137 protein-coding genes and 3 tRNA genes (1 of these 140 running past the window's edge) are annotated in these 165,000 nt (G+C 71.4%); 56 read left to right on the forward strand and 84 right to left on the reverse strand.

The features are described from left to right. Positions 1–425: the start of an aldo/keto reductase gene (locus ACIO3P_RS03365; RefSeq protein WP_329827301.1), read on the reverse strand. It extends 628 nt beyond the left edge of the window; only the first 425 of its 1,053 coding nucleotides appear in the window; its start codon is at positions 423–425; its stop codon lies off the left edge, out of view. 5 nt (positions 426–430) lie between these two features. Next, positions 431–895: a MerR family transcriptional regulator gene (locus tag ACIO3P_RS03370; RefSeq protein ID WP_329827299.1), complete on the reverse strand. Its 465-nt coding sequence runs from the start codon at positions 893–895 to the stop codon at positions 431–433. A gap of 141 nt (positions 896–1,036) precedes the next feature. On the opposite strand from ACIO3P_RS03370, the gene ACIO3P_RS03375 reads away from it, so the two are divergent. Further along, positions 1,037–1,873 carry a serine hydrolase domain-containing protein gene (locus ACIO3P_RS03375; RefSeq protein WP_401850586.1) on the forward strand — a complete coding sequence of 279 codons (837 nt, stop codon included), beginning with the start codon at positions 1,037–1,039 and terminating at the stop codon, positions 1,871–1,873. Positions 1,874–1,894: 21 nt separating this feature from the next. Here the strand turns inward: ACIO3P_RS03375 and ACIO3P_RS03380 are convergent, their stop codons facing one another. Then, positions 1,895–2,620: a pirin family protein gene (locus ACIO3P_RS03380; RefSeq protein WP_401850588.1), complete on the reverse strand. Its 726-nt coding sequence runs from the start codon at positions 2,618–2,620 to the stop codon at positions 1,895–1,897. Here ACIO3P_RS03380 and ACIO3P_RS03385 point away from each other — a divergent pair. From ACIO3P_RS03385 to fabF, 5 genes are all read left to right on the forward strand, one after another. Next, positions 2,619–3,848, forward strand: a complete 1,230-nt coding sequence (locus tag ACIO3P_RS03385; RefSeq protein WP_399295253.1) for a PucR family transcriptional regulator — start codon at positions 2,619–2,621, stop codon at positions 3,846–3,848. The genes ACIO3P_RS03380 and ACIO3P_RS03385 overlap by 2 nt on opposite strands. An 89-nt stretch (positions 3,849–3,937) precedes the next feature. After that, the gene (locus tag ACIO3P_RS03390; protein WP_401850893.1) at positions 3,938–4,921 is read left to right on the forward strand and encodes an ACP S-malonyltransferase; all 984 of its coding nucleotides are present in this window, start codon (positions 3,938–3,940) and stop codon (positions 4,919–4,921) included. Positions 4,922–4,934: 13 nt separating this feature from the next. Next, positions 4,935–5,936, forward strand: coding sequence for a ketoacyl-ACP synthase III (locus tag ACIO3P_RS03395; protein WP_329827291.1), 1,002 nt, complete (start codon positions 4,935–4,937; stop codon positions 5,934–5,936). A gap of 77 nt (positions 5,937–6,013) precedes the next feature. After that, positions 6,014–6,265 (forward strand): acyl carrier protein, encoded by a 252-nt coding sequence (locus ACIO3P_RS03400; RefSeq protein WP_329827289.1) that lies wholly within the window; start codon positions 6,014–6,016, stop codon positions 6,263–6,265. 149 nt (positions 6,266–6,414) lie between these two features. Next, entirely contained in the window at positions 6,415–7,677 is a 1,263-nt protein-coding gene (gene fabF, locus ACIO3P_RS03405) for a beta-ketoacyl-ACP synthase II (protein ID WP_329827286.1), read from the forward strand. A 90-nt stretch (positions 7,678–7,767) separates the two neighbouring features. Here the strand turns inward: fabF and ACIO3P_RS03410 are convergent, their stop codons facing one another. Together ACIO3P_RS03410 and ACIO3P_RS03415 are read right to left on the reverse strand one after the other, a co-directional pair. Continuing rightward, positions 7,768–8,547: a hypothetical protein gene (locus ACIO3P_RS03410; protein ID WP_329827284.1), complete on the reverse strand. Its 780-nt coding sequence runs from the start codon at positions 8,545–8,547 to the stop codon at positions 7,768–7,770. A 44-nt stretch (positions 8,548–8,591) separates the two neighbouring features. Continuing rightward, a complete protein-coding gene (locus tag ACIO3P_RS03415; RefSeq protein WP_401850590.1) occupies positions 8,592–9,536 on the reverse strand; it encodes an ABC transporter ATP-binding protein in 945 nt (314 codons plus the stop codon). Between the two features lie 103 nt (positions 9,537–9,639). On the opposite strand from ACIO3P_RS03415, the gene ACIO3P_RS03420 reads away from it, so the two are divergent. Further along, a complete protein-coding gene (locus tag ACIO3P_RS03420) occupies positions 9,640–10,959 on the forward strand; it encodes a sensor histidine kinase (RefSeq protein WP_401850592.1) in 1,320 nt (439 codons plus the stop codon). On the opposite strand, the gene ACIO3P_RS03425 is transcribed toward ACIO3P_RS03420, so the two are convergent. The 3 genes from ACIO3P_RS03425 to ACIO3P_RS03435 all read right to left on the reverse strand — a co-directional run bounded on the left by ACIO3P_RS03425 (position 10,875) and on the right by ACIO3P_RS03435 (position 13,124). Next, positions 10,875–11,591 carry a response regulator transcription factor gene (locus ACIO3P_RS03425; protein ID WP_329827279.1) on the reverse strand — a complete coding sequence of 239 codons (717 nt, stop codon included), beginning with the start codon at positions 11,589–11,591 and terminating at the stop codon, positions 10,875–10,877. The genes ACIO3P_RS03420 and ACIO3P_RS03425 overlap by 85 nt on opposite strands. A gap of 55 nt (positions 11,592–11,646) precedes the next feature. Then, a complete protein-coding gene (locus tag ACIO3P_RS03430; protein ID WP_401850594.1) occupies positions 11,647–12,525 on the reverse strand; it encodes an NAD(P)-dependent oxidoreductase in 879 nt (292 codons plus the stop codon). A gap of 104 nt (positions 12,526–12,629) precedes the next feature. Continuing rightward, positions 12,630–13,124 (reverse strand): DUF3145 domain-containing protein, encoded by a 495-nt coding sequence (locus ACIO3P_RS03435; protein WP_329827275.1) that lies wholly within the window; start codon positions 13,122–13,124, stop codon positions 12,630–12,632. Positions 13,125–13,418: 294 nt separating this feature from the next. Here ACIO3P_RS03435 and ACIO3P_RS03440 point away from each other — a divergent pair, with 294 nt between their 5' ends. Together ACIO3P_RS03440 and ACIO3P_RS03445 are read left to right on the forward strand one after the other, a co-directional pair. After that, complete coding sequence (locus tag ACIO3P_RS03440) at positions 13,419–14,357, forward strand: SGNH/GDSL hydrolase family protein (protein WP_401850597.1); 939 nt, start codon at positions 13,419–13,421, stop codon at positions 14,355–14,357. Between the two features lie 20 nt (positions 14,358–14,377). Then, positions 14,378–15,382: an aldose epimerase family protein gene (locus ACIO3P_RS03445; protein ID WP_329827272.1), complete on the forward strand. Its 1,005-nt coding sequence runs from the start codon at positions 14,378–14,380 to the stop codon at positions 15,380–15,382. 82 nt (positions 15,383–15,464) lie between these two features. Here the strand turns inward: ACIO3P_RS03445 and ACIO3P_RS03450 are convergent, their stop codons facing one another. After that, positions 15,465–17,951, reverse strand: coding sequence for a beta-glucosidase (locus tag ACIO3P_RS03450; RefSeq protein ID WP_401850602.1), 2,487 nt, complete (start codon positions 17,949–17,951; stop codon positions 15,465–15,467). 140 nt (positions 17,952–18,091) lie between these two features. Here ACIO3P_RS03450 and ACIO3P_RS03455 point away from each other — a divergent pair, with 140 nt between their 5' ends. Both ACIO3P_RS03455 and ACIO3P_RS03460 read left to right on the forward strand, forming a co-directional pair. Next, positions 18,092–18,700: a TetR/AcrR family transcriptional regulator gene (locus tag ACIO3P_RS03455; protein WP_401850605.1), complete on the forward strand. Its 609-nt coding sequence runs from the start codon at positions 18,092–18,094 to the stop codon at positions 18,698–18,700. Between the two features lie 92 nt (positions 18,701–18,792). Further along, complete coding sequence (locus tag ACIO3P_RS03460; RefSeq protein WP_401850608.1) at positions 18,793–20,076, forward strand: pyroglutamyl peptidase; 1,284 nt, start codon at positions 18,793–18,795, stop codon at positions 20,074–20,076. A gap of 36 nt (positions 20,077–20,112) precedes the next feature. On the opposite strand, the gene ACIO3P_RS03465 is transcribed toward ACIO3P_RS03460, so the two are convergent. After that, complete coding sequence (locus tag ACIO3P_RS03465; RefSeq protein ID WP_401850611.1) at positions 20,113–20,931, reverse strand: EI24 domain-containing protein; 819 nt, start codon at positions 20,929–20,931, stop codon at positions 20,113–20,115. A 127-nt stretch (positions 20,932–21,058) separates the two neighbouring features. Between ACIO3P_RS03465 and ACIO3P_RS03470 the strand changes: the two genes are divergently transcribed. Then, a complete protein-coding gene (locus ACIO3P_RS03470) occupies positions 21,059–23,665 on the forward strand; it encodes a M14 family zinc carboxypeptidase (RefSeq protein ID WP_401850613.1) in 2,607 nt (868 codons plus the stop codon). A 95-nt stretch (positions 23,666–23,760) separates the two neighbouring features. On the opposite strand, the gene ACIO3P_RS03475 is transcribed toward ACIO3P_RS03470, so the two are convergent. From ACIO3P_RS03475 to ACIO3P_RS03505, 7 genes are all read right to left on the reverse strand, one after another. Beyond that, positions 23,761–25,248, reverse strand: coding sequence for a family 43 glycosylhydrolase (locus tag ACIO3P_RS03475; protein WP_401850616.1), 1,488 nt, complete (start codon positions 25,246–25,248; stop codon positions 23,761–23,763). A 12-nt stretch (positions 25,249–25,260) separates the two neighbouring features. Next, complete coding sequence (locus ACIO3P_RS03480; protein WP_329827447.1) at positions 25,261–26,199, reverse strand: arabinan endo-1,5-alpha-L-arabinosidase; 939 nt, start codon at positions 26,197–26,199, stop codon at positions 25,261–25,263. Positions 26,200–26,577: 378 nt separating this feature from the next. Next, on the reverse strand, positions 26,578–28,083 hold the full coding sequence (locus ACIO3P_RS03485; RefSeq protein ID WP_401850617.1) for an alpha-N-arabinofuranosidase: 1,506 nt from the start codon (positions 28,081–28,083) through the stop codon (positions 26,578–26,580). A gap of 239 nt (positions 28,084–28,322) precedes the next feature. Beyond that, positions 28,323–29,210 (reverse strand): carbohydrate ABC transporter permease, encoded by an 888-nt coding sequence (locus tag ACIO3P_RS03490; RefSeq protein WP_329827260.1) that lies wholly within the window; start codon positions 29,208–29,210, stop codon positions 28,323–28,325. Further along, entirely contained in the window at positions 29,207–30,148 is a 942-nt protein-coding gene (locus ACIO3P_RS03495) for a carbohydrate ABC transporter permease (protein WP_401850620.1), read from the reverse strand. Before ACIO3P_RS03495 ends, ACIO3P_RS03490 begins: the two co-directional genes overlap by 4 nt. Further along, the gene (locus ACIO3P_RS03500) at positions 30,145–31,503 is read right to left on the reverse strand and encodes an extracellular solute-binding protein (protein WP_401850622.1); all 1,359 of its coding nucleotides are present in this window, start codon (positions 31,501–31,503) and stop codon (positions 30,145–30,147) included. The genes ACIO3P_RS03495 and ACIO3P_RS03500 overlap by 4 nt, the downstream gene beginning before the upstream one ends. A 254-nt stretch (positions 31,504–31,757) precedes the next feature. Then, positions 31,758–32,777, reverse strand: coding sequence for an NADP-dependent oxidoreductase (locus tag ACIO3P_RS03505; RefSeq protein WP_329827446.1), 1,020 nt, complete (start codon positions 32,775–32,777; stop codon positions 31,758–31,760). Positions 32,778–32,917: 140 nt separating this feature from the next. Between ACIO3P_RS03505 and ACIO3P_RS03510 the strand changes: the two genes are divergently transcribed. Beyond that, complete coding sequence (locus ACIO3P_RS03510; RefSeq protein WP_329827256.1) at positions 32,918–33,355, forward strand: MarR family transcriptional regulator; 438 nt, start codon at positions 32,918–32,920, stop codon at positions 33,353–33,355. A gap of 8 nt (positions 33,356–33,363) precedes the next feature. On the opposite strand, the gene ACIO3P_RS03515 is transcribed toward ACIO3P_RS03510, so the two are convergent. After that, positions 33,364–34,146 carry a hypothetical protein gene (locus ACIO3P_RS03515; RefSeq protein WP_329827255.1) on the reverse strand — a complete coding sequence of 261 codons (783 nt, stop codon included), beginning with the start codon at positions 34,144–34,146 and terminating at the stop codon, positions 33,364–33,366. A 258-nt stretch (positions 34,147–34,404) separates the two neighbouring features. Here ACIO3P_RS03515 and ACIO3P_RS03520 point away from each other — a divergent pair, with 258 nt between their 5' ends. The 3 genes from ACIO3P_RS03520 to ACIO3P_RS03530 all read left to right on the forward strand — a co-directional run bounded on the left by ACIO3P_RS03520 (position 34,405) and on the right by ACIO3P_RS03530 (position 37,676). After that, a complete protein-coding gene (locus ACIO3P_RS03520; protein WP_329827254.1) occupies positions 34,405–34,965 on the forward strand; it encodes a hypothetical protein in 561 nt (186 codons plus the stop codon). Positions 34,966–35,184: 219 nt separating this feature from the next. After that, complete coding sequence (locus ACIO3P_RS03525; RefSeq protein WP_401788594.1) at positions 35,185–36,228, forward strand: rod shape-determining protein; 1,044 nt, start codon at positions 35,185–35,187, stop codon at positions 36,226–36,228. Beyond that, the gene (locus tag ACIO3P_RS03530) at positions 36,225–37,676 is read left to right on the forward strand and encodes a GAF domain-containing protein (RefSeq protein WP_401850895.1); all 1,452 of its coding nucleotides are present in this window, start codon (positions 36,225–36,227) and stop codon (positions 37,674–37,676) included. The genes ACIO3P_RS03525 and ACIO3P_RS03530 overlap by 4 nt, the downstream gene beginning before the upstream one ends. A gap of 74 nt (positions 37,677–37,750) precedes the next feature. On the opposite strand, the gene ACIO3P_RS03535 is transcribed toward ACIO3P_RS03530, so the two are convergent. From ACIO3P_RS03535 to ACIO3P_RS03555, 5 genes are all read right to left on the reverse strand, one after another. Next, complete coding sequence (locus ACIO3P_RS03535; RefSeq protein WP_329827252.1) at positions 37,751–38,566, reverse strand: SAM-dependent methyltransferase; 816 nt, start codon at positions 38,564–38,566, stop codon at positions 37,751–37,753. A gap of 156 nt (positions 38,567–38,722) precedes the next feature. After that, complete coding sequence (locus ACIO3P_RS03540; protein ID WP_401850626.1) at positions 38,723–40,615, reverse strand: right-handed parallel beta-helix repeat-containing protein; 1,893 nt, start codon at positions 40,613–40,615, stop codon at positions 38,723–38,725. Positions 40,616–40,833: 218 nt separating this feature from the next. Continuing rightward, positions 40,834–41,184 carry a PRC-barrel domain containing protein gene (locus ACIO3P_RS03545; RefSeq protein WP_329827249.1) on the reverse strand — a complete coding sequence of 117 codons (351 nt, stop codon included), beginning with the start codon at positions 41,182–41,184 and terminating at the stop codon, positions 40,834–40,836. A gap of 278 nt (positions 41,185–41,462) precedes the next feature. After that, positions 41,463–41,633: a hydrophobic protein gene (locus tag ACIO3P_RS03550; RefSeq protein WP_329827247.1), complete on the reverse strand. Its 171-nt coding sequence runs from the start codon at positions 41,631–41,633 to the stop codon at positions 41,463–41,465. 204 nt (positions 41,634–41,837) lie between these two features. Further along, positions 41,838–42,407 (reverse strand): TetR/AcrR family transcriptional regulator, encoded by a 570-nt coding sequence (locus tag ACIO3P_RS03555; RefSeq protein WP_401788600.1) that lies wholly within the window; start codon positions 42,405–42,407, stop codon positions 41,838–41,840. A gap of 116 nt (positions 42,408–42,523) precedes the next feature. Between ACIO3P_RS03555 and ACIO3P_RS03560 the strand changes: the two genes are divergently transcribed. After that, on the forward strand, positions 42,524–43,261 hold the full coding sequence (locus tag ACIO3P_RS03560; protein ID WP_401850628.1) for an SDR family oxidoreductase: 738 nt from the start codon (positions 42,524–42,526) through the stop codon (positions 43,259–43,261). 28 nt (positions 43,262–43,289) lie between these two features. Here the strand turns inward: ACIO3P_RS03560 and ACIO3P_RS03565 are convergent, their stop codons facing one another. Next, the gene (locus ACIO3P_RS03565) at positions 43,290–43,739 is read right to left on the reverse strand and encodes an anthrone oxygenase family protein (RefSeq protein WP_401850631.1); all 450 of its coding nucleotides are present in this window, start codon (positions 43,737–43,739) and stop codon (positions 43,290–43,292) included. A gap of 92 nt (positions 43,740–43,831) precedes the next feature. Between ACIO3P_RS03565 and ACIO3P_RS03570 the strand changes: the two genes are divergently transcribed. Next, positions 43,832–44,431, forward strand: a complete 600-nt coding sequence (locus tag ACIO3P_RS03570) for a TetR/AcrR family transcriptional regulator (RefSeq protein ID WP_401850634.1) — start codon at positions 43,832–43,834, stop codon at positions 44,429–44,431. A gap of 126 nt (positions 44,432–44,557) precedes the next feature. On the opposite strand, the gene ACIO3P_RS03575 is transcribed toward ACIO3P_RS03570, so the two are convergent. Continuing rightward, entirely contained in the window at positions 44,558–44,944 is a 387-nt protein-coding gene (locus ACIO3P_RS03575; RefSeq protein ID WP_329827240.1) for a MerR family transcriptional regulator, read from the reverse strand. Between the two features lie 64 nt (positions 44,945–45,008). Between ACIO3P_RS03575 and ACIO3P_RS03580 the strand changes: the two genes are divergently transcribed. Then, positions 45,009–45,818: an alpha/beta fold hydrolase gene (locus tag ACIO3P_RS03580; protein ID WP_401850636.1), complete on the forward strand. Its 810-nt coding sequence runs from the start codon at positions 45,009–45,011 to the stop codon at positions 45,816–45,818. 18 nt (positions 45,819–45,836) lie between these two features. Here ACIO3P_RS03580 and ACIO3P_RS03585 read toward each other — a convergent pair whose 3' ends face one another. From ACIO3P_RS03585 to ACIO3P_RS03605, 5 genes are all read right to left on the reverse strand, one after another. Then, positions 45,837–46,478, reverse strand: a complete 642-nt coding sequence (locus ACIO3P_RS03585; RefSeq protein WP_401850639.1) for a nucleotidyltransferase domain-containing protein — start codon at positions 46,476–46,478, stop codon at positions 45,837–45,839. Continuing rightward, positions 46,475–48,085, reverse strand: a complete 1,611-nt coding sequence (locus ACIO3P_RS03590; protein WP_401850641.1) for a TIGR03086 family metal-binding protein — start codon at positions 48,083–48,085, stop codon at positions 46,475–46,477. The genes ACIO3P_RS03585 and ACIO3P_RS03590 overlap by 4 nt, the downstream gene beginning before the upstream one ends. Positions 48,086–48,528: 443 nt before the next feature. Continuing rightward, positions 48,529–48,602, reverse strand: a tRNA-Ile gene (locus tag ACIO3P_RS03595). A gap of 259 nt (positions 48,603–48,861) precedes the next feature. After that, a tRNA-Asn gene (locus tag ACIO3P_RS03600) sits at positions 48,862–48,934 on the reverse strand. Positions 48,935–48,939: 5 nt separating this feature from the next. After that, positions 48,940–49,012, reverse strand: a tRNA-Asn gene (locus tag ACIO3P_RS03605). A gap of 219 nt (positions 49,013–49,231) precedes the next feature. Between ACIO3P_RS03605 and ACIO3P_RS03610 the strand changes: the two genes are divergently transcribed. The 4 genes from ACIO3P_RS03610 (at position 49,232) to ACIO3P_RS03625 (ending at position 55,026) form a co-directional block, all read left to right on the forward strand. Beyond that, positions 49,232–49,543: a YtxH domain-containing protein gene (locus ACIO3P_RS03610; RefSeq protein WP_329827234.1), complete on the forward strand. Its 312-nt coding sequence runs from the start codon at positions 49,232–49,234 to the stop codon at positions 49,541–49,543. 51 nt (positions 49,544–49,594) lie between these two features. After that, positions 49,595–51,064: an FGGY family carbohydrate kinase gene (locus ACIO3P_RS03615; protein WP_329827233.1), complete on the forward strand. Its 1,470-nt coding sequence runs from the start codon at positions 49,595–49,597 to the stop codon at positions 51,062–51,064. Positions 51,065–51,361: 297 nt separating this feature from the next. Continuing rightward, positions 51,362–53,095, forward strand: a complete 1,734-nt coding sequence (locus ACIO3P_RS03620) for an ABC transporter ATP-binding protein (protein WP_329827232.1) — start codon at positions 51,362–51,364, stop codon at positions 53,093–53,095. Next, entirely contained in the window at positions 53,095–55,026 is a 1,932-nt protein-coding gene (locus ACIO3P_RS03625; protein ID WP_401788623.1) for an ABC transporter ATP-binding protein, read from the forward strand. Before ACIO3P_RS03620 ends, ACIO3P_RS03625 begins: the two co-directional genes overlap by 1 nt. Positions 55,027–55,081: 55 nt before the next feature. Here ACIO3P_RS03625 and ACIO3P_RS03630 read toward each other — a convergent pair whose 3' ends face one another. From ACIO3P_RS03630 to ACIO3P_RS03650, 5 genes are all read right to left on the reverse strand, one after another. Next, entirely contained in the window at positions 55,082–56,443 is a 1,362-nt protein-coding gene (locus tag ACIO3P_RS03630) for an RNA polymerase sigma factor (RefSeq protein ID WP_401789702.1), read from the reverse strand. Positions 56,444–56,650: 207 nt separating this feature from the next. Next, a complete protein-coding gene (gene dnaG, locus ACIO3P_RS03635; RefSeq protein ID WP_329827228.1) occupies positions 56,651–58,555 on the reverse strand; it encodes a DNA primase in 1,905 nt (634 codons plus the stop codon). Positions 58,556–58,648: 93 nt separating this feature from the next. After that, positions 58,649–59,926, reverse strand: coding sequence for an FAD-dependent oxidoreductase (locus ACIO3P_RS03640; protein WP_329827226.1), 1,278 nt, complete (start codon positions 59,924–59,926; stop codon positions 58,649–58,651). A gap of 231 nt (positions 59,927–60,157) precedes the next feature. Beyond that, positions 60,158–61,489, reverse strand: a complete 1,332-nt coding sequence (locus tag ACIO3P_RS03645) for a deoxyguanosinetriphosphate triphosphohydrolase (RefSeq protein ID WP_401850644.1) — start codon at positions 61,487–61,489, stop codon at positions 60,158–60,160. Between the two features lie 25 nt (positions 61,490–61,514). Beyond that, positions 61,515–62,543: a sirohydrochlorin chelatase gene (locus tag ACIO3P_RS03650; RefSeq protein WP_401850647.1), complete on the reverse strand. Its 1,029-nt coding sequence runs from the start codon at positions 62,541–62,543 to the stop codon at positions 61,515–61,517. Between the two features lie 152 nt (positions 62,544–62,695). On the opposite strand from ACIO3P_RS03650, the gene ACIO3P_RS03655 reads away from it, so the two are divergent. The 5 genes from ACIO3P_RS03655 (at position 62,696) to ACIO3P_RS03675 (ending at position 75,554) form a co-directional block, all read left to right on the forward strand. Further along, the gene (locus ACIO3P_RS03655; protein WP_329827221.1) at positions 62,696–63,622 is read left to right on the forward strand and encodes a DUF4132 domain-containing protein; all 927 of its coding nucleotides are present in this window, start codon (positions 62,696–62,698) and stop codon (positions 63,620–63,622) included. Beyond that, positions 63,619–68,700 (forward strand): hypothetical protein, encoded by a 5,082-nt coding sequence (locus tag ACIO3P_RS03660; protein WP_401850650.1) that lies wholly within the window; start codon positions 63,619–63,621, stop codon positions 68,698–68,700. The genes ACIO3P_RS03655 and ACIO3P_RS03660 overlap by 4 nt, the downstream gene beginning before the upstream one ends. A gap of 71 nt (positions 68,701–68,771) precedes the next feature. Further along, positions 68,772–69,968: an AAA family ATPase gene (locus ACIO3P_RS03665; RefSeq protein ID WP_401850898.1), complete on the forward strand. Its 1,197-nt coding sequence runs from the start codon at positions 68,772–68,774 to the stop codon at positions 69,966–69,968. Continuing rightward, positions 69,955–73,704, forward strand: coding sequence for a DUF5682 family protein (locus ACIO3P_RS03670; RefSeq protein ID WP_401850653.1), 3,750 nt, complete (start codon positions 69,955–69,957; stop codon positions 73,702–73,704). Before ACIO3P_RS03665 ends, ACIO3P_RS03670 begins: the two co-directional genes overlap by 14 nt. After that, positions 73,701–75,554, forward strand: coding sequence for a hypothetical protein (locus tag ACIO3P_RS03675; RefSeq protein WP_401850656.1), 1,854 nt, complete (start codon positions 73,701–73,703; stop codon positions 75,552–75,554). Before ACIO3P_RS03670 ends, ACIO3P_RS03675 begins: the two co-directional genes overlap by 4 nt. A gap of 23 nt (positions 75,555–75,577) precedes the next feature. Here the strand turns inward: ACIO3P_RS03675 and ACIO3P_RS03680 are convergent, their stop codons facing one another. Further along, positions 75,578–76,933 carry an MFS transporter gene (locus ACIO3P_RS03680; protein WP_401850658.1) on the reverse strand — a complete coding sequence of 452 codons (1,356 nt, stop codon included), beginning with the start codon at positions 76,931–76,933 and terminating at the stop codon, positions 75,578–75,580. Between the two features lie 2 nt (positions 76,934–76,935). Next, positions 76,936–78,444, reverse strand: a complete 1,509-nt coding sequence (locus tag ACIO3P_RS03685) for a M20 family metallopeptidase (protein ID WP_401850661.1) — start codon at positions 78,442–78,444, stop codon at positions 76,936–76,938. Positions 78,445–78,633: 189 nt separating this feature from the next. Between ACIO3P_RS03685 and ACIO3P_RS03690 the strand changes: the two genes are divergently transcribed. The 3 genes from ACIO3P_RS03690 to ACIO3P_RS03700 all read left to right on the forward strand — a co-directional run bounded on the left by ACIO3P_RS03690 (position 78,634) and on the right by ACIO3P_RS03700 (position 81,336). Beyond that, entirely contained in the window at positions 78,634–79,545 is a 912-nt protein-coding gene (locus ACIO3P_RS03690; protein ID WP_329827212.1) for a LysR substrate-binding domain-containing protein, read from the forward strand. A 266-nt stretch (positions 79,546–79,811) separates the two neighbouring features. Next, positions 79,812–80,477 carry a vancomycin high temperature exclusion protein gene (locus ACIO3P_RS03695; RefSeq protein WP_401850901.1) on the forward strand — a complete coding sequence of 222 codons (666 nt, stop codon included), beginning with the start codon at positions 79,812–79,814 and terminating at the stop codon, positions 80,475–80,477. 70 nt (positions 80,478–80,547) lie between these two features. Next, positions 80,548–81,336 (forward strand): aminotransferase class IV, encoded by a 789-nt coding sequence (locus ACIO3P_RS03700; RefSeq protein ID WP_329827210.1) that lies wholly within the window; start codon positions 80,548–80,550, stop codon positions 81,334–81,336. Positions 81,337–81,406: 70 nt separating this feature from the next. Here the strand turns inward: ACIO3P_RS03700 and ACIO3P_RS03705 are convergent, their stop codons facing one another. Further along, a complete protein-coding gene (locus ACIO3P_RS03705; RefSeq protein ID WP_329827208.1) occupies positions 81,407–82,186 on the reverse strand; it encodes a TSUP family transporter in 780 nt (259 codons plus the stop codon). A 266-nt stretch (positions 82,187–82,452) separates the two neighbouring features. On the opposite strand from ACIO3P_RS03705, the gene nirB reads away from it, so the two are divergent. Beyond that, entirely contained in the window at positions 82,453–85,002 is a 2,550-nt protein-coding gene (gene nirB / locus ACIO3P_RS03710) for a nitrite reductase large subunit NirB (RefSeq protein ID WP_401850663.1), read from the forward strand. Further along, complete coding sequence (nirD, locus tag ACIO3P_RS03715; RefSeq protein WP_401850666.1) at positions 84,999–85,394, forward strand: nitrite reductase small subunit NirD; 396 nt, start codon at positions 84,999–85,001, stop codon at positions 85,392–85,394. Before nirB ends, nirD begins: the two co-directional genes overlap by 4 nt. Here the strand turns inward: nirD and ACIO3P_RS03720 are convergent. From ACIO3P_RS03720 to dusB, 5 genes are all read right to left on the reverse strand, one after another. Continuing rightward, entirely contained in the window at positions 85,384–86,730 is a 1,347-nt protein-coding gene (locus tag ACIO3P_RS03720) for an endo-1,4-beta-xylanase (protein WP_401850903.1), read from the reverse strand. The genes nirD and ACIO3P_RS03720 overlap by 11 nt on opposite strands. A 351-nt stretch (positions 86,731–87,081) precedes the next feature. Further along, positions 87,082–88,101, reverse strand: coding sequence for a winged helix-turn-helix domain-containing protein (locus ACIO3P_RS03725; protein ID WP_329827204.1), 1,020 nt, complete (start codon positions 88,099–88,101; stop codon positions 87,082–87,084). A gap of 674 nt (positions 88,102–88,775) precedes the next feature. Beyond that, complete coding sequence (ppdK, locus tag ACIO3P_RS03730) at positions 88,776–91,523, reverse strand: pyruvate, phosphate dikinase (RefSeq protein WP_401788663.1); 2,748 nt, start codon at positions 91,521–91,523, stop codon at positions 88,776–88,778. Positions 91,524–92,023: 500 nt separating this feature from the next. Further along, positions 92,024–95,380, reverse strand: coding sequence for a S8 family serine peptidase (locus ACIO3P_RS03735; protein WP_401850669.1), 3,357 nt, complete (start codon positions 95,378–95,380; stop codon positions 92,024–92,026). Between the two features lie 167 nt (positions 95,381–95,547). Beyond that, a complete protein-coding gene (gene dusB, locus ACIO3P_RS03740) occupies positions 95,548–96,678 on the reverse strand; it encodes a tRNA dihydrouridine synthase DusB (protein WP_401788668.1) in 1,131 nt (376 codons plus the stop codon). A gap of 176 nt (positions 96,679–96,854) precedes the next feature. On the opposite strand from dusB, the gene ACIO3P_RS03745 reads away from it, so the two are divergent. After that, entirely contained in the window at positions 96,855–98,441 is a 1,587-nt protein-coding gene (locus tag ACIO3P_RS03745; RefSeq protein WP_401788704.1) for a recombinase family protein, read from the forward strand. A 503-nt stretch (positions 98,442–98,944) separates the two neighbouring features. Here ACIO3P_RS03745 and ACIO3P_RS03750 read toward each other — a convergent pair. The 7 genes from ACIO3P_RS03750 to ACIO3P_RS03780 all read right to left on the reverse strand — a co-directional run bounded on the left by ACIO3P_RS03750 (position 98,945) and on the right by ACIO3P_RS03780 (position 104,744). Then, positions 98,945–100,393, reverse strand: a complete 1,449-nt coding sequence (locus ACIO3P_RS03750; protein WP_401788701.1) for a replication initiator — start codon at positions 100,391–100,393, stop codon at positions 98,945–98,947. A 241-nt stretch (positions 100,394–100,634) separates the two neighbouring features. Further along, positions 100,635–100,847: a hypothetical protein gene (locus ACIO3P_RS03755; RefSeq protein WP_401788699.1), complete on the reverse strand. Its 213-nt coding sequence runs from the start codon at positions 100,845–100,847 to the stop codon at positions 100,635–100,637. Beyond that, the gene (locus ACIO3P_RS03760) at positions 100,844–102,187 is read right to left on the reverse strand and encodes an FtsK/SpoIIIE domain-containing protein (protein WP_401788696.1); all 1,344 of its coding nucleotides are present in this window, start codon (positions 102,185–102,187) and stop codon (positions 100,844–100,846) included. Before ACIO3P_RS03760 ends, ACIO3P_RS03755 begins: the two co-directional genes overlap by 4 nt. After that, positions 102,184–102,393: a hypothetical protein gene (locus tag ACIO3P_RS03765; protein ID WP_401788694.1), complete on the reverse strand. Its 210-nt coding sequence runs from the start codon at positions 102,391–102,393 to the stop codon at positions 102,184–102,186. The genes ACIO3P_RS03760 and ACIO3P_RS03765 overlap by 4 nt, the downstream gene beginning before the upstream one ends. Continuing rightward, positions 102,390–102,602: a hypothetical protein gene (locus tag ACIO3P_RS03770; protein WP_401788691.1), complete on the reverse strand. Its 213-nt coding sequence runs from the start codon at positions 102,600–102,602 to the stop codon at positions 102,390–102,392. Before ACIO3P_RS03770 ends, ACIO3P_RS03765 begins: the two co-directional genes overlap by 4 nt. Next, positions 102,599–102,976, reverse strand: coding sequence for a hypothetical protein (locus tag ACIO3P_RS03775; protein ID WP_401788688.1), 378 nt, complete (start codon positions 102,974–102,976; stop codon positions 102,599–102,601). The genes ACIO3P_RS03770 and ACIO3P_RS03775 overlap by 4 nt, the downstream gene beginning before the upstream one ends. A gap of 1,273 nt (positions 102,977–104,249) precedes the next feature. Beyond that, positions 104,250–104,744, reverse strand: a complete 495-nt coding sequence (locus tag ACIO3P_RS03780; protein ID WP_401788686.1) for an SH3 domain-containing protein — start codon at positions 104,742–104,744, stop codon at positions 104,250–104,252. A gap of 206 nt (positions 104,745–104,950) precedes the next feature. Between ACIO3P_RS03780 and ACIO3P_RS03785 the strand changes: the two genes are divergently transcribed. The 7 genes from ACIO3P_RS03785 (at position 104,951) to ACIO3P_RS03815 (ending at position 111,037) form a co-directional block, all read left to right on the forward strand. Then, a complete protein-coding gene (locus tag ACIO3P_RS03785; protein WP_401850671.1) occupies positions 104,951–106,120 on the forward strand; it encodes a helix-turn-helix domain-containing protein in 1,170 nt (389 codons plus the stop codon). A gap of 109 nt (positions 106,121–106,229) precedes the next feature. Further along, positions 106,230–106,448 (forward strand): hypothetical protein, encoded by a 219-nt coding sequence (locus ACIO3P_RS03790; RefSeq protein WP_401788681.1) that lies wholly within the window; start codon positions 106,230–106,232, stop codon positions 106,446–106,448. Between the two features lie 187 nt (positions 106,449–106,635). Beyond that, entirely contained in the window at positions 106,636–106,851 is a 216-nt protein-coding gene (locus ACIO3P_RS03795) for a hypothetical protein (protein WP_401788678.1), read from the forward strand. Positions 106,852–107,414: 563 nt separating this feature from the next. Next, a complete protein-coding gene (locus tag ACIO3P_RS03800) occupies positions 107,415–107,684 on the forward strand; it encodes a helix-turn-helix domain-containing protein (protein ID WP_401788675.1) in 270 nt (89 codons plus the stop codon). A 285-nt stretch (positions 107,685–107,969) separates the two neighbouring features. Then, positions 107,970–108,455, forward strand: coding sequence for a hypothetical protein (locus ACIO3P_RS03805; protein WP_401788673.1), 486 nt, complete (start codon positions 107,970–107,972; stop codon positions 108,453–108,455). 865 nt (positions 108,456–109,320) lie between these two features. Next, positions 109,321–109,458: a hypothetical protein gene (locus ACIO3P_RS03810; RefSeq protein WP_401788671.1), complete on the forward strand. Its 138-nt coding sequence runs from the start codon at positions 109,321–109,323 to the stop codon at positions 109,456–109,458. Between the two features lie 136 nt (positions 109,459–109,594). Further along, complete coding sequence (locus ACIO3P_RS03815; RefSeq protein WP_401850905.1) at positions 109,595–111,037, forward strand: MFS transporter; 1,443 nt, start codon at positions 109,595–109,597, stop codon at positions 111,035–111,037. Between the two features lie 115 nt (positions 111,038–111,152). On the opposite strand, the gene ACIO3P_RS03820 is transcribed toward ACIO3P_RS03815, so the two are convergent. Next, positions 111,153–111,401: a DUF6243 family protein gene (locus tag ACIO3P_RS03820; RefSeq protein WP_329827198.1), complete on the reverse strand. Its 249-nt coding sequence runs from the start codon at positions 111,399–111,401 to the stop codon at positions 111,153–111,155. 321 nt (positions 111,402–111,722) lie between these two features. Here ACIO3P_RS03820 and ACIO3P_RS03825 point away from each other — a divergent pair, with 321 nt between their 5' ends. Both ACIO3P_RS03825 and ACIO3P_RS03830 read left to right on the forward strand, forming a co-directional pair. Then, positions 111,723–112,742, forward strand: a complete 1,020-nt coding sequence (locus ACIO3P_RS03825) for an aldo/keto reductase (RefSeq protein ID WP_401850674.1) — start codon at positions 111,723–111,725, stop codon at positions 112,740–112,742. A gap of 157 nt (positions 112,743–112,899) precedes the next feature. Further along, on the forward strand, positions 112,900–113,484 hold the full coding sequence (locus ACIO3P_RS03830) for a TetR family transcriptional regulator (protein ID WP_329827195.1): 585 nt from the start codon (positions 112,900–112,902) through the stop codon (positions 113,482–113,484). Between the two features lie 59 nt (positions 113,485–113,543). Here the strand turns inward: ACIO3P_RS03830 and ACIO3P_RS03835 are convergent, their stop codons facing one another. After that, on the reverse strand, positions 113,544–113,750 hold the full coding sequence (locus tag ACIO3P_RS03835; protein ID WP_329827194.1) for a hypothetical protein: 207 nt from the start codon (positions 113,748–113,750) through the stop codon (positions 113,544–113,546). 140 nt (positions 113,751–113,890) lie between these two features. Then, positions 113,891–115,270: a glycine--tRNA ligase gene (locus ACIO3P_RS03840; RefSeq protein WP_329827193.1), complete on the reverse strand. Its 1,380-nt coding sequence runs from the start codon at positions 115,268–115,270 to the stop codon at positions 113,891–113,893. 155 nt (positions 115,271–115,425) lie between these two features. Between ACIO3P_RS03840 and ACIO3P_RS03845 the strand changes: the two genes are divergently transcribed. From ACIO3P_RS03845 to ACIO3P_RS03860, 4 genes are all read left to right on the forward strand, one after another. Beyond that, the gene (locus ACIO3P_RS03845; RefSeq protein ID WP_401850677.1) at positions 115,426–116,409 is read left to right on the forward strand and encodes a metal ABC transporter substrate-binding protein; all 984 of its coding nucleotides are present in this window, start codon (positions 115,426–115,428) and stop codon (positions 116,407–116,409) included. 112 nt (positions 116,410–116,521) lie between these two features. Next, positions 116,522–117,361, forward strand: coding sequence for a metal ABC transporter ATP-binding protein (locus ACIO3P_RS03850; RefSeq protein ID WP_329827191.1), 840 nt, complete (start codon positions 116,522–116,524; stop codon positions 117,359–117,361). A gap of 2 nt (positions 117,362–117,363) precedes the next feature. Further along, positions 117,364–118,293 carry a metal ABC transporter permease gene (locus tag ACIO3P_RS03855; RefSeq protein WP_329827189.1) on the forward strand — a complete coding sequence of 310 codons (930 nt, stop codon included), beginning with the start codon at positions 117,364–117,366 and terminating at the stop codon, positions 118,291–118,293. Positions 118,294–118,380: 87 nt separating this feature from the next. Continuing rightward, positions 118,381–118,821, forward strand: a complete 441-nt coding sequence (locus ACIO3P_RS03860; protein ID WP_329827188.1) for a transcriptional repressor — start codon at positions 118,381–118,383, stop codon at positions 118,819–118,821. Positions 118,822–118,903: 82 nt separating this feature from the next. Here ACIO3P_RS03860 and ACIO3P_RS03865 read toward each other — a convergent pair whose 3' ends face one another. From ACIO3P_RS03865 to leuA, 4 genes are all read right to left on the reverse strand, one after another. Continuing rightward, on the reverse strand, positions 118,904–119,764 hold the full coding sequence (locus tag ACIO3P_RS03865) for an isoprenyl transferase (protein WP_329827187.1): 861 nt from the start codon (positions 119,762–119,764) through the stop codon (positions 118,904–118,906). Positions 119,765–119,847: 83 nt separating this feature from the next. Beyond that, the gene (recO, locus tag ACIO3P_RS03870; RefSeq protein ID WP_329827186.1) at positions 119,848–120,597 is read right to left on the reverse strand and encodes a DNA repair protein RecO; all 750 of its coding nucleotides are present in this window, start codon (positions 120,595–120,597) and stop codon (positions 119,848–119,850) included. Between the two features lie 113 nt (positions 120,598–120,710). Continuing rightward, complete coding sequence (locus ACIO3P_RS03875; protein ID WP_329827440.1) at positions 120,711–121,406, reverse strand: TerB family tellurite resistance protein; 696 nt, start codon at positions 121,404–121,406, stop codon at positions 120,711–120,713. Between the two features lie 247 nt (positions 121,407–121,653). Next, on the reverse strand, positions 121,654–123,414 hold the full coding sequence (leuA, locus tag ACIO3P_RS03880; RefSeq protein ID WP_329827184.1) for a 2-isopropylmalate synthase: 1,761 nt from the start codon (positions 123,412–123,414) through the stop codon (positions 121,654–121,656). A 289-nt stretch (positions 123,415–123,703) separates the two neighbouring features. Between leuA and ACIO3P_RS03885 the strand changes: the two genes are divergently transcribed. Further along, on the forward strand, positions 123,704–124,768 hold the full coding sequence (locus ACIO3P_RS03885; RefSeq protein ID WP_329827183.1) for a M4 family metallopeptidase: 1,065 nt from the start codon (positions 123,704–123,706) through the stop codon (positions 124,766–124,768). A gap of 73 nt (positions 124,769–124,841) precedes the next feature. After that, positions 124,842–125,108: a protealysin inhibitor emfourin gene (locus ACIO3P_RS03890; RefSeq protein WP_329827182.1), complete on the forward strand. Its 267-nt coding sequence runs from the start codon at positions 124,842–124,844 to the stop codon at positions 125,106–125,108. A gap of 166 nt (positions 125,109–125,274) precedes the next feature. Here the strand turns inward: ACIO3P_RS03890 and era are convergent, their stop codons facing one another. The 3 genes from era to ACIO3P_RS03905 all read right to left on the reverse strand — a co-directional run bounded on the left by era (position 125,275) and on the right by ACIO3P_RS03905 (position 127,508). Beyond that, positions 125,275–126,246 (reverse strand): GTPase Era, encoded by a 972-nt coding sequence (gene era / locus ACIO3P_RS03895; RefSeq protein ID WP_329827181.1) that lies wholly within the window; start codon positions 126,244–126,246, stop codon positions 125,275–125,277. A gap of 73 nt (positions 126,247–126,319) precedes the next feature. Then, complete coding sequence (locus ACIO3P_RS03900) at positions 126,320–126,700, reverse strand: cytidine deaminase (RefSeq protein ID WP_329827179.1); 381 nt, start codon at positions 126,698–126,700, stop codon at positions 126,320–126,322. Positions 126,701–126,749: 49 nt separating this feature from the next. Beyond that, on the reverse strand, positions 126,750–127,508 hold the full coding sequence (locus tag ACIO3P_RS03905) for a GntR family transcriptional regulator (RefSeq protein WP_401788726.1): 759 nt from the start codon (positions 127,506–127,508) through the stop codon (positions 126,750–126,752). A gap of 125 nt (positions 127,509–127,633) precedes the next feature. Between ACIO3P_RS03905 and ACIO3P_RS03910 the strand changes: the two genes are divergently transcribed. Beyond that, positions 127,634–128,230: a hypothetical protein gene (locus ACIO3P_RS03910; protein WP_401850680.1), complete on the forward strand. Its 597-nt coding sequence runs from the start codon at positions 127,634–127,636 to the stop codon at positions 128,228–128,230. A 24-nt stretch (positions 128,231–128,254) separates the two neighbouring features. On the opposite strand, the gene ACIO3P_RS03915 is transcribed toward ACIO3P_RS03910, so the two are convergent. From ACIO3P_RS03915 to hrcA, 11 genes are all read right to left on the reverse strand, one after another. Then, complete coding sequence (locus ACIO3P_RS03915; protein WP_401850683.1) at positions 128,255–128,629, reverse strand: MmcQ/YjbR family DNA-binding protein; 375 nt, start codon at positions 128,627–128,629, stop codon at positions 128,255–128,257. After that, positions 128,626–129,915: a hemolysin family protein gene (locus ACIO3P_RS03920; protein ID WP_401788733.1), complete on the reverse strand. Its 1,290-nt coding sequence runs from the start codon at positions 129,913–129,915 to the stop codon at positions 128,626–128,628. Before ACIO3P_RS03920 ends, ACIO3P_RS03915 begins: the two co-directional genes overlap by 4 nt. Then, positions 129,912–130,409 (reverse strand): rRNA maturation RNase YbeY, encoded by a 498-nt coding sequence (ybeY, locus tag ACIO3P_RS03925; RefSeq protein WP_329827173.1) that lies wholly within the window; start codon positions 130,407–130,409, stop codon positions 129,912–129,914. Before ybeY ends, ACIO3P_RS03920 begins: the two co-directional genes overlap by 4 nt. Before the next feature lie 13 nt (positions 130,410–130,422). Then, the gene (locus ACIO3P_RS03930) at positions 130,423–131,442 is read right to left on the reverse strand and encodes a PhoH family protein (protein WP_401850686.1); all 1,020 of its coding nucleotides are present in this window, start codon (positions 131,440–131,442) and stop codon (positions 130,423–130,425) included. 176 nt (positions 131,443–131,618) lie between these two features. Next, positions 131,619–132,746, reverse strand: coding sequence for a PfkB family carbohydrate kinase (locus ACIO3P_RS03935; protein WP_329827438.1), 1,128 nt, complete (start codon positions 132,744–132,746; stop codon positions 131,619–131,621). Between the two features lie 124 nt (positions 132,747–132,870). Continuing rightward, entirely contained in the window at positions 132,871–133,773 is a 903-nt protein-coding gene (locus ACIO3P_RS03940) for a ribonuclease Z (RefSeq protein WP_401850688.1), read from the reverse strand. Between the two features lie 5 nt (positions 133,774–133,778). Next, the gene (locus ACIO3P_RS03945) at positions 133,779–134,138 is read right to left on the reverse strand and encodes an HIT domain-containing protein (RefSeq protein ID WP_329827170.1); all 360 of its coding nucleotides are present in this window, start codon (positions 134,136–134,138) and stop codon (positions 133,779–133,781) included. Positions 134,139–134,304: 166 nt separating this feature from the next. Next, on the reverse strand, positions 134,305–135,051 hold the full coding sequence (locus ACIO3P_RS03950; RefSeq protein ID WP_401850691.1) for a 16S rRNA (uracil(1498)-N(3))-methyltransferase: 747 nt from the start codon (positions 135,049–135,051) through the stop codon (positions 134,305–134,307). Next, a complete protein-coding gene (locus ACIO3P_RS03955; protein WP_329827167.1) occupies positions 135,048–136,127 on the reverse strand; it encodes a nitronate monooxygenase in 1,080 nt (359 codons plus the stop codon). Before ACIO3P_RS03955 ends, ACIO3P_RS03950 begins: the two co-directional genes overlap by 4 nt. A gap of 190 nt (positions 136,128–136,317) precedes the next feature. Continuing rightward, complete coding sequence (gene dnaJ / locus ACIO3P_RS03960; protein ID WP_329827166.1) at positions 136,318–137,454, reverse strand: molecular chaperone DnaJ; 1,137 nt, start codon at positions 137,452–137,454, stop codon at positions 136,318–136,320. Beyond that, a complete protein-coding gene (gene hrcA, locus ACIO3P_RS03965; RefSeq protein WP_329827165.1) occupies positions 137,455–138,471 on the reverse strand; it encodes a heat-inducible transcriptional repressor HrcA in 1,017 nt (338 codons plus the stop codon). A 189-nt stretch (positions 138,472–138,660) separates the two neighbouring features. Between hrcA and ACIO3P_RS03970 the strand changes: the two genes are divergently transcribed. Beyond that, a complete protein-coding gene (locus ACIO3P_RS03970; protein ID WP_401850694.1) occupies positions 138,661–139,452 on the forward strand; it encodes an MBL fold metallo-hydrolase in 792 nt (263 codons plus the stop codon). A gap of 33 nt (positions 139,453–139,485) precedes the next feature. After that, on the forward strand, positions 139,486–140,319 hold the full coding sequence (locus tag ACIO3P_RS03975) for a DUF3097 domain-containing protein (RefSeq protein WP_401850697.1): 834 nt from the start codon (positions 139,486–139,488) through the stop codon (positions 140,317–140,319). On the opposite strand, the gene ACIO3P_RS03980 is transcribed toward ACIO3P_RS03975, so the two are convergent. The 3 genes from ACIO3P_RS03980 to ACIO3P_RS03990 form a co-directional block, all read right to left on the reverse strand. Then, positions 140,297–140,884, reverse strand: a complete 588-nt coding sequence (locus tag ACIO3P_RS03980) for a Uma2 family endonuclease (protein WP_401850699.1) — start codon at positions 140,882–140,884, stop codon at positions 140,297–140,299. The genes ACIO3P_RS03975 and ACIO3P_RS03980 overlap by 23 nt on opposite strands. A gap of 101 nt (positions 140,885–140,985) precedes the next feature. Further along, positions 140,986–142,218, reverse strand: coding sequence for a radical SAM family heme chaperone HemW (hemW, locus tag ACIO3P_RS03985; RefSeq protein ID WP_329827160.1), 1,233 nt, complete (start codon positions 142,216–142,218; stop codon positions 140,986–140,988). A 120-nt stretch (positions 142,219–142,338) separates the two neighbouring features. After that, a complete protein-coding gene (locus tag ACIO3P_RS03990; RefSeq protein ID WP_401850702.1) occupies positions 142,339–144,345 on the reverse strand; it encodes a SpoIIE family protein phosphatase in 2,007 nt (668 codons plus the stop codon). Positions 144,346–144,650: 305 nt separating this feature from the next. Between ACIO3P_RS03990 and ACIO3P_RS03995 the strand changes: the two genes are divergently transcribed. Further along, positions 144,651–145,235 (forward strand): response regulator, encoded by a 585-nt coding sequence (locus tag ACIO3P_RS03995; RefSeq protein ID WP_329827159.1) that lies wholly within the window; start codon positions 144,651–144,653, stop codon positions 145,233–145,235. A gap of 72 nt (positions 145,236–145,307) precedes the next feature. Here ACIO3P_RS03995 and ACIO3P_RS04000 read toward each other — a convergent pair whose 3' ends face one another. Further along, a complete protein-coding gene (locus ACIO3P_RS04000) occupies positions 145,308–147,194 on the reverse strand; it encodes an AMP-dependent synthetase/ligase (RefSeq protein ID WP_329827158.1) in 1,887 nt (628 codons plus the stop codon). Positions 147,195–147,478: 284 nt separating this feature from the next. Continuing rightward, positions 147,479–149,347, reverse strand: coding sequence for a translation elongation factor 4 (gene lepA / locus ACIO3P_RS04005; RefSeq protein WP_329827157.1), 1,869 nt, complete (start codon positions 149,345–149,347; stop codon positions 147,479–147,481). A 273-nt stretch (positions 149,348–149,620) separates the two neighbouring features. On the opposite strand from lepA, the gene rpsT reads away from it, so the two are divergent. After that, the gene (rpsT, locus tag ACIO3P_RS04010; protein WP_401850704.1) at positions 149,621–149,887 is read left to right on the forward strand and encodes a 30S ribosomal protein S20; all 267 of its coding nucleotides are present in this window, start codon (positions 149,621–149,623) and stop codon (positions 149,885–149,887) included. A gap of 272 nt (positions 149,888–150,159) precedes the next feature. Here the strand turns inward: rpsT and holA are convergent, their stop codons facing one another. From holA to leuS, 8 genes are all read right to left on the reverse strand, one after another. After that, positions 150,160–151,152, reverse strand: a complete 993-nt coding sequence (holA, locus tag ACIO3P_RS04015) for a DNA polymerase III subunit delta (protein ID WP_329827155.1) — start codon at positions 151,150–151,152, stop codon at positions 150,160–150,162. Positions 151,153–151,251: 99 nt separating this feature from the next. Beyond that, positions 151,252–151,497 carry a hypothetical protein gene (locus ACIO3P_RS04020; RefSeq protein ID WP_329827154.1) on the reverse strand — a complete coding sequence of 82 codons (246 nt, stop codon included), beginning with the start codon at positions 151,495–151,497 and terminating at the stop codon, positions 151,252–151,254. Positions 151,498–151,539: 42 nt separating this feature from the next. Next, the gene (locus ACIO3P_RS04025; RefSeq protein WP_401850708.1) at positions 151,540–152,424 is read right to left on the reverse strand and encodes a YceI family protein; all 885 of its coding nucleotides are present in this window, start codon (positions 152,422–152,424) and stop codon (positions 151,540–151,542) included. 140 nt (positions 152,425–152,564) lie between these two features. Continuing rightward, complete coding sequence (locus ACIO3P_RS04030; protein WP_401850711.1) at positions 152,565–155,045, reverse strand: ComEC/Rec2 family competence protein; 2,481 nt, start codon at positions 155,043–155,045, stop codon at positions 152,565–152,567. Further along, entirely contained in the window at positions 155,042–155,962 is a 921-nt protein-coding gene (locus ACIO3P_RS04035; RefSeq protein WP_401850713.1) for a helix-hairpin-helix domain-containing protein, read from the reverse strand. The genes ACIO3P_RS04030 and ACIO3P_RS04035 overlap by 4 nt, the downstream gene beginning before the upstream one ends. Positions 155,963–156,283: 321 nt before the next feature. Further along, a complete protein-coding gene (locus ACIO3P_RS04040) occupies positions 156,284–157,129 on the reverse strand; it encodes a DegV family protein (RefSeq protein ID WP_401850714.1) in 846 nt (281 codons plus the stop codon). Between the two features lie 79 nt (positions 157,130–157,208). Beyond that, positions 157,209–157,898 carry a hypothetical protein gene (locus ACIO3P_RS04045; protein ID WP_329827149.1) on the reverse strand — a complete coding sequence of 230 codons (690 nt, stop codon included), beginning with the start codon at positions 157,896–157,898 and terminating at the stop codon, positions 157,209–157,211. A gap of 158 nt (positions 157,899–158,056) precedes the next feature. Then, entirely contained in the window at positions 158,057–160,966 is a 2,910-nt protein-coding gene (gene leuS, locus ACIO3P_RS04050) for a leucine--tRNA ligase (RefSeq protein ID WP_329827145.1), read from the reverse strand. A 443-nt stretch (positions 160,967–161,409) separates the two neighbouring features. Here leuS and ACIO3P_RS04055 point away from each other — a divergent pair, with 443 nt between their 5' ends. Further along, positions 161,410–163,269 carry a hypothetical protein gene (locus ACIO3P_RS04055; protein ID WP_401850717.1) on the forward strand — a complete coding sequence of 620 codons (1,860 nt, stop codon included), beginning with the start codon at positions 161,410–161,412 and terminating at the stop codon, positions 163,267–163,269. Then, positions 163,266–164,867 (forward strand): NADH-ubiquinone oxidoreductase-F iron-sulfur binding region domain-containing protein, encoded by a 1,602-nt coding sequence (locus ACIO3P_RS04060; RefSeq protein ID WP_329827142.1) that lies wholly within the window; start codon positions 163,266–163,268, stop codon positions 164,865–164,867. The genes ACIO3P_RS04055 and ACIO3P_RS04060 overlap by 4 nt, the downstream gene beginning before the upstream one ends. Positions 164,868–165,000: the final 133 nt, after the last annotated feature.

The raw sequence follows: 165,000 nt of genomic DNA on the forward strand, positions 1-165,000 counted from the left end.
TGCATGTAGTAGAGGTCGATCTGCTCCACGCCGAGCCGCTGGAGGCTGGCCTCGACGCAGCCGCGCAGATAGGCGCGGTCGTTGCGGATGGTCCGCCTGGTGATGTCGTCGGGGTCGACGCCCAGGGCGAACTTGGTGGCCAGGACGATCTCGTCGCGGTGCGCCGCGACGAACGGCGCGATGAACTTCTCGTTCTCGCCGTTCCCGTACACGTCCGCCGTGTCGTACAGGGTCACGCCGAGCTCCAGGGCGCGCTCCAGGGTGGCCCGCGCCTCGTCGGCGTCGGTGGGCCCGTACGCGAAGCTCATGCCCATGCAGCCGAGCCCCTGGGAGCCGACCTCCGGGCCGCCGGTGCCCAGGCGTACCTTCTCGATCCTGCCGTCGTTCGTGCCGTGACCCGCGCTGTGGCTCTTGTTGTCGCTCATCGGGTTCAGAACCTCTCCGACGCCGTGCGGGCGTCCGCGTAATAGCTGATCTTGTGGTCGAGTACGGACACGGTGTCCTGGAGCTCCGCGATCCGGCGCAGGACATCACGGCGGGTCCGTTCCAGCAGCTCCTGGCGCTCCTCGAACGTGTCGTCGCCTACCCGGAGAAGCTCGGCGTAACGGACCATGTCCGCGACGGGCATCCCGGTCAGCCGCAGTTTGGTGACGAAGATGAGCCAGTCCAGGTCCCGGTTGCTGAAGCGGCGCTGCCCGGTGTGCGACCGGTCGACGTGCGGCATGAGGCCGATCCGCTCGTACCAGCGCAGGGTGTGCGCGGTGAGTCCGGTGAAGGCGGCGACCTCGCTGATCGTGTAGCGGTCCTGGCCGTTGGGGCGCGGATGCGCGGGCGGCGAGGCGGTGCAGCTCTCCACGCGGGCTGTCCGTACGGGGCTGGTCTGGATCAGCGTCATGTCGTCAACGCTAGAACCTTCGAGTGCACTCGAAGCAAGTCCTTACGCCCGAATGATCGCGGTGGTCCCGCCCCTGGTCGGACCGTACGGGCCCCCAGGGCGCCCCTCGGGGTGTCGTACCCGCCCAGTAGGCTCGTGCGCATGCAGAGCCTGGCGATGATCGAGAACTGGCCCGTGCCGCACGCCGCGGCCGTCGTCGTACGGGGGGACGGGAGCGTCGCCGGGTCGTACGGGCCCACGTCGCGGCGTTTTCCGCTCGCCTCCGTGACCAAGCCGCTCGCCGCGTACGCGGTCCTCGTGGCGTACGAGGAAGGCGCCGTCGAGCTGGACGAGCCCGCCGGGCCCGAGGGGGCCACCGTGCGGCATCTGCTCGCGCACACCAGCGGGCTGGCCTTCGACGAGCACCGTACGGCAGCCGCGCCGGGCGCCCGGCGGCTCTACTCGAACGCGGGCTTCGAGGTGCTGGGCGACCATGTCGCCAAGGCCACCGACATCCCCTTCGCCGACTACCTCCGCGAGGCCGTGCTCGAACCGCTCGGGATGACCGGCACGACGCTGCCGCCGGGCGGTTCGCCCGCCAAGGACGGGGTGTCGACCGCCGACGACCTGGCGCGGTTCGCCGCCGAGGTGCAGGCGCCCCGGCTGCTCGACCCGCGTACGGTCCTGGAGGCGATGAGCGTCGTCCACCCGGGGCTCTCCGGCGTACTGCCCGGGTACGGCAACCAGAAGAACAACGACTGGGGTCTCGGCTTCGAGATCCGGAACGGCAAGTCCCCGCACTGGACGGGGGGTTCGTCGTCGCCGCGCACCTTCGGCCACTTCGGGCAGTCCGGTACGTTCCTGTGGGTCGACCCGGACGCGGGGGCCGCCTGCGTGGCCCTGACGGACCGGGACTTCGGGCCGTGGGCGATCGAGGCGTGGCCGCCGTTCACGGACGCGGTGCTCGCGGAGCTGGCCGGGCCCCACGCGGCCCGGTAGCGCCCGTCCACAGCGCGTCCGTCAGGCCGGCATCTCCCAGAGCAGCGCCTCGGCCGCCGCACTCCCCGTCCCCGGCCCGGCGACCAGTTCGAGACCGCGCGCGTCCGTGATCCGCGCCGAGTCACCGGGGCCCAGCTCCCCCGTGCCCCCGGCGCCCTCGGTCCGGTCGGGGCCGTCGAGCCGTACCGCGCCCCGCACCACGTGCACGTAGACCGACGGCGCGTCCGGCACGGCGGAGCGCTCGCCCGCCCGCAGCCGCCGTACGTGCAGCATCGCGCCGGCCCGCGGCAGGGCGTACGGCGTGGCGTCGGCGATGCCCCGTACGACCTCGTACGCGGGCTCGCCGCCCGGCTCCAGCGGCGCCAGCCACATCTGGACGAAGACCAGCGGGACCGCCCCGTCGTTGCGCTCCACGTGACGCACCCCGCCCGCGGAGCTGAGCCGCTGGACGTCTCCCGGGCGGACGACCGTGGCATGTCCGGCCGAATCGCGGTGGGTCAGCTCGCCCTCGACGACCCAGGTGACGATCTCCGTGTGACTGTGGGGGTGTTCGTCGAACCCGGCGCCGGGTTCGAGCCGCTCCTCGTTGCAGGCCAGCAGCGCGCCGAAGCGGAGGTTGTCCGGATCGTAGAAGTGCCCGAAGGAGAAGGCGTGCAGCGACTCGACGCCCGCGGCGGCGTCGCCGCCCGCGTAACGCTCCGCTGCGTACCGTACGAGAATCACGTTTCCACCGTAGCCCCGCCCCATGGCCCCGGCCCCACGGGCACCCGACCCGATAAGGCAGTCTTGTCCCGTGCCTGAACCCTCGAACGAACCCCATCCGCACCCCGCGACGCTGCGGCGGCTGGAGCAGTCCTCAGGACGGCTCGCCGCGAACGCCATCGCCCGCATGGACGAGACGCTGCCGTGGTACCGCGCGATGCCGCCGGAGAACCGTTCGTGGATCGGGCTGGTCGCGCAGGCGGGCATCGCCGCGTTCACCGAGTGGTTCCGTCACCCGGAGACCCCGCAGGCCATCTCCACGGACGTCTTCGGTACGGCGCCGCGCGAGCTGACACGGGCGATCACCCTGCGTCAGACCGTCGAGATGGTGCGGACCACGATCGAGGTCATGGAGACGGCGATCGGGGAGGTGGCCGCCCCCGGCGACGAGTCCGCGCTGCGGGAGGCGCTGCTCGTCTACGCCCGGGAGATCGCCTTCGCCACCGCACAGGTGTACGCGCAGGCCGCCGAGGCGCGTGGCGCGTGGGACGCGCGGCTGGAGTCGCTGGTCGTCAACGCGGTGCTCTCCGGTGAGGCCGACGAGGGCGCGGTCTCCCGGGCGGCGGCGCTGGGCTGGAGCTCCCCCGACCATGTCTGCGTGCTGCTCGGCACGGCCCCCGACGGGGACAGCGAGCTGACCGTGGAGGCGATCCGGCGGGCCGCCCGCCACGCCAAGCTCCAGGTGCTGACCGGGGTGCTGGGCGACCGGCTCGTGGTGATCGCGGGCGGCAGCGACGATCCGCTGAAGGTCGCCAAGGCGCTGATCGGCCCGTACGCGGCCGGTGCGGTCGTCGCGGGCCCCGTGGTGCCCGATCTGCTGGCGGCCACGAAGTCGGCGCAGGCCGCGGCGGCGGGCCTCAAGGCGTGTTTCGCCTGGCAGGACGCCCCGCGCCCGGTGCTGGCGGACGATCTGCTGCCGGAGCGCGCGATCGCCTCCGATCCGGCGGCGCGTGAGCAGTTGGTGGAGGAGATCTACAGACCGCTCGAAGAGGCCGGGTCGGCGCTGCTGGAGACTCTGAGTGTCTATCTCGAACAGGCGAGCAGTCTGGAGGGCGCCGCGCGGATGCTCTTCGTCCACCCGAACACCGTGCGCTACCGGCTGCGACGTGTGACTGACGTCACCGGATGGTCACCCTCCGACGTCAGGTCCGCGTTTACGCTGCGGATTGCCCTGATCCTCGGGCGTCTGGCCGACGGGGATCCCCAGTCCTAGACTTTTGTCGTACCCCAACAATTCCCCCAGCGGTTCTTCGTTCCTGTCCCCACGGGCGGTGAGGACCGTCCACAAGAGAGAGTGTGAGTGTGCTCGTACTCGTCGCTCCCGGCCAAGGCGCTCAGACGCCCGGCTTCCTGACCCCCTGGCTCGATCTCCCCGGCGCCGAAGACCGGCTGCGGGCCTGGTCGGCCGCCATCGACCTGGATCTGGTCCACTACGGCACGAAGGCCGACGCGGACGAGATCCGCGACACCGCCGTCGCGCAGCCGCTGCTGGTGGCGGCCTCGCTGCTGGCGGCGCGCCAGCTCTTCCCGGCCGCCGCCGACCTCGCGCCGCACGTCGGCGCGGTCGCGGGCCACAGCGTCGGTGAGCTGGCCGCCACGGCGCTCGCCGGTGTGTTCTCGGACGACGCGGCCATGAGCCTCGTACGGGCCCGGGGCCTGGCGATGGCCGAGGCCGCCGCCGTCACCGAGACCGGGATGTCCGCGCTGCTCGGCGGTGACCCGGAGACCACGCTCGCCCACCTCGACAAGCTCGGTCTGACACCGGCGAACGTCAACGGCGCCGGTCAGATCGTGGCGGCGGGCACGCTCGCGCAGCTCGCCGCGCTGGCCGAGGACAAGCCCGAGGGCGTACGGCGCGTGGTGCCGCTGAAGGTCGCCGGGGCGTTCCACACGCACCACATGGCGCCCGCCGTCGAGAGGCTGGCGGCCGCCGCCGCCTCCGTCGACACCGCCGACCCGGCCGTCCCTTACGTCTCGAACAGCGACGGCGCCGCCGTTCCCACCGGCTCCGAGGTGGTGGCGCGGCTGATCGGCCAGATCGCCAACCCGGTGCGCTGGGACCTCTGCATGGAGACGTTCCAGGAGCGGGGGGTGACCGCGCTGGTGGAGCTCTGCCCCGGCGGCACCCTGACCGGGATCGCGAAGCGCGCCCTGCCCGGCGTGACGACCCTGGCGCTGAAGACCCCCGACGACCTCGAAGCGGCCCGCGCCCTGATCGCCGAGCACTCCTCCGCCCCGTCCTTGCCCGCCGCGCACCAGTCCTCGCACTCCTCCACGGCTGAATAAGGAGCCAGAGAGCATGTCGAAGATCAAGCCCAGCAAGGGCGCCCCGTACGCGCGCATCATGGGCGTGGGCGGCTACCGTCCGGTCCGGGTGGTGCCGAACGAGGTGATCCTCGAAACGATCGACTCGTCCGACGAGTGGATCCGCTCCCGCTCCGGTATCGCGACCCGTCACTGGGCCTCCCCGGAGGAGACCGTCGCCGCGATGTCCGTCGAGGCTGCGGGCAAGGCCATCGCCGATGCCGGGATCACTCCCGAGCAGATCGGCGCCGTGATCGTCTCCACCGTCTCGCACTTCAAGCAGACCCCGGCCATCGCGACGGAGATCGCGGACCGGATCGGCGCGGGCAGGCCCGCCGCGTTCGACATCTCCGCGGCGTGCGCCGGCTTCGTCTACGGACTGACCCTGGCCAAGGGCCTGGTCGTCGAGGGCTCGGCCGAACACGTCCTGGTCATCGGCGTGGAGCGGCTCTCGGACCTGACCGACCTGGAGGACCGCGCGACGGCCTTCCTCTTCGGTGACGGCGCGGGCGCCGTCGTCGTCGGCCCCTCGAAGGAGCCGAAGGTCGGGCCGACGGTGTGGGGCTCCGAGGGAGACAAGTCCGACACCATCAAGCAGACCGTGCCGTGGGACGATTTCCACGCGGGGTCCATGGAGAAGTTCCCGGCCATCACGCAGGAGGGCCAGGCGGTCTTCCGCTGGGCCGTCTTCGAGATGGCGAAGGTCGCCCAGCAGGCGCTGGACGCCGCAGGCATCACCCCGCAAGATTTGGATGTCTTCATTCCGCATCAGGCCAACATGCGGATCATCGACTCGATGGTGAAGACTCTGAAGCTGCCGGACAGCGTCACGGTCGCGCGCGACGTCGAAACCACCGGCAACACCTCGGCCGCCTCGATCCCGCTCGCTATGGAGCGGATACTGGCGACCGGGCAGGCGAAGAGCGGTGACACCGCGCTCGTCATCGGCTTCGGGGCGGGTCTCGTGTACGCGGCGACGGTCGTTACCCTCCCCTAGGCACACCGGATCATTCCGGAGCGCCTTCCGTAATCCTCTGCTCAATATCTGCTCAATATCGAAGGAGATCGCCCACCATGGCCTTCACCCAGGAAGAGATCGTCAAGGGTCTCGCCGAGATCGTGAACGAGATCGCCGGTATCCCCGAGGAGGACGTCCAGCTCGACAAGTCCTTCACCGACGACCTGGACGTCGACTCGCTGTCCATGGTCGAGGTCGTCGTCGCCGCCGAAGAGCGCTTCGACGTGAAGATCCCGGACGACGACGTCAAGAACCTGAAGACGGTCGGCGACGCCGCCGACTACATCGTCAAGCACCAGCAGGTCTGACAGCTCCGAGGCACGACTCCGGATCCCTCCGGAGAGGTCCCTCCGGACACGTCTGACGCCTGACGCCTGACCCGTTCATCGCGGCAGACGCCACCCGGTGGTGGCGCCGTAACAAATTCAGCACCCTCTACACGTGGAGAAGAATTCCAGTGAGCCAGACCAATCGCACCGTGGTCGTCACCGGTATCGGCGCAACCACACCACTGGGTGGCGACAGCGCTTCGACCTGGGAGGGTCTGCTCGCCGGCCGCTCCGGAGTACGGCCCCTGGAAGGCGAGCGCTTCGCCGACCTGCCGGTCCGGATCGCCGCCACCGCTGCCGTCGACCCGTACGACGTACTGCCCCGGCCGCTCGCCCGCAAGCTGGACCGCTCGGCGCAGTTCGCGCTGATCGCGGCCAGGGAGGCATGGGCGGACGCCGGTTACACCGCCAAGGCGGGCGACGACCCCACGGTCGACGCCGACCGGCTCGGCACCGTGATCGCCTCCGGCATCGGCGGCGTCACGACCCTGCTCGACCAGTACGACGTGCTCAAGGAGCGCGGCGTACGCCGCGTCTCCCCGCACACCGTGCCGATGCTGATGCCCAACAGCCCCTCCGCCAACGTCAGCCTGGAAGTGGGCGCCCGCGCGGGCGTGCACACCCCGGTCTCCGCGTGCGCCTCGGGCGCCGAGGCCGTCGGCTACGCGGTGGAGATGATCCGTACGGGCCGTGCCGACGTGGTCGTGGCCGGCGGTACGGAAGCGGCCATCCACCCGCTGCCCATCGCGGCGTTCGCCAACATGATGGCGATGTCCAAGAACAACGACGAGCCCACCAAGGCTTCGCGCCCCTACGACAAGGGCCGCGACGGCTTCGTCCTCGGTGAGGGCGCCGGTGTCGTCATCCTGGAGTCCGCCGAGCACGCGGCCAAGCGCGGCGCGCGCGTCTACTGCGAGGTGCTGGGCCAGGGCCTCTCCTCGGACGCCCACCACATCGCGCAGCCCGAGCCGACCGGCCGCGGCATCGCGAAGGCCATGCACAACCTGCTGGACTCCTCGGACCTCAAGCCGTCCGAGATCATGCACCTCAACGCGCACGCCACGTCCACGCCGCAGGGCGACATCGCCGAGATCAAGGCGCTGCGCCAGGTCCTGGGCGACGACCTGGACCATGTCGCGATCTCCGCCACGAAGTCGATGACCGGCCATCTGCTGGGCGGCGCGGGCGGTATCGAGACGGTGGCCACGGCCCTCGCGCTGTACCACCGCACGGCCCCGCCGACGATCAACCTCAACGACATCGACGAGGAGGTCGACGCGGACGTGGTGCGCGGCGAGCCCCGCACCCTGCCGTCGGGCACGATCGCGGCGATCAACAACTCGTTCGGCTTCGGCGGCCACAACGTGGTGCTGGCGCTGCGCACGGTCTGAGTCCGAGTGACGTGAGGAAGGGGGCGCCCGGACCGGGCGCCCCCTTCCTCACGTCATCCCCTCGTCCCTCGTCCTCTCATCCCTCGTCCCTCAGACGTCCTGGCGGCGCGTCCTGACCGCCGCCAGCCCCAGCGGTACGGCCGCGTAGAGAAGCATCACGACGGCGGCGGCCACCGGCGACAGGGACGCGCCGTAGACCGAGTGCGCGTTGCCCGCGCCCGCCAGCTCCCCCGGAAGCGCCCCCGGCATCAGTGAGTTGAACCGGCGATCCCACGGCGTGGGCAGGGCCTGCGCGAACATCGGGACGACGTAGAGCAGCCCGACGACGCAGACGACCGCCCCGGCCGTGGAGCGCAGCAGCGCCCCGAGGCCGAACCCCAGCAGACCGGTCATCGCCACCGCCAGACTCTGCGCGAGCAGCAGTCCTGTGGTGTGGGCCGCCGGGTCGGTGAGGAAGCGGATGGGACGGTCGCCGACGATCGCCAGCGTCCCGTACGACGTGGCGAACACGGCGGCCAGACCGGTGGCGAGCGCGACCGCCCCGACGATCAGCGCCTTCGCGCACAGCACCCGGCTGCGGCCCGGCACGGCGGTCACCGTGGTCCTGATCATGCCGGTCGCGTACTCGGTGGTGATCGCCAGCGCCCCCAGCACCCCCAGGCTCACCTGCGCGACGACCATGACGAGCGGTTCCAGCGGGGTGACGGACAGATGCGCGCGGCCGGTGGCGTCCGTACCGTCCCAGAGACCGGCGGCGTACCGCGCCAGCAGACAGCACCCGGCCACGGCCAGGGCGACGACGGCGAGGACGGTCGCGGTGGAGCGGACGGTGCGCAGCTTCAGCCACTCGGCCGCGAGAACATCGGTCATGGGGGATGTGGCTGTGGGGGCTGGAGTTGTGGAGACTGACGGCGTCATCCGGAGGTCTCCCTCGCGCTCGCGACCGTGCTCGTGCTCGCGCGGAAGTCCGCCTCCTCGGCGGTGAGTTGCATATAGGCGTCTTCCAGCGAGGCGTTGCGCGGGGTGATCTCCCATACGGCGATGGAGCGTTCCGCCGCCAGTTCGCCGATCGCGGAGACCTCAAGCCCGGTGGCCACGAGCCGGTCGCCCGGCTCCGCCGCCACGCGCGCCCCGGCGGCCTCCAGCAGGGCGGCCAGTTCGGCCGCGCGCGGGGAGCGGACGAGGACGCCCGTGCTGTAACGGTCGGTGAGTTCCCGTACGGAGGTGTCGGCGATCAGCCGGCCGCGCCCGATGATGACCAGCCGGTCGGCCGTCAGCTCCATCTCGCCCATGAGATGGCTGGAGACGAGGACGGTACGGCCCTCCCCCGCCAGTTCGCGCAGATACTCCCGGAACCACCGCACCCCGTCCGGGTCCAGCCCGTTGACCGGCTCGTCGAGGATCAGCACCCCGGGGTCGCCGAGCAACGCGGCGGCGATCCCCAGGCGTTGGCGCATGCCGAGGGAGAAGCCGCTGACGCGCCGGCCGGCGGCGGCGCCGAGGCCGACCTGTTCCAGGACCGCGTCCACGCGACGGCGGCCGATGCGGTGGGTACGGGCCAGCCAGCGCAGATGGTTCACGGCGCTGCGCCCGCCGTGGACCGCGCCGGCGTCGAGCAGCGCGCCCACCTCGTGCAGCGGACGTGAAAACCCGGCGTAGGGGCGGCCGTTGACGCGGGCCGCTCCCGAGGTGGGCGCGTCCAGGCCGAGGACGACCCGCATCGTGGTGGACTTGCCCGCGCCGTTCGGTCCCAGGAAACCGGTCACGGAGCCGGGCGGGGCGTGGAAGGACAGGGCGTCGACGGCCGGCCGGGGCGCGGTCCGTCCGTACAGTTTGGTGAGTTGGTTGACTTCGATCACGTGGGCCACGGTGCGGCGCGGGGACGGGCGGGCGCATCGGGCGCGGGTATGGCATCCCCCGGTATGAGGCGGTGCGGCGCGGGCCCCGCATAGGGTCGGGCGGGTGGAAGACTCCGGCCCGCGCTCCGTGTTCACCCGCTCCGTGTTCACCCGACGGCTGACCACCGGGCGGCTGTACGCGCTCGACGCCCTGGCCGCCGTCGGTCTCACCGTGGCGGTACCGGCGGGCCACGGCACGGGAATGGTCACGGGTACGGGCGCGGGGGTGCCCGGCTGGGCGCTGTGGCTGATCGCGGCCGGAACCGGCGCGCCCGTCGCGGTACGGCGCCGGTGGCCGGTCCCGGTCTTCTGCGTGGTCCTCATGGCGTCCGTCACGGCGGAGGTCCTCGGTACCACGCGTACCCTCTTCGCCGCCGTGGCCCTCGCGCTCGCCCTCTACACGGTCGCGCTGACCCAGCCCCGGCGCCGCTGGCTGCCGACCCCGGTGATCGCGGGGGTGGCGGCGGCCGGGGTGTTCGGCCTCTCCGCCACGGGCTCGTCGCGGACCGGGCCGGTCGACACGGGAGAGATCCTGTCCGTGGCCGCGGTGCTGAGCGCGGCGTGGACGGCGGGCCGTGCCGTACGGGAACGGCGTGCCTTCGCCGCCCGCGCGGCCGAGCAGCGGACCGAACGGGCGGTGGCGGAGGAACGGCTGCGTATCGCACGGGAGTTGCACGACGTCGTCACCCACAGCATGGGCCTCATCGCGATCAAGGCGGGGATCGCCAACCATGTCGCCGGGGAACGGCCGCAGGAGGCCATGGACGCGCTGCGGGTCATCGAGGCGACCAGCCGTGGTGCGCTGACCGACATGCGTCGCATGCTCGGCGTACTGCGGTACGAGCCGGAGGCGGGAGCGGGCCGCGGTGCGGGCACGGGAGCGGGCGCCGAACCGGAGCTGAGCCCGGCGCCCGGCCTGTCCGGCCTTCCGGAACTCGTCGAGCGGGCGGGGGCGGCCGGTGTCCACGCCACCCTGCGGGTCGAGGGGCCCGACGGGCTGCCGGAGGGTGTGGGGCTCTCGGTGTACCGGATCGTGCAGGAGGCCCTGACGAACGTGGTGAAGCACGCCCCGTCGGCCCGCTGCCGGATCACGGTCGAGACCGGTGGAGCGGGTGCGGAGGGCGGGGAGGGCGGGGAGGTACGGATCGAGGTGACCGACGACGGCGGGTGCGGAGCCGGTCCGAGGGTCCCGGGCGGTCATGGCCTGATCGGTATGCGGGAACGGGTCGCGCTGTACGGCGGCACCCTGACGGCCGGGCCGCGCCCTGGGGGCGGCTTCCGGGTGGCGGCCCGGCTGCCCTACCGGCCGGCCCCGCCCGCGACGCCCCCGCCCACGACACCCCTGCCCGGTCCGGGCGCGGGCGCCACCAGACCGAGGTCGTAGGCGGCGATGACGAGTTGGACGCGGTCGCGGGCGCCGAGCTTGTCGAGCAGCCGGCTCACATGCGACTTCACCGTGGGCAGACCGACCCGCAGCCGGCTGCCGATCTCCGCATTGGAGAGCCCTTGGGCGACCAGGACGAACACCTCGCGCTCCCGGTCGGTCACCCCGTCCGGCCCCCGCGTGACCGGCGCGGGCCGCCCGGGGTCCCGGGCGAACTCGGCGATCAGCCGCCGGGTCACGGTCGGCGCGAGCAGCGCCTCCCCGGCGGCGATGACCTCGATGGCCGTCAGCAGACCGGCCGGCTGGGTGTCCTTGAGCAGAAAGCCACTGGCCCCGGCGCGCAGCGCGCCGTGGACGTACGTGTCGAGGTCGAACATGGTCAGAATGAGCACCCGCACCCCGGGCTGCCCACCGGGCCCGCAGATCCGCCGGGTCGCCTCGATCCCGTTCAGCTCCGGCATCCGTACGTCCATCAGCACCACATCGGGCCGCTCCCGCTCGGCGAGCTCCACGGCCTCCCTGCCGTCGGCCGCCTCACCGACGACCTCCAGACCGGGCGCGAGGTCCACCAGCACCCGGAAGCTGCCCCGCACCAACGCCTGGTCGTCGGCGACCACCACGCGAATCGCCATACCCGTCCCCGCCTCCTGCCGTTCCCGCTCCGCTGCCGTTCCCGCTCGGCTGTCGCTACGAGCCGCCGAAGCTCGCGAAGTACGTCGCCGCCATGTCGTCCTCCCCGTGCCCCTGGGCCTCCGCCCGGCGGAAGCGTTCCGCGCCCGCCGCCGCGAGGTCCAGGCGTACGCCCTCGGCCGCGCCCGCCGCGACGATCAGGCGGGCGTCCTTGGCCGCCGTGGTGACCGTGAAGCTCGGCGTGTAGTCGTCGTTCAGGATCGCCCGGGACTTGACGTGAAGGTAGCCGCAGTCCAGCGAACCGCCCGACATGGCCTCCAGGAAGTGGTTCGGGTCCACGCCGAGCCCCTTGGCCAGGGAGAGCGCCTCGGCCGTGCCGTTGGTGAGGGCCAGGACCCAACTGTTGCAGACGAGCTTGAGCCGGGTGGCCGCCGCCGTGGTGCCGTCCTCGCCCAGCCAGACGGTACGGCTGCCCACCGCGTCCAGGACCGGGGCGAGCGGCCCCCGTGCCTCCTGCGGGCCCGCGGCCAGGATCAGGAGGTCGCCGCTCTCCGCGGGGGCCCGGGTGCCGAGGACCGGGGCGTCGACGAAGAGCAGCCCCTGCTCCGCGGCCCGTTCGGCCAGCGGGGTGATGGCCTCGACGCCCACCGTCGTCGACTGGAGCCAGACGGCGCCACGGCGCAGGCCCGGCGCCGCGGCCTCCATCGCCTCCAGCGCGGCCGGTCCGTCGTACAGCATCGTGACGACGACGTCCGCGCCGCTCACCGCGTCGGCGGGGGTCCCGGCGACCCGGGCGCCGTCGGCGGCGAGAGGTTCGGCCTTGGCCCGGGTGCGGTTCCAGACGCGTACGTCGAGTCCTGCGCGGCAGAGGTTACGGGCCATCGCGGCGCCCATGATTCCGGTGCCGAGGACGGCTACTGCGAGTGTGTCAGCCATAGGGCCACCGTAGGCCCGGCCCCGGTCACCCGCACGGGCCGGTCCGCCGCACGGGCGCGCCGCGACCGGACCCACCGGACCAGCCGGACCGACCGGGCGTCCGCTCAGACCACCTGGTGGAGCCAGCGCACCGGGGCACCCTCGCCCGCGTACCGGAACGGCTCCAGTTCGTCGTCCCACGGCTTGCCGAGCAGCTTGGCGATCTCCGCCGCCAGCACGGTCTCGCCCTGCTGCGCGCGGGCGAGTGCGGCCCGCAGCCGGTCCTCGGGGACCAGGATGTCGCCGTGCATGCCGGTGACCGCGTGGAAGATGCCCAGGTCAGGGGTGGCGCTGTAGCGCTCGCCCTCGGCCGTGGGGCAGGGTTCCGCGGTGACCTCGAAGCGGAGCATCTGCCAGCCGCGCAGCGCGGAGGCGATCTTGGAGGCGGTGCCCGCCCGGCCCTTCCAGGAGACCTCGGCCCGCCAGGTGCCGGGTGAGGCCGGCTGCCTGATCCAGTCGAGCTGGACCCGTAGCCCCAGTACTCCGGCCACCGCCCATTCGACATGGGGACACATCGCGCGCGGTGCGGAGTGAATGTACAGAACTCCACGTGTCGTCACCGGGACCTCCAGTGTGGGACGAGGTTCGCCTTTCCCAGCGGCCTCAGTAAACAGCATCGGGAGTGAAACTCCGCAAAAGGGACAGCTTGTGACGTGAGGTAATTTACCGGAGCCGAGCGATCAGGCGCCTCTGTTTCGACGTGGGAAAAGCTATCGTGCGGTGGGGTGCCCGGGGTGACGTACCGTCGGTCCCGAGGCCGATATGCGCGAAGCCTTCACTCGCCCGAACGGCCCCGGGGCGGCCGGCCCCCCGGAAGACCGAGCGCACGTAACGGACGCCGATCGGGAGGCCAGATGCGAGGAGAGAGCCTGCGGAGCCGTGGCGGGCCCGGACGGGCCCGTACCGTGGTCGCGGCCGTGACCGCCGCCGTCCTCGCCGGGACGGGGGTGCTCACCGGGTGCACCTCCTCCGGCCCCGCCTCCTCCGACTCCTCCGCGGAGGCGGCCAGGCCCTCGCCGCGCCCCACCCCGGTCTGGGACCGCAGCCCGTCCTCCGTCGCCGCCGTCGGGGACTCGATAACGCGTGGCTTCGACGCCTGCGGGGTGCTCGCGGACTGCCCCGAGGTGTCCTGGGCGACCGGTACGGACCGCGCCGTACGGAGCCTCGCCTACCGGCTGCTCGGCTCTCCGCCGGCGGAGCTGCTCGCGGAGAAGACCTGGAACTTCTCCGAGACGGGCGCCCGGATGGCCGATCTGCCGGCCCAGATGGCGCGGGCCGCACAGCACGAACCGGAGCTGGTCACGGTCCTGGCCGGCGCCAACGACGCCTGCCGGAACTCGGCGCAGCGGATGACTCCGGTCGACACCTTCAAGTCCTCGTTCGAGGCGTCGCTGCGCCAACTCCGCGCGAGCGCGCCCAAGGCGCAGGTGTACGTGTCGAGCGTGCCGGACCTCAAGCGGCTCTGGTCGACGGGGCGCGGCAATCCGCTGGGCCGTCAGGTCTGGAAGCTCGGGATCTGCGCGTCGATGCTCGGCGACTCCCAGGACGACAGCGAGGCCGCCGAGGAGCGGCGGGATCTGGTGTACGAGCGGGTGGTGGCGTACAACGGCGCGCTGCGGGACGTGTGCGCGAAGGACAAGCGCTGCCGGTACGACGGCGGCGAGGTCTTCGCCTTCCGGTTCAGCGGCAAGCAGCTCAGCCCCTGGGACTGGTTCCACCCCAGCAAGAACGGGCAGGGCAGGCTGGCGGAGATCGCGTACCGCAATGTCACGGCGGCGCGGCCGCCCGCGTAGGGTGCTTGATCGTGACTGTCATGAACACCGAGCGCGTCGGCGCCACGCCCGAGGGTACGCCCGTCGACCGCTGGACCCTGGAGCGGGCGGGTACCCGGATACGCCTGCTGACGTACGGCGGCATCGTGCAGTCGGTGGAGGTTCCCGACCGGAACGGCTCCGTCGCCGACATCGTCCTCGGCTTCCCCGACCTCACCGGTTATCTGGACCACCGGGGCCCGTACTACGGGGCCCTCGTCGGCCGTTACGCGAACCGGGTCGCGGGTTCCGCCTTCACCCTGGACGGGGTGGTGCACCGGGTCACGCCCAACGAGGGGCCGAACTGCCTGCACGGCGGCGCGTACGGCTTCGACCGGCGGGTGTGGGACGCGGAGCCGGTGGGCGGGGACGAGTACGGGGTACGGCTGTCGCGGGTCAGCCCGGACGGTGAGGAGGGGTTCCCCGGCCGCCTCGACGTGTCGGCGTCGTACACGCTGGACGAGGACGGGGCGCTGCGCATCGCGTACCGCGCGGTGACGGACGCCCCCACGCACATCGCGCTGACCAACCACACGTACTGGAACCTGGGCGGCGCGGGCGGCGCTCCGGCGACGGCGGGGCACGAGCTGCGGATCACGGCCGGCCGGATCACCCCGGTGGACGGTTCCCTCCTGCCGACCGGGGAGTTGGCGCCGGTCGACGCCACGCGCTTCGACTTCCGCACGTCCCGTCCGGTGGGCCCCGGTTACGACCACAACTTCGTCCTGGACGGCGGGCGGGGCGACGGCGCCCCGGAGGACGCGTTCGCGGCCGAGCTGTACGACCCGGCGTCCGGCCGGGTGCTGACGATCACCACCACCGAGCCGGGGCTCCAGCTCTACACCGGGGACCACTTCGACGGGAAGCCGTTCGGGCCCGGCGCCGGGATCGCGCTGGAGACCCAGCACTTCCCGGACTCGCCGAACCGGCCGGACTTCCCGAGCACGGTGCTGCGGCCCGGCGAGGTGTACGCGTCGACCACGGTCTGCCGGTTCTCCACGCGCTGACGCGCCGCGCACAGGGGTGCGGCCCCGGGGTGGTGTCAGGTTCCGCCCCGGGGCCGCACGTCTTCGCTCCCGCCCGCTCACCTCACGCCAGGCCCTTGGCCTCCACGAGGGTGCTCAGCCGGCGGTCGGTGACGGAGCGGGCCGCCTGGACCTCGTACGTACCGGTGACGTACCGCCACGAGTCGGACGCCTCGTCCCAGATCTCGAACGCCCGGCGGCGCAGCGGGATCCGTACGTCGACGCGCTCGCCGGGGGCCGCCTCGACGGAGGCGAAGCCGGCCAGCCAGCGCGCCGGGCGCTCCGCCTGGTCCGCCTCCGCCGCGATCACCGGCGCGAGATAGATCTGGACGACCTCGCGGCCCGTACGCGGTCCGGTGTTGCGCACCCGCACCCACGCCTCCTCCGGGGTGGCGGCGATCGTCTCGTACTCCCAGTGGGTGTAGCCGAGGCCGTGGCCGAAGGGGTACGCGGGGGTCGCGCCCGCCCGCTCCCAGGCCCGGTAGCCGATGAACACGCCTTCGGTGTACGGGAGTTCACCGTTCTCCGGGGTGGTTCTGGTGACCGGAGCCTCGGCGAGGACGGCGGGCCAGGTGGTGGGCAGCCGGCCGCCCGGCTCCGCCGCGCCGAGCAGGACGTCGGCGAGCGCCCCGCCGCCCTCCTGGCCGGGGAACCAGGTCAGCAGCACCGCGGCCACGTCCGTACGCCACGGCAGCTCCACCGGGGAGCCGGTGTTGACGACCACGACCGTGTTCGGGTTGACGGCGGCGACGGCGCGCACGAGGTCGTCCTGACGGCCGGGCAGCCGCAGGCTCTCGCGGTCGAAGCCCTCGGACTCGACTCGCTCCGTCGTGGCGACCACGACCACGGCGGTGGCGGCGGTCCGGGCGGCCTCGACGGCCTCCGCGATCAGCTCGTCGGGGTCGTGGCGCGGGCCGAGGTGGAGCAGGGAGAACGCGACGGCGCTGATCGGGGCGTCCGGGATCGTGAAGACGGTGTACCGGAGGGAGACCTCGACCCGCTCCCCCTCGGTGAGGGTGGTACGGGCGCGCTCCGCGGGCGCCCCGAAGAACTCCTCGAACGGGTCGGCGCCGGGGCCGGGCTCCTGGGAGCCCTCGAAGAGGACGTCGCCGCCGACGGTCAGCCGGAAGCCGCCGAGGCCCCGGGTGCCGAAGGCGTGCTCGCCGCTCTCCCGGGGCGTGAACGTACCCGTCAGCTCGATGGAGTGGAGCGTCTCGTGGGTGACCCCGTCGGGCAGGTCGCTGCCGGCCCACTGCACCCGGCCGTCGGGGACGGGGGCGGTGCCCAGGACCCGCCCCGCGGCGTCCCGGCAGACGGCGGTCAGCTCGAACCCCTGGGCGGCGTCGGCGAGTTCGTCGCTGGGGTCGGCGCCGATCGCGTACGTCAGACGCCCCGGCGGGAGCGCGGCGGTGAGGCCGTCGAGCGGGGAGACCACATGGTCGGGGAAGACGGTCGCCGAGCCGCCGCCGAGGACCCGGGCGTCGCGGGCGGCGGCGCCGCTGAGCGCGATCGTCCCGTCCGCCGGGTCCAGCGGGAGCGCGGGGCTGCCGCCCCGCTCCTCGTTCCGTACGAGGACGAAGGAACGGCGGGCGATCTCGCGGGCCAGCGCCTCGCCGTCGATCGGCGCGGGCGGGGCGGTGACGGCGGCGGGCGCGCAGTCGAGGGCGCCGACCCGGGCGGCGAGCAGCAGGACCCGGCGCACGGCGTCGTCGACGGCGGACTCCGCCACGTCCCCGGCCCGTACGGCGGCGGCCAGCGCCTCGCCGTAGACCGTGCGCGGCCCCGGCATCGCGACGTCCAGACCGCCGAGGAGCGCGCCGACGGTGGAGCGCGCGGCGAGCCAGTCGGAGACGATGTAGCCGTCGAAGCCCCATTCGCCGCGCAGCACATCGTTCTGGAGGTAGCGGTGCTCGGTCATCGTGGAGCCGTTGACCTGGTTGTACGCGGCCATGATGCCCCATGGGTGGGCGTTGGCGACGATCGCCTCGAAGGGCGCGAGATACAGCTCGCGCAGGGGGCGCGGGGCGACGAGGTTGTCGACGGTGAAGCGTTCGGTCTCGGCGTCGTTGGCGACGAAGTGCTTGACCGTCGTACCGACCCCGCCGTCCTGGACGCCGAGCACATAGCCGGTGCCGATCTCGCCGGTGAGGTACGGGTCCTCGCTGTACGCCTCGAAGTGCCGGCCGCCGAGCGGCGAGCGGTGCAGGTTGACGGTCGGCGCGAGCAGGACGTGCACGCCCTTGCGGCGCGCCTCCTGCGCGAGCAGCCGGCCCGCCTCGCGGGCCAGCCCCGGGTCCCAGGAGGCGGCGAGCGCGGTCGGGGACGGCAGCGCCACGGACGGGTCGCCCGCGGTCCAGCGCACTCCGCGTACCCCGACGGGCCCGTCGGACATGACGAGGGACGCGAGCCCGATCTCGGGCAGGCCGGGCAGGGACCACATGTCCTGGCCGGCCAGCAGCCGGGCCTTGGCGTCCAGATCGAGCGCGCCGAGGGCCGCGGCGACGGCGGCGCCACGTGCCTCATCGGCCCGGGTGGTGGGTGCGTCGGCCACGGCCGTACCTCCTCGTCGAGTACTGGCGGTCGAAGGAATGGTTACATGGGGACGCCCAATTCTGTAGACCGGTAAGTTTGGTTATTTTTCCGTTACTTTTGAAGCACGAGGAAGTACGAGGAAGTACGAGGGAGCGGGCGATGGCGAGGGCCAGAAGCGAGGAGCGGCGCGCGGACATCCTCCGCGCCACCCTCGAAGTGATCGCGGAACGCGGCTACCGCGGCGCGACCCTGGGCGCGGTGGCCGAGCGCGCCGGCCTGACCCAGCAGGGGCTGCTGCACTACTTCCCCACCAAGGAAGCGCTGCTCCTCGCCGTCCTGGAGGAACGCGACCAGTGGGACACGGGCGGGCGCAGCGACGGCCGGCGCGGGTGGCGGCTCGATCTGCTGGGCTCACTGGTCGAGTACAACGCGATGCGCCCCGGGATCGTGCAGACCTTCTCGGCGCTGCTCGGCGAGAGCGTGACGGAATCCCATCCGGCGAGGGAGTTCTTCACCCGCCGCTACACGCAGGTGCGGGCCGAGATGACCGAGGTACTGCGCTCCGAGTTCGGCGACCGCCTGCCGGGCGGCCTGACCCCGGAACAGACGGCGCCCCTGCTGACGGCGGTGCTGGACGGACTCCAGTACCAGTGGCTGCTGGACCCGGAGTCCGTGGACATGCCGGCGGCGTTCCGCGACTTCCTGACCCTGCTGCGGGCGGAGGAACACGGCACGGAGCCTCCGGGGGGCACGGGCTCACCCGGTTGAGTCTGCCGCCTCTCCCCGGCCGGTCCACCCGTGGCCATGGTCAACAGGGCTGTCCGGAGGCGATACTTCCGCCACCCGACGGAAGGACTCCCGTGAGACTCACGCCCCTACGGATACGCCTGCGCGTACGGCCCGATCGGCTCGGGATCGTGCTGCTCACCACCGCCGCGCTCACCCTCGCCGTACTGCCTCCGGCCGCCTCCGCCACCCCGGCCGCGAGGGCTGCCACGCCCACCGTCGAGGAGCAGCGCCTCGACCGGGCGGTGCCGCGGGAGATCCTGCGGCGCAGCGGGTTCGACCAGGTGGCGCCCGGGTTCGTACGGGCGTTGCGCGGCGCCGCGTCGTACCGGGCGGCCGAGCGGGCCGTCGGGCGGGAGGGGGCGCGGCTGTGGCGGCAGGCGGTGGACCGGGCGCAGGGGCGTGGGCCCGCGCTCGGGGACCTGAGCCGGGACGACGACCGGCCATTGTACTGGGCGCGGCTGGCGATGAGCCGTGAACTGCGGCAGTGGCAGCCAAGGTTCGGGCTGTCGGAGGCGGCGCGCGCCCGGCTGCTCGGGACGCTGGAGCGCACCTCGCGGGGGCAGGACTCCATGGCCTTCCCCAGGACGGACCGCAAGGACGTCAAGCGGATCGTCGTGACCGGCTTCGACCCGTTCACCCTCGACCGTGACATCCGGATCAGCAACCCGTCGGGGGCGACCGCGCTCGCCCTGGACGGCACGGTCGTCGAGACCGCCGAGGGGCCGGCCAGGATCGAGGCCGCCGTCTTCCCCGTCCGCTGGCAGGACTTCGCCGACGGGACGGTGGAGCGGGCGCTGCGCGGGCCGCTGGCGCGGGCCGATCTCTTCACCACGGTCAGCCAGGGCCGGGTCGGCCGGATCGACGTCGAGCGGTTCAACGGTGCCTGGCGGGGCGGGTTCGGGGACAACGAGAACGTCTCGGAGACCGGCCTCGTCCCGGTGAGCGACCCGGCCTCGCAGCCGCAGTGGACGGTGACCAGCCTGCCGTACCGCTCGATCGTGGCGGCGGACACCGGCCGCTTCCCCGTCTACGACAACACGTCCGTGACCGAGGTCCCGGCGGGCGCCACCGCCCCGGTGGTGCGTCCTGACGGGCCGACGCCCGGCTCCGCGGCCCGCGCCGGGGGCGGCGGGGACTATCTCTCCAACGAGATCGCCTACCGGGCGACCCTGCTGCGCGACCGGCTCGGCCAGGACATTCCGGGCGGCCATGTGCACACGCCGGTGCTCCAGTTCGGGGCCGGGAACACGGACCCCGCGACGGGGACGGTGACCGACCCGGAGTTCGTACAGAACCGGCTGGACATCATCGCGCAGCTCCGGTCGATCATCACCGTGGCCGCCGACGCCTCGTAGGCGCGAGCGGACGCGGACGCGCGCGGACGTGCCCGGCTACTTCTCCAGTGTGAGCGGTACGCCGGGCCGTCCCGCCCCCGCCCCCGCGCCAGCGGCCGTGTCGTCCGGCTCCGGCTCGCGCTCCCCCGTCAGGTCGCGGACCAGCAGCGTCGCTCCGGCCACCGCCCCCGGCATCAGGAAGACGGCGACGACCGGGACGAGGAAGGCGAGCGCGATCGGGACGCCGAAGCCGAGCGTGAGCATCCGCCGGCCGCGCAGCAGCGCGAGGCGTTCCTTCAGCTCGACGCCGCGCCGCTGGAGCGCGACCGCCGTCAGCTCCTCCGCCAGGAAGTAGCCGGTGACGCAGAAGCCGAGCACGGGCACGACCGTCTGCCCGACGACCGGGATGAAGCCGAGCGCGAAGAGCAGGATCCCGTAGAACGCCACCCGGACCAGGATGCGCAGGCTGTCCCGGCCGGAGATCCACAGGTCGCGCCAGAGCGGCAGCTCCGAGGTCGGGACCTCGCCGCCCTCCGCGCGGTCGACCTCCTCGGACAGCGACTCGTAGAAGGGCTGGCCGATCAGGAGTGTCACGGCGGTGAAGGTGATCACCGCGAGGAAGAGCCCCAGGACGAAGAGGAGCACGGTAAGGAAGCCGCGGAAGAGCCCGAGCCAGGGCGAGGCCCAGTCGTCGGCGAAGGGTGTCGTCCAGGCGATCACGTTGTCGGCCCCGTACCCGAGCCCGACGAGCGCGCCCGCGTACAGCACGAGGGTGACCAGACCGGGCAGCAGCCCGAACCCCAGCCACCGGCCATGACCGGCGACCCAGCGCTGGCCCTTCATCACATAGCCGAAACCCGACCCCAGATCACGCATGGGGGTCAGCCTACCGGCGCGGACGAGGCCACCCCTTGCCTGTCCCGGGGTGCAGCCTGTAGACCCCTGCGTACCGATCAGCGTCGATCACCCTCCCCCCGTCCACCTCACTGGAGGAAACCCACGCATGGGGATACCCCGACCGCTCCTGCTGACCACCGCCGCCACGGCCGGTGCCCTGCTGCTCGCTCCGCTGCCCGCCTCCGCCGCTCCGGTACGGGAGGACGCGCCGCGGCCCCATCCCGTACGGGAGAGCGGCCCGCGCGAGAGCGGCCCGCAGGCGGCTGCCGCCACCGCCGCCCCTACCGGTACGACGGCCACCGGCGGGGGCGGCGCCGCGCTCCCGGACAGCCGCGCCTATCCGCGCCGCACCGTCCTGGACGCCCCGCCGGAGAACCCGGCCGACAAGTCGATCAAGCTGGGCCTGGCCCCGTACCACTCGCTCGCTCCCCGGCTCAACGCCCTCCAGAAGCTGGGGAATCGGGTGAGTGTGGAGGTCGCGGGCCGCTCGGCGGGCGGGCATGAGCTGTATCTCGTCACCGTCACCGCGCCGGAGAGCGCGCGGGAGGTGCGGGAGCAGCGGCGGATGCGCGAGCTGATCGAGAGCGCGCCGGCGCTGGCCGCCAAGGACCGCCGTATCAAGTCCTCGTACAAGACACCGGTGTTCATCAACAACAACATCCACGGCAACGAGTGGGAGGGCACGGACGCCGCCCTGAAGCTCATCGAGGAGCTGGCGAAGGCCAAGGACAGCGGGACGGCCGGGCTGCTCGCGTCGAACCGTATCTATCTCAATGTGACCGCCAACCCGGACGGCCGAATAGCCGGGACCCGCGCCAACTCCAACGGCTTCGACCTCAACCGGGACTTCATCACCGGCTCGCAGCCCGAGTCGCGCGCCGTGCGGCGGATCGGCATCGACAAGCAGCCCGCCGTGATGCTCGATCTGCACGGCTACGTCAACGGGACGCTGATCGAGCCGACGACACCGCCGCACGGCGAGAACTACGAGTACGACCTCTTCCTGAAGAACGCCTACGCCAACGCCCTCGGCATGGAGAAGGCGGTGAACGGCCTCGGCTACACGTCCGGGAAGGACGGTGTGAACCCGGCCGTCATCCCCTTCCGTGACCAGCAGGAGGGCTGGGACGACTGGCCGCCGGTCTTCACCCCGCAGTACATGGCCTTCCAGGGCGCGGTGGCCTCGCACACCGTCGAGTTCCCGATGCGGGTCAACAACAGCTCGTACGACTCCCTCCCGGTCACCGAGTTGCGCCGACGCTCCGCGATCAACACGGACATCGCCGGAGCGGTGATGCGCTCGACGCTCAAGTGGACTGCGGAGAACCGGACTTCGGTGCTCGCGGACCAGATCGAGACGTTTCGGCGGGGCGCGGCGGGCGAGGCCCAGCGGCCGGTGTCCGAGCAGACCGTGCCGGGGGTGCCGGGCATCGGCCCGGAGGACGTGTACACCACCGACTTCCCCCGCGCGTATGTGATCCCGGCGGGCGCGGGGCAGCGTTCGGCGACGGCGGCGGCCCGGCTGGTGGACCATCTCGTCGCCAACGACGTACGGGTGCGGCGTGCGAGCACCGGCTTCCGGCTCGCGGGGACGTGGTACCCGGCGGGTTCGTACGTGGTCGACATGCACCAGGCCAAGCGCGGTGTGGCCAATGTGATCCTGGACGCGGGCCGGGACATCAGCGCGGACGTCTCCACGATGTACGACATCTCGGGGTGGAGCCTCGGGCTGCTGTGGGGCGCGAGCGTCGACAAGGTCCAGAAGGTGAGCGGCGGTTCGTACGGGCCGGGGCTGGTCCCCGGGCGTACGGTGTCGGCCGCCGCCCCCACCGGACAGGTGAGCCCGGCCGGTGATCTGCGGCTGCGGCTGGACGACCCGAAGGAGCTGGACGCGCTCAACTCCCTGCTGGCGCAGGGCGTGAAGGTACGGCGGGCGGCGGACGGCTCAGCGATCGTGCCGTCGTCGGCGCGCCAGCGGGCGGCCGTGCTCGCGGACCGCTACGGGGTCGCCTTCACCGCCACGAAGGAGAAGGGCACGGGCGCGCTGCACCGTACGCGGGTCGCGGCGGCCGTGACCTCGGGTGAGGTGTTCGCCCTGCGGGAGATGGGGTTCGAGGTGGTGCCGGTGTCGGCGGCCACGCTCAACGCGGGCTTCGACTGGTCGTCGGTGGACGTCCTGTTCGTCTCGTCCGGACTGCGGTACGCCGACCTCGGCGCGGCGGCCCGTACGGCCCTGGGTTCCTTCCTCGGCGCGGGCGCCCACGGCGGTACGGGCGACGGCGGGGGCCTGGTCGCCCTCGGCTCGGCCGGGGCCGCCTTCAACACCGCCGCCGGGCTGCTGCCCGCCACGGCGGTCGCGGGCAACGGCGACGCCAACGGGGTGGTCCGCGTGACGAACACGGGCGGCACCGTCACGGGCGGCGCCCCCGCGCACTCGTTCGTCTACTCGCCGCTCTGGTTCACGGAGCTCGGGTCCGGGGTGCGCGTCGACCAGGCGTACGGAACCGGCAACCCGCTGGTGTCGGGGCACTGGCGCGCGACGGAGAACGGTACGGGCGCCCCGGGCGACGCGGCGGGCCGGGCGTCGGTCGTCAGCGGGACATCCGCGACGGGCGCGCGGGTGACGCTGTTCGGCACGGAGCCGCTCTTCCGCGACCACCCGAAGGGGCTGTTCCCCCAGATCGGCCGCGCGCTGCTGGCGGCGGCGGGCTGACCGGGTCCGGATCCTGAGCGCGCAGGGGCCGTTCCTCCGGTACAGGTACCGGAGGAACGGCCCCTCTGTTGTGCTGTGTTGTGTTGTGCTGTGTGTCAGGCGGGCCTGATCTGCCACTGCTGGCAGGTGTTGCTCAGCCAGGACCACTGCCGTACGTCCGCCCCGTCGGCCGTGGAGCAGTTGGCGACGTCCGCGACCTTGCCGCTGCGCGCGTTCACGAGCCGTACCCAGCCACCCTGTTCGGTGACGACCGGCCGGAACGCCTGGCAGAGGTTGTTGAGCCAGGACCACTGGCGCAGATCGGCGCCGTCGGCGACGGAACAGTCCGCCGTGTCCAGGACCTTGCCGGTGGCGGCGTTGACGAGCCTGCTGGTGTCGTTGCCGAGATCCTCGAAGCGCCAGCGCTGCTGGGCCGCTCCGTTGCAGGTCCACTGCCGCACATTGGCACCGTCCGCCGTCGAACCCCCCTCCACCTCAAGGCACTTGCCGCTGTTGCGGTTGACGACGGTGTACGCGGACGGGGTGGCCGCGCTCTCCCCGGAGGGCCCGGCGAGGGTGGCGCCGAGGGCGACGGGGGTCCCGAGGTCGGGGGTGCCGTCCGCGTTCCAGGTGAACTTCTGGGCGCGGGTGGTGCGGCCGTTGTCGCACCCTTCGCCCGCCGCGTCGTTGGCGTGGTAGACCATCCAGCTCTCGGTCCCGTCGGGCGAGTTGAAGAACCCGTTGTGACCGGGGCCGTACACCCCGGCCGCGTCGTCACGGCTGAAGACGGGCGTGGACTTCTTCGTCCAGGACGACGCGCTCAGCGGGTTGGTCCCCGTGTAGCTGAGCTGGCCGAGCTTGTAGTCGGGCGTCCAGCAGCCGCTCGCGGAGTAGACGATGAAGGTCCTGCCGCCGCGTTGCAGCACCTCGGGGCCCTCGTTGACCGTACCGCCGGACCGCTCCCAGGCGAGGGTCGGCGTGGAGATGGTGGAGAAGGGCCCGCTCAGGGTGTACGGGTTGCTCATCGGGGCGATGACGAGGTTCTGCGTGCCGCCGCCGTTCGCGCTGCCCAGCAGATACAGCGAGCCGTTCAGGGTGAGCAGACTGGCGTCGAGCATCCAGTCGGCGCCGAGCTGGTTGCGGTAGGTGTACGGGCCCATGGGGTCGGCGCCGGCGCTCTCCAGGACGTGCACGCGCTGGGTGGGGTTGTAGTCCGCGATGCCCTGGCCCGCCACGTAGTACAGGTACCAGTGGCCGTTCCAGAAGTGGATCTCGGGCGCCCACATGTTGCAGCAGCGCGAGGAGGTGGAGTCCGACCACACCTGGACGCTCGGCGCGGTCGACAGTCCGGCCAGGGTGGGCGACTTGCGCATGGTCAGCTCGGACGTCCAGGACGTCGTGATCAGGTAGTAGTTGCCGTCGTGGTACTGGATCCACGGGTCGGCGCCCTTCTGCGCCTTGACCGGGTTGGTGTACGGGCGCCCCTCCGCAGCGCCGGCGGCCCCGGAGAGCTGGGCGGCGAACACGGCGAGGAGCAGGGCCAGCAGGAAGACCAGGGGACGGCGGGTCCGCCCGGTCGCCGCGACGCGAGCGGTGGGTGTCATGACCGGCCCCCGTCAGTACGCCGTCGGCCAGCCGCCGGACCAGCTCAGCAGGTTGACGCCGAGCTTGGGTGTGCCGTTGTCCTGGCCGTCGTAGTAGTGGTAGACGAGCAGGTCGCCGTCGCTGTCCGGCATGATCGACTGGCCGCCGGGGCCGATGTAGCGGCCGTGGCTCTCCAGCACGAGCGAGCCGCCGTTGTTCATCATGTTCACGCCGTTCTTGTCGACGTAGGGACCGGTGACACTGGTGGCCCGGCCGACCTTGATCTTGTACGTGGAGCTGGTCCCGGCGCAGCACGTGTCGTACGAGGCGAACAGGTAGTAGTAGCCGTTCCGCTTGACCACGACGGGCGCCTCGACGGCCTTGGTGCCGGTCGGCCGCGAGGCCAGCGAGCGGCGCGCGGTGTCACCCGCGTACTGCTTGCCGGTGGCCGGGTCGATCCTGATCATCTTGATACCGGTCCACCAGGAGCCGAAGGAGAGCCACCACTTGCCGTCGTCGTCGACGAAGAGGTTGGGGTCGATGGCGTTGTAGTCGCTGCTCGCGCCGGACGTGTACACGATGCCGTAGTCGCTCCAGCTCCCGGGCTGCCCGGTGGTGGAGCCGGCCAGCCCGATGGCGGAGGTGCTGGAGCCGAAGGACGAGACGGCGTAGTACATCAGGTACTTGCCGCCGTGGTACGAGATGTCCGGCGCCCAGGGGTCCTTGGCCGAGGAGTACGTGGACCACCAGCCCGGCAGGGTGGTGAAGGCGGAGCTGTTGCGGCCGAAGGCGATCCGGTCGGTGGAGGTACGGGCCTGGAGGCCGTCGCCGGTCGAGTAGAGCAGGTACTGGCCGGACGAGGTGCGCAGCATCGTCGGGTCGTGGACGACGATGTCGCCGGTGACCCGGCCGGGGTTGGGGTAGGCGGAGGCGCTGCTCGGGACGAGGGCCAGGAGGACGGCGGCGGGCAGGGCGAGGAGGGTGGCCCTGCGGGACGTCCGGGACCTGCGCGGGGCGTGGGGGGTGTGAGGGGCGTGGGGGGCGTGGGGGGTACGGAAGGTGCGGCTCACGCGAATTCTCCTTACGGCGTGCGGGGAAACCGTTCGGACCGTTCGTGCTGTTCACGCTGTTCGTGCCGTTCACGCTGTTCGCGTTCACGTTGTTCGGCATGTCGAACTGTGATCGTTACTTCGGACGGGAAGCTAGAGTCGAAGCGCTTCCGCGTCAACGGTTCACGCAGACATCGTCACGCTCCCCACACGACGCCCCACCTCACCCGGCCGCCCCGGACACCACACGGCCCCCGGTGGAACCGCTCCACCGGGGGCCGGGCGTCGTACGGCGGCGGGTCAGCGCAGCCGGATCACGTTCCAGGACAGCGGCTCCAGCGTCGCCGTCAGCGCGCCGTCGGCGAGCACCGTGCCCTCCCCCGCGTGCGGGGCGACCCGCTCCTGGTCCTCCAGGATGTTCTTCGCCTCCGGGTCGGCGTCGGCGAGCACGGAGTGCTCCACCAGCTCCGTCACGCCGAGCCCGGCGAGCGCGACCTCCAGCGGCAGCGCCTGCGTCTGGCTGCGGTTGACGGCGAAGACGGTGACCGCGCCGTCGTCGGCCCGTACGGCGGTGGCGTGCAGCAGATCCGTCTCGCCGTGCTTCTTCGTCTCGTGCGACGGCGAGTCGACCCGTACATCCAGGACCGTGCCGCGGCCGTACTTCGCCGCCTGCGCGAACGGGAAGAAGGTGGTCTGCCGCCAGGCGGGCCCGCCGGGCTCGGTCATGATCGGCGCGATCACGTTGACCAGTTGGGCCAGACAGGCCACGGCGACCCGGTCCGCGTGGCGGAGCAGGGCGATCAGCAGGGAGCCGAAGACGACGGCGTCCGTCACCGAGTAGACGTCCTCCAGGAGGCGGGGGGCCTCCTGCCACTCCTCGACCGGGTGCGGGTTGGGCTTCTCCATGTACCAGACGTTCCACTCGTCGAAGGAGAGGTTGATCTTCTTCTTCGACTTGAGCCGCGCCCCGACGTGGTCGCAGGTCGCGACGACCTTCTCGATGAAGGTCTCCATGTCGACCGCGGAGGCCAGGAAGGAGTCGCGGTCGCCGTCCGTCTCCCAGTAGTAGGCGTGCAGGGAGACATGGTCGACGAGGTCGTACGTCTCGGCCAGTACGGTGGCCTCCCACTCCGCGAAGGTCGCCATCCCTGAGCCGGAGGAGCCGCAGGCGACCAGTTCGACGTCCGGGTCGATCTGGCGCATGGCCCGCGCGGTCTCGGCGGCGATCCGCCCGTACTCCTCCGCGGTCTTGTGGCCGGTCTGCCAGGGCCCGTCCATCTCGTTGCCGAGGCACCACAGCTTGATGCCGTACGGGTCCTTGTCGCCGTGCGCCCTGCGCCGCTCGGAGAGTTCCGTGCCGGCCGGGTGGTTGGCGTACTCCTGGAGCTCGATGGCCTCGGCCACCCCGCGGGTGCCGAGGTTGACGGCCATCATCGGCTCGGCCTCGGGACCCGCCTTGCGGACGAAGTCGATGAACTCGGAGAGCCCGAAGCGATTGGACTCCGTGCTCTTCCAGGCCAGGTCGAGCCGGCGGGGCCGCTCGTCCACGGGGCCGACGCTGTCCTCCCAGCGGTAGCCGGAGACGAAGTTGCCGCCGGGGTAGCGGATGGCCGTCGGGCCCAGCTCCCTGACCAGGTCGAGGACGTCCCCGCGGAGCCCCGCCTCGTCGGCGGTCGGGTGGCCCGGCTCGTGGAGACCGGTGTAGACGCAGCGGCCCAGGTGCTCGACGAAGGAGCCGAAGAGACGGGGGTTCACCTCACCGACGGTGAAGTCGGGGTGCAGGGTGAAGCGTGCGGAACGGGTCATGACTTCCTCAACTGACGACGGAACGGGGAGAGCGGGAACGGGGAACGTGGATCTGGGAACGATGAGAACAGGAGAACGGGGAGTTCGGCGAGCCCCCGAAAGCCGGCCCGCGAGACGGACCGGAGTGACGGACCGGAGTGACCGGGGCCGCGGTTCAACGGCGTAGGTTCAACGGCGTAACAGAGCGGCACGGAGGGGCACGGAAGCGCTTCGACCGGGGCGCCGGCCGGGTCCCCGGGTCACTGGCCCGCCAGTCCGGTGTGGGCCACGCCGCTGACGATCTGCCGCTGGAAGAAGACGAAGACGATCACGAGGGGCAGGCCCGCCATCAGCCCGCCGGCCATGAGTTGCGCCCACTGGATGCCGTAGGAGTTCATGACGGTGGCGATGCCGTTCGGCATGGTCATCAGGTCGGGGTTGTTGGTCACCATGTAGGGCCACAGGAAGTTGTTCCACGAGGCGATGAAGGTGAAGATGCCGACGGCGGAGAGCGAGGGCCGCGACAGCGGCAGCACGACGGTGAAGAAGACCCGCCACCGGCCGGCGCCGTCGATGAAGGCCGCCTCCTCCAGCTCCCTCGGGATGGACTGGAAGAACTTGTAGAGGATGTAGACCATCGCGGCGGGCGCGCACTGCGGAAGGATCATCCCCCAGTACGTGTCCACCATGCCCATCGACTGGACGGTGGTGAACAGCGGGACGCCCAGCACCGCGGGCGACACCATCAGACCGGTCATGACGAGGCCGAGCAGCGCGTTCTTCCCGCGGAACTCGGTACGGGCGAAGCCGTACCCGGCGAGGGCGGAGACCAGCACCACGACGAAGGTGACGCAGACCGAGACGACGAACGAGTTGACGAACCAGTTGGGCAGGTTGCCGGACTCGAAGACGGCCGTCCACGCCTGGGTCGTCCACTCCCGCGGCAGCCATCGCACGGGGAGCGCGACGGCCTCCGCCTCCGACTTGAGGGAGGTGAACAGCGCCCACAGCAGCGGCGCCGTCCAGACCGCGGAGAACGCGGCGCCGAGCGCGGTCAGCACGATCTGGCCGGGCGTCCACTTCTTCCTGTCCGCCGGCTTCCTTCTGTCCGTCGGCCACTTCTCTCGGACCGTGGTGGCGATCGTCATCGCGCGCCCTCCTCACTCTTGCGCAGCAGCCACATCCGTCCCAGGGCGACGGCCGCGATGATCACGAAGAAGATGATGGACATCGTGGAGGCGTAACCCACGCGATAGCTGGTGAAGCCCTGTTCGAGGGTGTACTGCACGAAGGACCTGGTGCTGTTCTCGGGTCCTGGGCCGAAGTCCTGCATCACGACCGCCTGGTCGAAGAGTTGCAGCGAGGCGAGGATCTGGAGCGCGATGACCAGACCTGTGATGTTACGCAGCAGCGGCAGGGTGATGTGGACCATGCGGTGCCAGGCGTTGGCGCCGTCCAGTTTCGCGGCCTCGTACAGATGGCCGGGGATGCCCTGGAGCGCGGCGAGGTAGAGCAGGAAGCTGAAGCCGACCGTCCACCACAGGGTCTCGATGACGACGGCGAGCATGGCGTACGCCTGGTCGGTCAGCCAGGGCGTGTCGAGCCCGAAGACGTGGTTGATCATTCCTGTGCCGGGGTTGAACAGCCACTGCCACAGGTTGCCGGCGACGGTCGACGGCAGCAGGAACGGCATGAAGAAGCAGAGCCGCCACAGCCACTTCGCGCGTTCGATGTGGTGGGCGAGCATCGCGAGCAGGAAGGCGAGGACGGTGATGCACGGCACGACGAGCAGCGTGAAGTAGGCGCTGCGGCCGAGCGAGTCCCACATCATCGAGTCGTGCAGGGCCTCGCGGTAGTTGTCGAGACCGATGAAGTTCGGGCTGTCGCCGGAGATGTTGGCGTCCGTGAAGCTGAGGTAGACGCCGCGCAGCAGCGGCCAGATCACGAACAGGACGAAGAGCGACAGGAACGGGGCGACGAACCAGCCCCCGTGCTGGAAGCCCTGCTTGCGGCGGACCGTGGCGCTCTCGGCGGCGGTCCTGGCGCGCGCCGGGGCGATGACGCTCCCGGCACTGGTCGTCGTCATGCGACCGCACCTCCCTGCGCGGCGGTCCTGCCGTCCATCGGGTTCTTCATGGCGAGCAGCCTGGCGAGTTGTCTCCTCATCCGCCCGGCGACCACGTCCGGCTCGGCGGAGCCCGTCGTCGAGGAGACGACGAGCGCGCCGACCTCCTGGGCGAGGATGCCGGTGGAGCCCGCGAACCACACCTTCGGCTCGGTGGCCTGGTGGTCCATGGCGCTCGCGTACTCGTGCTGCGGTTCGAGCTTCTGGTACGCGGGTGTGGACAACGTCGGTGTGTAGGCGGGGATGTGGCCGCCGGCCGCCCACTGCAGGGCGTGCTTGACGACGTACGCGGCGAGCTGGTGCGCGCCCTCGTTGGCGGGCCCGCCGCGGTCGGAGCGGTGCGGCAGGACGAAGGAGTGCGACTCGGCGTGGGTGGCCTGCCTGCCGAAGACGGGCGGCAGCGGTGTCGCGCCGTACTCCACCTTCGCGCCGGAGAAGACGGGCACGGACCAGTTGCCCTCCCAGGCGAACGGCGAGCCGTTGAGGAACTGTTCGGCTCCCGCGGTGCCGCCGTACCCCGGGTTGGCGTACCCGTCGGTGATGTGCCGGCGCAGGAACTCCAGGACCTGGGTGGCCTTGTCGACGTCGAAGGTGGTCTCGGTGTTGTCCGCGTTGAACCAGGTGCCGCCGAGCTGGGTGTAGAAGGCCACGAAGAACCACCACTGGAAGTTCTGGTCGCTGTGCCACAGGCCGATGGTCTGCATCCCCTTCTTGGTGGCCCTCCTGGCCTCCTTCAGCACGTCGAACCACTCGTCGACCGAGGTCACCGGCACCATCCGGCCGTCGTCCCCGAGCAGGCCCGCCTTCTTCAGGACGTCCTTGCGGTAGTAACAGAGCTGTACGTGGATGTCGAGCGGCAGGGCGTAGAGCGTGCCGTCGACGACGGCGCGCTTCCACAGCGCGGGGTTGAAGTCCGCTTCCCTCACGCCGTACTTGGCGAGCAGGTCCATGTCCCAGGGGTCCAGGAGGCGGCCCGGCGAGAAGCCGGTGACCCGGCCGAGGTGCATCACGCCGAGGTCGGGTGCGCGGTTGCCGGCCGCCGCCATGGCGAGCTTGGTGTAGAAGGGGTTGCCCCACTGGAGGGTCGAGTCCTTGACGTCGATGGCCGGTTCGGCCCGGCGGAAGGCGTCCAGCATGGCGATCATGTTGGCGCCGTCGCCGCCGCTGAAGAGGTTCCAGTAGCGGACGCGGACGTCCGCGTCCGAGGTGAGTGCGGAGGCGCCGTTCCCCGCGGCGGCCAGACCGAAGCTGCCGGCGACGGCGAGTGCTCCTAGTCCGCCGAGCACGCCGCGGCGGCTCGGGAGCGATGGTGGCATGACGGCTCGATTCTGTCGTCCTCCCACGGCACCGCCCCGCATCGTCCGAAATACCGAACGGCGACCGTAACTTCGAACCGGAAACTATGGTCGGAGAGCGGACGAGTCAATCCCTCGCGCAAGAAAAGACCCGTGGGCCACACCCCGGCGGGGGTGCGGCCCACGGGCCCACAACACTCTGCGCGCAGCCTCCGACCTTCGACCTCCGACCTTCAGCCTTCAGCCTTCAGCCTTCGATCGTCGGCGGCGGACGGTCAGCCGCCGAGCGACACGACCATCTTGCCGGTGTTGTCACCGCGCAGGACGCCGAGGAACGCGTCGAAGCCGTTCTCGATGCCGTCCACGACGGTCTCGTTGTACTTCAGCTCACCGGCGGCGAGCCAGCCCCCGACATCCTTGACGAACTGCGGCTTGAGCCCGAAGTGGTCGGCGACGAGCATGCCCTGGATCCGCAGCCGCTTGCCGATCACGAGGGCGAGGTTGCGCGGCCCCGGCGTCGGCTCGGTGTTGTTGTACTGCGCGATCATGCCGCAGACGGTGACGCGGCCGTGCAGGTTGAGCGAGCCGATGGCGGCTTCGAGGTGGTCGCCGCCGACGTTGTCGAAGTAGACGTCGATCCCGTCCGGCGCCGCCTCCTTGAGCAGGTCCTTGACCGGGCCGCTCTTGTAGTTGAAGGCCGCGTCGAAGCCGTACTCCTCCACGAGGAGCTTGACCTTCTCGTCGGAGCCCGCGGAACCGATGACCCGCGAGGCGCCCTTGAGCCGGGCGAACTGGCCGACCTGGCTGCCGACGGCACCGGCCGCGCCGGAGACGAAGACGGCGTCACCCTCCTTGAAGGACGCGGTCTCGAAGAGGCCCGCGTACGCGGTCAGACCGGTCATGCCGAGGACGCTCAGATACGCGGAGAGCGGGGCGACCGAGGCGTCGACCTTGGTGGCCTGGTCCGCCGGGACCTCGGAGTACTCCCGCCAGCCCAGACCGTGCAGCACATGGTCGCCGACCGCGAACCCCTCGGCGCGCGAGGCGATGACCTCACCGACCGCGCCGCCGTCCATCGGACGGTCGAGCTGGAACGGCGGTACGTACGACTTCACGTCGTTCATCCGGCCCCGCATGTAGGGGTCGACCGAGAAGTACAGGTTGCGGACGAGGATCCGGCCCTCGCCCGGCTCGGTCACCGGGACGTCGCGCAGCGCGACATCACCGGACTCCGGCCAGCCGTTGGGACGGGCGACGAGATGCCAGGCGCGGCCGGACGCGGGAAGTGCGGTCATGGCGGAGTCCTCCTCGGACAGCTCTGCGGCGGTGAGCCGGACACCGGATGAGCCGGATGCCATGGGGAAAGCTTCACCACCTGAAACAACCATGCTCCTGAATATTTCATGTTGTCAAATATGTGGGTACCCTGGTACCCATGGCCACCACCACGCGCAGAGACCCGCTGACCGTCGAAGTCCTCGAACTCATCGGTACTGTCGTGGCGCGCTACTACGAGGAATACGACCTGGCCGCGGCCGAGCACTCCCTCACGGGTGCGCAGGCGCGCGTCCTCGGACTGCTGTCCCTGGAACCTATGCCCATGCGCCGGATCGCGCAGAACCTCAAGTGCGAGCCGTCCAACGTCACGGGCATCGTGGACCGGCTCGAAGCACGCGGCCTGGTGGAGCGCCGCCCTGACCCGGCCGACCGGCGCGTGAAGCTCGCCGCGCCGACGGAGAAGGGGCTCTCGACGGCGGCCCTGCTGCGGGACTCGCTCGGCTTCGCCCGCGCGCCGCTCGCCGGGCTGTCCGAGGAGGAGCGGACGGTGCTACGCGATCTGCTGAAGCGGATGCTGGGCCGGGACGTGGTCTGAGGCCCGCCTCAGGTGCACCACCAGAGGAACCGGGTGCAGGTCTCGGACGGCTCCGGCTCCGGCGCGGGCGGCGGTGGCGGAGCGGCCGAGGTCGGCGTGGCCGGGTCGGGCTCCCCGGTGGGCTCCCCCGTGGGGCCGCCCGCCGGGTCACCGGGGCCCGTCGTACCGGATCCGCCGGGCTCGGGACCGCCGGAGCCGGGATCGGCCGGGTCCGTACCGTCGCCGTCCGGCGCGTCCGGCGAGGCGGGGACACCGGGCGAGGCGGGCGCCGACTCCCCGGGCGACCGGTCCGCGTCCGGGTCACCGCTGCCGGCCGGGACCGCCGAACCGTCCACGCTCGGGCCCGTACCGTCACCGGAGGCCGAGCCGGAGCCCGGGGACGCGGGCGGTCCCGGGTCGTCGGGCGCGGCCGGGCGGCCGGTGTCGCGGGAACCGCCGTCGGGCAGGACGGACGAGTCCTCCTTGACCGAGGACGCGTGGTCCCGGCCCGGCGCCTCGAACGCGAGCTGCGCCAGGCTGAGCACGCCCGCCGCGAGCACCACACCCAGCGCGCCGATCAACACCCTGCGCCCACGCCGGTCCCGGGCCCGGCGGCCCTGCGGAGGCGCCTTGCGCGGGGCCCGGCGCGACGGCTTGCGGCCCGACGGCTCATGGCTCGACGGGGTACGGCGCGACGGCTTGCGGCGGCCGGCGGCTCGGCTCTCCGTACGGGATCCGGGACGGCGGTCGGCCGGGGCGCCGGGCCGGGGGCCGGGGTCGTGGCCGATCAGGCCCATGTCACCGTCGATCACGGGGCCGGACTCTCCGTAACCGCGCGTGCTCTCGGCGGGCGTACCGCATCCGGCGCAGGTCAGTGCTCCGTTGAGGTGCCGTCGGCACGGGTGGCAGTAGTCCATGGCGTCCGAAGGTTATGCGGCTCCGGGAGGGTGCTGATGTCGAGCCTGTGAGGGTCCTGTGCGGAACGGCGGGGCCGGTGGCGGGCCTGGACCGGCGGATCCGTGCGCGCGGGCGCCGGGATCGTACGCGCGGACACCGGGCAGGATGGCGCCATGACGTCCAACGGGCCGTTCGGGCCGATCGAATTCCAGCTCGTCCTGCTGCGCCGGATGGCCGACCACCAGCCGGAGCTGGTCGACGAGGCCCGCCACGAGCTGGGGGTGTCCCTGGCCGCCATGCGCGAGGCGAACCGCCGCTGGCAGGCCATGGTGCGCTCACCGCGCTCCCGCTCGCCGGTGGCCCGCTACCGCTCCGTACTCGGGGAGCCGGAGAGCGTCGTCCGGCGCAGGATCGGCGATCTGGAGTGCGACGCGCTGATCTGGCCGGTGGTCCTCTGGCCCACCCTGCGCTTCGAGGTGATGACCGCGCCCGGCGGGGCGGTGTGGAACGAGTGGCTGGTCCGCGCCCCGGGCGAGACCGGCCCCGAGCCGCGTACGGCGGAGGATCTGCGGCCCTGGTCGTGCACGGTGGACGAGGTCGCGCGGGCGTTCCCGCCGGCCCGGCCGCTGCCGGGAACCGCGCCGACCAGGACGGGGCTGCGGTTCACGCTGCCCGGTGGCGGGACCGCGGTCGCGGAGTTCACCTGGGGCCTGTTGCAGCGCTGGACGGAGTGACAGCAGAGGACGGAGTGACAGCGGAGGACGGAGTGACAGCGGACGCAGTGACGTGAGCGGGTCACGGCGCCAACCGGAGTGGGAGCGGATGACAGCCGAGCTCGGCGCCGACGCCCGACCGGAGCAGCCCGGCGCGCGCGGCGCGCCGAGGGGCCGCACGATGCGTACAAGGGCCGGCGCCGCCGGTGCACCACATCAGCGTTCTCGGGAGACCCTGCCGTGACCGTCAGTCTTGAGCAGTTGCGCCGTTGCCACATCGCCGTCGACCTGGGGGCCGCGAGAACCAGGGTGTTCGTGAAGGGTGCCGGGCTCGTCGTCGACGAGCCGAGCGCCGCCGCGGTGAACACCCGTACGGGCGCGCTCATCGCCGTCGGAACACTCGCCGAGCGGATGACGGGCCGCACCCCCGACTACATCCGGGTCGCCCGCCCCGTCACCGGCGGCACGGTCGTCGACATCGAGATGGCCCAGCGGATGCTGCGCCACCTCATCGGCGACAAGCTCCGCAGGCAGCTCCGCCGCAAGCCCCGGCTGCGCGCCGCCGCGTCCACCCCGCACGACGCCGATCCGCTGGCCCAGCGCGCCACCATCGAGACCCTGATCGGCCTCGGCGCCCGCCGCGTCGAACTGGTCGACACGCTGATCGCCGCGGCCGTCGGCTGCGGCCTGCCCGTGGAGCAGCCGACCGCGACCATGATCATGGTGTGCGGGGCGGCGACCACCCAGGTCGCGGTGCTCTCGCTCGGCGCGATCGTCACCGCGCAGCGGATCCCGGTCGGCGGCAACGCGATCGACCACGCGGTGATCCAGCACCTACGCCACCAGCACCAACTGATGCTGCCGAGCCAGTCCGTACGCCCGCTGCAACTGGCCCTCAGCGGCAACGGCCTGAGCCCGGACGGCCCCGCCAAGACGGAGATCCACGGCCGGGACGTGGCCACCGGCGTCGCCCGCTCGGTGCTGGTCGACACCGCCGCCGTACGGGAGGCGATCTACACGCCGCTGACCGCGGTCCTCGACGGCATCGGCAAGGTGCTGCGGGACTGCCCGCCGGACCTGGTGGCCGATCTCGCGGACAGCGGGATCATGATGGTCGGCGGGAGCGCGCTGCTGCCGGGGCTCGACGGGATGCTGCGCAAGGCGACGGGGATGCCGGTGGCCATCGCGGAACGCCCGGACGTGTGCGCCGTGCTCGGCCTCGGGGCGATGCTGGAGGGCAAGATCCAGCCGATGGTCCTGAACCCGCTGGCCGGCGCCCACTGAGTGGCCGCCCGGCCGACCGGCCGACCGTACGCCTGGAGGACGTCCTCGGCATCGGCGACGACCTCGAACTCCGCACCACGCTCCAGCACATCGTGGACAGCGCCGCCGAACTCGTGGGCGCGCGGTACGGCGCGCTCGGCGTGGTCGATCCCGAACGCGGCGGGCTGACCGAGCTGTTCACCACGGGGACCGGCGACGCGGACCGCTCGGCGGGGGGCCCGCCGGGCCGTCCCCCGGTGGGCTCCTTCCTCGGGGTGCCCGTCCAGCTCGACGAGGAGGTCCTCGGCGATCTCCGTCTGACGGGGAAGCGGGCGGGTTCCTTCACCGAGCAGGACCAGAACCTGCTGCGGGTGCTGGCCTCGCAGGCGGCCATCGCGATCGGCAACGCCCGCCTGTACGGCACGGCCCGGCAGCGCGAACGGTGGATCGCGGGGGCCGCCGCCGTGACCAACGCACTGCTGACCGGTGTGAACGCGACGGACGCGCTGATGACGGTGGCCGAGTCGGCCCGGGTGCTCGCCGACGCCTTCGCGGGCGTGGTGCTCCAGCCGACCGACGAGGGCGGGATGGAGATCGTCGCCGCGTCCACGTCCGACGACCCGGGCGACATCGTCGGCACCACCATCGCCCCCGGCTCCCCCGTCCTCGTCCAACTGCTCGGCGGAGAAGCGGTGTTCATCGAGGACTCGTCGTCCGACCCCCGGATGACCACCCATGTACGGACCCGGTTCGGGCCGAGCATGATGCTGCCGCTCCAGAGCGGCGGCAAGCTGATCGGGACGCTGGCCCTGCCGCGCCGGCGCGGCGGCAGGCCGTACCGCGCGGTGGACCGGCTGCTGGCCACGCAGTTCGCCTCGCAGGCGGCGCTCGCGCTCGTCCTGGCGGACTCCCAGCACGACCGGGAGCGGCTGGCCGTGTACGAGGACCGTGACCGGATCGCCCGCGATCTGCACGATCTGGTGGTCCAGCGGCTGTTCGCCACGGAGATGATGCTGGAGTCGACCCGGCGGCGGGTGACGGAACCGTCCCTGGACGGGCTGCTGGGGCGCGCGGTGGACGAGCTGGACTCGACCATCCAGGAGGTACGGACGACGATCTTCGCGCTCCAGCAGCCGCCCGCCGACGGCCCGACGGGCGTACGCGCCGCGGTCCTGCGCGAGACGGGCGGCGCCGCGGTCCTGCTGGGCTTCCGGCCGTCCGTGCGCTTCAGCGGCGCGGTGGACACCCTGGTGGCCCCGCGGGTCGCCCGGGAGCTGCTGGCCGCGCTGCGCGGCGCGCTCGCCGCCGCGCACCGGCGCGACGGGGTGACGGCGATCGAGGTGGAGGTCGACGCGACGGCCCGGCTGCGCGGCGGCGCGGACGGGGTACGGCTGGTGGTGACGGACGACGGGGCGCGTGAGGACGGCGGTGCCGGGGGGACGACGGTGACCTGGGAGGCCCCGCGGTGACCGCCGTCCCGTACGCCGTCCCGTACGCCGTGGCCTCGTCCCCGGCACCGGCAGCGCCCCGCCCTCAGGGGGTGCTACGGCTTGCGGCCCACGGCGCCGTACGCGTCGACCTCCACGGCCACGGTGTCCGCCTCCGGGCGCCACCGCGTGACCTGCTCGACGCCGGGCGCCACCAGGTCGAGACCGTCGAAGAAGCCGCCGATCTCGTCGACGCCGCGCACGTAGTAGGGGATGGCCCCGCTCTTGTTGTACGCGTCCGACGCCGCGATCATCCCCTCGCTGGTGGAGGTGGAGTCGCTGATCACCAGGTAGCTGCCGGACGGCAGTCCGGCCATCAGCCGGGTGACGAGCGAGCGGGCCTCGTCGTACGCGGCGACATGGCCGAGCGTGTTGAGGATCATCAGCGCGACCGGCTTCGAGAGGTCCAGCGTGCCCCCGGCGGCCTTGAGGATCTCCTCGGGCTCGTAGAGGTTGGCGTCGAGGTAGTCGGTCCTGCCCTCGGGCGTGCTGGTCAGCAGGGCGCGGGCGTGGGCCAGCACCAGTGGGTCGTTGTCGACGTACACGATCCGGGAGTCCGGGGCGACGCGCTGGGCGACCTCGTGGGTGTTGTCGGCGGTCGGCAGGCCCGTCCCGATGTCGAGGAACTGGCGTACGCCCTGCTCCACCGCGAGGTACCGGACGGCGCGGCCGAGGAAGTGGCGGCTCGTCCGGGCCACGTCGACCAGGCCGGGGAAGATCTCCTTGATGTGGTCGCCCACCGCGCGGTCGACGTCGTAGTTGTCCTTGCCGCCCACGAAGTAGTTCCAGAAGCGCGCGGAGTGCGGCTTGCCGGTGTCGATCCGCGCCCGGACGGCGGCGGCGGACTCGAAGCGGGAATCACGGTCGGACACGGAAGGCGCCTCCTCGGGCGGACACGGCAGCGGGCCAGGGATCACCAACCTAGACGAACGCGCACCATGGGCGCACCTTTCGATCACATCAACTCCACATGATCGAAAGCCATTTGGCCGCCCGCGCCCGTACGGTCCCGACCATCACCCCACCTGTCAGAGGAGGTTGTGTCCGGGGCTGACGGTGGATCCGCTCCAGTCGAGCGCCGCGACGCCGACCACGATCAGCGCGGTCCCGGCCGTCCAGCCGTTGCCCGTCAGGTCGTTGCCCGCGATGACACAGCCGGTGGCGGTCGCTGCGGCCGAGACACCGGTGACGGTGGTACCGCCGTCCTTCCTGATCTGGTTGGCGGTGACGAGGCAGCCGGGGGAGGTCAGCCGGATACCGGCCGACGCGGCGGCGCGGATCGTGTTGCCGGACACCGTGACGTTCCCGCCGGGCGCGCTCGCCACGCCGACCATGATCCCGTGGTTGGCGGCGGTGCCGTCGACCAGGTTGTTCGCCACGAGGGCGCCCGAGCAGCCCGCGATGTTGATCCCGTTGGACCCGGCCGCCGTCACCGAGTTGCCGGTGACCGTGACGCGGTCGCTGCGCTGCGCGAGGATGCCGCCCCCGCCGGTGCCGGTGGCGCGGTTGCCCTCGATGACCGTGCCGGTCGCGTAGTCGGTCCGTACCCCGTAACCAGTGCCCGCGCGCACGGTGTTGCCGCGGATGACCACATCGCTCCAGAGCGCGTTGGGCAGCCCCGCGACCCGGATCCCGGCGTCGGATCCCGAGCCGTCGATGATGTTGTCGGTGACGGTGAGGCAGCGGCAGCCCTGCGGGGTGGAGGAGGCGGTGGCCGCGCGGATGCCGGCCGCGCCCGTGCCGGAGATACGGTTGCCGGAGATGACGGAGTCCCGCCAGTACAGGGCGAGGATCCCGGTGTCGTAGGCGCCGGTGATCTCGCAGTCCCGCACGGTGATCCGGTCGAAGTACGAGCCCGTCACACTGGCGTGCGTACCGACCGCGCGGCCCCAGTCGCCGAGGCGCGCGGACGGGCCGAACCAGCATCCCGTGATCTGGATGTCCCGGCAGGCGGTGCCGTCGAACTCGCCGATGGCGCTGGACCCGGTCCTGGCGATGTCGATCTGGACGGCCTCGGACGTCAGCCTGGACTGGTCGGGGGTGTTGTCGACGAACCCCTCGAAGCGGCAGTCCACGATCCGGCACCCGTCGACGGCGTTGACCTCGATGCCGTGCGCGCCCGAACAGTCGCGGAAGACGGCGTCCTTGACGAGGATGTCCGAGCAGTGGATGAACGTCATGATGTTCGTCGTCCCGGTGACGACACCACTGCCGTCGGCCTCGCGACGGGCGTTGCCGTCCCAGGTGCCGCCGTACACCCGGATGTGGGAGTGGCCCGCGTACGCGGGGAAGGAGTCGTCCCCGTAGAAGTTACGGAAGCAGCCGGTCGTGGCGTGGATCGAGCGGATGGTCGCGCCGTGCGCGACCACCGTGGTGTTGGCCCGGCAGACGACGAACGTGAACACGTTGTACGTGCCGCCGGGCGGGAAGAGGACGATGCCGCCGCCGGCCGCGTAGGCGGCGTCGAAGGCGGCCTGGACGGCCTCGGTGTCATCGGCGACCCCGTCCCCGAGGGCGCCGAACAGCACCGGGTTGAAGATCCGCTGCCCGGACAGGTCGACCGGCTCGGTCAGCGGCGCAACGGCCTCCCGCCCGGCCCCGGATCCCGGGGCCGGGGTCTGCGCGGTCTCCCGGGCGGCGCGGTACCGCCGTACGACACGCCCGGCGGCGTCGGGGTACTCGTACTCGATGGCCGGGACGCCCTCCACCAGGAACGTTCGCAGCGCCCCGGGCGCCGAGGACCCCGGGCCGTTGCTGAGCAGCACAGGGATCGGCGTCGTCCCGTCCGCCTCGAAGACACCGCCGGTCACCTCACCCCCGCCCCCGGCGACGCGCAGGGTGACCGGGCAGTCGGGCAGGGCCTCGCCGCCCGTGGTGGTCAGGACGTCGGAGGGCGTACCGCCGTAGGTGTAGAGCGCCATCGGATGGGCCCCTCTTCGCCGAGGATCCAGTAACTCCTACTGGTGTGTACCCAGATACGGCCGGCGGCTCCACGGTTCCAATTCCCTTATTTTTAAGATGATATGACGAGGCATCAGCGCGACGATCTCCACCGGTTCACGGACGGACGCCACGCACACATACGGGTGGGGTCAGCCAGGGAATTCCGGCTGACCCCACCCGTATGTGTGCGTGACGCTCAGACCCGACGGTGGCGGCCGTAGTGCTCGCCCACCTGTCCGTGATAGCCCGCGTCGCCGATGTGCTTCTCCTTGTCGAACTCGGGCGCGTCCTTGATCTCCGCCTTGGTGGCATTGACGTAGATCTTCTCCTCGGCGGGGTCGACCCGGCTGACGGTGCCGGCGGGGAGCAGTACGTGTTTGCCGAAGATCCAGACCCCGGTGTCCACGACCAGATAGGAAGAGCCGACCTCGTCGGAGTGCTTGTCGACCTTGCCGATGCTTCCGTCGGTCGCCTCCACCTTGTACCCGGTCAGGGTATTGCCCGCGGTGTGGCCGGTCGTCGGCTGGTAGCCCCAGATGTCACTCATGAAATACGGCTCCTCGATCGAAGATGTTCATTCAGAAAACAGCATCCATAAATTCCGGCGAACTGTTTCTCTCGGACTCTCGTGCCCCGGTTCCCACGCTTCACACAACACACTCAAGAACAACCGGGAGCACCACGCCCCGATTTTCCCTGTCCGATTTCCCCTGTTCACGGGTGCGGGGGTTCATGGGTGTGGGGCCCGGACGCTCCGCGTCCGGGCCCCACCTGGGCATGGAACCGATACCCCGCCCTACCAGGGCCTACCGGCAATTCGGGGGCCTACCAGCGATACCACCGGCCGCGACGGCCGCCGGCCCCGGCGGAACGCATGACGAAACCGAGCGCCCAGAGCACCAGCACGATGACCGCGACGACCCACAGTGCCTTGAGTGCGAAGCCCGCACCGAAAAGGACCACGGCCAGAAGCAGGACGAGAAGCAGGGGAACCATAGTTATCAACCTCCGAAACACCGCGTGCCCCGCCGGATTCCGGCTACACACATTTTTTCCTGTGTTTCTCGCACGCTTTCCGGGGAACGCCCGCCGCGCGGTTTCCGGGCGGTTATCCTCCGCATGCGTCACCCTCGCACCATCCGTACGTGAATCGCGTACGTGAACCGCGCACGTGAACCCGGGACGCCGTTCCCCTGGGTCTCAGCCACACGCTCCGGCGCGCAGCCCGTCGATGACGATGGCGAGCATGTGCCCGGCGCGTTCCTGCCAGTCCGGTCCGCTGTCGGCCTTCCACAGGAACGACACGAGCAGCAGGACCTCGTCGGCGTCGACATCGGGCCGTAGCCGCTTCGCCGCCTTGCAGGCGGTGAGCAGTTGGTCCAGCGCGGCGATGACGGGCGGGTAGTACTGGCTGCCGAGGTCCGCGCGCGTGGCGGCTTCGATGGCCAGGGACGCCCCGTGCTTGATGCGGCCGTAGGCGGCGAGCTGGTCGAACCAGCGGCGGAGCGCCTCCAGTGGCTCGTGCTCTTCGAGAAGGCGGGGAGCCGCGTCGATGAGCGCCTCGACGTCGTGCCGGTAGACGGCCAGAAGCAGGGCTTCGCGGTTCGCGAAGTGCCGGTACATGGTCCCCTGGCCGACCCCGGCCGTCTTCGCGATCGACTGCAGCGTCGCGTCGGGGCTGCCGGTGAAGGTGGTGCGCGCGATCTCGATGATGCGCGCGCGGTTGTCCTCGGCATCCGAACGCGTCGCGCGCCGACGGGGCTGATCCATCTGGTGCTCCGATCCGGGCCGTGGCGAGCCCCGTTGCCTATCCGGACACGTGTCCGCTATCGTGAAATCACACCGGACACATGTCCGCTTATCCGATTCTAGAACGGCGGTACCGCATGCCAGGCATCGAGGGCAAGGCCGTGGCGATCACCGGAGCGAGCAGCGGGATCGGCGCCGCCACCGCGCGGCTGCTGGCCCAGGGCGGGGCGAAGCTCGTCCTCGGGGCGCGCCGCGAGGAACGACTCGCCGACCTGGCCGACGAGCTCCGGGACCAGGGCTGCGACATCGCGTTCCGGGCGGTCGACGTCCGCCGTCGCGGGGATCTGGCCGATCTGGTGGGGCTCGCCCAGGACAGGTTCGGTCATCTGGACGTCCTGGTCGGCAACGCCGGGATCGGGCCGGTGTCACTCCTCGACGAGCTACGGGTGGACGACTGGGACGCGATGATCGACGTCAACGTCAAGGGGCTCCTCCACGGTATCGCCGCGGCCCTCCCCGCCTTCCGGAGCCAGGGGTACGGCCAGTTCGTACACACCCTGTCGGTCTCCGCGCACAAGACGGTCCCCGCACAGGCGGTCTACTCCGCCTCCAAGGCCGCCGCCCACGCCCTCACCGAAGGTCTGCGCCAGGAGGCCGGTCCGTCGATCCGAGTCTCGATGGTCTCGCCGGGCTTCGTGGCCACCGACTTCATCGAGTCCGTACCCGACCCGGACCTGCGCGCGAGCCTGAACGAGTCGAAGGAAGCGATGGCCATCCCGCCCGAGGCGGTCGCCCGAGGCATCCGGTTCGCGATCGAACAGCCCGTCGAGGTCGACGTCAACGAAATCATCATCCGCCCCACGGCCCAGACCTGACACTCCCCCGGCACCGGCACCGTCACCGTCACCGACCGAGGGCGACCGTGAACAGGGCGAAGGCGAGCACGATCACGCCCACCCGGACGTAGTGGAAGCGATCCCAGCGACCGGCCTGCTGCTTCCAGTCGGCGGGCCTGCCCTCCGCGGCCCAGGTCTTGGCCCGGTTGTTGATCGGCACCAGCAGCAGCAACGACATCACCACGCTCACCGCCAGCAGCACGGTGGCCGCCGTGACCAGCGAGGCGCCCGCGCCTCCCCAGGCCACGGCGGCCCAGACCGCGCCGAGCACCATCGAGCCGATGTACCAGACCGGCATGACCCGGCCGAGCACCCGGGCCCCGTCGCCGCGGGCGGCGATGCGGCTGTCGTCGGGGAGCCGGTCCAGGATCGGGTTGACGAACACCGCCACCGCGAACTCCACGCCCACCATCACTCCGACCACGACGACCGTGGCGACTGCCAACGCGTTCTGCATGACCCCTCCCAGGGCTCTTCTAGCAACGCTAGTTTGCAGTGCGATGCTAGCCATAGCATCGCTCCCTTGTCTAGCACTGCTAGAATCTGCTCATGTCTGCACAGGAACGCAAGGAACGAGAGCGGGCCAACCGCCATCAGTTGATCGTCTCCACGGCCCGGGAACTCGCCGAGGCCCAGGGCTGGGACGCGGTCACCACGCGCAAGCTCGCCGAGCGGATCGAGTACAGCCAGCCCGTCCTCTACAGCCACTTCCGGGGCAAACGCGAGATCCTCGGGGCGGTCGCGCTGGAGGGCACCACCGAGCTGACCGCCGCCCTGCGCACGGCGGTGGCCGAGCAACCCGCCGGACGACCGGCCGTGACCGCACTGGCCCGCGCCTACACCGACTTCGCCACGGGCAGCCCGGCCCTGTACGACGCGATGTTCAGCCTCGACAACGGCCTCCCCTTCGCCGCCGAAACCACCCCCGCCCCCCTGCGCGCGGCCTTCCAGGCCCTGCTGGACCCACTGGCGGCGCACGCGGGCCCCGACGAGGAGCCCGGCCTCTTCGCCGAGACCTTCTGGGCCGCACTGCACGGCCTGATCACCCTCACCCGCGCCGGCCGACTCCCCGCCGACCGGATCCCCAGCCGCATCACACTCCTGGTCAACCGCTTCGTCGACACCGCCGAGCAGCGCCCCGTGCGATAACCCCTTGGTGGCTGCCGTACGAGTCCCCGCCCCGGCGGACCTGGGCAGCCCACCTGAATCGGTGCGCCCACCGCCGGACCGGGCCGATGGGGCACTCGATCATCGCGTCCGCACGGTCAAGCGTCTTCAGGACTCGGGGAAGTTGTCGCCCGTGTCCGCGAAGCGTGGGGCCGCGGCGACGACCGTGTCCAACATCGTGCGAGAGTCCTGGAGCGCCTTGATCTCGGCCGTGATCCGCTGCCTTTCGCCCTGCAACTGCCGGACAAGCGACGGGCAGGCAGGCACAAGGCGCTCGTCGTCCGCTCGGATGCACGGCAGCACCTGGGCGATCATGGCGGTGGACAGCCCGGCCGTCAGCAGACAGCGGACGCGCCGCACGGTTTCGATGTCCGCCTCGCTGTACTCCCGGTACCCGCTGGGGAGCCGCTCAGGGGTGAGAAGCCCCTGCTTTTCGTAATAGCGCAGCAGCCGTTCGTGCACGCCGGTCCTCCGGACCATGTCCTTCATCCGCATGTGGTCCACCTCCCGGATCGGCGACTTGACTCTGACACCCATGTCGGAGTTTAACGTCCTGGGCATGACCACTGAACAGGAAGTTCTCCCGTCCGGCCTGGATGTTCTCGTGCAGGGCACGGGCCCCGCCCTGCTGCTCGCGCACGGCGCCGGAGGCGGCATCCAGGGCAACTTCGGCCTCGTCCTCGACGATCTCGCGCGGGACCACACGCTGATCGGCCCGCACTACCCCGGAGCCGGCCGGACGCCGGTGGCATCGGAGCCGCTGGACCTCGACGATCTCGCCGACCGCCTGGTGGCGACCGCCGTCGCGCTGGGGCACGAGAGGTTCGCCGTCCTCGGCGAGTCGCTGGGCACCACGGTCGCCGTACGCGCGGCCACTCGGCACCCGGACCGGGTCACGGCCCTCGTACTCACCGCCGGGTTCCCGGTGGCCGATCCCGTCCTCGCCCTGGCCGCCGGGCTCATCCAGATACTGGCGAAGGCGGGCGAGTGGAACGCGGTGGCGCGTCTCGCCTGCCTGTCGTGCATGACGGATGCTCAGCTCAGCGAGATTCCGGACGCGGAGCTCGACGCTCTTGTCACCGCGACCCGGACCACCATGCCGCCCGGAACGCCGGACCACTTCCATCTGGTGTCCCGGGTGGACGTCCGCGACGACCTGCCGCGGATCTCGGTCCCGGCCTTGGTGGTCACGCCGACCGGCGACCGCCTCGTCCTCCCCGACAGCCACCGCGCGCTGGCCACCGGCATCCCAGGGGCCACGCTCATCGAACTGCCCGGCGCCGCACACATCCTGAGCCAACCCGACCGCGCGACATGGCTGCGGCACGTCCGCGAGTTCCTTGCCGGTGTCGAGTCCCACTCCGCATGACGTGGGCGCTCCAGTCGGCTACAGATCCGCAATCCAGGGATGCCCCGGGTGTACGCGGTCGAGTAGCTCGGTCAGGGTTTCGCGCTGAGCCGGGGTCAGGTGCGGGACGGTCGCGTCGAAGTCCGTCTGATCTTTTCGGCGGGCGTGCTTGGCCTTGAACAGCAGGACCAGTTCGGGCGCCAGATACGGGATGCCGTCGTGGGTGTGGTGAATGATGTCGCGGAAGGGAAGCCGGATCCTCTCATCGCGTCGGCAGATCCAGGTGTCGCCGTCGTGCGGTTCGCGGAACACGTCGAGCAGGTAGTTGCCGGTGGCCGGCTCGCGGAGCCATGTCTGATGTACGGCGGCCAGCACCTCCGGTGTGGCGTCCTCCCAGATCCGGCCACTGCCCGCCGCGTCGAAGACGTATCCGGGGAAGCGGCAGCGGACCTCGGGAAAACCCGCCGCCGGAATCGCGATCTCGATGTCCCCATGAGCACGCGTCTGCCTGCCGCGGAACAGATCCAGCGCCCAGCCCGCGGCCACGTACCAGGGCGTGCCGATCCCGGCCAACCGCCGCGCGACCTCACTGGGGGTCCAGCAGGACGACCACCTGGCGTGCAGGGCTTCGATCTCGTCGGGTGACAGCTTCGTACCGCCGCTGGGCAGTTGCTCGCTCACCGCGGGAATCCATCAGCGGACCCCATGCGAGCCGGGACGCGGCGGCCGAGGAATGCGGCCACCTGGTCCAGGGGCGAGGCCCCCTCGGGTGCGGGTTGGGCGGGGGCGATGGATCCGCCTGCTGTGCGCGGTAGGTCGCCGTAGATCTTCTGGACGACGGGCAGGGCGGCGCGGGCGATGTCGGGTTCCAGATCGCGGCCACGGCCGAGCGCCGCCGCAAGGTCCCAGCCGTGTACGAGCAATTCGATGAGGAGTTGCTCGACCATACGACGGCCGAGGGCAGGGCCGAAGGAGCGCTCCAGCACGCCTGGTTGCCGGAAAGCACGGCCGGCCTGCGCGGCGGCGGTCTCGAAGGCGGCGATGTGGTTGTCGCCGAGGTGGTCCTGGGTGTGACCGTCGGTGGGAGGCATGCCGTTGGCGAGGCCGCCCCAGATGATGTTCTCCCACACCAGGTGATCGAGCAGATCCCGTACGGTCCACTCCTCGCACGGAGTCGGCAGGGCGAACTGCTCCGGTGCTGTCGCGTGCACGAGTGCGCTCACTGCCTCCTGGACGCGTGTGAACGCGTCCAGGACACCGCAGGGCCAGGGATCGGTGTCGTCCGTGTAAAGGGCTTCGAGCTGGGCGTCGCGCGCACCGGGCGCGGGGTTGGTGCGCAGTGCGGTGGTGAGCCACCGGCCTTCCTTCGCGATTCCCGCGGGTACGGGGCGGCCACCGAGGATGCACAGCAGTTGCCAGAATCGCTCGACCGCGGGCTGGGCCGCGGCGGCGAGTTGCTCGTGCAGGCGTGTGCGGGCCTCGGTGCCGTCCGAGGTGACGGCGGGGTCGGTATTCGCACGGCTGGGCAGCCAGGCGGCGACGATGTCGGCGATGACCGGGTCGGCGGCCGGGGAGTCCGCTGCGGTGCCGGCCCGCATCGCCGCACGGACGCGTGTGGTCCACGTGCTGGTGAGCGCCTGCATCTCCGCCGCCGCGGCGGCGTTCTGTTCTCCCTGGCCGTGGCGTGCGGCGTATTCCGCGATGCGTCGCATGGCGGGGGCCAACTCCTCGCCGGCGATGAGCTCTCCCAGCTCCAGCCATGCTTCGACCTGCTCGTCGGTGGGATCCTCCGGAAGATCCGAGCCGGAGGCGAGGAGCCCTTCACGGAAGAAAGGCACGTCCAGATCGCCGAGGGTGTCGGTGAGGAAGGTGTGGACCAGCTTGCGTCGGTCGTCCGAGGCCATATGGGCGGTGCGCGTCATGAGAGCAAGTCCTTCCCGCGTGGTGCGACGTGTGACGGTGCGCAGGACCGCCTGATGGGTCCGCAGGCGGCGGATCTGTGTTTCCAGCGCCGCGACGTGCGCGGTGGCCACCTCGGCGAGCCCGTTCTCGCCGTCCAGGGCGTTGCGGATTTCCCCGAGCCCCATCCCCAGGTCCCGCAGCGTACGGGCCAGGTGCAGCCGGGCCACTCCAGCGGTGTCGTAACGGCGGTAGCCGCCGGCGGTCCGATCCACCGGTGCCACGATTCCCACGTCCGACCAGTGCCGGACCACCTTCACCGGCAGCCCGGTCTGCCGCGCCACGGCCCCGATACCCCACGTCGGCTGCGACGCGTCATCCATCCGCATGCGCCCCACCCTCGGCTCTCCCCTCGTGGGAGAGTCAAGCAGGCCGAGGGGCCGGCTTCACCCTGAGAAGGTGTCAGACGTCTTTCGGCCGCCGCGGCGCGCGGCGGGTCTGCCTCCGATCTGCCCGCGGGATCTCCGCCATGTGGCGGCGACGTTGATCCATGCGGGTGGAGGTGACGTCCACACGATCAAGGAAGCGCTGCGGCACGGGACGATTCAGCTAGCGTCCGACACGTACGCCACTCCGCTGCCGAGGTGGATCAGGAGGTCGCGAGGAATGCCGAAGCCGTGGTGGACCGCGCCCGCCGTGACCCGCCGTCAGACACGCCCGCTCACGCGCCGCTCACGCAGGGCCCGGAAATGACAGAGAGCCCCACCGTGGTCTCCACCACACTGGGGCCCTCGAATGCAGGTGGGATCGTTTCTTCGAACATCCATCCCGGTGGGGCGGCTGGGACTCGAACCCAGGACCGACGGATTATGAGTCCGCTGCTCTAACCGGCTGAGCTACCGCCCCTAACGGCGCGTCGCGCACATTTGTGCGCGCCGTCTGCCGCAGCATAGCCGCTCATACGATCTCCTGCTTCGGATGGTCGGCATCACTTGACCATGAAGACTTCGCCGCGCGCTGCCCGGTTCCACGAACGTCTGGGTACAGCCGTACGAGGGACCCGAAGGTGTCGTGTGGACGCCATTGCGGGCGTGATCGCGGGGAAGATGCAGCGAAAGCGGACATAACGAAAAAGGACCCCTAAGGGTCCCTTCCGTCTTTCTCGCTCCCCCGGCTGGACTCGAACCAGCAACCCTCCGGTTAACAGCCGAATGCTCTGCCAATTGAGCTACAGGGGACCGTGCTCCCCCGACTGGACTCGAACCAGTAACCTGCCGGTTAACAGCCGGCTGCTCTGCCAATTGAGCTACAGGGGATTGCTGCGTTTGCACCGAACGTACCTACCCCGGTCCTCCCGGGCGGCGCGCGTTCGCTGCGACACATACATTAGCGCAAGCAGGGGGGTGCTCCGCCAATCGGTATCGACCCGGGTCACCTCGGGTGATCCCGGGCCGGGACGGGGTAGGCGGAGGGCACAGACCGACGGTCCGACGCCGGGCGCACGGGACGCCGACACCAAGGAAGGCTGGGCAGCCATGCGGTACCGCCTCACGTTCATCGCCGGACTCGCTTGCGGATACGTTCTCGGAACGCGGGCGGGCCGTGAGCGCTACGAGCAGATCAAGAAGTCCGCGCGGCAGGTCTCGCAGAATCCGGCGGTGCGCAACGCCGCCGAGTCGGCCGCGCAGACCGGCCGCGAGGTCGCGGGCCGGGCGTACCACTCCGTGAACGGCGTGGTCGGGGAGAAACTCGGGGACAAGGTGCCCGACTCCGTCGCCCAGCGCGTCCGCTCCCTGCGGGAACGGAGCCAGAACGGTCTCGACGACTGGGGTACCAGCAATACCTGATCACCCCGGCCGCGCGCTGTTCATGGCGCGCGTGCGGCAGAATCGGGTGTCATGGGAATAGTCGCCGGGTTGGACAGTTCGTCCGGGTTCACACGTGTCGTCGTCTGCGACGCGGACACAGGTGCCGTACTCCGCCAGGGGTACGCGCACCACGCCGTCGAACCCAAAGCCACCGAGGTCGACCCTCAGGTGTGGCTGCTGTCCCTCGGTGAGGCCGCCTCGGGCGGGCTGTTGGAGGGCGTGCAGGCCATCGGCGTGTCGGCGCAGCAGGACGGCATGGTGGCGCTGGACCGGCAGGGCAATCCCGTACGGGCCGCGCTCATCGGCAACGACAAGCGCGCGCAGGTCGCCGCCGCCGATCTGATCGACGCGCTGGGCGGGCGGCAGGCGTGGGCCGAGGCCGTCGGGTCCGTACCGCAGTCGAGCCGGCTCGTGGCGAAGCTGCGCTGGATGGCGCGGACCGAGCCGGACGCGGCGCACCGCACCGCGCTGGTGCTGCAGCCGCACGACTGGCTGGTCTGGCAGTTGCTGGGGCGTCCCGCGCGCCGGACGACCGACCGGGGCGCGGCGTCCGGGACGGGCTACTGGTCCGCCCGTACGGGGGCGTACCGGCCGGATCTGGTGGAGCTGGCGCTCGGGCACCAGGCGGCGCTGCCGGAGGTGCTCGGTCCCGCCGACGCGGCGGGGACCACTCCGGAGGGGCTGCTGATCTCCGCGGGGACCGGCGAGACGATGGCCGCGGCCTTCGGCCTGGGGGTCGGGATCGGGGACGCGGTGGTGTCGCTGGGGGCCTCGGGTTCCGTGATGGCCGTGCACCACGAGGCGGCGGCCGACCCGTCCGGGCTGATCACCTCCTTCGCGGACGCCACGGGCATGCATCTGCCGGTGGTCCACACGCTGAACGCGGTCAGAGCGCTGCGCGGTACGGCGGAGCTGCTGGGGACGGCGGATCTGAGTGAGCTGTCCGCGCTGGCGCTGAAGTCCACGCCGGGCTCCTCGGGGCTGGTGTTCCTGCCGTACCTGGAGGGCGAGCGGACCCCGCAGCTCCCGCACACGGCGGGCACGCTGACCGGGCTGCGGCGCGAGTCGATGAAGCCGGAGCATCTGGCGCGGGCCGCGTTCGAGGGGATGCTCTGCTCGCTCGCCGACGCGATGGACGTGCTGCGCGGGCGCGGGGTGGAGGTGCGCCGGGTGTTCCTGCTGGGCGCGGCGGCCGAGCTGCCCGCCGTGCAGGCACTGGCGCCGTCGATCTTCGGCGCGCAGGTCGTCGTACCGCAGCCGGCGGACTACGCGGCGCTGGGTGCGGCGCGGCAGGCGGCGTGGGCGCTCGGGGTCGCGCGGGGGACGCACTCGCCGCAGCATCCGCCGGCCTGGCAGGGCGCGGCCGCACAGGTGTTCGAGCCGGGTGACGACGCGGCGGTGGGCGCGGCCGTACGGCATCAGTACCGGGCCACCCGGGAGCAGGTCCATCCGGGGGCGTTCGGGCCCGGGGCGCTCGGGCAGGGACCGCTCGGCGGCTGAGGAGGCCAGGGTCGGCGATCGGGGGTGCTCGGGGGTCGAATCCGGGGAGCCTCAGGGGCCGCTCGGGGGCTGGGCACGGCCCGGCGCGGGGAGGCTGGTCCCGGGAGGCACGCGGGGAAGGTGGGGTGCTGCGACGCGTACCTGCTCGGAACGTTCTTGACCCGTCCTTGGACTTAAACCCTTGGGGTTCGGCGGGTGGCGTACCGCAAGATGGAGGGTCGGGACCCCCCTGATCTTCGCCGACCGGTCTTCGCCGTTCGGCCCAGCCGAATCCGAGCCGAGTCCGAAAGACTGCGTGTGCTGCTACGACTTCTGCGAGCCCATCTCGCCCCGTACAAGAAACCGATAGCCCTGCTGGTGGCGCTCCAGCTTCTACAGACGATCGCCACCCTTTACCTGCCGACCCTCAACGCCGACATCATCGACAACGGTGTGGTGAAGGGGGACTCCGGCTACATCCTGCGGTTCGGCGGCATCATGATCGCCGTCAGTGTCGTCCAGGTGATCTGCAACATCGGCGCCGTGTACTACGGCGCGCGGACGGCCTCGGCCCTCGGCCGGGACGTGCGGGCCGCCGTCTTCGGGCAGGTGCAGAGCTTCTCCGCCCGTGAGGTGGCCCGCTTCGGGGCCCCCTCGCTGATCACCCGCACCACCAACGACGTCCAGCAGGTGCAGACGCTGGTCCTGATGTCGTTCACGCTGATGGTGTCCGCGCCGATCATGTGTGTGGGCGGCATCGTGATGGCCCTCGGCCAGGACGTGCCGCTGTCGGCGGTGCTGCTCGCGGTGGTGCCGGTCCTCGGGATCTCCGTGAGCCTGATCGTCAAGAGGATGCGGCCGCTGTTCCGTACGATGCAGACGCGGCTGGACACGGTCAACCGGGTGCTGCGGGAGCAGATCACCGGCAACCGCGTGATCAGGGCGTTCGTCAGGGACGAGTACGAGAAGGGGCGCTTCAAGGGCGCCAACACCGAGCTGACCGATGTCGCGCTGTCGACCGGCCGGCTGATGGCGCTGATGTTCCCGACCGTGATGACGGTCGTGAACCTGTCGTCGATCGCCGTCGTCTGGTTCGGCGCGCACCGGATCGACAGCGGCGGGATGCAGATCGGCGCGCTGACCGCGTTCCTCGCGTATCTGATGCAGATCGTGATGGCCGTGATGATGGCCACCTTCATGTTCATGATGGTGCCGCGCGCCGAGGTGTGCGCCGAGCGCATCAAGGAGGTGCTGGACACCCGGTCGAGCGTCGTACCGCCCGAGAACCCGGTGCGGGAGCTGCGCCGGCACGGACACCTGGAGATACGGAACGCCGAGTTCCGGTTCCCGGGTGCCGAGGAGCCCGTCCTGCGGGAGGTCTCGCTGACCGCGCGGCCCGGCGAGACGACCGCCGTCATCGGGTCGACGGGCAGCGGGAAGTCGACGCTGCTCGGGCTCATACCCCGGCTGTTCGACACGACGGGCGGGGAGGTGCTGGTGGACGGTTCCGACGTACGCGGGCTCGAACCCGCCCTGCTGGCCAGGACGGTGAGTCTGGTGCCGCAGAAGCCGTATCTGTTCTCCGGGACGGTCGCGACCAATCTGCGGTACGGCAACCCGGACGCGACCGACGAGGAGCTGTGGCACGCGCTGGAGGTGGCGCAGGCCAAGGAGTTCGTCACCACGCTGGAAGGCGGGCTGAACGCGCCCATCGCGCAGGGCGGCACCAATGTCTCCGGCGGGCAGCGGCAGCGGCTCTCCATCGCACGCACCCTGGTGCAGCGGCCGGAGATCTATCTCTTCGACGACTCGTTCTCGGCGCTGGACTACGCGACGGACGCGGCGCTGCGGGCCGCGCTGGCGCGGGAGACCGCGGAGGCGACCGTACTGATCGTCGCCCAGCGGGTCTCCACCATCCGCGACGCCGACCGGATCGTCGTGCTGGACGAGGGCCGGGTCGTCGGCGAGGGCCGCCACCACGAGCTGATGGCGGGCAACGAGACATACCGGGAGATCGTGCTCTCCCAACTGACCGAGGCGGAGGCTGCCTGATGAGCGGTCCTGGCGGACGCATGATGATGGCCGGTGCCGCGTCGACGCAGCGGTCCATGGACTTCAAGGGGTCGGGCAAGCGGCTGCTGCGGCGGCTGGCGGTGGAGAAGGCCACGCTGTGGTGGATGGTCGGCGCGGGCGTGCTCAGCGTCGGGCTCTCGGTGTGGGGCCCGAAGATCCTCGGGCACGCGACCAACCTGATCTTCGCGGGGGTGATCGGCCGGCAGAGCCCGGCGGGCGTCACCAAGGAGCAGACCATCGACGGGCTGCGGGCCAAGGGGGACGACGGGCTCGCGGATCTGCTCTCCGGGGTGGACTTCACCCCAGGGCACGGCATCGACTTCGGCGCGATCGGCACCGTACTGCTGACGGCGCTGGCCGTGTACGTCGGCGCCGGGCTGCTGATGCTCGTGTCGAGCCGGCTCTCGATCCGGGTCATCAACCACACGGTGTTCCGGATGCGCGAGGACATCCAGGCGAAGCTGTCGCGGCTGCCGCTGTCCTACTTCGACCGGCAGCCGCGCGGCGAGGTCCTCAGCCGCGCGACGAACGACGTGGACAACATCTCGCAGACCCTCCAGCAGACGATGGGTCAGCTCGTCAACTCCCTGCTGACGATCATCGGCGTGCTGGTGATGATGTTCTGGATCTCACCGCTGCTGGCGCTGGTCGCGCTGGTGACGGTGCCGCTGTCGGTGCTCGTGGCGGCGAAGGTCGGCAAGCGGTCGCAGCCCCAGTTCGTCCAGCAGTGGAAGGTCACCGGCTCGCTCAACGCGCATGTGGAGGAGATGTACACCGGGCACTCCCTGGTGAAGGTCTTCGGGCGGCAGGACGAATCGGCCGAGTTGTTCCGTGAGCAGAACGACAAGCTGTACGAGGCCGGGTTCAAGGCGCAGTTCAACAGCGGGATCATGCAGCCGCTGATGTTCTTCATCTCCAACCTCAACTATGTGCTGGTCGCGGTGGTCGGCGGGCTGCGGGTCGCCTCCGGCACGCTGTCGATCGGCGACGTCCAGGCGTTCGTCCAGTACTCCCGGCAGTTCTCGACGCCGCTGACCCAGGTCGCCTCGATGGCCAACCTCGTACAGTCCGGCGTCGCCTCCGCCGAGCGGATATTCGAGCTGCTGGACGCGGACGAGCAGGAGGCGGACACCCCGGCGGTGCAGCGGTTGCACGAGGCGCGGGGCCAGGTCGTCCTGGAGGGCGTGTCGTTCCGGTACGAGGCCGACAAGCCGCTGATCGAGGACCTGTCGGTGGCCGTGGAGCCGGGGCAGACGGTGGCGATCGTGGGTCCGACGGGGGCGGGCAAGACGACGCTGGTGAATCTGCTGATGCGGTTCTACGAGGTGACCGGTGGCCGGATCCTCCTGGACGGCGTGGATGTGGCGCGGATGTCGCGCGAGGAGCTGCGGTCCGGGATCGGCATGGTCCTCCAGGACACCTGGCTGTTCGGCGGGACGATCGCGGAGAACATCGCGTACGGGGCGTCGCGCGAGGTGTCGCGCGAGGAGATCGAGGAGGCGGCGCGGGCGGCGCACGCCGACCGGTTCGTACGGACCCTGGCGGACGGCTACGACACCGTCATCGACGACGAGGGTTCGGGCGTCAGCGCCGGCGAGAAGCAGCTCATCACCATCGCCCGCGCCTTCCTGTCCGACCCGGTGATCCTGGTCCTGGACGAGGCGACCAGCTCGGTCGACACCCGTACCGAGGTGCTGATCCAGAAGGCCATGGCGCGACTCGCCCACGGCCGGACAAGCTTCGTCATCGCGCACCGTCTCTCCACCATCCGCGACGCGGACGTCATCCTCGTCATGGAGAACGGCAGCATCGTCGAACAGGGCACGCACGACCAGCTCCTGGCGGCGGACGGCGTCTACGCCCGCCTCTACCAGGCGCAGTTCGCCCAGGCGGTGGTCGAGGTCGACTGACGGCCCCGCAGGGGTCAGTGGGGCCATCTGGACTGATTCGTACCGGCGGTACGGATCAGTCCAGGTAGCCGCGGAGCTGGTCGGCGTAGGCGTGGTCGCGGAGTTTGCTGAGGGTCTTCGACTCGATCTGGCGGATCCGCTCGCGGGTCACGCCGAAGATCCGGCCGATCTCCTCCAGGGTGCGCGGCCGGCCGTCGTCCAGGCCGTAGCGCAACTGCACGACCTTGCGCTCGCGCTCGCCGAGCGTGGAGAGCACCGCCTCCAGGTGCTCGCGGAGCAGCAGGAAGGCCGCCGACTCGACGGGGGACGCGGCGTCGCCGTCCTCGATCAGGTCCCCGAGCGCGACGTCGTCCTCCTCCCCCACCGGGGCGTGCAGGGAGACGGGCTCCTGGGCGAGCCTCAGCACCTCCCTCACGCGGTCGGGGGTCAGTTCGAGCTGGGCGGCGACCTCCTCGGGGGCCGGCTCGTGGCCGCGCTCCTGGAGCATCCTGCGCTGGACCCGTACGACCCGGTTGATCAGCTCGACCACATGGACCGGCACGCGGATCGTACGGGCCTGGTCGGCGAGGGCCCGGGACATCGCCTGGCGGATCCACCAGGTCGCGTACGTCGAGAACTTGTAGCCGCGCGCGTAGTCGAACTTCTCGACGGCCCTGATCAGGCCCAGGTTTCCCTCCTGGACGAGGTCGAGCATGGTCAGACCGCGGCCGACGTACCGCTTGGCGACGGAGACGACGAGGCGCAGATTGGCCTCGATGAGGCGGCGCTTGGCCATCCGGCCGAGGACGACCAGCCGGTCGAGGTCCAGGGCGAGTTCGGAGTCGAGTTCCTTGTCGAGGTCGCTGGCGGCGCTCAGCTTCTCCTCGGCGAAGAGACCGGCCTCGACGCGGCGGGCGAGGTCGACCTCGTCGGCGGCGGTGAGCAGCGGGATACGGCCGATCTCCCGCAGGTACTGCCGGAAGAGGTCGGACGAGGGCCCGCCGGTGTCGGCGCGGCTGCCCCGCCGTGCCGCGGGCTCGGGCACGAGGGGCACCTCCACGGGGTGCTCGGTGAGGGGCCCGAGGGGATCGAGGGACTGCGGGGCCGCCGAAGGTTCCGGGGACGCCGGGTGTGCGGTGGGTTCCGGGTGAGCTGTGGGGTCCGGGTGTGCGGTGGGGTCCGGGTGTGCGGTGGGGTCGCCGCGCTCCACGGATGTCCCGGGGAGGAGCGTCTCGGGGTGGTGGGTGGCGCGGCTCTGCGGCGGTACGGCGCCGACGCGTCCGGCGGTGGACACGTCCGGCGTCTCGGCCGGTGTCTCGGTCAGGGTCTGGGTCTGCACGGGGGGCGACCTCCAGGGTGATCGCTGCCGGTTCGGGGGCGTACGGCAGCGGGGCGGGGGCGGCCGGGCCGCCTTCCGTCCCGTACACGATGAGCGGATCCGCGGGGGTGAGGTGTCCGCCTTCCGGTGGACGGCCGCGCTCCGAGGACTCAGGCACCGCACCCCAGTGTGGGGCACGGGATGTGGCCGCCACGAGGGGCGTGCGGGGACTTTCTGAGTCCGGTCCGTAACCGGGCCGTTACAGGGGTGCGGCCGGGGCGGCCCCGTGCGGTCCCCCGGCGGGCCCGGTCGGGCGCGGCGTCGCTGTCAGAGCGCTTCCGCGCCGCGTGCGCGCAGCGCCTGACCGTACTGCTGGAGCACCCACAGCTCCTTCTGGACGGCCTCGTACCGCTCCGGGTCGCCCTGGCTGCCCAGTCGGGTCAGTGTGCCCGTGACGTCCTGGATGCGGCGGTCCACGGCACGCAGCCGGACGTGGACGAGCTGCTGTCCCGCGTACACCTCGTCGATGGTCTTGCCCCGGAAGACCTCCACCGCGAGCTCCGTGACCATGGCGCGCACCGCGTCGTTCGGCGCGGCCTCACGGACCCGGGCCAGATACTCGGCGACGGACTGGAGCCCCGACTCGGCGCCGCCCGCGTCCTCTATCGCCCTGCGTACGGCGGCGTAGGGCGGGGCGGTGAACTCGTCCTCCCCGTAGGCGTCGAAGGCCGGGGAGACCAGTTCGGGCCGCTGGAGGGCGAGCTTGAGGAGCTCGCGCTCGGTGCGGTGGGCGGGGCTGCGGAGGGTGAGCGCGGGGCCGGAGGGGGCCTGCCGCGCCTCGGTCTCGTACGGCTGTCGCGCACGCTGCTCGGGACCGGCCGACGGGCCCCGGCCGCCGCGGTCGCGCGCCCAGCGGGCCACCTGCGCGACGCGCTTGACGACGAACTGGGTGTCGAGGATGCCGAGGATGCCGGCGAGCTGGACGGCGACCTCGTGCTGCGACGAGCCGTTCTTGATACGGGCCACGATCGGCGCGGCCTCGTCGAGCGCGGCGGCACGGCCCGCCGGGGTCTCCAGGTCGTACCGGGAGACGATCTGGCGGATCGCGAACTCGAAGAGCGGTGTGCGGGGTTCGGCCAGGTCCTGGACGGCGGCGTCGCCCTTGGCGAGGCGCAGGTCGCAGGGGTCCATGCCGTCGGGGGCGATGGCGATGTAGGTCTCGGCGGCGAACTTCTGGTCGTCCTCGAAGGCGCGCAGCGCGGCCTTCTGGCCGGCCGCGTCCCCGTCGAAGGTGAAGATCACCCGGGCGCTGCCGTTGTCCATCAGGAGCCGTCGGAGGATCTTGATGTGGTCGCCGCCGAAGGCCGTACCGCAGGTCGCGATGGCGGTGGTGACCCCGGCGAGATGGCAGGCCATCACGTCCGTGTACCCCTCGACGACGACGGCGCGGCTGGACTTGGCGATGTCCTTCTTGGCCAGGTCGACGCCGTACAGCACCTGGGACTTCTTGTAGATCGCCGTCTCGGGGGTGTTCAGGTACTTCGGTCCGTTGTCGTCGTCACGGAGCTTGCGCGCGCCGAAGCCGACGACCTCGCCGGAGATGTCGCGGATCGGCCACATCAGCCGGCCGCGGAAGCGGTCGATGGGGCCCCGGCGGCCGTCCTGGGAGAGCCCGGAGAGCGTCAGCTCCTTGTCGGTGAAGCCCTTGCCGCGCAGGAAGCGGGTGAGGTGGTCCCAGCCGACCGGGCTGTAGCCGATGCCGAAGTGCTCGGCCGCCGCCTGGTCGAAGCCGCGCTCGGCGAGGAAGGTCCGGCCGACGGCGGCCTCGTCCCCGGAGAGCTGGTCCGCGTAGAACTGCGCGGCGATCTTGTGGGCCTCGACGAGCCGCGTACGCTCGCCGCGCTGGCTCGCGGGGTTGTACCCGCCCTCCTCGTACCGCAGCGTGACGCCCGCCTGGGCGGCGAGCCGCTCGACCGTCTCCGAGAAGGAGAGATGGTCGATCTTCATCACGAAGGCGATGGTGTCCCCGCCCTCCTGGCAGCCGAAGCAGTGGAAGAGACCCTTGCTCGGACTGACCTGGAAGGAGGGGGACTTCTCGTCGTGGAAGGGGCAGAGCCCCTTCAGATTGCCGCCGCCCGCGCTGCGTAGCTGGAGGTACTCGGACACGACGGCGTCGATCGGGACCGCGTCCCGAACCGCCTTCACGTCGTCATCGTTGATCCTGCCAGCCACGCGTGAATTCTACGGGGACCCACCGACAGCCTCGGACACCCGTCGGCCTCTTCCTCCGTCGGATGTCGGGGGTGAGGTGCCGGACACCGGCTGTCAGGTGCCCAGGGACGCGAGCGGGACGCCGGGGTCGGCGAGGGCCTCCAGGTCCTGGCGGGCGCCGGAGCGGATCAGGCGCTGGATGTCCTCGGTGACGTCCCAGACGTTGACGTTCATCCCGGCGAGCACCGTGCGGTCCTTCAGCCAGAAGGCGACGAACTCCCGCTTTCCCGCGTCGCCGCGTACGACCACCTGGTCGTACGAGCCGGGCGGTGCCCAGCCCGAGTACTCCAGGCCGAGGTCGTACTGGTCGGAGAAGAAGTACGGCACACGGTCGTAGCGGACGTCCAGGCCGAGCATCGCGCGTGCGGCGGCCGGGCCGCCGTTCAACGCGTTCGCCCAGTGCTCGACGCGCACCCGGTCGACGCCGAGCGCGGCTCCCCACCCCGGCAGCGGGACGGCGGCCACGTCCCCGGCAGCGAAGATGTCGGGGTCGGAGGTGCGCAGGGCGGAGTCCACGGCGATGCCGCCTCCCGTGGACCGGCCGGCGAGCGTGAGCCCGGCGGCCTCGGCGAGGGCGGTGCGCGGGGCCGCGCCGATCGCGGCGAGCACGTCGTGCGCCGGGTGCTCCTCGCCGTCGTCCGTACGGGCCGCCAGGACCATGCCGTCCTGGCCGACGATCTCGGTGAGCCGGGCGCCGAAGTGGAACCGTACGCCGTGCTCGTGGTGCAGATCGGTGAAGAGCTGGCCCAGTTCGGGGCCGATGACCCGGTGGAGCGGGGTCGCCTCGGGTTCGACGACGGTGACCTCGGCCCCGTAGGTGCGGGCCGCCGCGGCGACCTCCAGGCCGATCCAGCCCGCGCCCGCGATCACGAGATGGCCGTTGTCCCGGCCGAGGGCCGTCAGTACCTGGCGCAGCCGGTCCGCGTGGGCGAGGCGGCGCAGATGGTGGACGCCCACCAGATCCGTACCGGGGACGTCCAGCCTGCGCGGCTCGGCACCGGTCGCCAGAAGCAGCTTGTCGTACCGCAGCGAGGTGCCGTCGCCGAGGTGCACGCACTTGGTGTCGCGGTCCACGGAGGTGACGCTCTGGCCGAGGTGCAGCTCCACCTGGGCCTGCGCGTACCAGGCGGGCTCCTGGACGAAGACGCTGTCGCGCTCCTCCTTGCCGGCCAGATAGCCCTTGGACAGGGGTGGGCGTTCATAGGGGTGGTCGCGCTCGTCACCGATGAGGATCACCCGGCCGGTGAACCCCTCCTTACGGAGGGTTTCCGCGGCCTTCGCCCCGGCCAGCCCTCCGCCGACGATGACAAATGTCCGATGTGCGTCGACCACTTGATGCCTCCTCTTCACGCTGCCGCCATCTGTGAGCGTCCCGCACGGAGCGTGATGGCGAAAGAGGGAGCGCTCCACGGGCCTGACTCTCGGCCGGATCCGGCAGGGTCCGACAGGGTCCGACGTGATCCGGTTACCGAGGTTCTGCTGAGGTGATCCGGTTACCGGTTACTTCGTACACGCCCGCGTCGGAAGGTGTGCGCCATGAGGGGCGCGGGTCGCTCATTCGCCTCAGGTGGAACGGGTCAGTTCGGCGTGGAGCGAGCGGGCCGCCGCGTCGGTGAGTGAGGCGATCTGGTCGACGATGACGCGTTTGCGCGCCCGGTCGTCGCCCGCAGCGGCGAACAGCGCGCGGAACTGCGGGTCGAGCCCGCGCGGGGCCCGATCCGTCAGCGCCCGGGCCAGTTCGGCCAGGACGACGCGCTGGTCGGCGCGGAGCACCTCCTGCTCGGCGCGCTGCATGACGTAGCGGTCGGCGACGGCCTTGAGGACGGCGCACTCGTGGCGGGCGGCGCGCGGGACCACGAGTTCGGCGGCGTACCGGGTGAGCGGGCCCGTACCGTACGCCCGCCGGGTGGCGCCCTCGGCGGCCTCGCAGAAGCGGCCGATGAGCTGGCTGGTGGCGTCCTTGAGGCGGGACTGGGCGAGGGCGGAGCCGTCGTGGCCGCGCGGCCACCACTCCTGGGCCATGAGCCGGTCGAGGGCGGCGGCCAGTTCGCCCGGGTCGGTGTCCGCCGGTACGTAGCGGCCGATCGCGACCGCCCAGATACCGCTCCGTTCGGCCTCCGAGGAGAGGGCGGCGGGGTCGACATGGCCGGCATGGAGCGCGTCCTCGAAGTCGTGGACCGAGTAGGCCACGTCGTCGGACCAGTCCATGACCTGCGCCTCGAAGCAGATCCGGTCCGCCGGGGCGCCCGCGCGGGCCCAGCGGAAGACCGGCAGGTCGTCCTCGTACACCCCGAACTTCACCGAACCGGTCTGGGTGGGGTGCGCGCCGCGCGGCCACGGGTACTTGGTCGCGGCGTCGAGTGCGGCGCGGGTGAGGTTGAGGCCGACGCTGACGAGTTCGCCACTCTCCGGGGACCGGACGAAACGCTTCGGCTCGATCCGGGTCAGCAGCCTGAGCGACTGGGCGTTGCCCTCGAAGCCACCGCAGTCGGCGGCGAACTCGTTGAGGGCCTGCTCGCCGTTGTGGCCGAACGGCGGATGGCCCATGTCATGGGCCAGACACGCGGTCTCGACGAGATCGGGATCGCAGCCGAGGGCGGCACCCAGCTCGCGGCCCACCTGGGCGCACTCCAGGGAGTGGGTGAGCCGGGTACGGGGACTGGCGTCCCACTCCTGACTGCGCGAGCCGGGGGTGACCACCTGGGTCTTTCCGGCGAGCCGGCGCAGGGCGGCGGAGTGCAGCACGCGCGCGCGGTCACGCTGGAACGCGGTGCGGCCGGGGCGTTTGTCGGATTCGGCGTCCCAGCGTTCGGTGGCCCGGTCGTCGTACGCGCTCGCCGGTGCCGAGGGGTGCGGTGGGGTGATTCCGGTGATGCCTGTGCCTGTGCCTGCCATGCACCGACCGTAACCGGACGGCGCGCTACGCGGGGGCGAGGAGGCGGCGGCCCGCCGTGCCGTGCGCCGTCGCCAGAGCCTCGTCGTAGCGGTGCAGCAGCAGCCGGGCCATCGCGGGGTGCGCGCCGAGCGGGGCGGCGGCGATCCAGGGCGCGTCGGCGGCGCTGCGGGTGGCGAAGTGTCCGGGCGCGGTGAAGTACGAGGCGATCGCGGTCCGGTGGCGGCCCCGGGCGGCGAGGGCGCGCAGCGCCTCGGGGACGGTGGGCGAGGCGGCGGAGGCGTACGCGGGCAGGACCGGGACGCCGCCGAGGCGCTCGCTGAGGAGGTCGGCCGTACGGCGGGTGTCGGCGGCGGACTCCGGGTCGCGGGAGCCCGCGGCGGCCAGGACGACGCCGGCGGCGGCGCGGTGGTACGGGCCGGGACGCCCGGGGTCCGCCGGGTACGCGGGGTGCGTGAGGTGCGTGAGGTGCGGCGGATGCCCGGGGCCCGCGGGCCAGCCGGCTTCGAGGAGCCGGTCGTACAACGTCTCGACCAGCAGCGGATGCGGGCCGAGCGGGGCCGCGACGCGCGTCTCCAGCCGGGGCGCGGCAGCGGCGGTGAACGCGGGCAGGTCGCGCTTGATGTGGACGCCGCGGCTCAGCAGCAGCGGTACGAGGACGGCCCGGCCGGTGGCGAGGGAGGCGAGGGTGCCGGACAGGAGCGGTTCCTCGATCTCGATGTGGCCGAGGCGTACGTCCACGCCGGGGCGCAGTTCGCGTACCCGGTCCAGCAGCGTCGTGACGGTGCGCAGGGCGCGCGGGTCGCGGCTGCCGTGGGCGACGACGACGAGGGTGGGGTGGCGCATGCTCCTGCGGGTTCCGTTCCGTGTGACGTGGCTGAGCTGGTGACCGAGCTGGGCGGTGATCCGGCCGAAGAGCTGCGCCGCGCTGTCGGGCAGCGGCGCCTTCGCGGGGTCGGCGCGGTGCGGGTCCGTGGGGTCGGCGCGGTGCGGGTCCGGCGGGGTGCCGGGGTGTGGCCGCGGCGGTGGCATGCGGTGGTGCGCCGACTCCGTCATGAGCCGATACTGCCGGGCCCGGGTTGCCGGGTGGTTGCGCGGCGGTGACGGGGGTTTTCCACCACCTCACAGACGCCGCGGGGGCGTTGTCAGACCCGTCACCTAGTGTGATCTCAGTTCGGAAACCAGAGGTCGGGGAGGGGGATCCTGCCATGGGCTGGATCGAAACGACGGGCGGGTACGCCGTCGCGCTGGACGGCACGAAGGTGGTGTGCCGCAATGCCGCGGGGCGGGCGCTGAAGCAGGTGCCGCCCAAGCTCAAGGACGATGCCGAGGTGGTGCGGCTGCGGCAGCTCGCCGAGTGGCTGGAGCGGCACGAGCGGGAGTGCCGGGAGCAGGTGGACGGCTGGCTGGTGCGGTCGCTGCCGGTCCCGGTGGCCCTGCTGGCGCGGGTGTGGCCGGACGCGGCGTGGCAGGCGGTGCTGCGCGATCTGGTGGTGGCGCCGGTGGCCGCGGACGGCTCGGCGGACACCGCGCGCGCCGGTTTCCTGCGGGACGCGGATCCGGTGCGGGGGCTGGGGATCGTCGATCTGGACGGGGACTCGGTGCGGCTGGATCCGGCGGAGGTGGAGACGGTGCTGCTCCCCCACCCGGTGCTCCTCGAAGACCTGTCGGAGCTGCGGGAGTTCGCCGCCGAGCTGGGTGTGGAGCAGGGGGCCGAGCAGCTCTTCCGCGAAGTGTGGCGGCGCCCCGACCTCGCGGGGACCGGAGGGCCCCCCGAGGGGGCCGGAGCTGCCGGGGCCGCCGGGGCGGCGGTGTGGCGCGCGTACGCAGACGGGAAGTTCACGCAGCTCCGGCACGCCACGGCCCGCGCGGTCCAGCTCGGCTACCGGGTGCGGGGCGGCCAGGCGATCTGCCCGCTGGTGGAGGACGGCCGCGCGCTGGAGGCGGCGTACTGGCTGGGGGACGACTACCCCGACGGCGAGACCGTGACGGGTGCGCTGGAGTGGCGTGACGCGGCGGGGCGGCGGCTGCCGCTCGCCGAGGTGGGGCCGGTCGCCTGGTCCGAGGGCGAGCGGATGGCCGCGCTGGTGTACGCGGGCCGCGTGGTCGAGAGCGACGAGGAGAAGGCGCTGTGAGCGACGTACGACCGCAGGGGAACCAGGCTCCGGGCGAGCCGGCCGGATCGGCCGGCTCGGCCGGGAGGCCGGTCAAGGTGGTGCTGGACGCCGGAGGGGTCCTGCCGTACGGGGCCGGCGCGGAGGGCGATGTGCTCACGGCGCGGGCGTACGAGCACCCGGCGCTGGACGGGCGCGCGGTGGTCCGGCTGGTGCCCGAGGCGATCGGGGCCGCCGAGGACCTGTCGCTGGAGTACCTGGGGTTCGGCGCGGCGCGGGCCGAGCCGGTCGGCCGGGTCAGGCGGCAGTCGCTGGGCTTCCCCGCCTGGGCGCTGGTGAACGATCCGGGAAACGGGCATCACGCGCTCGCCGTGGTCAAGGAGATGGAGCGGCTGACCCGGCTCGTCGCCACCAAACCGGGGCTGGCGAAGGAGGGGTTCGACGAGATCGGTGAGCGGCTCGACCGCTCCGTACCGCACTTCCTGCCCACCTACTACGAGCAGGTGGCGCGGCTCTTCCTGGGCGTCGAGTCCCGTCAGCACGCCTCGGTGTTCTTCGGCAAGGCGCGGGCGGCGGAGCAGCGACACGCGCTGGAGGTGGACGAGAAGCGGCTGCGTGAGGTGTTCCTGGAGTTCGCGGGGGCGGGCGCGCTGAGCGGCAAGGCGCTGCGTGAGCACGCGAAGGCGCTGACGGTCCGGCTGTCGGCGGAGGAGGCGTACGGACAGTTCCGGGCGGTCTCGCTGGAGCGGTGTGCGGCCGGACTCGCCCCGTACGCGGGGATGCTGGAGGACCTGCGGCGGCTCGCGAAGGGCGCGGGTCTGGACGTGGCGGCCGAGGAGCGGTCGCTGCTCCAGGAGATCATCCACACCGGTCCGATGAACCGGGCGGCCGGCAGCTTCTGGAAGTCGGCGCTGCCCGCGCTGACCGCCGCGGCCGAGGACCGCTCGGTGCGGGAACGGCTGCTGGCGCTGATGCCGTCCGCGGGCGGCGACCGTCCGGAGGAGTTCGACGCCTCCTGGCTGGAGTTGCTGGAGCGGTGCGGCGCGGTCGAACTGCTGGTGGACGGCACGGTTCCGGCCGCCGAGTGGCTGTCGGCGTGGGCCGGGCACCGCGGGCGCGGCTGGCGCGACACGCGGCGGATCCCCGCCGAACTGGCGCTGGTGGAGCGGCTGGTGGACCGGCTGGTGGCGGACGGCACGCCGGTGCGGCTGCTGAGGAACCGCGGGCGGCGCGTCATGGCGGACCTGGATCTGCTCGACGCGTGTCTGGCGTGGGGTGTGCCCGTCGCCCCTCCCGCCGCGGACGCCCGCCATCTCCACCTCGGCGAGTGGCTGTCCGACCGGTCCGAGGGGGGCCGGGACCTGGCGGCGCTGGCCGCCGACCCCAGGTTCGCCCCGCTGCTGCGGACCGGTGTGGAGGAGGCCGCGGACAACGGCGACGCCACGGAGCAGCTCGAAAGGATCGCCGACCACCCGGCGCTGCGCACGGCGCTCGTGGGGTGGCTCGGTGACCGGGCGGACGATCTGTCGCTGCCCTTCGGACTTCCGGGGCTGGACGACCAGTTGCGGCGGCTGAGCCGCTTCTCGTCGCGCCAGGTGCTGGCCACCGCGCCGGAGGCGGTCGCCCGGATCACCGCGGTCTCGCCCGCCCCCGCCCTGGCGAGGACGCTGCGCGCGGGCATCCTGGACGAGTTGGGGTGGCCCGCGCTGGAGGAGGCCCTGCCGGGGCTCGGCAAGGTCGATCCGAAGTCGTCGGGCCGGCGGTACAGCTACGGGGTGGACGACTGGTACCGGGTGCGGGACGCGTGGCCCGCCCTGCTGGTGCGCCTCAACGCGGAGACCGTGGCCGTGGGGGCCACCGAGGTCGTCGACCGGCGGACCCTCACCCTGCCGACCACGTCGTCCAGCGACTGGAGCGGGGCTGCGGTCCACTACGTGGGCGGCCAGTGGCTGGTCGCCCAGGGGCACGGCGACGACCGGCGGGCCGTGTGGTCCGGGCGTCCCGCCGAGGTGTTCACGCCCTCGGGCGGGCTGTCCGACCACTGGCTGGACATCCGGCCGTCGCTCGAACTGCCCGACGGCGGACGCTGCTACGGCGGTCGGCCGGTGTACGCGGGCGACACCTCGTTCGCGTCGGAGCACCGCTCGGTCGCCTCGGACGGCATCTCCGTCTGGGTGCTGCACGAGAACCGGTGGTGGGAGTACGACCCGGAGACCGCCCGCAGGGGCCGGACCTCCGTGCCGGGCTTCTTCGACTCGGCGCTCGCGGGCGGCGGCGTACAGCTTGTGGAGCGCGCGTGCCGGCTGCTTCCCGCAGGGCCAGGTCAGGAGTCCTCGCCGTTCGGCACCAAGGACGGGCTGCTGGGGTGGTCGGTGGTTCACGACCCGAAGGCGGGGACGCTGACGGCCTGTTCGGTGGACGGCAGCCGCAGCCCGGCCGTACCGCTGCCGGCGGGCACGGCGCCGGAGCATGCCCGCGCCGGACTTCCCGTACCGCCGCTGCGGCTGCCCGGCGGCGCCGTACTGCACCCGCGGGAGACGACCGGATACCGCGCCGGGATCGATCTGTACGACGCGGAGGGCATCCATCTCGCCACGGTGGAGGAGGGCGCTCGGGGTGGCGTCCACGCCGCCGGGACCCCGCTGGTGGCGCCGTTGGACCACTGGCACGCCCTGCGCCCCCGTGACGAGCGGGGCTCGGCCGCGCTGCGCGCGGTGACCGACGAGGACGCGGCGGCGCTGCTGGCCGCGGTCGGCGAGGGAACGCACGCGGAGACGGAGGCGAAGGCCGGGGCGGCCGTGCGCGAACTGCTGCCCGGGATCACGCACCCGGCGCTCGTGGCGGGCGTCGCCGGGCTGCTGGTGGAGGCGGCACGCCAGGGCAGGCGGGTACGGACGCTCGCGGCGCGGGCCGCGGGGGACGGCTCGGAGACGCGGCGGGAGCCGGAGGTGCTGCACGCCACCGACGAAGTGCTGAGCCAGGCGTTCAACGGCTTCGTCCTGGACCCGTACTCCCACTACTGGTTCAGGCCGCGGGCGAGCACAGCGGTCCTCGAACAGGTCCGGCGTATGCGGGAGATGACGGCGCCGGGCGCGGTCGCCGGGCGTACGGGCCTGAAGGAGACGAACGTGGGGTGGGCGACGCTGGGCGGGGTGGGCATGGCCGCGCTCGCGGTGCGCGCCGCTTCGCCCACCACGGACGAGAAACGACGCGCCGCGCTGCTGGAGTTCCTGGACACGGCGCTGTCCGTGGAGGCCGGGGGCGCCGCGGCCTCCGCCGGTGAGGCGGGTGGTGAGGCCGCCGGCGACGCCCTGCTGATCGACCCGCGCGGCCGGCTGCGCACCGTCGAACTGCGCGCCCCGGCGAAGGGGGACGCGAAGGCGTCCCGCGGAGAGGTACGGCACGCGGGGGCGCGGCGGCTGCTGGTCCTCGGCCATGTGCGCGACGACGAGGAGGACGCGTTCTGGCACGCCGTCGAGTACGACCCCGCAGGGGCCTTCGGCGGCTGGGACGGCTGGACGGTCGTCGCGTCCGAGGTGCTGGGCACGGCCGACGACCCGCCGCGGGCGCCCGTGGTGCGGCGTCTGATGGAGCTGGTGCGGGAGCGCGGGCCGATGCCGTACCGGCCCGAGTGGGCCGTGGACTTCGCGGACCGGGTCGGGACGACGACCGTCGCGGCCACCCTGCTCCAGCTCGGCTCCCCAGGACACAGCGGCTACCAGGGCAGGGGCGACGCCCTGACCGCCGAATACCTGGAACCGCTGGCCGCGAAGAGCGCCGAGGCCCAGTTGGGGCGCGCCGTGCTCGGCACGCTGAGCAAGGCGGAATCGCGCACGTACACCGCGCTGCTGCTGCCCGGGGATCCGGCGCGGGTGGCGGAGCTGTGGACGGACGGCTTCCCGGTGGAGCCGGTGGCGGACGCGTGGATCGCCGCGCGCGGCCGGCGGCGGGCCACCCCGGCGTCGCTGATCCGGCGGATGGTGGCGGAGGAGGGCGGCGGCACGGCGGTGAACGACGCGCTCAACCCCGAGCTGCTGGCCGCGCTGACGGGCCGTACCGAACAGCGCATGGTCGACGGCGAGCTGGAAGCGGCCGACCAGCACCGGCTGCTGACCGGAAAGACGTTGCGCGAGCTGGTCGACGCGGTGCGCTGGCTGGCGTACCGGCTGCCGTACGGCGATCCGCTGCGCGCCGTCCTGCCGACGACGGTGCGGATGGTGCGCGAACGGCTCGCCGACCCGGGTCTGCTGCTGTCCCTGGGCGTCGACCGGGACTCGGCGTGGGACGCCGTGTCGCCGCGGCTGCGCGAGGCCCACGGGGTGACGGCGAAGCGCGGGACGGACGAGAAGGAGCTGTTCGAGCTGACCCCGGCGCTGGTACTGGCACCGGATCGGTACTACCGGGGCACGGATGCGATCTGGGTGCGCCCGTCGGCCGTCCTGCCGGCGGCCTGGGCGGCGGCCGGGGACGGCGGTTCGAACGCGGAAGGGACCGGCGGTACCGGGGCGGGCGGGCCCGACCATCCCGATCTGAAGCTGCTGACGGCGACGGCGGGCCACGCGCCCGCGCTGGTGGCGCTGCGGGCGGTGCTGAGCGAGGAGTTCATGGAGCTGGCCTCGGCGGACGGCGCGCCGGGGGCGCAGCACGATCCGTGCCACAGCGTGCCGGAGCTGGTGGCGGAGGCCGCCGAGCGGTTCGGGCTCTCCGGTGACGCGGCGGCGCTCTATCTGATGCTGCTCGCGCTGCCCGATCCGACCGACAGGAACCAGACGGCCTGGACCGGCTGGAAGCCCGCCCGGATGAAGAAGGCGCGGGCCGAACTGGCCGCCACCGACCTGGTGGTGGAGGCCAAGCGGGCCAGGGCGGGGCGGTCGCTGTTCCTGCCCGGGGGCTGGCTGGAGGCATCCGCGCCGCGGCTTCCCTCGGAGAGCTGGAAGACGACGCTGCTGGCGTGGGAGATGCCCGGGGTCGTGGTCGGCCACCGGTCGGTGGAGCGGATGTTCGAGGCCGCGTGGCGGCGGGTCGCCGAGGGGGACACGCCGGGTTACGAGGAGTTCCAGGGCCGCGGCGGTCGCGGGCGCCGGGGAGGCCGGCGATGACGGACGCGGCGACGAGCGGCGTGGGTTCGGACAAGGGCACGGGCACGGGCACGGAGAGGGACGGCGGAGAGATGGGTACGGAGACGGGCGGGGGCGTGGGTACGGACACCGCGCTGCACGCGCAGACGGGTCGTGGCGCGGGGCCGGGGCGCCAGGTCGAGCTCCCGGAGGACCGGTACGCGGCGGAACTGGCGTTCCTGGCGGCGTACGACACCGGACCGCGACCGCCGAGCTGGCGGCTGACGCCGCGCGCGGTGGTGCAGTTCATCTGCGGCTCGGGCGGTGAGCCGCTGCGCTCCCCGGGCGGCGAACAGCTCGTCGTCCCCGGCAAGTTCGTGGGCGACCGGTCGCTGGTGGAGCGGTGTGTGGTGACGCTGGCGGGCGAGCGCGGGCTGCTGCTCGTCGGTGAGCCGGGCACGGCCAAGTCGATGCTCTCCGAGCTGCTGGCCGCCGCCGTCTGCGGCTCCAGCACCCTCACCGTGCAGGGCACCGCGGGCACCACCGAGGACCAGCTCCGGTACGGCTGGAACTACGCGATGCTGCTGGCCAAGGGCCCGAGCAGGGACGCCCTGGTGCCCTCCCCGGTCCTCACGGCCATGACACGGGGCGCGGTGGCCCGGATCGAGGAGGTCACCCGCATGCTGCCGGAGGTGCAGGACGCGCTGGTCTCGCTGCTCTCCGAGCGACGGATGTCGGTGCCCGAACTGGCGGGCGGGGACGGCGCGGAGGGAACGGTACACGCGGTGCCCGGCTTCACCCTGATCGCCACGGCCAACCTCCGTGACAAGGGCGTCTCCGAGATGTCCGCCGCGCTGAAGCGGCGCTTCAACTTCGAGACGGTCGGCCCGATCGACGATCTGGAGGCCGAGACGGCGCTGGTGCGCGCCCAGGCGACGGCGGCGCTGGAGCGCGGCGGCACGGAACTCCTGGTGGACGACACGGTGCTCGAAGCGCTGGTGACGGCGTTCCGGGAGCTGCGGACCGGCCGGAGCGCGGAAGGGTGGGAGATCGAGCGCCCCTCGACGGTGATGTCGACGGCGGAGGCGGTCCATGTGGCCACGTCGATGGGGCTGGGCGCGGCCTACCTCGGCGAGGGCAGGGACGTCGTACGGACGCTGCCGGGCCATCTGCTCGGCACCGTACGCAAGGACGACCCGGCCGACCACGCGCGGCTGCTGGGGTACTGGGACGGCCCGGTCCGGCGCCGTGCGGAGGCGGGGGCCCCGCTGTGGCGGACGCTGTGGGAGCTGCGCGATGAGCTGGGTTGAGCCGGGGGTTGACGAGCCGGGGGCCGACGAGGCAGGGGTCGACGAGGCGGGGGTCACGGACGCGCTGGACGCGCTCGCCGGGTGCCGGGAGCCGTATCTGATCGGGGTACGGCACCACTCCCCGGCGCTGGCGGCGGCCGTACCGGCGATGCTGGCGGAGGCGGCGCCGGAGGTGCTGCTCGTCGAGCTGCCGGAGGAGTTCGGGCCGTGGCTGCCGTATCTCGCCGACCCGGAGACGGTGCCACCGGTCGCGCTGGCGGGCGCCACGGGCGGTCCGGGCGGAACGGGCGGCTCGGGCGACGGGGTGGGCGAGGGCCTGGTGTTCCTGCCGTTCGCGGAGTTCTCGCCGGAGCTGGCGGCGATCCGCTGGGCCCGGGAGGCGGGGGTGGAGGTCGTCGCGTTCGACCTGCCGCTGGCGGCGCGCGCACCGGCACGCGGCCAGGAAGCGGAAGGGGAAGAGGGAGCGCAAGGGGAAGGGGAAGCGGAGGAGAGGCGGACGCGGGAACGGGGGTCCGGCGCGGCCCCCGGTACGCTCGCCGCCGCGCTGCGGGCGCGGGCCGGGGGACGGTCGGGCGACGACCTGTGGGACCGGCTCGTCGAGGCCACGGCCCCCGGGTCCGGCGCGGAGGCGCTGCGCCGGGCCGCGCTGCTGGTCGGCTGGGCACTGCGGGCCGACGCGGGCGCGGTGGACCCGTACGACCTGCGGCGTGAGGCGAACATGCGGCGGCGGCTGGCCGAGCACCGGGGCCGCCGTACGGCCGCCGTGATCGGCGCCTTCCACGCGCCCGCGCTGCTGCCGGACGGCGCCGGGGCGGACGGGGCGGACACGGAACGGGCCGTGGAGGGCGGGGGTGCCGTGGAGGTGATCACCTCGCTCGTGCCGTACACGTACGCGCTGCTGGACGAGCGGTCCGGCTATCCGGCGGGGATCCGGGATCCGGAGTGGCAGCGCGGGGTGTTCCTCGCCGGCGGGGATCGCGCGCTGCTGGACGACCTGCTGACGGCGAGCGCGGTACGGATCTGCGCGGCCGTACGGGACGCCGGGCATCCGAGCGGGCCGGTCGACGCCCGTGAGGTCGTCCGGGTGGCGAGGGACCTGGCGGCGCTGCGCGGGCTGCCCGCCGCCGGGCGCGGGGAGTTGGTGGAGGCGGTGCAGACCGTCCTCACCCAGGGGCGGATGCTCGGGCGGGGCCGGGTCGTGGCCGCCGCCATGGAGAAGGTCCTGGTCGGCTCGCGGCAGGGCAGGACGGCACTCGGCACTCCGCGTTCGGGGCTGGGCCCGGCCGTCGAGGCGCTGCTCGGCGCGTTGTCGCTGCCCGATCCGGCCGACCCCGGCCGCCGCGAGCTGCGCCTCGACGCGCACCGCGGCGAGCTGGACCGGCGCCGGGAGGTGTGTCTGCGCCGGCTGGCCGCCTGCCGGATCCCGTACGGCGAGGAGAGCGAGGTGGCGGGCGTGGGCGACGCGGCCCCGCTCACCACGCGCTGGGTGGCGGCCTGGACCCCCTCGACGGCCGCGATGCTCGATCTGGCGGGTGTGCACGGGGTGACGCTCGATCAGGCGACGACCGGGATACTGCGCCGCCGGCGCGCCGCGGAACGGCGCGCCGGCGGCCCGACGGCGGCCGAGGTGCTGGCCGGTCTGACGGAGGCGGCGCGCTGCGGGCTGCCCGAACTGGCGGCGGAGCGGCTGACGGAGACGGCCGCACTGCTGCCGGACTCCGGCGCCCTGCCCGAACTGCTGTCGGGGCTCGCCCTGTTGGACCGGATCAGGGCGGGCCATCTGCCGGGGCTGCCGGCCGGGTGGGAGCGGACGGCGCTCGACGCGGCGTACGAGGAGCTGGCCACGGCCGGGGTGCGCGCGCTCGACGGGCTGGCGGGCTCCACGGACCCGGCGGACGCGCGCGCCTTGGTGTCGCTGGCGGACCGGGCGACGGCGACGCTCGCCCCGGGCGGGGGCGGCGGCGGTGGAGGGCTACGGCTCGACGCGGCGCTACGGCGGCTCGACACCGAGGGGACACCGCTGATCCGGGGCGCGGCGGGGGCGGCCCGGGTGCTGCTGGGGCAGCGGGAGGCGCCGGAGTTCGGCGTCCGGGTGGCATCCCGGGTGGACGGCGCGACCACGCCCGAGCTCCGCGCCGAACTGGCGGGCTTCCTGCGCGGGACGCTGCTCGCGGCGGGCCCGCTGCTGGAGACGGGCCGCGCGCTGGACCCGCTGCTGGAGCGGGTCGAGTCGCTGCCCGACCGTGCCTTCCTCGACCGGCTGCCCGCGCTGCGGGCGGGCTTCGACATCCTCTCCCCCGCGGCCAGGTCCCGCCTGCTGAGCGCGGTGCGGGACCGTACGGGCCTCGCCGCGGGCGCCCTCCCGCCCGCCCTCTCCGACCCGACGGCACTGGCCCTCCTCGCCTCGGCGGACCTGGCGGGCCGGGAGGCCCTGGCGGCGAGGGGGTTGGGCGGTACGACGACTACCACGGCCGGCACGGCGGAACCCGGAGAGCGGGCGGGCGCGGCGGTCGGTGTGCCGGTGCGCGGGTCTGCCACGGCCGCGAGGCTCGCCGGGGTGGACACCGCAGTGGACGCCTCAGCGGACGCCTCGGTGGATGGGGAGTCGGCTCTCGGCGCCGGTGAGCGGTGGCGGTTGCTCCTCGGGAAGGGGCGGGGGCTGAGCGGGCACGCCCAACGGATCGCCGGGGCACTCGACGAGTTGTACGGGTACGGGCGCGGCGAGGGCGCCCGGGGCGAGGAGCGGACCGGGGACGGAGACGGGAACAGGGGCGGCAGCGGGGGCTCGTACCCCGATGTGCGGTCCTGGTCGGAGGAGTTGTCCGCGCTGTTCGGGCCCGGCATTCGCGAGGAGGTGCTCGCCGCGGCGGCCGACGCCGGCCGGCTCGACGCCGCCCTCGAACTCGACCCGGCGGCGGCCCGGCCCTCCGTGGAGCTGCTCCGTACCGTCCTGTCGTACGCGGGCGGTCTCCCCGAGCACCAGCTCGCGCGGCTGCGGCCCCTGGTGGCGCGGCTGGTCGCCGAGTTGACCGAGGCGCTCGCCAACCGGATGCGTCCCGCGCTGACCGGGCTGGCGCATCCGCGCCCGACCCGGCGCCCCGGTGGCCCGCTGGATCTCTCCCGTACGCTGCGCGCCAATCTGGCGACGGCCCGCCGGGACCCGGGGACGGGCGCCGTGACGGTCCTGCCCGAGCGGCCCGTCTTCCGCACCCGGGCCCGTAAGTCGGCGGACTGGCGGCTGATCCTGGTCGTGGACGTCTCGGGTTCGATGGAGGCGTCCACGATCTGGGCGGCGCTCACCGCCTCCGTACTGGCCGGGGTACCGGCGGTCAGTACACACTTCGTCGCGTTCTCCACCGAAGTGATCGATCTGACCGACCAGGTGGACGACCCGCTGAACCTGCTGCTGGAGGTCCGGGTCGGCGGGGGCACGAACATCGCGCGCGGGCTGCGGCACGCCCGTGAGCTGATGACCGTGCCGTCCCGCACGCTGACCGTGCTGATCAGCGACTTCGAGGAGGGCGGCCCGGTCTCCCCGCTGCTCGCCGAGGTACGGGCGCTGGTCGACTCGGGGTGCCGGGTCCTGGGCTGCGCCTCGCTGGACGACGCGGGACGGCCGCGCTATTCGGCGGGCGTGGCGGGCCAGTTGGTGGGGGCGGGCATGCCGGTCGCGGCGCTGAGCCCGCTGGAGCTGGCCCGCTGGGTCGGCGAACAAGTAGGAGGGGCACACCGATGACGGATTTCGCCACTGGGGCCGCGGTTTCCGCGGCCGTACTGCCGCCCGTGGCCGCCGAGGTCGCGGCCGGGGCGCTCGATCTGCTGCCCGCCCGGCTGCGCAAGCGGGTGGACGGGGCGGTCGCGAAGGCGGCCGGCTGGCCCGTGGAGGCGACCGGCGAGGGTGTTCTCGTCCGGGTCGCGGAGGACACCGCCGTCACGCTGCGGGTGACGGGCGGGATCGTGGCCGACGCGGAGAGCGCGGTGTGCGACTGCCTGCTGGCCCCGGCCTGTCTGCACCGCGCGGCCGTGCTGTCCAGCGCGCCCCTCGCCCTGGGAGGCGGGACGGCGGAAGACGGGGAGGAGGGCGCGGAGGACCCCGGCGGATCCGTCGCGGAGGATGCCGGCGGATCTGCCGAAGAGCCGGGAGCCGAGACGGCCGGAGTCGGCGCGGCGGGTGAGGGCGGGCCGTCTCGGCTCACCGCCGGCCAGGCCGACGCGCTCGGCGCCCTGCGCGAAGCCGCGACCGCCGTGCTCGTCTCGGGTGTCGCCGGGTCCGGCGCCGTGCACCGCGCCGAGCTGCTGCACGCCGCGCACTCCGCGCGCCTGGCCGGGCTGTCCCGCCCTGCCGCCACCGCTGTCCGGATCGCGCGGCAGCTCGGTGAGGCCCGGTCCGACGATCCGGCGTTCCGGCTCTCCGCGCTCTCCGGCGAACTCGCCGAACTGCTCGACCTGGTGCGCCGCCCGGCCGACGCGGCGGCGCCCGCCCGACGCGACTACCGGCCCGAGGGGCCGCTGCGGCTGTATGGGCTGTTCACCGAGCCGGTCGTCACGGCGTCCGGCTACGCGGGCGCGACGGTGTACGCGCTCGCCCCGGACGGTGCGCTCCGTACCCGCTCGGACGTGGCTCCCGGCGGGCCCGGCCGGGCCCTCCAGGCATCGGGGACACCGCTGCCCGGCGGCTGCGCGCTCACCCTGCGGGAGTTGGGCGACGGCGGCGGAGTGATCCTGACCTCGCCGACCGTCTCGCCGGACGGGCGGATCGGCGGGGGCGGGCAGGTGCGTTCCGTACGGGCCGCGGGGGCGGGGTGGCGGGAGGAGCCGCTCGCCGCGCTCTGGGAGCGGCCTCCCGCGGCCCAACTGGCCTCGGCGCTGGCCTGGTTGGCCGAGCCCTTCGACTCCCGTGGCGCGGGCGGCGATCTGCTCTTCCTCGACGGCACCGTCACCGTCACCGGGCCTGGGCTCGGCGGCGGGGGCACGGGGTTCGCCGTGTCCGGTGGGCCCGTACTGCGGCTGGCGGCCCCCGACGAGCGGCCCGAGCTGCCCTACGCGGAGAACCTGGCGCTGTTCGCCACCCGCCCCGGGCTGGCGCTGCGGCTCGTCGCCCGGGTCGTACCGGACCGCCCCGACGTCGTGCGCGTACTGGCCGCGTCCTGGACGGGCCACGACGGGGAGCCCGTCCGCGCGGACCTGGGGCTGCGCCGGCTCAACCGCTCGCACATCCCCACCGTACGGGACGCGCGGCCCGCCTCACCCGCGCCGGCCGCGCCCTCGGCGCTCCCCGTCGAGCTGGATCTGCTGCGCCGGGCCGTGGACCGTGCCGTGGCGGGCGGGCGCGCGGTCTCCGCCGCCGCGGTGGAGGACGAACTCCCCCGCCGGCTGCGGGCCGTGGGCCTGACCACCGGCGCGCAGCGCGCCCTCGCCCTGGCCGAGGCGGCGGCGGACCGCCGCCACGACGTGCTGGGCCGGCTGCTCCCCGCCGATCCCGAGGGATTCGCCCTGGCCTGGCTCGCGGCGTCGGTCTACACGGCGGCGGCGACCGAGACGCTGCTGCTGGCGGCCTGGGCCCCGCCGGAGATATCCGTCGGCTGACCGCCCGGACCGTACGACTCGGGCTACCGCACACCGAACCTGCGTCGGGCCAGCAGGACGGAGGCCAGGGAGACCACGGCGAGCACCATCAGGTACCAGGTGGGCGCGAGCTTGTCGCCGGTCACGTCGACCAGCCAGACCGTCACCACCGGTGTCGTCCCGCCGAAGAGCATCACACCGATGTTGTAGCTGAGCGCCATCCCCGTCGCCCGGCTGCTGATCGGGAACAGGTCCGCCAGCAGCGCGGGGAGGGAGCCGAAGTAGCCGGCCTTCAACACACCGACCAGGAACATCACGCCGAGGATGAGCCCGAACCCGGGGTGCGCCACGAGGAAGGCGAAGGAGGGGTAGATCAGCAGCAGGATCAGTACGGCGAACGCCGCCATGATCCGGATCCGGCCGACCCGGTCGGACCAGAAGCCGACGAAGGGGGTCATGACCGCGAGGACACCACCGGTCACCATGGTCGCCGCGAAGCCGGTCGAGGCCGGCAGGTCCAGTTCCTTGACGGCGAAGGTCGGGATGTACGAGATGAAGTAGGTGACGGCGGTGGAGACCGCGAGGGTGCCGACGCAGAGCAGGACGCGGAGCTTGTGGTCGCGCACCACCTCCGTCACCGGTTTGCGCTCCGTCGCCGTCCCCGGCTCCGCCCCGGCCTCCGCCGCCGCGCGCTCGAACTCGGGTGCCTCGTCCACGTAACGGCGGATGTAGTAGCCGACCGGCCCGATCAGCAGACCGAAGAAGAACGGGACGCGCCAGCCCCAGGACTCCAACTGTCCTGTGGACAGCGTCGCGGAGAGTACGGTGCCGAAGCTCGCGGCGAGCAGGGTGCTGATGCCCTGGCTGGCGAACTGCCAGCTCGACATGAAGCCCCGGAGTTTCGGGGCGTGTTCCACGAGGAACGCCGTCGAGCTGCCGAACTCGCCGCCCGCCGAGAAACCTTGCAGCAGCCGGGCGACCAGGATCAGGAGGGGAGCGGTGAGGCCGAGGGTGGCGTAGGACGGCATGACGGCGATCAGCGCCGTGCCCAGCATCATCAGCCGGATCGACAGCATGAGCGCCGCCTTGCGGCCCACGCGGTCGGCGTACCGGCCGAGTACGAGCGCGCCGAGCGGCCTGACCAGGTAGGAGACGCCGAACGTACCGAGTGCGAGGAGGAGGGAGACGGTGTCGTCGGCGGCCGGGAAGAAGACCTTGGCGATGGTCGTCGCGAAGAACGCGTAGATCAGGACGTCGAACCACTCCAGCGCGTTGCCGATCGACGCGGCCACGATGACCCGGTACGCCTTGGCCGGAATCGCCGGTTCGGATCCCGATCCCTTTCCGGGTTCCGGCTCCGGTGCGCTGTTCTGCCTGGTGTCGGTGTCGGGAGCGCCCATCGTCAGTGCCCCTTCTCGTGAATCGGGCCATCGCCCTCGTGACTCGGTCCATCGCCGGGTCCGCGGCCGTCGCCGGGTCCGTCGCCGTCGCCGGGTCCGTCGCCGAGGTCCCAGAAGAGGCCCGCCATGATCTGGAGCGCCTGGCGCGCCAGCGGTGCGAGGAGGTGTTCGTCCGGCGCGTGCTGGGCGCAGGCGGGGTAGGAGTGCGGCACCCACACCGTGCTCAGCCCGAGTACGTCGGCGAACGCGTCGTTGGGGATGGATCCGCCGAGGTTGGGCAGGACGGCGGGCGGCTCGCCCGTGGTGCGCTCCACCGACCGGGCCGCCCACCGCACCCACGGGTCGTCCGGGTCGGTCCTGGTGGCCCGCATGGTCCAGCCCACCTCGACCTCGACCATGGGGAAGCCGTGCCGGTCGAGATGGTCGCGCAGGGCCTGCCCGAGGGTGGCCGGGTCGGTGCCGACCACGAAGCGGAGCTGGCAGTGGGCGTGGGCGGTGCCGGGGATCGCGCCCACCGGGGCGACCGGGTCGCCGGCCGACAGGGCGAGCACTTCGAGGGTGTTCCAGCCGACGAGCCGTTCGGCTGGGGTGAGCCCCGGTTCGCCCCAGCCCTCGTCCACGGCCGGGTCGTCCTTGCCGCCGCCCACGGTGATGTCGGCCAGGGCGGCCCTGACGCTCTCGGGTACGGCGTCCGGCCGCAGCCCGGGGACGAGGATCCGGCCCCGGCCGTCCACCAGGGTGGACAGGGCGTTGGCCAGTACGGTCGCGGGGTTGCGCAGCAGCCCGCCCCAGTTGCCCGAGTGGTGGGCGCGTTCACGCAGCGGTACGCGCAGGGTGAAGGCGGTCGTGCCGCGCGAACCGAGAAAGAGGGTGGGCCGCTCGGCGTGGACGCGCGGCCCGTCGGAGGCGATCAGCAGATCCGCCGACAGTTCGTCCTTGAGCAGGGCACAGACCTCGGCGAGCCCCGGCGAGCCGGACTCCTCACCCGTCTCGATGATCACCTTGAGGTTGAAGCCGAGGTGTCCGCCCCGGGTGCGCAGCACCTGGTCGAGGGCGACCAGGTTGACGGTGTGCTGGCCCTTGTTGTCGGCGGTGCCGCGCCCGTACCAGCGGTCCCCCTCGACCACCACGCGCCAGGGTTCGAGCCCGACCCGCCACCGCTCCGCCTCACCGAGGACCACATCGGCGTGCCCGTAGACGAGTACGGTCGGCAGCTCGTCGGCCTCGTGGCGCCGCGCGACCAGGAAGGGGCCCCGGCCGGCGACGGGGTTGTCCACGATGCGGGTGGTGCACCCGAGGCGGGTGAGGGCGGGGATCATCTCCGCTTCGAGATACGACCGGAGCCCGTCCACCGGGTCGGCGGCCTGGCTCTCGGCGGCCTGGCTCTCGGCGGCCTGGCTCTCGGTGGCCTGGCTTTCGGTGGGTATCGCCACCCTTCGTTCAAGATCTGCCAGAAAGGAGCCGGAATCGAAGTAGTCGACTGCCCGGTCGATTGCTGCGGAGCGCGTCACGGTGACCCTTTCTCGTCATACCGAGGAAACATCAGGACATCCGGGGAAAACATTTACCGCGAATCGAATTCGCGTCATTGGGATGGCAGGCTACTGAGACGCACGGGTTGACACAATTGCAATAATCAGAAGGCACCCTTGCCCGATGGGCAACGGACACGGCATTGACAGGCCGGGGAACGAGGGGCGGTGAGCGGCACGATGGATCTGACGGGTTCCGGGCTGCGCTACTTCCTGGAAGTGGCGCACATCGGCTCCATCGGCCAGGCGTCCGAGCGCCTGCATGTGGCGGCCTCGGCGATCAGCCGGCAGATCGCCAAGCTGGAGCACGACATCGGCGTGCCGCTGTTCGAACGGCGGCCCCGAGGAATGGTGCTGAGCGAGGCGGGAGAAATACTGGCGGCCTATGCGAGACGCCATCAGCTCGAATCCGAGCAGGCCCTCACCGATATCCGGAGTCTCGGCGCACTGCGGCACAGCACGATCCGGCTGGCCAGCTCCGAGGGATTCGCCCGCGATTTCCTTCCGGAAACCATCGTCGCATTCCGCGAGAAATATCCAGGAGTTCAGTTCCAGCTCCATGTCACCTCCCCCGGGGGAGCGACCCAGCAGGTCCGTGACGGCACCGCCGATCTGGCCGTGACGTACAGCCTCGCGCCGGAGAAGGACATCCGGGTGGAGTTCTCCGCGGCCCAGCCGATCTACGCGCTGATGCCCGACGGACACCCTCTCGCCGACCGCGAGGAGATATGGCTCGCCGACCTGCTGCCGTATCCGCTGGCCGTCATGGAGCAAGGCACGACGATCAGGCAGGTCTTCGACATCTGCGTGAGCCTGGAGGGGCTGGCTTTCGAACCCGCCTTTGTCAGCAACTACTCGGGCGCGCTGGAGAGCTTCGTCCGGATGCGGGGCGGGGTCACGCTCGTGGGGTATCTGACGATACGGCGGCGGCTGGGCACCGACGGGATGAAGGCCGTGCCGATCAGAAATCCCGAACTGTCCCGCCGCAGCGTGCAGATCCAGTCCATGGCCCGCAGAGCCCTCCCCGCAGCCGTCTCCGCCTTTCTCGCGCACCTCGTCACGCACACGGAAGGGCCCTGAGCGACCAGCGGGCAGCGGGCAGCGGGCAGCGACCAGCGGCCAGCGGGCGGCGACCAGCGGAACGGCGGAAGTGCCCCGCGCGAACCATTCGGCGCCGCTGATCGTCGTACAGGAAGGTGGCCGCCCGGGCCCACCGAACGGGGACCACCTCTGGGGGGAACATGCCACTGCCGAGACCGGCGCAAGCGCTGAAGTCACTCACGGCAGTGAAGGCACTGACAGGGCTGAAGCCGGCGAGGCTGAAGGCGCTGCTGGGTGAGCCACGTATGCGGCGGCGCGCCGTGCAGGCCGCCATGCTGGCCTGCGTGTTCGCGCTGGCGCCCGCGGGCTGGATGCACGCGGTCGCGGACAGCCGGGTCCGTACGGTCGCGGACGCCCCGGCCAGGGACGTCGCCGTGGTCTTCGGCGCCGGGCTGCGGGAGGGCCGACCCTCGCCGTATCTGGCCCACCGGCTCGACGCCGCCGCCGAGTTGTACCGAGCGGGCCGGGTGAAGGTCGTACTGGTCACCGGCGACAACAGCCGGGTGGAGTACGACGAGCCCGACGCCATGCGCGCCTACCTCGTGGAGCGCGGCGTTCCCGACCGGCGGATCGTCAGCGATTACGCGGGTTTCGACACCTGGGACTCGTGCGTGAGGGCCAAGAAGATCTTCGGGGTCGAGCGGGCGCTGCTGGTGACGCAGAGCTTCCATGTCCGGCGCGCGGTGGCGCTCTGCGGTACGGCGGGGATCGACGTGTACGGCGTCGGGGTCACGGAGCCGCACAACGTGACCTGGTACTACGGCGCGGTACGGGAGATCTTCGCCTCCGGGAAAGCGGCGGCCGACGCCGCCACGGACCGGCAGCCCACCTTCCTCGGGCCGGCCGAACCGGGGGTGGCCGAGGCGCTGGACCACGCGCGTACGGTCGCGGTCGGCCGGTACGTTCCGTAGCAACAGGGGGCCTGCCGCCTCGGCCAGGAGTGGGGTCGGGCCATGGCCTCCTCCGGCATACGGTGGGGGTATGACGACCCCTCCGCCGCTGCTCGTGACCGAGGTCGACGGACAGCCCGCCACCGCCGACGACCTGCGCCTGCGCGCGCTCGACTCGTACGGGCACTTCACCGCCCTCCAGGTCAGGGACGGCAGGACCCGCGGCCTCGGCCGGCACCTCGCCCGGCTGGACTCCGCGACCCGCGAACTGTTCGGCACCGGGCTGGACGGTGCGCACGTACGGGAGCTGCTGCGGCACGCGCTCGGTACGGTACGGGACGCCTCGGCCCGGGTGTACGTCCACCGGCCGGACGGCACGCCCGAACCGACGCTGATGGTGACCGTACGGCCGCCCGTGGACCTGGCCGAGCGGGCGCAGGGCCTGACGTCGGTCACGTACGAGCGCCCTGTTCCGCACATCAAGCATCTCGGGGGCTTCGCCCAGATCCACTACGGGCGGCTGGCGCGGCGCGCGGGCTTCGACGACGCGCTGCTCGTCGACGCGGCCGGGGTGGTGTCGGAGACCGCGATCGCCAATGTCGCCTTCTGGGACGGCACTTCGGTGGTCTGGCCGGACGCCCCGGCCCTGAACGGCATCACCATGGAGCTGGTGGAGCCGCTGCTCCCGGCCGCCGGGCTCCGCTCCGTACGCCGTGAGGTGACCCTCGCGGAGCTCTCCTCGTTCCGGACCGCGTTCGTCACCAACTCGCACGGAATCGCGCCGGTCGACCGGATCGACGGGACGGTCCTGCCGGGGGACGAGGCGCTGGTCAAGACGGTGCGCGAGGTGTACGAGGGCGTGGCGTGGGACCGGATCTGAGCCACATCAGAGGTCGGCCGTAGCAGGGGCGGCCGGCCGTAGCAGGGAGGTCACACCGCAGCAGGCGCCCTCACGCCGTCCACTGGTCGAACGCGAGCTTCGCGACCAGCGAGAACACCACCACCAGCAGCACCCCGCGGACGAACTCGCTGCCCTTGCGGAGCGCCATGCGCGCGCCGAACATCCCGCCCGCCAGGTTGAAGACCGCCATCAGCCCGGCGAGCTGCCACAGCACCGTGCCCTGGTAGGCGAACATGGCGAGCGCCCCGGCGTTGGTGCAGACGTTCACGATCTTCGCGGTGGCGGACGCCGTCACCAGATCCAGGTGGAGGACGGCGGTGAGCCCCAGCACGAGAAACGTTCCCGTACCCGGCCCGAAGAGCCCGTCGTAGAAGCCGATCCCGCCGCCCACCAGCACGATCGCGAGGATCGTCCGCTGCCGCCCCACCGGGCCGCCCGCCTGCTCCCGGCCGAACGACGGCCGCAGCATCACGAAGGCGGCCACCCCCAGCAGCACCACCATGATCACCGGCCGCAGCGTCTCGCTGCTGATCCCGGCCGCGAAGAACGCGCCGGTCATCGACCCGGCGAGGGCCATGAGCCCGATCCGTACCGCCGTCCCCACAGCGACCGGCGCCCGGCGCGCGTATGTGACCGCCGCGCCCGTGGTGCCGACGATCGCCACGGCCTTGTTGGTGCCGAGGATGTGCGCGGCGGAGGTGTGCGGCAGGCCGAGCAGCAGCGCGGGCAGGAGCAGCAGCCCTCCCCCGCCGACCACGGCGTCGATCCAGCCCGCCGCGGCGGCGGCGAGGCAGAGCAGAACGAGCACGGTCAGCGATATGTCGGGCATGGTCGTGACCTTATGAAGCGGGTACGTGCCCTGTCCAACGACATCTGCGACCGCCTTCCCGCGCCCCGCGCCGCACGCTTCTCCCCTCGCCGCACACTTCTCCCCGCGCCGCACCCCTCCCCTCTCCCCCCTTCCCCCACCGCCCCTCACACCCGCGCGCCGACCACGCTGAGCACAGCGTTCCGTCCGGGAAACGGCGGCGATGCGGCCGGGTAACCGCCGCCGCGCAGGCTTCCAGCCACGACCTACCGATGGAGGCCCCCGAGATGTCCACCCCCACGATCGTGGTCGTCGGCCACGGAATGGTCGGCCAGCGGTTCCTGGAGGCCCTGGCCGAGCGCGGCGTGACCGAGCGGGCCCGGGTCGTGGTGCTGTGCGAGGAGCCGCGCCCCGCCTATGACCGGGTGCGGCTCAGCTCGTACTTCGACGGCCGTACGCCCGAGGATCTCGCCCTCGCCGAGCCGGACTTCATGGCGCGCCACTCCATCGAGCTGTACGTGGGTGACCCGGCCGAGGCCGTCGACCGCGCCGCCCGTACGGTCACCTCGCGGGCCGGGCGGGTCTTCTCCTACGACACGCTCGTGCTGGCCACCGGCTCGTACCCCTTCGTGCCGCCGGTGCCGGGCAAGGACGCGACCGGCTGTTTCGTCTACCGCACGATCGAGGATCTGCTCGCGATCGAGGAGTACGCGATGACGGCCCGCACCGGCGCGGTCGTCGGCGGCGGGCTGCTCGGTCTGGAGGCGGCGGGCGCGCTCAAGGGGCTCGGGCTCGCCACGCACATCGTGGAGTTCGCCCCCCGGCTGATGCCCGTGCAGATCGACGACGGCGGCGGGGCGGCCCTGCTGCGCACGATCGAGTCGATGGGGCTGACCGTCCACACGGGCGTGGGGACGCGGGAGGTGACGACGGACGCCGACGGGACCGTCACCGGCATGGCGCTGTCGGACGGCACCTCGCTCGACACCGATCTCGTCGTCTTCTCGGCGGGCGTGCGCCCGCGCGACCAGCTCGCCCGCGACGCCGGGCTGGCGGTCGGTGAGCGCGGCGGGATCGTGGTCGACGCGCGGTGCCGGACGTCCGACCCCGCCGTCTTCGCGATCGGCGAGTGCGCGCTGGCGTCGGACGGCCGGGTGTACGGGCTGGTGGCGCCCGGGTACGAGATGGCGACGACGGTCGCGGACGCCCTGGCGGCGGACGGGGGCGGCCCGGCCGGCGGCGGTTTCACCGGCGCCGATCTGTCGACCAAGCTGAAGCTGCTGGGCGTGGACGTGGCGTCGTTCGGCGACGCGCACGGCGCCGCGCCCGGCTCGCTGGACGTCGTCTACTCCGACCCGCAGGCCGGTGTCTACAAGAAGCTGGTGGTGGACGGGGAGGGCACCCTGCTCGGCGGGGTGCTCGTCGGGGACGCCGACGCGTACGGCATGCTGCGCCCGCTCACCGGGAGCGTACCGCCGGTCCCCGCCGCCCGGTTGGTGGTGCCGGCCGGGGTCGGCGCGCCGGCGGCGATGGGCCCGGAGTCGCTGCCGGACGAGGCGGTGGTCTGTAGCTGTCACAACGTCAGCAAGGGCGCCATCTGCGCCTGTTCCTCGCTGCCCGAGGTGAAGAAGTGCACCAAGGCGGGTACGGGGTGCGGCAGTTGCGTCAAGGTGATCGGCCAGTTGCTGGCCGCGAGCGGCAACGGGCCGGCCGACCAGGGGCTGTGCGGCTGCTTCCCGTACACCCGGAGCGAGTTGTACGAGATCGTCCGCACCCTGCGGGTCACCTCGTACGCCGGGCTGCTCGACTCGCACGGCCGTGAGGGGGCGCGCGGCGGTGACGGCTGCGAGATCTGCAAGCCGGCCGTCGGCTCGATCATCGCCTCGCTCGCCCCGGCGCTGGGGGTGAGCGGTTATGTGCTGGACGGCGAACAGGCCGCGCTCCAGGACACCAACGACCACTTCCTCGCCAACATCCAGCGCAACGGGTCGTATTCGATCGTGCCGCGCATCCCCGGCGGCGAGGTCACGCCGGAGAAGCTGATCGTGATCGGGGAGGTGGCCCGGGACTTCGGCCTCTACACGAAGATCACGGGCGGCCAGCGGATCGATCTGTTCGGCGCCCGCGTGGACCAGTTGCCGCTGATCTGGACGCGGCTGGTGGACGCGGGCTTCGAGTCGGGGCACGCGTACGGGAAGTCGCTGCGTACGGTCAAGTCCTGTGTGGGGCAGACCTGGTGCCGCTACGGCGTCCAGGACTCGGTGAAGATGGCCATCGACCTGGAGCTGCGCTACCGGGGGCTGCGCTCGCCGCACAAGCTGAAGTCGGCGGTGTCGGGGTGCGCGCGGGAGTGCGCGGAGGCGCGCGGCAAGGACTTCGGGATCATCGCCACGGCGAGCGGCTGGAACCTGTACGTCGGCGGCAACGGCGGCGCCGACCCGCGCCACGCGGATCTGCTGGCGCAGGACCTCGACGACGAGGGACTGGTACGGCTGATCGACCGGTTCCTGATGTTCTACATCCGCACCGCCGACCGGCTGGAGCGTACGTCCGCGTGGCTGGAGCGGATCGAGGGCGGTCTGGACCATGTGCGGGACGTGGTGGTCCATGACTCGCTGGGGCTCTGCGCGGAGCTGGAGGGGCTGATGGCGGCGCATGTCGCCGGGTACCGCGACGAGTGGGCGGAGACCATCAACGACCCGGAGCGGCTGCGGCGGTTCGTCTCGTTCGTCAACGCGCCCGACGCGCCGGACCCGTCGGTGAAGTTCGTACCGGAACGCGATCAGGTCAAGCCGGACCTGGTCTTCCTCACCCTGGAAGGGGCGACCGCCCGATGACCGCATCAGACACGCTGGAAGTGCTGCTCGGGGACGGTACGTGGTTCCCCGTCTGCGCGGTGGCCGCGCTCACCCCGGGGCGCGGGGTGGCCGCGCTGCTGCCGGACGGCCGTCAGGTGGCGCTGTTCCTGGACCGGTCGGGGCGGCCGTACGCGGTCTCCAACCGGGATCCGTTCTCCGGGGCGTACGTCCTCTCCCGGGGCCTGACCGGCACGTACGAGGGGCGGATCTTCGTGGCGTCCCCGCTGCTCAAGCAGCGCTTCGAGCTGGCGACCGGCCGCTGCCTGGACGACGAGGAGGTCGCCGTCCAGGCGTACGAGGTACGCGTGCGGGCGCGGGTAGGGGACGAGGCGCCGGCAGGGGACGAGGCGCTGGTGACCGCTACGACATAGTGCAGGCGGTGCCGTTGAGCGTGAAGGCGCTCGGGGCGGTGTTGCCGCCGCTCCAGGCGCCGTTGAAGCCGAAGGACGTCGAACCGCCCACCGCGATCGCCGCGTTGTGGGCGGCGTTGACGGCGGTGACCTGGCTGCCCGACTGGGTGAGGGTGGTGTTCCACGCCGAGGTGACGCTCTGGCCCGAGGGCCAGGTCCAGCGCACCGTCCAGCCGTTGACCGGGGTCGTGCCGGTGTTCCTCAGCGTCACGTTGGCGGTGAAGCCGGTGTTCCACTGGCTCTGCACGGTGTAGGAGACCGCGCAGCCGGTCGTCGGCGTGGGACCGCCGCCGTCACCGCTCCAGCCGAGGGCTTCGGCGATGCCGTAATAGGCGGGCTTGGGCTGGAAGTTGGCGTCGTACGGGGTGGCCGCGCCCTGGCCGGGGAAGACGTCAGGGATCCACGAGTCGGAGTCGGTGAAGCCCCACGCCGTGACGCCCGCACAGCGAGCGACAGCCAGACAGGCGCTGGTGACCGCCTTGAACTCGTTCTTCTGCTGGGCGAGTTGGGCGTCGGTGGCGGGCAGCGTCATCCGGATGTCGAGTTCGGTGATCGCCACGTCCACACCGAGGTCGGCGAAGCGCTGGAGGTTGGCCTGGAGGGTGGACGGCACCTGGCCGAGGATGAGATGGCCCTGGAAGCCGACACCGTCGATCGGGACGCCTTGCGCCTTGAGCCGCTGGACCAGTGCGTACATCCCGTTGCTCTTGGCGCCCGTACCATCGGTGTTGTAGTCGTTGATGTACAGCTTGGCGGCGGGATCGGCGGCGCGCGCGGCCCGGAAGGCGTCGGCGATGTAGGACTCGCCGAGCTGGGTGTAGAACTTGCTGGCCCGCATCGTGCCGTCTTCGTTGAGCGGCTCGTTGACGACGTCCCAGTGGTCGATCTTCCCCTGGTAGCGGGCGGTCTCGGTGGTGACGTGGTCGGTCATGATCGTGCGCAGTTCGGCGTCGCTGAAGGTGCCGTTGGCCAGCCAGTTGGGCATCTGGCTGTGCCAGACGAGCGTATGGCCGCGGACCTTCTGCCCGTTGGCCGCGGCGAAGTTCACCACCTGGTCGGCGCCGCCCCAGTTGAAGGAACCGCGGGTCGGCTCGACCGATCCCCACTTCATCTCGTTGCCGGGGGTGATGGAGTTGAACTGGGCGCCGGTGATGCTGCCGTACGTACCGGTCAGCTTCGACGCGGTGACGGCGGTGCCGTAGTAGATCCCCTTGGCCGCGGCGAGGTCCCGCAGAACGGGGTCGGCGGCGTGGGCCGGGGCGGCGAATCCGACCAGGGCGACGGCCGCGGCGGTCAGGGCGGAGACGGTGGCCGCGGCGCGCGCCGCGAGGGCACGGGCGCCGGGGCCGGGTCTGAGTCCGGGCCTGGGGCTGGGCCTGGGTCCGGGTCTGAGTTTGGGGCTGGGGCTGATCAAGGCGCGGAGATTCCTCACGATCGTCCCTTCTCGTGGAGGCTCCTGACGTTTCGGAAAGTTCGCTGAAACTTTCGAGCGTGGCGCAGGGAGGAAGGTAGAGGCGCGGCTGACGTTCGTCAACGGGCGACGGCGAAGGCGAAGGCGCCCCGACGGCGCCCACCCCCTCCCCGGCTCCCGCTCCGGCTCCCCGGTTCTCGGCGCCCGCCTCCCCCCTCTGTTCTCCGGCGGGATCGCCTACGAGATGACCGGCCCCCGGGCGTAGAGCCCGTCCGCCGTGGCACGGCCCCGCAGCAGGGCCGTGCCCAGCGGGGTCACCGTGTGCAGCACGGCGTTGCCGTGGCGCAGGGTGACGACGAGGCCCGACTCCCGCAGCACACAGGCGTGCTGGCTGGCCGAGGCGAGCGACACGCCTGTCCTGCGGGCGAGTTCGCTGGTGGTCGCGCCCTGCTCGATGGCCTGGAGGACCGCGGAGCGGGTGTGGCCGAGGAGCCGGCCGAGCGTGGGGCCGCAGCGCTCGGCGGCGGCGGGCGCGTCGGAGTGGGTGACCGGGTAGACCAGCACGGGCGGCAGCCCGGGATCCCGGGGGACCACCGCCGTGGAGCGGCAGAAGAAGGACGGCTGGAGCAGCAACCCGCGCCCGTCCAGGCGCAGTTCGCGCTGTACGGGATAGTCGGCCTCCAGGACGGGGCCGGACCAGCGCAGCATCGGCGGGAGCGTGGCGAGCAGCCGGCCGGCGCCGCCGTCGAGCAGGGCCCGGCCGCGCAGCGCGCGGTCGCCGTCGACCCTGGCCCGGATCTGCGGCCAGTACGGCTCGACGGCGACGCGGTAGTACGTACGCAGCGCCTCCACGAGCCGGGCGAGACAGCCGGGGCCGCCGTCGGCGAGCGGGGCGAGGCGCCGGCCGGGGTCCTTGCGCGCCGGGCGGGCTCCGCCGACGGCGAGCAGGGCCAGTTCGGCGCGGACCCGCTCCTGCGGGGTCGCGCGCAGCGCTTCGAGCCCCGCCTCCATGCCGAGGCGGCCTTGCGCGGGGGTGAGGAAATCCGGGAAATAGCCGCGCCGCGGAACGAGCGCCGAGAGCAGGCTTGTTTCACCTTTCAACCTGGTACGCGTTTCCTCGCGCCATTCCCCGTAGACAAGCGGTCCGCGCCGATCCCGTATTCGATGAAAACTGAGAATCGTCTCCCACAGCGGATCGGGCCCGGCAGCCATCCTGACCCCACCCAGGTCTTTGCCGGTGAAATGAATACGCAGCACTTCTCATCCCCACCTGTTGCGTCCACCATCGCGCCCCATCACTGAGTATGCACGCCATCACCTGCTGTTACCACGGTGTTTCAGCCACAGTTGAAACGCATCGCGGAGGCCCCTCGTCCAGCGAAAAGCTGTACCTCGTCGGGCATGAAACCTGAACGACCGAAAAGGCGTGACGAAGGCCGTGGGGGGCTTTGCACGCTCGGCGGCGGTCGGTACGGGTTGCGGCTCCATGTCCGGCTCGCGTAATGGGCACGGCCGGTGGGTGGGGATCCTCCGGCCGTGCCCCTCTCCGCTGATTCTTATTCAACTCCGTCAACACCGGGCCGCGTTCACCGGCCGTGCCGGAAACCGCTGTCGCATTCCCCGCGCGGGGACGTCGACGAGGACGTCTGCGGCGACGTCAGCGGCGACTTCTGTGGAGACGTCGGCGGCGACGTCTGCGGAGACGTCAACAGCGACTTCTGCGGAGACGTCAACGGCGGCGTCCGCGGGGACTTCTGCGGAGACGTCAACGGCGGCGTCTGCGGAGACGTCACAGGGGCGGGCGCACCGCACAGCACGCCCGCCCCCTCTGTACCCCGGGGCCGCCCCCGCCGGCCCGGCGAGGGTGAGGGATGAACCGCGGGAGCGGCCCCGGTGTCCGGTACGGGGCCACGGCGGCCCCGTCGCCTCCGCTACCGCGAGTCGCTGCCGGCCGACTCCGCCGCCGCGCGCCCCGCCTCCAGCCGCGCCACCGGGATCCGGAACGGCGAGCAGGAGACGTAGTCGAGGCCGACCTCGTGGAAGAAGTGCACCGACTCCGGGTCGCCGCCGTGCTCCCCGCAGACGCCCAGCTTGAGCCCGGGGCGGGTGGCCCGGCCCGCCTCGGCGGCGCTCCGTACCAGCGCGCCCACGCCGTCGCGGTCGATGGTCTCGAACGGCGAGACCCCGAAGATGCCCTTCTCCAGGTACGCGGTGAAGAAGCTGGCCTCCACGTCGTCGCGGGAGAAGCCCCAGACGGTCTGGGTGAGGTCGTTCGTGCCGAACGAGAAGAACTCGGCGGCCTCCGCGATCTGCCCGGCGGTCAGCGCCGCGCGCGGCAATTCGATCATCGTGCCGAGCGCCAGCTTGAGTTCGCAGCCGGTCGCGCGCTCGACCTCGCAGATGACCTGCTCGGCCTCGTCCCGGACGATCTCCAGCTCCTGGACCGTGCCGACGAGCGGGATCATGATCTCGGGGCGTGGGTCGCCCTTGGCGTTCTTGCGCTCGGCGGCGGCCTCCGCGATGGCCCGTACCTGCATGGCGAAGAGCCCGGGGATGACCAGGCCGAGCCGGACCCCGCGCAGCCCGAGCATGGGGTTCTGCTCGTGGAGTTTGTGCACGGCCTGGAGGAGGCGCAGATCGTTCTCGTTGTGGTCCTTGCGTGCCTCGGCGAGGGCGACCCGTACCGACAGCTCGGTGATGTCGGGCAGGAACTCGTGCAGCGGCGGGTCGAGGAGCCGGACCGTCACCGGCAGACCGTCCATCGCCTCGAACAGCTCGATGAAGTCCTTCTTCTGGAGCGGCAGCAGGGCACCCAGTGCCGTCTCCCGCTCGTCCTCGGTGTCGGCCAGGATCAACTTCTCGACCATCTCGCGCCGCTCGCCGAGGAACATGTGCTCCGTACGGCAGAGCCCGATGCCCTGGGCGCCGAAGCGGCGGGCGCGCAGGGCGTCCTCGGCGTTGTCGGCGTTGGCGCGTACGCGCAGCCGGCGGCGGCGGTCCGCGTACGCCATGATCCGGTGGACGGCCTCGACCAGTTCGTCGGCGTCGTCGGCGCCCGCGTGCATCCGGCCCTCGAAGTACTCCACGACGGGCGACGGCACGACGGGGACCTCACCGAGGTAGACCTTGCCGGTCGAGCCGTCGATGGAGACGACGTCGCCCTCCTCGATGACGGTGGAGCCCGCGGTGAGCCGGCGCGCCTTCGTGTCGACCTCCAGCTCCTCGGCGCCGCAGACACAGGTCTTGCCCATGCCGCGGGCGACGACGGCGGCATGCGAGGTCTTGCCGCCGCGCGAGGTGAGGATCCCCTCGGCGGCGATCATGCCTTCGAGGTCGTCGGGGTTGGTCTCGCGGCGGATGAGGATGACCTTCTCGCCGGAGCGCGACCACTTGATGGCGGTGTACGAGTCGAAGACGGCCTTGCCGACGGCGGCGCCCGGCGAGGCGGCGATGCCGCGCCCCAGCAGCTCGCGCTTGGCGGCCTCGTCGAAGCGCGGGAACATGAGCTGCGCGAGCTGGGCGCCGTTGACGCGCTGGAGCGCCTCGGCCTCGTCGATCAGCCCCTGGTCCACGAGCTGGGTGGCGATGCGGAAGGCGGCCCCGGCGGTGCGCTTGCCGACGCGGGTCTGGAGCATCCACAACTGGCCGCGCTCGATGGTGAACTCGATGTCGCACAGGTCCCGGTAGTGGGTCTCCAGGGTCTCCATGATGGCCAGGAGCCGCTCGTACGACGCCTGGTCGATGGTGGCGAGCTCGGCGAGGGGGACGGTGTTGCGGATGCCCGCGACGACGTCCTCGCCCTGCGCGTTCTGGAGGTAGTCGCCGTAGACGCCCTGGTGGCCACTGGCCGGGTCGCGGGTGAAGGCGACGCCGGTGCCCGAGTCGGGGCCGAGGTTGCCGAAGACCATGGAGCAGATGGTGACGGCCGTGCCGAGGTCGCCGGGGATGCGCTCCTGGCGGCGGTAGAGCTTGGCGCGGTCGGTGTTCCAGGACTCGAAGACCGAGCGGATCGCGAGATCCATCTGCTCGCGCGGGTCCTGCGGGAAGTCCCGGCCCGCCTCGCGCGTGACGATCTTCTTGAAGTGCTCGACGAGTTTCCTCAGGTCGGCCACGGGCAGATCGACGTCGGTGGCGGCCTGCCTGGCCTGCTTGGCCTCGTCGAGCGCGTCCTCGAAGAGCGCGCCGTCGACGCCGAGCACGGTCTTGCCGAACATCTGGATCAGCCTGCGGTACGAGTCCCAGGCGAAACGCTCGTCGCCCGCCTGCGCGGCGAGCCCGGCGACCGAGGCGTCGGAGAGGCCGACGTTGAGGACGGTGTCCATCATGCCGGGCATGGAGAACTTGGCGCCGGAGCGCACGGAGACGAGCAGCGGGTCGTCGGACTGGCCGAGCTTCTTGCCCATCCGGGCTTCGAGGGCGTCGAGATGGGCGCTGACCTCGTCGCGCAGGGCGGCCGGTTCCGTACCGCTGTCGAGGTAGATGTTGCAGGCTTCCGTGGTGATGGTGAAGCCGGGCGGGACGGGCAGCCCGAGGTTGGTCATCTCGGCGAGGTTGGCGCCCTTGCCGCCGAGGAGATGCTTCAGGTCTTTGTTGCCCTCGGTGAAGTCGTAGACGTACTTGTCGGAGTGTTCGGCTGTCCGCTCCGAGGCGGCTACGTGGGAATCACTGTTGTCCGGCACGGTCTCGACTCCTCGACGACGCGGTGGCTGACCTGGCTGGCGAGGAACATACCCAGATCGAAGGTGCCTGGGTACGGCCACTTAACTGTCATACGGCCTTAACCGCTCGTCCGCCACCGGATCGAAAGCGCCCCGGCGGCGACGGGGCGCGCGCCGCTCCTTCACGCCTCGAAGCGGGCATGACCCGGACATGACCTCTTGCGCTCAGATGAGCATTGACATCGACGTCTGAGTTCACTTCTTGAAGGCAGAAAGGGTGGCACGGCGTGCCACCCTTTCCAGAGGTACAGCCATCCCCCCACCTCTCAAGATCCGCTCATCTGAGCCTTTCCATCATCAAACGTGGCGAGAATCACGCCCTCGACACGCCTCCCGGGTGTGACGGATGTGCCCCCGGAGCCGGGCGGCTCCGGGGGCACGGGGTGGTGCGGAGGAGGTGTCAGGAAACCTGCGGGGTCAGGAGGCCCGCGGTGTCAGGAAACCTGCGGGGGCCCGCGGGGTCAGGAGGCCCGCGGGGTCAGCAGGTAGGCGTCCATGACCGTCACCTCGTAACCGTTGCCCTCCGTGTCCTTCAGCGCGCCCTTGAGCGAGACCGAGGTGGCGGACGCGGGGTGGTCCAGCGTGATGCCGCGCTCACCGTTCTCGGTGGTGACGGGCGCCTTCTGCCAGGTGGTACCGCCGTCGTAGGACGCCTCGACCGTCAGGGAGCCGATGCCCTTCCGGGCCGCGTGGCCCTGCACGACGAGCGGGACCCGCAGCGCCGTGCCCGCCTCGGCGGTGCTGGCCAGGGTCAGCTTCGGGGCGAAGCCGAGGGTGGACAGCGGCAGTGCGACCACCGTGTTCCCGGGCGAGGCGGAGGTGAACGTCCACTCGGCGCTGACCCGGGTGGAGACCCGGGAGACCTCGGGCTTGCGCGACGCCTCGATCCGCACCGTGTACGCGGACGACTTGGCCGGCAGCCCGGACATCTGGACGCAGGGGTCGTTGCCCTCCTGGAACATCTCCCCGTCCACCGTCACCGTCGCCTTCACGCCGGCCAGCCCGGAGTGTCCCGGGCGGCCCGAGGTGTCGCTGAACACCGGCTGGCAGACGACCGCGAAGTCCTGGACACGGAGCAGGTCCCCGGCCCGGGCGTCCGGGGAGAAGACACCGACGTTGAGGGTGAGGCCGTAGCTCTCGCCCGCCTCGTACCTCCGGCCCTGGTCCCGGTCGTAGAGGACCTCGTACGCGCCGTCGAAGGGCTCGCCGGCGGGCGCCTGTCCCACGCCGAAGGACCAGCGGTAGCCGGGCGGCGTGGTGACGTACTGCTTCGAGGTGTACGGGAGGGGGACATGGTTGCCCGCTCCGCCGATCCCCATGAAGTCGTTCCACCACATCGGGTGGACCGATCCCACCTTGCCCGGCGCCGGGGCGCCCACCAGCGCCTCGATCTCGGCGAGTTCGCTCCTGTCGGCCTGGTGCGTGAAGCCGTCGTACATGCTGCCGTCACGCGTGTAGAGCAGGCTGTACGTGTCCCCGCCGTCCGCCAGCATGGTGCCGACCTGGGCCTGGAACTCCTTGCCCGACACGCTCCCGCCGACCGAGCCGGTGGAGTAGCCGTCCAGCGAGTTCAGGAGGAACAGGCCGTAGGCGCCGCCGTCGCCGATGTCGAGGTTCCAGGACACCGACGCCTGCACGGGCTCGGTGGCCACCGGGGCCGTGATGGAGAGCGGCTTGGTGTCGCGCCCGTCGAAGACGATGCTCATGTCCTCGGTGACGCTCAGCTTCTGCTGGATCAACTGCGCGACGTCGCTGTCCCGGTCGCCCTTGGGGGTGATGATCGGCGCGTCCACGAGATAGTCGCCCTTGGGCACGCGGAGGGTGACCTTCCCGTCGCCGGTCCACGCTCCGGCCTGCTCGGCGGTGTCGCGGTTGACGAACGCGACGGACGCCTCGGCCGGGTCGCCGTTCCCGTTCAGCAGGTTCACGGTGACGTCGTACGACTCGACCTCACGCGTGACGCCGAAGGCCGTGCGCAGGCTCTGGCCGGTGGCCTTCGCCGCCCCGGCCTCCTTCGCCACCAGCGCGCCGGAGAAGGCGCCGTACTGGTCGCTGACGCGGGTGTCCAGGGTCAGCGCGGCCTTCGCCGTGCCACCGGCGGGCACGGTGACCTGCCGCGTCCCGGCCGTGGCCAGACCCTCGGGTGCGGGACTGCCGTCGGGGCCGACGGCCTCCGCCGCCAGATCGAGGGTGATGTCCTCGGTCCCCTCGTTGCGGTACGTGACCTCCTTGGTGACCGGATCCGATCCCTCCGCCGACCAGCGCTGGGTGCCGAACCCGATCGAGGTCTCCTCGGTGACGACGGTCTGGGTGATCGCCTTCGCCACGTCGGTACGGCCCGTGCCCTGCTGGAACGCCGTCAGCCCCTTGGTGGCGACGGCCGAGGCGGTGAGGGCCCGCTTGAGCCGCTCGCCGCTCCAGTCCGGGTGGCGCTGCGCGAGGATCGCCGCGGCGCCCGCGACATGCGGCGCCGCCATCGACGTACCGCTCATGGCGACGTAGCCGTCGCCCACCGGGGAGCCGAGGGTGCCCTCGGCGGCCTTCGCGGCGACGATGTCCACGCCGGGCGCGGTGATGTCCGGCTTCAGCGAGCCGTCGGCGGACGGTCCCACGGAGGAGAAGTCGGCGATGGCGTCCTCGCGGTCCACGGCCCCGACCGTGAGGGCCGCCGCCGCGCTGCCGGGCGATCCGATGGTGCCCGCGCCGGGGCCCGCGTTGCCCGCCGAGACGACGAAGAGGATGCCGCTGCTCTCGGAGAGCGAGTCGACGGCCTCCTCCAGCGGGTCGATCTCCGCGCCGTCGTAGCCGCCGAGGCTCATGTTCGCGACCTTGGCGCCCTGGTCGGCCGCCCACTGCATCGCGCCGAGGATGGCCGAGTCGGAGCCGTACCCGTCGTCGTCGAAGACCTTGGCGTCCAGGATCCGCGCCTTGGGGGCGACGCCCTTGTACGTTCCGCCGGCCTTGGCGCCGCTGCCCGCGATGGTCGAGGCGACGTGGGTGCCGTGCCCGGCCCGGTCCACGGCGTCGGCGGAGCCGGAGAAGTTCTTCTCCTCGACCTCCACGCCCGCGAGGTCCGGGTGGGTCTGGTCCACGCCGGTGTCGATGACGGCGACCTTCACCCCGTCGCCCTCGTACCCGGCCTCCCACGCGGTGGGCGCGCCGATCTGCGGGACGCTCCTGTCCAGGTCGACCTTGCGCTTGCCGTCGAGCCACACACGGCTGATGCCGGAGGCCGCGATCCGCGCCTCGGCCCTGCCCGCGTCGGCGGTCAGCGCCTGCCACACGCCGTCGGTGCCGTCCTTGGCCGCCGAGAGGGCCTGGCCGTCGACGGCGGGGAGGTTGCGCCCGGCCTTCGCGCCCGCAGCGGCGACGCGCGACTTCGCCGTACCGGCGCCCGCGTTCTTGTACGAGACGATCAGCGGGAGGGTGTCGCGGTGGGCGTCGTCGTACTCCGCCTCGACGAGGCCGGTCACGTCGAACAGCCGCCGGTCCACCGTGCCCTGCCCGACGAGCCGCTGGGCGTCGGTCGGGATCACGTACGTACGGCCGCCGTCCCGGCGCACCGACATCGGTATGTTCTCGCGGCCCTCGGCGGGACGCACCTGGGCCACATTGCCGCGCCGGTCCACGTCGACCCGGTCGCCGGTGATCAGCGTGACCGTGGCCCCGGAGGAAGCGGAATCCGGGCCGGAGCCCTGGCCACCGCCGGGTGCCCCCGGGGTCACGGCGCCGGCGGTGATCGCCGGTCCGGCGGCGAGCGCCACCGCGACGGCGACGGCGCCCGCCCTGTATCCAGCGGATCTGCTGGGTCTGCGCATCGAAGCTGCCCCATCCTTCTCGTCGGAGAGTCAGAGAAAGACGAACGCTGCTGCGACAGTGTGATGATCAGTGGACCGGAATATAACGTTTCGATAACGCGCCTTGGAGGGGCACCCCAGGGGCAACCACCCCGCTCATGGGGCGCGCCCACGTGCATGGGCGGTATTCAGCCGCCGGACGTGTCCAGCTCCGCGTCCGCGCCGAGGCCCGCGCAGTCGTACGGATCCTTCAGCCAGCCGTCCGGCAGGACGACCCGGTTGTTCCCCGACGTACGCCCGCGCGGCCCGTCCGCGCCGTCCGGCCACGGCTGGTCCAGGTCGAGCCCGGCCATCAGCTCGTCCAGCTCCGCGAGCGACGAGGTGATCGCGAGCTGCTTGCGGAGCTGCGACCCGACCGAGAAGCCCTTCAGGTACCAGGCCACGTGCTTACGGAAGTCGATCACCCCGCGGGCCTCGTCCCCGATCCACTCCCCCAGGAGCTGGGCATGGCGCCGCATGACGGTGCCGACCTCGCGCAGCGTCGGCGCCGCGACCGTCCCCGTACCCTCGAACGCCGCCACCAGGTCGCCGAAGAGCCATGGCCGCCCCAGGCAGCCGCGCCCCACGACCACCCCGTCGCAGCCGGTCTCGCGCACCATGCGCAGCGCGTCCCCGGCCGACCAGATGTCGCCGTTGCCGAGCACCGGGATCTCCGGTACGTGCTCCTTGAGGCGCGCGATCGCCTCCCAGTCGGCGGTGCCGCCGTAGTGCTGCGCGGCGGTCCTGCCGTGCAGCGCGATCGCCGTCACCCCCTCCTCGACCGCGATGCGCCCCGCGTCCAGAAACGTGAGGTGGTCGTCGTCGATGCCCTTGCGCATCTTCATCGTCACCGGCAGATCGCCCGCGTTCGAGACGGCCTCGTGCAGGATCGCGCGCAGCAGGGGCCGCTTGTACGGCAGGGCGGAGCCGCCGCCCCTGCGGGTCACCTTGGGCACCGGGCAGCCGAAGTTGAGGTCGATGTGGTCGGCCAGATCCTCGTCCACGATCATGCGGACCGCCTTGCCGACGGTGACCGGATCCACCCCGTAGAGCTGGATCGAACGCGGCGTCTCGGTCGCGTCGAAGTGGATGAGCTGCATGGTCTTCTCGTTGCGCTCGACCAGGGCCCGGGTCGTGATCATCTCGCTGACGAACAGCCCCTTCCCTCCGCTGAACTCCCTGCAGAGGGTGCGGAAGGGGGCATTGGTGATTCCGGCCATGGGCGCGAGCACGACGGGCGGGGTCACGGGGTACGGGCCGATGGTGAGTGGGGCGGTCATCCGGCCATTGTCGCGCACCGGGACATTCATTAGTTAGCCGTACTAGTCAGCCGTACCATCGAGGTATGCCTGAGCTGAGCCCCCGGCGGAAAACACTGGTGCTGGCCGTCTGTTGCCTGAGTCTTCTGATCAGGCACTTCCTCTAAATGCAGTCGACTTGAGGAAGCGGGCCCGGGATGATCGAGACCAGCATGTACGACACTCCGGAAACAACGCCGTACGACGGGTGTGGAAAGTGCCTAGTGGCCACCCGTCGACTTTCACGCCGAACGGACACGACCCATTCCCCGGGCAAGCAGCGCGACAAGATCTTGGGCGCTGCTGATTCTGTCGGAGGTCACGTCATCGCTTGGGCCGATGACTGGGAGGTGTCCGGCTCTACCGACCCCACGACCCGACCTCAGTTCGGCCCGTGGCTGCGGGGGGAGATGGGCCCCTACGACGGAATCGTAGGAGCGGCCGTTGACCGTATCGGCCGTAACTTGCGGGACGTCCTGAACACGGCTTATTCCAATCACGAACTAGGCCGCATTCTGGTAACCGCCGATCATGTAGGAATTTGGGACCTTAACGACCCGGGCGAGGAAAGTGATCTGGCCATCAGGGCTCTTGGGGCCCAGATGGAACATAGGAACATCCGCACGCGAAATCGGGACGAGACGACAAGGTCACGGGATCAGGGACGGAAAAGGGGACCCGTGTCCTACGGATATAGGTACATTCGCAAAACCGCGCTGGGGAAGGCTCTAACCGTCGGACTGGACGATCTGACTTTCGAGAACGACCCCGGAGGCAAGGCTGTTGAAATAGCGCGGAATATGGCTGATCGCTATCTCACTGACGAAACGGGCCTCATCACCCCTTCGAGCGAGGCCGCGATAATGACACGTGCCGGAATTCTGAGCCCCATGGATCGTCGGCGCGTGCAATATGGGCGCGAACCAAAAGGAACCCCGTGGACCGACGTGGTGATTACTCACATTTTTTCCAGTGAGGCAAGCCTTGGGCTGCTTATGCACGACGGTAAGCCCGTGATCGGAGAAGACGGAAAGCCCATCCAAATCGCGCCGCCTCTCTGGAGCCCCGAGACCAGGCGTGCGCTGCTGGCCAAGCTGCGAGCGCACGGGAAGGGCGAGAAGCGGAAGAAGGAGCGCGCCCCGAGAAGCGACTACATGTGCATTTCTCGTTCTTCATGCGGGAATTGCGGATTCCGCATCTATATCGGAGGCAGCCCCCAAAGGCCCTCATACACATGCAAGGCGCGATCCAAGGGGATCGTGGCGCCTGAAACTTGCCCAATATCGCCGACCATGCTGGTTTCGGTAATGGATGCGAAAGTGGGAGAGTGGTTCCTTTTGCGGCATGGGAATGCTGAAATCATGCGAAGCGAGTTCATCCCAGGAACCGGGCACGCGGCTCGAATTAGCGAGCTGGAGGAAAACCGAAAGAGGCTCAGGGAGGACCGGAATGCAGGTCTCTATAATTCCTCCGACGACGCCGAATGGTATCGGTTCACGTACAAGAAAATCCTTGAGGAGATCGAGGAAATTAAAGATCTGCCGGAACTCCCTCCCAGAATTGAATGGGTCCCTACGGGGCGGACGGTGGCGCAGGAATGGAACGCAACCAAGGACAGCGCGAAGCGTCGCGAATTGCTCGCAAAGTTCGATGTTAAGATTGAGCTTCGTTCAACTGGGCTTCAGAAGCGGCTGAAAATCACGAGCATAAACCCTTACTCACCCATTGAGGACGAGACGGACTGAGGGCGCGCCAATAAAGCATGGAAGGGCCCCGGGTGTTTCACTATCCCGGGGCCCTTTCGCGCTTCGAATTCCTTTAAGCCGTAATGACCGGCCTTTGGTACCGCAAGCAAATCCCATTCTTTATGGGCACATTCAGATACTCGATACTCAGTACCGCCCGCGACCCTTTTCCGAGAACGGACAGTTCGGCCATCGAGCTGGACATAACCTCCTCCATGCTCCATCCATTGATGCGCAAACAGAAGAGCCCCAAATGCATTTGCTTCCCAAGCCTGAATGACAATGTATCCGCCATTACATCCACCGCCACAGAGACATTGGTGGCGGCCGTGATCAGCTCAATTCGATCAGTGTCGGTTTTAAGGTCACGCCAGAAGCCCCCCAGTTCGCGTGACACATCCCGCGCCACCGTGGGTGACTCCGTCGTCACTCTCCAGATTGGGCGGTCCATCTGACTTGGCGCTGGTTGATCAAAGTGGAACCATCCCGTGTGCCCATCGTGATCATGCACGCGACCACCCCCCGGGCAGTTCGTCTCGGACGATGGCCCGCAGTTGGGCGAGGTCCTGGGCGATCCCGGCGGCGATCTCTGCTTCGGCCGGGGTGTGGCCGGAGCCGACGTATCGCCAATGCGCTTCGGTGGTGGTGGTGTCCGGGTCGAGGGGTGGCCCGGACGCGGCGGCGCGATGCGCGGTACGGGCCGCGCGCAGTTCGGTGTAGGTGGTGGAGTACTGGCGGCTCTTGGTCAGCGTGTGGCCCCGGTAGCCGAGGGTGTGAGCCCAGGCCCGCAGGCGGAGGTGTTCGAGACCGGCGAGGCCGCCCAGGCGCCAGCACGTGCCCATGAGGACCCTCAGGTGTGCCGACAGCGGGACCAGGTCGAGGTCTTCCGCAGAGCTGATCGGGTAGTCGACGCCGCCCGTCGAGTCGTTGACGCTCTTGGACACGTACTTGGCCACGTACGCGGCCACGGCCTCATCAGTGACGGGGCCGCCGTCCGCGAAGGCCCGCCGGATGGGGTGTACGTCGATCTGCTCACCCCATCCGAAGGTGTGCTCACCGAGGCCGGACACGTAGGGCATGGGAACCTCCGCAGCCGCCGCAGCCGAGCGGACCGCCTCTTCGAGCACATGGGTCGTGGCCCAGCCCGGCGGGGGCGAGCCGGGGCCGTCCGGGCCGTCGAGGCGGATCACGGCATGGAAGTGCACGGCGCCCCGCCGCTGGTATTCCGTGACCTTGGCGAACGACAGCCGGACGTGATCGCTTACGCGTGCTTGGGATGTGCCGGCTGGACCGGCCAGGAAGCGGCGGATGCCCCTCATGGTGCGGTTCCACAGCTCCCCGGCATGGGCGTGCCAGAGCACGTGTGAGGGGTAGTCGTAGCAGTCCGGGCACAGGGGCTGTCCGACCGGCCGGGCGTCGGGGGTGTGGACGAGGCCGCAGCCGACCGGCCGCCCGTGCTCGCAGTGTCCGCCGTCGCGCCGGGGGTGGCAGGGGCCGCCGTCCGGGGTGGCTCGATGCACGGCACCGAATGAGGGGGCGGTCAGGGTGACGAAGAGCCGGGGGTGGGCAGTGACCGTCTCGGGGATGGTCTTGCCGCCGAGGAGCCCGGAGCGGACCAAATGGAAGGTGTCCCCGGAGTGGAGCCGGGAGCAGGGCCCACAGCGGCTCGCACGCCGGTTGCGGCAGCGCACGGCCAGCCGCCCGCCAGGCTCGCTCGTCGTGTCGTAGTCGCGCAGCACGGCGCCCGTGGTGGTGTCGTGGGTGGTGGTGCGGCCGGAGAGGTAGACCGGGTGGGCGCATCCCCCGGTGGCCTTGATCTGATCCAGCCAGCGGGGGAAGCCAGGCTCTTGGACCAGGCGGACCAGGTCGCGTTCCGTCTCAGAGAGAAGGCGCGAACGCCCCGCCCAGTCCAGAGCGGAGCGCCGCGCCTCAGCAGCGGTGACGACGTTCATAGGGGTGGTGACCTTCCTTGCGGGGCAGTCGTGGAGACCGCCGGGGACGAACGGGGAACGGGGCGCATGGAGTTCTCCTTCTGGTGGTTGAGGGAGGGTCAGTGGTTGCGGCGGCGCCGGTCGCGGCAGCAGCGGCAGCGCCGGAGGTGGCCGCCTATGGTGCGGACCCGGACGCGTCGGCAGACCGGGCAGCGGACGTAGCGGTGAGGCATGTACGCACCTCTCGTGAGCGGGTAGCGGGTCAGCCCAGGAGTCTGGAAGTCAGCCACCCGACAAGGTCGTAGATCATGTAGAAGGCTGCTGTCTGGCTGACGTAGAAGCCGCACAGGAAGATCAGCGCGGCCGCCCACCAGTGGACTTCCCGGGCCCGGAGGATCAGGGCGGTCGCCAGCGCGAAGACGAAGGCCAGCGGCAGCGCGGACTCTTCAGGCATGCCGAATGCCGCGAGCATCATGTGGTGTCACCTCCTTGTTCCGTGCCTTGTGCGAGGGCGTCCAGGTGGGGTGTGTGGTGTGCGTTGCGTGCCGCGTGCCGGGCCGCCTCGTCCGGGGTGATCAGCCACGACCGGGCGCGCTGCCAGTGACCGCCGACCGTGGTCACGGCGACGCCTTGTTCGTCCTCCCCGATCGCCAGCGCCACGTCCACCGCGTCGGGCGAGAGGTCACCGAGGGTCATTTCCGCCGTCGCCTCGTCGTGGACCCGGTGGCAGATACGGCCGCCAAGCTGTGCCCGCAGTGCCGTTGCCCCGGGGCCGAGTTCGGACCCGAAGCGCTGGGCAGCTACGACCAGATGCATTCCGAGCGCCGCCCCGAGCTGCGCGAGCCGCAGAAGGAGCGTCGAGCACTCCACCGCTTCCTTGCGACCGGCCAGCGAGGACCCCGCCAGGTAGAGTTCCGCGATCTCGTCCACGATCACCACGACCGGTACCGGCCGGGCGCTTCCGTGGATCTCCCAGATGGAGCGGACCCCGGCAGACCGGCAGACCCTCATACGGTTCTCCAGCTCCGTCACCAGAGCCGTCAGCACGTCCACGGCTTCAGGGCGGGAAGTGGCCAGCGCCGACAGCCGACGCGAGAACAGCCCCAGTTCCAACCCGCCCTTGCAGTCGATGCCGACCAGGGCCACGCGCTGATGCCCCAGTTGGGTGACCAGCGCGGCGAGCAGTGTGGACTTACCCGATTGAGTGGCACCGGCGACAAGCCAGTGGGGAACCTTCCTGAAGTCGATCTCCCAGGGCGAGGCGTCTCCGACACGGCCGACCACGGTCGACAGCACGCGTGCCGGGGGGAGTTGCCGGGCCGGGAGATCTTCCATGTCTTCGAGCGGGTTCCGTGCCGTCGCCATGATCAGGACCTGTCCTCGTTTGTCAGAGATGACTCGAACCGAGTGCATGCGCCAGGCATGCGCGAACGCGTCGGCGCAGGCGATGAACTGTCCGGGGGTCTGCCCCGGGTGGAGATGGACCCGGACGGCCAGGCCCGTGCTGGTCACCAGGGGCAGGCCGAGGCGGGGCGGAAGAGGCCGCAGTGCCACGGCACGCACCATCGAGTCCTTGCCGACCATGGCGTACCGGGGACGCCGTACCACCGACAGGTCGGAGATCTGGCACACCTTGCGCCAGGTCACCAGGACGCGGAGCACGGTCGAGGGGTAGCCGACCAGGTACCACAGCCAGGGCCCGCCCCTCGGACGCTGGAGCCAGACCGGCAGCCGGGGTTGCCACCACCATTGGGACACCAGCCCCAGGGACAGCACGCCCAGGGCTACCCACATGATCACTTCCCAGGTCGTCACTCTTCGTTCCCCTCCCGCATGACCTGACGGAGCGTCAGAATCTCCTCTGCGGTACGGGCCACTTCCAGGGCGTGACTGGCGGTCAGGGTCAGTGCCACGTCCAGGGCCGGGCCGCCGGACACCGCTCCCAGCAGGGAGTCACAGGCGCCGAGGACCTTCATGTCCGATGCCAGGCGATTGGCGAGATGATCAATCCGGGTGCTCATAGCTCGATGCCCTCTCGCTCGCGTGCGTGGAGAAAACCGGCGAGGTCCGCCGCTTCCCTGGTGTCTGTTTCAAGGAGTTGCAGCGCCAGCAGCCGCGCGCTCCGGTCCCGCTGGTTGCGGTCGACCAGGAGCGCCAGCACCGCCAGGCCGGTCAGCCGTTCGAAGAGCGCGTCCCAGTCGTCGTCGCCTCTCGGCTCTCTGACATTCACGGGTGATCACCTCCCGTCGATTTGGTCCGCGCGGCCGGTGCGGGAGCCGTCTGGACCGGCGGCGCGGCCGGGGTGATCCCCGAGGCACGGAAGGAGGTTCCCTTGCGTCCCTCGATCTCCCACGAGACCGCCACCAGGGCGTCAACATGGACCCGCATTCCCTCAGCCAGCCCGGCCGGTTCACCCGGGGTCGCCACTTCGATGACGTCAGCGCGGCGGTTCTCCTTCTGCCGCACGGACACCCCGGTTACGTAGATCGAGTTGCCGTCGCGATCCTTGCGGACCTCCCCTGTCTCGGTGTTGACGCGAGGTTCCGGCGGAACCACAACCATCAGCGATCCAAGGCGCGTTACATCTACTGGGATGTTCTGCATGATCTTCACTCCCTCTCTGGCACACACACTATTATTTGCATTCGCTATGTCTGCGAACGGTTTGCAAATCATGTATCAGGTGGGGTTTGAGTGTCCAGAGGGTTTCAGCGCGTAATCGAGGAATTTGAGCCACGCCGGATCCGGGGCAACCGGGGCCTCAGCTCAGCCGGAACGCCGGAGGATCACAGGGGGAGGAGGGGAGGAGGGGAGGCGGCAGGCCGTCAGCCGTTGCCGCCGGATCACCGCGCCGGGCGCCGGGCCACATGCCGGGCCTCTGCCGAACGCCGCTTGCACAGACCGGGATCACCGCTCGCAGCGTCGCCACACAGAGGGCGCCCGCCGGGCCACCGGTCCGAATCGGTCTGAACTTTCTCTACTTACTCAAGGGCGCGCCTGCGGCGCGCCGGGCGGCGGGCACCCCCGCCCGAGCTGCGGCCTTACGGCCGGTCTCGGTCGAGCACCCGCCGCCCGACTCCCGGGGCATACCCGAGTCGTTCGAAACACACTGCCCGAACACACTGCCCCGGAAAACACACTGCCAGCACTCAGCGAGTGCACCCGTCCGCGTGCTTGCGCTGACGAGGCCCAGCCGAGCCGGGGCCCGGTGCGTACTCCTCCCTGCGGCAGCCGGAGCAGGTCACCCACTGGTGGCCTTGGTCGTCCTCCTCAATCTGCACCTTCCCGCGCCCCGCACTCCGCAGGACCCTTCCAACCACCTTGCGCCGTGCCATTACTTCACCCCTTCCGGTCGGTCTGCCCATCCATGATGGGGTGCCCAGCCCCGGTGGGCCAGGGGAAAACGCGCCCCGCAGATGTGCCGGCTGGGACTGCCAGCCAGCCTCAATACGCGGCTGAGCTGGGCGGTTTACGTGGCCAGCCGTCCGCCGTCCGACCCATGTGCCCAATGCCGATGACCAGGCAGCGACGGGAGGGGAGGGAGGCGGGGCGAGCCCGACCGGCCGTCAGCAGGCCCATACAGGGCGCCCGCCGTACCCCCGCCGTCACGGATGCCGATCGCAAGGCGACCGCACCGCCGGGCCGTGGCCGATGGGGAGCTGGCCGCTGCCGCGATGGGGCCGGGGCCGGTGTGGTCACTCCGTGTCGATGCGCGCCGACCGGGGCCAAGGTGCGTGTCGTTCACCCCTACCGGCCCCGTGGCACGACCGCCGGAACGGGGGCTGGCTGGGCACAGCAGCGCGGCCCCCTCCCGACAGGAAGGGGGCCGCACAAGGAAGTCACGGGCACCGGGGGCGCCACCCGGTGGCACCGCCGACTACCGGAGGTAGCTCACGTGGACGTAGCCCCGCGTCAGCTTGGGCAGACCGCCCGCGCTCCGCGTCTTGAGCACCACGCCCACCCAGTTGGGGTTGTACGAGGGGTGAAAGGTCTCACGGATGAACACCTTGTCACCCCGGTACAGCATCCCCTTGGCCCACCCGTTCAGCGAAGGCTTAGTCCGCAGCCGCAGCCCGTTCACCGCCACCGTCTTGGTCGAGCCCGAAGTGATCTTCGAGACCCCTCCGAACTCAGCCGTTGCGGCAGCCGGAGCCGCAGCAGGAGCGGCAGCAGCACCCGACGCGGTCACCCCCACCACGCCGACCAGAACCGCCACCGCACCAGCCAGGGCAACACCCAGCCGCTTCCCCAACACGTTGATCTTGTCCATGCGTTTGCCTCTCGGCTCGAAGACGACGAGCACCAGGCCGAAGAACCGGCCCGACTCGTCCTGACGAGCCACGAGCATGTTCTTTGCGTTCGCGAAGGTCAAGCAAATATGCAAATCCGCGGGAAGGGGGCCGCTGCTGGATGAACCTTCCTTGCACCCGCACGCGGTGACCCATAGTGAGATCTCAGCGCCGGTCATGTCCGGTTCGCCCAGGCTCTGACATGCCGGCTGGAGCCCAGATTCTCACCGAGGGTGGCGGAGGTTCCAGGTTCGGGACGCGGGGTATCTCAGCGCCGTACGCTTCTGGTATGAGCGAAGCGGGAAGAAGCCTTAAGGACGTGCGCAAGCGTCGTGGACTCACCCAGCGGGAACTATCAGCAGCGTCGGGTGTCTCAGTATCGATCATCCGGAAACTGGAGCAGGGCGAGCGAGACAGCGCACGGCTTGAGACGTTGAGGAAGTTGGCGGCAGCACTCCGCGTGCCAACCATGCGGCTCTCAGCGGGACCAAATGAAGACGGACCGGCAGCCGGTACCGAGGAGCGCTGGAAAGCCGTTCGGTGCGCCCTTGAGCGTCCGCCACTCACACCGGAGCTGGACGACGACATGCCGACCGTGGTGGGTGTCCGACGTGCTCTCAAAGATGCGCAACCGCTTTTCCAGAAGGACAAGTTCGCAGAGCTTGCCGTAGTGCTGCCGCCGCTACTCCGAGACGCGGAAGCCCTGGGTCCAGACGGCCGCGCGGTTCGGGTTCGACTCCTGCAACTTGCCGGATGGCTCATGGTCCAGACAAGACAGTTCGACGCTGCGGAACTAGCGCTCGGTCGCGCACTGGACGACGCGGCAGACCGAATGGAAGGCGCGGCCACGGTCAACACTCAGTGTTGGTTGTTGCTGCGCCAGGGGAAGTTGGACAGTGCGCTTGATCTTGCCGTGCGATGGGCCGATGAAACCGAACCGCGTCTATCCCGTGCGACTCCGTCGGAGCTGAGTACGTGGGGGTGGATGCTCCTTCGCGTGTCTGCGGCAGCCGTACGCAACGAACAGCCGGGGCAGGCTGCCGACTCACTCAGGTTCGCGAAGTCAGCGGCAACCGCGCTTGGCAGGGAGTACGCCCCGGAGAATGATTTTTTGCGCACTTTCGGACCCACAACGGTCAAGCTCAAAGCAGCCGAGAACGCAAGCGTTGTGGACCGGCCGGACGTCGTACTCCGGCTTGCTAACACGATCCCAGCCACGGGCCTTAGGCCAACGAGCAACAATCGCAACCGGCATTTCCTCGATGTCGCCGACGCGTACGCGAAGACCGGCCAACACGGCGAGGGCTTCGACCAGTTGACGAAGATCCAGGAGTCCTCCCCTGAGTGGCTGCCCAATCAGGCGTACGCCCGCACGGTCCTGATGCGCATCGTTCAGGGGCGGCGGACCTTGACCCCTGAAATGCGGCACATGGCTGCCGCCATCCACCTGGAGGTTTAGCCCCACAGTTGGGGTACTTCCCCCTGGCGAGTAGTCAAAGTGCCACAGACAGCGAGCAGTCCACCCTCCTAGCGTGTCGATCCCACCAAGACACCAGGGGTGATCGACTGTGGCACTTCAAAGCACCATGTCGGCCCACTCGACGGAGCCGAGCACCACCCGTGACGGCGACGAGTTGCACGCGCTGATCAAAGCCGGTGGCTTCTGGGGGCTCGCTCCGGACTGGGTACCGCGCACCGGGTACACGGTCCCGGGCAAAGCCATGCTGTACCGGATGTCGCTCCGCCTCCTTGCTCTCTCCGTACCGGGTCCGGGGGAGAAGTGGTGAGCGCCGACACCGGGCAGCCGACCAACTCTGAGCTTCTGTGGCCACCGTGCAAGTGCGGAAATCGCGTGTGCCCGGATGAGCCTCCACCGCTGCACGAGCGTGAAGACGACCGGTCGCACAGTCCCGCGATGAAGAGAATCCGCCCCGGACTGGCTGAGGAGAACATGCGGGCCAATGGCGGTCACCCGTGACCGACCAGCGCCCCTCACTGAACATCAAGGGCGAATTTGCGGAACTCAATCGCCGCATTGACGAGCTCGAACGAACCATCAAAAAGGCCCTGGGTGAACAGGCTTCTTTGAATTCCCAGTTGGCGTTGGTCGGCCTTCAGAATCTCAGCCCGAAAGATTTCTTCGAGCGCATCACGGGATACCCTGCGCCAGATTCGAAAGGGGGGTCATAGTCGTGATAATCCTCCGATGGATCGGTTCATTCGGTTGGGTAATCTTCGTTCTCGGCGTGACCGGCATATGTGCACTCGTCGTCACACTCGCAGTAACGGGCAATCTGTAAGCCCAGGCATTTAGACTCCGTCCCTGTCGGACGTAACCGAATTAGAGGCTCCCCAGCCACTCGATCCGGAATCCCGGCAGGGGCGGGTACTACTCCTTGTAGCTCAGTCAGGAAGAGCCTGAACTAGTGCGATTTCCCGTCCATGGTCAAATCGTGTTCAGAGACTCCGGTTCGAGTCCGGACAAGGGGACTCCCGTCCCGATCATGTACCACCCCCGTGGATGTACCGGGTACGCGGTCGGGACGGGGTTCAAGAAAAATCACTCGAAAATCCAAGACGTAAAGGAAATGGTAAAAATGTGCTCCGGCTGTGGCAGTAACAACATAAAGAAACTGGACCCCGACGAGCAGCCCGACGGGGCCGCTAACCGATGCAACGACTGCCAGCAGGAATGGTAAGCGCCCTAAGCAACCACTAAACCCTCGTCCCGCACATCGGAGAAATAGCGCCAAATGCAACAGGTGGAATACCCGCAGAAAGGCAGCCGGGTAACCGGCGCCGCGCGTAACAAGCTCGGGGCAGACCTGAAGAAGAAATATGACAGAGGTGCGAGTATCCGAGAATTGGCCGAGGAAACGGGTCGATCCTATGGATTCACCCACCGAATACTCAACGAATACGGCGCGGTTTTGCGGGGCAGAGGTGGCGACACGCGAAGCCCGAAGGCTGGGAAACGACGCACAAAGGAAGGCGGGCAGCGCGAATGCGTCGCACTCGAATAGAACTCGAATACCTCACGCAAAGAGTCCACGCGCAGCGGGAGAAAATTACAGCCCGCGCCGCAGATGGTGTCAGCGTCACAAAACTCGCCAAAGAATACCGAGTCGACCGGCGCTGGCTTTCGCGAACCTTGGACGAATGGGGTGCCGCTCGACTTCCCGCCGTCGTCAAGGGCATGGCCAAGCAAGACCCCACCTCCAGACTCCCGAACGGCTGAAATCAAGACAGCGGCAGCCGTACGGGGAGCAAGTGCAGTGCACCACTCCGCCCAAGGAGGGAACACACAAATGATCGACAAGGTCACAGAGAAAGTGGCAGCACGTTCACTCGTGCCTGAGTCGCTTTTCCAGCGACTGACACAACGGCTGGTGTCGAACGCGGCCCTCAAGCCGGAACAGGCCGAGCGGGTCATGGATCAGACACTCGCCTACCTCGCGACGTGCGCCAGCAAAGGCCCCGGAGTTCCCGGACTCAACATGTCACGGGCCGTGGACGCCGGATGGCATACGTTCCTGGAGTACAGCCAGCAGTACGACGAATTCTTTTCGTACCGGCGCTGGCCGAAGGTCCACCACAATCCGTGCGACGGATGGAACGGAGTCACGTATCCCCCGGCCGCGCAGGTACTGCCTCTCACCGTTGCCGCGATCAGCGCGGCGGGCTTCCGAGTCGAATACGACTTATGGACAGCCAAGACGGACTGCGAGGGAGACACGTGTGGCGACGATGGCAACGGCGGAAACGAGCTTCCGTCGTGTGAGCACAGCGTCTGATCTCATGCAGTAAGGGGGCGCCGGTCCGGTCTAACATGGCTGGACCGGTGCCACTCAAAGGAGACGACCATGGGCAGTGAGATCAAAGGAACGGGCAGGGTCAGCGTTTTTCCGCTTACCCACACGTGGGAGCCAAAACGGGTTTGCATCATGGCCTACACGTCAACGGGAGACTTCGGCTCGACGGCCGTAATTGGGTACATCCCGTTCCCCGAAATCGCAGACGCTTCTTTGATGGACATTGCCGCTAGGCACTCGCCAACTCGCGTTTACGGATCTTCGGGCCCCACCGGATTCGCGGAAGCATGCTGGCTCATCAACGCCGGGTCCGGCAGTCGACTGGTTCGCAGCGTTGGTGATCTCCACCTTGAGGAAGTCGGTTGGCACCTTGAGGTAGACGCATCCGTAGACCTGGAAAAGGTCATGTACGGGCACATTGCTTTATCGGCCGGACGCTTCCGATTCGAAGACCCCGACCTGATGGGGAAGGCCAAAGCCCTAATTCCGAAGGGATCTGCTACCTAAGGACTAACGGGGCCAGCAAGCCCGTGCTAGCTTCCGTAGACACAACAAAACAAGGTGGCTCCGGCGGGTGTTGGTCGCACCCCCGGAGCCGTGGACGACAACCTCTGGAGTTGCCGACATGCGTCACCCTATCGCGCGCGCCATTGCGGCGTGCCTTCACATCATCCTCGCTGCCATGCTGCCCGCGTCGGGCAAGCGCCGTGCAGCTCAGAAGCCCGTAAAAGCCCCCGTTGAGGCTCCGGCGCCCACAGTGTCCCCCTGGTCACACCCGTGGCCCTCAGCGGCCTCTCAGCGCGTCGTCGAGCGTCGTGAGCACGTCTTCGAAGATGACGGGCCACTGATGCGCGCGTTCTACGACGACGTGATTCAGATCAGGCAGCAGCAAGCCGTGCGACGCGGCATCCTGGCCTTTGCGCTCGACGGCATCGACGCAGGACCCGACGTGATCCACGGGAAGCGGCTGCCGACCACCGCGTAGCAGTACCTAGCCCCACCCGAAGCGACCGACCGGGCGGGGCTTCCTGCTGCCTGTGAGCTGGGGCTTTGCACCGTCCAGGTGGGTCATCTGCGGTTGGCTGGGGGCCAGTTGGGTAGGCTGTACTTAAGGCAAGTGCCTGATCGTCAGTCTGGACAACACCGTCCTCAATGTCGCGCTCCCCTCCATGCAGCGGGAGCTGCACGCCTCGGTCTCCGGGATGCAGTGGACGATCGACGCGTACACCCTCGTCCTCGCGTCGCTGCTGATGCTCTCGGGCTCCACCGCCGACCGGATCGGCCGCCGCCGCGTCTTCAAGACCGGTCTCGTCCTCTTCACGCTCGGCTCGGCGCTCTGCTCCCTCGCGCCGAACCTCACCTCGCTCGTCGTGTTCCGCATGATTCAGGCCATCGGCGGCTCGATGCTCAACCCCGTCGCGATGTCGATCATCACCAACACCTTTACCGGCCCGCGTGAGCGTGCCCGCGCCATCGGTGTCTGGGGCGCCGTCGTGGGCATCTCGATGGCGGCGGGCCCGCTGGTCGGCGGGGTGCTGGTGGACACGGTCGGCTGGCGGTCGATCTTCTGGATCAACCTGCCGATCGGGCTGGCCGCACTGCTGCTGACCTGGCGGTACGTCCCCGAGTCCCGTGCGCCGAAGCCGCGCCGCCCCGACCCCGTGGGACAGCTCCTGGTCATCGGCGTCCTCGGGGCGCTGACGTACGCGATCATCGAGGCGCCCACGGAGGGGTGGACCTCGCCGCTGATCGTGTCGTTCGCCGCCTTCTCCGCGCTCTGTCTGGTGGCGCTGGTCCTGTACGAGCCGAGGCGCGCCGAACCCCTGATCGACCTGCGCTTCTTCCGCAGCGCGCCGTTCAGCGGGGCGACCGTGATCGCCGTGTGCGGCTTCGCGGCGCTGGGCGGCTTCCTCTTCCTGAACACGCTCTACCTCCAGAACGTCCGCGGCCTGTCCGCCCTCCACGCGGGCCTCTACATGCTGCCCATGGCGGCCCTGACCTTCCTCTGCGCCCCGCTGTCGGGCCGGCTGGTCGGCAGCCGGGGCCCGCGGCTGTCCCTGCTGGTCGCGGGTACGGCGATGACGGCGAGCGGGCTGCTCTTCGCCACGCTGGACGCCGAGACGACGACCGGGCTGATGTTCACCGGGTACGTGCTCTTCGGGCTCGGCTTCGGCATGCTGAACGCGCCCATCACCAACACCGCGGTCTCCGGGATGCCCCGCGCCCAGGCGGGTGTGGCGGCGGCCGTCGCCTCCACGAGCCGCCAGATCGGCCAGACGCTGGGGGTCGCGGTGATCGGCGCGGTGCTGGCGGGCGGGGTGGCCGCGAGCGCGGCGGGCGGGGTCGGCTCGGCCGCGTACCGCAGCGGGTTCGCCGACGTGAGCGGCACGGCCTGGTGGATCATCACCGCGTGCGGGCTCTGTGTCCTGCTGGTGGGCGCGCTGACCAGCGGCGCCTGGGCGCGGGGGACGGCGCTGCGCACGGCGCGCCGCCTGGAGGCCGAGCCCTCCCCTGCGTGCCTGGTGAAGGCGCAGACCCCGGCGGACACCGGAGCGGATTCCTGAACGTCCCGGGCCTCCGGGGCCGCTGAGGCCCTCGGGGCCGCTGAGACAGGTGTGGGCCCGGATCACGAGGTGATCCGGGCCCACACGCGCGCTGTTCCGTAGCGGGCGGGCGGCGTCAGACCTGCGCCGCGTCCTCGCCGGTGGCCGGGGTGGCGGTCGCGTCGCCCTGCGCCGCGTCCTGACCGGCCTGCTCCTGTCCCTGGGACGCCGCGCGCTCGCGCATCTTGCGCAGCAGCTCCTGCTTCTGGTCGGCGGCGGCCTTGCGGTTGGCGTCGCGGGCGGGACCGCTGGACTGCGGGTCCGTGCGGGTCAGCTTCGTGCGCTGTCCGCCCACGCCGAGAAGGTTGTTGCGGCTCTTTGCCACGGGGTTCTCCCGAAGTGATGAGAAGTGATCTGCGGATTCGTCGGTGGGGGGCGGTGCGGTGACCGCCGCGCTCTCACTCGTAGATCTGGAAGAACATGCCCAAGACGCTACCACCGGGCACGACCGGGAGGTAACGCATTTTCCGGGGCCCGGCGGCGCGCGACGCCCCCGCCGGACGCCCCTCGGACGACCCCGGACGACCCCGCCGAACGAACCTGCCGAACGAACCTGCCGGACAAATGAAGGGGTGACAGATATTGAAATCTGTCACTCGTCGTGTCATCGTTGATGTGTCCGGATTCACGTACGGAGGAAGCCGCCATGACCACCCACGCCATCGCCACCCGCCCTCTCGGCGCCACGGGCCCCCGGGTCTCCGCCCTCGGTCTCGGCTGCATGGGCATGTCCAACGCGTACGGAGAGGTGGACCGCGCCGAGTCCATCGCCACCGTGCACGCCGCGCTCGACGCGGGCGTCACCCTGCTCGACACCGGCGACTTCTACGGGATGGGGCACAACGAGCTGCTGATCGGGGAGGCCCTGCGGACCGCGCCCGCCGGGGCCCGCGAACGGGCGGTCACCAGCGTCAAGTTCGGCGCCCTGCGCGATCCCGGCAACGGCTGGGGCGGATACGACGGACGCCCGGCCGCCGTCAAGAACTTCGCCGCGTACTCCCTCCAGCGGCTCGGCACCGACCACATCGACGTCTACCGGATCGCCCGCGTCGACCCCGCCGTCCCGATCGAGGAGACCGTCGGCGCCATCGCCGAGCTGGTCCAGGCCGGCCACGTACGCCACATCGGCCTCTCCGAGGTGGGCAGCGACACCATCCGCCGGGCCGCGTCGGTCGCCCCGATCGCGGATCTCCAGATCGAGTACGCGCTGGTCTCGCGCTCCATCGAGAACGGCATCCTGTCGACGGTCCGTGAACTGGGTATCGGCATCACGGCGTACGGAGTGCTCTCGCGCGGGCTGATCAGCGGCCACTTCACCCGCGACCGCGAGCTGAGCCCGGGCGACTTCCGGGCGACGAGCCCGCGCTTCCAGGGCGAGAACCTCGATCACAACCTGGCGCTGGTCGGCTTCCTGCGCGAGATGGCCGAGCGGAAGGGGGCCACGGTCGCGCAGATCGCCATCGCCTGGGTCCTCGCCCAGGGCGAGGACATCGTCCCGCTCGTCGGCTCCCGCCGCCGTGACCAGTTGACCGAGGCCCTCGGCGCCCTGGACGTCACGCTCGACGCCGCCGACCTCGACGCCCTCGGCCAGGCATTCCCCGCGGATGTCGCGGCGGGCGACCGCTATGCGGCCGAGCAGATGTCGTCCCTGGACAGCGAGCGGTGACCCCGGCGCGGCAGGACCGCGCGCGGCCCCGGCGGGCGGCACCGACGGCTCCCCCGTCGGGTTGTCGGACCAGTCGTCACCGGTAGTGTCACCTGGCACGCCAGGTCACCTACCGCCGCCGTACGCGCCGCACGAGCCATGAAAGGCCGGGTCCTCCATGTCCCCCGAGACCCTGACCGCCGAGCGCATCCTCGAAGCGACCGAGGAGGTGCTGCGCCGTTACGGGCCGGCGAAGGCGACGGTGGTGGATGTGGCGCGGCTGCTCGGGGTCAGTCACGGCAGCGTCTACCGGCACTTCAGGACGAAGGCGGCGCTGCGCGAGGCGGTCACGGCGCGCTGGCTGAGCCGTACGGAGCGGGTGCTCCAGGAGGTCGTCGACGGGGAGGCCGGGCCCGGACCCGAGAAGCTGCGCGGCTGGCTGCTGACGCTGTTCGACGCCAAGCGCCACAAGGCGGGCGACGACCCCGAGCTGTTCGCCACGTACTCCGCGCTCGCCGGGGAGCACAGCGACACGGTGGACGCGCATCTGACGGAGCTGACCGGACAGCTCACCCGGATCGTCGAAGAGGGCGTGCGCGCGGGCGAGTTCGTGGCGCCCGACCCGGCGGCCGCGGCCGGGGCGCTCTTCGTCGCGACGGCGCGCTTCCACGACCCGTGCTACGCCCCGGAGTGGCGCAAGCCCACCATCGACGCCGACTTCACCGCCGTCTCCGATCTGCTGCTGCGCGGTCTGAGGCCCTGACCGGGAGAGCCGGCCCCCGCCTCCGTCCCTCCTCCGTCCCTCCGCCTCGCCGATCGGCGTCAGCCCGTCGTCGGGTCCACCGTGGCCTGGTGCGCCTCGGTGAGGTGCTCCTCGGCCTTGAGCCAGGGAAGGAACTGCGCCCCCTTCCGCCAGCCGCAGGTGTCACATATCAACGACCGCTGCACACCCGCCTTCTGCACACGGACGACATGCTCCCGTCCGTGCTGATCCCATCGGCTGACCTTGCTGGTGGTGGAGGACGGCATGATCCGTTCCTCTCTTGTCGGGGAGCGCCCAGTGTGCCGCAAGGACCGGCCGTGGAGCGCGGACAGGCCCCCGGTTCCGTCGCGGAACCGGGGGCCTGTCCGTATCTCTCGTACCTCTGGGGCCTGGGAGGCCGCTGGGGTCAGCAGCCGAGCAGGTGCTCGCCCAGGTAGCTCTGGATCCGGTCCAGCGAGACGCGCTCCTGCTTCATCGTGTCGCGCTCGCGCACCGTCACCGCGTTGTCGTCCAGGGTGTCGAAGTCGACGGTGACGCAGAACGGCGTACCGATCTCGTCCTGGCGGCGGTAGCGGCGGCCGATGGCGCCCGCGTCGTCGAACTCGATGTTCCAGTTGCGCCGCAGGTCCGTCGCGAGGCCCTTGGCCTTCGGCGAGAGCTGCGGGTTGCGGGAGAGCGGCAGCACGGCGACCTTGACCGGCGCGAGGCGCGGGTCGAGGCGCATCACGGTGCGCTTCTCCAGCACGCCCTTCGCGTTGGGCGCCTCGTCCTCGTTGTACGCGTCGAGGAGGAAGGCCAGCATCGCGCGGCCGACACCGGCGGCGGGCTCGATGACGTACGGGGTCCAGCGCTCGCCGGCCTCCTGGTCGAAGTACGACAGGTCGTGGCCCGACGCCTTGGAGTGCGCGGAGAGGTCGTAGTCCGTGCGGTTGGCGACGCCCTCCAGCTCGCCCCACTCGCTGCCGCCGAACTGGAAGCGGTACTCGATGTCGGCGGTGCGCTTGGAGTAGTGCGAGAGCTTCTCGGCCGGGTGGTCGTACCAGCGCATGTTCTCCTCACGGAGACCCAGGTCGCGGTACCAGTTCCAGCGCTGCTCCATCCAGTATTCCTGCCACTGCTCGTCCTCGCCCGGCTTGACGAAGAACTCCATCTCCATCTGCTCGAACTCGCGCGTGCGGAAGATGAAGTTGCCCGGAGTGATCTCGTTCCGGAAGGACTTGCCCATCTGCGCGATGCCGAACGGCGGCTTCTTGCGCGAGGTCTGCTGCACCTGGGCGAAGTTGGTGAAGATGCCCTGCGCGGTCTCGGGGCGCAGGTAGGCGACCGAACCGGAGTCCTGCGTCGGGCCGAGGTGCGTGGAGAGCAGGCCGGAGAACTGCTTGGGCTCGGTGAAGGTGCCCTTGTTGCCGCAGTTCGGGCAGTTCAGCTCGGAGAGGCTCGCGGGGGCCTTGCCGTGCTTCGCCTCGTACGCCTCCTCCAGGTGGTCGGCGCGGAAGCGCTTGTGGCAGGAGGTGCACTCGGTGAGCGGGTCGGTGAAGGTCGCGACGTGGCCGGACGCCTCCCAGACCTCCGTGGCGAGGATCACCGACGAGTCGATGCCGACAACGTCCTCGCGCGAGGTGACCATGTAGCGCCACCACTGACGCTTGAGGTTTTCCTTCAGCTCGACTCCGAGCGGCCCGTAGTCCCAGGCGGCCCGCTGACCACCGTAGATCTCACTGCACGGGTAGACGAAGCCACGGCGCTTGCTCAGGTTGACGATGCTGTCGATCTTGTCGGCGGCCACGGGTCTCTCTTCATTACGACGACGACGAACGGCGAATGCTTCAGATTAGCGGCGCGCGCACCCCTTCGATCAAATCGGTGCGGAGCAAGGGACATTCCGGCCCGTTACCCGACCCTTGTTGACAATCGTTTCCACTTTTGTTGAAAATGACTGTCATGAACGTACGACGACGCCTCATACCCACCGCCACGCTCGCCGGAGCCGTCACGCTCGGCATGGTCGCGCTGTCCGCCTGCTCCTCCTCCGACACCGGCGGGAAGGGCGGGGACGGCAAGCTCGCGGTGGTGGCGTCGTTCTACCCCATGGAATACCTGGCCCAGCAGATCGGCGGCGACCACGTCTCCGTCACCACCCTCACCAAGCCCGGCGTCGAGCCGCACGACCTGGAGCTCAAGCCCCGGCAGGCCGCCCAGCTCGGCGAGGCCGACGTCATCCTCTACCTCAAGGGCATCCAGCCCGCCGTGGACAAGGCCATCGACCAGTCCGGGGCGAAGACGGTCATCGACGCGACGACCCTCACCACCCTGGAGAACCACGGCACGGAGACCGGCCACGACCACGGTCACGACGACCCCGCCGGTGAGGCCGACCACGGGCACGAGGAGTCGGACACCGACGGCAAGGACCCGCACATCTGGCTCGACCCGGTGCGGTTCGCCGAGGTCGCCCAGGGCGTCGGCGCCTCCCTGGAGAAGGCCGATCCGGACCACGCCGCCGCGTACAAGAAGAACACCGGCGCGCTGGTCACCAAGTTGAACGGCCTGAACACGTCGTTCAAGAAGGACCTCGCCGACACCGGCACCAAGACCTTCATCACCACCCACGCCGCCTTCGGCTACCTCGCCGAGCGTTACGGTCTGGAGCAGGAGGCCATCGCCGGCATCGACCCCGAGTCGGAGCCGAGCCCGGCCCGGGTGAAGGAACTGGAGACCATCGCGAAGCGCGACAAGGTCACCACCGTATTCTTCGAGACACTCGCCAGCGACAAGACCGCCAGGACGGTGGCCGGGGACTCCGGGCTCAGGACGGACGTCCTCGACCCGATCGAGGGAATCACGGACAAGACCAGGGGCCGTGACTACATCGAGGTCATGCGGTCCAACCTCGCCGCCCTGCGCACCGCGCTCGGCGCGAAATGAGATGACGTGACACGGAGCGGGCGAAACGATTCCCCTGGCAGCGGTGGTTCCCCTGACAGCGGCGGCATCAGCGGTCACATCAGCGACGAGACCAGCAACGGAGGCGCCTGACATGGCGACGGTGGAGAGCGACCACGCCAGGGCGGCGGAACGCGCCGCGGCGCACCCCGGTACCGACGGCGGACCGCCGCCCGTCATCACCGTCCGCGGCGCCACCGCCACGCTCGGCTCGCGCCCCGTGCTGCGCGGCATCGACCTCACCGTGCGCCGCGGCGAGGTCGTCGCCCTGCTCGGCGCCAACGGCTCCGGCAAGTCCACCGCCGTACGCTCCGTGATCGGCCAGGTCCCCCTGGGCGACGGCGAGATATCGCTCTTCGGCACCCCCCTGCGCCGCTTCCGCGACTGGCGGCGCGTCGGCTACGTACCGCAGCGCACCACCGCGGCGAGCGGCGTGCCCGCGACCGTCCGCGAGGTCGTCTCCTCCGGCCGCCTCTCCCGTACGAGCCCACTGCGGCTGGGATGGCCCACCAGGGCCGATCGTGCGGCCGTTCAGCGGGCCATCGAGCTCGTGGGCCTCGGCGACCGCGCCAAGGACTCCGTGGGCGCCCTGTCGGGCGGCCAGCACCAGCGGGTGCTGATCGCCAGGGCGCTCGCCTCCGAGCCCGAGCTGCTGATCATGGACGAGCCGATGGCGGGCGTCGACCTCGCCAGCCAGGACATCCTCGCGGCGACCCTGCGCGAGCAGGTGGCGGCCGGCGCGACCGTCCTGCTCGTGCTGCACGAGCTGGGCCCGCTGGAGCCGCTGATCGACCGCGCGGTGGTGCTGCGCGACGGCTGCGTGATGCACGACGGACCGCCGCCCGAGGCGGTCGGCCAGCACGCCCTGCCCGGCCACGACCACGTTCATCCGCACGCGGCCGGCGAGCCGCTCCGTACAGGACTGCTGACCTGACCATGGAAATCCTTGAGACCGCCTTCATGCAGCGGGCGCTGATCGCCGCCGTCCTGGTCGGCGTCACCGCGCCCGCCGTCGGCATCTATCTCGTCCAGCGCCGCCAGGCCCTGATGGGCGACGGAATCGGCCATGTGGCGATGACCGGGGTCGGCCTGGGCTTCCTGCTCTCCGCCAGCCCCGTGTGGACGGCCACGCTCGTCGCGGTCGTCGGCGCCGTCACGATGGAGCTGATCAGGGCGTACGGCCGCACCCGCGGCGACATCGCGCTGGCGATGCTCTTCTACGGGGGCATGGCGGGCGGTGTGCTGCTGATCAACCTCGCGCCGAACGGCTCCAACGCAAACCTCAGTTCGTACCTCTTCGGCTCGCTCTCGACGGTCTCGCCCTCCGACGTCACCGCGATCTCCCTGCTCGCCGGTTTTGTGGTGCTGGTCACGGTGGGGCTGCGGCGGCAGCTCTTCGCCGTCAGCCAGGACGAGGAGTTCGCCCGGGTCACCGGGCTGCCCGTGCGCGCCCTGAACCTGCTGATCGCGGTGACCGCCGCCGTGACGGTCACGGTCGCCATGCGGGTGGTGGGGCTGCTGCTGGTCAGCGCGCTGATGGTGGTGCCGGTGGCGGCGGCGCAGCAGGTGACCCGCTCGTTCGTGGTCACGTTCGTGCTGTCCGTCGTGATCGGTACGGCGGTGACGCTGGCCGGTACGGTCACCTCGTACTACCAGGACGTACCGCCCGGCGCGACGATCGTGCTGATCGCGATCGGCGTCTTCGTGCTTCTCACCGCGCTCGCGACACCGCTGGCCAGACGCCGGGCCCGCGCACTGAGGAACGCGGAGGCGGGCCTCGTACAGACGCCCGAAACCGGGGCGTCGTCGGCGCCCGCGGGGGACGTTCCCGGCGCGCGGCGGCCCGCGGAGGACGCCACGGCATGACCGCGGCCGGTGTCCGGACTGGCAGAATGGGGCCCGTAGACAAGCGGGCAACGCCCGGAGGACACGGGCAGAGGCAAGGAGGCACCTGTGACGACTGCGCCCAGCAGCGGATCGAACGCGGCCCCCGTGCGCGGCCGATCGACCCGCCAGCGCGCCGCGGTGGCGGCGGCACTCGACGAGGTGGACGAGTTCCGCAGTGCTCAGGATCTCCACGACATGCTCAAACACCGCGGTGACTCGGTGGGGCTGACCACGGTCTACCGCACGCTCCAGTCGCTCGCCGACGCGGGCGAGGTCGACGTACTGCGCACGAACGACGGCGAATCGGTCTACCGGCGCTGCTCGACCGGTGACCACCATCACCATCTCGTGTGCCGGGTCTGCGGCAAGGCGGTCGAGGTCGAGGGGCCCGCCGTCGAGCAGTGGGCGGAGACGATCGCGGCCCAGCACGGCTATGTGAGCGTGGCGCACACGGTGGAGATCTTCGGCACCTGCGCGGAGTGCGCGGCGGCCGCCGCCAAGAACTGAACCGCACGGATGGGTGGGGCCCGGTGATCACCGGGCCCCACCCATCCGTCTGTCTGTCTGTCTGTCTGTCCGTACGTCTCCGCTAAGACTGCTCGGTCTTCTCGGCCTGCTCGCCCTGCTCCGGGATGTCCACGTCGGCCTCCTGGTTGGGCAGCGCCCCGCCGAAGCGGCGGTCCCGGGAGGCGTACTCCAGGCAGGCCCGCCACAGGTCCCGCCGGTCGAAGTCCGGCCACAGCACGTCCTGGAAGATCATCTCCGCGTAACTGCTCTGCCAGATCAGGTAGTTGGACGTACGCTGCTCACCGCTCGGCCGCAGGAAGAGATCCACGTCCGGCATGTCCGGGTAGTAGAGGTACTTGGCGAACGTCTTCTCGTTGACCTTGGCCGGGTCGAGCTTGCCGGCCGCGACATCGGCCGCGAGCGCCTGCGCCGCGTCCGCGATCTCCGCACGGCCGCCGTAGTTGACGCAGAAGTAGAGCGTCATGGCGTCGTTGTCCTTGGTCTGCTCCTGGGCGACCTGGAGCTCCTGGACGACCGACTTCCACATCTTGGGCATCCGGCCGACCCAGCGGATCCGGATCCCCAGCTCGTCCATCTCGTCGCGGCGGCGCCGGATGACATCGCGGTTGAAGTTCATCAGGAAGCGCACCTCGTCGGGCGTGCGCTTCCAGTTCTCGGTCGAGAAGGCGTACAGGGAGAGGTTCTTGACGCCCATCTCCAGACAGCCCTTGAGCACATCGAGGACGACGCCCTCGCCCACCTTGTGGCCCTCGGTGCGCGGCAGCCCGCGCTCCTTGGCCCAGCGGCCGTTCCCGTCCATGACGCAGGCCACGTGCTTCGGCACCAGCTCGCCGGGGATCCTCGGCGGCACCGCCCCCGAGGGATGCGGCTCCGGCGTCTTGTACTCGCGGCGGGAGCGTCCCAGGATTCCGCGTCGTGCCATGCGCTTCTCGTCTCCTCGTTGCTTCTCTGTCCGAGCCGGTTCTTCGCTGCTTCTCTGTCCGAGCCGGCTCTTCGCTGTCCGAGCTAGTTCTTCTCCACGTATCTGAGAGAGCGCAGGCCCCGCTCCAGATGCCAGTGCAGATAGGCGGACACCAGCCCGCTGCCCTCCCTGACATGCCGCGCCTCGCACGCGTCGGCCGTCGCCCAGTCCCCCGTCAGCAGCGCGCTGAGCAGTCCGACGGCCTCAGCAGAGGGTACGACGCTGCCGGGCACCCGGCAGTCCCCGCAGATGACCCCGCCCGCCGCGACGGAGAAGAACCGGTTGGGACCGTGCAGCCCGCACCTCGCGCAGTCGTCGAAGCTCGGCGCGTAACCGTTGACGGCGAGGGAGCGCAGCAGGAAGGCGTCCAGGATGAGATGGGGCGCGTGCTCCCCCCTGGCAAGGGTCCGCAGTCCGCCGACGAGCAGCAGATACTGCTGGACGGCCGGCTCGCCCTCGTGGTCGGTGAACCGTTCCGCCGTCTCCAGCATCGCGGTACCGGCGGTGTAGCGGGCGTAGTCGGAGACGATCCCGCCACCGTACGGAGCGATGGTCTCGCTCTGCGTGCACAGCGGCAGGCCGCGCCCGATCAGCTCGCTGCCGCGCGCGAAGAACTGCACGTCGACATGGGAGAACGGCTCCAGCCGCGCCCCGAACTTCGACTTGGTCCTGCGCACTCCCCGGGCGACGGCGCGGACGCGGCCGTGGCCGCGGGTCAGAAGCGTGATGATGCGGTCGGCCTCACCGAGCTTCTGGGTGCGCAGCACGACGCCGTCGTCCCGGAACAGACTCATGGCGCCATTCTCCCGCATGCGCGGGCGCCGGTTTCCCGGTACGTACCGGAGGTACGGGGCCCCGCGGGCGCCCTCAGCGCGTCCGCGCCCTCAGGAGGGTGGCGTCCGCGCCCTCAGGAGGGCGTTCCCGACGCCGCCAGCAGCAGCCGCGCCGTGTCGTCCGCGCGGAGTTGGAGCGCACCGCCGACGATGCTCAGCACCTCGCGCTCCGCCGGGCTGTAGACCCCGTCCGCCAGGGCGATCCTGGCGCCCTGGAGGAGGATCGACTCGCGGCCCGCCGGAGCGAGGTGCGGCGCGAGCGGTTCCAGCGCCTCGTGGAGTTCGATGGCGAGCGCGGCGCCGAAGGGGCCCGCGTCGATGACGAAGCGGCCGGTGTCGGCGGCCAGCGCCTCGACCAGGTCCGTCAGCCGGTCCTCCGTGCAGTCCTCGAACCCGGCCGCGCGCACCGTGAGGACGGCGGTCTCCCGGACCGTACGGGACGAGGTGCCGCCGGCCGCGAGGACCGCGAGCGCGACCGTGTGGACGGCGTCGCGCAGCATCGCGGAGAACCGGATGGTGGTGGGGTGGTCCAGCGCGTCCGTGCCGAAGTGGGTGTGGCAGGCGGCGCACTCGACGACGGGGCCCGCGCAGCCGCGCGAGAGCAGCGGGATGCCGAGCACGGTGAAGCGGCGACGCCCGGTACGGCGGCGGTAGTTGCGGTCGCCACCGCAGTCGGGGCAGAAGAACTCCCCGTCGCCGACCGTGGTCCACGACGTACGAATGCCGCAGAGGCGCGGTTTTCGGCCGCGTGGTCCTTGAGCTGGCAGCACGTCGCGCACCTCCGTCACGCCCCGGCAACGCTTCTTTGCGCTGCACTGCGCCGCGTCCCTGCCCCCGGTTCGGGGAATCGTGGTGCAGGGCCGCCGCGTTGACGTGATGTTAGCCACATCTTGGAGGCGCCGTCAGCACCGTGGCGTGAGATCGCCACGACATGGCCGAACCCCGCCCCTCGCGTACCGAGGCGGGGTCCGAAAACGCTCAGGTCAGCGCGGGGGCGCCGGGCGGCGCCCCGGCGCGTCAGCGGGTCGCGCGGTTGACGGCGGAAACGACCGCCTTGAGTGACGCGCGGGTGGTGTTGGCGTCGATGCCGATGCCCCACAGCACCTTTCCGTCGATCGCGCACTCGATGTACGAGGCGGCCTGCGCGCTCGCACCCTCGCTCATGGTGTGCTCCTGGTAGTCCAGCAGCCGGGCGTCCACCCCGACCGCCGCCAGAGCCTCGAAGAAGGCGGAGATCGGGCCGTTGCCGGTGCCGGCCAGCACCGTCTCCGTACCGTCCACGACGGCCTGGACGGTCAGGGTGTCCTTGCCGTCCGTGTCGGTCGTGGACTGCCCCGAGCGGAGCTGGATCCGGCCCCAGGCGTTCTCGGCGTTGGGCAGGTACTCGTCGCGGAAGACGGACCAGATCTGGGCGGGGGTGACCTCGCCGCCCTCGGCGTCCGTCTTGGCCTGAATGATGCGGGAGAACTCGATCTGCATCCGGCGCGGCAGGTCCAGCTTGTGGTCGTTCTTCAGGACGTACGCGATACCACCCTTGCCGGACTGCGAGTTGACGCGGATGACCGCCTCGTAGGAGCGGCCCACGTCCTTCGGGTCGATCGGCAGGTACGGCACGGCCCACTCGACCTCTTCGACCGACAGGCCACGCTCGGCGGCGTCGGCCTCGCGGGCGTCGAAGCCCTTCTTGATGGCGTCCTGGTGGGAGCCGGAGAAGGAGGTGTAGACCAGGTCACCCACGTAGGGGTGGCGCGGGTGGATCTCCATCTGGTTGCAGTACTCGCTGGTACGGCGGACCTCGTCGATCCGCGAGAAGTCGATCTGCGGGTCGACGCCCTGCGAGAAGAGGTTCATGCCCAGCGTCACCAGGTCGACGTTGCCGGTGCGCTCGCCCTGGCCGAACAGGCATCCCTCGATCCGGTCAGCGCCGGCCATCAGCGCCAGCTCGGCGGCGGCGACGGCCGTACCGCGGTCGTTGTGCGGGTGCACGGACAGGCAGACGTGCTCGCGGCGGGAGAGGTTGCGGGACATCCACTCGAAGCGGTCCGCGTGCGTGGAGGGCGTCGAGCGCTCCACGGTGGCGGGCAGGTTGAGGATGATCTCGCGGCCGGCCTCGGGCTGCCAGACGTCCATGACGGCCTCGCAGACCTCCAGGGCGAAGTCCAGCTCCGTGTCGGTGAAGATCTCCGGGCTGTACTGGTAGCCGAAGGTGGTCTCGGGGCCGAGGATCTTCTCCGCGTACTCCGTCACCAGCCGGGTGCCGTCCACGGCGATCTGCTTGACCTGCTCCTTCGTGCCGCGGAAGACGACCCGGCGGAAGGTGGGGGCGGTGGCGTTGTAGAGGTGGACGGTGGCGCGGTTGGCGCCGCGCAGCGCCTCGACGGTGCGCTCGATCAGCTCCTCGCGCGCCTGCGTCAGGACGGAGATCGTCACGTCCTCGGGGATCGCGCCCTCTTCGATGATCGACCGTACGAACGCGAAGTCGGTCTCACCGGAGGCCGGGAAGCCGACCTCGATCTCCTTGTAGCCCATGCGGACCAGCAGGTCGAACATCTCGCGCTTGCGCGCCGGCGACATGGGGTCGATCAGCGCCTGGTTGCCGTCGCGCAGGTCGGTGGAGAGCCAGCGCGGGGCGACGGTGATCCGGTTGTCCGGCCAGGTGCGGTCGGGGATGTCCACGGCCTCGTAGCGGCCGTACTTGTGGATCGGCATCCCGGAAGGACGCTGGGTGTGGGTCGCGTTGGTGATGGGCGTGGGGCGACCTACGGAAGATGCAGACATTGCGTGGGGCTCCTCGTGTGTCCACTGGGACGGCCGACGGGACGTGATCACCGCAACGCCAGACTCCGCGGGGAGGGGGTCGGCCTACGACTACAGGCCCTCGCCGCGGCAGCTAAGGAGAAGCAGCCCGAAACGCATGATGCGTAGCAGCGTAACCGAGGCGCGGCGCGCGTGCCGTTCCGTATCAGCATGCGGAACACGTCATGGCCGTACCGGCCCCGATCACTCTATTTCAGGAAAGACTGTCGCAATGGGTGACAGGATGATGACGGGCTGCCACATTGCAGTCATGGACGCCATCACACCGGTCTTCTGCACCATCGTGCCGCCGCACGTACTCGACAAGCTCTCGCAGGCCGACGACCCCGCGGTCTCCGGCCCCGCCCGCCGCACCCTGGAGGCGGACTCCGCGCAGCGCACCCGTCGCCGTCTGACCATCGCCGGAGGCCCGCTCAGGGCCGCCGCCACGTCGGAGGACGCCGCGACGGGCACCCCCCACCGCACCATCTACGACTGCCGCAACGGGACGGCGCTGCCGGGCACGAAAGTCCGCGAGGAGGGCGCGGACCCGGGGCAGGACGCCACCGTCAACCGCGCGTACGCCGGTCTCGGCGCGACGTTCGAGCTGCTGCTCTCGGCGTACGGACGCGACTCGCTGGATGGCGCGGGGCTGCCGCTGACCGCCAGCGTGCACTACGACCGGGACTACGGGAACGCCTTCTGGGACGGCGAGCAGATGGTCTTCGGGGACGGCGACGGGGAGATCTTCCTCGACTTCACGCTCCCGGTCGACGTGATCGGCCACGAGCTGGCGCACGGCCTCACCCAGTACACGGCCAACCTCGCCTACTACGGCCAGTCGGGCGCGCTGAACGAGTCCGTGTCGGACGTCTTCGGCACGCTGGTCAAGCAGTACACCCTGGACCAGACCGCGGACCAGGCGGACTGGCTCATCGGCGAGGGCCTGCTCGCGCCGCGCGTCCAGGGCGTCGCGCTGCGCTCCATGAAGGCCCCGGGCACGGCGTACGACGACGACGTCCTCGGCAAGGACCCGCAGCCGGCCACGATGGACGACTACGTACGGACGAGCCGCGACAACGGCGGGGTGCACATCAACTCCGGCATCCCGAACCACGCGTTCTACCTGCTGGCCACCCAGCTCGGCGGCAAGGCGTGGGAGCGGGCGGGCCAGATCTGGTTCGACGTGCTGACCGGCGGCGACCTGGACGTCGAGGCGGACTTCGAGGACTTCGCCAAGCTGACGGTCGCGGCGGCGCGGGCGCGCTACGGGGAGGCGGCGGAACACGAGGCCGTGGTCAAGGCGTGGTCCCAGGTCGGGGTCCCCACAACCTGACCTCTCCGGTCACCTTCGGCACCGGTACGGGCGGCGGCTACCGCCGCCGCCCGTCACGTACTAGACAGGACCCATGCGTATCCAAGTACGGCGTACGGGCGGCTTCGCCGGCATCGAGCGAACGGCCGAGATCGACACGACCGCCCTGCCCGACGCGGCCCACTGGCAGGCCCTCGCCCACCGCGCCCTCACGCCCGGCGGCCCCGCCCAGCGCGCCGGGGTCCCGGACGGCTTCGCCTACACGATCACGATCGACGGCCGCACGGCCCACTGCGCGGACCCGCACCTGACGGACGCGCAGCGCGAACTGATCTCCAGAGTCCTGAAGGAAGGCGCCTGAGCCCCCAGGGGCCCGGAGTCAGAACCCGGAGCCGGGTTCGCTCAGAACCCCGGCTTCCGAAGCTGCATGGGAGCCTCTCCTCAACGCGCCGCTCGCGCGGCTCGGCCCAGGGGCCTCACCGGCTTCACACCGCTGCGCCGGCCTCCGGCCGTCGTCCTCGGACCGCTCAGAACCCGAGCTTCCGAAGCTGCTTGGGGTCCCGCTGCCAGTCCTTGGCGACCTTGACGTGCAGGTCGAGGAAGACCGGCGTACCGAGCAGCGCCTCGATGTGCTTGCGGGACTTCGTCCCGACCTCCTTGAGCCGCTTGCCCTTGGGGCCGATGATGATCCCCTTCTGGCTCGGGCGCTCGATGTACACGTTGGCGTGGATGTCGAGCAGCGGCTTGTCCGCCGGGCGGTCCTCGCGCGGCAGCATCTCCTCGACGACGACCGCGATCGAGTGCGGCAGCTCGTCCCGTACGCCCTCCAGCGCGGCCTCGCGGATCAGCTCGGCCACCATGACCTGCTCGGGCTCGTCGGTGAGGTCGCCCTCCGGGTAGAGCGGCGGGCTCTCCGGGAGCAGCGGGACCAGCAGGTCCGCCAGCAGGCCGACCTGCTGGTCGCCGACCGCCGAGACCGGGACGATCTCCGCCCACTCCAGGCCGAGTTCCTTGCCGAGCTGGTCGATCGCGATGAGCTGCTCGGCGAGCGTCTTGGGGTCGACCAGGTCGGTCTTGGTGACGACGGCGACCTTCGGCGTCTTCTTGATCCCGGCCAGTTCCTTGGCGATGAACCGGTCGCCGGGGCCCAGCTTCTCGTTGGCGGGCAGGCAGAAGCCGATCACGTCGACCTCGGCCCAGGTCGTCCGTACGACGTCGTTCAGCCGCTCGCCGAGCAGGGTGCGCGGCTTGTGGAGGCCCGGGGTGTCCACCAGGATGAGCTGCGCCTCGGGACGGTGCACGATGCCGCGCACGGTGTGCCGGGTGGTCTGCGGCCGGTTCGAGGTGATGGCCACCTTCTGGCCGACCAGAGCGTTCGTGAGGGTGGACTTGCCCGCGTTGGGGCGACCGACGAAGCAGGCGAAACCGGCCCGGTGGGGGGCTTCGGCCGACTCGGGAGAAGTCTCGGAAGAGGAGGTACGAGCGCTCATGGCGCCCATTCTCCCCGATCCTTCACCGTCCGCCGACCAGCCGACCCCGTGAACGCCCCACCTGCCCCGCCGCGCGTCGCCGTCAACCCGCGCTGACCGTCACCCGCAGCACACCGTCCACGCCCGCCACCAGGACCGGCGTCGCGGGGCCGCCGAGATCCCGTACGGCCGCACGGTCCTCGTCGGACGCGGTCGCGGCGTCGGTGACGACGGCCGCGGCCTCCAGCGAGGTGGCCCCGCTGGCCACGGCCATGGCGACGGCGGTACGCAGCGCGCTCAGCTTGAGGGAGTCCAGCTCCACGCTCCCGGCGACATACGTCCGCCCGGTCTCGTCCCGCACGGCCGCCCCCTCGGGCACCCCGTTCCTGGCGCGTGCGGAACGGGCCAGGGTGATGATCTTGCGGTCCTCGGGATCGAGGTCGGTGGCGTCGGCGCTGTCAGCGCTGTCGGTGATCCGTGTCATGCCTCCGAGCATAAGCAACCCGGTCAGGGGCCCGTTCGCCCCGGCCCGGCTAGGCGTCGAAGTCGTACTCCAGCACGTACGACGCGGAGTCGAGCACCATCTCGTTGACCTCGACCGGCCGCCCCTCGGCGGCGAACGCCGTGCGGCAGACGAGCATGACGGGCGTGCCCGCCGAGAGGGCCAGCAGGTTCGTCTCGTCCTGGGACGGCATGCGCGAGCGGATCTCTTCCCTGAAGTGCACGGGCTTCAGGCCGAGTTCTTCGAGGCGGGCGTAGATTCCGCCGGGGCCGGTGTCGGCCCTGGTGACGGCCGAGCCCGCGACCAGGGCGGTCGGAAGCGAGCTGGTGGCCAGCAGAACCGGCTTGCCGTCCAGCACGAAGCGCCGGTTCCGCACGCATACGGCGTCACCCGTGGCGATGCCCAGAACGCGCGCGATCCGTTCCGGCGCGGGCTCCTCGGTCACCTCGATCCGGTCCACGACGAGTTCCCGGTCCTCGACATCCGCCGACCAGACGGACCGCCCGCCGCCCCACACCTCACCGGAGAGCCGCTGAACGCCGCGCCGCCTCAGCGGCCGGAACGACCGGACGAACACACCGGCGCCTTTGCGCGACTCCGCGATCCCCTCGCTCTGCAGCACGCCCAGCGCCTGTCGCGCGGTCATACGGGCCACGCCGTGGGCGGCCATGAGGTCGTTCTCACCCGGCAGTCGCGCGCCCGGACCGTACTCGCCCGCGCTGATCGCCTCTCGAAGGGTGTCAGCGATGCGCCGGTACTTCGGCTGACGGCCGCCGCCAGTTGTCGACATACGTGGGGCCTCCCTCTTCTCTGGACACCCTAGGGCACAGGTGTACCAGCGCATTCCGGCCCGCTCCTCCGTGTGACAGCGCGATTCACCGAGGCACCCAAGGCGGGCCGTGCCGTTCGGTACCGGTGCCGTACATCACCGGATGGAGTGCGGAACGGGCACCGGTCATCCGCGTCGTAGCGAAGGCCCGGGGTATCGGTTACGCGGACGAGCAGACGTACGACCGCGACTCGGACGGTGTGCTGTGGACACGGATTCCCTCGCTCCCCGGCAGGGGGCGGCCCGAGTTCGGCAGGGTCCATGCTCTGCGGCAGCGGCGCGCCATGGTCCGGACGCTGTGCCAGGTCTGCGGCGGTCCCGCCGACCGCAACGAGGACGGGGGGTTGTGGATGCTGGGCGAAGACCCCGCCGACCGGGGCTCCTGGCCCGACGACCTCGTCACGACCCACCCGCCGTTGTGCGCGCCGTGCGCGGTGCAGTCCGTACGCGTCTGCCCTCATCTGCGCGAACAGTGCGTGGCGCTGCGCGTCCGCAGCTTCGCCCCGATGGGCGTGCGGGGCGCGCTCCACCGGCCCGGGTATCCGTTCCCGGTCCCGGTGGACGCCGTCGGGGTGGCCTTCGACGATCCCCGTATCCACTGGGTCCGGGCCGGACAGCTCGTGATGCGGCTGCGTGAGTTCACGGTCGTCGGCCTGGAGGCCCTGCGGACCGCGGGCTGCTGAACGCCCGCAGGGCCCCCCGCGCCGTTACGGCCGGTCCAGGCGGAGGCGTTCCGCTTTCGGGAGGCCGGCGACCACCAGGTCGTACGAGTCCTCGATCAGCTCGCGCACCATCCGCGCCGGCAGTTCCGCCACCGTCACCGTGTTCCAGTGGCGCTTGTTGAGGTGCCAGCCGGGGGCGATCGCCTCGTGGGTCTCCCGTAGGCGCAGGGCCTCTTCCGGGTCGCATTTGAGGGCGATCTTCAGGGGGGTCTCCTCCAGGGCGCAGAAGGCGAAGATCTTGCCGCCGACCTTGAAGACCGTCAGGCCCGGGTTGCGGGGGAACGGGGTTTCCTCGGAGGTGCCGTTCTGGTCCAGGCAGTACGAGCGGACCGCCGCGGCCGTGAGGGCGCGCGGGGTCATGGGGTCGTGGCCTCCTCCTTGACCGGTTCCGCGAGGACCGTGACGATCTTGTTGCGGCGGCCGGCCGGGGATTCGGCCGTCAGGCGCAGGGTGCGGCCGTCGGGGAGTTCCACGGTCGCGGTCGCGCCCGCGATCGGGACGCGGCCCAGGGCCTTCGCGAGCAGGCCGCCGACCGTTTCCACGTCCTCGTCGTCGTACTCGTCGAGGCCGAACAGGTCCCCGAGGTCGCCGATGTCGAGCCGGGCCGTGACGCGGTAGGAGCCATCGCCCAGTTCTTCGACCGGGGGCAGCTCGCGGTCGTACTCGTCGGTGATCTCGCCGACGATCTCCTCCAGGATGTCCTCGATCGTGACGATCCCGGCCGTGCCGCCGTACTCGTCGATCACGACGGCGACATGGCTGCGCTCCTGCTGCATCTCGCGCAGCAGATCACCGGCGTTCTTCGTGTCGGGCACGAACGCGGCCGGGCGCATCGCCGTGGAGACCAGGTCGGCCTCGGAGTCGCGGTTGATGTGGGTCTTCCTGACCAGGTCCTTGAGGTAGACGACGCCGACGATGTCGTCCTCGTTCTCCCCGGTCACCGGGATGCGGGAGAAGCCCGAGCGCAGCGCCAGGGTGAGCGCCTGACGGATCGTCTTGTACCGCTCGATGCAGACCAGGTCCGTGCGCGGGACCATCACTTCCCGTACGAGGGTGTCCCCCAGCTCGAAGACGGAGTGCACCATCCGGCGCTCGTCGTCCTCGATGAGCGACTCCGCCTCCGCGAGGTCGACCATGGCGCGCAGTTCGGCCTCGCTGGCGAACGGGCCTTTGCGGAAGCCCTTGCCGGGGGTGAGCGCGTTGCCCAGGAGGATCAGGAGCTGGGGGATCGGGCCCATGATCCTGGCCAGCGGGAGCAGGACGTACGCGGAGGCCGTGGCCGTGTTCAGCGGGTGCTGGCGGCCGATCGTGCGCGGCGAGACGCCCACCGCGACGTAGGAGACGAGGACCATCACCGCGATGGCGACGACCAGCGCCGCCCAGGTCTCCCGGAAGCGCTCCAGGCAGACGTACGTGACCAGCACCCCGGCCGCCATCTCGCAGGCGACCCGCACCAGCAGGGCCACGTTGAGATAGCGCGTGGGGTCGGCGGCGACCTGCGCCAGCTTGGCCGCGCCGCGCCGCCCCGACCGTACGGCCTCGGCCGCCCGGAAGCTGGAGACGCGGGCGATGCCCGCCTCGGCGGAGGCGGCGAGCCAGGCGACGACGACCAGGGCGACGGCGCCGACGATCAGTTGCGCGGTCACGAGACCGTGGGCGCGGGCGACGGGCCCGAGAGCCCCCGCTCGGCGCGCCAGCCGTCGACGATGGCGGCCTGGAGGCCGAACATCTCGGCCTTCTCCTCCGGCACCTCGTGGTCGTAGCCGAGCAGATGCAGCACCCCGTGGACCGTCAGGAGCTGGAGCTCCTCGTCCATGGAGTGCTGCGTCGGCGCTTCCTCGCCCTGCCGCTTGGCGACCTCCGGGCAGAGCACGATGTCACCGAGGAGCCCCTGCGGGGGCTCCTCGTCGTCCTTGACCGGCGGACGCAGCTCGTCCATCGGGAAGGACATGACATCCGTGGGCCCCGGCAGATCCATCCACTGGATGTGGAGCTGCTCCATCGCGGCCTCGTCCACCACGATCACCGAGAGCTCGGAGAGCGGGTGGATACGCATCCGGGTGAGCGCGTAGCGGGCGGCGTCGAGGATCGCCTGCTCGTCGACCTCGATGCCTGACTCGTTGTTGACGTCGATCGACATGGTGCGCTCTGGTCTACTTCCCGTTGTCGCTGTCGTACTGCTCGTACGCGTCGACGATACGGCCGACGAGCTTGTGCCGTACGACATCCTGGGACGTGAGCCGGGAGAAGTGCACGTCCTCCACGCCCTCCAGGATGTCCTGGACCTGGCGCAGACCGCTCTTCGTGCCGCCCGGGAGGTCGACCTGGGTGATGTCGCCCGTGATGACGATCTTCGACTCGAAGCCGAGGCGCGTCAGGAACATCTTCATCTGCTCGGGGCTGGTGTTCTGCGCCTCGTCCAGGATGATGAACGCGTCGTTGAGCGTGCGTCCGCGCATGTACGCCAGCGGCGCGACCTCGATCGTGCCCGCCGCCATCAACCGCGGGATCGAGTCGGGGTCGAGCATGTCGTGCAGCGCGTCGTAGAGCGGGCGCAGATACGGGTCGATCTTCTCGTAGAGCGTGCCGGGCAGGAAGCCGAGCCGCTCCCCCGCCTCGACGGCGGGCCGGGTCAGGATGATCCGGTTGACCTGCTTGGCCTGGAGCGCCTGGACGGCCTTGGCCATGGCGAGATACGTCTTGCCCGTACCGGCCGGGCCGATGCCGAAGACGATCGTGTGCCGGTCGATCGCGTCGACGTACCGCTTCTGGTTGAGGGTCTTGGGCCGGATCGTCCGGCCACGGCTGGAGAGAATGTTCTGGGTGAGCACCTCGGCGGGCGTCTCGGGACCGTCCGCGCCGCCGTTCTCGCTCGCCCTGAGCATGGCGATCGAACGTTCCACTGCGTCCTCCGTCATCGGCTGACCGGTGCGGAGCACCAGCATCATCTCGTCGAACAGGCGCTGGATCAGCGCGACGTCCGCCGCGCTGCCGCTCGCACTGATCTCGTTTCCCCGGACATGGATGTCGGCGGCCGGGAACGCCTTCTCGATCACTCGCAGCAGGGAGTCTCCGGAGCCCAGGACCGTCACCATGGGGTGCTTGGCGGGGACGGTCCACCGGGCGCGCGCCTGCTCCGACGCGGGGGTCTGGACTGTAGGTGTCTGCGTCATGGGCCGGCCCTGTGGCCTGCACATACCTCCCGTTGCAGGGTTCTCGCCGCTCGACAACCTCTGGAGTACCAGCGTACGACCCCGCACTGACAAGGCCCTAGGGCTTTTCCCCGCGCCTTCCTCACGATCCCCGGTGCCGCACTCCGCGGGGCTCCCGGTGTCCCACTCCGCGGGGCTCAGCCCGAGCGGCCGAAACCGATCGTCGGTACGGCCCTGCGCAGCGGCCACGGCCGGGTCGGCGCGGGCAGCAGCTCCGCCAGGAACGCGTAACGCCGCAGCGCCGCCGGGTTCTGGTCCGGGGAGCCCTGGACGTAACTCCACCAGGCAGCGACCTCCGACCAGCCGGGCGCGGAGAGCGACCCGCCGAACTCCTGGACGGAGAGCGCGGCGGTCAGCCCGGCGAAGGCCAGCCGGTCGGCGAGCGGCCAGCCGGCCAGCGTGCCGGTGACGAACCCGGCGACGAAGACGTCGCCCGCGCCCGTCGGGTCGAGCGCGGCCACCGCGATCGCCGGGACCTCGGCGGTCTCGCCGGTCGCCCCGTCCACGGCGTACGCGCCCTCCGCGCCCAGCGTGACGACGGCCACGGGGACCCGCTCGGCGAGGACCCGCGCGGCGGCCCTGGGGCAGTCCGTACGGGTGTAGCGCATGGCCTCCTCGGCGTTGGGCAGGAACGCCTCGCAGTGCTCCAGGTCGGCCAGTCCCGCCAGGTCCCAGCGTCCGGTGTCGTCCCAGCCGACGTCGGCGAAGATCCGGGTCCCGTGGTGCGCGGAGTGCGCGATCCACTCGTCGCGCCGGCCCGGCGTGAGCGCGGCGACGGCGGCCCGCGCCCGGGGCGGGCACTCGGGCAGCGCGCCCTCCGGCGGCGGGGCCTCGTGGCCGTGCGAGACCATCGTCCGCTCGCCCTCGTACGCCATGGACACGGTCACCGGGGAGTGCCAGCCGGGGACGGTGCGGGAGCGGGAGAGGTCGATGCCCTCGCCCTGTTCCAGCGCGTCCCAGCAGTACTCGCCGTAGTGGTCGTCGCCGAAGGCCGCGGAGAGCGAGGTGCGCAGCCCGAGCCGGGCCAGCGCGGAGGCCATGTTGGCGATGCCGCCGGGGCTGGACCCCATGCCCCTGGCCCAGGACTCGGTGCCCCGTACGGGGGCGCTGTCCAGGCCGGTGAAGATGATGTCGAGGAAGACCGTGCCCGTGAGGTAGACGTCGCACTCCGGGTCGTCCGGGCCGCGCAGCGCGCCCAGCGGGTCGACGTGGGCGGAGTGTTCCAGCGCGGTGTGCCCCGGGGCGGCGGGCCCCGGGCGGTCCAGGTGGTCGAGGTGTTCCAGCGGGTCTCCGTTGGGTGTGATCACGGCGGGCTCCCGATCGCGTGCGGATCCGGACAGTCTGCCCGATCGGCGGCGCCCCACCGGACACGTCGGCCGCCCGCCCCCGTCAGCGCTTGGGAAGCGGTACCCGTACGAGGTCGGCGGCGACCGTCAGTTCGCCTTCGAAGCCCGCGGCCCGCGCCTGCCGTTCGAACGCGTCCGGGTCGCTGTAGCGCTGCGAGAAGTGCGTCAGTACGAGATGGCGTACGCCGGACTCCGCCGCCACGCGGCCCGCCTGGCCCGCGGTGAGATGGCCGTGGTCGGTGGCCAGCCGCTCGTCCTCGTCCAGGAACGTCGACTCGATGACCAGCAGGTCGCACCCCTCGGCGAGCGCGAACACCCCGTCGCAGAGCCGGGTGTCCATGACGAAGGCGAACCGCTGGCCGCGCCGGACCTCGCTGACCTGCTCCAGCGTGACGCCGTTCAGTACGCCCTCGCGCTGGAGCCGGCCCACGTCGGGGCCCGCGAGGCCGTGGGCGGCGAGCCGCACGGGGTCCATCCGGCGGCCGTCGGGCTCGGTGAGGCGGTAGCCGTACGCCTCGACGGGGTGGGAGAGCTTGCGGGTGTCCAGGGTGTACGCGGAGGTGCGCGCCAGGACGCCGTCGCCGGTGATCGGCGCCTCGGTCAGCTCGACGGTCTCGCGGTAGGCCGTCGCGTACCGCAGCCGCTCGAAGAAGCGCCGGCCGCTCGCCGGGTAGTGCGCGGTGATCTCGTGCGGCACCTGGTCGAGGTTGATGCGCTGGACGACCCCGGCGAGGCCGAGCGAGTGGTCGCCGTGGAAGTGCGTGACGCAGATCCGGTTGATGTCGTGCGCGGCGACCCCGGCGCGGAGCATCTGGCGCTGGGTGCCCTCGCCCGGGTCGAAGAGCAGGCCCTCGCCGTCCCAGCGCAGCAGATAGCCGTTGTGGTTGCGGTGGCGGGTGGGCACCTGGCTGGCGGTGCCCAGCACGACCAGTTCTCGTACGGACAAGGCGCCTACCCGGGGGGCCAGTTGAGGCCGCGTCCGCCCAGGACGTGGGCGTGCGCGTGGAAGACGGTCTGGCCGGCGCCCGAGCCCGTGTTGAACACGATGCGGTAGCCGGTGGAGTCCGCCTTGTCGTCGGCGGCCACGGCGGCCGCCTCGCGCAGCACGTCCGCGGCGACGGCCGGCTCGGCCGCGGCGAGGGTGGCGGCGTCCGGGTAGTGCACGCGGGGAATGACCAGGACGTGGGTCGGCGCCTGCGGGTTGATGTCCCGGAAGGCGACGGTGGTCTCGCTCTCGCGGACGATGGTCGCCGGGACGTCCCCCGAGACGATCTTGCAGAACAGGCAGTCGGCCTGTGCTTCTCCGGCCATGGTCCCGGCCTCCTCGGCAGAGCTGGTGTCGGTCGGTGACCGGTCAATGACCGGTCGGTGATCGGTTCCGTACGGACGCATCGTATCCGCCGCCACCGACAGGACCGGGGCGGCAGCGCGGTGAGCGGGACGGACGGGGCCGGCAGACGGACGGGCGGGCGTACTGTCAGGACCAGCGGCCCGTGCGGCCCAGCAGCAGCGCCGTGGCCGCCGTACCCGCGGTGGAGGTGCGCAGCACGCTGGCGCCCAGCCGGTACGGGTGCGCGCCCGCCGCCGCGAACACCGTCAACTCCTCGGGCGACACGCCCCCTTCGGGGCCCACGACCAGCACGATCGAGCCCGCGGCCGGCAGCTCCGCGGTGGCCAGCGCGGCGCTGTCCGCGTCGCGGTCCTCGTGCAGGACGGCCGCGAAGTCCGCGGTGGCGAGCAGCGCGGCGACCTGCTTGGTGGTCATGGCGTCCGCGACCTCGGGGAACCGCACCCGGCGCGACTGCTTGCCCGCCTCGCGCGCGGTGGCCCGCCACTTGGCGAGCGCCTTCGCGCCGCGCTCGCCCCGCCACTGCGTGACACAGCGCGCGGCGGCCCACGGGACGACGGCGTCGACGCCGGTCTCCGTCATGGTCTCGACGGCCAGTTCACCCCGGTCGCCCTTGGGGAGGGCCTGGACGACGGTGATCCGGGGCGCGGGCTCCGCCTCGGTCCGTACCTCGGTGACCGCGACGTCCAGCCGGTCCTTGCCCTCGACCGCGGCGACCGTCCCGTACCCGCCGGTGCCCGCGCCGTCGGTCAGCACGATCTCCTCGCCGACGCGCAGCCGCCGTACGGAGACGGCGTGGCGCCCCTCGGGTCCGTCGAGCGTGACCGTGCCCTCGCGCAGCGCGCCGGGGGCGACGACGAAGACGGGAGCGGTCACGGGGCGCTGCCGAGGCCGGGCATGAACGAGGCGCGGGTGGCGTCGAGTTCGCCCGCGAGGACCTCGACCAGCTTGCCGGCGGGCAGCTCGCGCGCCATCCGGTGGCCCTGGCCGGCCCAGAGCGCCATGCCCTGCGCGTCGCCCACCTTGGCGGCGGCCTTGCGCAGCCCGGAGGTGAGGTGGTGGACCTCGGGGTAGGCGGGCGGGGCGTACGGGCCGTGCTCGCGCATGAAGCGGTTGACGAGCCCGCGGGCGGGGCGTCCCGAGAACGCCCGGGTCAGCTCGGTGCGTACGAACAGCGGGTTGGTCATGGCCTGCTTGTGCAGGGGGTTGGCCCCGGACTCCGGGCAGACGAGGAACGCGGTGCCGAGCTGCGCCGCGTCGGCGCCCGCCGCGAGTACGGCGGCGATCTGGCCGCCGCGCATCAGGCCGCCCGCCGCGATGACCGGCAGGTCGACGGCCTCCCTGACCTGGGCGATCAGTGAGAGCAGGCCGAAGCCCGCACCGTCGGTGGAGGGGTCGTCGCGGTGTGTGCCCTGGTGGCCGCCGGCCTCGATGCCCTGCACGCAGACGGCGTCGGCGCCGGACCACTGGGCGGTCTGGGCCTCCTCGGCCGTGGTCACGGTGACGACGGTGTACGTGCCGACACCCGCGAAGGCGTCGAAGGTCGTCCTGGTCGGGCAGCCGAAGGTGAAGGAGACGACCGGCACCGGGTCGTCGAGCAGGATCGCGAGCTTCGCCTCGTACGCGTCGTCCCGCCCCGACTCGGGGTCGCCGAGCGGTGTCTCGTACCAGGTGGCCTCACCGGCGAGCTGGTTGCGGTAGACCTCGACGGCCGCGTGGTCGGCGTAGTGCGGCTGCGGCATGAAGAGGTTGACGCCGAAGGGGCGGCCGGTGAGGCCCCGGAGCTGCTTGACCTCTTCGTACATGCCGTCGACCGTCTTGTACCCGGCGGCCAGGAACCCGAGACCCCCGGCCTCGGAGACGGCCGCGGCGAGCTGCGGGCAGGAAGCGCCGCCCGCCATGGGGGCCTGCACGATCGGATACCGGCAGAGATCGGTCAGTGCGGAGGACATGCACGCATGGTGCCATGTCAGCCACGGCACCTCCGAATCGGCACCGCGCCGCGCGGGGCCACGGGTCCGGGGTCTGCCCCCGGATCCCTGGCCCACCGGCCCGTCCGCTGCCCGTTGAGGCAGCGTTCAGGCCCGAACACTGCCCCGGGCACCGCCCGTTGGACACGTCCTGGCCCGGCGCCGGGCCCGCCTACCGTCCGTTGAACGCGTCCTTGAGCCGCGAGAACAGTCCCTGCTGACCTGGCTGGAACTGACCGGTGGGCCGCTCCTCGCCACGGAGCTGGGCCAGTTCGCGCAGCAGGCGTTCCTGCTCCGGGTCCATCTTCGTCGGGGTCATCACCTCGACGTGGACGATCAGATCGCCCCGCCCGCCGCCCCGCAGGTGCGTGATGCCGCGCCCGTGCAGCGGGATCGACTGGCCGGACTGGGTGCCGGGCCGTACGTCGATCTCCTCCACGCCGTCGAGCGTCTCCAGCGGGCACTTCGTGCCCAGAGCCGCCGCCGTCATGGGGATCGTGACCGTGCAGTGCAGGTCGTCGCCGCGCCGCTGGAACGTCGCGTGCGGGACCTCGTGGATCTCCACGTACAGGTCACCGGCGGGGCCGCCGCCGGGGCCGACCTCGCCCTCGCCCGCGAGCTGGATACGGGTGCCGTTGTCGACGCCCGCCGGGATCTTGACCGTGAGGGTACGGCGCGAACGGATCCGGCCGTCGCCCGCGCACTCGGGGCACGGCGTGGGGACGACCGTACCGAAGCCCTGGCACTGCGGGCAGGGCCGCGAGGTCATGACCTGGCCCAGGAAGGACCGGGTGACCTGCGAGACCTCGCCCCGACCGCGGCACATGTCGCAGGTCTGGGCGGAGGTGCCGGGTGCGGCGCCCTCGCCCGAGCAGGTCGTGCAGACGATCGCGGTGTCGACCTGGATGTCCTTGGTCGTACCGAAGGCCGCCTCGTTGAGGTCGATCTCCAGCCGGATCATCGCGTCCTGGCCGCGCCGCGTCCGCGACCGCGGGCCGCGCTGCGACGCCGTGCCGAAGAACGCGTCCATGATGTCCGAGAAGTTGCCGAAGCCGCCGGCTCCGAACCCTCCCGCGCCACCGCCCCCACCGGAGGACAGCGGGTCACCGCCGAGGTCGTAGACCTGCTTCTTCTGCGGGTCCGACAACACCTCGTACGCGGCGTTGATCTCCTTGAAGCGCTCTTGCGTCTTGGGATCGGGATTGACATCCGGGTGCAGCTCGCGCGCGAGCCTGCGGAATGCCTTCTTGATCTCGTCCTGAGATGCGTCGCGGCGCACGCCGAGTACGGCGTAGTAGTCCGTGGCCACTTACGACTCCGCCAGGATCTGTCCGACGTAACGTGCCACTGCGCGTACCGCTCCCATCGTTCCGGGGTAGTCCATGCGGGTCGGTCCGACCACGCCGAGTTTGGCGACTGCCTCGTCGCCCGAACCGTAGCCGACCGCGACGACGGACGTGGAGTTGAGGCCCTCGTGGGCGTTCTCGTGCCCGATACGTACGGTCATGCCGGGGTCCGCGGCCTCGCCGAGGAGCTTGAGGAGCACCACGTGCTCCTCCAGCGCCTCCAGCACCGGCCGGATGGTCAGGGGAAAGTCGTGTCCGAAACGGGTGATGTTGGCGGTTCCGCCGATCATCAGCCGCTCCTCGGTCTCCTCGACCAGGGTTTCCAGCAGGGTCGCGAGGACCGCCGACACGGTCCCTCGGTCCTCCTGCTCGAAGGAGTCGGGCAGGTCCTGCACGAGCTGCGGGACGTCCGCGAAGCGGCGTCCGACGATCCGGCTGTTGAGCCGGGCCCGCAGGTCCGCGAGGGAGGTCTCGCCGAACGGGGCGGGGCAGTCGACGAGGCGCTGCTCGACCCGTCCGGTGTCCGTGATCAGGACGAGCATGAGGCGGGCGGGCGCGAGCGCCAGCAGTTCCACGTGCCGCACCGTCGAACGGGTCAGCGAGGGGTACTGGACGACGGCCACCTGCCGGGTGAGCTGCGCGAGCAGCCGTACCGTACGGCCCACGACGTCGTCGAGGTCGACGGCGCCGTCCAGCAGGTTCTGGATGGCGCGGCGCTCCGGCAGCGACAGGGGCTTGACCCCGGCCAGCCGGTCGACGAAGAGCCGGTAGCCCTTGTCGGTCGGGATGCGCCCGGCGCTGGTGTGCGGCTGGGCGATGAAGCCCTCGTCCTCCAGCACCGCCATGTCGTTGCGTACGGTCGCCGGGGAGACGCCGAGTTTGTGCCGCTCCGTGAGCGCCTTGGAACCGACGGGCTCCTCCGTGCCGACGTAGTCCTGGACGATCGCGCGCAACACTTCGAGTCTGCGTTCGCTGAGCATGGCGCACACCTCCCGATGTCGTCCGTCGTCCTTCGCCCGCCGCGGCCTTCGTTGGCACTCGTTCCGCGGGAGTGCCAGTGGTTCCCGGTTCAGTGTACGGCCGCAGGACGTACAGCGAGCAAGGGCGGCCGACCACCGTACCCGGGGATCCTCGGGCCGGATGTCAGTGGTCTCCCGTAGCGTCCCGGTATGGACGTCCGTTGGGAAGAGCACGGGTGGGAGCGGCTGGCGCCCGGAGTGGGCCGCGTACGCCTGCCGGGGTGGGACGCGACCGTCGGTCTGGTGGTCGGGGAGCGGGGCGCGCTGCTGTACGACACGGGGTCGACGCTGCGGGAGGGCGCCGAACTCCGGGCGCGGACGCGGGCGCTGCTCGGCGGCCGGCGCGTGACACATGTCGCACTCAGCCATCCGCATTTCGATCATGTGCTGGGGGCGGCGGCGTTCTCCGGGGTGGCGGTGTACGGGGCGGTCGGCCTGGCGGAGCTGCTGGCCGGGGACGGGGCGGGGAAGGGCGGGAGCCTGTACGAGGAGGCGGTACGGGAGGGGGTCGCGGAGGCGGAGGCGGCCGAGGCGGTGGATCTGCTGGTCAGCCCGGGGCACGCGGTCTCCGGGGAGCTGACGCTGGACCTGGGCGGCGGGCGGCGGGTGGTGCTGGCGAACGTCGGCCCGGGGCACACGGCGCACGACCTGGCGCTGCTGGTGCCGGGGACGGGGGCCGGGACGGGCGGTGGGGCGGGGGCTCCCGGCGCCCCTGCGGTGCTCTTCTGCGGGGACCTGGTGGAGGAGTCGGGCGAGCCGCAGGCGGGCCCCGACGCGGTCCCGGCGCGCTGGCCCGCCGCCCTGGACCGGCTGCTGGCACTGGGCGGCGGGGACGGGACGGTGTACGTGCCGGGGCACGGGGCGGTGGTGGACGCGGCGTTCGTACGGGCGCAACGCGACGCGCTGGCCGCGCGGTTCGGCGGGTCGGGGGCGCCCTCGTAGCCGGGCCCGCGCGCCCCGCATATCGTCATCCGCATGCGCAGCTACAGCCCCGATCTGACGCCCCCGTGGAAGAAGCCCACGCCCGCGCCGGAGGTCCCCGCCGAAACCGATCTGGTGGTCGAGGAGGTGACGACGGGCTTCTGCGGCGCGGTGATCCGCTGCGAGAAGACCGCCGAGGGGCCGACGGTCACCCTGGAGGACCGCTTCGGCAAGCACCGCGTCTTCCCCATGGTGGCGCGCGGCTTCCTGCTGGAGGGCCGGCCGGTGACCCTGGTCCGCCCGCGGCCGGGCGGCGCCGCGGGACCCGCCGCCCCGGCCCGTACGGCCTCGGGCTCGGTCGCCGTGCCGGGCGCCCGCGCGCGGGTGGCCAGGGCGGGCCGGATCTACGTGGAGGGGCGGCACGACGCGGAGCTGGTCGAGAAGGTCTGGGGCGACGACCTGCGCATCGAGGGCGTGGTCGTGGAGTACCTGGGCGGTGTCGACGATCTCCCCGCGGTGGTCGCCGAGTTCGGCCCCGCGCCGGACGCCCGGCTCGGCGTGCTGGTCGACCATCTCGTCCCCGGCTCGAAGGAGTCCCGTATCGCCGCGGCGGCGGCCGGCGCGGACGTCCTGGTCGTGGGGCACCCGTACATCGACATCTGGGAGGCCGTGAAGCCGTCCTCGGTGGGCATCGCGGCCTGGCCGAAGGTACCGAGGGGCGAGGACTGGAAGACGGGCGTGTGCGAGGCGCTGGGCTGGCCGGCGAACACGGGGGCGGCCTGGCAGGCGATCCTGTCCCGGGTGCACTCCTACCGGGATCTGGAGCCCGCGCTGCTGGGCCGGGTGGAGGAGCTGATCGACTTCGTCACGGCCGGCGGTGAGTTCTGATCCCGGGGAGCGTCTCGAACTCGGACGTGTCCAGCTCCACGTCGAGCATCGGCAGCGGCACGGGTTCGCCGAACTTCGAGGTCCGCACGGTCCGGTAGTCGGCGTCCTCACCGCTGCCGGTCGGCTCGGTGAGCAGGACACAGCGTGCTGACGTGGGGTCGACGATCAGATAAGCGGGCACCCTCCCCGCCGCGTACATCGAGCGCTTGATCCCGTAGTCCCGGTCCCCGCTGGTCTTGGAGACCACTTCGAGCACCAGCTCGACGGCGGGGGCCGGGATGAGCCGTCCGGGGCCTTCCTCGGCTCCCCGCTCAAGGACCACAAGGTCGGGCTGCGGCTCACTCGACTCACCGGGGATGGCGATGTCCTGGGTCTGAAGGCGGTCCCAGCGTTTGTGCGGGATCTGGTCCTGCACGGACTGCACAATTCGGTTATGGACCCGGTCGGGCCCGGCCATCATCACGATTTCGCCCCTGAGGAGTTCCGCCTTGAGCCCCTCAGGAACCTCAAGGTCCTCAAAGGTCTTGGCCATGCCGGTGATCGGTCGCTCATCCACAGCGGTCATCTCCGTGAGCCTCCACATTCCGCCGCTTCTGTTAGCGGCAGACTAGGGAAACAGCCTAAGCAGCCACACCCGAATCCGCGGGGATTCACCCCGGCGAGTGATCAGTCCACCAGGTCCCTGACGACGGCGTCCGCCAGGAGGCGGCCCTTCAGCGTCAGCACCGCGCGGCCGGCCTCGTACGGCTCCGGTACGAGCAGGCCGTCGGCCAGGGCGCGGGCGGCGGCGTTCCGGCCGGCCGGGCGGAGGAGGGACAGCTCGCAGCCGTCGGCCAGGCGCAGTTCCAGCAGGATGCGCTCCACCCTGCGGTCCTCCTCGGAGAGGAGTTCGCGGCCCGCGCCCGGGGAGCGGCCCTCCGCGAGGGCCTGGGCGTACGCGCCGGGGTGCTTCACGTTCCACCAGCGCACGCCGCCGACGTGGCTGTGGGCGCCGGGGCCCGCGCCCCACCAGTCGGCGCCGCGCCAGTACAGCTCGTTGTGGAGACAGCGCGCCTTCTCCGTGGTGGCCCAGTTGGACACCTCGTACCAGGAGAAGCCCGCCTCGGCGAGCACCTGGTCCGCGATGAGGTAGCGGTCCGCGTGCTCGTCGTCGTCCGTCATGGGGACCTCGCCGCGCCGGATGCGGCGGGCGAGCTGGGTGCCCTCCTCGACGATCAGCGCGTACGCCGAGATGTGGTCGGGGCCGGCGCCCACGGCCGCCGCGAGGGTGTCGCGCCAGTCGGTGTCGCTCTCCCCCGGTGTGCCGTAGATCAGGTCGAGGTTCACGTGGTCGAACCCGGCGGCGCGGGCCTCCGCGACGCACGCCTCGGGACGGCCCGGGGTGTGGGTACGGTCCAGGACCTTCAGGACGTGCTGCTTGGCGCTCTGCATGCCGAAGGAGATCCGGTTGAAGCCGCCCTCCCGCAGGGCGGCGAGGTACGCCGGGTCCACGGACTCGGGATTCGCCTCCGTGGTGATCTCCGCGTCGTCCGCGAGCCCGAACTCGTCACGGATCGTGCCCAGCATCCGTACGAGGTCCCCGGCGGCGAGCAGCGTGGGGGTGCCGCCGCCGACGAAGACCGTACGGACCTGGCGCGGGTCGTCGCCGAGCACCTTCCTGGCCAGCCTGACCTCGTCGGCGAGGGTGTCGGCGTAGTTGTCGCGGGAGGCCAGCACCCCGCCGGAGCCGCGCAGCTCGGTCGCCGTGTACGTGTTGAAGTCGCAGTAGCCGCAGCGGGTCGCGCAGTACGGAACGTGCAGGTAGAAGCCGAGCGGCCGGTCCGCCGCGCCCGTCAGGGCGTGCCGGGGCAGCGCTCCGGTCTCGGGCATGGGGTCACCGTCGGGCAGTGCGGAAGGCATGCCCCCAGTGTCCCGTACGCGACGGACCTGCCGGGACGGGACGGGACGGATCGGCCGGGACGGTACGGGGCGCCGTCCCACAGCGCCCCGCCCGTGCCCCGCCCCGTGCTCCGCCCGCCGTCACTCCGCCTGGAGCACCAGCAGCGCCAGGTCGTCCCCCGGCGGCGCCTCCGCGAATTCGTGCACCGCGCGCCGTATCCGCTCCGCCACGCCCTGCGCCGTGAGCCCCACGCACCCCGCCAGGGCCCGCGCGAGCCCGTCGCCGTCGTCGAGCATGCGGCGGCCCGAGCGGCGCTCCGTGACGCCGTCGGTGACGCAGAGCAGCGTGTCCCCGGGCTCCAGGTCGAAGGCGCTGCTCTCGTACGCGACGGACTCCACCACCCCGAGCAGCACCTGCGGCTCCGCCGCCGCCCGCACCGTGCCGTCCGGGCGCAGGAGCAGCGGCAGGGGGTGGCCGGCGCTGGCGAGGGTGCACCGTACGCCGCCGTCCGGCAGGGGCGTCAGCTCGCCGTACAGCAGCGACAGGAAGCGGGCCTGGCGGCCCTCCGGCGGCCCCGTGGGGCCTGCGGGCACTCCGGGCGGTCCACCGGGGCCCGCGGCCGCCCCGACGGCCATCAGGGACGCCGACTCGGCCGCCTCCGTCGCGTCGTCGAGCAGCAGCCGGTTGAGACGGTCCAGGACCGCGCCCACCCCGTACCCCTCGCGGGCGAGCAGCCGCAGCCAGGGGCGGGCGAGGCCGGTGACGACGGCGGCCTCCGGGCCGCTGCCCTGGACGTCGCCGAGCATGAAGCACCAGCGGTCGCCCGGCGGGCACGGGAAGACGTCGTAGAAGTCGCCGCCCGCGAGGCCCTCGTCGCTCGGTTCGTACACGAGGGAGCTGGCGACGCCCGGGATGCGCGCCACCTGGGTGGGCAGCAGTCCCCGCTGGAGGACGCGGCTGATGGTGACCTGGCGGGTGTAGCGGCGGGCCGCGCCGATACCGAGGGCGACGCGCCGGGCGAAGTCCTCGACCAGGGAGGTCACCTCGTCGGGGACGGTGCCCTGTCCGGGGCGGCCGAGCAGGAGCGTGCCCAGGGCGCGGCCGTTCGCGACGAGCCGGCAGGCGAGCGCAGCGCCGTCGCTCCCCGCCGTCCCGAAGACCGGCCAGGGCACCGGCACCGGCGTGCCGTGCGGCGGTCCCGGGAGCCTCGGCGGCTCCTTCTCCAGGGCCGCGCGCAGCGGCTCGATACGGGACTCGTCGGCGTGCCAGACGCGGGCGAGCCGGGGCGCCGCGCCCGTCTGCGCGCCGTCGCCGTCCAGCCAGACCGCGCACCACTCGGCGAGGCGTGGCACCAGCAGTTGGCCGGCGAGCGCCGCGACCAGGTCCTCGTCGAGCTGTCCCGCGAGCAGTTCGGACGCCTCGGCGAGGAAGGAGAGGGCCCCTCCGCCGGCCCACTCCGGGTCGCCGCGGACCGTACGGCGCGGGGCGGGTGCCAGGATCTCGGCGGCGCGCAGCCCTCGCCGCAGGACGGGTTCGGCCGGTGCCCCGTCGGGGCCGGTGTCCCGGCCTGCGAGGGGGAGCCGGGCCCAGACGGTCTTGAGGCCGGAGCGGTAGGTGATGCCCCAGCGTTCGGCGAGCGCGGAGACGAGTTGCAGCCCGCGGCCGTACTCGGGGGTGCCGGACGGCGCCGGTCCGTCCGGGTCGCTGCGCACGGCCCGCGCGGGATGGTGGTCGGAGACTTCGAGGACGAGCGCGGCCGGTTCGTCGCGTGCCTGGGCCCCCGCGATGTCCCCCGAGGGGTCCTCGGAGGGGACTTCGAGCCGGCAGAGCAGTTCGACGGTGGTGCCGGCGTGCACGACCGCGTTGGTGACGAGTTCGTCGACGATCAGTACGGCGTCGTCGGCGAGGAGATCGGTGCTGTGTGTGCCCGGGGAGCAGCCTGCCTCGCCCTGGCAGAAGGTGCAGGTGGTGAGCAGCCCGAGGCTGGTCCAGTCCGCGAGCGCCGCGCGTGCGAAGCGGCGTGCGGCGGACGGGGCGAGCGGGTTGCCGGGCAGACTGGTACGGGAGATGGACCGCGCGTCCCTCCGTAACGGCACCTGGGGTGCCGGACGGTGGCGGGCGTCGCGCGGGATCGGAATGGGCCCCACTGCGGCTCCTGATCCGGTTCTGGCGTTGTGCCGCTCTGGCGTTTGTGCCGTTTACGATCCCGACAGAGTGACAGACGGAGCGCGTTCCTACGCACCGAGTCATGGAAGTCGCCGGAGATTGCCCCCGGGTCTTGACAGCGGAAACCGCGCGGGGGGCGCATCGGCGCGGAAGGGGTGGCGCGGCGGTGGCGCGAAGGTCGGGCCAAAGCACCGGAACCGCGTGCGAAACCGCCCCGGACAGAGCATTCTTGCCTCGCTGGCCGAAAGACGCGGGCCGGACAAGGAGCAACAAGGATGATCAGCACATGAACGGCACAGCGGTCGGCACGGAGCGTGCGGGCATCCTGCTCGTCGACGACATGGAGGACAACCTCACCGCGCTCGAAGCGGTGCTGGCCTCACTGGACGAGCGGCTCGTACGGGCGCGTTCGGGCGAGGAGGCGGTGGAGGCGCTGCTGCGCCAGCCGTTCGCGCTGGTCCTGCTGGACGTCCGGATGCCCGGCATGGACGGCTTCGAGACCGCGTACCGGATCAAGCGGCTCGACCGGGCCAAGGACATCCCGATCATCTTCCTGAACGGGCCGGGATCCGACAGCGGTTACGCCTTCCGCGGGTACGCCACGGGCGCCGCGGACTTTCTGACCAAGCCCTTCGACCCGTGGATGCTGCGGGCCAAGGTCAGCGTCTTCCTCGATCTGCACCGCAAGAACCGCCAGTTGGAGCGGGCCCTGGCGCGCGAGCAGGAACAGCTCGGGGAGGTCGCGGGCCGGCTGGCGAAGATCGAGGACGCGCTGCGGAGCGACGCGCCGGAACATCTGGCCGACCTGCGGCGCCACTTGGAGCGGATCGAGGACGCACTGGGCGAACTCCGGCGCGGGCGGGACCACTAGGGCGTGTCCGGCCGGGGCCGCGAGGGCAGACCCGCCGCCCTCACGAGCCCCGGTCAGGCCCCGCGGGAGCGGTCAGGACTCGCGGGAGCCCTCGTACATCTCCTCGATCAGATGCTTGTACTCCCGCTCCACGACGGGCCTCTTGAGCTTGAGGCTGGGCGTCAGCTCGCCGTGCTCGATGTCCAGGTCGCGGGAGAGCAGCCGGAACTTCTTGATGGTCTGCCAGCGCTGAAGGCCCTCGTTGAGCCGCTTCACGTATCCGCCGATGAGCTGCTCGACCGCCGCCGAGGCGACCACGTCGGCGTACGGACGGCCGGCCATGCCGTTCTCGGCGGCCCAGCCGAGGATCGCCGGCTCGTCGAGCGCGATCAGCGCCGTGCAGAAGTTGCGGTCGGCGCCGTGCACCAGGATGTTCGAGACGAACGGGCAGACCGCCTTGAACCGGCCCTCGACCTCGGCCGGGGCGATGTACTTGCCGCCCGACGTCTTGATCAGGTCCTTCTTGCGGTCGGTGATCCGCAGATAGCCGTCGGCGGACAGCTCGCCGATGTCCCCGGTGTGGAACCAGCCGTCGGGCTCCAGCACCTCAGCGGTCTTCTCGGGCTGCCCGTGATATCCGGCCATCACACCCGGGCTGCGCAGCAGGATCTCGCCGTCGTCCGCGATCCGTACCTCCGTGCCGGGCAGCGGCTTGCCGACCGTGCCCGTACGGTACGCCTCGCCCGGGTTGACGAAGCTGGCCGCGCTGGTCTCCGTCAGCCCGTACCCCTCCAGGATGTGGATCCCGGCGCCGGAGAAGAAGTAGCCGATCTCGGGCGCGAGCGCGGCGGAACCGGAGATGGCGGCGCGCAGCCGGCCGCCGAACGCCTCGCGGAGCTTGCTGTGGACGAGCGCGTCGGCCACCTTGTGGCGGGCTTCGAGGGCGAACGGCACGGTCCTGGTGCCCGTACGCCGGAAGTTGTCCTGGGCGGCGACGGCGTACTCGCGGGCGACCCCGGCCGCCCACTGGAAGATCTTGTACTTGGCGGGGCCGCCGGCCCGCGCCTTGGCCGCCACGCCGTTGTAGACCTTCTCGAAGATCCGCGGCACGGCCGCCATGTAGGTCGGCCGGACCACCGGCAGATTCTCGATGATCTTGTCGACGCGGCCGTCCACGGCGGTGACATGGCCGACCTCGATCTGCCCGGACGTCAGCACCTTGCCGAAGACATGGGCGAGCGGCAGCCACAGGTACTGCACGTCGTCCCCGCTGATCAGGCCGGTGGCCGCGATCGCCTTGGCCATGTACGACCAACTGTCGTGGCGCAGCCGTACGCCCTTGGGGCGGCCCGTGGTGCCCGAGGTGTAGATGAGGGTGGCGAGCTGATCGGCGGTGATCGCCTCGACCCGCTCCTCGACCGCCTTGGGGTGCTCGGCCAGGTACGCGGCGCCGCGCGCCTCCAGTTCGGCGAGCGAGAGCACCCATCCCTCCGGGTCGCCCTCGGCGGGTACGGCGCCGTCCGCGTCGATCACCACGACATGGGCGAGGCCCGGCAGCTCGGCGCGGCGCTCGCGCGCCTTGGCGAGCTGGGCGGCGTCCTCCGCGATCAGCACCCGGCTCTGCGAGTCGGAGAGGATGTACGCGGACTCCTCGGTGTTGGTCGAGGGGTAGACCGTGGTGGTCGCGGCGCCCGCGCACATCACCCCGAGGTCCGCGAGGATCCACTCGACCCGGGTGGCGGAGGCGAGCGCGACCCGCTCCTCGGGTCGCACGCCGAGCGCGATCAGCCCGGCGGCCACGGCGTACACCCGCTTCGACGCCTCGCCCCAGCTCAGCGAGCGCCACTCGTCGGGGCCCTGTCCGGCGGCCGGTACGGGGTAGCGGTATGCCTCCGCGTCCGGCGTGGCCGCCACGCGCTCAATGAAGAGGGTCGCCACGGAGGGCGGCCGGTTCTCGATCAAGTTCTGGGTGTCGCTCACGGCATCCTCCGGGCCCGCGGCAGCGCTGCCGGCGTGCCGACTGAATTGTGACTGGCGAGTAACTAATGCGACCGACGAGTAACTAACCGACGAGTAACTACGAATCTGCGCTCAGGGTAGAGGCCGTCCGCCCGGTACGTAAGAGGCTGTGGACAGCCACTTACGTACACGTTGTGACGAAGCCGCGCCTGTTTCGGGGACGTTCCGGGGAGCCCGGACGGCGCTACGGGCCCTCACACCGCGGTGTGAGGGCCCGTAGCGCCGTCGGAACGACATCAGGACGGCTACTTCTTCGCCTTGCCCCCGGAATCGTCACTGGACAGCACGGCGATGAACGCCTCCTGGGGGACCTCCACGCTGCCGACCATCTTCATGCGCTTCTTGCCCTCCTTCTGCTTCTCCAGCAGCTTCCGCTTACGGGAGATGTCACCGCCGTAGCACTTGGCGAGGACATCCTTGCGGATGGCGCGGATCGTCTCGCGGGCGATGACCCGGGAGCCGATGGCGGCCTGGATGGGGATCTCGAATGCCTGGCGCTGGATCAGCTCACGCAGCTTGGCGACGAGCCGCACCCCGTACGCGTACGCCTGGTCCCGGTGGGTGATCGCCGAGAAGGCGTCCACCTTGTCGCCGTGGAGCAGGATGTCGACCTTGACGAGGTTGGCGGTCTGCTCGCCGGTGGGCTCGTAGTCGAGCGAGGCGTAGCCGCGGGTCTTGGACTTGAGCTGGTCGAAGAAGTCGAAGACGATCTCGGCGAGCGGCAGCGTGTAGCGGATCTCGACACGGTCCTCGGAGAGGTAGTCCATCCCGAGCAGCGTGCCGCGGCGGCTCTGGCACAGCTCCATGATCGCGCCGATGAACTCGCTCGGGGCGAGGATCGTGGCCCGTACGACCGGCTCGTGCACCGAGTCGATCTTGCCCTCGGGGAACTCGCTCGGGTTGGTGACCGTGTGCTCGGTGCCGTCCTCCATCTCCACGCGGTAGACCACGTTGGGGGCGGTGGCGATCAGTTCGAGCCCGAACTCGCGCTCCAGCCGCTCCCGGATCACGTCGAGGTGCAGCAGACCGAGGAAGCCGACCCGGAAACCGAAGCCGAGCGCCGCGGAGGTCTCCGGCTCGTAGACCAGGGCGGCGTCGTTGAGCTGGAGCTTGTCGAGCGCGTCGCGCAGCTCGGGGTAGTCCGAGCCGTCCAGCGGATAGAGGCCGGAGAAGACCATCGGCTTGGGGTCCTTGTAGCCGCCGAGCGCCTCGGTCGCCCCCTTGTTCAGGGTGGTGATCGTGTCGCCGACCTTGGACTGCCGTACGTCCTTCACGCCGGTGATGATGTAGCCCACCTCGCCGACGCCGATGCCGTCGGCCGGGGTCATCTCCGGGGAGGAGACCCCGATCTCCAGCAGCTCGTGGGTGGCGTTGGTGGACATCATCCGGATCCGCTCACGCTTGTTGAGCTGGCCGTCGATGACACGTACGTACGTCACGACCCCCCGGTAGGAGTCGTAGACCGAGTCGAAGATCATCGCGCGGGCGGGGGCGTCCTTGACGCCGACCGGCGCCGGGACCTCCTTGACCACCTTGTCGAGCAGGACGTCCACGCCGACACCGGTCTTCGCCGAGACGCGCAGGACGTCCTCGGGCTGGCAGCCGATGAGGTTCGCCAGCTCCTCGGAGAACTTCTCCGGCTGGGCGGCCGGCAGATCGATCTTGTTGAGCACGGGAACGATCGTGAGGTCGTTCTCCATCGCCAGATAGAGGTTGGCGAGCGTCTGCGCCTCGATGCCCTGGGCGGCGTCCACCAGCAGGATGGTGCCCTCGCAGGCCGCGAGCGAACGGGAGACCTCGTAGGTGAAGTCCACGTGTCCGGGCGTGTCGATCATGTTGAGGACATGGGTGGTGCCCTGGCCCTCACCCGTGGTGGGGGCCCAGGGCAGCCGGACCGCCTGGGACTTGATCGTGATGCCGCGCTCGCGCTCGATGTCCATCCGGTCGAGGTACTGGGCGCGCATCTGCCGCTGGTCGACCACTCCGGTGAGCTGGAGCATCCGGTCGGCCAGCGTCGACTTGCCGTGGTCGATGTGGGCGATGATGCAGAAGTTGCGGAGCAGCGCCGGGTCCGTACGGCTCGGCTCGGGCACGTGGAGAGGGGTCGCGGGCACGCAGGGTCCTGATTCTTGAGACGCGCGGCGTCTCGTCTCGGGTGGACGCGGATCGATACGTAGGCTCCATGGTCCCACGGGTACGGGACTGCGCCCGGTTTGGGCCGGTCGCGGGGTCGCTGCTAGCCTGACAAGCTGCGTCCGGCTCCACCCTGCCCTGTCCGGGCTCCGGGTGGTCCTCGGACGGTGCTGTACGGAGTCGACGGTGCGGTACCGAGTCCAACGGTGCTGTACCGGGTCAACGAATTCATCAAAGCTGAGAAGGCTCATAACGTGGCGAACATCAAGTCCCAGATCAAGCGGAACAAGACCAACGAGAAGGCACGCCTGCGCAACAAGGCTGTCAAGTCGTCGCTCAAGACCGCGATCCGCAAGGCCCGCGAGGCCGCTGCCGCCGGTGACATCGAGAAGGCCACCGCGGCTTCTCGCGAGGCGTCCCGTCAGCTCGACAAGGCTGTCTCGAAGGGTGTCATCCACAAGAACGCCGCCGCCAACAAGAAGTCGGCGCTGGCCTCCAAGGTCGCCACCCTCCAGGGCTGAGCCCCGGTTCCTTGATTTGACCGCCGGAAGGGACTCAGCGGGCCCTCTCTACCGCTCCTGACCGGCGAACCCCGAACTCGCACGCGACTGCGTTCGCCACGCGGGTGCGAGTTCATCAGCTTCAATGAGCTGCACAGCTTGACGTCGAAGGCCCTGGCCCGTTCTCCCAGAACGGGCCAGGGCCTTCGTCGTACCACCTGGACCGGGGACCGGGTACCACCTGGACCCGGGACCGCCCCTCGCGGGCGGGGGCTAGCCCTGGCGGCCGGAGGCTAGCCCTCGCGGCCGGAGCGGGCCGCGCGGGCGATCGCGACGACCGCCTTCTCCAGCGCGTACTCCGGATCGTCGCCGCCGCCCTTGACGCCCGCGTCGGCCTCGGCGACGGCCCGCAGCGCGGTCGCCACACCGTCCGGGGTCCAGCCGCGCATCTGCTGGCGCACCCGGTCGATCTTCCACGGCGGCATCCCCAGCTCCCGCGCGAGATCGGCGGGCCGGCCGCCGCGGGCCGAGGAGAGCTTGCCGATGGCCCGCACGCCCTGGGCGAGGGCGCTGGTGATCAGTACGGGTGCGACACCGGTCGACAGCGACCAGCGCAGCGCCTCCAGCGCGTCGGCGGCCCGGCCCTCCACGGCGCGGTCGGCGACATTGAAGCTGGACGCCTCGGCGCGGCCCGTGTAGTACCGGCCGACGACGGCCTCGTCGATCGTCCCCTCGACATCCGCGGCGAGCTGGGAGACGGCGCTCGCCAGCTCGCGCAGATCGCTGCCGATCGAGTCGACCAGGGCCTGGCACGCCTCGGGCGTGGCCGAGCGACCCAGCGCGCGGAACTCCGACCGTACGAAGCCCAGCCGCTCGGCGGGCTTGGTCGTCCTGGGGCAGGGGACCTCACGGGCCCCCGCCTTACGGGCGGCGTCCAGCAGCCCCTTGCCCTTGGCCCCCCCGGCGTGCAGCAGGACGAGGGTGATCTCCTCGGCGGGCGCGTCGAGATACGCCTTGACGTCCTTGATCGTGTCCGCGGAGAGGTCGTGCGCGTTCCGTACGACGACGACCTTGCGCTCGGCGAAGAGCGACGGGCTGGTCAGCTCGGCCAGGGTGCCGGGCTGGAGCTGGTCGGAGGTGAGGTCGCGGACGTCCGTGTCGGCGTCGGCGGCGCGGGCCGCCGCGACCACCTGCTGCACGGCGCGGTCGAGCAGCAGGTCCTCCTGGCCCACGGCGAGCGTGAGCGGGGCGAGCAGATCGTCGGGGGAAGCTTTTCTGGTGGCCATCGTGGTCCACGATCTCACGCCCCACCGACAGCGAGGGGCGCGTATCCGGGGACCCGCGTATCCGGGGACGGGGCCCGAGCTCCCGGGGCGGCGCGGACGTTACGGGGCCTCGCGCCAGCCGTCCCAGTCCGCCACGAACGCGTCCAGCGCGGCGGAGTCCAGCCGCGCCCCGGGGTCCTCCACGACCACCAGCCACTGCGCGTCCTCGGCGTCGTCCTCGCCGGCCAGGGCGTCCCGTACGAGCTGGGGCTCCTCGGTCACCGGGAACCGCTCGCCGAGCGCCTGCGCCACCTCCTCCGCCGCGTCGCGGTCGGGCAGCACCAGTACGTGTCTCACATCGCTCACGGCCGCATTCTTCCAGCCGGCCGGAGCCGGTGAACCGCCCGGTCAGGTCTTGGGGACGATCTGGATATCCATCTCGATCTTGATGCTGGAGCCGACCACCGCGATGCCCCGTGCCAGCATCGACTGCCAGTTGACGGTGTAGTCCTCGCGGTGCAGCTCCGTACTGGCGCGGACGGCCGCGCGGGTCTCGCCCTCCATGCCGTTGCCTATGCCCAGGTAGTGGGCGTCGAGGGTGACCGTGCGGGTGACGCCGTGGAGGGTGAGCGCCCCGGCGATCCCCCAGTTGTTGCCACCGCGGTGGAGGAAGCGGTCGCTGTAGAACTCCAGCGTCGGATAGTTCTCCACGTCGAGGAAGTCGGGTGAGCGCAGGTGGTCGTCGCGCATCTGCACGCTGGTGTCGATCGACGCGGCGCCGATGACGACATGCATCGCCGACCGCTCCATCGTCTCGCCGATCCTGATCGCCCCGGCGAAGTTGTCGAAGCGGCCGTGGACACGGGCGAGCCCGATGTGACGGGCGATGAAACCGATCCGGGAGTGGGCCGGTTCGATCTCCCAGTCGCCGGGCGCGGGCAGCGGCAGCGACGGGGCCACCTGGAGTGTGATGTCACCCGGGCCCCTGGACTCGGCATCGTCGCCGACCGTCACATTGCCCCGGAACGGGGTGAAGCTGTCGGCGGATATGGCCAGCCGGTACTCCCCGAGGGGGACCATCGCCACCATCATCCCGAACGGGTCGGTCTCGCCGCTCACGATCTTGCGGCCGTTGCTGTCGCTCACCGTGAACTCGGCCTGTCCGACAGGCTCGTTGACCGGGTCGATGACGCGGCAGGTGAGCAGCCCGGCGCCGGGCGGTACGGAGAGTCCGGCGAACGGACCGGGCCTCTGATGAGCGGCCGTCCGTCGGCCGAGAAGGCGGCTGATCATGGTGTGCGTACCCCTGTGCGGTCGGGCTCCACGGGGCCGCACCGCGGAACGTCGTCGGAACGGCGGCCCATGACGAGTAAGCATTCGATCACTCTTGCCCTGTTCGGGGCAAACGTACCGACAGGTAGAGAACGCGGGCGTCACCGATCGCCGCTCCGCCCCCGGGGAACGGCCCGCAGCCCCGCCCCGGCCCCCACCACCGCGATCGCCCCGTCCCGGTCGGTACGCAGCACCGTCGCTCCCCCGGCGCGCAGCGCGTCGACGGTACGGGGCGCGGGATGCCCGTACGGGTTGTCCCGGCCCGCGGAGATCAGCGCGAGCCGGGGGCGTACGTCCCTGAGCAGCCCCGGGTGCTGATGGGGCGAGCCGTGGTGGGCCACCTTGAGGACGTCCACCGGGGGCAGCGCCGGGTGGTCCCGCAACAGGCCGCGCTGGGCGGGCGGTTCGAGATCGCCCAGGAGCAGCAGGGTGGGGCCTCGGGCGACCCGTACGAACAGGGTGACGCTGGAGTCGTTGGGCTCGGTGGCGGCCGGTGACACCCCGGCCCGGGGCCAGAGCACCCGCCAGTCGAGCGGCCCGGTGGTGCGCCGCTCCCCCGGGACGGCCGGCACGACGGGCACCCGCGCCGCGGCGGCGGCGCGCCGTACGAACGCGGCCTGTTCCGGAGGATCGGGCGAGGTCGTGGTCTGGATCGCGCCGACCGCTCTGCCGCGCAGCACGCCGGGCAGCCCGGCGACGTGGTCGGCGTGGAAGTGGGTGATCAGCAGCAACGGGATCCGGGTGATGCCGAGTTCCCGCAGACACCGGTCGGCGGGCCCGGGGTCGGGGCCGGTGTCCACCACCACGGCGGTGCCGTCCCCGGCGGCGATTACGGTCGCGTCGCCCTGGCCGACGTCACACATCGCGAACGTCCACCCCGGCGGCGGCCAGCCGGTGACGATCCGGGTGAACGGCGGGGGCCGCACGATCGCGAGCAGCAGGAGTACGGCGCAGAGCGCGGCCGTCCAGGGGTGGCGCGGGATCCGCCGGGCGGCGACCACGACGAGGACGGTGACGACGGCGAGCAGCGCCCCGCCCCGCCAGCCGCCGGGCCAGTCGGTCCGGGCGCCGGGCAGCGCCGCGCCGCCGCGTGCGACGGACGCGATCCACCCGGCCGGCCAGCCCGCGCACCCGGCCAGCAGTTCGGCGGCGGGCAGTGCCACCGGGGCGAGGGCGAGCGCGGCGAAACCGAGCACCGTGGCCGGGGCGACCGCGAGCTCAGCGAAGAGGTTGCACGGGATCGCGACGAGGCTGACCCGGGCCGCGAACACGGCCACCACGGGCGCGCAGACGGCCTGCGCGGCTCCGGCCGCCGCCAGGGCCTCCGCGAGCCTCGGCGGCACCCCGCGCCGCGTCAGCGCCGCACTCCAGCGTGGGCCGATGGTGAGCAGGGCGCCGGTGGCCAGCACGGAGAGGAGGAAGCCGTAGCTGCGGGCCAGCCAGGGGTCGAGGAGGACGAGCAGCAGGACGGCGGCGGCCAGCGCGGGGAGCAGTGTTCTGCGGCGGCCGGTGCCGATGGCGAGGAGGGTGATCAGCCCGCAGGCGGCGGCCCGCAGCACGCTGGGTTCCGGGCGGCAGACGACCACGAACGCGAGGGTGAGCGCCCCGCCGAGCAGCGCGGTGGTCCGCAGGGAGATCCCCAGGCGTGGGGCGAGCCCGCGCCGTTCGGCCCGCACCGCCAGCCCCGGCGGGCCGATCAGCAGGACGAGGACGATGGTCAGGTTGGAGCCCGAGACGGCCATGAGATGCAGCAGGTCCGTGGCGGCGAAGGCGTCGTGCAGTTCGGGCGTGATCCGTGTGGTGTCCCCGACGACCAGCCCCGGCAGCAGGGCGCGGGCATCGGGCGGCAGCCCCTCGGTCGCCGCGCGCAGCCCGGCGCGGAGCGTGCCCGCCGTGCGCTGGACGCGGGTGGGCGGCCCTGTGACCGTCGGCGCGCCCTTTCCCGTGACGCGCAGGGCCGCCGCGTAGCGGTCGTCGGTGTGCAGCGGGGGCGCCAGCCGTCCGGTCAGCCGCAGCCGGGTGGACGGCAGCAGCCGCTGCCAGCGGCCGGGGTGCTCGCCGGGCGGGACGATCACCAGCACGGGCGTACGGACCGCGGTCGCCCCGCCCCGTACCGGCGTCACCCGGGTGATCTGCGCGTCGAGGACGAACCCGCCCCCGGCCGTCCCGCCGCCCCCGGGCCTGGGACGGGTGGCCCGGGGGTCGGAGGTGACCGTCAACTCCGCGGTGACCGAGGCATATCGGTCGGCGAGGCCGGGCACGGGCCCTCGTCGCGCGTCCGCGCCGTGCAGCCCGGCGGAGGCGGCCCCGGCGGCGGCGCAGAGCAGCGCGCACGCGGCGGCCGCGCCGGTGAGGCGCGGCCCGCGCGCGGCGCCCGACCGCACCAGGAGCAGCGCGCCGGCCAGCAGACAGACCAGCACCCCGAGCACGGTCCAGCGGCCCGGGGCGCCCACGGCCAGGGCCGCCGCGCCCCAGGCAGCCAGCGCGGGCGGCAGGAGCCGGAGGTCGGCCGGGCCCTCCTGGCGTGGATCGGACGCGCCCAGGCGGTGGTCGGCCGTCCGGTGGACCGCGGGGCGCGTCATGGCCGTACGAGAGGCTGGAGGTCGGCGAACTTGCGGTCACCGATGCCGTTGACCTCGCGAAGCTCGTCGACGGAGCGGAACCCGCCGTGCTGGGTGCGGTAGTCGATGATGTGCCGGGCGAGCACGGGCCCGACGCCGGGGAGCGTGTCGAGCTGGTCCGGTGTGGCGGTGTTGAGGCTGATGGGCGCGGCCGGCGGTCCGGGGCCCGCGCCGGGTCCGAAGCCCGCCACCGCTCCCCCGCCGTCTGTGCCGGGTCCGCCGCCCGGGGCCCCGCCCGGCGGTGCGGGGGCGTCGACCACCACCTGCTCGCCGTCCATCAGTAATCGGGCCCGGTTCAGCCCGGTGAGGTCCGCGCCCGGCTCGACGCCCCCGGCGGCCCGCAGCGCGTCGGCGACCCGCGACCCGGCGGGCAGCCGCAGGACACCCGGCTCCCGCACCTTGCCTCCGACGTCCACCACGATCCTGGCCGTCTCCGGTGGGGGCGGCGGCTCGGGTTCGACGGCCTTCCGCAGCGGTGCGGGCAGTCCTCTCGGCACATCGCCCGGAGGAGCGGCGTCCGCGCGGACCGTGTCCGGTGCCCGGACGGACTGCGGGCGCCCGGTCCAGAAGTGCTGCGCGGCGAGCCCGGCGGCCACCACCAGCACCACCGCGAGCGCGCCCAGCGTCCTCAGCTCCAGACCGCACCGGAGCTGAACCCACAGCGGCAGCCGCTCCCGCACCGCCACCAGCGCCCCGGCCCACGCCCGCCCCCGCTCCGCCTTGGGCGGCGACGGGGGCTCCGGGGGCTCCGGGGCGGCGACAGGACCGGCACCGGCCGGGGCGGCAGGAGTGGCAGGAGATGCGGGAGAGGTGGAAGAGGCGGGGAAGAGCGCGTCCGCCCGACGGCGCGGCTCCGGCGGGGCCACGGGCGCGGTCACGGACGTAGACGCGGACGCGGTCACGGACGAGGGCGCCGTGCGCCCAGGGAGGCGGGTCGGCGTCCCGGTACGGACTTCCACGCGAGCGCGAGCGCGGGGACGGGAGTGGGATCGGGCACGGGGACGACCGTGGCGGGCACGGCCGTCGGAGCCGGGGGAACGGCCTGGGCCGCTGGTTACGGAGCGTGTTCGGAGAGCCATGCCACAGAACGGTAGGCATCCTCGCCCGATCTCGCCGAGCACACCGAATTCCGGTGGAAAACCTGCCGGTTGTGGAAAACTCGGCCACCCGAACGAGGGTATGCGGGCCCCGCGGGACCGTCAGCGCGGTGAGATCACGGCCCCCAGCAGCCCCGGCCCCGTGTGCGCCCCGATCACCGCGCCGACCTCGCTGACATGCAGGTCCACCAGTCCCGGCAGCCGCTCACGCAGCCGCTCGGCGAGCGCCGTGGCCCGTTCCGGCGCCGCGAGGTGGTGCACCGCGATGTCCACCTGGCCGGTGCCGGCCCGGTCGGCGACGATCTCCTCCAGCCGGGCGATCGCCTTCGACGCCGTCCGCACCTTCTCCAGCAGCTCGATGCGCCCGCCGTCGAGTTGGAGCAGCGGTTTCACCGCGAGCGCCGAGCCGAACAGCGCCTGGGCGGCGCCGATCCGGCCACCCCGGCGCAGATAGTCCAGCGTGTCGACATAGAAATACGCGGTGGTGCCCGCGGCCCGCTTCTCGGCAGCGGCCACCGCCTCGTCGAGCGTGCCGCCGCCCTCCGCGGCCTCGGCCGCCGCCAGCGCGCAGAATCCGAGCGCCATGGCCACCATGCCGGTGTCCACCACCCGCACCGGCACGGGCGCCTCCCTGGCGGCGAGCACGGCGGCGTCGTACGTGCCGGAGAACTCGGCCGACAGATGGAGCGAGACGATCCCCGTGGCCCCGGCGTCCGCCGCGGCGCGGTACTCGGCGGCGAAGACCTCGGGGCTCGGCCGTGACGTGGTCACGGACGTCCGCTTCTGGAGCGCCAGGGCCAGGGAACGGGCCGAGATCTCCGTGCCCTCTTCCAGCGCGCGGTCCCCGAGCACGACGGTCAGCGGCACCGCGGTGATGCCGTGCCGTTCCATCGTCTGCGGCGGCAGGTAGGCCGTGGAATCGGTGACGATCGCGACATGGCGGGACATGAGCCGGAGGTTACCCGTCGTCCTCACGGGGCGGCAGCCCGGCCCCGTCCCTCCGGTCGGTTCCGGCCCTGGTACACGGTCAGTTCGTGGTCTCGGGCCTGGCCTGCTTCTGCCAGGGGTACGTGGTCCTGAGCCGCGGATCGGGCGGGTCGATGGCCTCGCGCCGCTCCTCCGGCCGCGCCGTGGAGGCCGCCGCACCGGTCGACGCCGTGGGCTCCGCGGGCTCCGTCGACCAGTGCCGCAGCGCCCCGGACTCCACATCGATCTGCGCGCTCAGCGACGACAGGTCGTCCTCGGAGAACTTCCGCGCGCGGTCCCGGGCGGCCCAGCGCAGCGAGTCCGCGGAGTGCGTGATCCGGTCCGTGCGCTCCCGCAGCTCCGGGAGCCGCTGCCCGACCCTGCTCCGGTCGGGGTCCCGCTCCAGTTGGCGCAGCTCGTCGTCCAGCTCCCGGCCGTGCACGCTCAGCCGTTCGAACAGGGCGATCGACTCCGACAGCGAGGCGTCCTCGGCCACGCCCGCCTGGAGCGCGTCCTGGGTGGCGCGCATGGAGGTGCGCAGCCTCAGCCGAAGCTGGGCGAGCTCCCCGGCCGTGCCGGTCTGGCCCAGGCTCTTCGCCCGCAGGGTCGTGTCCTCCACCGTGCGGCGGGCCTGCGAGATCGTACGGTCCACGCCCCGCTTGGCTGCGCCGACCGCCTTGACGCCCGCGTACACCCCCAGTGCCATGAAGGCGACGAAGAGCAACGCCATGATCGTGATCGCGACGTCCATGAGCGCGCCCCTTCGCAGTCGTTCGTGTCCCTTCCACCGTAAACGGAACGGGCAGGCTGTGGGTTCCCTCGGAACCCCCAACCTGCCCGTAGGGGAAAGCCCTGTGTCCCCGGTCGAAGCCACGAACGGCCGATCCGGCAACGATCAGGTGGCAACCATCAGGCGGGAACGATGTTCACCAGCTTCGGCGCCCGCACGATCACCTTCCTGATGCCCGCCCCGCCCAGCGCGGCGACCACGCCCGCGTCACCCAGCGCCAGCTTCTCCAGCTCCTCGTCCGAGATGGACGGGGAGACCTCCAGCCGCGCCTTGACCTTGCCCTTGACCTGTACGACGCAGGTCACGGCCTCGTCCACGACGTATGCCGGGTCCGCGACCGGGAAGTCCCGGTGCACGACCGAGTCGGTGTGCCCCAGCTTGCGCCACAGCTCCTCGGCGACGTGCGGGGCCAGTGGCGCGAGCAGCAGCACCAGCGGCTCGGCGACCGCGCGCGGGATCGGGGCGCCCGTCTTGGTCAGGTGGTTGTTCAGCTCGGTGACCTTGGCGATGGCCGTGTTGAAGCGCAGCCCGGTCATGTCCTGGACGATTCCGTCGATCGCCTTGTGCAGCGCGCGCAGCGTGTCCACGTCGATGTCGGCGGGGTCGGTGTCGACGACGGTGACCTCGCCGGTCGCCTCGTCCACCACATTGCGCCACACCCGCTGGATCAGCCGGAACTGGCCGACGACCGCGCGGGTGTCCCACGGACGCGAGACGTCCAGCGGGCCCATCGCCATCTCGTACAGCCGCAGCGTGTCCGCGCCGTACTCCGCGAAGATCTCGTCCGGGGTGACGGCGTTCTTCAGGGACTTGCCCATCTTGCCCAGGACGCGGCTGACCTTCCCGCCCTGGTACCAGTAGCCGCCGTCGCGCTCCTCGACCTCCGCCGCCGGCACCGCGATTCCGCGGCTGTCCCGGTAGACGAACGCCTGGATCATGCCCTGGTTGTAGAGCTTGTGGAACGGCTCGGCCGAGGAGATGTGCCCCAGGTCGAACAGCACCTTGGACCAGAAGCGCGCGTACAGCAGGTGCAGTACGGCGTGCTCGGCGCCGCCCACGTACAGGTCGACGCCGCCGTGCGGCTGGCCCTCGCGCGGGCCCATCCAGTACTGCTCGACGGCCGGGTCGACCAGCTTCTCGTCGTTGTGCGGGTCCAGGTAGCGCAGCTCGTACCAGCACGAACCGGCCCAGTTCGGCATGGTGTTGGTCTCGCGGCGGTAGCGCTTGACGCCCTCGCCCTTCCCCAGGTCCAGCTCGACGTTCACCCATTCGGCGTTCCGCGACAGCGGCGTCTCCGGCTGGGTGTCCGCGTCGTCCGCGTCGAACGTACGGGGCGAGTAGTCGTCGACCTCGGGCAGTTCCAGCGGCAGCATCGACTCGGGCAGCGCGTGCGCCGTGCCGTTCTCGTCGTAGACGATCGGGAAGGGCTCGCCCCAGTAGCGCTGACGGCTGAACAGCCAGTCGCGCAGCCGGAAGTTGACCGTGCCCTCGCCGATGCCGCGCGCGGCCAGCCAGTCGGTGATCCGCGCCTTGGCCTCGGCCACCTTCAGGCCGTCCAGGGTGAGGTCCGCGTTCGACGAGTTGACGATCGGCGCGTCGTACGAGGAGAACACGTCGTCCCACGCCGAGGCGTCCGTGCCCCGGCCGTCAGTGGGTTCGACGACGCAGCGGATCGGGAGTTCGAAGGCGCGCGCGAACGCGAAGTCGCGGCCGTCGTGCGCCGGTACGGCCATGATCGCGCCGGTGCCGTATCCCAGCAGGACGTAGTCGGCGATGAAGACGGGCAGGCGCTCGCCGCTGACCGGGTTGGTGGCGTAGGCGCCGGTGAAGACCCCGGTCTTGTCCTTCGCCTCGGCCTGCCGCTCCACGTCGGACTTGGCCGCGGCCTGCTTGCGGTACGCGTCGACGGCCTCGGCGGGGGTCGCGTGACCGCCCGTCCACACCTCGTGCGTCCCCTCGGGCCAGGCCGCCGGGACGAGCTTCTCGACCAGGTCGTGCTCGGGCGCCAGGACCATGTACGTGGCGCCGAAGAGGGTGTCCTGACGGGTCGTGAAGACCGTGATGGCGGCGCTCCCGCCGACGGCGTCCGTCACCGGGAAGTCGACCCGGGCGCCCTCGCTGCGGCCGATCCAGTTGCGCTGCTGGAGCTTGATGGCCTCGGGCCAGTCCAGGGCGTCCAGATCGTTCAGCAGCCGGTCGGCGTAGGCGGTGATGCGCATGTTCCACTGGCGCAGCTTCGCCTTGAAGACCGGGAAGTTGCCGCGCTCGGAGCGGCCGTCGGCGGTGACCTCCTCGTTGGCCAGCACCGTGCCCAGACCGGGGCACCAGTTGACGGGGGCGTCGGAGGCGTACGCCAGCCGGTAGCCGCCCAGGACGTCGGCCCTCTCAGGGGCGCCCAGCTCACTCCAGGGGCGCCCGTCGGGCGTCGCGCGCTCCCCGCTCTCGAACTGCGCCACCAGCGTCTCGATGGGGCGCGCGCGGTCCGCCTCCGGGTCGTACCAGGAGTTGAAGATCTGTACGAAGATCCACTGGGTCCACTTGTAGTAGTCCGGGTCGATCGTGGCGAAGGAGCGGCGCCGGTCGTGGCCCAGACCCAGCCTGCGGAGCTGGACCTTCATGTTCTCCATGTTGGCCTCGGTGGAGGCCCGGGGGTGCGTGCCGGTCTGGACCGCGTACTGCTCGGCGGGCAGGCCGAACGCGTCGAAGCCCAGGGTGTGCAGGACGTTGTGGCCGGTCATGCGCTGGTGACGGGCGAACACGTCGGTGGCGATGTAGCCCAGCGGGTGCCCGACATGGAGTCCGCTGCCCGAGGGGTAGGGGAACATGTCCATGATGAACTTCTTGGGCCGGGCGGCCAGCTCCGGATCGCCGGCCAGCTCACCCGTCGGGTTCGGCGCCTCGTACGTGCCCCGGGCGTCCCAGAAGTCCTGCCAGCGCGCCTCGATGTCCGCGGCCATGGCCGCGGTGTAGCGGTGCGGCGCTGCCGTCTCGGCAGCGCCGGAAGCGGCAGCGGAATTCGTCTCGCTCATGATGTCCTGAAGCTCCATCGATCGTCTCTGCCAGCGGGGCCGGCCGTACCGGGCGGCACACAGGGCCGCACCGGTCCACCGGTCAGCGAAAGAAAAATGCCCCTCACACAGGAGGGGACGCCGCGCTGACTCCGACCGGATCGGTCATCGGCCGGGACTGGTCAGCGCGGCCCGCTAAGCAGAAGGCGTACGGCACGCATGGCGTCAGGGTACCGCAGTGCCCGATCCGCGCGCACGGGGCAGGTCCGCGGGGGCGGCCGGGCAACCGCACGGTGAGGCTCAACGGTCAGCCTTACTCCGCGTATCGGACCTATCCGGGCAACAGCGGAGTCGGATAACTCACCTTCACCTGGCTAAACCTGCAAACCGGGTACTGCCCGGTATGGCTCCACTTAGCATGCGGCAGCGGGACCGCTTTCCCGAGCCCTTCGGAGTTGCCCCCTATGAACCTTCAACGCAAGCCCGGCGCGTCGCCCAACCCTGAGTCCGGCAACAGCCGGAAGACCCAGGGAATCGCGACCGCCGCAGCACTGGTACTGGTACCACTACTCGCCGTCGTAGGAGGCGACGCTTTTCAGGCCTTCATCGACTTCGGCGCGGGCGTGCTGTCACTGCTGTCGCTGTCCGGGGCGGTCGTCTGGGGTCTGATAGCCACCGACCGGCTGCTCCTCGCGCCGCGACAGCGGCTCCTGGCCCAGGGCATCCATCGAGCGACCGCCGTCGCCTCGATCGGGTTCCTGCTGCTTCATGTCACCATCAAGATCACTCTTGGCAAGGTCGCCCTGATCGGCGCCCTGCTCCCCTTCGGCCTGGGCATCTCCGGTACGAACGGCCTCATCGGCTTCGGCTCCCTCGCCGCACTGCTGATGATCGTGGCCGGTACGACCGGTGCCCTGCGGAGCGTCTTCGCCCTTCCCGGCAAGTACGCCGCCCGCTGGCGGGCGATCCACATGGTGGCCTATCCGGCGTGGTGTTTCGCCCTGATTCACGGACTCTTCACAGGACGTCCCGCGGCTACCTACGTCACTGTGATGTATTCCCTGACCGTGCTCGGGGTCGCCGCCGTCGTCTCGCTGCGGCTGCTCCCCCGCCAGACCCAGCGGCGCGTCGCCGAGCGGATCGTCTCGATGACGGGCGCCGACACCGAGACCAAGGAGTCCGGGAGCGGTCTGCGCGATCTCTCGTCCTCCCCGCTCCCGGGCGCCAGCGGCATCCCCCCGCAGCGCGAGTACCAGCCCAGGCCGCAGCAGGACCCGATCGCGGCCTCCTCGCTCTCCACCCCGCTCGGCGGGGGCCGTACGCCACCGCGGCTCGCCGCCCCGTCGCCGCCGCTGTACGAGGCGACACCGGCTGCGGACCCGCTCAGGGCCCCGGACCCCCTGGCCGACACGTTCGTCGCCCCACGGGGCGGCGACGGCCTCTCAGGGCCGGGTTCCGACCGGGGCCAGGACAGCGGTACCGGGCTCTCCGCCGGCTACCGCGCCATGTCCATGGACGCGACCACCCGGATGCCCGCGCAGCCCCCCGGCTCCCCCGCGGCCGGAGGTCAGCAGGGCGGGGACGTCCCGTTCGCCGAGCGCATCCCCATGACCGAGGAACTGCCGATCATCACCGACGAGCCCATGGGTCCGCCCGGCTCCTGGCCCGCACCGTCCCCGCCCCGGCCCGCGCAGGCGTTCACCCAGCCCCCGGCGGCCCCGTACGACACGGGGGCGGTCCCCAGGTACGACGGAGGCCGCAACGGCGGCCAGAACCAGCCGTACGACACCGGCGCGACCCCCCAGTACCCCGGGGCGGACGCCGGCTACGGCGCGAACACCCCGTACGACACCGGGGCCACCCCCCTCTACGACGGCGGCCAGAACGGTGGCCAGAACATGCCGTACGACACCGGGGCGATCCCTCAGTACAACCCGGGGATGACCCCTCAGGGGCAGCAGAACCCGCAGTACGACACCGGGGCCACCCCCGCGTTCGATCCGGGCGGCGCCGCCGCGTACGGCACCGGCTCCCCCTACGGGCCCGACGGTGCGTCCCCCTACGGCACCGGCCCCGCCCCGACGTACGACACGGGCTCGATCCCGGCGTACGGCACCGGCGCCGTTCCCCCGTACGACACCGGCTCCGTACCCGCCTACGACGGCCAGCCCTACAACGGCCAGTCCTACGACGGCCGGCCGCAGGCAGGACCCGGTCAGCCCGGACCGGGCTCCTTCCCCTATGACGAGGCGGCCACCCCGGGCCCCCTCTATCCGCCCCCGGCCGGGGAACCCTGGCAGGCACCCGCAGGAGACCGACCGTGAACGCCCCTCTCCCCGATGTCCCCGAAGTCCGTGTCGTCGGCCTCCCCCAGCTCACCCAGGGATTCGATCTCGTCGAACGCCTCGACCTGCCCATGCACCTCAAGGTGCACGGGCCGCTGGAGGCGATGACCGGCGAGCGGCTGGCCCAGTTGGCCGAGAACATATCCCTGACCGGCCGCGGCGGCGCCGGCTTCCCCTTCCACAGGAAACTGCGGGCCGTCGCCAAGTCGGCGATCAGCCGCGGGGTCCGGCCGGTCGTCGTCGTCAACGGCAGTGAGGGCGAACCGCCCTGCCGCAAGGACACGGTGATGCTCAACCGGGCACCGCACCTGATCCTCGACGGCGCTCTGCTGGCCGCCGAGGCCCTGGGCGCGCGCACCCTGGTCATCGCCGTGACCAGGAACTCCACCGAGGTCTCGATCCGGGCCGCCCTCGCCGAGCGCGGCCTCTCCGACCGGCGCGGCCAGCAACTGCGGGCCAAGGTCGTCCGTACGCCCGAGCGCATGGTCTCGGGCGAGGCGTCGTCCGTGATCCGCGCCATCAACGGCGGCCCCGCCAAGCCGCCGGGGCGCCGTGAGCGCGCCGCGGAGTCCGGCGTCGGCGGCCTGCCGACGCTGCTGTCGAACGCGGAGACCTTCGCCCAACTCGCCATCGGCGCACGGATCGGCGCCCGCCGCTACGCCCACACCGGGCTGGAGACCGAGCCCGGCACGGTCATGCTCACCATCTCCGGCGCGGTCGCCCGGCCCATGGTCATCGAGGCGCCCTCGGGCGTGCCGCTGCGCTACATCCTCCAGATGGCCGGCGCCCCGCCGATGCCCCAGGGCGTACTGACCGGCGGCTACCACGGCAACTGGATGGACGCGATCGCCGCCCACGAGGCCGTGATCTCGAAGGAGTCCTTCAAGTCGTTCGGCGGCGCGCTGGGCGCGGGCGCGATCCTGCCGATCGGCCCCGAGACCTGCCCGCTGGGCGAGGCGCTCCGGGTCGCGAACTGGCTCGCGGCCGAGACCGCCGGGCAGTGCGGCCCCTGCAAACTCGGGCTGCCGGCCGCGGCGAGCGGTCTCGCCGATGTGATCAACGGCGGCGGCCAGGCGGCGCTGGAGGCGCTGCGCGCGGTCACCCAGTCCGTCAAGAAGCGCGGGGCGTGCCAGCACCCCGACGGCTCCGCGCGCTTCTTCTCGTCCACCCTGTCGGCGTTCACCGACGACCTCGCGGCGCATGTGCTCAACGGCGGCTGCGGACGCGAGACGACCGGGGTGCTGCCGCTGCCCAACCCCGGCTACCAGGACGAGGTCGAGTCCATCCCGAGCGGCGGCAGGCTCGCCATCGACTGGACGCTCTGCCAGGGCCACGGCCTGTGCGCGGACATCCTCCCCGAGCTGTTCCGGATGAGCCCGGACGGCTTCCCCACGCCGGCCAAGGCGGATGTCCCGATGCACCTCCAGGGCGCCGCACAGCGCGCCGTACGGCGCTGCCCGGCGCTGGCGCTCCGGCTGGAGCAGACGGCGCCCACGCCGCCGCCGCGCCAGGAGTCCTCGCGCGCGGCGCTGCCGCCGGGCGGCGGGCGCAAGGCCCTCGGCCGGGGCCGCGGCTGAGCGAGGGGTTACGTACCGGCGGGCCCCGCGTCAGGGGTCCCGCCGGTCCACCCGCCCCCTCGGGAGACAGGGCTCGGAGACAGGGGGAGACGGACATACGAGAAGCGGGCCGTCCTGATCGGACGGCCCGCTT

The organism is Streptomyces sp. NPDC087310 (assembly GCF_044744405.1).
Classification (GTDB): domain Bacteria; phylum Actinomycetota; class Actinomycetes; order Streptomycetales; family Streptomycetaceae; genus Streptomyces.

Excerpts from the sequence above, each read along its gene's own strand:
- ACIO3P_RS03375 (WP_401850586.1), top strand. The coding sequence starts at position 1,037 with ATGCAGAGCCTGGCGATGATCGAGAACTGGCCCGTGCCGCACGCCGCG.
- ACIO3P_RS03550 (WP_329827247.1), bottom strand. The coding sequence starts at position 41,633 with ATGGTTCCCCTGCTTCTCGTCCTGCTTCTGGCCGTGGTCCTTTTCGGT.
- ACIO3P_RS03915 (WP_401850683.1), bottom strand. The coding sequence starts at position 128,629 with ATGACCCCGCGCGCCCTCACGGCCGCGGCGGTCCGCTCGTACTGCCTG.
- ACIO3P_RS03400 (WP_329827289.1), top strand. The coding sequence starts at position 6,014 with ATGGCCTTCACCCAGGAAGAGATCGTCAAGGGTCTCGCCGAGATCGTG.
- ACIO3P_RS03650 (WP_401850647.1), bottom strand. The coding sequence starts at position 62,543 with ATGACGGAGTCGGCGCACCACCGCATGCCACCGCCGCGGCCACACCCC.
- ACIO3P_RS03890 (WP_329827182.1), top strand. The coding sequence starts at position 124,842 with ATGCGTATCCAAGTACGGCGTACGGGCGGCTTCGCCGGCATCGAGCGA.
- hemW (WP_329827160.1), bottom strand. The coding sequence starts at position 142,218 with ATGCCTTCCGCACTGCCCGACGGTGACCCCATGCCCGAGACCGGAGCG.
- ACIO3P_RS03945 (WP_329827170.1), bottom strand. The coding sequence starts at position 134,138 with ATGGCCGGAGAAGCACAGGCCGACTGCCTGTTCTGCAAGATCGTCTCG.
- ACIO3P_RS03845 (WP_401850677.1), top strand. The coding sequence starts at position 115,426 with ATGAACGTACGACGACGCCTCATACCCACCGCCACGCTCGCCGGAGCC.
- ACIO3P_RS03380 (WP_401850588.1), bottom strand. The coding sequence starts at position 2,620 with ATGGGGCGGGGCTACGGTGGAAACGTGATTCTCGTACGGTACGCAGCG.
- ACIO3P_RS03500 (WP_401850622.1), bottom strand. The coding sequence starts at position 31,503 with ATGCCACCATCGCTCCCGAGCCGCCGCGGCGTGCTCGGCGGACTAGGA.
- nirB (WP_401850663.1), top strand. The coding sequence starts at position 82,453 with ATGTCCACCCCCACGATCGTGGTCGTCGGCCACGGAATGGTCGGCCAG.
- ACIO3P_RS03955 (WP_329827167.1), bottom strand. The coding sequence starts at position 136,127 with ATGTCCTCCGCACTGACCGATCTCTGCCGGTATCCGATCGTGCAGGCC.
- ACIO3P_RS03430 (WP_401850594.1), bottom strand. The coding sequence starts at position 12,525 with ATGGCTGACACACTCGCAGTAGCCGTCCTCGGCACCGGAATCATGGGC.
- ACIO3P_RS03495 (WP_401850620.1), bottom strand. The coding sequence starts at position 30,148 with ATGACGACGACCAGTGCCGGGAGCGTCATCGCCCCGGCGCGCGCCAGG.
- leuA (WP_329827184.1), bottom strand. The coding sequence starts at position 123,414 with ATGTCTGCATCTTCCGTAGGTCGCCCCACGCCCATCACCAACGCGACC.
- ACIO3P_RS03395 (WP_329827291.1), top strand. The coding sequence starts at position 4,935 with ATGTCGAAGATCAAGCCCAGCAAGGGCGCCCCGTACGCGCGCATCATG.
- ACIO3P_RS03665 (WP_401850898.1), top strand. The coding sequence starts at position 68,772 with ATGGGTACGGAGACGGGCGGGGGCGTGGGTACGGACACCGCGCTGCAC.
- ybeY (WP_329827173.1), bottom strand. The coding sequence starts at position 130,409 with ATGTCGATCGACGTCAACAACGAGTCAGGCATCGAGGTCGACGAGCAG.
- ACIO3P_RS03410 (WP_329827284.1), bottom strand. The coding sequence starts at position 8,547 with ATGACCGATGTTCTCGCGGCCGAGTGGCTGAAGCTGCGCACCGTCCGC.
- ACIO3P_RS03835 (WP_329827194.1), bottom strand. The coding sequence starts at position 113,750 with ATGCCGTCCTCCACCACCAGCAAGGTCAGCCGATGGGATCAGCACGGA.
- era (WP_329827181.1), bottom strand. The coding sequence starts at position 126,246 with ATGGGCGCCATGAGCGCTCGTACCTCCTCTTCCGAGACTTCTCCCGAG.
- ACIO3P_RS03680 (WP_401850658.1), bottom strand. The coding sequence starts at position 76,933 with ATGGGCGCTCCCGACACCGACACCAGGCAGAACAGCGCACCGGAGCCG.
- ACIO3P_RS03520 (WP_329827254.1), top strand. The coding sequence starts at position 34,405 with ATGACGTCCAACGGGCCGTTCGGGCCGATCGAATTCCAGCTCGTCCTG.
- ACIO3P_RS03485 (WP_401850617.1), bottom strand. The coding sequence starts at position 28,083 with ATGACCCGTTCCGCACGCTTCACCCTGCACCCCGACTTCACCGTCGGT.
- ACIO3P_RS03850 (WP_329827191.1), top strand. The coding sequence starts at position 116,522 with ATGGCGACGGTGGAGAGCGACCACGCCAGGGCGGCGGAACGCGCCGCG.
- recO (WP_329827186.1), bottom strand. The coding sequence starts at position 120,597 with ATGAGTCTGTTCCGGGACGACGGCGTCGTGCTGCGCACCCAGAAGCTC.
- ACIO3P_RS03855 (WP_329827189.1), top strand. The coding sequence starts at position 117,364 with ATGGAAATCCTTGAGACCGCCTTCATGCAGCGGGCGCTGATCGCCGCC.
- ACIO3P_RS03440 (WP_401850597.1), top strand. The coding sequence starts at position 13,419 with ATGCGAGGAGAGAGCCTGCGGAGCCGTGGCGGGCCCGGACGGGCCCGT.
- nirD (WP_401850666.1), top strand. The coding sequence starts at position 84,999 with ATGACCGCATCAGACACGCTGGAAGTGCTGCTCGGGGACGGTACGTGG.
- ACIO3P_RS03865 (WP_329827187.1), bottom strand. The coding sequence starts at position 119,764 with ATGGCACGACGCGGAATCCTGGGACGCTCCCGCCGCGAGTACAAGACG.
- ACIO3P_RS03810 (WP_401788671.1), top strand. The coding sequence starts at position 109,321 with ATGCGCGCGTTCTACGACGACGTGATTCAGATCAGGCAGCAGCAAGCC.
- ACIO3P_RS03695 (WP_401850901.1), top strand. The coding sequence starts at position 79,812 with ATGCGGCGGCGCGCCGTGCAGGCCGCCATGCTGGCCTGCGTGTTCGCG.
- ACIO3P_RS03615 (WP_329827233.1), top strand. The coding sequence starts at position 49,595 with ATGGGAATAGTCGCCGGGTTGGACAGTTCGTCCGGGTTCACACGTGTC.
- ACIO3P_RS03805 (WP_401788673.1), top strand. The coding sequence starts at position 107,970 with ATGATCGACAAGGTCACAGAGAAAGTGGCAGCACGTTCACTCGTGCCT.
- ACIO3P_RS03745 (WP_401788704.1), top strand. The coding sequence starts at position 96,855 with ATGATCGAGACCAGCATGTACGACACTCCGGAAACAACGCCGTACGAC.
- ACIO3P_RS03825 (WP_401850674.1), top strand. The coding sequence starts at position 111,723 with ATGACCACCCACGCCATCGCCACCCGCCCTCTCGGCGCCACGGGCCCC.
- ACIO3P_RS04025 (WP_401850708.1), bottom strand. The coding sequence starts at position 152,424 with ATGATCAGCCGCCTTCTCGGCCGACGGACGGCCGCTCATCAGAGGCCC.
- ACIO3P_RS03755 (WP_401788699.1), bottom strand. The coding sequence starts at position 100,847 with ATGATGCTCGCGGCATTCGGCATGCCTGAAGAGTCCGCGCTGCCGCTG.
- ACIO3P_RS03775 (WP_401788688.1), bottom strand. The coding sequence starts at position 102,976 with ATGCAGAACATCCCAGTAGATGTAACGCGCCTTGGATCGCTGATGGTT.
- ACIO3P_RS03505 (WP_329827446.1), bottom strand. The coding sequence starts at position 32,777 with ATGACCGCACTTCCCGCGTCCGGCCGCGCCTGGCATCTCGTCGCCCGT.
- ACIO3P_RS03670 (WP_401850653.1), top strand. The coding sequence starts at position 69,955 with ATGAGCTGGGTTGAGCCGGGGGTTGACGAGCCGGGGGCCGACGAGGCA.
- hrcA (WP_329827165.1), bottom strand. The coding sequence starts at position 138,471 with ATGCTCAGCGAACGCAGACTCGAAGTGTTGCGCGCGATCGTCCAGGAC.
- ACIO3P_RS03370 (WP_329827299.1), bottom strand. The coding sequence starts at position 895 with ATGACGCTGATCCAGACCAGCCCCGTACGGACAGCCCGCGTGGAGAGC.
- ACIO3P_RS03900 (WP_329827179.1), bottom strand. The coding sequence starts at position 126,700 with ATGACACGGATCACCGACAGCGCTGACAGCGCCGACGCCACCGACCTC.
- ACIO3P_RS03575 (WP_329827240.1), bottom strand. The coding sequence starts at position 44,944 with ATGCGGATGAAGGACATGGTCCGGAGGACCGGCGTGCACGAACGGCTG.
- ACIO3P_RS03785 (WP_401850671.1), top strand. The coding sequence starts at position 104,951 with ATGAGCGAAGCGGGAAGAAGCCTTAAGGACGTGCGCAAGCGTCGTGGA.
- ACIO3P_RS03470 (WP_401850613.1), top strand. The coding sequence starts at position 21,059 with ATGGGGATACCCCGACCGCTCCTGCTGACCACCGCCGCCACGGCCGGT.
- ACIO3P_RS03625 (WP_401788623.1), top strand. The coding sequence starts at position 53,095 with ATGAGCGGTCCTGGCGGACGCATGATGATGGCCGGTGCCGCGTCGACG.
- ACIO3P_RS03385 (WP_399295253.1), top strand. The coding sequence starts at position 2,619 with ATGGCCCCGGCCCCACGGGCACCCGACCCGATAAGGCAGTCTTGTCCC.
- ACIO3P_RS03570 (WP_401850634.1), top strand. The coding sequence starts at position 43,832 with ATGTCTGCACAGGAACGCAAGGAACGAGAGCGGGCCAACCGCCATCAG.
- ACIO3P_RS03800 (WP_401788675.1), top strand. The coding sequence starts at position 107,415 with ATGCAACAGGTGGAATACCCGCAGAAAGGCAGCCGGGTAACCGGCGCC.
- ACIO3P_RS03930 (WP_401850686.1), bottom strand. The coding sequence starts at position 131,442 with ATGACGCAGACACCTACAGTCCAGACCCCCGCGTCGGAGCAGGCGCGC.
- ACIO3P_RS03490 (WP_329827260.1), bottom strand. The coding sequence starts at position 29,210 with ATGACGATCGCCACCACGGTCCGAGAGAAGTGGCCGACGGACAGAAGG.
- dusB (WP_401788668.1), bottom strand. The coding sequence starts at position 96,678 with ATGACCGCCCCACTCACCATCGGCCCGTACCCCGTGACCCCGCCCGTC.
- ACIO3P_RS03705 (WP_329827208.1), bottom strand. The coding sequence starts at position 82,186 with ATGCCCGACATATCGCTGACCGTGCTCGTTCTGCTCTGCCTCGCCGCC.
- ACIO3P_RS03645 (WP_401850644.1), bottom strand. The coding sequence starts at position 61,489 with ATGGCAGGCACAGGCACAGGCATCACCGGAATCACCCCACCGCACCCC.
- ACIO3P_RS03610 (WP_329827234.1), top strand. The coding sequence starts at position 49,232 with ATGCGGTACCGCCTCACGTTCATCGCCGGACTCGCTTGCGGATACGTT.
- ACIO3P_RS03975 (WP_401850697.1), top strand. The coding sequence starts at position 139,486 with ATGCGCAGCTACAGCCCCGATCTGACGCCCCCGTGGAAGAAGCCCACG.
- ACIO3P_RS03700 (WP_329827210.1), top strand. The coding sequence starts at position 80,548 with ATGACGACCCCTCCGCCGCTGCTCGTGACCGAGGTCGACGGACAGCCC.
- ACIO3P_RS03475 (WP_401850616.1), bottom strand. The coding sequence starts at position 25,248 with ATGACACCCACCGCTCGCGTCGCGGCGACCGGGCGGACCCGCCGTCCC.
- ACIO3P_RS03905 (WP_401788726.1), bottom strand. The coding sequence starts at position 127,508 with ATGTCGACAACTGGCGGCGGCCGTCAGCCGAAGTACCGGCGCATCGCT.
- ACIO3P_RS03750 (WP_401788701.1), bottom strand. The coding sequence starts at position 100,393 with ATGAACGTCGTCACCGCTGCTGAGGCGCGGCGCTCCGCTCTGGACTGG.
- holA (WP_329827155.1), bottom strand. The coding sequence starts at position 151,152 with ATGGCCACCAGAAAAGCTTCCCCCGACGATCTGCTCGCCCCGCTCACG.
- ACIO3P_RS03675 (WP_401850656.1), top strand. The coding sequence starts at position 73,701 with ATGACGGATTTCGCCACTGGGGCCGCGGTTTCCGCGGCCGTACTGCCG.
- ACIO3P_RS03565 (WP_401850631.1), bottom strand. The coding sequence starts at position 43,739 with ATGCAGAACGCGTTGGCAGTCGCCACGGTCGTCGTGGTCGGAGTGATG.
- ACIO3P_RS03580 (WP_401850636.1), top strand. The coding sequence starts at position 45,009 with ATGACCACTGAACAGGAAGTTCTCCCGTCCGGCCTGGATGTTCTCGTG.
- ACIO3P_RS03885 (WP_329827183.1), top strand. The coding sequence starts at position 123,704 with ATGGACGCCATCACACCGGTCTTCTGCACCATCGTGCCGCCGCACGTA.
- ACIO3P_RS04040 (WP_401850714.1), bottom strand. The coding sequence starts at position 157,129 with ATGTCCCGCCATGTCGCGATCGTCACCGATTCCACGGCCTACCTGCCG.
- ACIO3P_RS03830 (WP_329827195.1), top strand. The coding sequence starts at position 112,900 with ATGTCCCCCGAGACCCTGACCGCCGAGCGCATCCTCGAAGCGACCGAG.
- ACIO3P_RS04045 (WP_329827149.1), bottom strand. The coding sequence starts at position 157,898 with ATGGACGTCGCGATCACGATCATGGCGTTGCTCTTCGTCGCCTTCATG.
- ACIO3P_RS03445 (WP_329827272.1), top strand. The coding sequence starts at position 14,378 with ATGAACACCGAGCGCGTCGGCGCCACGCCCGAGGGTACGCCCGTCGAC.
- leuS (WP_329827145.1), bottom strand. The coding sequence starts at position 160,966 with ATGAGCGAGACGAATTCCGCTGCCGCTTCCGGCGCTGCCGAGACGGCA.
- ACIO3P_RS03555 (WP_401788600.1), bottom strand. The coding sequence starts at position 42,407 with ATGGATCAGCCCCGTCGGCGCGCGACGCGTTCGGATGCCGAGGACAAC.
- ACIO3P_RS04030 (WP_401850711.1), bottom strand. The coding sequence starts at position 155,045 with ATGACGCGCCCCGCGGTCCACCGGACGGCCGACCACCGCCTGGGCGCG.
- ACIO3P_RS03455 (WP_401850605.1), top strand. The coding sequence starts at position 18,092 with ATGGCGAGGGCCAGAAGCGAGGAGCGGCGCGCGGACATCCTCCGCGCC.
- ACIO3P_RS03510 (WP_329827256.1), top strand. The coding sequence starts at position 32,918 with ATGGCCACCACCACGCGCAGAGACCCGCTGACCGTCGAAGTCCTCGAA.
- ACIO3P_RS03545 (WP_329827249.1), bottom strand. The coding sequence starts at position 41,184 with ATGAGTGACATCTGGGGCTACCAGCCGACGACCGGCCACACCGCGGGC.
- ACIO3P_RS04055 (WP_401850717.1), top strand. The coding sequence starts at position 161,410 with ATGAACCTTCAACGCAAGCCCGGCGCGTCGCCCAACCCTGAGTCCGGC.
- ACIO3P_RS03560 (WP_401850628.1), top strand. The coding sequence starts at position 42,524 with ATGCCAGGCATCGAGGGCAAGGCCGTGGCGATCACCGGAGCGAGCAGC.
- ACIO3P_RS03425 (WP_329827279.1), bottom strand. The coding sequence starts at position 11,591 with ATGGCGATTCGCGTGGTGGTCGCCGACGACCAGGCGTTGGTGCGGGGC.
- ACIO3P_RS03995 (WP_329827159.1), top strand. The coding sequence starts at position 144,651 with ATGAACGGCACAGCGGTCGGCACGGAGCGTGCGGGCATCCTGCTCGTC.
- ACIO3P_RS03980 (WP_401850699.1), bottom strand. The coding sequence starts at position 140,884 with ATGACCGCTGTGGATGAGCGACCGATCACCGGCATGGCCAAGACCTTT.
- ACIO3P_RS03590 (WP_401850641.1), bottom strand. The coding sequence starts at position 48,085 with ATGCGGATGGATGACGCGTCGCAGCCGACGTGGGGTATCGGGGCCGTG.
- ACIO3P_RS03735 (WP_401850669.1), bottom strand. The coding sequence starts at position 95,380 with ATGCGCAGACCCAGCAGATCCGCTGGATACAGGGCGGGCGCCGTCGCC.
- ACIO3P_RS03970 (WP_401850694.1), top strand. The coding sequence starts at position 138,661 with ATGGACGTCCGTTGGGAAGAGCACGGGTGGGAGCGGCTGGCGCCCGGA.
- ACIO3P_RS03540 (WP_401850626.1), bottom strand. The coding sequence starts at position 40,615 with ATGGCGCTCTACACCTACGGCGGTACGCCCTCCGACGTCCTGACCACC.
- ACIO3P_RS03465 (WP_401850611.1), bottom strand. The coding sequence starts at position 20,931 with ATGCGTGATCTGGGGTCGGGTTTCGGCTATGTGATGAAGGGCCAGCGC.
- ACIO3P_RS03765 (WP_401788694.1), bottom strand. The coding sequence starts at position 102,393 with ATGAGCACCCGGATTGATCATCTCGCCAATCGCCTGGCATCGGACATG.
- ACIO3P_RS03655 (WP_329827221.1), top strand. The coding sequence starts at position 62,696 with ATGGGCTGGATCGAAACGACGGGCGGGTACGCCGTCGCGCTGGACGGC.